General features: G+C 26.6%; 192 protein-coding genes, 1 pseudogene, 2 CRISPR repeat arrays, 3 riboswitches and 1 other annotated feature (2 of these 199 running past the window's edge). Of the genes and pseudogenes, 145 read left to right on the plus strand and 48 right to left on the minus strand.

From position 1 onward, the window contains the following. From ACYUCG_RS02015 to ACYUCG_RS02050, 8 genes are all read left to right on the plus strand, one after another. A protein-coding gene (locus ACYUCG_RS02015) for a hypothetical protein (RefSeq protein WP_460267978.1) crosses the window boundary here: on the plus strand, nt 1-2,232 show its 3' portion. Its footprint begins 501 nt before the window's first position; 2,232 of the gene's 2,733 nt are visible here — the last part of the coding sequence; its start codon lies beyond the left edge, outside the window; its stop codon occupies nt 2,230-2,232. 699 nt (nt 2,233-2,931) lie between these two features. Next, nucleotides 2,932-5,664, plus strand: coding sequence for a hypothetical protein (locus ACYUCG_RS02020; RefSeq protein ID WP_460267979.1), 2,733 nt, complete (start codon nt 2,932-2,934; stop codon nt 5,662-5,664). Continuing rightward, nucleotides 5,665-8,442 (plus strand): hypothetical protein, encoded by a 2,778-nt coding sequence (locus tag ACYUCG_RS02025; RefSeq protein ID WP_460267980.1) that lies wholly within the window; start codon nt 5,665-5,667, stop codon nt 8,440-8,442. A 352-nt stretch (nt 8,443-8,794) separates the two neighbouring features. Beyond that, nucleotides 8,795-11,551 carry a type I restriction endonuclease subunit R gene (locus ACYUCG_RS02030; RefSeq protein WP_460267981.1) on the plus strand — a complete coding sequence of 919 codons (2,757 nt, stop codon included), beginning with the start codon at nt 8,795-8,797 and terminating at the stop codon, nt 11,549-11,551. A 96-nt stretch (nt 11,552-11,647) separates the two neighbouring features. Beyond that, on the plus strand, nt 11,648-13,396 hold the full coding sequence (locus ACYUCG_RS02035) for a DUF262 domain-containing protein (RefSeq protein ID WP_131439494.1): 1,749 nt from the start codon (nt 11,648-11,650) through the stop codon (nt 13,394-13,396). Nucleotides 13,397-13,704: 308 nt separating this feature from the next. Further along, the gene (locus ACYUCG_RS02040) at nt 13,705-15,249 is read left to right on the plus strand and encodes a type I restriction-modification system subunit M (protein ID WP_460267982.1); all 1,545 of its coding nucleotides are present in this window, start codon (nt 13,705-13,707) and stop codon (nt 15,247-15,249) included. Between the two features lie 11 nt (nt 15,250-15,260). Then, a complete protein-coding gene (locus ACYUCG_RS02045; protein ID WP_139933112.1) occupies nt 15,261-16,460 on the plus strand; it encodes a restriction endonuclease subunit S in 1,200 nt (399 codons plus the stop codon). Nucleotides 16,461-16,621: 161 nt separating this feature from the next. After that, nucleotides 16,622-18,097 (plus strand): protein kinase domain-containing protein, encoded by a 1,476-nt coding sequence (locus ACYUCG_RS02050; RefSeq protein WP_460267983.1) that lies wholly within the window; start codon nt 16,622-16,624, stop codon nt 18,095-18,097. Between the two features lie 286 nt (nt 18,098-18,383). On the opposite strand, the gene ACYUCG_RS02055 is transcribed toward ACYUCG_RS02050, so the two are convergent. Continuing rightward, nucleotides 18,384-18,827, minus strand: coding sequence for an ImmA/IrrE family metallo-endopeptidase (locus ACYUCG_RS02055; protein WP_139933114.1), 444 nt, complete (start codon nt 18,825-18,827; stop codon nt 18,384-18,386). A 116-nt stretch (nt 18,828-18,943) separates the two neighbouring features. Next, nucleotides 18,944-19,453 carry a helix-turn-helix domain-containing protein gene (locus ACYUCG_RS02060; RefSeq protein WP_460267984.1) on the minus strand — a complete coding sequence of 170 codons (510 nt, stop codon included), beginning with the start codon at nt 19,451-19,453 and terminating at the stop codon, nt 18,944-18,946. A 383-nt stretch (nt 19,454-19,836) separates the two neighbouring features. On the opposite strand from ACYUCG_RS02060, the gene ACYUCG_RS02065 reads away from it, so the two are divergent. The 4 genes from ACYUCG_RS02065 (at nt 19,837) to ACYUCG_RS02080 (ending at nt 23,898) form a co-directional block, all read left to right on the plus strand. Next, complete coding sequence (locus ACYUCG_RS02065; RefSeq protein WP_460267985.1) at nt 19,837-20,664, plus strand: hypothetical protein; 828 nt, start codon at nt 19,837-19,839, stop codon at nt 20,662-20,664. A gap of 680 nt (nt 20,665-21,344) precedes the next feature. Further along, nucleotides 21,345-21,575 (plus strand): DUF4318 domain-containing protein, encoded by a 231-nt coding sequence (locus ACYUCG_RS02070; RefSeq protein ID WP_003475677.1) that lies wholly within the window; start codon nt 21,345-21,347, stop codon nt 21,573-21,575. Nucleotides 21,576-22,015: 440 nt separating this feature from the next. Further along, complete coding sequence (locus tag ACYUCG_RS02075; RefSeq protein ID WP_208337375.1) at nt 22,016-22,246, plus strand: DUF4318 domain-containing protein; 231 nt, start codon at nt 22,016-22,018, stop codon at nt 22,244-22,246. 335 nt (nt 22,247-22,581) lie between these two features. Further along, on the plus strand, nt 22,582-23,898 hold the full coding sequence (locus tag ACYUCG_RS02080; protein WP_460267986.1) for a GNAT family N-acetyltransferase: 1,317 nt from the start codon (nt 22,582-22,584) through the stop codon (nt 23,896-23,898). Nucleotides 23,899-24,371: 473 nt separating this feature from the next. Here the strand turns inward: ACYUCG_RS02080 and ACYUCG_RS02085 are convergent, their stop codons facing one another. Then, a complete protein-coding gene (locus ACYUCG_RS02085) occupies nt 24,372-24,683 on the minus strand; it encodes a DUF3784 domain-containing protein (RefSeq protein WP_003480742.1) in 312 nt (103 codons plus the stop codon). Nucleotides 24,684-25,198: 515 nt separating this feature from the next. On the opposite strand from ACYUCG_RS02085, the gene ACYUCG_RS02090 reads away from it, so the two are divergent. Together ACYUCG_RS02090 and ACYUCG_RS02095 are read left to right on the plus strand one after the other, a co-directional pair. Further along, on the plus strand, nt 25,199-26,017 hold the full coding sequence (locus ACYUCG_RS02090; protein ID WP_240297966.1) for a hypothetical protein: 819 nt from the start codon (nt 25,199-25,201) through the stop codon (nt 26,015-26,017). A gap of 154 nt (nt 26,018-26,171) precedes the next feature. Then, complete coding sequence (locus ACYUCG_RS02095; RefSeq protein ID WP_460267987.1) at nt 26,172-27,011, plus strand: hypothetical protein; 840 nt, start codon at nt 26,172-26,174, stop codon at nt 27,009-27,011. 63 nt (nt 27,012-27,074) lie between these two features. Here the strand turns inward: ACYUCG_RS02095 and ACYUCG_RS02100 are convergent, their stop codons facing one another. The 4 genes from ACYUCG_RS02100 to ACYUCG_RS02115 form a co-directional block, all read right to left on the minus strand. Continuing rightward, nucleotides 27,075-28,310 (minus strand): MFS transporter, encoded by a 1,236-nt coding sequence (locus ACYUCG_RS02100; protein ID WP_460267988.1) that lies wholly within the window; start codon nt 28,308-28,310, stop codon nt 27,075-27,077. A 256-nt stretch (nt 28,311-28,566) separates the two neighbouring features. Further along, the gene (locus ACYUCG_RS02105) at nt 28,567-29,040 is read right to left on the minus strand and encodes a MarR family transcriptional regulator (RefSeq protein WP_460267989.1); all 474 of its coding nucleotides are present in this window, start codon (nt 29,038-29,040) and stop codon (nt 28,567-28,569) included. A 389-nt stretch (nt 29,041-29,429) separates the two neighbouring features. Beyond that, nucleotides 29,430-29,825 carry a (deoxy)nucleoside triphosphate pyrophosphohydrolase gene (locus tag ACYUCG_RS02110; protein ID WP_142420525.1) on the minus strand — a complete coding sequence of 132 codons (396 nt, stop codon included), beginning with the start codon at nt 29,823-29,825 and terminating at the stop codon, nt 29,430-29,432. 289 nt (nt 29,826-30,114) lie between these two features. Next, nucleotides 30,115-30,882: a class I SAM-dependent methyltransferase gene (locus ACYUCG_RS02115; RefSeq protein ID WP_460267990.1), complete on the minus strand. Its 768-nt coding sequence runs from the start codon at nt 30,880-30,882 to the stop codon at nt 30,115-30,117. 616 nt (nt 30,883-31,498) lie between these two features. On the opposite strand from ACYUCG_RS02115, the gene ACYUCG_RS02120 reads away from it, so the two are divergent. The 5 genes and pseudogenes from ACYUCG_RS02120 (at nt 31,499) to ACYUCG_RS02140 (ending at nt 34,665) form a co-directional block, all read left to right on the plus strand. After that, nucleotides 31,499-31,951 carry a YkvA family protein gene (locus ACYUCG_RS02120; protein WP_460267991.1) on the plus strand — a complete coding sequence of 151 codons (453 nt, stop codon included), beginning with the start codon at nt 31,499-31,501 and terminating at the stop codon, nt 31,949-31,951. A gap of 37 nt (nt 31,952-31,988) precedes the next feature. Then, a pseudogene (gene tnpA, locus ACYUCG_RS02125) lies at nt 31,989-32,388 on the plus strand (IS200/IS605 family transposase). A gap of 9 nt (nt 32,389-32,397) precedes the next feature. Next, nucleotides 32,398-33,492 carry an IS200/IS605 family element RNA-guided endonuclease TnpB gene (gene tnpB, locus ACYUCG_RS02130; protein ID WP_460267992.1) on the plus strand — a complete coding sequence of 365 codons (1,095 nt, stop codon included), beginning with the start codon at nt 32,398-32,400 and terminating at the stop codon, nt 33,490-33,492. Nucleotides 33,493-33,615: 123 nt separating this feature from the next. Beyond that, on the plus strand, nt 33,616-33,975 hold the full coding sequence (locus ACYUCG_RS02135) for a hypothetical protein (protein ID WP_460267993.1): 360 nt from the start codon (nt 33,616-33,618) through the stop codon (nt 33,973-33,975). Further along, a complete protein-coding gene (locus ACYUCG_RS02140; RefSeq protein ID WP_460267994.1) occupies nt 33,976-34,665 on the plus strand; it encodes a hypothetical protein in 690 nt (229 codons plus the stop codon). A 172-nt stretch (nt 34,666-34,837) separates the two neighbouring features. On the opposite strand, the gene ACYUCG_RS02145 is transcribed toward ACYUCG_RS02140, so the two are convergent. After that, nucleotides 34,838-35,155: a hypothetical protein gene (locus ACYUCG_RS02145; protein WP_460267995.1), complete on the minus strand. Its 318-nt coding sequence runs from the start codon at nt 35,153-35,155 to the stop codon at nt 34,838-34,840. Between the two features lie 162 nt (nt 35,156-35,317). Between ACYUCG_RS02145 and ACYUCG_RS02150 the strand changes: the two genes are divergently transcribed. From ACYUCG_RS02150 to ACYUCG_RS02195, 10 genes are all read left to right on the plus strand, one after another. Beyond that, nucleotides 35,318-35,803, plus strand: coding sequence for a hypothetical protein (locus tag ACYUCG_RS02150; protein WP_460267996.1), 486 nt, complete (start codon nt 35,318-35,320; stop codon nt 35,801-35,803). Between the two features lie 288 nt (nt 35,804-36,091). After that, nucleotides 36,092-38,743: direct repeats of the CRISPR family, unit length 30 nt; unit sequence ATTGAACTTTAACATGGTATGTATTTAAAT. Between the two features lie 541 nt (nt 38,744-39,284). Further along, a complete protein-coding gene (gene cas6, locus ACYUCG_RS02155; RefSeq protein ID WP_460267997.1) occupies nt 39,285-39,977 on the plus strand; it encodes a CRISPR-associated endoribonuclease Cas6 in 693 nt (230 codons plus the stop codon). A 70-nt stretch (nt 39,978-40,047) separates the two neighbouring features. Next, nucleotides 40,048-41,817 carry a type I-B CRISPR-associated protein Cas8b/Csh1 gene (locus ACYUCG_RS02160; protein WP_460267998.1) on the plus strand — a complete coding sequence of 590 codons (1,770 nt, stop codon included), beginning with the start codon at nt 40,048-40,050 and terminating at the stop codon, nt 41,815-41,817. A 6-nt stretch (nt 41,818-41,823) separates the two neighbouring features. Next, entirely contained in the window at nt 41,824-42,774 is a 951-nt protein-coding gene (locus tag ACYUCG_RS02165) for a type I CRISPR-associated protein Cas7 (RefSeq protein WP_110060639.1), read from the plus strand. Nucleotides 42,775-42,778: 4 nt separating this feature from the next. Continuing rightward, nucleotides 42,779-43,594, plus strand: a complete 816-nt coding sequence (gene cas5b, locus ACYUCG_RS02170; protein WP_460268000.1) for a type I-B CRISPR-associated protein Cas5b — start codon at nt 42,779-42,781, stop codon at nt 43,592-43,594. Between the two features lie 78 nt (nt 43,595-43,672). Beyond that, the gene (cas3, locus tag ACYUCG_RS02175; RefSeq protein WP_460268001.1) at nt 43,673-46,411 is read left to right on the plus strand and encodes a CRISPR-associated helicase Cas3'; all 2,739 of its coding nucleotides are present in this window, start codon (nt 43,673-43,675) and stop codon (nt 46,409-46,411) included. An 18-nt stretch (nt 46,412-46,429) separates the two neighbouring features. Beyond that, nucleotides 46,430-46,921, plus strand: coding sequence for a CRISPR-associated protein Cas4 (cas4, locus tag ACYUCG_RS02180; RefSeq protein ID WP_283690440.1), 492 nt, complete (start codon nt 46,430-46,432; stop codon nt 46,919-46,921). A gap of 23 nt (nt 46,922-46,944) precedes the next feature. Beyond that, entirely contained in the window at nt 46,945-47,943 is a 999-nt protein-coding gene (gene cas1b, locus ACYUCG_RS02185; protein ID WP_283690439.1) for a type I-B CRISPR-associated endonuclease Cas1b, read from the plus strand. Nucleotides 47,944-48,282: 339 nt separating this feature from the next. After that, nucleotides 48,283-48,573, plus strand: a complete 291-nt coding sequence (gene cas2, locus ACYUCG_RS02190; protein WP_060796974.1) for a CRISPR-associated endonuclease Cas2 — start codon at nt 48,283-48,285, stop codon at nt 48,571-48,573. Between the two features lie 203 nt (nt 48,574-48,776). After that, nucleotides 48,777-51,556: direct repeats of the CRISPR family, unit length 30 nt; unit sequence ATTGAACCTTAACATGATATGTATTTAAAT. Nucleotides 51,557-51,731: 175 nt separating this feature from the next. Continuing rightward, on the plus strand, nt 51,732-52,082 hold the full coding sequence (locus ACYUCG_RS02195) for a hypothetical protein (protein ID WP_283700107.1): 351 nt from the start codon (nt 51,732-51,734) through the stop codon (nt 52,080-52,082). A gap of 101 nt (nt 52,083-52,183) precedes the next feature. On the opposite strand, the gene ACYUCG_RS02200 is transcribed toward ACYUCG_RS02195, so the two are convergent. Further along, complete coding sequence (locus ACYUCG_RS02200) at nt 52,184-52,663, minus strand: NUDIX hydrolase (protein ID WP_421756935.1); 480 nt, start codon at nt 52,661-52,663, stop codon at nt 52,184-52,186. 296 nt (nt 52,664-52,959) lie between these two features. Here ACYUCG_RS02200 and ACYUCG_RS02205 point away from each other — a divergent pair, with 296 nt between their 5' ends. From ACYUCG_RS02205 to ACYUCG_RS02245, 9 genes are all read left to right on the plus strand, one after another. Then, nucleotides 52,960-53,472: a flavodoxin family protein gene (locus ACYUCG_RS02205; RefSeq protein ID WP_460268002.1), complete on the plus strand. Its 513-nt coding sequence runs from the start codon at nt 52,960-52,962 to the stop codon at nt 53,470-53,472. Further along, nucleotides 53,460-54,062, plus strand: coding sequence for a hypothetical protein (locus ACYUCG_RS02210; RefSeq protein ID WP_460268003.1), 603 nt, complete (start codon nt 53,460-53,462; stop codon nt 54,060-54,062). The genes ACYUCG_RS02205 and ACYUCG_RS02210 overlap by 13 nt, the downstream gene beginning before the upstream one ends. 365 nt (nt 54,063-54,427) lie before the next feature. Then, nucleotides 54,428-55,654 (plus strand): S41 family peptidase, encoded by a 1,227-nt coding sequence (locus ACYUCG_RS02215; protein ID WP_460268004.1) that lies wholly within the window; start codon nt 54,428-54,430, stop codon nt 55,652-55,654. A gap of 286 nt (nt 55,655-55,940) precedes the next feature. Beyond that, complete coding sequence (locus ACYUCG_RS02220) at nt 55,941-56,987, plus strand: helix-turn-helix domain-containing protein (RefSeq protein WP_460268005.1); 1,047 nt, start codon at nt 55,941-55,943, stop codon at nt 56,985-56,987. 204 nt (nt 56,988-57,191) lie between these two features. Continuing rightward, nucleotides 57,192-57,722, plus strand: a complete 531-nt coding sequence (locus ACYUCG_RS02225) for a UBA domain-containing protein (RefSeq protein WP_150542215.1) — start codon at nt 57,192-57,194, stop codon at nt 57,720-57,722. A gap of 527 nt (nt 57,723-58,249) precedes the next feature. After that, entirely contained in the window at nt 58,250-58,798 is a 549-nt protein-coding gene (locus tag ACYUCG_RS02230; protein WP_460268006.1) for a ubiquitin, read from the plus strand. Between the two features lie 29 nt (nt 58,799-58,827). Continuing rightward, complete coding sequence (locus ACYUCG_RS02235; RefSeq protein WP_460268007.1) at nt 58,828-59,508, plus strand: response regulator transcription factor; 681 nt, start codon at nt 58,828-58,830, stop codon at nt 59,506-59,508. After that, entirely contained in the window at nt 59,501-60,757 is a 1,257-nt protein-coding gene (locus tag ACYUCG_RS02240; protein ID WP_025648597.1) for a sensor histidine kinase, read from the plus strand. The genes ACYUCG_RS02235 and ACYUCG_RS02240 overlap by 8 nt, the downstream gene beginning before the upstream one ends. 133 nt (nt 60,758-60,890) lie before the next feature. After that, nucleotides 60,891-61,676: an HAD family hydrolase gene (locus ACYUCG_RS02245; RefSeq protein ID WP_124046356.1), complete on the plus strand. Its 786-nt coding sequence runs from the start codon at nt 60,891-60,893 to the stop codon at nt 61,674-61,676. 295 nt (nt 61,677-61,971) lie between these two features. Here the strand turns inward: ACYUCG_RS02245 and ACYUCG_RS02250 are convergent, their stop codons facing one another. Both ACYUCG_RS02250 and ACYUCG_RS02255 read right to left on the minus strand, forming a co-directional pair. Beyond that, nucleotides 61,972-62,529, minus strand: a complete 558-nt coding sequence (locus ACYUCG_RS02250) for a GNAT family N-acetyltransferase (protein WP_124046357.1) — start codon at nt 62,527-62,529, stop codon at nt 61,972-61,974. 120 nt (nt 62,530-62,649) lie between these two features. Continuing rightward, nucleotides 62,650-63,141: a transposase gene (locus ACYUCG_RS02255; RefSeq protein ID WP_415329532.1), complete on the minus strand. Its 492-nt coding sequence runs from the start codon at nt 63,139-63,141 to the stop codon at nt 62,650-62,652. A gap of 609 nt (nt 63,142-63,750) precedes the next feature. Between ACYUCG_RS02255 and ACYUCG_RS02260 the strand changes: the two genes are divergently transcribed. Together ACYUCG_RS02260 and ACYUCG_RS02265 are read left to right on the plus strand one after the other, a co-directional pair. After that, entirely contained in the window at nt 63,751-64,359 is a 609-nt protein-coding gene (locus ACYUCG_RS02260) for a histidine phosphatase family protein (protein ID WP_136001780.1), read from the plus strand. Between the two features lie 247 nt (nt 64,360-64,606). Continuing rightward, complete coding sequence (locus tag ACYUCG_RS02265; protein WP_460268009.1) at nt 64,607-64,984, plus strand: GNAT family N-acetyltransferase; 378 nt, start codon at nt 64,607-64,609, stop codon at nt 64,982-64,984. Between the two features lie 30 nt (nt 64,985-65,014). Here ACYUCG_RS02265 and ACYUCG_RS02270 read toward each other — a convergent pair whose 3' ends face one another. Beyond that, nucleotides 65,015-65,467 carry an NUDIX hydrolase gene (locus ACYUCG_RS02270; RefSeq protein WP_460268010.1) on the minus strand — a complete coding sequence of 151 codons (453 nt, stop codon included), beginning with the start codon at nt 65,465-65,467 and terminating at the stop codon, nt 65,015-65,017. Between the two features lie 287 nt (nt 65,468-65,754). On the opposite strand from ACYUCG_RS02270, the gene ACYUCG_RS02275 reads away from it, so the two are divergent. The 6 genes from ACYUCG_RS02275 to ACYUCG_RS02300 all read left to right on the plus strand — a co-directional run bounded on the left by ACYUCG_RS02275 (nt 65,755) and on the right by ACYUCG_RS02300 (nt 72,651). Continuing rightward, entirely contained in the window at nt 65,755-68,742 is a 2,988-nt protein-coding gene (locus ACYUCG_RS02275; RefSeq protein ID WP_283704243.1) for an NPCBM/NEW2 domain-containing protein, read from the plus strand. Between the two features lie 277 nt (nt 68,743-69,019). Further along, nucleotides 69,020-70,642, plus strand: coding sequence for an EAL domain-containing protein (locus tag ACYUCG_RS02280; protein ID WP_460268011.1), 1,623 nt, complete (start codon nt 69,020-69,022; stop codon nt 70,640-70,642). 270 nt (nt 70,643-70,912) lie between these two features. Then, entirely contained in the window at nt 70,913-71,260 is a 348-nt protein-coding gene (locus ACYUCG_RS02285; protein ID WP_060794893.1) for a hypothetical protein, read from the plus strand. A gap of 389 nt (nt 71,261-71,649) precedes the next feature. Then, nucleotides 71,650-71,808 (plus strand): spore coat associated protein CotJA, encoded by a 159-nt coding sequence (locus tag ACYUCG_RS02290; RefSeq protein ID WP_081092143.1) that lies wholly within the window; start codon nt 71,650-71,652, stop codon nt 71,806-71,808. Nucleotides 71,809-71,820: 12 nt separating this feature from the next. Further along, on the plus strand, nt 71,821-72,072 hold the full coding sequence (locus ACYUCG_RS02295; RefSeq protein ID WP_003480805.1) for a spore coat protein CotJB: 252 nt from the start codon (nt 71,821-71,823) through the stop codon (nt 72,070-72,072). Nucleotides 72,073-72,084: 12 nt separating this feature from the next. Beyond that, a complete protein-coding gene (locus ACYUCG_RS02300) occupies nt 72,085-72,651 on the plus strand; it encodes a manganese catalase family protein (protein WP_060794894.1) in 567 nt (188 codons plus the stop codon). Between the two features lie 69 nt (nt 72,652-72,720). On the opposite strand, the gene ACYUCG_RS02305 is transcribed toward ACYUCG_RS02300, so the two are convergent. Together ACYUCG_RS02305 and ACYUCG_RS02310 are read right to left on the minus strand one after the other, a co-directional pair. Continuing rightward, entirely contained in the window at nt 72,721-74,463 is a 1,743-nt protein-coding gene (locus tag ACYUCG_RS02305; protein WP_060794895.1) for a S41 family peptidase, read from the minus strand. Between the two features lie 296 nt (nt 74,464-74,759). Then, entirely contained in the window at nt 74,760-74,978 is a 219-nt protein-coding gene (locus ACYUCG_RS02310; protein WP_060794896.1) for a DUF4318 domain-containing protein, read from the minus strand. Between the two features lie 653 nt (nt 74,979-75,631). Between ACYUCG_RS02310 and nagE the strand changes: the two genes are divergently transcribed. The 8 genes from nagE to ACYUCG_RS02350 all read left to right on the plus strand — a co-directional run bounded on the left by nagE (nt 75,632) and on the right by ACYUCG_RS02350 (nt 89,683). Next, nucleotides 75,632-77,083, plus strand: coding sequence for an N-acetylglucosamine-specific PTS transporter subunit IIBC (nagE, locus tag ACYUCG_RS02315; protein ID WP_060794897.1), 1,452 nt, complete (start codon nt 75,632-75,634; stop codon nt 77,081-77,083). Between the two features lie 270 nt (nt 77,084-77,353). Beyond that, nucleotides 77,354-77,680: a DUF3784 domain-containing protein gene (locus ACYUCG_RS02320; protein WP_060794898.1), complete on the plus strand. Its 327-nt coding sequence runs from the start codon at nt 77,354-77,356 to the stop codon at nt 77,678-77,680. Nucleotides 77,681-77,711: 31 nt separating this feature from the next. Continuing rightward, nucleotides 77,712-78,101, plus strand: a complete 390-nt coding sequence (locus ACYUCG_RS02325; RefSeq protein WP_283704247.1) for a hypothetical protein — start codon at nt 77,712-77,714, stop codon at nt 78,099-78,101. 321 nt (nt 78,102-78,422) lie between these two features. Further along, nucleotides 78,423-78,510, plus strand: a riboswitch (cyclic di-GMP riboswitch). A 202-nt stretch (nt 78,511-78,712) separates the two neighbouring features. Continuing rightward, nucleotides 78,713-85,183 carry an NPCBM/NEW2 domain-containing protein gene (locus ACYUCG_RS02330; protein WP_460268012.1) on the plus strand — a complete coding sequence of 2,157 codons (6,471 nt, stop codon included), beginning with the start codon at nt 78,713-78,715 and terminating at the stop codon, nt 85,181-85,183. Between the two features lie 1,172 nt (nt 85,184-86,355). Then, nucleotides 86,356-86,766 carry a DUF5412 family protein gene (locus ACYUCG_RS02335; protein ID WP_283679631.1) on the plus strand — a complete coding sequence of 137 codons (411 nt, stop codon included), beginning with the start codon at nt 86,356-86,358 and terminating at the stop codon, nt 86,764-86,766. A 204-nt stretch (nt 86,767-86,970) separates the two neighbouring features. Continuing rightward, a complete protein-coding gene (locus ACYUCG_RS02340) occupies nt 86,971-88,404 on the plus strand; it encodes an ABC transporter substrate-binding protein (protein WP_060796577.1) in 1,434 nt (477 codons plus the stop codon). Between the two features lie 162 nt (nt 88,405-88,566). Then, a complete protein-coding gene (locus ACYUCG_RS02345; protein WP_283704250.1) occupies nt 88,567-89,109 on the plus strand; it encodes a hypothetical protein in 543 nt (180 codons plus the stop codon). Between the two features lies 1 nt (nt 89,110). Then, entirely contained in the window at nt 89,111-89,683 is a 573-nt protein-coding gene (locus ACYUCG_RS02350) for a hypothetical protein (protein ID WP_283704251.1), read from the plus strand. A gap of 253 nt (nt 89,684-89,936) precedes the next feature. On the opposite strand, the gene ACYUCG_RS02355 is transcribed toward ACYUCG_RS02350, so the two are convergent. Beyond that, complete coding sequence (locus ACYUCG_RS02355) at nt 89,937-90,236, minus strand: hypothetical protein (protein ID WP_139933141.1); 300 nt, start codon at nt 90,234-90,236, stop codon at nt 89,937-89,939. Between the two features lie 603 nt (nt 90,237-90,839). Here ACYUCG_RS02355 and ACYUCG_RS02360 point away from each other — a divergent pair. Further along, nucleotides 90,840-91,064, plus strand: a complete 225-nt coding sequence (locus tag ACYUCG_RS02360) for a hypothetical protein (RefSeq protein WP_283704252.1) — start codon at nt 90,840-90,842, stop codon at nt 91,062-91,064. Between the two features lie 163 nt (nt 91,065-91,227). On the opposite strand, the gene ACYUCG_RS02365 is transcribed toward ACYUCG_RS02360, so the two are convergent. Both ACYUCG_RS02365 and ACYUCG_RS02370 read right to left on the minus strand, forming a co-directional pair. Beyond that, nucleotides 91,228-92,571 (minus strand): MATE family efflux transporter, encoded by a 1,344-nt coding sequence (locus ACYUCG_RS02365; RefSeq protein ID WP_087413755.1) that lies wholly within the window; start codon nt 92,569-92,571, stop codon nt 91,228-91,230. 239 nt (nt 92,572-92,810) lie between these two features. Then, nucleotides 92,811-93,236 (minus strand): MarR family winged helix-turn-helix transcriptional regulator, encoded by a 426-nt coding sequence (locus ACYUCG_RS02370; protein ID WP_003477513.1) that lies wholly within the window; start codon nt 93,234-93,236, stop codon nt 92,811-92,813. A 255-nt stretch (nt 93,237-93,491) separates the two neighbouring features. Here ACYUCG_RS02370 and ACYUCG_RS02375 point away from each other — a divergent pair, with 255 nt between their 5' ends. Together ACYUCG_RS02375 and ACYUCG_RS02380 are read left to right on the plus strand one after the other, a co-directional pair. Continuing rightward, nucleotides 93,492-93,935 carry an NUDIX hydrolase gene (locus tag ACYUCG_RS02375; RefSeq protein ID WP_283704253.1) on the plus strand — a complete coding sequence of 148 codons (444 nt, stop codon included), beginning with the start codon at nt 93,492-93,494 and terminating at the stop codon, nt 93,933-93,935. 142 nt (nt 93,936-94,077) lie between these two features. Beyond that, complete coding sequence (locus tag ACYUCG_RS02380) at nt 94,078-94,557, plus strand: GNAT family N-acetyltransferase (protein ID WP_283704254.1); 480 nt, start codon at nt 94,078-94,080, stop codon at nt 94,555-94,557. A 125-nt stretch (nt 94,558-94,682) separates the two neighbouring features. Here ACYUCG_RS02380 and ACYUCG_RS02385 read toward each other — a convergent pair whose 3' ends face one another. Next, on the minus strand, nt 94,683-95,246 hold the full coding sequence (locus ACYUCG_RS02385; protein WP_283704255.1) for a hypothetical protein: 564 nt from the start codon (nt 95,244-95,246) through the stop codon (nt 94,683-94,685). Between the two features lie 971 nt (nt 95,247-96,217). Between ACYUCG_RS02385 and pulA the strand changes: the two genes are divergently transcribed. Further along, nucleotides 96,218-104,134, plus strand: coding sequence for a type I pullulanase (pulA, locus tag ACYUCG_RS02390; RefSeq protein ID WP_460268013.1), 7,917 nt, complete (start codon nt 96,218-96,220; stop codon nt 104,132-104,134). Nucleotides 104,135-104,332: 198 nt separating this feature from the next. On the opposite strand, the gene ACYUCG_RS02395 is transcribed toward pulA, so the two are convergent. The 3 genes from ACYUCG_RS02395 to ACYUCG_RS02405 form a co-directional block, all read right to left on the minus strand. Further along, on the minus strand, nt 104,333-104,512 hold the full coding sequence (locus ACYUCG_RS02395; protein WP_208338538.1) for a DUF6440 family protein: 180 nt from the start codon (nt 104,510-104,512) through the stop codon (nt 104,333-104,335). A gap of 56 nt (nt 104,513-104,568) precedes the next feature. Next, on the minus strand, nt 104,569-105,168 hold the full coding sequence (locus tag ACYUCG_RS02400) for a YdcF family protein (protein WP_460268014.1): 600 nt from the start codon (nt 105,166-105,168) through the stop codon (nt 104,569-104,571). Between the two features lie 131 nt (nt 105,169-105,299). Then, entirely contained in the window at nt 105,300-105,599 is a 300-nt protein-coding gene (locus ACYUCG_RS02405) for a TIGR04104 family putative zinc finger protein (RefSeq protein ID WP_060796255.1), read from the minus strand. Between the two features lie 305 nt (nt 105,600-105,904). Here ACYUCG_RS02405 and ACYUCG_RS02410 point away from each other — a divergent pair, with 305 nt between their 5' ends. From ACYUCG_RS02410 to ACYUCG_RS02435, 6 genes are all read left to right on the plus strand, one after another. Beyond that, the gene (locus tag ACYUCG_RS02410; RefSeq protein ID WP_283704258.1) at nt 105,905-106,237 is read left to right on the plus strand and encodes a hypothetical protein; all 333 of its coding nucleotides are present in this window, start codon (nt 105,905-105,907) and stop codon (nt 106,235-106,237) included. A gap of 221 nt (nt 106,238-106,458) precedes the next feature. Further along, nucleotides 106,459-107,061 (plus strand): RNA polymerase sigma factor, encoded by a 603-nt coding sequence (locus ACYUCG_RS02415; RefSeq protein WP_164790552.1) that lies wholly within the window; start codon nt 106,459-106,461, stop codon nt 107,059-107,061. After that, nucleotides 107,036-107,818 (plus strand): transmembrane 268 family protein, encoded by a 783-nt coding sequence (locus tag ACYUCG_RS02420; protein ID WP_283704259.1) that lies wholly within the window; start codon nt 107,036-107,038, stop codon nt 107,816-107,818. The genes ACYUCG_RS02415 and ACYUCG_RS02420 overlap by 26 nt, the downstream gene beginning before the upstream one ends. Further along, the gene (locus ACYUCG_RS02425) at nt 107,812-108,684 is read left to right on the plus strand and encodes an ATP-binding cassette domain-containing protein (RefSeq protein WP_415341606.1); all 873 of its coding nucleotides are present in this window, start codon (nt 107,812-107,814) and stop codon (nt 108,682-108,684) included. The genes ACYUCG_RS02420 and ACYUCG_RS02425 overlap by 7 nt, the downstream gene beginning before the upstream one ends. Nucleotides 108,685-108,688: 4 nt before the next feature. Continuing rightward, nucleotides 108,689-109,960: a hypothetical protein gene (locus ACYUCG_RS02430; protein WP_283704261.1), complete on the plus strand. Its 1,272-nt coding sequence runs from the start codon at nt 108,689-108,691 to the stop codon at nt 109,958-109,960. Between the two features lie 34 nt (nt 109,961-109,994). Continuing rightward, the gene (locus tag ACYUCG_RS02435) at nt 109,995-111,143 is read left to right on the plus strand and encodes a hypothetical protein (protein WP_283704262.1); all 1,149 of its coding nucleotides are present in this window, start codon (nt 109,995-109,997) and stop codon (nt 111,141-111,143) included. A 199-nt stretch (nt 111,144-111,342) separates the two neighbouring features. Here the strand turns inward: ACYUCG_RS02435 and ACYUCG_RS02440 are convergent, their stop codons facing one another. From ACYUCG_RS02440 to ACYUCG_RS02475, 8 genes are all read right to left on the minus strand, one after another. After that, nucleotides 111,343-111,894 carry a hypothetical protein gene (locus tag ACYUCG_RS02440; RefSeq protein ID WP_347178447.1) on the minus strand — a complete coding sequence of 184 codons (552 nt, stop codon included), beginning with the start codon at nt 111,892-111,894 and terminating at the stop codon, nt 111,343-111,345. A gap of 237 nt (nt 111,895-112,131) precedes the next feature. Further along, nucleotides 112,132-112,482, minus strand: a complete 351-nt coding sequence (locus tag ACYUCG_RS02445) for a hypothetical protein (RefSeq protein WP_283679660.1) — start codon at nt 112,480-112,482, stop codon at nt 112,132-112,134. A 102-nt stretch (nt 112,483-112,584) separates the two neighbouring features. Then, complete coding sequence (locus ACYUCG_RS02450; RefSeq protein WP_283683795.1) at nt 112,585-112,863, minus strand: hypothetical protein; 279 nt, start codon at nt 112,861-112,863, stop codon at nt 112,585-112,587. 158 nt (nt 112,864-113,021) lie between these two features. Continuing rightward, nucleotides 113,022-113,200, plus strand: a riboswitch (cobalamin riboswitch). 603 nt (nt 113,201-113,803) lie between these two features. Further along, nucleotides 113,804-113,929 (minus strand): hypothetical protein, encoded by a 126-nt coding sequence (locus ACYUCG_RS02455; RefSeq protein ID WP_275890593.1) that lies wholly within the window; start codon nt 113,927-113,929, stop codon nt 113,804-113,806. Nucleotides 113,930-113,991: 62 nt separating this feature from the next. Next, nucleotides 113,992-115,260 (minus strand): ArnT family glycosyltransferase, encoded by a 1,269-nt coding sequence (locus tag ACYUCG_RS02460; RefSeq protein WP_139933154.1) that lies wholly within the window; start codon nt 115,258-115,260, stop codon nt 113,992-113,994. 14 nt (nt 115,261-115,274) lie between these two features. Next, nucleotides 115,275-115,622, minus strand: coding sequence for an EamA family transporter (locus ACYUCG_RS02465; protein WP_060794615.1), 348 nt, complete (start codon nt 115,620-115,622; stop codon nt 115,275-115,277). Next, the gene (locus ACYUCG_RS02470; protein WP_081092134.1) at nt 115,619-115,951 is read right to left on the minus strand and encodes a DUF2304 domain-containing protein; all 333 of its coding nucleotides are present in this window, start codon (nt 115,949-115,951) and stop codon (nt 115,619-115,621) included. Before ACYUCG_RS02470 ends, ACYUCG_RS02465 begins: the two co-directional genes overlap by 4 nt. Before the next feature lie 15 nt (nt 115,952-115,966). Further along, the gene (locus ACYUCG_RS02475; protein WP_060794617.1) at nt 115,967-116,656 is read right to left on the minus strand and encodes a glycosyltransferase family 2 protein; all 690 of its coding nucleotides are present in this window, start codon (nt 116,654-116,656) and stop codon (nt 115,967-115,969) included. Nucleotides 116,657-118,183: 1,527 nt separating this feature from the next. On the opposite strand from ACYUCG_RS02475, the gene ACYUCG_RS02480 reads away from it, so the two are divergent. Next, nucleotides 118,184-118,519: an SdpI family protein gene (locus ACYUCG_RS02480; RefSeq protein ID WP_060794618.1), complete on the plus strand. Its 336-nt coding sequence runs from the start codon at nt 118,184-118,186 to the stop codon at nt 118,517-118,519. A gap of 242 nt (nt 118,520-118,761) precedes the next feature. After that, nucleotides 118,762-120,225 (plus strand): sulfatase, encoded by a 1,464-nt coding sequence (locus ACYUCG_RS02485; RefSeq protein ID WP_460268016.1) that lies wholly within the window; start codon nt 118,762-118,764, stop codon nt 120,223-120,225. A gap of 251 nt (nt 120,226-120,476) precedes the next feature. Here the strand turns inward: ACYUCG_RS02485 and ACYUCG_RS02490 are convergent, their stop codons facing one another. Beyond that, the gene (locus ACYUCG_RS02490; protein ID WP_460268017.1) at nt 120,477-121,166 is read right to left on the minus strand and encodes a hypothetical protein; all 690 of its coding nucleotides are present in this window, start codon (nt 121,164-121,166) and stop codon (nt 120,477-120,479) included. 197 nt (nt 121,167-121,363) lie between these two features. On the opposite strand from ACYUCG_RS02490, the gene ACYUCG_RS02495 reads away from it, so the two are divergent. The 8 genes from ACYUCG_RS02495 to ACYUCG_RS02530 all read left to right on the plus strand — a co-directional run bounded on the left by ACYUCG_RS02495 (nt 121,364) and on the right by ACYUCG_RS02530 (nt 128,216). Then, the gene (locus ACYUCG_RS02495) at nt 121,364-123,286 is read left to right on the plus strand and encodes a family 20 glycosylhydrolase (protein WP_460268018.1); all 1,923 of its coding nucleotides are present in this window, start codon (nt 121,364-121,366) and stop codon (nt 123,284-123,286) included. 69 nt (nt 123,287-123,355) lie between these two features. Beyond that, on the plus strand, nt 123,356-123,610 hold the full coding sequence (locus ACYUCG_RS02500) for a hypothetical protein (RefSeq protein ID WP_415341611.1): 255 nt from the start codon (nt 123,356-123,358) through the stop codon (nt 123,608-123,610). 274 nt (nt 123,611-123,884) lie between these two features. Next, complete coding sequence (locus ACYUCG_RS02505) at nt 123,885-124,106, plus strand: hypothetical protein (protein ID WP_060794623.1); 222 nt, start codon at nt 123,885-123,887, stop codon at nt 124,104-124,106. Nucleotides 124,107-124,559: 453 nt separating this feature from the next. Further along, nucleotides 124,560-125,024, plus strand: coding sequence for a hypothetical protein (locus ACYUCG_RS02510; protein WP_003451945.1), 465 nt, complete (start codon nt 124,560-124,562; stop codon nt 125,022-125,024). A gap of 137 nt (nt 125,025-125,161) precedes the next feature. Beyond that, complete coding sequence (locus tag ACYUCG_RS02515; protein ID WP_060794624.1) at nt 125,162-125,584, plus strand: MarR family winged helix-turn-helix transcriptional regulator; 423 nt, start codon at nt 125,162-125,164, stop codon at nt 125,582-125,584. 167 nt (nt 125,585-125,751) lie between these two features. Then, nucleotides 125,752-126,429 (plus strand): hypothetical protein, encoded by a 678-nt coding sequence (locus ACYUCG_RS02520; RefSeq protein WP_060794625.1) that lies wholly within the window; start codon nt 125,752-125,754, stop codon nt 126,427-126,429. Nucleotides 126,430-126,605: 176 nt separating this feature from the next. Beyond that, a complete protein-coding gene (locus ACYUCG_RS02525) occupies nt 126,606-127,337 on the plus strand; it encodes a hypothetical protein (protein ID WP_060794626.1) in 732 nt (243 codons plus the stop codon). A gap of 327 nt (nt 127,338-127,664) precedes the next feature. Beyond that, the gene (locus ACYUCG_RS02530; RefSeq protein ID WP_139933159.1) at nt 127,665-128,216 is read left to right on the plus strand and encodes an outer membrane protein assembly factor BamD; all 552 of its coding nucleotides are present in this window, start codon (nt 127,665-127,667) and stop codon (nt 128,214-128,216) included. Nucleotides 128,217-128,365: 149 nt separating this feature from the next. On the opposite strand, the gene ACYUCG_RS02535 is transcribed toward ACYUCG_RS02530, so the two are convergent. Further along, nucleotides 128,366-129,400, minus strand: coding sequence for an acyltransferase family protein (locus ACYUCG_RS02535; RefSeq protein WP_460268019.1), 1,035 nt, complete (start codon nt 129,398-129,400; stop codon nt 128,366-128,368). 284 nt (nt 129,401-129,684) lie between these two features. Here ACYUCG_RS02535 and ACYUCG_RS02540 point away from each other — a divergent pair, with 284 nt between their 5' ends. The 9 genes from ACYUCG_RS02540 to ACYUCG_RS02580 all read left to right on the plus strand — a co-directional run bounded on the left by ACYUCG_RS02540 (nt 129,685) and on the right by ACYUCG_RS02580 (nt 141,895). Continuing rightward, entirely contained in the window at nt 129,685-131,205 is a 1,521-nt protein-coding gene (locus tag ACYUCG_RS02540) for a response regulator (protein ID WP_139933161.1), read from the plus strand. Nucleotides 131,206-131,222: 17 nt separating this feature from the next. Beyond that, nucleotides 131,223-132,950 carry a sensor histidine kinase gene (locus ACYUCG_RS02545; protein WP_460268020.1) on the plus strand — a complete coding sequence of 576 codons (1,728 nt, stop codon included), beginning with the start codon at nt 131,223-131,225 and terminating at the stop codon, nt 132,948-132,950. A 280-nt stretch (nt 132,951-133,230) separates the two neighbouring features. Then, on the plus strand, nt 133,231-134,490 hold the full coding sequence (locus ACYUCG_RS02550) for an ABC transporter substrate-binding protein (protein WP_003456161.1): 1,260 nt from the start codon (nt 133,231-133,233) through the stop codon (nt 134,488-134,490). Between the two features lie 87 nt (nt 134,491-134,577). Then, nucleotides 134,578-135,483 carry a carbohydrate ABC transporter permease gene (locus ACYUCG_RS02555; RefSeq protein ID WP_110084262.1) on the plus strand — a complete coding sequence of 302 codons (906 nt, stop codon included), beginning with the start codon at nt 134,578-134,580 and terminating at the stop codon, nt 135,481-135,483. Next, nucleotides 135,480-136,337, plus strand: a complete 858-nt coding sequence (locus tag ACYUCG_RS02560) for a carbohydrate ABC transporter permease (protein ID WP_139933163.1) — start codon at nt 135,480-135,482, stop codon at nt 136,335-136,337. The genes ACYUCG_RS02555 and ACYUCG_RS02560 overlap by 4 nt, the downstream gene beginning before the upstream one ends. Nucleotides 136,338-136,356: 19 nt before the next feature. Continuing rightward, complete coding sequence (locus ACYUCG_RS02565) at nt 136,357-137,226, plus strand: PIG-L deacetylase family protein (protein ID WP_460268021.1); 870 nt, start codon at nt 136,357-136,359, stop codon at nt 137,224-137,226. Nucleotides 137,227-137,238: 12 nt separating this feature from the next. Beyond that, nucleotides 137,239-139,581, plus strand: coding sequence for a glycoside hydrolase family 65 protein (locus ACYUCG_RS02570; protein WP_460268022.1), 2,343 nt, complete (start codon nt 137,239-137,241; stop codon nt 139,579-139,581). A gap of 80 nt (nt 139,582-139,661) precedes the next feature. Then, complete coding sequence (locus ACYUCG_RS02575) at nt 139,662-140,537, plus strand: HAD family hydrolase (protein ID WP_060670134.1); 876 nt, start codon at nt 139,662-139,664, stop codon at nt 140,535-140,537. 68 nt (nt 140,538-140,605) lie between these two features. Next, nucleotides 140,606-141,895, plus strand: a complete 1,290-nt coding sequence (locus tag ACYUCG_RS02580) for a glycoside hydrolase family 16 protein (RefSeq protein ID WP_060794636.1) — start codon at nt 140,606-140,608, stop codon at nt 141,893-141,895. A 151-nt stretch (nt 141,896-142,046) separates the two neighbouring features. Here the strand turns inward: ACYUCG_RS02580 and ACYUCG_RS02585 are convergent, their stop codons facing one another. Then, on the minus strand, nt 142,047-142,214 hold the full coding sequence (locus ACYUCG_RS02585) for a hypothetical protein (RefSeq protein WP_174207491.1): 168 nt from the start codon (nt 142,212-142,214) through the stop codon (nt 142,047-142,049). Nucleotides 142,215-142,397: 183 nt separating this feature from the next. Between ACYUCG_RS02585 and ACYUCG_RS02590 the strand changes: the two genes are divergently transcribed. From ACYUCG_RS02590 to ACYUCG_RS02605, 4 genes are all read left to right on the plus strand, one after another. Next, nucleotides 142,398-142,868: a hypothetical protein gene (locus ACYUCG_RS02590; protein ID WP_060794637.1), complete on the plus strand. Its 471-nt coding sequence runs from the start codon at nt 142,398-142,400 to the stop codon at nt 142,866-142,868. Between the two features lie 289 nt (nt 142,869-143,157). Then, the gene (locus ACYUCG_RS02595; protein WP_283679707.1) at nt 143,158-143,685 is read left to right on the plus strand and encodes a hypothetical protein; all 528 of its coding nucleotides are present in this window, start codon (nt 143,158-143,160) and stop codon (nt 143,683-143,685) included. Between the two features lie 484 nt (nt 143,686-144,169). Beyond that, on the plus strand, nt 144,170-148,882 hold the full coding sequence (locus ACYUCG_RS02600; protein WP_460268023.1) for a S8 family serine peptidase: 4,713 nt from the start codon (nt 144,170-144,172) through the stop codon (nt 148,880-148,882). A gap of 589 nt (nt 148,883-149,471) precedes the next feature. Further along, nucleotides 149,472-149,708, plus strand: a complete 237-nt coding sequence (locus tag ACYUCG_RS02605) for a hypothetical protein (RefSeq protein ID WP_003451889.1) — start codon at nt 149,472-149,474, stop codon at nt 149,706-149,708. A gap of 202 nt (nt 149,709-149,910) precedes the next feature. Here ACYUCG_RS02605 and feoB read toward each other — a convergent pair whose 3' ends face one another. The 4 genes from feoB to ACYUCG_RS02625 form a co-directional block, all read right to left on the minus strand. Next, nucleotides 149,911-151,920 carry a ferrous iron transport protein B gene (feoB, locus tag ACYUCG_RS02610; protein WP_460268024.1) on the minus strand — a complete coding sequence of 670 codons (2,010 nt, stop codon included), beginning with the start codon at nt 151,918-151,920 and terminating at the stop codon, nt 149,911-149,913. Nucleotides 151,921-152,133: 213 nt separating this feature from the next. Next, nucleotides 152,134-152,355, minus strand: a complete 222-nt coding sequence (locus ACYUCG_RS02615; RefSeq protein ID WP_460268025.1) for a FeoA family protein — start codon at nt 152,353-152,355, stop codon at nt 152,134-152,136. Nucleotides 152,356-152,385: 30 nt separating this feature from the next. Beyond that, nucleotides 152,386-152,604: a FeoA family protein gene (locus ACYUCG_RS02620; RefSeq protein ID WP_003463636.1), complete on the minus strand. Its 219-nt coding sequence runs from the start codon at nt 152,602-152,604 to the stop codon at nt 152,386-152,388. Between the two features lie 49 nt (nt 152,605-152,653). Beyond that, on the minus strand, nt 152,654-152,920 hold the full coding sequence (locus ACYUCG_RS02625) for a FeoC-like transcriptional regulator (RefSeq protein WP_003456159.1): 267 nt from the start codon (nt 152,918-152,920) through the stop codon (nt 152,654-152,656). 750 nt (nt 152,921-153,670) lie between these two features. Between ACYUCG_RS02625 and hcp the strand changes: the two genes are divergently transcribed. Beyond that, nucleotides 153,671-155,326, plus strand: a complete 1,656-nt coding sequence (hcp, locus tag ACYUCG_RS02630) for a hydroxylamine reductase (RefSeq protein WP_283704275.1) — start codon at nt 153,671-153,673, stop codon at nt 155,324-155,326. Between the two features lie 648 nt (nt 155,327-155,974). Here the strand turns inward: hcp and ACYUCG_RS02635 are convergent. Then, complete coding sequence (locus ACYUCG_RS02635) at nt 155,975-156,466, minus strand: GNAT family N-acetyltransferase (RefSeq protein ID WP_139933171.1); 492 nt, start codon at nt 156,464-156,466, stop codon at nt 155,975-155,977. 585 nt (nt 156,467-157,051) lie between these two features. Between ACYUCG_RS02635 and ACYUCG_RS02640 the strand changes: the two genes are divergently transcribed. From ACYUCG_RS02640 to ACYUCG_RS02655, 4 genes are all read left to right on the plus strand, one after another. Beyond that, complete coding sequence (locus tag ACYUCG_RS02640) at nt 157,052-157,660, plus strand: DUF3267 domain-containing protein (RefSeq protein ID WP_139933172.1); 609 nt, start codon at nt 157,052-157,054, stop codon at nt 157,658-157,660. Between the two features lie 181 nt (nt 157,661-157,841). Further along, nucleotides 157,842-158,417 (plus strand): hypothetical protein, encoded by a 576-nt coding sequence (locus ACYUCG_RS02645; protein WP_460268026.1) that lies wholly within the window; start codon nt 157,842-157,844, stop codon nt 158,415-158,417. Nucleotides 158,418-159,141: 724 nt separating this feature from the next. Then, complete coding sequence (locus ACYUCG_RS02650; RefSeq protein ID WP_283679734.1) at nt 159,142-160,125, plus strand: DUF4003 family protein; 984 nt, start codon at nt 159,142-159,144, stop codon at nt 160,123-160,125. 238 nt (nt 160,126-160,363) lie between these two features. After that, on the plus strand, nt 160,364-160,546 hold the full coding sequence (locus tag ACYUCG_RS02655) for a DUF4177 domain-containing protein (RefSeq protein WP_003451887.1): 183 nt from the start codon (nt 160,364-160,366) through the stop codon (nt 160,544-160,546). An 85-nt stretch (nt 160,547-160,631) separates the two neighbouring features. On the opposite strand, the gene ACYUCG_RS02660 is transcribed toward ACYUCG_RS02655, so the two are convergent. Then, a complete protein-coding gene (locus ACYUCG_RS02660; protein WP_460268027.1) occupies nt 160,632-161,450 on the minus strand; it encodes a nitroreductase family protein in 819 nt (272 codons plus the stop codon). A 295-nt stretch (nt 161,451-161,745) separates the two neighbouring features. Here ACYUCG_RS02660 and ACYUCG_RS02665 point away from each other — a divergent pair, with 295 nt between their 5' ends. The 10 genes from ACYUCG_RS02665 (at nt 161,746) to ACYUCG_RS02710 (ending at nt 173,562) form a co-directional block, all read left to right on the plus strand. Beyond that, the gene (locus ACYUCG_RS02665) at nt 161,746-162,072 is read left to right on the plus strand and encodes a winged helix-turn-helix transcriptional regulator (protein ID WP_460268029.1); all 327 of its coding nucleotides are present in this window, start codon (nt 161,746-161,748) and stop codon (nt 162,070-162,072) included. Between the two features lie 254 nt (nt 162,073-162,326). Then, complete coding sequence (locus tag ACYUCG_RS02670) at nt 162,327-164,249, plus strand: FUSC family protein (RefSeq protein WP_460268030.1); 1,923 nt, start codon at nt 162,327-162,329, stop codon at nt 164,247-164,249. Between the two features lie 166 nt (nt 164,250-164,415). Then, complete coding sequence (locus ACYUCG_RS02675; protein WP_460268031.1) at nt 164,416-164,826, plus strand: hypothetical protein; 411 nt, start codon at nt 164,416-164,418, stop codon at nt 164,824-164,826. Nucleotides 164,827-165,105: 279 nt separating this feature from the next. Next, entirely contained in the window at nt 165,106-165,789 is a 684-nt protein-coding gene (locus tag ACYUCG_RS02680) for a response regulator transcription factor (protein WP_460268032.1), read from the plus strand. A 3-nt stretch (nt 165,790-165,792) separates the two neighbouring features. Beyond that, a complete protein-coding gene (locus tag ACYUCG_RS02685) occupies nt 165,793-167,049 on the plus strand; it encodes a sensor histidine kinase (protein WP_460268033.1) in 1,257 nt (418 codons plus the stop codon). Between the two features lie 247 nt (nt 167,050-167,296). Next, nucleotides 167,297-167,983 (plus strand): polyphosphate polymerase domain-containing protein, encoded by a 687-nt coding sequence (locus tag ACYUCG_RS02690; RefSeq protein ID WP_003456340.1) that lies wholly within the window; start codon nt 167,297-167,299, stop codon nt 167,981-167,983. Between the two features lie 96 nt (nt 167,984-168,079). Further along, complete coding sequence (locus tag ACYUCG_RS02695; RefSeq protein ID WP_460268034.1) at nt 168,080-168,769, plus strand: DUF4956 domain-containing protein; 690 nt, start codon at nt 168,080-168,082, stop codon at nt 168,767-168,769. A 95-nt stretch (nt 168,770-168,864) separates the two neighbouring features. Next, nucleotides 168,865-170,904 carry a CotH kinase family protein gene (locus ACYUCG_RS02700; protein ID WP_460268035.1) on the plus strand — a complete coding sequence of 680 codons (2,040 nt, stop codon included), beginning with the start codon at nt 168,865-168,867 and terminating at the stop codon, nt 170,902-170,904. 195 nt (nt 170,905-171,099) lie between these two features. Then, nucleotides 171,100-171,969, plus strand: coding sequence for a cation diffusion facilitator family transporter (locus tag ACYUCG_RS02705; RefSeq protein ID WP_111744169.1), 870 nt, complete (start codon nt 171,100-171,102; stop codon nt 171,967-171,969). Between the two features lie 219 nt (nt 171,970-172,188). Beyond that, a complete protein-coding gene (locus ACYUCG_RS02710) occupies nt 172,189-173,562 on the plus strand; it encodes an FAD-dependent oxidoreductase (protein WP_460268036.1) in 1,374 nt (457 codons plus the stop codon). Nucleotides 173,563-173,642: 80 nt separating this feature from the next. Here the strand turns inward: ACYUCG_RS02710 and ACYUCG_RS02715 are convergent, their stop codons facing one another. Next, a complete protein-coding gene (locus tag ACYUCG_RS02715; RefSeq protein ID WP_460268038.1) occupies nt 173,643-174,890 on the minus strand; it encodes a hypothetical protein in 1,248 nt (415 codons plus the stop codon). Between the two features lie 168 nt (nt 174,891-175,058). Here ACYUCG_RS02715 and ACYUCG_RS02720 point away from each other — a divergent pair, with 168 nt between their 5' ends. The 9 genes from ACYUCG_RS02720 (at nt 175,059) to ACYUCG_RS02760 (ending at nt 189,197) form a co-directional block, all read left to right on the plus strand. Then, entirely contained in the window at nt 175,059-176,006 is a 948-nt protein-coding gene (locus ACYUCG_RS02720; RefSeq protein WP_460268039.1) for a hypothetical protein, read from the plus strand. 232 nt (nt 176,007-176,238) lie between these two features. Next, on the plus strand, nt 176,239-179,442 hold the full coding sequence (locus ACYUCG_RS02725; RefSeq protein ID WP_460268040.1) for a DEAD/DEAH box helicase: 3,204 nt from the start codon (nt 176,239-176,241) through the stop codon (nt 179,440-179,442). A gap of 496 nt (nt 179,443-179,938) precedes the next feature. Then, the gene (locus ACYUCG_RS02730) at nt 179,939-180,607 is read left to right on the plus strand and encodes a DUF3592 domain-containing protein (RefSeq protein WP_283679784.1); all 669 of its coding nucleotides are present in this window, start codon (nt 179,939-179,941) and stop codon (nt 180,605-180,607) included. Nucleotides 180,608-180,825: 218 nt separating this feature from the next. Beyond that, nucleotides 180,826-181,512 carry a pseudouridine synthase gene (locus tag ACYUCG_RS02735; protein WP_283679790.1) on the plus strand — a complete coding sequence of 229 codons (687 nt, stop codon included), beginning with the start codon at nt 180,826-180,828 and terminating at the stop codon, nt 181,510-181,512. A 14-nt stretch (nt 181,513-181,526) separates the two neighbouring features. Then, a complete protein-coding gene (locus tag ACYUCG_RS02740) occupies nt 181,527-182,204 on the plus strand; it encodes a hypothetical protein (RefSeq protein ID WP_415319140.1) in 678 nt (225 codons plus the stop codon). Between the two features lie 105 nt (nt 182,205-182,309). Beyond that, nucleotides 182,310-182,468: riboswitch (M-box (ykoK) riboswitch) on the plus strand. A 327-nt stretch (nt 182,469-182,795) separates the two neighbouring features. Next, on the plus strand, nt 182,796-185,465 hold the full coding sequence (gene mgtA, locus ACYUCG_RS02745; RefSeq protein ID WP_460268043.1) for a magnesium-translocating P-type ATPase: 2,670 nt from the start codon (nt 182,796-182,798) through the stop codon (nt 185,463-185,465). Nucleotides 185,466-185,574: 109 nt separating this feature from the next. Continuing rightward, nucleotides 185,575-186,336 carry an SDR family NAD(P)-dependent oxidoreductase gene (locus ACYUCG_RS02750; protein WP_283704286.1) on the plus strand — a complete coding sequence of 254 codons (762 nt, stop codon included), beginning with the start codon at nt 185,575-185,577 and terminating at the stop codon, nt 186,334-186,336. A gap of 307 nt (nt 186,337-186,643) precedes the next feature. Then, the gene (locus ACYUCG_RS02755; protein WP_460268046.1) at nt 186,644-188,227 is read left to right on the plus strand and encodes a family 20 glycosylhydrolase; all 1,584 of its coding nucleotides are present in this window, start codon (nt 186,644-186,646) and stop codon (nt 188,225-188,227) included. Between the two features lie 286 nt (nt 188,228-188,513). Next, nucleotides 188,514-189,197, plus strand: coding sequence for an MgtC/SapB family protein (locus tag ACYUCG_RS02760; RefSeq protein WP_415319136.1), 684 nt, complete (start codon nt 188,514-188,516; stop codon nt 189,195-189,197). A gap of 144 nt (nt 189,198-189,341) precedes the next feature. Here ACYUCG_RS02760 and fliB read toward each other — a convergent pair whose 3' ends face one another. Further along, nucleotides 189,342-190,496, minus strand: coding sequence for a flagellin lysine-N-methylase (gene fliB, locus ACYUCG_RS02765; protein ID WP_460268182.1), 1,155 nt, complete (start codon nt 190,494-190,496; stop codon nt 189,342-189,344). A gap of 277 nt (nt 190,497-190,773) precedes the next feature. On the opposite strand from fliB, the gene ACYUCG_RS02770 reads away from it, so the two are divergent. Together ACYUCG_RS02770 and ACYUCG_RS02775 are read left to right on the plus strand one after the other, a co-directional pair. Further along, a complete protein-coding gene (locus tag ACYUCG_RS02770) occupies nt 190,774-191,280 on the plus strand; it encodes a GNAT family N-acetyltransferase (RefSeq protein WP_060795310.1) in 507 nt (168 codons plus the stop codon). A 175-nt stretch (nt 191,281-191,455) separates the two neighbouring features. Then, nucleotides 191,456-192,469 carry an alpha/beta hydrolase gene (locus ACYUCG_RS02775; RefSeq protein ID WP_460268047.1) on the plus strand — a complete coding sequence of 338 codons (1,014 nt, stop codon included), beginning with the start codon at nt 191,456-191,458 and terminating at the stop codon, nt 192,467-192,469. Nucleotides 192,470-192,638: 169 nt separating this feature from the next. Here the strand turns inward: ACYUCG_RS02775 and ACYUCG_RS02780 are convergent, their stop codons facing one another. Further along, entirely contained in the window at nt 192,639-193,283 is a 645-nt protein-coding gene (locus tag ACYUCG_RS02780) for a DedA family protein (RefSeq protein WP_060795314.1), read from the minus strand. Between the two features lie 257 nt (nt 193,284-193,540). Between ACYUCG_RS02780 and ACYUCG_RS02785 the strand changes: the two genes are divergently transcribed. The 23 genes from ACYUCG_RS02785 to ACYUCG_RS02895 all read left to right on the plus strand — a co-directional run bounded on the left by ACYUCG_RS02785 (nt 193,541) and on the right by ACYUCG_RS02895 (nt 216,102). Further along, the gene (locus tag ACYUCG_RS02785; RefSeq protein WP_283679832.1) at nt 193,541-194,257 is read left to right on the plus strand and encodes a nitrite reductase; all 717 of its coding nucleotides are present in this window, start codon (nt 193,541-193,543) and stop codon (nt 194,255-194,257) included. Nucleotides 194,258-194,299: 42 nt separating this feature from the next. Further along, nucleotides 194,300-194,635 (plus strand): hypothetical protein, encoded by a 336-nt coding sequence (locus ACYUCG_RS02790; RefSeq protein WP_306424333.1) that lies wholly within the window; start codon nt 194,300-194,302, stop codon nt 194,633-194,635. A gap of 15 nt (nt 194,636-194,650) precedes the next feature. Beyond that, nucleotides 194,651-194,929 carry a hypothetical protein gene (locus ACYUCG_RS02795; protein ID WP_060795321.1) on the plus strand — a complete coding sequence of 93 codons (279 nt, stop codon included), beginning with the start codon at nt 194,651-194,653 and terminating at the stop codon, nt 194,927-194,929. Between the two features lie 84 nt (nt 194,930-195,013). After that, on the plus strand, nt 195,014-196,738 hold the full coding sequence (locus ACYUCG_RS02800; RefSeq protein ID WP_460268050.1) for a hypothetical protein: 1,725 nt from the start codon (nt 195,014-195,016) through the stop codon (nt 196,736-196,738). Between the two features lie 198 nt (nt 196,739-196,936). Next, nucleotides 196,937-198,736, plus strand: coding sequence for an HD domain-containing phosphohydrolase (locus ACYUCG_RS02805; RefSeq protein WP_460268051.1), 1,800 nt, complete (start codon nt 196,937-196,939; stop codon nt 198,734-198,736). Nucleotides 198,737-198,806: 70 nt separating this feature from the next. Further along, nucleotides 198,807-199,352, plus strand: coding sequence for a nitroreductase family protein (locus ACYUCG_RS02810; RefSeq protein ID WP_460268053.1), 546 nt, complete (start codon nt 198,807-198,809; stop codon nt 199,350-199,352). 280 nt (nt 199,353-199,632) lie between these two features. After that, nucleotides 199,633-200,268 carry a hypothetical protein gene (locus ACYUCG_RS02815; RefSeq protein WP_060795327.1) on the plus strand — a complete coding sequence of 212 codons (636 nt, stop codon included), beginning with the start codon at nt 199,633-199,635 and terminating at the stop codon, nt 200,266-200,268. Between the two features lie 78 nt (nt 200,269-200,346). Beyond that, on the plus strand, nt 200,347-201,168 hold the full coding sequence (locus ACYUCG_RS02820) for an MBL fold metallo-hydrolase (protein WP_460268054.1): 822 nt from the start codon (nt 200,347-200,349) through the stop codon (nt 201,166-201,168). A 175-nt stretch (nt 201,169-201,343) separates the two neighbouring features. Then, nucleotides 201,344-201,526, plus strand: coding sequence for a hypothetical protein (locus tag ACYUCG_RS02825; RefSeq protein ID WP_460268055.1), 183 nt, complete (start codon nt 201,344-201,346; stop codon nt 201,524-201,526). Nucleotides 201,527-201,755: 229 nt separating this feature from the next. Continuing rightward, nucleotides 201,756-202,460, plus strand: coding sequence for an MIP/aquaporin family protein (locus tag ACYUCG_RS02830; protein ID WP_003451988.1), 705 nt, complete (start codon nt 201,756-201,758; stop codon nt 202,458-202,460). Between the two features lie 161 nt (nt 202,461-202,621). Then, nucleotides 202,622-203,854, plus strand: coding sequence for a sensor histidine kinase (locus ACYUCG_RS02835; RefSeq protein WP_415319128.1), 1,233 nt, complete (start codon nt 202,622-202,624; stop codon nt 203,852-203,854). A 19-nt stretch (nt 203,855-203,873) separates the two neighbouring features. Further along, nucleotides 203,874-204,626: a response regulator transcription factor gene (locus ACYUCG_RS02840; RefSeq protein ID WP_460268056.1), complete on the plus strand. Its 753-nt coding sequence runs from the start codon at nt 203,874-203,876 to the stop codon at nt 204,624-204,626. Between the two features lie 337 nt (nt 204,627-204,963). Continuing rightward, nucleotides 204,964-206,628: a propanediol/glycerol family dehydratase large subunit gene (locus ACYUCG_RS02845; RefSeq protein ID WP_060795337.1), complete on the plus strand. Its 1,665-nt coding sequence runs from the start codon at nt 204,964-204,966 to the stop codon at nt 206,626-206,628. A gap of 13 nt (nt 206,629-206,641) precedes the next feature. Next, on the plus strand, nt 206,642-207,208 hold the full coding sequence (locus tag ACYUCG_RS02850; protein WP_060795339.1) for a propanediol/glycerol family dehydratase medium subunit: 567 nt from the start codon (nt 206,642-206,644) through the stop codon (nt 207,206-207,208). A gap of 19 nt (nt 207,209-207,227) precedes the next feature. Continuing rightward, a complete protein-coding gene (locus tag ACYUCG_RS02855; RefSeq protein ID WP_003451918.1) occupies nt 207,228-207,653 on the plus strand; it encodes a diol dehydratase small subunit in 426 nt (141 codons plus the stop codon). A gap of 17 nt (nt 207,654-207,670) precedes the next feature. Continuing rightward, nucleotides 207,671-209,521 (plus strand): diol dehydratase reactivase subunit alpha, encoded by a 1,851-nt coding sequence (locus ACYUCG_RS02860; RefSeq protein ID WP_139933199.1) that lies wholly within the window; start codon nt 207,671-207,673, stop codon nt 209,519-209,521. After that, complete coding sequence (locus tag ACYUCG_RS02865) at nt 209,514-209,864, plus strand: glycerol dehydratase reactivase beta/small subunit family protein (RefSeq protein ID WP_060795343.1); 351 nt, start codon at nt 209,514-209,516, stop codon at nt 209,862-209,864. The genes ACYUCG_RS02860 and ACYUCG_RS02865 overlap by 8 nt, the downstream gene beginning before the upstream one ends. A gap of 18 nt (nt 209,865-209,882) precedes the next feature. Beyond that, nucleotides 209,883-210,395 carry a cob(I)yrinic acid a,c-diamide adenosyltransferase gene (locus tag ACYUCG_RS02870; RefSeq protein ID WP_060795345.1) on the plus strand — a complete coding sequence of 171 codons (513 nt, stop codon included), beginning with the start codon at nt 209,883-209,885 and terminating at the stop codon, nt 210,393-210,395. A gap of 23 nt (nt 210,396-210,418) precedes the next feature. Continuing rightward, nucleotides 210,419-210,847, plus strand: a complete 429-nt coding sequence (locus ACYUCG_RS02875) for a GlcG/HbpS family heme-binding protein (RefSeq protein ID WP_060795347.1) — start codon at nt 210,419-210,421, stop codon at nt 210,845-210,847. 93 nt (nt 210,848-210,940) lie between these two features. Then, nucleotides 210,941-212,098, plus strand: coding sequence for a 1,3-propanediol dehydrogenase (gene dhaT, locus ACYUCG_RS02880; RefSeq protein WP_003451991.1), 1,158 nt, complete (start codon nt 210,941-210,943; stop codon nt 212,096-212,098). A gap of 754 nt (nt 212,099-212,852) precedes the next feature. Next, the gene (locus ACYUCG_RS02885) at nt 212,853-214,319 is read left to right on the plus strand and encodes an amino acid permease (RefSeq protein ID WP_415341639.1); all 1,467 of its coding nucleotides are present in this window, start codon (nt 212,853-212,855) and stop codon (nt 214,317-214,319) included. Nucleotides 214,320-214,605: 286 nt separating this feature from the next. After that, nucleotides 214,606-215,280, plus strand: coding sequence for a ferric reductase-like transmembrane domain-containing protein (locus tag ACYUCG_RS02890; protein ID WP_460268060.1), 675 nt, complete (start codon nt 214,606-214,608; stop codon nt 215,278-215,280). 309 nt (nt 215,281-215,589) lie between these two features. Further along, nucleotides 215,590-216,102, plus strand: coding sequence for a GNAT family N-acetyltransferase (locus ACYUCG_RS02895; RefSeq protein WP_460268063.1), 513 nt, complete (start codon nt 215,590-215,592; stop codon nt 216,100-216,102). 112 nt (nt 216,103-216,214) lie between these two features. Here ACYUCG_RS02895 and ACYUCG_RS02900 read toward each other — a convergent pair whose 3' ends face one another. From ACYUCG_RS02900 to ACYUCG_RS02915, 4 genes are all read right to left on the minus strand, one after another. Beyond that, nucleotides 216,215-216,955, minus strand: a complete 741-nt coding sequence (locus ACYUCG_RS02900; RefSeq protein WP_283679972.1) for a DUF7852 domain-containing protein — start codon at nt 216,953-216,955, stop codon at nt 216,215-216,217. Nucleotides 216,956-217,070: 115 nt separating this feature from the next. Next, nucleotides 217,071-217,895 carry a hypothetical protein gene (locus tag ACYUCG_RS02905; protein WP_460268065.1) on the minus strand — a complete coding sequence of 275 codons (825 nt, stop codon included), beginning with the start codon at nt 217,893-217,895 and terminating at the stop codon, nt 217,071-217,073. A gap of 110 nt (nt 217,896-218,005) precedes the next feature. Beyond that, nucleotides 218,006-218,377: a DUF1622 domain-containing protein gene (locus tag ACYUCG_RS02910; RefSeq protein WP_181159606.1), complete on the minus strand. Its 372-nt coding sequence runs from the start codon at nt 218,375-218,377 to the stop codon at nt 218,006-218,008. Nucleotides 218,378-218,390: 13 nt separating this feature from the next. Further along, nucleotides 218,391-218,735, minus strand: a complete 345-nt coding sequence (locus tag ACYUCG_RS02915; RefSeq protein ID WP_060795361.1) for a DUF1622 domain-containing protein — start codon at nt 218,733-218,735, stop codon at nt 218,391-218,393. A 205-nt stretch (nt 218,736-218,940) separates the two neighbouring features. On the opposite strand from ACYUCG_RS02915, the gene ACYUCG_RS02920 reads away from it, so the two are divergent. Continuing rightward, entirely contained in the window at nt 218,941-219,930 is a 990-nt protein-coding gene (locus ACYUCG_RS02920) for an alpha/beta fold hydrolase (RefSeq protein ID WP_460268066.1), read from the plus strand. 56 nt (nt 219,931-219,986) lie between these two features. On the opposite strand, the gene ACYUCG_RS02925 is transcribed toward ACYUCG_RS02920, so the two are convergent. Together ACYUCG_RS02925 and ACYUCG_RS02930 are read right to left on the minus strand one after the other, a co-directional pair. After that, entirely contained in the window at nt 219,987-220,643 is a 657-nt protein-coding gene (locus ACYUCG_RS02925; RefSeq protein ID WP_003464694.1) for a pentapeptide repeat-containing protein, read from the minus strand. A 255-nt stretch (nt 220,644-220,898) separates the two neighbouring features. After that, a complete protein-coding gene (locus ACYUCG_RS02930) occupies nt 220,899-221,780 on the minus strand; it encodes a hypothetical protein (protein WP_003464626.1) in 882 nt (293 codons plus the stop codon). A 366-nt stretch (nt 221,781-222,146) separates the two neighbouring features. Beyond that, nucleotides 222,147-222,383: a binding site (T-box leader), on the plus strand. A gap of 141 nt (nt 222,384-222,524) precedes the next feature. Between ACYUCG_RS02930 and ACYUCG_RS02935 the strand changes: the two genes are divergently transcribed. The 5 genes from ACYUCG_RS02935 (at nt 222,525) to ACYUCG_RS02955 (ending at nt 227,661) form a co-directional block, all read left to right on the plus strand. After that, complete coding sequence (locus ACYUCG_RS02935; RefSeq protein ID WP_283679996.1) at nt 222,525-223,832, plus strand: dicarboxylate/amino acid:cation symporter; 1,308 nt, start codon at nt 222,525-222,527, stop codon at nt 223,830-223,832. Nucleotides 223,833-224,177: 345 nt separating this feature from the next. Next, entirely contained in the window at nt 224,178-224,867 is a 690-nt protein-coding gene (locus tag ACYUCG_RS02940) for a response regulator transcription factor (protein WP_460268068.1), read from the plus strand. 209 nt (nt 224,868-225,076) lie between these two features. After that, nucleotides 225,077-225,997: an ATP-binding cassette domain-containing protein gene (locus tag ACYUCG_RS02945; protein ID WP_049039713.1), complete on the plus strand. Its 921-nt coding sequence runs from the start codon at nt 225,077-225,079 to the stop codon at nt 225,995-225,997. Then, the gene (locus tag ACYUCG_RS02950; protein ID WP_460268070.1) at nt 225,990-226,742 is read left to right on the plus strand and encodes an ABC transporter permease; all 753 of its coding nucleotides are present in this window, start codon (nt 225,990-225,992) and stop codon (nt 226,740-226,742) included. The genes ACYUCG_RS02945 and ACYUCG_RS02950 overlap by 8 nt, the downstream gene beginning before the upstream one ends. Nucleotides 226,743-226,755: 13 nt before the next feature. Then, the gene (locus tag ACYUCG_RS02955; RefSeq protein ID WP_460268072.1) at nt 226,756-227,661 is read left to right on the plus strand and encodes a sensor histidine kinase; all 906 of its coding nucleotides are present in this window, start codon (nt 226,756-226,758) and stop codon (nt 227,659-227,661) included. 103 nt (nt 227,662-227,764) lie between these two features. Here the strand turns inward: ACYUCG_RS02955 and ACYUCG_RS02960 are convergent, their stop codons facing one another. Beyond that, nucleotides 227,765-227,992: a single-stranded DNA-binding protein gene (locus ACYUCG_RS02960; RefSeq protein WP_060795376.1), complete on the minus strand. Its 228-nt coding sequence runs from the start codon at nt 227,990-227,992 to the stop codon at nt 227,765-227,767. A 307-nt stretch (nt 227,993-228,299) separates the two neighbouring features. On the opposite strand from ACYUCG_RS02960, the gene ACYUCG_RS02965 reads away from it, so the two are divergent. From ACYUCG_RS02965 to ACYUCG_RS02975, 3 genes are all read left to right on the plus strand, one after another. Further along, nucleotides 228,300-229,511, plus strand: coding sequence for a BaiN/RdsA family NAD(P)/FAD-dependent oxidoreductase (locus ACYUCG_RS02965; RefSeq protein ID WP_415320084.1), 1,212 nt, complete (start codon nt 228,300-228,302; stop codon nt 229,509-229,511). A gap of 215 nt (nt 229,512-229,726) precedes the next feature. Continuing rightward, nucleotides 229,727-230,263: a glutathione peroxidase gene (locus ACYUCG_RS02970; RefSeq protein WP_003456157.1), complete on the plus strand. Its 537-nt coding sequence runs from the start codon at nt 229,727-229,729 to the stop codon at nt 230,261-230,263. Between the two features lie 210 nt (nt 230,264-230,473). After that, a protein-coding gene (locus tag ACYUCG_RS02975) for an ABC transporter ATP-binding protein (protein WP_060795381.1) crosses the window boundary here: on the plus strand, nt 230,474-230,686 show its start. It continues 453 nt past the right edge of the window; only the first 213 of its 666 coding nucleotides appear in the window; it begins with the start codon at nt 230,474-230,476; its stop codon lies off the right edge, out of view.

Genomic DNA, 230,686 nt, shown 5'->3' on the forward strand with positions numbered 1-230,686 from the left:
GTAGGAATGTTTAATAAATCTGAATCTTATGATTTGAAATATAATGAGATTAATGTAATTTCTATAAAAGAAATTTTTGATGAGTTAAGAGAAGAGAATTTGATATATTTTAGAAATGGCAATATTAATGACGGAATTGTATATAGAAGCTCTGATATAGAAGGTGATAATAAATTATCAGCATTGCTTATAGGTAAAAGTGGTTCTGGAAAGTCCGCGTTTATTAATTCATTTTTAAAACATGCCGATTTATTAGATGGTAGTGGAGAAGGACAGACAACTAGAACAAATGTTGAGTATAATATATTTAATAAACTAGAAAAAGATAAGAGATATATACAAATAAAATTCTTAAGTAAAAAAGAATTTGTAGAATTAAGAATGAATCAAATTGAAGATAAGTTAAAAGTTTATATGGATGAAGATAAAGTAATGGAATTTAGTGAATTATTTCATTTAATAACTGATATTAAAGGTTTCTTTAATTATAAAGAGCTTGATTTTTATGATGAAGTATCTTCAGAAATAAAGGATAATTTTAAAATTTGGTTTAATGGAAATATAAAAAATGAATATACATTGCAGGAGTATAAGGAGTTAAAGTCAAAGAATGAGTTAAGTGGAGAAGAACTAAAAGAGGAATTTTATAGTTTAAGAGATATTATTGAGTTATTTTATGAAATGATTTATATTTTAATAGATAAAAAAATAAAGATAAACTCATTAAATAAAAAAATAATGTTGAATGATGAGATGTCGTCAGAAGAGAAGAAGTATATAGAATACTCATTGAAGTCAGTTAGTGAAGGGGATAAAAAAACTTTATCTTATAGTGGACTGATTTCTAAAATTATCATTAATGATAGTATTTGTGATGAATATATAGATTTATTTGAAAGATTAAATATAAAAAGTTTAAAACTTATAGATACGTATGGGCTAGACCATATTGACGAGTTAACAAAAGAAACCTTATTTAAAAGACTACCTAAGATATTCGATGATTATCAAGAAATTGAAACTGTATTTTATATAAGAAAGTTAAATACGGATTCACCGACAGATATAGAAACAACAATGACAGCTTTGTACACAGTAAATCCAAGAGTAACATTATATGCTATATTTTCAGAGATAGATAAGAATGATAAGGTCTTAGACGAATATAAGAATAACCATATTATCAATTTGAGAGAAATGAATAAGAAAAATAAAATTAAGGCTATTGAGTATTTTATAGAGAATGAAGAGGAAGATGAATACTTCAGAATTAAACATCCAATTAAGGTTAAAATGATAGAAGATGGAGTGTCAGAACAATTAGCTAGTAGTATATATGATGTCTTAATTGATAAATTGACACCATATTGTGCGGCTCCTAAAAGGATAGAGAGGTATAGATTTATAGAAAACAATACTTTTCATTTAGAAAAGTTGCTGAGATCTATAATCAACAAGGAATATTTAGGAGATGAAATAATAGAATTTGAAAGAATAAAAAAAAATATAAATAAAGCAAATATTAAGATAGAAGAGATGATTAAAAAAATATTTATGATAGCTACAATAGATAATTGGTATAACCATGGTAATTGGAAGACACATGAAGCGAATATAAGTCGAATAAAAAAAGGTGAATTAGGGTATTGGGGAACATATCGTGATACTTGGAATTCAAGATTTTCAAAGGGGTATGATGATGTTTTTTCTAAATTATCAGATGAAGATTTTATAGAATTAATAAATGTAGATCCTAAAATGAAACAAGCAGCACCTATAAGAAAATTATTAAATAGTTTCTCAAAGAGTTTTATTGGATGTGAAAAATATAATTTTTACCAATTTATTAATAATAATAATGACAATAGATGTTCTAACTGTAAATTTAGTAAACAGTGTTTTAGAGAAATTCTTATGAAGAGCTATAGAGAAGGTGAGTTTGAAACCTATGTTTCCAATAGAGAGAAATGGTTAAATGAAATATGTAATTTTTATTCGAGATTAGATAGTATTTTGGATGAATTAAAAGATATATTTATAGAGAAGTTTTTAATGTTTTTTGAAGAAGAATGCAAAGTTCATAATAATAGAATAATTGTTGATAAAATTAATAAGAACTGTAGCAAAGAAATTGAAAGAATTAGAAACTTAATTGAAAAATATAATCCTGAATGTTCAAAAATACAAATTTCTGAAATTATTTCATCTTGTATAAATAGTAAAGGAAAATAGATTTATGATTAAATTTCAATATTTAGGTGCGTAATTCTAGAGGAATGATAGTATATACTTATATATTTAAATAACTAATTTAGATTGTCATTACATATATTAATGAGTCCATAAAAAGATGTATAACTTTAAGTGGGAGTAGTAATTTAGATGAAATATTAAAATATGCAGAACTATCAAGTTCATATAAAGTAGAGTTAAATAAGGAAATGAATATATTTAAATATGTTAATGATATAGAATAAAAGTTCTAGTAGAGAGAAATTTATTATTTATAAATATTATAAAATTATTAGATTAGTTTGAAGTTACAATAGAAAACATCCCTTAATATCTTAAATATTAAGAGATGTTTTTTATTATTAAACTTTATAGAATAAAGCAATACATACTTTTAATATTTATGTAAGGTATAAATATTTATCCGGAAGTTTTATGAAGAGTCATAGTCTAACTATTAGAAAGGTGAGTAGTTGTTTGAATAATAGATATGAAAATATAAGCGTATAGTTATTAAATATACAAAGACATTTTGTATGGAATGAGGATTAGATTGAAAAGATTTTTGATTCCATAAGGAGTATTTTATGGAAGTTCAGATTCATTGTAATTTGACTAATTTATTTTTAAAAAGACAAAATATAACAAAAATGATATAATTATTTTTGTATTAATTAAATGGAGGAAATATTGAATTATATGAGTAAGCAAAAGACATTAACTATAAATAAAAATTGTGTATTTAAACCTAAAATAGAAGATAAAGCTGATTTTGAGGAGTCATTTTTTAAAGATTCATATGCTGAAGCCAATAAGTATTTAGAAGAGATTGTGAATTTTGAATATGATAAGAATGATAATAGTAATGATTTTAACAATATAATAGCTTTTGTAGGTGATAGGGGTTCAGGTAAGACTTCTACAATGAAAAGTTTTAGAAAGAGTTTAGATAAGGATTATGAAATTAAAGGTAAAAAAAATAATTTTGAATTACTTGATATAATAGATCCAATGCTTTTTTCAAATAAAGATTCAATTATTGAAATTGTTGTTGGACAGATGTTTAAAGAGTTTAAAGATACAAAATCTGATGATAATTTAATGAAAAAAAAGGTATTAGCTAAGAAATTTGAAAAGGTTTATAAGGATTTAAAAATAATAAATAGTAGTAAAGGTAGTTTATTAGAGCAATCTTATGATAATCTTGAAGCACTTGTAGATTTATCATCAGCTATTTCATTAAAGGAAGATTTAAGTAATTTAATAAAAGCGTATATAGAATATAAGGAATCTTCGGATAAGTTTATTGTAATTTCAATTGATGATTTAGATATGAATTTAACAGTCGGAGAAAAAATGTTAGAGGATATTAGAAAATACTTAATTTTACCGAATGTAATAATATTAATGGCTGTAAAATTTGAACAATTAGAAGAAGTTGTTAGACAAAAATTTGTAAATGACTTAAAGGGAAATTTAGATTTAGCAAGGTGTATAAATAAAGAAAAAGAATTTAAAGAGGGTATTGATAACAAGACAGAAAAATATTTAGAAAAATTAATACCTTTTAGCAGAAGAATACATATGCCTAAACTTTCTGCAAATGGTATTAATTTAAAAATAGATGATTTTCATAATATAGATACTAAAGATAAGAATGGAAAAGAATTAAATAGCATATCTAGCATTATTAATTATAATTTAAATAAAAAAATAGGATATATAATTTTTGATAAAGATCATTATAACGCTATTATTACACAGAATTTACGTTTGTTTATTGATTTTATTATGATGTTAAATAATATGAAATCAAGAGATGAAAGTGAAAATTATAAAATAGAAAATATAGCAAAATTTAAAATTTATATAAGAGATATTTTGATTTCTTATATAAATGATATAAAAAAAAGAAAAGAATTAATTGACATATTAGAATGTGAATTTAATAAGTTAAATGGTAAAGCTTTATTTTATTTAAATGAATGTATTAATGAATATAGTAAGGGTAGTAAGGAAATTGAAGACACAATAATTAAAGAAAGAGTAGAGTGGATAAATAAAAATAAGCTTATTATAAATGAAGAAAGAATAGAGTATGGAGATATAGTTACTTGGGTAAAAATGGTAAAAATGATTAAAGCTAATTTACTTAAAGATGATTCAATAGAAATGTTTAAATGTATCTATTCTTTAAGATTATTAGAAACCTTTTATAAAAATCCTATAACTCTATTTAAAGAGACAAGATTTAATTTTGTTGGTGATTATTTTAGTCTCACTCATAATAAAAATTCAGGATGTCTATCAAGAGATGTTAAGTTTAGCACTAAAGAAATGAAAAAATTTACGAATTATGATTTTAGATTTGCAATTTTTGAGATTATATTTTATAGAAGTGAAAACTTAGATAAATATAAAAATTTAGATAGATACAATAGATTGATTAGAAGAGAGAAAAAAGAATATCTAATAGAGGATGAATTTACTAATTTTACTAATTTTGAATTGAGTTCTTTAAACATGGTTAGTTACTGTATGTATAAAAATATATTAGATGTATATATCGAGAAATATAAAGAAAAGATTGATGGAAATTTACAGGGGCAAATAAAGTATTTGAAGAATGAGTTAGATGATTCTGTAGAGAGTGAAGATGAGAATAAAAAGATAAATCTAGATGAGCAGTATTCATTAATAATAAACATTGATTTTTGGATGAAAATATTAAATGAATTAGATAGTATTGTTCAATCTTATAATGGTAAATCTCCATTGGAATCAATGGGTAAGAATCTTGAGAATATAAATGAGTTATTTAATAAGTTTTGCTCACTATATAATATTGAATTTAGCTATGAAAATAATAGAAAAGATAGAATAGTAAATGAAGAAAAAATTACTGAATTTAAGGAGTTTATAAAAAATAATGGAGTCTACTTAACTAATAATCCAATAAGCTTAGAAAACTATACAAAAGCTAAAGAAAATATAAAGAAACTTAAAGAGTACTTAAATAGCAAAATAAATGCTGAAGGTATGAGTAGATTTGAAAGTTCAGCAACAGATAAATTAAATTTAATTGATAAAGAGCTTAAAAAAGATCAAGAACAGAATTATAATTTAGAGGAGGTTAGAAAAGAAATTAGCAAAATAAAAACTTCTAAAGAACATGAAGGTTCGGATGAAAATAAAAAAAATATTGCAACCTGTATTAAATTGGTAGAAGTATTAGAAAAAGATATTGATGATAAAATAGAAGAATTTAGAAATTCTAGCGATAGTGAAAATAAAAAGATGTCTTCAAATAATAGTACTATTATTTTTAACAAAAACAAGTTTTCAACTAATTGGACTTCTATGATTAATAAGATAAAAGTAGATGATAATCAAAATAATAAGAAGAATGATCAAAACTACGGGAGATTATAAATGGATATTTTCAAAACACCTTTAGTGATTATTTTCAAAGAACAAAATCCTTATCGTATTATTTCTAATTTTTTTAGATATGATAATTTTAAAAATAATAATAGTAATAGTATAGATAAGGAGATATTTATTAAACTTTATCAGGAAGAGGAGTCACAAGTTTCAAAAGATGAAACTTTAAATGTTTTTAATATTGTAAATGAAGAGATGGATAGAAATGTGAATAGCAATAATTTTTCAAAATCAGTATTTAATCTTTTGGTTAATTACAATGAGAGCTTACTAGATGATTGTGGTAATGATGTTAGATGTAAGTATAAGGAATTATTAAAATGGAGAAGTGTTACATTAAAATTAGATCCAGATATGTTTATTTGTTCTTTTCTTGCATATAAAGATTTATTAATTGGGACAAAAAGAGAAAACTTTTCTTGGGATACTATAATTAAAAGTAATAATAGAAGGCTTCATAACATGCTATCTAAAGGGATGTCAGAAAATCATTTCCATTTAACAGGCTCTGCTCCAATATTTAAATTAAATTGGGTATCATTAATGAATAATATAAATGCAAAGGATATGGCTAATTTAGATTTAGAAAGAAACAGGCTAGGAAAAGATAAAGATGGAGAAGTTAAGATAAATGAATTAATGGTGATAGCTGCGCTAATAAGAGTAATATTATTTAAAAAGTTAAATAATGAAGAGGATAAGGATTTAATAAATATTCTTGGAGAAATTATAGATACAGAAGAGGATTTATGTTCGAGAATAAACTCAGAAATTCTTAAGATTAATGGAGATGAATTACAAAGTGAGATAAGCTCATTAAAATATATTTATGGAGCTAAAATACAGAATGAAGATGGAAAAGAAGCAGTTGATTATGCACTGCCTGTTGGAATAAAAGCGTCTAGTAAAAAGATGAAATTGTTTTTAGGGGAAAGAGTTTTTATGTATAATTGCTTCAAGAAAATTTACTTAAATGATAATAAAGATGATTTTGTAAAGTATTCTGATTTGTTTTATGCTTATTTAATAATTAAAAATAAAGTTAGAGGTGAAATTATACAACAAAATGATAAAGTTGGATTCTCAAATTTTGAAGATTATCAAGTAAGAAAAAGTAAGTATTTAAAAAGTGATTCTATACTAAAAAAATCTCTTGAACCTTTAGCAATTTTAACTTCTATAAAAACACAGAATATTAAATCATTAGAAGCTAGAGTAGTTCCAGATTATGTGGTTAGTGAAAATTGTAAATATATTGACGATAAAGATAAATTGATTTGTAAAGAAATAATTAGTGATAATAATAATTTTTGGATTACAGAAAATTTAAAATCTGTTGTAGATGGGTATAGAAACACATGTTGTTTAAATGAGGATTTATCACTTAATGAAATGAAGTTAGTTTGTGGAGAGAATAATATAATTCCATTAGTTGAGAAAATTAAAGAGAAGTATTTTTATGTGTATCATTTTCCTAAAATGGTTGATGAACTTGAAGCAAAATTGGTTGATGAACCAGAAAAAAAGGATACGGAGTATTTGCAAACTTATTTAAAATGTAGACATTATAAATATAGAAAACAACTTGAAAAATGGGCTAAATCTCTAGCAGATATGAGAGAGAAAAATCAGGAGTATGCTTCAAGGGTTTTAGGTATAGATGCATGTGCAAATGAATTAGTTGCAAGACCAGAAGTGTTCGGACAAGCTTTTAGGTATTTGAAAGAACATCTTCCATCAAAAGATTATCTTGGTGAATTTAATAGTAAAAAAGCTTTACCACAGCTTAGAGCTACATTTCATGTTGGAGAAGACTTTTTAGATATTGTATATGGATTAAGAGCAATAGATGAAGCAGTTTATTTTTTAGGTTTTACACATGGAGATAGATTAGGACATGCAATAGCTTTGGGCATAGATGTTGATGAATGGTATAGGAATAAAATGTATAGAGTATATCTTTCTAAACAAGAAGTATTAGATAATATTGCTTGGTTAATTAAGAAGATACGAGATTATGAAATTGATATTCCTTTAAGTTCTTATGATAAGTTACAGAGTATTTATAATAAATTTTATAGGGAAATTTATTTGAATAATATAAGTGACAAGAGCATAATATCTGTTGATACTTACATAGATGCATGGAAGCTAAGAGGAGATGATCCAGAGTATTACTTTGATTATAATTTTGAAGATAAAAGTAGTGAGAGTGATAATAAACTATTGCAAAATACTAGTTTTTGGAATAGGTGTGCATGTATTAAAAATGAAAGTAATAAATTAGTTCGTGAGCTTTATCATAGATATCATTATGATACTGTAGTAAAAAGTGAAGGATATAAAAAGACAGTATTAAAAATAGAAAGTTATTTGATAGATATAATTAAGAAGGTTCAAAAAGAACTGCAAATTGAATTAAGAAAAAAAGGGATAGGTATTGAAACAAACCCATCTTCAAATGTTTTAATAAGTACATTTAGAAGATATGATAAGCATCCAATATTAAATATGAATAACTTTGGACTGCAAAATAGAACAGATGATATAAATGAAACTACACAATTATTTGTTTCTATTAATACAGATGATCAAGGTGTTTTTGATACATTACTAGAAAATGAATATGCTTTAATGGCAATAGCATTAGAAAAAGCTAAAAATGATGACGGAAGTTATAAGTATAATCAAGCAGATATTTATAATTGGTTAGATGGTGTTAGACAAATGGGAATAGAACAAAGTTTTAGAATTCCTAGAGAGTAATAAATAATTTATATAGATGAGAGTTAATTGAATTTGATAATATTTTGGTTAATATAGATAGTTAATACATTACTATAGAAATCTAGTTAGTTGTCATAATAAAAATAAAATTAAATTAGCATAAAAATTTTCATGATGGATTAACTTTGATATTTATAATATATTATATATCCGATAAAAGACTTCTTACACAAATTTTGTGCAAGAAGTTTTTTTATTTTACTATTAATATATTAAAAGCATAGAAGTTATATTTTCCATTAAGAAACATTATTGTTATAATATAATTATAAAATTGTGAGTAAAATTATTTTAACTTTAAATAGATTACAGGGGAGAGAGAGTTTTTATAATGACTTATCAAAGTGAACATGAATTAGAAGAATTATTAATTAATCAATTAGTTGAGCAAGGCTATGCAAGAGTTACTATACCTGATGAAGCTGCTTTAGAGAAGAATTTTAGGGAGACTTTATTTGAGTTTAACAGGAAAAAACTAGGGGATGTGGCTTTTACTGATAAAGAGTTTGAGAGAATACTTATTCATTTAAAGAATAAGAGTATTTTTAATAGTGCTAAGATTTTTAGGGACAAGTTCATTCTTGAGAGAGAGGATGGAACTAAGGTTTACATAGAGTTTTTTGATGGAAAGGATTATCACAACAACATATTCCAAGTTTCTAATCAGATAACTATGGAAGGTAAATATGTTAATAGGTATGATGTTACTATACTTATTAATGGTTTACCTATGGTTCAGATTGAGTTAAAGAGAAGGGGTAAGGACTTTAATGAGGCTTTCAATCAAATAGCGAGATATAGAAAACATTCTTTAAAGGGGTTATTTAGATATATCCAATGTTTTGTTATTAGTAATGGTGTTGACACTAAATACTATTCTAATAGCGATAAGGAGATTAAGTGTGAGTTTACTTTTTTCTGGAGTGATGAAAAGAATAAGAGAGTAACTAACCTTAGAGAATTTGCTGAATCTTTTTTAGATAGAAATATGTTAAATAAGATCATAGCTAAGTATATGATTATTAATGAGAGTGAAAAAAATCTTATGGTTATGAGACCTTATCAGATATATGCAGTTGAAGCTTTAATGAAGAGAGCTAATGAAACTAACAATAATGGGTTTATTTGGCATACTACAGGTTCTGGAAAGACCTTAACTTCTTTTAAGGCAAGTCAGCTTTTAGCAGATGAGGAGAAGGTTAAGAAGGTATTTTTCTTAATAGATAGAAAAGATTTAGACATCCAAACTGTTGAGGAGTTTAATAAGTTTGAGAAGGATTGTGTTGATACAACTGATAATGTTAGAACTTTAATAAAACAAATAGAGGATGTAAACACAAGACTTATTGTAACTACCATACAAAAGTTAGCTAGGCTTTTAAAATCAGAGAAATATGCACATAGAATGGACAAGTATAGAGATGAGAAAGTTATATTTATAATAGATGAGTGTCATAGATCTCAATTTGGAGAGATGCATACAGCTATAAATAAGCATTTTACAAAGGCTCAATACTTTGGATTTACAGGAACACCAAGACTTCCAGAGAATAGGAGTCAAGATGGAAGAACAACAGCGGATATTTTTGATAAATGCTTACATCATTATTTAATAAAAGATGCTATTAATGATGGCAATGTACTTGGCTTTTCTGTGGAGTACATTAAAACCTTTGATGGTGAGGTTAATGAGTATGATGATGAATATATAAAGGCTATAGATAAAGAAGAAGTCTTTATGAATGATGAACGTATAGAGAATATAGCTAAGGATATAATAGCTAATCATGATAAAAAAACAGCAGGAAGAAAGTTCTGTTCACTTTTTACAGTTCAAAAGATTCCAATGCTTGTTAAGTATTATTATGCTTTTAAAGCTTTAGATCATGATTTGAAAATAGCAGCAATTTTTACCTATGAGGATAATGAAAATTTAGATGGTAAGTGTGAACATTCAAGGGAGAGCCTTGAGCGAATTATAAGTGATTATAACAAGATGTTTAAGGAAGATGATATAGACTTTTCAACAGATACTTTTAAGGAGTATTCAAAGCATCTATCAAAAAAGATTAAAAATGCAGAGATTGATATAGTTATAGTTGTAAATATGTTTTTAACAGGGTTTGATAGTAAACCACTTAATACTCTTTATGTGGATAAGAATTTAAAATATCATGGACTTATACAAGCATATTCAAGAACTAATAGAATATTAGATGGCACAAAACAGCATGGTAATATAGTTTGCTACAGAAATTTAAAAGAGGAAACTGATGAAGCCATATGTTTATTTTCACAAACTGATAGTACAGATGTGGTTTTAATGGAAAGCTTTGATTATTATTTAAAGCTTTTTCAGGAAAGACTAGATAAATTATATGAGATTGCACCAACAATAGAATCTATTGACTGTATGCAGGATGAAAATGAAAAGAAAGATTTTGTAGAGGCCTTTAGGGAATTAACAAAACAGTTAACTAAGCTTAAAACCTTTGTTGATTTTGAGTTTGATGAAAAAAAGATAGGAATATCAGCTCAGAAATATGAGGATTATAAGAGTAAATACTTTTCTATATATGAAGGGGTTAAGAAAGAGGGAAAAACCTCTATATTAGTAGATATAGACTTTTGCATAGAGCTTATGCAAACAGATAAGATAAATGTTAACTATATACTAAACTTAATAAGAACTATAGATTTTGAGACAGAAGAGAAAACTAAGAAGGATATAGAGAAAATTAAAAGGTTATTAGATAATGCTGATAATGAAAATTTAAGACTTAAGTCAGAATTACTTAGAGAGTTTTTAGAGAAGGTTGTACCTAATATTACAAAAAATGACTCAGTAGATGAAGCCTTTAACGAATTTTTAGAAGATAAGAGAGTAGATGAAATAGAATACTTTTCAGAGGAAGTTGAGATAGATAAGTTTAAGGTTAAGGAATATGTTTCAGAATATGAGTATTCAGGAAGAATTGATGGTTCTGAAATAAAGGATAATTTAAGTGGTGGTCTTTTAAAGAAGAAGAGACTTGCAGAAAAGATAAAAACTTTCATAATAAATCATGTTAACAAGTTTAATTTTTAAGTTTAAAAATAGAAAAATAAAATTTATTTTTATTTGCTTTCTGTAAAATATTGCCTTTTAATAACAATTATTGTAAACTGAAAAAGAGGTGATGTTATGAAGGAATTTCAAGGGAAAAATTTACCTGTAGAAGAGCTTTTAAGTCTTAAATTTTTTAATTTGCATGTAGGGCAAAGAAGATATGAATGGACAGAATCTCATGTAGAAACATTCATATTAGATATAAAAAATTCAATAGATGATAAAGAGAATACTAATAGTAAATATTTTATTGGGACTGTAATTTTAATTGAAAATGAAGATGACAATCAAATTAAAAGTTTAACTATAGTTGATGGTCAACAAAGAATTACAACAATATTATTAACAATATCTGTATTAAAGGATATATGTGCAAGTAAAGCTATTTTATCTACTGATGAAAAGTATAAGGAGTATGCAAGTTTATTAGATCAATATTTAATGACTAAGGATATATCTCAAAAGGGACCCGTATTTAGGTATCGTTTGAGTGTATCAAATAATGATAGAGAAATTTTTGAAAAATTAATTAGAAATAAAAAGATAGAACAATCACAAATAAAAACTTTATCAAATGAAAAATTAATTGAAGCAAAATTAAAAATAAAAGAAATAATAAATGAATATTCAGAAGAGGAATTGTTTTCATTTATATTTGCATTATTAAAGACTGTAGAAATAGTTGAATTGACGACTAAAGATGAAGAAACAGCTTATGTATTATTTGAAAATATAAATACTAGGAGTTTATCCTTAGGACCTTCTGATCTTATGAAAAATATGTTTTTAAAAAATATTGACGATAATATGAGAGAAGAATTAGAGGGGCAATGGGATGAGTTTATAAATAATCTTACTCCGGCTCGAATTAATAGAAAAAATTTTCCAGGAGGAGTAACACCAACAAATTTTCTTAAACATTATATAATGTCCAAAGGAGAATATATAAGTAAAAAAGATATATATTTATATTTTAATAAATTAGATCTTAATAAAAATGAAATTTCTAAAGAATTACAAGTTTTAAAAAATAAATCTTTAAAATATATAAAGTTTTTAAATGGTGAAGGAAATAAATCCATTTCAAATATAAAGTTATTAGGTCTTAAGCAAACTATCATAGTATTGCTTGCATGCTCAGATTTAGATGAAAATACTTTAAAGGAAATAAGTTATTTGCTTGAAAAAGTTGCATTTTGTTATGTTATAGGAGATTTAAGAACTAATACTTTAGAGAGTATATTTACAGAAGTTGCAGGCTTAATAACTAATAAAAAAATAAATGAAGCTAAAAGTAAGTTGAAAAATCTTATTAACGATAATAAAGATATAGTATTAGAAGCTTTTAAAAACAAAATGTTTGATACTAGACTTAAAAAAAAGAAAGCAAAATATATTCTAGTTAAACTAGGAGAGTTATTAGATAATGTTGATTATAGTACTTTAGAAATAGAACATATATTACCAGAAGAAAGAAGTAAACTTTGGAATATATATTCAGGCGAAGAATGGTATAGAGATATAGATATGTATAATAAATATATGTCTAATATTGGTAATATGACTCTTCTTAAGAGAAATGATAATGCATCAATAAAAGATAAGTATTATACAGAAAAATGTAAAGTTTATAAAAATTATGGAAAGCTAACATCGACGATTGTAGAAATTCCAAAGACAGGAACTGTAAATACTAAGATGGATAAATTACTTTCAGCATGTAAGTATATTCCAACAAAGAATTGGGGACCTGATGAGATTAAGAAAAGAGCAATTTGGATGGCAAATTTAGCTGAATATATATGGTTTGATAAGGAACTTTAATATATTATTAATAAATAAAAATAAATCTGAAAATTAAATATATTCAGATTTATTTTTTGTTTGTAGAATTTTATTAAAATTAAGTAATAATTTCTAGTTTTATATAAACTTAAATAAATAATAAAAAAATTCTATTGAATAAGTAATTATTATTAATTTAATATAAAATATTAATGTAAACAAGAACTAGAATTATAGTGATAATTCTATAAACGGGAATGGTTTGTATTGTGATAATGTAAAATATTAATGGTATAATTAAATATATTATTAGTAATTTAATATTTATAGAAAGCAGGGAAGACATAATGAGTACATCCGAAATACAAAAGGAACAACAAAGTAATTTACAAAGTAATTTATGGAATATAGCAAATGATTTAAGAGGGAATATGGATGCTAGTGAGTTTAAAAACTACATACTAGGTCTTATATTCTATAGATATCTTTCAGAAAATGTGGAAAGTAGGGCTAACAAGCTTTTAGAAGAGGATGGAGTTAGCTATGAAGAAGCTTGGGAAGATAAGGAGCTTAGAGAAGCTCTTAAGGAAGAGTTAGTAAATGATATAGGATATTTTATTGAGCCTAAATTTTTATTTGATAAGCTTTTAGCTAAGATAGAAACTGGTGATTTTGATATAGAAATCTTAGAGGAAGCTATAAATAATATAACTGAATCTACTTTAGGACAAGAGAGTGAAGAGGAGTTTGACCATCTTTTTGATGATATGGATTTAAAATCAACTAAGCTTGGTAAGGATGTTAAAAGTAGAAGTGAGCTTATAGCTAAGGTTATGGGAAAAATAGCTCAAATAGATTTTAGATTTGATAACAGTGAAATAGATATACTTGGAGATGCTTATGAGTATCTTATAGGACAGTTTGCAGCTAATGCAGGTAAGAAAGCAGGAGAGTTTTACACTCCTCAACAGGTTTCAAAGATATTAGCTAAAATAGTTACAATGGGAAAAACTGACCTTAAAAATGTATATGATCCAACTTGTGGATCAGGTTCATTATTACTTCGTGTTTCTAGAGAAGCAAAGGTTAGAATGTTCTATGGACAAGAGAAGACTTCAACAACATATAACCTAGCAAGAATGAATATGCTTCTTCATGGAGTTAAATATAGTGATTTTAATATTAAAAATGATGATACTTTAGAGAATCCACAACATGTAGATTTAAAATTTGAAGCAATAGTTGCAAACCCTCCATACTCAGCAAAATGGAGTGGGGATGATAAGTTCTTAGATGATGAAAGATTTTCAGCTTATGGAAAGTTAGCTCCAAAATCTAAGGCAGATTTTGCATTTATTCAACATATGATACATCACTTAGAGGATAATGGAACAATGGCAGTCGTGCTTCCTCATGGAGTGTTATTTAGAGGGGCAGCAGAGGGAGTTATAAGAAAGCATCTTATAGAACAAAGAAATGTTTTAGATGCAGTAATTGGACTTCCGGCAAACATATTCTTTGGAACATCAATCCCAACAGTAATACTTGTATTTAAAAAGAATAGAAAAAATGCAAATAATATAATGTTTATAGATGCATCAAATGAATTTGAAAAAGGTAAAAACCAAAATGTCTTAAGAGATAGGGATGTAGAAAAGATAGTAGAAACATACAAAAAGAGAGAAAATGTAGATAAATATGCATATGTAGCTACTATGGAAGAAATAAAAGAAAATGACTATAACTTAAATATACCAAGATATGTAGATACCTTTGAGGAAGAAGAAGAAATAGATATAATAGAAGTTCAAAAAAACATAAAAGAACTAGATAAAGAAATAGAAGAACTAAAGAAAAGTCTAGAAGCAGACTTAAAAGAATTAGGTCTTTAGGAGGTACAAGGATGAATAGAAATGTGCCAAAGTTAAGATTTAAAGGCTTTGAGGATGAGTGGAAAAAAGAAGTTTTAGGAGATCTAATTGTAGAAAAAATAGAGAAAACAGAGGATAAAGGCAAATATCCACTATATAGTTTAACAATAGAATCTGGAGTAGTTCCAAAATCTGATAGGTATGAAAGAGAGTTTTTAGTCAAAAAAGAAGGCAATTTTAAAATTGTAAATAACAATGATTTTGTTTATAATCCAATGAACTTAAGATTTGGGGCATTAGCTATTTATAAAGGAGATTTTCCTGTAAGTGTATCAGGGTATTATAATGTTTTTTCTTTTAAGAATAGAGGATTAGAAAAGTTTTGGGATAATTATTTAAAAACTCATAGAATGATGTATTTGTACAATACGATTGCTACTGGCTCATTAGAAGAAAAAAAGAGAGTGCATTATTCACAATTTAAGGAATTAAAATTACCTATGCCATCCTTAAAAGAGCAAGAAAAAATAGCAAATTTCTTAAGTAGAGTAGATAGTATAATGGGAAAACAAGAAAAGAAAGTAGAATATTGGAACTCTTACAAAAAAGGAATGATGCAGAAAATATTTAAACAAGAAATAAGATTTAAAGATGAGAATGGGAGAGATTATCCGGAGTGGGAAGAGAGAGCTTTAAAAAAAATAATAAAAGAAGATTTGTATCCAGTAAATAAGCCTAATGTAGCATATGAGAAATTAAGCGTAAGATCTCATGCTAAAGGAACATTTAGTAGTAGAGTGGATGATCCAGCAACAGTTGCTATGGATACATTATATGAGGTAAAAGAAAATCAGTTAATTGTAAATATAACATTTGCTTGGGAACATGCAATTTCAATAGTTAAAAAAGAAGATGAAGGAAAGTTAGTTTCTCATAGATTTCCAACATATAAATTTAATCCTGACTGTTATTATAAGTTTTATGAGTATGTTATTAAACAAAGTTCTCTTAAATATAAATTAGGACTAGCCTCACCAGGAGGAGCTGGTAGAAATAGGGTTCTTAATAAAAAGGAATTCTTAAAAATAGAGGTTCAACACCCTTGTTTTGAGGAGCAAACAAAAATAGCTAATTTCTTATCAAATATAGATAGTATAATAGAAAAAGAAAATCAAAAATTAGAAGAATTAAGACAATGGAAAAAAGGATTGCTACAACAGATGTTTGTGTAGAAATATTACTATAAATTAATAGGGTTATATACTTATTAACATATATATAACTCTATTTTTGGTATAATAAATTAGTAAATATTTGATATATTGGTTATTAGTACATATTGGGATTGTGAGTTATAACTGATTAATTTATTAAGAAAAAGGGGTTAAGGAGAATGTTAAGTAATAAAAATTATACTAGAATTCTTAATTTGTTAGATAAGTATTTATGGGAATATAAAGTTTCTGAGACTGGATTTAATTATACTGGAATCATTTTAGATTATCATTTTGAAAGTTCTATATTATCTGTAGATTATATGGACATAGAAGATTTTTTTGAGGAAAATGGTGAGTTAGAACTTAAAGAATGTAATACATTAATTGAGCAGTATGAAACTTTGAATACAGAAAAACGCCTGAGATTATTAGAAAATATTTTAAGTATATTAAATCTTTCAACTAACAATAAAGAAAAAAATCAAAAGCTTATAAATAGAATTATAGATATATTAAAAAAAGATTTTGTAAGAGTTGAGAAAGAGAGTGATAATAAGATTATAGTTAGACAAGATGATATTGTTGGTGAGGGCTCTTATTGTAATGTTTTTAGGATTAATGATGTTGTTTTACGTAAAGAGTTAAAAGATGAATATAAGTCAGATGAAAAATTAATTAAGAGGTTAAAGTATGAGTTTGAAAATATGAAAAAATTAGAAGAATGTCCGCAGGTTCTTAATGTATATGAATATGATGAAGCAAGTAATTCTTATACAATGGAAAAGGGTGAGATGAGTCTAAATGATTATTTAACAAGCTGCAATAATAGTATTAGTTTAGATGAAAAAATAAAAATAATTATAGATGTTATAAAAGGAATAGTATTTGCTTATGAAAAATCAATAATACATAGAGATTTACATCTAGGTAACATACTTAAGACTGGAAATGATTTTGTTATTTGCGATTTTGGTTTAAGTAAGGATTTATCAATAGAAAGAAGTATGAAATCTTCATATACAGAGAAGAATAATCATATTTTTGTAGATCCCTATGCAATGGGTGATTTTACAAAGTTAGATCATAAAAGTGATATATATTCAATCGGAAAGATAATAGAATGGTTATTTTATAAAAATAATGATGAAAACCCATTTAAAGCTATTGTTGATCGTTGTATTACTAGAGATAGAAAAATAAGATATGATTATGCTAGTGATGTTTTAAAAGATATCGAAAGTATTATTAATGATAAAGATAAAGAAGCTGAAAGAGAAAGTACAATTGATGATATAATTAACTGTAGGTTTAATGTTAAAGTATATAATTATATAATGAGTTTAGTTAAGAGTTCTAGTATTGGAGTTTTTATAGTAAAACATAATTTAAATAATTTTGGACAAGTCATATTAAATTTTGAAATTTTGCAACAGAGACAAATACTTAGTGCTATTAATAGTGAGTTTGAAAAAGCTACAGGATGGAATGGATGGGATAATTATGATATATTTGCTAATATATCATATTACATAATTAAAAATTCAGATGATTCAAATATGAAATCAATAGCTATGGAAATATTACAAGTTTGTGCAAATAATAGATATTATGCAACTAGGTTATTAGAAGAGATAGAAAGTTTAAGGGTATAAATTCAGTAAAAGGAGATATTTATGAGTAAAGAGATTGATAATTTTTTAGATAATTATATTAAAGATACTATCTATGATTATGCAGTTATGATAGACGGAGAATGGGGAACAGGAAAAAAATTAATGTTTAGATAGAAAAAGTTGAGTTAAGTTTATTTGATTTAATTAAAGTTAAGAATTGGAACATGTTAAAAAATGATGTTAAATTTAAAATAAGTATATTATAATTTTAGTAAGTAATAACATTTATTAGTGTGTTATTACTTACATTTTTATATTTCTAATATTAAGAATTAAGTTTAATCAAAACTAAATTCAAAGGCATATTTAGGGATTTAGCCATATCTTCAGCACTTTTTCCTTCATACTCTTTTACCATCTCATCTGATATAAGTAAGTGTGCTGCAAAGATTCGAGCATACCTTTCAAAGTCATCCTTTGGTTCTAATGAGGAATTAGTTACAAGGTGTATTTCTTCTTTTGGGTGAATTAGAAGGTATCCTAATTCATGGGCACATACAAGCCTTTTTGTTTTTAATAAACAATTCTTGTTTAAGTGGATGAAGCTTTGTCTTTTATAGGTATGGGAATAGCCATATACTTCTCCTAAGTCTTCTTCTAACAGTATGATTCTCTTTGCTAATGTTATTTCTAATGGATCCCTTAATCCATATTTTTTTACTAATTGGTTTGCTAAATTTTTTATATTCATATATATTTTGGATTGCACCAATGAAACTCCTGATTAAATTTATGAGTTTTGATGCAAGTCCTTCACCTACCTTTCAAATATTTTATAATGAAAGGATATTGGTGTTTTAAGCAGGTTTAATTGATTTTAATTGGCTAATTTGCTTTAGAAGAAAATTTGTTTTTAGCAATTAGTTTTGCCATTTTCATTGAATGTTCTAAGCTTTCCTTAAAAGCTTTTCTTGTTTCACCATCTAAGAGAAACCCCTCAAAGGATATATGCTTTTCAAAATTATTTAAGTTATTTAGAGTTTTTTCTAAATCTGCTTTAATATTTAATATTTCCTTTTTTGAAAGGGAGCCAGTTGCATAAGGATTGTTCAAATCATTATTAATTATTTGCTTTTTAACAATCTCATTTTCAGAAAGCTCCTCACTTAGAGGTTTTAAATAATAATCTTCTTCTAAGAGAGTATCATCAAAAAATGATTTTAAATCAAGCTTTAGAGATGTGGATAATGCCTCAATAGTATCAAAGCTAGGATTATACCTGTTATGTTCTATATCTGAGAGATAAGAACGAGATATACCTGCCATTTCAGCTAAAGCCTTTTGAGTTAATTTTCTCTTCTTTCGCAATTTTTGTAGCCTATAAACAATAAACATAAGTTAAATTCCCTCTTTTGTTTTAAAGTTTTGATTTTTTAAACTAGTATTGATTTATAAAGATATATTAAGACCTAAAAAGTTTCTATTGTTATTTATTTTTGTAAAATTATCATATATAAACCATTGTTTAAAACAGAGTCTAAAATAAAATTTTAAACTGAGAAAAAGATTAAGATAAGATACTTAAATTGTGTTAAGTGTAATATAAGAATAAAGTTTAAAAAGGTATGTTATGCTATAATTAATAAAATATCTTAAATTAGAAAATACAATATATTTGAAAGGAATAGAGAATGAAAAAAAGAAAAAGACTTTTTCTAAGTATCATTTTTTTCGGTACAATTTTAAATTTAATTCTTATATTTTTAGGGCTTAAAGTATTGGTAAAGAGGTTAGAGATAAAAATTAATGAAGAGCCAAAAGTGGTGGAGGCACAATTTCCTTATAATACAGAATTTGATAATTATAATATAGAAATAAAAAAGCCTAAGGTAGTAAATCACTACATTCTATTTGATTACACTATTTCCACAAAGGATAATTCTCCTATAGAAAAGGAGGATTTCTACATTACAGGTAGTCCAAGCTTTCCAGATATAGCATATTTTATATCATCACAAAATGTTTTAACAAAGGTAGAGAACAATAAAATGAGAATTGTTAATGTTGGAATAATTGTAGCTAGAAAAGACTATGATAAATATGTTAATAATTTTGATTTTTTAGTAAGTGCTAGAGAAAAGGGAAGTAGTAAAAATCTCTTTGAGGAAAAAAGGGTAGATACAACTATAAAAGTTGATGGAGTAGTTTATCCAGATAAGGAAAACTACAAGGAGATTAAAAAGACTTTTAAACTAGATGATATTGATTTTGAAGTTTTAAGCATAGGAGACTTTGACTTTGGAAGCTGTATACCTATATTTGTAGGAAATATAAGTGAGGAAAAAGGCAAAGAAATAGAAAATAAATATGTCCTTAGAGTTGAAGGGGAAAATATAAATGCAATTTATGACTTAGAAAAATGGGTTGGATTTTATGAGCAGGTAATAAAAAGATACAGTAATATAGACCCAAGCTACAATGCAAACTCCCAGTATGACCAGTTCTACATGGGAAAAATCTTCTATAATCCAAAGGAAGTAAATAAGGACAATGTAAAAATATATCTAATAAACAAGGAAACCAATGAAGAAGTAAGAATAAATTAAACTTACATCCATAAAAGAAGTAAAGATAAATTAAATTGACATCCATAAAAGATTTGCAGTAAAAACCTTATTGCAAATCTTTTTAATATAAAGTGAAAAAACATCCATCTAAGAAAAATCTATAAATCAAAAAGTATCTCTAAGGTACCTCTTCCTATAAAGTAAAATCTCCTTAAGTCAAAGGGGTTATTAAGTGAGCATATCTTAAAGGAAAAGTATATTCTAAGGTATAAACATACTAAAGTCAAAAAGATATAGTGAAAAAGCTCCTTAAAAGGGAACCTAGCCAAAGATAGAAGCTAGAGAGCATATGACTTTTTAGAAGAAACCAATCCAAGTAAAAGCCAACTAAAAGTTTTATTAAGTGATAATGCATTGAAGCGAAAATCTAACCTAGGTAAAAATATTACCAAGTAAAAAACAGTCTAAATCCCAAAAATCTAAGGTGAAAAAAAGTATTTCAAGTGAAAAAATGCTTTCAAGTAAAAATCTCTTCAAGCAAATATATTTTAAAGTTAAAAAATACATTTAAGTAAAAATACTTTTACAGAAAATTATAGGCTATGCAGGAATAAAATCTATGGGTATTTATATATATTTGAATAAATGAAGTAAATTTTTTTATAAGAAAAATCTTTTTAGGAAAAAAGAGAAAAATAAATTTTTAGGGAGTAGAGACTATGGCTAGAAAGTGTTTTTTTATTGATTTAGATGATATGCCAAAAACTGATGAGGATATTTGTTTAGAAGTTGAAAGGTATTGTGGGAAGAATAATTTACCTTTTGATTTTATTAAAAAAACTTCACCTGTAATTGCTAAGATTAAGGATAATAAGTATGAAATAACAAAGAAATATGAAAATGGAAGGTTCCTTAATCGTTGGATTTTAAGCTGTAAGGCAGTAAATTAAGGCATAAAGCGTGATGGATTTTTGAAAATGATTCTACTGTTTTAAGTTGTAAATTATTAACTTAAAGTTTAAAGTGTAGTGGGTTTTAAAATGATTCTACCTTTTTAAGTGGCAAAAGAATAAATTAAAGCATTAACTTTATTTAAAATTCTAAATATATTGAAAAATATGGATAATAATTATATAGTAGATATAACAGAATTCATAAATGCTTCATGAAAAGAGTAGTGAACTACTTATAATAACTATATAGCATAGAAAATAGCTACTTTTAAATAGTGTAAAACAGCTAATTTGAAATTGCATTTACAATAAAATAGCTAATTTAAAATAGCACATGTACTATCTACTTTTAAATGGTGTAAAATAGTTAATTTTAAAATTAATTTATTCAATATAATAAACTTAAAAATTAACTTTATTAAGGGGGATTAGAATTTATGTTTAAAAAAGGCTTTTTAATTGATTTGGATGTGGAACCTAAAACAGATGAGGATATTTGTTTAGAAGTTGCAAAATATTGTGGAAAAGATGGCTTGGCCTTTGACTTTATTAAAAGAACTTCACCTGTAATTGCCATGATTGATGGAACCAAATATGAAATCCAAAAGAAATATCAGAGAGTTAGATTAATAAATTGTTGGGTTTTAAGCTGTAGAGAAATAGACTAATATTAATTTATCTTAAGATAAAAAATGCATATTAAAAAAATTATCTATAAACAGAGTTTTGCATGGAGCATATTAAAATAAAGAGGAATATTAAAAAATTCTAAATAAAAGTTATATTAAAAAGTTGCCAAAATTTATCTTCATAGTTTTAGCACATTATAAATTTAAAAATAAAAGAAAAATAGGTAGATCACATTTTGAGGTCTATCTATTTTTTTATAACTTAACTCATAAGATTATTGATTTTTATAATAACCATGGTATAGACTATTTTTATAATTAAACATAGGATTAAGAGAAGTACTTAGATTTTTTATAATAAGGGAGAGGGAATTATGGGGAAAGAGTATTTAAAAGCAGATGAAAAGGACTATGAGGAGTTAGTTGACTTTATAAATTATGTATTTAGTCATTCAGGTGGAAAAACGGATTTTCCATCCTTATTGCCTAAGGTATATAAGAATAAGGATAAAATTAAGTACCATCATATAATAAAAGTAGATAACAGGATAAAGGGCGTAGTAGGGGCTTTTCCACTAACCTTAAGCCTATTAGATGAAAAAGTAAATGTTGTAGGAATTGGAAGTGTATCAGCTCATCCCTATTCAAAGGGACAAGGCTATATGAAGGAACTTATGAATAAAGCTATTTATGAGATGAAAAATGAGAATGTGGATATGAGTGTTCTTAATGGGTATAGACAGAGGTATGAACACTTTGGATATGAGCCTTGTGGACAACATATAAACTTTAATATTCTACATGTAAATATAAACTATAAGCGTAATGAATTAATTAATAAGGGAATAAGCATTCATTTATTAGATGAAAATGATCCTAATATAGTAGAAAAGGCATATAGGCTCCATTCTAAGAAAAATGTAAAGATAGAAAGAAAAAAAGAAGAATTCTTAGATATATTAAAATCATGGAATTGCAGAATTTACTCTGTATTTAAAAATGGCGAATTTATTGGATATATTTCCTCAAACAATGGGTTTATTGAAGAAATAGTTATAGAGGATAACAATGATTTAAACTTTGTCATAGCTTCATACATAAAAACTTTTAATCATAGGGAAGTAAATGTAAGAGTTCCAATCTATGAAAGAGAGAAAATATCACAGCTTTTAAAGATATGTGAAAATTACTCAATTACTAAAAATAATAATTTTAGAATATTTAACTATGAAAAGATAGTGAGAATAATGCTAAAACTAAAAGCCACTTATTCAAATCTAGAAGATGGAGAATATAACATAAAAATAATAAACTATGGAGTTTTAAATATTAAAGTCCATAAAAACAATGTGGAAGTAAAGAAAGTTGAAGAGAAAACTTATAAAGCTAAAGGAATTTTCAACAATAGTGAAAATGAAACCTATAAAGCAAAGGAATATTTCCATAGTAGTGGAGAAGAAACCTATGAACACAATGAAGCTTTAAAGAGAAGTAGGAAAGAAATCTATAAAGACAAGAAAGCTTTAAATAGCAGTGAAGAGGAATTTAATATTGAACTAAATGAGTTAGAAGCAATGGAGTTTTTATTTTCACCAATAAAATCCTACTTTAATTTTGATAAAGATATTCCAAGTTTTTTAAATAGCTGGCTACCACTTTCATTATACATAGACAATTTAGATTGTGTGTAATAAATTAGGAAGAGCTAATAAACATTTAAATAGTGAATAACCATTTCACTAAGCTTATTATGAAAAGAGCTAATAAATAGTTTATTATATCAAAAAATAGCCTCATAGGAGTTCTTATAGGAAATATAACTTTTTTACAAGTTTCTAAAATAACTTCACAAGAGTTATTAGATAGAGCAAAGAGAATTGCATATAATCATAAAATAATCTTAATAGAAAATAAGAATAAACCTTATCATTTACTTGCAAATGATAAGGCTTATTTGTTTTTTAATATATTCATTTAGTAAAGAACTTTATCATTTAGGTTAAAATTATAAGGTTCTTTTATCTTACACAAGCATAAGAAGATTTATTATATCTTTTATGAATATTTTTATTTTTGATTTTCCATATCTTTATAATAAGGGGTTATTATCTCATATAACAATGTGAGAATTTCAATAACTTTAAAGAAAGTAATTTTATACTTCCTAAAGTATATGCCCTGCAAATTTTTCTTGTATAACAAAAAGTGCTACAACATCTGCAATACAAACAATAAATATACTAAGTTGCATTTGTGCAAAAGTTAAAATTTCAGTAAATCCTAAAATAGAAAAGACTATAAATACTACGCCTAAAAGGAATAAACATCCTCCCATAAAGCTGCAATAGTTTTTAATGTCCTTTACTCCTCTTAGATGATAATCATGTATTAAGCTTGTTTTTTTCTTAACCATTATCAAATACCCAAAAATAGAGAAAAGTATTCCTACAGCACCTATAATAATAAACTCAAACATAAAATCACCTTCCTAAAAACCAAAAGTTTAATATAACCTTTGAAAATCTTCTGCATATGACAGCATAAAGAGAAAGTCTTCTAAAAAACCAATGGCTTAATATAATTTACTATACTTTTATGGTAACATTTTGAAGCTAGAATGTTAATATTTTTTATTAAGTTTATATACTTTTTAAGTAAGAATAGTAAAAAATTAAATTGTTACACCAGAAAATAACCCCACAAGAGTTCTTAGAGGGAGTAAAAGCCATTGCACCTTTCTTCCATGCTTTATAGAGTAAAGAGTTAAGAGAATTAAACTTGCATAGTTAAAATTTTAATAGTTTATAGTAATATACCTCATATTTATACTATGGTAAAAGATTTGAAAAGCAGACACCCTATATTTATATAAATTTAATTTTATTTACATAATTATTGGCATTATAATCCATAAATTGTATATATAATAAGAATATAAAGTTTTGGACAACTGTATTAAATTCATAAAAATAGTAATTATGAGGGGGATATATGAATAATAATCTAAGATTTATATTAAAAACAACAGGAATACATATTTTAACCTATATTTTATGTGGAATAATTTTTTCTACCATATTTAGTTATGATAGATTATTTGCTATGAATGGGGTAGATGGATTCATGAAAGATGTTGGAGGTTCAAGTACCTTATTAGGACCTTTAGTACAGGTTATTCGTGGGATTTTATTTGGAGTAGTGTTACTACTATTTAAAGATACTTTTATGGGGAAAAAATATGGATGGTTAAAATTGTGGGCTATATTAAGTATAATAGGAATAATAAACACACCAGCACCTGCTCCATTTTCAATAGAAGGTATAGTGTATACCAAGTTACCATTAGAGTTTCATTTAAAAGGAGCACCAGAAATTCTTATTCAAACGTTACTATTTTCATATCTATTAGCAAAGCCATCTAAAAAGAGAAATATAAAATTTATTGAAGATAACAAAAATGAATTTGTTTCTGCAATAGTTTGCATGGTGTTATTTTCTTTATCAGGTATAGTATTAGCATTTATAAGGGGAATCGATATTAAATCCTCAGTAGGTGATATAGGAGCTTTTGGAGTTATGTTTATAGCTTCAGTATCTACATTTTTTATCTCTAAATATTATCCAAAAATAGAAAGTAAATTCAAGGATATTATAGTCATAATTAGTTTATATTTTTTATTAGCAATTTTGCCATATATATATAATTTAATAACTAATTCTCCTTTTAATACTAATTTAACTTTATTAATAAATATAGTACCTACTGCAATAGTTTTATTGGTTATAAAGGTAAATTATCATAAAAAATAACATAATGAATCAAAAAAGTTCTAGATCATTTATTTGGTTTAGAACTTTTTATTATCTGTATTTTAATATTGTGGGAATTTATGGAATAAAATTTGGGCTTGTGATATTATAACACTTATAGATAAGCAGAAATTTTATGGTAGGGGTTGGTTTAATGAATTTTATAGATACATATGATGAAATTTTATCTTGTTTTTCATCAAAGGAATTTAATATAGCACTTTGGGAAAATTATTCAAATGTGATTTCAAAGGAATTATCTAATAAAGTTCAAAGGGATATTAAAGATTATAATTACAGAAAAGATATATTGCCTGTAATTGAAACAGCTCTAAAAAGTAGGGAAAAATTAAAGCAAGTCCATGAATCATTTATAGCAGTTTCAGATAATATTAAATATAAATTCAAGGAATTATTTGAAGAAGATTTGGATTTAGACATTATTCTATACTTAGGTCTATGTAATGGAGCTGGCTGGGCAACATCACTTCATAATAAGAATGTTGTTCTACTTGGAATTGAAAAGATTATTGAACTTAATTGGTGTGACAAAGAGGATATGTTTGCTTTGATAGCTCATGAAATAGGTCATATTTGGCATAAAACTAAGGGGGGATGTTTTGGAAAACAAAAAAATATTAGTGAAAAAGCACTTTTTCAACTTTATAGCGAAGGAGTAGCTATGTTATTTGAGCAATTACTATGTGGAGATGAAAATTATTATCATCAAAATCAAAATGGATGGATAGATTGGTGTGAAAAAAATTTAATTGAACTAAAGAGAGAATACTTATTAAGAATTACTAATTCTGAAAGTGTACAAGATTTCTTTGGAGATTGGAATAGTTACAAAGGTCATACAGATGTAGGATATTTTATAGGATGTAAATTTGTTAGATTTCTTCTAAAAAAATATTCACTTACAGAAATGCTTTGTATGGAAATGGATTTAATGTTGAAAGAATATATTAGCTTTTCAAAGTTAGGAAGGTAATTAATAATAAAATAAGAGCAAAGGAACTTCAATTGGCTTTCCTTTGTTCTTAATTTATATAAGTTAAACATTTCTACTTGTAGATTTATATAAAATTGGTATTGTCAATATTATTAGAATCACACCCATAAAAGCAGGGGAGGAATGACCAAGAGATACATAGATTTGTCCTCCTAAAATAGGGCCAATTATTCTTGCTAGAGATTGAAGAGCTTGGCTACCTCCTTGAATCCTTCCTTGTTCACTAGAATCAGCAGACTTAGATAGCATTCCATTAAATGAAGGGCCAAAAATTGAATCTCCAAAACCAAATATAAACATGCCAACTATGAAAAAAGGATAGAATGTAAAAATAGCTGATGCTGCAATAAGAGCATATCCTATAATTTCAGAGACTATTCCAAGAATTGCTATCTTTACATCACTAAGTTTCATTAAAAGCTTTGGCATTATTAAACCTTGTGAAATAATATCTTGAATACCCATAATTGAAAACATAAGTCCTATTAATGTAGGGGTCCAATTGAAGGTATCCATTGTAAATAGTGAGAAAATTGATTGTAAAGATCCATTAGGTATCCAAATTAAGAAGGCTGAAATAAGTAGTCTTTTTAAGTTTTTCATAGAAAGTACACTCATAAGCTGTGTAAATGGATTAAGTCTTACAAGGGTAATTTTCTTAAGTCTATTATTTTCATGAAGACTTTCAGGCATATATAAGATTCCATAAATAAAGTTTAATAAGGTTATTATTGCTCCAAAATACATTGGAACAGCATAGCCAAATTTGGCAAGCACTCCACCTAGAGTAGGTCCAATGGCAGCACCTATACCTGCAATTGCACTTATCCATCCAAAATATTTAGTCCTCTCTTCCTTAGAGGTTATATCTGCAAAATATGCAAAAATTGTGCTTATGCTCCCACCTGTTACACCATCTATTATACGTCCAAGAAATAGTACCCATATAGAGCCACCTATACCAAAGATTAAGTACCCAATTGAGGAACCTAAAAGGCATATTAAAAGTATGGGGCGACGTCCATATCTATCACTTAAAGCCCCAAGTCCAGGAGCTACAAAAAATACACAAATTGCATAAACTGAGGTTAGTAGAGTAACGAAGAAAGCTTGTTCGCTAGCACTACTTACATAAGGCTCAACTAAAAATGGAACAACAGGGGATATAATACTAAAGCCCATTCCACAAAGGAATACAGATATAAGACCAAAGAGGAAAGCCTTCTTATCCACTGTTTCTCCATTCTTTTCTTTATTATATGATTTAAATTTAGTCATTTAAAATCTCCTTTCAAAAGTTAATATTGTTTCCTTGTCAACAATAATAAATTAATTTTGTTTCTTTGTCAACAAAATTTCAAAAACAAAAAAAGCAGTTCCTTCTTAATAAAGTTGGACTGCTTGTATTTTTATTATTTAAATTTATTTTAATATTTTTTTTATTTGCTTTAGGTAAAACTCATTTTAAATTATTCTGACTTAATATTTACCCATGTTATCACAGAATTAGACGCTAGATATGAACCATTTTAATTTATTCTGACTTAATATTTAACCCAATCTTCTTTATTTCTTCATCTAAATGATCACTATATTTTTTTGCAAAGTCAATCATACAATCAAATTGTTCCTCAGTTATTTGCTCAAAGACAGCTTTATCACGTTCTTGAAACTCTTTATGGAGATCATCATGAATCTTATTAATTGCCTTTCCTTTTTCAGTAAGTTTAAAATAGATTTCCTTTTTGTTGTCTTGCTTTTGGTAACTTTCAATAAGGCCCTTTTCCATAAGTTTCTTACTTAACTTGCTTATAGCACCCCTAGTCATATAAAAGGACTCTGCAAGTTTTGTTACATTACAATCTACATTCTTAGCAATATATTCAATAAAATGTATTTCAGAAGGCTTATACCCCTTAAGACACTTTTCCATCTTAGACTTATTAAGCCAAGCTAGCTTGTTAAACAAGTCCCTAAAACCACTTATAACCTGTTCCTCTTTGTTCATGGTCTGTCCTCCCATCCCTTGATTCATTAAGAACATTATATTAAACTTTTGTTTCTCTTTCAACAATATCAAGGGGTAAACTCAGGAATTGGATGAAACACTTAAGGAATTTCAAGAGAATTTCTTAAATATCCTAATATACATTTAACTTTCCTTTTATTTAAGGATTTTCATAATAAGTTTGCAAAAATAGCAATAGATAGCGAAAAGAAATACATATTAAATGAAGAAAAATGGTATGATTTCAATCATAATGTTTTAAAATATATAAGAATTAATGAAAGACTAAATAGAAACTTAAAATTAGACGAGCAGTTTAGTTATTTTGGAGGAATAATAGATGAGTCCATATTATAGATATAAAAAAACAGGAGATTTCTCCTGTTTTTTTACTTTTCACTTACTAATTGCTTTACAGCTGGAACATCAGCAGGAGCCCATGAAAGAGTTTCAAGGTAATCTACTGGAAGCCATATAAGTTTCGCATGTTCACTAGCCTTTGGAGTCCCATTAACAAGTTTACATTTTAATGTTATTAAGTTAACTATAACCTTCTCATATTCATGAGTATTATCATTAAATGTAGATATGTATTCTATATCACAATCTAATTCTTCTTTAATTTCCCTAACTATTGCTTGTCCTACAGTTTCCCCTTCCTCAATCTTTCCACCTGGGAATTCCCATTGCTTAGGAAGAGTCATATCCTTTGATCTTAAGGCACAAAGAATTTCTTTCTTTTCATTTTCAATTATAGCACCAACTACTTTTACTGTTTTTTTCATGATTTTTTCTCACCTCGAAGATTATTTTATCATAATTACAATTGAGATCAAACTTTAGATTAACTTATAAATAATTACTGGTTATATTTAGATAAGAAATGTAATGTTAGATTATCTATGACACCATTATCATTTGTAGTAGTAATATGTTTTTTGTAACTGCATTTAAACTTAAAAGTTTTAGCTATATTAATCTGTCTTAGAGATTAATATAAATTAAAGTTGATTTTAATTTATACTAAAATCAACTTTTTTTATTCAGTAAATTTTAAAAAGATAAACCTAGAACTTATTTTCTAGCTAAATATAGCTCTATGGTGTCATATACTTTTAGCAAATTATTATGTTCTAAAATAGCTTCCTTAATTTCTTCTTCAAATCTTGCTTTTATGGCTAAGTTCATGGTTATATGATCTGAATAGGTATTTAATAGGGATATATAATCACAGGCATTAAAGGCTCTAGTTTTGTGATATAGTTTAAGTTCAACATCTTTAAATCCATATTTCTTTAACTTTTCTAAAAGTTCTTTATAATGCTCTTCATCATTTTCTATAGGTTTAGCCTTTGAGGGCTTATATCTTTCATATATACTTTGAATTTTTTGGTGCAATAAGTCATCCTTACGACCTATAAAGGGTTTATTCCAAAATAATGCTAAGGTTCCACCAGGCTTTAGGAGTTTAAATGCCTTTGGGTATCCTATATTTTCATCAATCCAATGGAAGGCAGTTGCAGAATAGATAAGGTCAAAGGTATTTTCATCACATTTAAAATCCTCAAAGGGAACATTTAATATATTAAAGTTTTTATAGGCTTTAAACTTATTTTTAGAAAACTCTGCAAGATTTTCTCCAAGTTCAATAGCTCTTAAGTCACATCCAGTTTTAAGAAAGGGAAGAGTAGCTTTTCCAGTACCAATTCCAATTTCCAAAGCCTTTTTATGCCTATCTAATTTTGAATATTCCATAATATCATGAAATAATTCCTCACAATAGGTAGGCCTCCATTTCTCATAATTCATAGCATCCTCATTAAAGGTAAAACGCTTGTCCATAATACACCTCTTAAAAATTAAATTTATACCATAATATTTTTTATACAATTTTTATTATATTACAAAACTATTTTAATGTGGGATTAAAACAAGTAATTGCTTGGACAATTGGTGGAACTCTATTTGGACTATTATGTTATGCTATTTCAAAATCAAAGATAAAGAAAGTAGTGTAAATTTAGAAACTTGCTAACTAAAGTAAGTTTAATAAGATTTATTTAACTTGGGAATTATATTATATAAAGGAATAGGTTTTAAAGAGAGTTACAGGAGTCTAGGTAGAAGAAGTAGAATTATATTATAAGAACTAGAAATATATTATATAGAAGAATAAAGTTAGGATAAATAAACAAGGATTATAATTTTAGATTTCAATATTATATTGTAAAATAGCTTTGCTTTAAGAAGAAATAGCATTTTAAATTTAGCCTTCTATTTGCTAGGATTCTTGCAAAAATATAAGAAATATCAGTTGACCAATACGTAAATTTTAATCTTATATTTACTAAGTTTCTTGAAAAAATATAAGAAATAGTAGCTAAGAAAATATTATCTATTATATATTGAAATAAACATAACATTAGGAGTATTATATATTGCAAAGGAGGGGTTTTGTATGAGTGAAGAGAACAATGAACTAATAATTGAAGAAGTTGAGATAAAGGGTAAAAAGCGTAAAATAAATTTAGAAAAATACGCAAAATTCTTTTCTGATAAGGACTTTTTTGAGAAATTAAGAAAATTTGCTAAAAAGGCTGGTATCAAGGTAGGTTACACATGTCTATTGCTATATTACACTTTAAAAAAGGATACAACCCCTAAGTGGGCTAAAAGCATAATCATAGGTGCCTTAGGATACTTTATCTTTCCTATAGATTTCATTCCAGATATTGCACCAATTGTGGGATACACAGACGACTTAGGACTTCTAATACCTGCCCTTGGAGCAGTAGCTTTTTACATTGATGAAGAAGTAAAAGAACAAGCCAAAAAGAAACTAAAAGACTGGTTTGGAGAATATGAGGAAGATTCTCTAGAAGACATCAATGAAAAAATAAGTAGAGGCTAGAAAATCACTAATACGGTTGTAGAAATGAGGAATACACATGAATTTAGATACAAATAATCATTCAGTATTCAAGTTATCTTATCACTTAGTATTGGTTATAAAATATCGTAAGAAAGTAATTAATGACAATATTTCAAATAGATTAAGGGAGATACTTGAGAATATTTCACCTAAGTATAATATAACTTTAGAAGAATGGAATCATGATAATGATCATGTTCACTTACTGTTTAGAGCTCCTCCAAATACAGAAATATCTAAATTTATAAATGCTTATAAATCAGCAAGTAGTAGGCTTATAAAAAAAGGAATATCCAATTATAAGAAAACAACTATGGAAAGAGTATTTTTGGAGTAGAAGTTATTGTTTATTAACTACTGGTGGAGTACCTATTGAAGTAGTAAGGAAGTATATTGAAAATCAAGGAATGAAATGAAGTGAGATTATGTTAAAGGCTTATAAATACAGAATATATCCCAATATAGAACAACAAATATATATTGCTAAAGCTTGTGGTTGTAGTAGGTTTATATACAATCAAATGTTAGCTAATAGAATTGAAGTTTATGAAGCTAATAAAGACATATTAACACCTAAAGAAATGGCTAAATTATACTTAACACCAGCTAAATTCAAAAAAGAATATGAATGGTTAAAAGAAGTAGATTCGCTTGCCTTAGCAAACGCTCAATTAAATTTAGATACTGCTTATAAAAATTTCTTTAGAGATAAATCTATTGGTTTCCCAAAATTCAAAAAGAAAACTAATAGAATAAGTTATAAAACTAATAATCAAAAAGGTACTATATATATTGAAAATGGATATATAAAATTACCTAAATTAAAATCTATGGTAAAAATAAAACAACATAGATTATTCAAAGGTGAAATTAAAAGTGTTACTGTTTCTAAAAATCCAATGAGACAATACTTTGTTTCTGTATTAGTTGATACTGAAAATATAAAATTACCTAAAGTTGATAAAAAAATAGGTGTAGACGTAGGACTTAAAGATTTTGCAATATGTTCAGATGGATATAGAGTACCTAATCCTAAACATCTTAGAAAATCAGAAAAAAGATTAAGGAAATTACAAAAAGATTTATCAAGGAAACAAAAGGGGAGTTCTAATAGAAATAAAATTAGGTTAAAAGTAGCTAAATTACATCAAAAAATAGCAGATCAAAGAAAAGATTTCTTACACAAATTATCTACAAAGCTAATTAGAGAAAACCAATCAATAGCAATAGAAGATTTGAAAGTAAGTAATATGATGAAAAATCATAAATTAGCAAAAGTAATATCAGAGGCTAGTTGGTATGAATTTAGAGTAATGTTAGAGTATAAGGCTAAATGGTATGGAAGAAATATTATTGTTGCTCCTAGTAATTACGCTAGTTCTCAACTATGTTCTTGCTGTAGATATAAAAATAGTGATGTAAAAAATCTAGGTCTTAGAAAATGGACTTGTCCGAACTGTGGAACAGAACACGATAGAGACTTAAATGCAAGTATAAACTTAGAAAATTTGATAGCATAAGCTATTGATTATAGCGAGGTCGGTGCTACCTTTTGAGCTTGGGTAAACTTGTAACATTAGTTATATTGACCAAGAAGCTCCCACTTCAAGCTTTAGCTAAGTGGAGAGTAGTTCACGTTTATAGTGTATTTAGACAACAAGGAGTTAGTAAAGCAATTTTTTTATACAAACATTGCTCCCTTTACATATTACACTTTACCTGTCTGTGGGATACCTGCTGGCAAGGTTATTTTTGAAATAGAAAATAGAAAGATTTACTTAAAAGCAAAGTTAAATGATTTTGAAAAAGGTGAACACATTGAAACCTTAAGTGAAATAGGCTTTGAGGATTTAGATGATTTTAGCATTAATAAAACAAAAAATAAGGATGTTTACCACATTACAATGACCAAGAAAAAACACAGCGTTGGTCTAAATTGTAGCAATGGTTTAAATGATGATCTGGCTAAGGAAATAGTTGATTATGTAAAGGAGAGTGCTTAAATGCATAGTTCAAAGAAGCTAAATTCATATATTGTAGCAAATCTAATAATCATAGGCATTATTTTAGTAATCAGCATCTTAATGCATAGAATTAGTATAATATTTTTCTTGAATTTAATTTTAATAGGAGCTTTAAATATTGCCCTTTTAAATAGAGTAAAATATTCCTTAGACCTTTTAAGAAAACTAAGGAAACTAGAAGATGTGGATTTTCCAAAATTTAAGGATATCTCAATGGTGCTTTTAGGAATTTTATTTTCAATAGTTACATATACAAGCCTATTTTTAGATTCTCTTGGAATCATAGATATATCCAAAACCCTTGGAGAGAGTGGACAAACCAACAATATACTCCTATCTATCATACTTTTAATAATTTTCCTTTGGGCCTTTATAACCAATTTATCAGGAGTAATTGTAACAGAATCCACTAGCAAAGGAAGAAAATTCTTTGACCTTAGTGAAAACACTGTAGGCCTTGGAAATGAAGCTCTAAATAGAGCAACAGGCTCCTTTAAGGATGGAATTATACTTGGCTACTACATTTTCTATTTTAAAAATATACAAGTAGCTTACAGAGATAAATCAGGAAACATCATTGTAGAAGGATACGACAAAAGCCCCTTCAAAATAACCATTACAGCAAAAAGAAGTAAGAAGTATTTCTCCAAAATTTTAGATGTAGATTAAGGTAAATAATCTAGAAATACACCTATAAATAGTAAACTTATTAAAGCTAAAATAGATTTAAAGTTAATAATTAAATATAAGTTTATAAGAGTGCTAAAAGTATTAATGTATAAAGATAATAAAAATGATACCAACATGGTATCATTTTTTAAGTTTATAAATTAACTTCACACTAGGAGATTTTTTTATTAGTTTCCTTTAAAAATAAATATTTATTCTTAAGGAAAGTTATATAAAGTGGGAATAAAAGTTGTTTCCAACCATTCATATAATTACCACAATCAAAAAATATGGTTTCATTATCTGAAATAGAAAAATTCAATTTAGGGCTTCTACACCAATCTATTTTTAGATAAATTGTGTGATTCCCTTTCTCTAAATTTATTTGTTTTGTTTCCCCACATTTTATCTTTCCATAATAGGTATCATCTATAATTATCTTATAAGATCTCATCACATCAAGTAAGTTATCTCTATGTATTATTATCATAAATATCCCACCTTTTATTACCGTAATTTATATGTATATTTTACTAAAATTTAAACAAATAGTAAATGAAAGGAGGAGGGTTTTGCTAATTATGTATAATAAGAATATAAAGCATTGAGAAATTGAATTATTAAGTGAAGTATGGGCGGTGTGGAGGCTTAAATGAATAAATTAATAAGCATAAAAGAATCTTGTAAAATACTAATAATATACTTTATTACCACTATTGTTGCTATGATAGTTGCTGGAGTGATTGTAGAAAATGAGTTTTATAATGAATTGAAAAATTATTTATGGGTTTTAATTATATTTACATTATTATTTTTAGTGTTAATAAAATTATTTAGGGTAAAATTTAAATCCGTATTAATTTTTTTAGGAATAATTATGTTTTTACTTTTATTTATACTCTTAAACTTAGAATGTTTTGTTTCAATAGCAAGTGTACCTAATGCAGATATATTTCCAACAATGTTTTGGCTTGCTTTATATACAACATTGCCATTTCAAAGTGTAATAAATCTTTTAGTAGGCTATAACATAGAGAGTTTGTCATACTTAATACTTCCAACATATATGGTAACACTAAGCTTATTAAGTTATAAGGTACTTAAATCTAAACCTCAAAAAAATAATCAAGATAAGTAATTTAAGTTTTATAATAAGAATTTAAAAGTAAAAATGGACATGCTATCTGTCCATTTTTACTCAATAATTTGGAAATAAGATAGTTTTAAAAATAATGGAAATAAATAAAACTTTACCAACCTAAAATTATATAAAATTATCTTTCAGACCTTGAAATAACTAGAGTATAAGCTAATTTTATATTGGTGGTTTAAATTTAAGTAAGACACTGGTAAAATAATAAGAGAGGTATTGAAATAACTAGCTTAAAGATAAATATAAAAACAAAGAAATGGCTATTTTACAAGCATTGAACTTTAACATGGTATGTATTTAAATTTTAAAGCTGAATAAGTTAATGCCTTTTTGATAGAATTGAACTTTAACATGGTATGTATTTAAATTTTTTTTAGTAGCATCAACATAAGAAGAATAAGCAATTGAACTTTAACATGGTATGTATTTAAATCCCTGCCCAATAGGAAATATAGATTTACTTCCAGAAATTGAACTTTAACATGGTATGTATTTAAATCCAATACCACCAATAGGTTTATCAACTGGTTTATCATTGAACTTTAACATGGTATGTATTTAAATTCAATTAAAACTTATTGATTTACAAACTAAAGAACTATTGAACTTTAACATGGTATGTATTTAAATATTTTCATAAACTTTTTTATAAAATGCTGAAATATACATTGAACTTTAACATGGTATGTATTTAAATTGTAATATCAGTTAGCTTTAAGAGTAAATATATTACATTGAACTTTAACATGGTATGTATTTAAATAAAAATATAAAATCAACGTCGGGAAATGATGATGATTGAACTTTAACATGGTATGTATTTAAATACATGTTATACTAAACATAGAGGTGATAGAAAATGATTGAACTTTAACATGGTATGTATTTAAATTTACATGAATACACTAACAGACGAAATGGAATATAATTGAACTTTAACATGGTATGTATTTAAATTATACTTACTTATATAAAACGCAGAACCTTGACTAATTGAACTTTAACATGGTATGTATTTAAATTCGTTAATATATTCTTTATGGTAATAAAATGATATTATTGAACTTTAACATGGTATGTATTTAAATCAAAGTCCTATTGGAATAATTAATCTTGCTTCAAATTGAACTTTAACATGGTATGTATTTAAATTCGAGAACCTTTATAGAACCTTCTCCTACCAAAGTAATTGAACTTTAACATGGTATGTATTTAAATAAATGAATTTAATAGTAGGGATTTTAAGACTTTTCCATTGAACTTTAACATGGTATGTATTTAAATATAACTTTTTTATTAACTTGAGGTTTAGTATCATACATTGAACTTTAACATGGTATGTATTTAAATAACTTTTTTTAATCCAAGAGAATTTGCTCGAAAAGAATTGAACTTTAACATGGTATGTATTTAAATCAATTATTTAAATCAATAATTTTTGGAGTAAATAAAATTGAACTTTAACATGGTATGTATTTAAATTTAGAAAGATAAAATTTCCATTCTAGGATATTGTCATTGAACTTTAACATGGTATGTATTTAAATGTAAGTTCAGCGTTTTCCAACACCTCATTTACTTCTATTGAACTTTAACATGGTATGTATTTAAATTGTTTTAAATCTTTAAACTTATAAGCTTTATCTTTAATTGAACTTTAACATGGTATGTATTTAAATAGATAAACCCCCATATTATTATAAAAACATTCCTTCATTGAACTTTAACATGGTATGTATTTAAATCCGACTACTTGAGAATCTACACCTTTAGAAATTCGATTGAACTTTAACATGGTATGTATTTAAATGCTGTTATCATTTGTATACCTCCAAAAAAATAATATATTGAACTTTAACATGGTATGTATTTAAATTTGGAAAATGCTTTTGAAAACTTATGATAAACCATGATTGAACTTTAACATGGTATGTATTTAAATAAAGAATATAAGAAAAATAATAGGAAAAGAACTTATTGAACTTTAACATGGTATGTATTTAAATATGATTTAAGAGCTATGCAAACAGAAGCTAAGGCAAATTGAACTTTAACATGGTATGTATTTAAATGCACAAGAGCTATCTTCATAAACTTCTAATTGTCTGATTGAACTTTAACATGGTATGTATTTAAATAACTTAGCTAAAGCAGTTTTAGAAGTTAATTCTGCATTGAACTTTAACATGGTATGTATTTAAATTTCTCTTCTTGCAATAAATCAGTTTCTTTAGTCATAATTGAACTTTAACATGGTATGTATTTAAATTTATAATTTTAGGTTTTCTTTCTTAAAATATTTATGATTGAACTTTAACATGGTATGTATTTAAATTTCTAATTCTTGTTTCTATGTCAAAAGGGTTTCTTATTGAACTTTAACATGGTATGTATTTAAATCCTTTTATAGATTTTCTAATATAAATTGCTATTTTTATTGAACTTTAACATGGTATGTATTTAAATATATATTCCTTAGGCTTTCTATCCTCTTTCAACCATTGAACTTTAACATGGTATGTATTTAAATTCACTTAAATAAAAATCAGAAGAAACATAAAAACTAATTGAACTTTAACATGGTATGTATTTAAATTTAAAAGAAATGGTTCGTCAATATGCACAAGTACAAATTGAACTTTAACATGGTATATATTTAAATGTTGCTAATTTAGATAAGCAGGTTAATGGTGTTAAGATTGAACTTTAACATGGTATGTATTTAAATCTTGATAACGGGATAGCCGATTTATCTGACGATAGAATTGAACTTTAACATGGTATGTATTTAAATTGAATTGGAAAATTTGCAATTATATTAATATTTTTATTGAACTTTAACATGGTATGTATTTAAATCTTTTTAGGTAGGAATAAATACAGTGTACTTCATTAATTGAACCTTAACAGTATATGTATTTAAATAAATAACTTCGTAAAATATATATTTTATGAATAAAATTGATATATGTATTTTTATATAAGGACTTTAAATATTAAATTGTTGAAATAGGTATATTTCTATTACTATTTCTAAGCTACTTAAAATACTTTTATTATTAATTAACATTTTATTAAGTAATTAATGTTATAAAAATATATAAATTTATAAAATAATTATTTAATTTTTAAAATTTACTAGTTAAAAGTTAGAATTATATCTATAATAAGTAATATTTTTATAAAATAAAAAGAAAAGATACTTTAAAATATTAAAATGATTAAAAGATAAATTTTGTAAAAATAACTTTTATTGGTATAATTAAAACATCAAATGTATTTAATTTATATAATAAAGTTTTTAATAACTCGTAGAGTATTTAAAGAATGTCTTTAATGCATAAAATATTTTAACCATAACATTAGATGTACTAAACAAAAGATAAACTAAATTATTTGATTTTTCAATTAATTATTTAAAATCAATTTTAATAAAAATACATTAGATTTATAGGAGGTGAGCGTAATGAAAGTTTTTCAACTAAATGTAAAGGTATATCTTTTAAAAAGTATAAAGCAGGAAGAGACTTTAAATAAAATTTGTAGTTTTATAGATACAACTTTAGCTAGAAATCAAGAGTTTTTAGAGCTACATAATAAAAACTGTTATAAGATGTATAGTTTTAATTCCTTTTATCCTGTAGAAGAAAATAGAATTTATAAAGAGGACAAGATATATACTTTTCAAATAAGAACTATAGATGTTAAGTTAGCAAATTACCTTTTAAATGAGCTTCACAAAAGTTACACAAGTTCAATAAAGGGGATAAAGGTTGAAGTCAAAGAAATAAATAGACATCATATTGAAAAAGTGTATTCAATAACTCCAATTCTTATTAAGAATGATTTCGGGTACTGGAAAAATCATATGAGTATTGATGAATATGCTAATAGATTAAAAATTAATATGATTAAAAAGTACAATGAATTTACTGGAGAGAATATAAAAGAAGATTTTCCTCTATTTAATTCATTAGAATTTAACAATAAAAAACCTATAGCTATAAAGTATAAAAATATTAAGATCCTTGGTGACAAGTTAACTTTAAATATAAGTGATGATGAATTATCTCAGAAAATTTCCTATATGTGCATAGGTGTAGGAGCTGGGGAATGCAACGCCAGAGGATGTGGATTTTTAAATTACAGATGGCTATAAATTTTTTTAATTATTAATGTTAAAAATAACTATAAAAGTCAAAAATAAGAATTAGAGAGGGGGAGGAATTTTGTTAGATCAAGTTAGAGACTACATTTATAGTAATTTTGGAGAGACCTTAGAAAATAGAATTTTAGATAATTATATGCTTGCTGATGGTACTTATATAATAGTAAAGCCAGATGGAAATGGACAACTTAAGGAATTTTATAGAGCTGATATTATTTTTGATAAAAAGCTTAAAAAAGTTGATACCACCATAGAAAATTTCAAATTGCTATGTAAAATGGATTACAATAGTAAGCTTATAGACATGAATAAGCCAATTGATGGGAAAAAAGTTATACACAGCAATAATTATTTAAGTTTTTTTGTTAAAAAGGAAAGTTTAAAGCCAGATGAAAAAACTGGACAATCTAAATTAAATCAAGAGCGTATAGATGAATACTATAGAGTTTTATCTAATTTAGAAGAAAAATATGCTAAAAAAGGAAAACAATCTTTAGAGCTTTATAAAAATGTAGAAAAGGAAATAGGAGAGGTTGATTTAGAAAAACTGTCTAAGGTAAAAGCTTGGATTGATGAGAATATTTTTAATTTAGATATAGATTTAAAACAGAAAAACTATTTAAAGATATTCTTCTTATTTAATGAAGATGATTTTTATAAGGAAGGTAAACGTTATCTGATTCCTAATATTTATAATAATAATGATTATAACTTAGAAACAAAGGATCATATATTAGGCCTTCCCAATGATAATATGGGATTAAATTCAAAAAAGCCTTATTTAGAGAATAAAACAAGAAGTGTAGTATATCCATATTTAATAAATCAAGAGGAAGTATTAAAGCAGAAAAAGGTATTTGATTTTCTTTTTAACTTAGCTTCGCAGGGAAAAAATAATATCTATTTAAATGATTCGGAAATCTTTGCTATTAAGGATGGAGAGCTTTTAGATAGTGATTTTACTGGAAACTATATAAGAATTAAAAAGGGAAAAGAATGTGAAATTCATGACTTTGACATGATTTCAAGCTATTCTCCTAAATTAAAGAAAAAGTTTGAGTTTAAAAATATATTAGATGCACCTAGAGAAAACTTATATAAAAACAGAAAAAAAGAAGACACTTGGGAATATGAAACTATTACAAAAAAGAAAGATATGCAAAGTTTAATTAACATAATATTTTTCAATAGATTTTTAGTGACTAATTATTTTTTAGAGGATATTTCAATTAAGGAAACAGACATAAAAAGAGCCTTATTAATATCTAGAGAGCAATTATTTAAGTGGCTTCATAAGGGCGATGAAAGTAATGTTTGGAGTGTTTTAAATAAGGCTTCAAGATTAACCTTAAAGAATTCATTAAATAATGGATATTTTACAAAGGCAATAAATCAGTTTAATTTGATTTATTCCTTAAAGGAGTATTTTGAAGGAGGAGAGGAAAGTATGGCTGATATTCTTTTGGGCATAAGAAAGGATTTAAGAAGCAAGGTCTTAGATAATAAAGAGGATTATATAAATAGCGATAGAGAGTATTTTTTTGCAGTTGGTCAATTAACTTCATATTTACTAGGAAAAAGCAAGGGGAAGAATAAGCCTTTATCTTTAGCTAATCCTATAATAAATGCAAAGAGCGATAAAACAATAAAGGACAATTTATTTAGACTTTATAAAAAATATAATTACGATTTAGATTCAAATAAAGATATAAGATTCAAAAGACTTTATAGCATGGTTTTAAGCTATGAAGTGGAAGGAAAGATACAGGGAGATTTAATAACTGCAGGATATTTAAGTGGAAATATAATGTTTGAGAAAAAGGAGAGTTAGATTATTATGGATAAAAGAGTTTATGGATTAATAGGCATTTCATCAAGAATGGCAAATTGGAATGCTGATTTTACAGGTTTCCCAAAAACAACTTCTGAAGGAGATATATTTGGAAGTGATAAAGCCTTAAAATACCCTATGAAAAAAGCATGGGATAATGCAGGAGAGAAGGTTTTATATATAAAATCAATGAAATTTTCAGAAAGTAAAAAAGGAGAGGTTTCTTTAGTTCCAAAGTCATTGAAGGAAAGATATGAAGATTTATTTGATATTGATGATTTGAAAAAAGAAAAGGATGGCAGAGAGGTTTTAAGAAATCTTTTTAAAGCTAAGGATGTAAAAAACTTTGGTGCTACCTTTGCAGAAGAAGGAAATAATATATCCATAACTGGAGCAGTTCAAATAGGACAAGGATATAATATTTATGAAGAGGCAGAAGCTGAAGAGCAAACCATATTATCACCATTTAGAGATGGTTCTGAAAAGCCAAATAAAAAGGATGATGAAGAGGCAAAAAATTCAACCTTAGGAACTAAAATAGTAACACCAGAAGCCCATTATTGTTATCCTTTTGTTATAAATCCACTTGCATATAAAGAGTTTGTAGAATTAGAAGTTACAGAAGGATATACAGAAGAAGATTATGAAGCATTTAAGGATGCAGCTATTTCTTCAGCAACAGCCTTTGCAACAAATTCAAAAGTTGGTTGTGAAAATGAATTATCAGTATTCATAAAAACTGATAGTACATTATATTTGCCTAACTTAGATAAGTATGTAAAGTTTATAAAAGGAGAAGAAAAAAATACCTTTGAATTAAACTTTAAAGAAATTTTAGATGGATTAGAAGAGAGAATAGAAAGCATAGAAGTTTACTATAATCCTCTAACAATCAATGTTAAAGCTAATTTTGAAGGAGCTAAATATTACAATATCTTTAGTAAAAAAGAGGTGTAGTATTATGAAGGCTTTAAAGTTTACTTTAGAAGGAAAAACAGGATTTTTTAAAAGACCTGATGTGAATTCTAATCTTTATTTTACTTATGGTCATATTCATAAGGTGGCTTTACTTGGGATTTTGGGAGCTATATTAGGTTATGGAGGATATAATCAAAAAAACTCAAAATATAAAGGACAAAAATCTTCTAAGGAAGAGTCAAAGCTTCCTGAGTTTTATGAAAAGTTAAAGGATTTAAAGGTTGCTATAGTTCCAAAGAATAAAAATGGAGTTATAGGAAAAAAGATAAATATATTTAATAACTCTGTAGGATATGCTTCTCAAGAGCAAGGTGGAAATCTTATTGTTAAGGAGCAATGGTTAGAAAACCCTTCTTGGGAAATCTATATTCTTTTAGATAATGAGGAAGCTGAAAAACTTTCAAAGGCCATGATTAATAAAAACTATGTTTATATGCCTTACTTAGGCAAAAATGATCATATGGCTGATATATTAAATTGTGAAATTTGTGAATGTGAAGAATCTTTAGAGGTTAATTATATAGATAGTTTCTTTAAAAAAGACACTTATAAACTGTCAAATAAACCTAAGGAAGATGATTTTGATGATTTTAGTGAGTTTGATGAATTCTCTGAAAATAATAAAGATGTAACCAAGGAAGAACCTCTATATAAATATGAAGAGTTTTTACCTTTATCCCTTGATGCAGAAACAATCATGTATAAAACAGAAAGCTTAGTTTATACAAATAGTTATTTAGAAAAAGAAAAGTATAGTTTAATTTATAAAATAAAAGATAAAACTATTCAGTTTATATAGAAAAATGGCTACATCAATATGCTTAATAAATTTTAAGCAGGATGTAGCCAAATTTTTTAGAAAGGAAAGAGATATAATATGTATTTTGAAGCTTTAAATTCATTAAATATAGATGATTTAATAAAAGAAGAATATACAGTTTTAGCTCATATAGAGGGAGCAAATAATGAAAAAGAAACATTAAAAATGCATATAGACTTATGTAAAGAGTATTTTAAGAAGATTTATAGAGAGAAGAATTTAGGAAAGGTCTTTTTAAATTTTGAAAATATCTTTTTAACCAAACCTTCTCATGATGAAGAAAATTTATTTAGAGAAATGTTAGTAGGCATAATAACTTTACATGATATGGGAAAGATTAATCCAAACTTTCAAGAGATAAAGATGAAAAATAAGCTAGACATTAATATGGAATTAAATATAGATACGAATCATTCCATTTACTCTTCAATAATTTATATAGATTATTTTTTAGGGAAACTTGTAAAACTTAATAAAGAAGGAAAAGTTAAAAAAGAAAATCATAGTTCCTTTTTTACACTTCTTATTTTAAATTCATATATAATTTCTAAACATCATTCACCAATAGATAATATAAACTTATACACAAGTAAAGAAGGAAGACTTTTATCTAAGTTTGAAGAGGAAAAAATTGAGGAACTTAAAAAAATAATAAATCCTATTTATTTTAGAAATTTAATTTTAAATAAAAGGCATATTGAAAAAATACTAGAAAAATATAAGGAGTTCAGTAAAAGCATATTAGAAGGTAAAGATTCCATAAAAAAAGAAATAGGAACATATACCTATGAAAGATTTATGCTTTCAATTTTAATAGCCTGTGATTACTATTCAACTTCAGAATATATGAATGGGACTAAAATTAAGGACATAGGAACTATTAGTGACATAAATAAATTTTATGAAACCTTTAAAAGTGGAGAGATTTATAAGCTTATAAGAGAATATGAAAAGAATCAATATGGCAAGGAAGAGAATTTTTCTAAGGTAGAAAATATAAATGTTTTAAGAAATGAAATGTTTTTAGATGCTGAAAGAGAACTTTTAAAGAATATTGATAAGAATATATTTTATTTAGAGGCTCCCACAGGAAGTGGAAAGAGTAATGTAGCAAATAATTTAGCTTTCAAAATAATAGAAAATGATCCTACTAAGAATAAGATATTTTATGTGTATCCCTTCAATACTTTAATAGAACAAAATTTAGTTACCTTAGAAAAAATTTATGAAAATAATAAAGAGGTTTTAGAAGAAATAGCAGTTATAAATTCTTTATTTCCCATTAAAGAGGTAAAAGGAACTGATTATGAAAAAGAAAAGTACTTTGAAGATTTAGAATACAGTGATTATTCAAAGTCATTGCTTAATAGACAGTTTTTAAATTATCCAATGATTTTAACTACTCATGTTTCCTTATTTTCTTATATGTTTGGCACTATGAAGGAGAATATATTTGCCTTTCATCAACTAGCTAATAGTGTCATAGTCCTTGATGAAATACAGAGTTATAAAAATAAAATATGGAGAGAAATAATAGAATTTTTAAATGGATTTTCAAAGATCTTAAATATTAAAATAATAATAATGTCTGCAACTCTTCCAGATTTAGAAGGGCTTCTTATAAAGGCTGATGTAGAAAATTCATATGAAAAAAGTGGAGATTTAGATGAAAAGTATAAAGGAAATTTAGTTAGGTATGAAGAGGAGAAGGCTTTAAATAATAAAAACTCAGTTAGATTAATAAAAGATAGAGACAAATATTTCAAAAATGAAAAGTTTAAAAATAGAGTAAGGGTCGATTATTCTTTAATGGACTTAGAAAAAGATGAGATTTTTGATGCCTTAATTGAGAAGATTAAAGCTTATGATGGGAAAAAGAGAATAGTAGAATTTATAAGTAAAAACAGTGCTTATAAGTTTTTTGAAGAACTTAAAATAAGAGAAGAATCAGAAGAGGGGTTTGGTGAAATAAGGCTTTTAACTGGTGATGATAATTCAATCGATAGAGAAAAAATAATAAATGAAATAAAAGGGAACAAAGATAAAAAAGGACTAGACAATGTAACCTTAGTAGCAACTCAAGTTATAGAAGCTGGTGTAGATATTGATATGGATATAGGATTTAAAGATTCTTCCATATTAGATAGTGAAGAACAATTTTTAGGAAGAATAAATAGATCTTGTTTAAAGGAAGACTCAAAGGTATATTTCTTTAATTTAGATAATGCAATTAGCATATATAAGGGAGATGTTAGAAAAAACACCAGTTTAACAATAGAAAATAAGGATATTAGAAATATATTAATTGAAAAGGACTTTGATTATTATAACCAGTTAGTTAATGAGCCTCTTTTAGATAATACTAGTTCCTATAATGATAACAATACAGAGCTATTCTTTAATGGACCTGTTAGGAATCTTGACTTTAAAAATGTTGAGGAAAAAATGAAGCTAATAGATGATGATAGAAATGATATTCAAGTTTTTTTAGCTTACGAGATTGAGATTGAGAATAAGAATACTGGAAGTGTTTATAAAATAGATGGGGAAGAAGTATGGAAAGAGTATAGAAATTTATTATTAAATAATGAAATGAACTATGCTGAAAAAATGATTAAATTATCAAAGGTTAAAGCTAAAATGAATTACTTTATTTATAGAATAAGAACAAAGCAAAACTTTAATTATAACGATAGAATAGGAGAGCTTTTATATATAGAAAATGGATATGACTTTTTTGAAAATGGAAAGCTTAATAAATCTATATTTGAAAAAGATATTGGAGAATTTATATAAATTATAGAGGTGAGAATTTTGAAGGTTAATGGAACTCTTATAAATTATTACTTTCATTGTAAGAGGCAATGTTATTTTCATGGAAACAGATTTAACTTAGAAGATAATAGTGAAACTGTTAAAGTTGGAAAGGCTCTTCATGAAGAAAAAAGAAAGGGAGATAATACTGAGTTAGAAATAGACAATGTTAAAATAGATAAACTTACAAAGGAATATTTAACAGAAATTAAAAAATCAGATGCAGATGTGGAAGCTGCAAAATGGCAACTATTATTTTATTTAAAGGTTTTAAAAGCTAAGGGAATTGAGAGAAAGGGAAAACTAGAGTTTATCGAAAAAAATAAAACAAAAAAGAAAACTTTAGTTATTGAGTTAACTGAAGAGAATGAAAAAGAATTAGAAGGTATTGTTAAAAACATAGAGGAATTAATTTTAGAAGAAGAAATTCCCAATGTCATTAATGAACATAAATGTAAAAAATGTGCTTATTATGAGTATTGCTATATTTAATTTGTGAGAGGAGTAATAGTATTATGGCGAAAACCAAATATATAAGTTCTATGGGGGAGCTTACAAGGAAAGATAATTCCTTATGTTTTAGAAAAGATGGGAAAAATGTCTACATTCCAGTAGAAGGAACAAGTGAAATTTATTGCTTAAATGAGATTAGCATAAATACTAAATTATTAGATTTCATATCTAGAAATAATATAATAATACATTTTTTTAACTATTATGAAGGGTACAGTGGAACTTTTTATCCTAAGGATAAGTATAATAGTGGAAAATTGCTTATAAAACAAGTTAAGGCTTTTGAAGAAAATAGATTAATAATAGCAAAAAGTATAGTAAGTGGTATAGGAGAAAATATTTATGAACTTCTTTATCATTACTATAAACATAATAAAAAGGAAGTTAAGGGAACTATAGATTGGATCAAAGATGAATTTTATCACAGAGTTAATAAAGCTGAAAATATTAAAGAGTTAATGGCAGCTGAGGGAGAAGTTTGGCAGAGATTTTATTCTGAGTTTAAGGTTATTTTGCCGGAAGAATTTATTCTGAATAAAAGGTGTAAAAGACCACCGGATAATCCTATTAATGCATTAATCTCCTTTGGAAACTCTCTTTTATATACCAAGACAATATCAACCATATATAAAACTCATCTAGATCAGAGAGTAAGTTTTCTACATGAACCATCAGAAGGAAGGTTTTCATTAAGTCTAGATATTAGTGAAGTTTTTAAGCCAGTAATAGTTTATAAAACTATTTTTGAATTAGTAAATAAGAAAATGTTAAAAGTAGACAAGCATTTTGATAAAAAGGTCAATTATTGTCTTTTAAATGAAGAGGGGAGAAATATATTTATAAAAGCTTTTGAAGAGAAATTAGACTCTGTATTTGTCCATCCAAAGTTAAAGAGAAGAGTAACTTATAAAACAGCTATGAAATTAGATTGCTACAAGCTTATTAAATATATAATAGAGGGTAAAGAATTTAAACCTTTTAGCTTAAGAAATAAGTATTAGTCTATCTTAAATTTTCTGCAGTACTTTATTTGCTTAAATTTTGAAAGTTTTTCTTTATTATTGGTATCTTTTAATTATTCTAAAGGCTTGTAACCAAGATTACTTATTTTACCTATTTAAAGTATTGGTAGGTCTTAATTGATCTATATAGGCAGAAAAATATTTAATTATGTAAATTGACTGTCTATAAAAGATGGTTCAATTATTTTACACTCTTATTATTTTCTATATTAATGAGAACAAAAAATAGTATTGAATATATACTTGTATTTTATTCTAATTTTAAAAGAAGAATTAACGTTTTTATATTTAATTAAAACATAAAAGGAGATGTAAGATATGAAAAGTAAAATGAATTATAATTATGCTTTTGTATTTTACGATGTAAATGAAAAGAGGGTAAATAGGGTATTTAAAGTTTGTAAGAAGTATTTATCTCATTTTCAAAAATCAGTTTTTAGGGGAGAAATAACGCCTTCTAACCTTATAAACTTAAGAAAAGATTTAAATAAAGTAATAGAAAAAGATGAAGACTTCATATGTATTGTTAAATTATTAAACGGAAATGTATTTGGAGAAGAAGTGCTAGGAATTCAAGAAGTAATTAACGGGGAAACACTGATACTTTAATAATTAATTCAAAATAACATATAATTTTACCAGTGATTTAAGTGGAAAAAAAGTTTGCGAAATCCTTGAAATAACTAGGTTTTAGGCTGATTTTCGATACCCTCTTTAATTCTTAATAAAACACTGGTAAAATTATAGTATAAGTATTGAAATAACTAGATTAAGATATATTTATTAAATTTAAGAATGGCTATTTTACAAGTATTGAACCTTAACATGATATGTATTTAAATGTAGAAAATGAAGTTGTAGATAGGGAGAAGAGGATAATTGAACCTTAACATGATATGTATTTAAATTTTATAAAACCTCTTTACATTTTAGTTTTATAAAAATTGAACCTTAACATGATATGTATTTAAATCTCTGTATGAAAGAATATTTTTTTCTAGGCTTTATTATTGAACCTTAACATGATATGTATTTAAATCCAATTTTTACTTTATATAAATTTTTAAATATAGAAATTGAACCTTAACATGATATGTATTTAAATTGGTATCGTACACTAGAGTACGGATATTTCACATTCATTGAACCTTAACATGATATGTATTTAAATTTATAAGTGCCTGCAATGAATTTATTTCTATCTATATTGAACCTTAACATGATATGTATTTAAATTTTATAAACAAATGTCTACCGCCACCAGTAGTTGAAATTGAACCTTAACATGATATGTATTTAAATTAAACTCAACTCCTTCTTACAAACTTAACATGATAAATTGAACCTTAACATGATATGTATTTAAATTACCACTTTCCATTTATAAATATAGTTTCATCAGAAGATTGAACCTTAACATGATATGTATTTAAATATAACAGTTGATGAAAAAACTGGAGAAATAACAGGTATTGAACCTTAACATGATATGTATTTAAATTTTATTGGAAAATTAGCAATTATATTTATATTTTATTGAACCTTAACATGATATGTATTTAAATTTTAGTGCTGTTGCAACAAATCAATTTATAAAACAAATTGAACCTTAACATGATATGTATTTAAATTATCAGAAAACCTCCAAAATACAACAATTTACTTCATTGAACCTTAACATGATATGTATTTAAATACGGGAACCTTTCCAAGAACCCCATTGATGTCCAAATTGAACCTTAACATGATATGTATTTAAATTCCAAAATAGAATGAGCAGTAGGTAAAGAAACAGTATTGAACCTTAACATGATATGTATTTAAATATAACTAACAAAGTCTGATGCTCTTTACCTAAAACATTGAACCTTAACATGATATGTATTTAAATACTGGTTTTTCTTCATTTTCAGAATCAACCTTAACATTGAACCTTAACATGATATGTATTTAAATCCTTAAATTTATTGTTATTTATAGTAATAGTTATTTATTGAACCTTAACATGATATGTATTTAAATAAAAATTGTTAAGTGGTATAGTTACTGTAAACATTCATTGAACCTTAACATGATATGTATTTAAATACAATTCCTCCGACATACACATAGTTTTACCATAACATTGAACCTTAACATGATATGTATTTAAATGAGAAAATACAATAAAAAACATAGAAAGAGCATTAATTGAACCTTAACATGATATGTATTTAAATCCAATACTAAGCATTGAATTAATAGGAATTATCCATTGAACCTTAACATGATATGTATTTAAATTTAATCAGAGTCCATTTATTTCTTCCTTTCCACATATTGAACCTTAACATGATATGTATTTAAATCTTTCTATTACAGGAACCAAAGGATTTGCATATACATTGAACCTTAACATGATATGTATTTAAATTTTAAAAATCTTTGGCAAGCCCATTTATGTTTTTCATTGAACCTTAACATGATATGTATTTAAATGAATATTTTAGTTGAATCTTTATTAGCGGATGTTCATTGAACCTTAACATGATATGTATTTAAATATGTAAAATTTAATATAAATTTAAGGAAAGAAAAAGATTGAACCTTAACATGATATGTATTTAAATGAGAGGATATTATTACAATACTGGAGGAGCTTTCTATTGAACCTTAACATGATATGTATTTAAATGGATTTGATAGCCCCCCCTACTGATTAGACTCAAAATTGAACCTTAACATGATATGTATTTAAATTAATATAAATAAAATCCATTGTCTTGTCCAATAGATTGAACCTTAACATGATATGTATTTAAATTGATGTTTTAGTACCTATAAAAATAGACAAGTTCGCATTGAACCTTAACATGATATGTATTTAAATGATGTTGTTGATTCTTATATTTATTCTTTAGATTAATTGAACCTTAACATGATATGTATTTAAATGATGTTGTTGATTCTTATATTTATTCTTTAGATTAATTGAACCTTAACATGATATGTATTTAAATGGAACAGAAGATGCTCCTACTTCTAATAACATAGCAATTGAACCTTAACATGATATGTATTTAAATAGGTATGGTTATTTCTCCAGAGCAAGTTGAAAGTGTATTGAACCTTAACATGATATGTATTTAAATGAAAAATCCTTTTGTCTTTGCTTATCAATTCTTGATATTGAACCTTAACATGATATGTATTTAAATTTTTTATATTGGTAAATCTGATGATTGTGATTATAGATTGAACCTTAACATGATATGTATTTAAATGAATCTTCTCTGAAAGGTTCTACACCTTCCTCTATAATTGAACCTTAACATGATATGTATTTAAATGCGTTTAGCTAGAAAATATTTGGATTATGGATTAAATTGAACCTTAACATGATATGTATTTAAATCCTTTTTTATTTTTTATATTAACATCACTTCCAGCTATTGAACCTTAACATGATATGTATTTAAATTTACGAAATTCAGTTGTTAATAGTGCTAGAAAACTTATTGAACCTTAACATGATATGTATTTAAATCGGTACTTGATGTTGAGTATGATGTTGACAGGTTTGATTGAACCTTAACATGATATGTATTTAAATTATGATTTAGAATATGATACTTTAAACTATGCATATTGAACCTTAACATGGATGTATTTAAATATTAATACTGAATTCACTAAAAATTAAGTAACTAATTTATATTGTTTTTCAGTATAATATAATTACTTAATGTCTTTCTATATAAAGTTTTATAATTAAGTAGGGGTATAATATGAAAAAACTAGCTTTTATTATAAAAAATATTTTGAAATTCTGGTGGTGGCAAGATATAGAAAAATCTAATATTTTTATAAGGGTTATGAATCTTGGAATGGCTTTATTTTTAAGCTTTTGTCTTTTAGCATGGATGTATGGAGAAAGATTTAATATTATATTAAGATTATTTATAATTATTTATGGAGTACTATGTTTCATGTCTTTTTGGCCAGTTTCATATTTACTTGATGAAAAGGATAAAGTAAAAGGAAGTACATTTTACATATTTCAAAATATTTCAGTATTTTTCTCTATTATTATATTAGTTGTTTATATACTGAAGAATTATGATAGAGTTAAAAGCTAGTAATATAATTTAAAAAATATAATCTTAAAATCAAAGGTTTATAATATAAAAATAAACTGATAAAATATAAAAATAGTATTTTATCAGTTTTATTTTTTATCTTAATATTCATAAGTTACTATGTGTTCAATCTCATTCTTAAGATTAGTTAACTTTTCTCTAAAGAATGTAGGATAAGCGCGATAATTACTTAGTTTTTCTATTGGAATCCAATACATTATTTCCTTAACTCCACCAGTATAGCTATTACTATTTAAATTACGTGTTCCTCTAGGTTTCATTAAAAAATAAAAACATATTTCATGACAGTTTTTACCTTCCAAACTTCCATCACCTTTAAAGAAGTTTTCATGTATAAATACCAATCTATCAACTTCATATTCAACTCCTGTTTCTTCAAAGACTTCACGCTTTACAGCTTCTTCAGCTGATTCTCCCATATGTACTCCACCACCAATAGAGTAGTAGTAATTTTCCCTTTCATTACTAGCGAAAAGAACAGCCCCATCTTCAATAATAATTGCACCAGCACGATAACGAAACCAGTTACTTTCCTTTACAAAACCACAATCATATTCCATAATATTAAACCTCTCAAAATTATATTTCAAGATTAGTTTATTCCTTATAAAAAAATATTTCTAGTATTTTTTACATTTTATTCAATTTATAATCCATGAAGGATATATAATAAAAATATAAATACTTGTACCAAAGTTTATAAGATAACTGTGAAGTTACAAGAGTAATTAATTTAATAGAGGTTATTTTCATAGTATTTTAACTATGATTGCTATAAAAACTGTAGAAAAAGATTAAGCAGAAGTTAATTAAATCTTTGAAGCAGTTTATTTAGGTGTTATAGGAGGAATAGAAAATGAGATTATTACTAAGTGATAAAGAGTTAAATATTAATTTTTTAGAGAGTGATGAAAATAAATATATTGATTTGTCTAAGCTTAGAATTTCAAATTGTATAGGATGTTTTGGTTGTTGGACTAAAACTCCTGGAAAGTGTGTTATTCGTGATGATGCAGTAAAGGTTTATCCTATTATTGCAAAGAGTGATAAGGTGATTTATGTAAGCAAGGTTAAATATGGTTCTTATGATACAGTGATGAAAACTATGCTTGAGAGAGCTATTCCAATTCAACAAGCTTTTATTCGTCTTTTAAATGGGGAGGCTCATCATGTTCAGCGTGATTTAGCTATGAAGGATGCTATTATTATTGCATATGGAAATATAGAAGATGAGGAAAAAGAAATATTTAAAAGATTAATAGAGCGTAACTCTCACAATATGAATTTCAAAAGTTTTAATGTTATTTTTGTAGATGAAGAGAATTTAGAAGAGGTAGTAGATAAGGAGGTTAGAAAATGGGAAAAGTAATTATTATAAATGGGAGTCCAAGAGCACCAAGATCTAACTCTAAAGAGTATGGAGAAATCTTTAGCAGTTATTACAAAGGACAAGCTGATACTTTTAATATTACAAAGAATAATCATAAAGAGATTTGTAGCAAGATAGGAGAGTATACAGATATACTACTTGTTTTTCCACTTTATGCAGATGGACTTCCAGTTACAATGCTTAACTTTTTAAAGGTTCTTGAAGAAAATCCACCAAAAAACAAACCTAAAGTAAATGTAATAATAAATTGTGGGTTTATAGAGCCTGAACAAAACAATGTTTGCATTGATATGGTTAAATTATTTTGCAAACAAAATACATATGAGTTTAATTCAGTACTATCAATTGGTGGTGGGGAGGCTATTTTAGGAACACCTTTTAAAATCTTTGTAAAATGGAAAATAAAAAAAATAGCAAAGGCTATTTACAATAACACTCCTGAAAACTTAAGGGTTACCATGCCTATATCAAAAAACATGTATCTTAAGGCCTCTACAAATTATTGGATTAACTACGGAAAAAGAAATGGTATTACAAAATCACAGATGGAAATAATGAAGATTGAATAGTTATTTATTTTATTAGGATAATAAATGTTATTTTTGAATTTAAATCAACTTTAAAGTTTATAAGTTATCATAAAAATAATAGGTTTTAAAAAGAATAAACTCTCTTTAATAGAGGACTCTAGTATTAATAATTAGATTTTATAATTAAAAAATACATAATAAATTTTATATCCTTAGGTATTAGTATAGCTTGCCTAAGGATATTTTTATTTGAATTATTTACCAAATGGTTTGTGTGAGATATAATTATGTGTAATAATTCCCATAAATTCATATAATTATAAAGTGTTTAATGAAAAATATAACCGTGAAATAAGATTTAAAAGGGGGAGAAAGTTATAGGTTTAAAAAGATTCTTATCAGCAATGTTATTTATACTTATAAGTACTTTGGTTGCCTGTGGTAATAAGGTAGATATAAGTACACCATTAACAGAAGAGCAAAGGATAGAGGATTTTAATTACTTATATAAGACAATTGAAGAAAACTATCCTTTTTTAGAGACAAATAAAAGACTGAATAATGTAGATTGGTTAAGTAAAAAGGAAGAGTATTTAAAAAGAGTAAAAAATACCAAGAGTGATATTGAATTTTTGATGACTTTAAATTCTATATTAAGTGAGTTAAATAATGGACATACTCATATGATTACAAATTCTAGCCAATTCAGAGATTTTAGAGAAATTTATTCAATGAATAAAGGGTGGCAAAAGAAGGTACAGTTACCTGTATTGAATAATAAAAAAGCCTTAGCAAGATATAATATTGATAAAAATGAAAAAGTACAAGTTTTGAATCAAGAGAAAAATGAAAAGACAGAAGGAATTAGGAATGCTTCCACTAAAGATATAGTTGAAGGAAAAATAGGATATATTTATATACCTCAGATGATAAGTTATTACAACATGGGAAATGATATTGAACTTATTGATGAGTATTTAAACAATATTAAGGAGTATCAAGCTCTAATTATAGACATAAGAGGCAATGGAGGAGGAGATAGTTATTATTGGATTTCATACTTAGTTCCAAAGTTGATAGATAAAGTATATGAAAATACAACTTATAGCTTTTGGAAAGATGGAGAAATTATAAATAATTATTTGAAAAAGTCAAAAGTAAAATACTCTACAGGATTTGGAGAGGTGAAAGATTTAGATACTACAAAACTTGTAAACTTACCAGTAGAGGTTAAGGAGGATTTCAAGTACTATAGTAAAAATACTATGGAAATAAGCCCAAGTGAAGATTCCATAAAATTTAAGGGGAATATATATATGTTAGTTGACAAATTAGTATATTCATCATCAGAAGCATTTGCCTCTTTTGCAAAACAAACAGGATTTGCAACACTTATAGGTGAAAGAACTGGGGGCGATGGTATAGGTTCTGATCCACTTCTTCACATGTTACCTAATAGTGGTTATGTATTCAGATTTTCTAAAGATATGGGAACAACTGCTGATGGAACATCTAATGAAGAATTTAAAACAGAGCCAGATTATGAAATTCAGTATGCTGGAAAGACTGGAAATATTGAACATGATTATTGCATTAAAAAGGTATTAGAATTAGAAAATATTAATAGATAAAGCAAAAATGCTTCTTAAAAAGCTAACTTTAAAAGTCATGGGAAAGCATGGTTTAGATAAATTTTATATCCTTAGGTATTAGTAAAACTTACCTAAGGATATTTTTATTATTAAAAATTAATTAAATTTAATAAAAATTTGAGTCTAACTTTTAACAGTTTAACCTATAGTTAAGTTATTTAATTTTAAATTAACTACTATTCAATTGTAGCTTAGTATATCACTTGATAAAATAATACTATCAAAAGCTTTTGTTATTATTAGCCAAACAAGGAGTAGAGATTATATGAGAATAAATGAGATTATAAAAGAAAAAAGAAATGCCCAAGGATTAACTCAGGAACAAGTTGCCATGTATCTTGGAGTATCAACACCAGCAGTGAATAAGTGGGAAAAAGGAACTTGCTATCCAGATATTACATTACTACCAGCTTTAGCAAGGCTTTTAAAGGTTGATTTAAATACCTTACTTTCATTTAAGGAAGATTTATCAGAGCAAGAGATAGGAGTTTTTGTTAATGAGTTAGTAAAGATAGCTAATAATGATGGATTTCATATAGCTTTTGAAAAAGCCATGGACAAAATCTATGAGTATCCTACCTGTGATAAATTAATTTTAACAGTTTCTACAGTAATGCAAGGAAGCATGTATATGTTTGGAGTTGAAAGTAAGGAGAAGTATGAAAAGCAGATAGAAGAGTTTTATATTAAATTAACAAGAAGTGATGATATAGAGATTAGAAATCAAGCAGTTTCTATGCTTATAAACATATATTTAGGAAGAAAAGAGTATGAGAAAGCACAAGAGTGTGTGGATAAATTACCTGATATTACTTACGATAAAAAAGTATTACAAGGAAATATTTATAATAAATCTGGTGAATTTCAAAAGGCTGCTGAAATTTTTGAACAGAAGTTACTTTCAGCCACTACTGATATATTTATAAGTTTAATTTATATGCTTGAAATAGCCTTAAAGGAAGGTCGAAATGAGGATGCTAATTATTTTGCAGAAGTTATAGATAAGACAACAAAATTATATGATTTATGGGAGTATAATTCATATAGTGGGTATTTTGAAGTATACAAAGCAGAAAAAGATGTAGAAAACTTTTTACTTGTATTAAAGAAAATATTAGATGTAATGGGCAAAAAGTGGGAGCCATCAAAATCTAAATTATATAAGCATATAAAAAGTAAAGGAGACGAAGAGGGATTTAATGAGCAACTTCTTTCTAACTTTGTAAACATACTAAAAAATGATAAGAGTGAAGAATTAGATTTTTTAAAGGACAATGATGAATTTAATAATTTATTAAATTCATCTATATAATAAAACTTTAGATATAAAAATTATTATTTGATAGAAATTAAAACATTACCATATATTAAACTCAAAATAATTAATAACAGATGAAATTAATAAAAGAGATTAAATTTTAATCTGATTTTAATCTTTCTTATATTTTAGATTAATTTTCTAAAAGTATTATATAACCAAGATGAATAAGGAAATTAATTCGTGGAGGTAATATAAATGGAAAGAAATGAAATGATTAATATTTTAATTAGAAAGGCTAATATAAATGAGGAAGAGGCACAAGAGGTGCTAGAAAAATGTAATTGGGATCTTTTAGATGCTATTGTTTACTTAGAGAGAAGAGGAAAAGTAGAAAATAATGAAGTTACAGCACTCACTATAGTTGAGGTGAAGGAAGAAAAAGAAGATAAGAAAAAGCAGGATGAGAAATTTGGTGGCATTGGAGAAATTGTTGGAAGAATGTTTAGGTTTATAGGAAAATTCATAAAGAAATCAAATAAGAATTTCTTTGAGATTAGAAAAGACAAGGAAAAACCAATAAGAATATCTTTAACAATATCAACCCTCTTCTTAATATTTTTATCAGTACCAACTATAGTTTTATTAATCGTAGGATTATTCTGTGGATATAAATATTCAATTTCAGGACCTGACTTTAATTATGATGGAGTAAACAATATTTTTGAAGAAGTATCAAAGTCAGCAGATCATATTAAAAAAGATTTTAAAGAAGGATATGAAAAATAGTTTTTAGATAGTACTATTAAAGGAGCTACATCAAAACTCTTATATAAAACTTTATAAATATATTCCGAGAATTACTGGATTTTAAGTGAAAGTCTAAATTTTAATTTAGATTCTTGAACTTATACAATGGAACTTTAGTTACATTGTAGTCATTAATTATAGCAATTACTTCGAATAATTTGCTAAAGCTCAGAACTTAAGTGAAAATCCAAATTTTAATTTGGCAATTTGAACTTATGCAATGGAACATAAGTGACATTGTAGTCCTATTAATACGATGCTTAGCTTATTAACGCAAATTATTCTACGTAATAGCTTAAATTCTAAAGGACATTCAGATATTTTCTTCATATTATTTATAAAGTTTTATTAACAAGTTATTTTGATATAGCTCCTTTATTTTTGTAGTGTGGAAATATTAGGGGGATGGTATAATTTAATTATTATAAAGAGAATTAAAGTGGGAGTTTAAAAATTTTAATACTAATGTAGGAGTAGTGAGCTTCAGTAAATATGGAGGATTATTTATGGAAAAGCTTAAACTTGTAGATAAGTTAAAGAATAAAGCTAATATAAGCTATGAAGAAGCTAAAGATGCTTTGGAAAAGAGCAACTGGGATATGCTAGAGGCTATGCTATATTTAGAAGCACATGGAAAGGTGAAAAAGCCGTCCATTAGTATATTTTATACTAATGAATCCAAAGAAAGTTACAATGACAATGGAGAAGAAGTTAATCTTAAAGAAGATACAAATGAAAATAATTTTGAAAATAAAAATGGTTTTGAAGGAGTTTTTGAAGCTATATGCAAAGCTATAGATACTTGCAATAATATATTTATTGAAATAATAAGAAATAGTAGAGTGATTTTAAAAATTCCTTTTACTGTACTAATTGTACTTTTGTTTTTTGCATTTTGGATAGTTATACCTTTAATGATAATTGGACTATTATTTAATATGGAATTTTTAGTATCTTCTAAAAAGATTGATGTAGATAAAATAAACAAAGTATTTAAGGAAACATCAAAAGTAGTTAAAGACGTAAAAGGTAAGTTTACTAACCATATGCACTAAAAAAAATTCTTACTTAAGGGGGTTAATGAATGGTTAAGATTTTGATTGTTGAAGATGAAGAAAAAATAGCAAGATTCATAGAATTAGAGTTAATTCATGAAGGATATAAAGTAATAAAAGCAGATAATGGGAGAACAGGTCTTGAAATTGCAGAGAGAGGAGAAGCTGACTTAATTATTCTAGATGTTATGCTTCCAGAAATTAATGGCCTTGAAGTATTAAGAAGAATCAGAAGAGTCTCAGAAGTTCCTATTATAATGCTTACGGCAAGAGATGCTGTAATGGATAAGGTTTCAGGGCTAGATGCTGGAGCTGATGATTATATAACAAAGCCTTTTGCTATAGAGGAATTGCTTGCAAGAATAAGAACAGCTCTTAAAAAGAGGGTATTTACAGTGAAAAAAGATGAAGATGTAATAAGATGTGGATTATTAACCTTAGACAAGATGAGACATAAAGTAATGTATGATGATACAGAAATAGAATTAACTAATAGAGAGTTTACTTTGTTGCAAATATTAATGGAAAATAAAAATATAGTATTAACTAGAGATGTGCTTATAGAAAAGGTATGTGGTTATAACTATGTTGGAGAAACAAATGTAATAGATGTTTACGTAAGATATTTAAGAACAAAGATTGACGATGTTTTTAAGGTTAAAATAATAAGTACAGTACGTGGTGTAGGATACGTAATAAAAGATGAGTAAGAAGAATAAACCTAAAAATGTTACCTCTATTGCAATAAAGATTAATGCTATTTCTGTTAGAGATTTATTTTTTAGATTTTTAGCAATTGACATATGTTTAATAATTATTTTAATTATTCTTTGGTGTATTCAAGCTGAAAAAGATTTCTATGGAGAATTAGTGAAAAATGCACAAAGGTCATTTAACTTTTTTCCTATAGAAAATTCAACCTATACAGTTGTTTGGAGTAATGGAAAGACCATGGTTAAAGAAGCTGGTGCTTTTTTATATTATGTTAGAAAAATAGTTATAATTTTAGGAATAGTAGAAGGAGTATTTTTATTAGAAGAAATAATATTTGGTACAGCTAAAATTAGAAAGACCTTAAAACCACTTAATGAAATAGCAGAAACAGCAAGTAGACTTAGTAATATGGACTTTGATGAGGAAAAATTTCAAAGTCTTGAAGATGCTATTTCGAAAATAAGTCCTGTAACATCTGATGAGAGAATACATATAGGTGATAGCGAGCTTAAAGGATTAGAGGATGCAATAAACAAGCTTTTAGACAGGATGAGGGATTCTTATAGGCAACAAGCAAGGTTTGTATCAGATGCATCTCATGAACTTAGAACTCCTATTTCTGTAATTCAAGGATATGCTAATATGCTAGATCGATGGGGGAAAAATGATGAGAGCGTATTAGAAGAGTCTATTATAGCAATAAAGAGTGAATCTGAAAATATGAAAAATCTAGTTGAGCAGCTATTATTTTTAGCTAGAGGTATTAATGGAAAGACTCAGCTTACAATAAAGGAATTTTCTTTAAATGATATGATAGATGAAGTTTTTGAAGAGTCTAAGATGATAGATAAAAATCATGTATATAACTACATTGAATCAGAACATATAACTGTTCAGGGTGATATGGCTTTGCTTAAACAAACAGCTAGAATACTAGTTGAAAATGCAACTAAATATACAGAAGAGGGAGAAACAATAACGCTTAAAGTAGGTGAGAATTCTAAAGGAGAAGCTTATTTTTCAATTCAAGACAATGGAATTGGCATGGATGAGAATGATGTGCCTCATATATTTGAACGTTTTTTTAGGGCTGATACAGCAAGAGTTAGAAAAAATGGTGGAACAGGGCTTGGGCTTTCTATAGCAAAGTGGATAATTGATAACCACAAAGGGTACTTTAGTGTTTTAAGTAGAAAAGGAATAGGAACAAGGATAACTGTTTACTTACCACAAAATATTAAGTAGCAAATATAGTTCTAAATTGGATTTAATAGAATGAAAATGGTGTCTTTATAGGAGTAAATTACACCATGGTTGTGATTGTAAAAATTAATAATAAGATTAGCATATATTATATAATGAAATTTAAGGAGAGAATATGAAGTTATTAGCAAGTGATTTTGATGGAACATTATTAGTAGATAAAAAAATTAATAAGAGAGATATTGAAGGAATTAAAAATTTACGTAAGAAAGGTCATAAATTTATTATATCTACAGGTAGAACCCTTCTAACTATGGAGGGCGTAATTGAAAAATATAACTTAGAGTTTGATTATTTGGTTCTTTGCAATGGAGCTGTAATACTTGATAAAAATAAAAATGTAATAAAAAATAACCTTGTTGATTTTGAGGCAGTTAAAAAGATTGTAGAAGAGTTTGCAGATCAAGATAAAATAATGATTTATTTTGATGATGGAAGTGGAATGAAACTAATAGAAAATAAAAGCGTTGATATGAAAAATCTATATTTTTCTGAAGAAATTGAGTTTGATTTAGTAAAAAAAGAAGAGATATTAGATTTAAAAAGTGGAGCGGTAATCTTAAGTATATGCACCTCAGATGCCTCTGTAGAAAGAGGAGAAGAAATAAAGAAAAGATTAATAGAAATCTTTGGTGATGAGCTTTCCATATTCAGAAATCAGTTTTTTGTGGACATATCCTCAAAAGGTTCATCAAAAGGGGAGGGCCTAAAGGAAGTTTTAAAACTAGAAAACAAAAATCTTAATGATATATACACCATAGGCGATTCTTTTAATGATATATCTATGTTTGAAATAACAGATAATAGCTATACCTTTAATAGGGCAGAAGAAGGCGTAAAGGCACATGCAAATAATCACGTAGACTATGTTCATGAAATTGTTGACCATATAATAAAATAGGGATGAATACTTTTTTATTTTATTATCATCATAATCAGAAGATAGATATATTATTTATTGATTAAAAAATATAAGAAAAAGGGTGCATATTAAAATATTTCATTAATAAAACTTATAGATACATTTTAATATGGTTAAAAACGTTTATAGTCTTATAACGAATTTTAATAGCACCTTTTTTATTTTAAGTTTATATTTTGAAAGAAGACAGGTATTTTCAAACTTTCTAATACTAATTATATTTCTCAAAAATTTTATAATTCAGGATTTATTTAGCTCAATAATAGTTTGCATATTATATATATAAATCCATTAAGATTTCATCATAATAAGACCCTTCAATGTTAAAGTAATTTTTATGAATTCCTATTTTCTTAAATCCATATTTTTCATACAGTTTAATAGCATTAACATTATATTCTCTAACTCCAAGACTGATAGTTTTGATTGATTCTTTATCTTTAGCAAATTTTATAAGTTCTTCCATGACAGCACTTCCAATTCCAATGTTCCAATAGTCTTTTCTAACAGAGAGTACTATCTCACTATTGTGGGATATTCTTTTCATATTAGGTGAACTTAGTTGCGCAACACTTACAATTTCATTATTAATAGTTCCTATCACCATAAAGAAATTAGAACTTTGATTTATTCTACTAATATAAGCTTTTTCCTGTTCTACTGTAAGTGGAAATTCTCCTTTACCAAAAAGTAAATTATTACTTTCACTACCTACAGTATTAAGGTACTTAATTATGTCTTCAGCATCATATTCTAGTGGTTTTCTCAATATTAATTTTTTACCATCTTTCAAATTTATACTTTTAAGAATATTATTATTCTGAATTCCCATAGAAAGCCTCCATTTTATATAATTTAAAGTTAGAAAATAAAATTTTCTCTTTAATATTTTATTAGTTTAGTATGATTTTAAATTAATGTTAATCTAAATATTTTTTTAGAGCTTAAATAATTATTTGTTTTTTCTATAAGATTTAAGTACTATTACAGCATTTATTATGAAAATAGGGAATAGTACAAACATTCCTATGAAAAACCAGTGGTACTGTATTAAAAATAGTCTTTTAAAAGGCATATCCCAATAGGATACTTCAAAGACAGGAACTGCCCCATCACCAGAGAATTCATAAGTTATATCTGTTACTTTCCCATAAACAGTAAGGGAACCAATTTCAGCTGGATCAGAAACGAGGTCATAGGGTGTATTGCCTACAAGTTTTATAAGAGAAGTATTTGCTTCAGGATAAGTATCTTTTAAAAGTTTTTTTAACTTTTTTGAATCTTCTTTAAGGTAGTGAGTTGCTCCAGTAACAGCTTCATAATAGACCTTTAGCTTTATATCACCTTTTTCAATAGATGATCTGCCTATTAATTTAATTGGTGAAAATATGAGAAAAGTTAAAAGTAGAGCATAAATTACCACAAAAATCTTTTGAAACTTCATAGTTCACCTCCAATAAGTATGTATTTTTCTAAATTATTATGAATGTCTATGCTTAAAATTTAAAAAGTTTTATTTCAAAATAAGATTGTATTTAAGACTAATGTAGAGTATTTAATTATATTTCTTAGAGCTATATTAAATTTTTTAAACTATATTATCTAAATAATCATAGCTAAAAGTGTTTTTTTAAATATATCTTGGAATAAACTTTGAAAACTTAAAAGATCTTATTAAAAGTTTAATGAAATCATCTTTCTAAGCAATTAATCACCAAGTATACCCAAATTATAAATATAATAAAATTCTATCATAAAGCAACCTTGGAAAATTAAACTATATGTAAAATTTGCTAAAGATATATAATTAGGTAAGTTTTACTTTGTGTTAATTGTTTCCAATAGGTTCTTTTGATATGATTAAAAAGATAGTAAGTTAAACATATTAAAAGAAATTAAAAATTTCAGTATTTAAATATAAATTATAAGATTATTAAGAAATAAATCATGATATTTTACATAGATAATAAAAATAAAATTAGTTATGAACTTTAATTGAAATAACTTTAAAGGAGGATTTGTTAAGTGAAATTAAACATGGAGGGAATAATAAATGAAAAATATAATAACTATTCAACACACTCAGTCTATTCACCATACTAATGGAATGATTGGCTCTTGGACTGATTGGAATTTATCAGAGCTAGGAATAAAACAGGCAAATAATATTGGAAGGAATTTATCAAAGGAATTAGGAAATAAAAAGTATGTTATGTATTCTTCAGATTTATTGAGAGCTAAGAATACAGCAAAAATTATAGGTAAATATTTAGGAGTTGAACCCATTTTAGCTAGGGAATTAAGAGAGAGAAATCTAGGAAAATGTGTTGGGAAATCAGTAAAGTGGCTTAAGGAAAACATTGAAAAACAAGAAAAGTCTATTGATGATAAAATGTTTTCAGATGCAGAAAGTAGAAGAGATGAGTGGAATAGATTATTACCATTTTTTAATAAGCTAATGGCAAGTGAACATGAAAATATAATTATAGTTTCTCATGGAGATTTACTAAGTGTATTTAATACAATGTGGTTAGGACTGGAAGTTGAAACTCTAAATAAAAGTGAACTTTTTGGACTAGCTGGTGGAGTTACTTTCATGGAAGAAACAGCGGATGGAAAAAGATTTATCAAAAGAATGAGTGATATGTCTTATATAAAATAATATTAGTTTTTAAAGCAAAAAATTCAAATACATCATAGAGAATTTTAAGTAGAGTTTCAAGATATAAAGCTTTGAAATGTAGTATATTTAATAAAATTTATTATACACCAAAAGGTTTGTTTAAAGCTGTTAAATATAAATTTAATGATTATGAAGGGTAACAACTATGATATTTAAAATTGAGGATAAAGATAGAAAAGAAAAAATATCACGAGAAATACTATATGAACTTCCAGAGTAGTTTGGGTTGCCAGAGAGTATAGCTGAATATATTAGTTGTAGTAATGAGATGCCTTTTTGGGCTGATATAGAAAATAGACAAGTAAGAGGCTTTATTGCACTAAAAGAAACAAGTCCATATGCTTTAGAGATTTATGTAATGGGAGTATTAAAAGAGTTTCATAGGTATAAGATTGGTACTAATTTATTTAAAACTTGCTATGAATACGCCAGAGAACGGGGATATTTATATATGCAAGTTAAAACGGTAAAAGAAGGTTGCTATGATGTTTACGATATAACAAATGCATTTTATAAAAAGATTGGATTTAAAGAGTTTGAATGCTTCCCTACACTTTGGAATCAATGGAATCCTTGTCAGATTTATATTATGTCCATTAATTAATTTAAAAATATAAACAATGGTAAATTAAGTTTAACTCAGTAATTCTAATGCTTCAGTAGCCATAGTTAAAATATTTTCTTGAATATTATGTGCATTTTTTAAATCTTCCTTGTTATACCACTTAAGAATTTTAGATTCACCAATTTCAGGTGATGTCTCAAAGGAAGTAGTTGTTGCATAATAAACAAAGTCTATATGTGAATGATTAGGACTTACATCGCCTAAAATTGTGTGTATAGGATTTATGATTAGTTTTTCACCAGATAAATCACATGATTTTTTTAGATTTATGTCTATAGGATTATATAAAGTTACATTTAATCCAGCTTCTTCTTTTGCTTCACGAATACATGCCTCTTCAGGCAATTCATTTACTTCAATATGTCCACCTAAAGGGAGCATTTTTTTAGCTTTCTTATGTAAATGTAATAATACCTTATCTTTACATACAATAAATACTGAAACAGTAAAATGTCTATCCATAAATTTATCTCCTTAAATGTATTTAATAGAATTAATTAGTTTTTAATTACTTACTTAAATTATACACAATTATTATTTAAAAACGTAAATGTTTTAAGTAACATAATTAGACAATTTAAAACAAGAAAAGATTTTTCATATAAAGATTTTTTTATTAAAATTTAAAATTTTAAATTCAATCCCAGTTTTGCACGAAAATTGACCAGTTATACCGAAAATATTAACTTTTTTTAATTGAGTGAATATAATTTAATTAGAATAAATTAATATTAATAGGAGTGAATAGAGTGAAAAGGAAAAAGATTGTTTGTAGTATTTTAACTGTATGTTTTTTATCGTCTTTATTTTTTCAAAATGTAACGGTATTAGCAAATGAAAACACTATTGAAAACGTTACGAGTGAAAGGCAAGAGCAAAACAATGAAAATTATATATTCTTATCAGATTTAGAATATATAAAGAGCATGTCTAATACCTCATGGGGAAGTATAAAAATGGATCAAAACATTTCTGGAGGTAAAATAACTCTAAATGTAGATGGGGAAGCTCTCCAATTTGATAAGGGAATAGGAGCACATGCCACTTCAAATCTTGTTTATGATGTTTCTAATTATTCTCAGACTTATTCAAGATTTACCACATACGTAGGAATTGATAGATCTCAATGGGATAAAGGGAATGGAATAAAAGTTACCGTTTCTACTTCTGATGATGGAAAGGAGTGGAAGGAATTATCTGTAACGGATATTCTTAAAGGAAATAAAAATGCAGCATTTATTGATGTAGATATTAAGGGAGTTAAATATTTAAAACTCCATGCGGATGATAATGGAGCTAACGGTAATGATCATACTGTCTATGGCTCACCAAGAATTATGAAATCAGATTACGATATTAGTAGTGAATATTTAGCTGGAATAAAAAAAGTTGAACAATATGATGAACTTATAAAAAGTAAATATGAAATTAATTCACCGATTACTGGAGAATATGAAAAATTATTATTACAAAGAACATTTGTAAATAGAGCTGGATTTAATACACTTCAATCTGTCGCAAAGTTAGGTAAAAAATATGAAGATACAATTAGTTGGCTTATAAATGATGAAAATGCTCTTAAACTTTATGTTACTGGAGGAGAGATTGAAGGTGGAAGTTACAGTAATTCAATGAAGGCATTAGCAGATATTTATGAAAAGCATAAGAGTGATTTTAATGATTCTACTAATGGAGATTTATATTTAAAGATGGCTATTTCTACATCACTTAGCCATGCAAAAGACATAAGACTTTGGACAGGGAATGCTCAGGTTTCAGATCCATGTACAAGGTATGAGATATATAAAGACCTTTATAACAATGGATTAATGGCTCAAGGTGGAAATACTGAATTGTTTAAAAATTTACCAGTTGAGCTTATGAGATGGGTAACAGATAACAAAATTGATGATGAAGAAATAAATTGGCTAGTAAATCATGCCTTAGATAAAAAGGCTCAAGGTGGTAATTATTTAGATGCTTACACATATATAAATTACACATCAGGATTTGATTATAATAGAGATAAATATTATGATCAATCAAAATTTGATGAATGGAATAATAAATACAATATAGAATCTTTAACTGGATATGGAACAAAAGGCATTCATAAATTATGGATGGTATTTGAAGAAGGATCAGTATGTGGGGGACTTGCAAAAACTTATGCAAATCTTTCTCAAGTCTTTGGAATGCCAGCAGCTGTTTTAGGACAACCTGGTCATGCTGCTACTTTAACTTATAGTCAAAATTCTCAAGGAAAGGGAATATGGAGCATAAAGAATGATATTTCAGGATGGGTACAATCTGAGAAAGGTGAGAGATTACCTTTAGGATGGGGTTCTAAGGATTGGGATTCATATTATTCAGTAAGTTATATACTTTTAGCTCAGAAGGCTCTTGATGATTATGATAATTTAATAAAAGCTGCATATTATAATTATCTTGCAGATGTATATAAAAATGATTCAGAAAAACAGATAGATATTTATAATAAAGCTCTTGAAGTTCAAAATTATAATCTTGACTCTCTTGTAGGACTTATTAATGCATATAAACTTGCAGGTAATAAAACAAGTAGTGATTATTTAAAACTTTCTGAAAAGGTGGCAGATGGACTTGCATTCTTCCCATTACCGTTTGTAGATGTTATGAAACTTATAGAAAATAATGTAACTGATGATTCAGATAAAGTTATTTTTGATATGCTAAAAACAAAAACACTTAAGAGAGCTACAGAGGCTACAGAAAGTGATACTATTCAACCTAATGCATGTAAGACCATGGCAAATCATCTTTTAGGACAGAATAAAATAGAACTTGCAACATTTTCATTTGATGGAGAAAATGCTGGAAAAATTAAAATTAACGATGTGTATTCAAATTCATCAATAAGATGGGAATACAGCTTAGATGGATGGAAAACTAAAAAAGAAACTGATGCAAAGGAAGTAACTTTAAGTAAAGAAGAACTTGAAAAATTAAATAAGGATCAAGATATTCAAATTTCACTTGTAGGAACTTCAGAAATTTATACAATTGATATAACTCAGTATGAAGCACCTAAAGATTTATATGCTAATGATCTTGAAAACCAATTTAGAGGGTTTAATGGGAATTTAGAGTATAGTGAAGATGATGGTAACACATGGAATAAGTACGATGTAGAAAATACTAGAATTCTTGGAAATAAAAAAGTTCTTGTAAGATATCTTTCTTCAGGAACAAAAATGCAAAGTGAACCAGTAGAATATAGTTTTACAGAGGATAATCAACCTGATACAAGAAAGTATATTCAATTAAAAAATGTATCACTTTATAAGTATTCATCTCAACAAAATAATGGGGATGCTGCTGCCTTAAATATGATAGATGGAAATATAAACACAGGATGGCATAATACATGGGCAGGAGAGAAAGATAAGTATTATTCAGTAGAGTTTGATAAACCAAGATATATTACTTCTATAGAATATAAACCAAGCGGTACTAATGGAATATTAAAAAATGTAGATATTTATACAAGTATGGATGGAACTCAATGGGAAAAATCAGGTGAAATAAGAAACTTAAAAAATAATTATGACCTTAAGGTATTAGATTTAAATCAACCAACAGAAGCTAAATTCGTTAAACTTCAAGCTGTTAACACCTATGGATATCCTAATGATGTTTTCTTTACAGGAAGAATGCTTAATTTCTTTGAGGATATTAGTAAGACAAACAATCAGTAATATATAAATAGAATAAATAAAAGTTTAAGAAATAGAATAAATTTTAAAGACTATGTATATGGAACTAATATGTTAAAAGTATATTAGTTCCATTTTTTTATTTTAAATTATAAATTATTTAAATTAAAATAAAATTTTAGAATTAATAGATTCATTTTTATATTATAATGGAAATTTTATTTCCATTAAATATTTTTTTAAAAATAAATTGTGAAATATGATATAATTTGTTAAAAGAATTGTTATATTTTGAATATAGATATTGGAGTGTTAACTTATGAAAAGAAGGAAGAGATTTATACTAGGAAGTATCCTAGTTTTTCTTTTGTTAGTGATTTTTTATCATATATTAATTTTTAAACAAGAAGAAAGAGAAAGAGTATTAAAAATAGGATTCTATGATAATTATCCTTACTTTTATATTAATGATAATGCAAAGGTTTGTGGATACTATAATGATTTAACTAAATCAATAGCTAAAAGATTGAATTTTAAGGTTGAATACGTAAATTACAAACTTTCAGAATTACTCAAAGAGCTTGAAAATGGAGAAATAGATTTAGTAGTTGGAATAAATAAAACTCCAGAAAGAGAAAAACTTTATGAATTTTCAAGCAATTACATAAATGAAAAACAATATAGTATATATACAAATAAGAATATACAATATGGTGATTTACAAGCTTTAAATGGTATGAAAATGGGATATATAGAAGATGAATTAGATAATGAGTGGATTTTAAATTATTTAAAAAGTAGGAATATAAATGTTGAACTGGTTAATGGGTCATCTTACAAAGCAGTAAAAACTTTATTAGCCGAAAATAGAGTAGATTTTATTGTGGATAATTCAGATAGTGACATAAAAAATAAAGGGAAAAATGTTAAAGAAATTTTTCAGTTTTCATCTGGACCTAGATATATTATAGCCAAAAAGAATAATAAAGAATTAATAAATGAAATTAATGAAGCGCTTAAAACTATGGATCTTAACCCTAGTAGATATAATGATTTATATTATATTAATAATTTTTTTAATGATGTTAGTAATAGACATATAATTATTATAGTTGGTTTTATTATATTGCTGATTTCAATTGAAAAATTGGAGAAGAAGGTAATTGAAAGAGTTAAAAAGAACAGAATTATTAATGATTTAAAAAAAGATAATTATATCTTGTATTATCAGCCAATAGTAGATTTTAGAGTTAAGAGAGTACGTGGAGTTGAGGCTTTATTACGTTTAAGAAAAGATGGTAAAGTATTAACTCCATATCATTTTATGAAAGATATAGAAGATGCCAATATGATGAAAGAAATTACATTATGGGCCTTAAAAAGAGCAATTAAAGATTACAATATTATAAAAGGTTACGATAATATAAATGAGAAAGATTTTTATATTTCTATAAATGTATCTTTTAATGAAATAGAAGATTTGAAATTTTTAAATAAAGTAATAGAAATAGTGAAAAATAGCAATATAGGAGAAAATAGTATTTGCCTAGAGATTGTAGAAAAGTTTGGAGCTGATGAAATAAATAAAATACAAGAAAATATAAGTCTTTTGAAAGAAAATGGAATTTTAATTGCCATTGATGACTTTGGTGTAGAGTATTCTAATTTGGATTTATTAAAGAAAATTGATTCTAATATAATTAAATTAGATAAATTTTTTGTTGATGAACTTAATGATTCAGAAATAAGTGTTAAAGTAATAGATTTTATATTAGATATTTGTAAATCATCAGATAAGTCTATAGTTATTGAGGGGGTAGAGGAAAAAGAGCAGGTTGATATAATAAAAACCTTTCTTTATGAAAAAATTTATATTCAAGGGTATTATTTCTCAAAACCATTAGATATTAAAAATTTAGGTAGCTTAAGTTTATTATTTTAAAACTTACCTATATCCTAAAATTTTTGATTTTTAGATATTTTTTAAATATGGACTAATTTTAGACCTATAACTCTAAATGAAAAAAGAAAATTGTGCTTTCTAGATTTAAATTAGCTACTTATGAACAAGTGCAAAAGCTTTATAATATTTAAAGTGGAATTATGAATAGAATTACATAAATTTGTAAATGATAAAATGAGTAAATATTTAGAGGAAATAAGCAAGAAGAATAGAAGTAAGTAATTAGTCTTATTTTAGGAGGTAAAAAGGGTGAAGATTGGAAGAGTAAGAGAGGATGCTAAGGATGCCTTTAAAAGTCTAATTGGATTTGAATTTATTTTATTAGATTTAAAACTTCAAGATAAAATCATGGTACTTAATCCTTTGACTATAGAGGGCTTTGAAAAATTTTATTATGAGATATTTAAAAGATTTGGGAAAGAGGTAATCAATGAAAAATACAAAGATTTCTTAAAATATATGATGAGTGAAGAGTGTGGATTTGATATTTGCTCAGATATAGATAACTTTAAGAATTTAAGAGATTTTACTGATGATGATAAGAAAAATTATAATTTTGCTCTACAAAACTTCAAGGGTAAATATGGTTTACAATAAACAGTATAGAAAGCTAGATTCCAGCTGTTAAAGGCAGATAAGAGTGGTGCTAGATTTTACAATAAGCAGCATAGTAAGCTAGATACTACAAAGAAATAAATTTAAAAGATGGAAATAAAAGTTTACAATAAAAAGAATAGTAAGATTGATGCTATAAATTTTAAAATTAGCTTAAGTGAAAGCTAAAATATATATTAAGACCAACTTAATTTTTCAAAGAGTTTCTATAAACAAAGAAACTCTAATGAATTATTAAGTAGGTCTTTTATTTTGGAAATAAATTTAAGTTTAAAAGAGTGATAAAAGCAAATATGTAACATCCTTATATATATAGGCATAGTATATTACTATAACGAAATTACAATATATGTAAAGGATGGATAAATAATATGTATGATTGTACTGATGACAAATTTAAATTAGAGTATGCACGTGCATATATATTGCCTCAGAAATATGAAAACTTATATTCAATCTGTAAAGGTTTCTGGAAAGGAACAATCTTTAAAGATTTATACAGACCATATAAAGAAAATAAAGAATGTTAATGAGGTGAAATTATGAAAGCACTAGAATTATTAGATGATATACAAAAGTTACAATTTTATGCAGTTGAATTAAATCTTTATCTTGATAATTTCCCAGAAAACAGAAAAGCTACTGAGGACTATAAAGAAATATCTTCAAAATTAAGCGAATTAATAGAAAGATTTGAATGTGAATATGGACCTATAAGAAATTTTGGGCAGGCTTATGTAGAGAATCCAGTTGCATGGATTGAACAACCTTGGCCTTGGGAAATTAGATATTAGGAGGATTTAATTATGTGGTATTATGTAAAAACTTTAGAATATCCAATAAACTTAAAGTGTAATGATCTTAGAATGGCAAAGTTTTTAATATCTCAATATGGTGGACCTGATGGAGAGTTAAGTGCAGCACTTAGATACTTAAACCAAAGGTATACAATGCCAACAAATAAAGCAAAAGGATTATTAACTGACATAGGAACAGAAGAAATGGCTCACGTAGAAATGATTGCAACTATGATTTATCAGTTAATGGAGAATGCTTCTCTTGAGGATTTGAAAAAGGCTGGACTAGCTGAACGTTACACAGACCATGGTAAAGCATTATTTTACTCTGATGCTCAAGGAAATCCATGGACAGCAACTTACATTCAAGCCAAAGGAGATGTTGTAGCCGATTTACACGATGATATGGCAGCAGAACAAAAGGCTAGAGCAACTTACCAATGGCTTATAAACTTAACTGATGACCAAGATATAAAGGAAATCTTACGTTTCTTAAGAGAAAGAGAAATTGTTCACTTCCAAAGATTCGGTGAAGCATTAATGGATGTTCAAGACAAAATGAAATGTAAAAAATAAGTAGAACAAAAGGGCTATATCAAAATTTATTTTGATACAGGCCCTTTATTTATATTTTAATCTAAAATTTTAGTTTGGAGACTTTGCAATTTCAATTGCCTTCTCTAAAAGTTCATCTTTTCCTTCCCTTATTCCTTGAATAGTTGGCTTTACATATACGTCAGGTTCAATCCCTATTCTTTGAGTTTCAAAGCCTTCAGGAGTATATACACCTATGCCAGTTATGTGAGTTATTATTCCACCAGGTAAGGTGAAGGCTGACACATTACCATCTGCACCTATAGAATTTTCTCCAATTACAACTGCGTTAGGTGACTTTCTAAGGGCCATTGTAGTAAATTCAGCATTACTTTGAGTACATTCATTAATTATTATTACAATTTTCCCCTTATAATAATCCTTATTATTTTTTCCAACGGAAAAATCTTCAGTATATACAAATTCACCAGGTATTGATTGGTTAGCGATTGTCATTTTTGAAAACATAGTTTTTTCTGGTAAGAGATAATCAGGCATTGTATAAGTTATCATATCTGAAGGATAATACCTTAAATCAACAATTATTCCATCAGTATCTTTAAACTCTTTCATAATTACCTTTATTTCATCTTTATCTAAAGCTCCAGGGTTTATATATCCTATATTATTAGTTAAAAGCTTATGGGATCCTCCATTTATTTCATTAATATCAACTTCTTGTAGATCATAACACTTAACTTCCTCAATTAAATCCTTTCCATCTCGTTCTATTTTAAGGGGTAAGCTATCATCAGAAGTTCTGAATAAAAAATAGCTTAAGCCATTTACTATAGCTTCATCACGAGAAAATGAAAGATATTTAGATTTTTCCTTTATTACTTGGAATATATCTTTATTATTAATTTCTAATATTACATCTCCAACTTTCAAATTGCAGTGATCTTCATATTTATTAATTATATCTGTAACAACAATTTTATCCTCAACTAAAAGAAATTTAATAGGTGCAATATTTACTCCCCAATAATTATACAAAGTATAATTAAAATCACTAATAGATGCATGAGAATCATGTATTCTTGAAGTTAATTCTGATAAGGTTAGTTTATATGATAAATCATTATCACTATTTATAATTTTTGGAATAAACTCATTTAACACCTTATTCCAGTCCTCACCTATAACAGTTCTGTATGGATAATAATACTCAATTATATTCCAATATCTAAAAAGAGCTAGAAGCTTGTATCCATCATCATTATAGTCAATAGAAGCATACTTGTGTTCATTACCGAAATTTGGATACACAGAATCTTTTTCATAATTTACATAAGCCTTATCTCTATTAGAAATATAAGTCTTTGACATTTTAATTAATAGTGTGCTAAGTTCTCTGCCTAAATAGTTTTCATCACTTATCCAATTAGTATCTGCCTTAATCTTAACTTCATCATTTTCACTATATGAGCTTTCTTTGAACTCTCCAAATTTATTAAGCCAAGTATATAAAATATTGTTTACTTCATCTTGATTTTTAGATTCTAATACCATAGGCATAATTCTGAAAAGTTCAAAATCCCAGTTTTTTGAACCATCTACTACTTTAGGGTGATAATACTTAGCAAATCCCCAAACCCTGCATAGTTTATTTAAACTTTCAATCTTAGTATTATCTAAATCATAAATAGTAATATTTGATCCTTTTATAAATTCTGTATTAACGGAATTTCTATTATTATAATAAAATAAAACACCTGAGATAATTATACCTATAGTTATAATTATTAAAACTAATTTTTCTTTTGAGCTAAAGATTTTCTTTTTATCATCCATTTTTATATCTTCCCTTCTTGATAAATTAGTTTATTAGTTAGGGTATGTTTCCTTATTATTCATTTTGATATATAAATTTAATATTTCTTTATATTTACAACATATCTTTTAAAGCAAAACTAAGTTCTTATATAGCTCATTATGCCTAATATATAAGCATTAAGAAACTTTTTTAACTTAATATATAATAATTCTTTTAGCTTAAATTACCCATATTTATTATATTTTTTATGTGGGGAAAGATTAAAAGTAGACTAGTTTTATATATTGGTATTTTAAAAAAGCATAATACAAAGCTATTTAATCTCTTTACAAGCCAATTCATAACCACCACGAGCTATTGTAATTTCTACTTCATAGATCACATTGTCTAATTTGAATGTTACAGGTTTTTCTTTACTTATAAATTCAACATTACTTTCTTGCTTTAAAATCGTATCACATATGGTATTAGCTGAAGGGTACTGTAATGAATCCTTTAACTCAACAACAAAAGTTTTCCTAAAAAGTTTCATTATTAAAATCACTCCTTTTTATAAAATTATATGCTTAGATGTTATATATTTACATTTATTATACCAGGATAGTATCACTTATAAAGAATTTTAATGAAATATTTACTTAAAATACATAATATAAAATATTTTTACATGATATAATAAAGTTGTAATAAAAGTAAAAATATGTATATAAATGTTGAGGATGTATTTTAAATTAGAGTATAGCCTTTAGATGAATGGTGATTTTTATTTAATTATTAAATTTAAGGCGATGATTTTATTTTACTGATCTTGTTACACAAGATAATTAACATATTAAAAGTTTAGAATACATTTTTAATAGAAGTGTACAATTAATAAGCAATTAAATAATATATTAATTAGTTATAGGGGAACTAGTTATATAGATTTAATAAGTTTATTAAGTTTAATTTTTACTAGATTATTTTAGGGGGTGTTATAGAGGGGAATTTTGGTCTTATGTAAATTATAAAATTTATTATTAATTTTATAATTTAAGAAAACGTTTTTAAGCAATCATAAATAAATATATTCTAATTTATAATCTGTTAATTTACTATGGAAATTTAGTTTGATTCTTTCAGAAAAAAAGGGGTTCTTAAAGAATCAATTTAACAGTTAGTGGAATTTATAGGGGGAATATTAATATGATGAAATATTTTCAGAAATTAGGTAAATCTTTAATGCTACCAGTTGCTGCACTTCCAGTAGCAGGTATATTAATGGGAATTGGATATTGGCTAGACCCAAGTGGATGGGGTGCTAATAGTGTAGTATCAGCATTCTTATTAAAATCTGGTGGAGCTATTATAGATAATATGGCAATCTTATTTGCTATTGGGGTAGCTGTTGGTATGTCAGATGATAATGATGGAGCAGCAGGTTTAGCAGGTCTAGTATCATGGCTTATGATAACTACATTATTATCTAGTGCCGTTGTTGCAATGATACAAGGAGTAGATGTTGAAGCTGTTAACCCAGCCTTTGGAAAAATACAAAACCAATTTATAGGTATCGTAGCCGGTTTAATAGGAGCTAGTTGCTACAATAGATTTAAAAATACTAAATTACCAGATTTCTTAGGATTTTTTAGTGGAAGAAGATGTGTTGCTATAGTAACAGCACTTGCTTCAATAGTAGCTTCTTTAGTTTTATACTTTGTATATCCTGTAATATATAGCGCATTAGTTTCATTTGGTGAATCAATAATAGCTATGGGACCAATAGGAGCTGGTGTTTATGGATTCTTCAATAGATTATTAATACCACTTGGTTTACACCATGCTTTAAACTCAGTATTCTGGTTTGATGTTGCTGGTATAAATGATATAGCAAACTTCTGGACTGGAACAGGTACTTTAGGACAAACAGGTATGTATATGTCAGGTTTCTTCCCAGTAATGATGTTTGGTTTACCTGCTGCTGCTTTTGCAATGTATCGTTGTGCAAAAACTAATAAAAAGAAGGCTGCTGCTGGTATATTATTAGCTGCTGCTTTATCATCATTCGTTACAGGAGTAACTGAACCATTAGAATTTGCATTCATGTTCTTAGCACCAGCTTTATATGTAGCTCATGCTTTATTAACAGGAATATCTATGGCAGTTGTTGCTGCTTTACCAGTAAGAGCAGGATTTAACTTTAGTGCTGGTTTAGTAGACTGGATATTAAGTTTTGCATCACCAATGGCATTAAATCCATTATACTTATTAGGTATAGGTTTAGTAGTGGGAGTTATATACTATGTAGTATTCGTAGTTATGATAAAGAAATTTGACTTAAAGACTCCAGGTAGAGAAGATGATGAGGATGATGATTCAAATGCAGTTTTAGCAAATAATAACTACACTGAAGTTGCAAAAATCATCTTAGAAGGACTAGGTGGACCTTCTAATATTACTTCAATTGATAACTGTATAACTAGATTAAGATTAGAAGTAAAAGATAATACACTAGTTAATGAGAAAAAGATAAAATCATCTGGTGTTTCAGGAGTTATAAGACCTGGAAAAACAAGTGTTCAAGTTATAGTTGGAACACAAGTACAATTCGTAGCTGACGAGTTTAAGAAGCTTTGTAAGTCTAAGAATTACGTATAATAATTAATATGGTTAATATAAAGGTTTTATATTAAAAGTTTAATATTTAGATTAAGACTTTTAAATAAAAAAATAATAAAGTATCTCTTATATTTAAAAATAATTCCAGTGGAGTAGTTAGATATTTCTACTGGAATTTTTTTATAAGAAACCCCAATTGTATAGAATTTAAAATGATTTGTATAAATGTATAGATTTTAATTCTAATTAATTTGTATATATTGTAAAATAAATTAATATAGTTATTAGAATATAGATTGGGGAGATTTTATGAAACAAGCAGATTTAACAGGAATTCTAGTACTTGCTTTTTTAGGTGGAGGAATATTAACCTTTTTAGGGACAATAATTAAATACTTTAATGCAGGAGATATTCTTAATGGCTTTGATGAAAAGAAGCATGATAAAGAGAAAGTATCTAGAATTGTCGGAATGGATTTTTTGATAATTGGATTAAGTGTAATAATAATTGCTCTTATTAGTATATTTATAGATAAGAAATATTATAATGCTATAATGATAACACAAGGAATTATCATTGTTTTGGGATTAATAAAAGCTTTATATGATCAATTCTTTAAATGTGGTAAAAATTAATTGCAAATAAATATGAAGATGGGGTGTTTTTATGTTTAAATTAAATCTAAAAGAAGACGATATTCTAATGAAAATTACTGTTATGAAACAAGTGAGTAATAAAGATGCAGCTATAAATTTTATATCAAATTTAGTAACTAGAGCTGGTGGAGATGTTGCGTATAAAGTTAATCTAATTACAACTAAGGATTCTCTTTATTTAGAGCATGTAGGACATGCATCCTTAGGTTATGCTGAAGAAACAAGAGAGGTTGATCAGATACCATTTGAAGATTTAAAAGAATTTTCAGTAACTACTAAAGATAACAATGAAGAAGTAAAAATAGTAACTACTAATAAAGAATTTAATCTTTTTAGAGACAATTCAAGAGGTGATAATTTAGCTTTAACTATGGCTAAGGTAGTAGAAGATCTAAAGTAATATAGATTTAAATTAATATAAAACTATAAAAATACGTGTGTTTATTTAAATTTACAAATTAGTAATATAATTCATAAAGGGATAAATAAAAAGCTAGTAAGAGAAAAGGGAAAGTTCTTACTAGCTTTTATTGTTTATAATTGAGTATCTATAAATTAGTGGTTTTTTAGGATTTAATTTTATCTATAAAGTAATCTTATAAAAGATGAATAAATTGTAAAAAAATATAAATAATAAGTCGTTTTTTATAATATTACATAAAAATTTATAATATCTTATATTGAATATAGAATTAAATTTTTGTATTATATAAATACTAAAATAATATATTGGCAAACCTAGGGAAATCTAGAGACGCAAAGCTAAAGGGGCTAAGGTTATATTATAACTATGCTAGCCAGTTGCCGAAGAATTAATATTCTTTGTTTTAATAGAGTTAATTTATAAATATATACTTAAAGTATGTATTTATTTTTAGAGCTATTTTTTAGGCAACTATCCTTTAATTAATATTAAGGATAGTTTTTTTTGAATAAAAAAGATCACTCTATTATATGGTATAGACGTAGGTAGATAACTCTTGGTTACATATAAATATGAGGGGGAAAATTATGAAGAAAAAAATATCTAAAATTCTTATTGCATCAATGATAATGTCAAATGCAAGTCCAATCTTAAATGTTTATGCTAGTGAGGTTATAAAGAAAAAAATAACTTCTATAGAGGAAAGTATAATAAATCAAGCATCTATAAATCAATTCAATTTAAATAGCTACGAAAATTTTGAAGGGTACAATGAAAAATATAAAGTACAAAGAAATGAAATAGTTTCAATAACAAATAATGGTGGACAATATTCATCAAGCTCTATAGATAAAGCTATAGATGGTGATTTATCTACTCACTGGGAAACCGGAAGACAAAATAGTTCTGATTTTACAAATGAAGTTGTAGTTGAATTTAATGATTTAGAATCAATAGATAGAATAGCATATGCAACAAGACAAGATGGAGCAAGAGGAAAGGGATATCCAACAGAGTTTGATATATATGCTTCACAAACTGGAAATGATGATGACTTTAAATTAGTTTCTCAAGGGACAAGCAAGTCAACAGGAAACCTTATGGAGTTTAAGTTTGATACAGTACAAGCTAAGAAAATAAAATTTGTCTTTAAAGTAGCAGATAGAAACTGGGCAAGTGCTTCAGAGTTTTGGTTTTATAAGGAAGATAAAATCATGGATAAGGTGAATTCTATATTCACAAATGAAGAGAAAAACAAGGTGAATCCAGAATTTGACACTATAGAAAAATTAGATGTTTTTGAAAATGAGATTAAAGATCATCCATTTTATGAGAGTTTTAGAGAAATAATAGAAAATGCTAAGTTAGTTTTACAAGGAAACAATGTAGTTTACAAGGATGCCTTAGTAAGTAAATTTAAAGATTTTAATGATGAATCATTAAAAAAATATAATGAACTATTTAAGATAAATACATCATCAATAACGACTAATGGAGGAAATTATGCAGAGAATACAATAGATAGAGCTATTGATGGCGATGTTAATACAAAATGGCATTCTGGAAAGCAAAATAGTTCTGATTTTACAAATGAAGTAATAATTACTTTAGATAAATTAGAGACTTTAGATAGAGTAGTTTACACAAACTTAAATATGAGAGGATTTGCTGAGGCCTTTGACATATATACATCAAAGACAACTTCTGGAGATACCTTTGAAAAAGTTACTTCAGGAAACAGTAAAGTAACAAAAGACTCAATAGAAATTAAGTTTAATCCAACAGAAGCAAGAAGAGTTAAATTTGTATTTAAAAAAGGATATGAAAACTGGGCTTTAGCATCAGAGTTTACTTTCTATAAAGAAGATCAGTTAAGAGATAAAATGAGTAGATTATTCACAGATAGCACTATGAGTCAAGTATCTGAAGAATTTAATACTTTAGACAAAATAGAAAATTTAGAATCAGAAGCTAAGGAGCATCCTTTTTATAATGATTATAAAGAAGAATTAGAGAATGCTAAGTTAATTATTGAAAATAAAGAGGTTCAATATACTGATGCTAAAGTATCTGATTTCTTAAATCCAAATGATGAATTACTTTTAGATTATGATGCCATTTATAAGTTAGATAAAAGCAAAATAAAATCAATAAAAACTAATGGTGAGCAATATGCATCAGAATCTATAGATAAAGCTATAGATGGAGATTTCAATACAAAATGGCATTCAGGAAAACAAAATACAGAAAGCTTTACAAATGAAGTTGAGATAGAGTTAAATGAATTAACTACTTTAAATAGAATAGTATATACAGCACCTCGTGGTTCAAATAGAGGATTTGCTGAAGCTTTTGATATTTATACATCAAGAACAACTAAGGGAGATAATTATCAAAAGGTAACTAGTGGTAATGCTAACATAACACAAAATTCTGTAGAAATAAAATTTAATCCAACAGAATTTAAGAGAATTAAGTTTGTATTCAAAAAAGGTTATGAAAATTGGGCCTGTGCTAGTGAATTTGGATTATATAAAGAAGATAAAACATCAGATAAAGTTGATAAACTATTTACAAATGGATTAATGAATGAATTATCAGAAGAATTTAATACAGAAGAAAAATTAGCTTCATTAGAGGAAGAGGTAAAAAATCATCCACTTAAATCTTTATATGAAGGAGACTTAGCTTTAGCTAAGGACTTAATAAAAAATCCTAATAAGTTTCAAGCTGTAAAAATATACACAGCAGAACAAAGAGGTAGATATACAGAGGAAACATATATGAGAAGTATAAATGGTAATGCTTATGCATCCTTCCAATCAACTGGTTTATATGTGACTGCTGGTGAAGAGTTTGAGGTGTATGTTGAAGCAGACAGAAATGGTGTAATGCCTCAATTATGTTTTGGACAAGTTGGCAAAGGACAAGGGGATTGGAGAAGATGGTTAACCTTAAAGCCTGGAAGGAATATAATAAAAGCTCCAGAAAATATAAATCCAAGTGCGGTATATATAGTAAATAATGCAAATAAAAATGATCAAGCTTTTGCACCTAAAATAAGATTAGAAGGGGGAACAAAATTCCCTACGTATATATATGGTGAAACAGATCCAAGAGAATTTGCAAAAGAAGTAAAGGCTTATGCAGAGAAAGTTGAATATAGTGATGAAGCTTTTGCAAATGGTAATCCTGAAGGAAAGGTTTATAACATAATAGAGCTAGTATCCGAAAATTGTATAATAACTACAACTGCTAAAGGAGCAGTTAAAGCTTTGGACATTATGGAAAAGGATGATTTAACAGTAGAGGATACAATGAGGGAATGGGAAGAGATGTATGACATGTTCCAAGGTTTCCAAGGATTTGATAAAGATGCAACAGAAGAAAAACATAGTTATTTCCCTAATAAATTTATAGCAAGAGTATTTTTAGGTGTACCTTTAGGATATGCAGACCATGGATACACAGGATATTTAGGAAGTAATCCTGTTGAAAGAGATGAAGGTTTCTTTAAGCAAATAGTTTTACCAATAACTCATAAGAATAATGATAACTGGGCTTATAATCATGAGTTTGGTCACATATTCAATACTCAATATGTTGTAGATGGAGAAGTAACAAATAACCTTTATGCTCAAGAGTATAGAAGAATCAAAGGATTAGGTGGAGATAGAGCCAATTGGAATGAAATGATGAAGAGATTCAAAGGTGAAGATTTTGCAATGCATTATTTTGAAAGATTAGGTGTGTTATCTCAAATAAATATAGCCTATGGATATGATGCTTATGCAAAAATGTCTACTTATGTTAGAAATAATACTGAACAAATAAAATCTGTAAGAGGTTCTGATCAACAAAGATTAGCAGTGGCATATTCATTGGCTTTAAATGTTGATTTATTAGATTTCTTCGAAGGATGGAATTATATAGAAGTAACAGAAGAGATGAGAGAGGTAGTAGCTCATTTACCAAAACCAGATAAGAAAATAGAATACTTATATGGTGCTGCTTATGACTATAAAGGCAATGGATTTAATGAAAATCTTAAAGTACAAGTTAAATCTAAAATAAATGAAGAGGAAAGAACAAATACTCTATCATTTGAAATAGATTCAGAAAATAGAGATGACTTATTAGGATATGAGATATTAAAAGATGGTAAGGTTATAGGATATACTATAAACAATAATTTTGTAATCAAAGATATTGATTTAAGTGAAAATGCAAGTTATGATGTAGTACCTTATGCTAAGGATTTATCAACTGGTAAGGCTGTAAATATTAAAGCTTTTTCTCCAAATTTGGATATACAACAAGAGAGTATGATTGTTAATCTAAGAAGTGATTTTAACCCTGCTGATTATGTGAAGGGAACAACTTATAAGGGAGAAGATATAAGTTCTAATATAAAGATAGAAAGCAATGTAAACACAGCTGAAAAAGGTAAGTATGAAGTTAAATACACTTTAATGGATAATGATGTTAAAGTAGAAAAAATTATGAATGTAGAAGTTGTAAGCTCATATGATTACTTATCAGATGAAGAGTGGGAAAGTGTAGAAACTCAATGGGGAATTCCAAGAAGAAATACAAATATAAAAGGTAGAGTAAATGGAGAAATTAAAACCTTTGATAAGGGTATAGGAATACATGCTAATGGAAAAGTGGTATATGATTTAGAGGGAAAAGATTATGATATATTCGAAGTCTTATTAGGTGTTGATCAAACAATAGGAGCTAACAATAATTCAAGTATTTCTTTTAAGATTATAGCAGATGGAAAGACTTTAGAAACAACTAAGGTTTTAAGATATAACGATAATATGGTAGAAATAAGTGTTCCAGTTAAGGGCGTTAATAAGTTGGAAATACAAGTTAGTGATAGTGGAAATGGGAATACATCAGACCACGGTATAATAGTAAATCCAAAGTTATCAACTAATAATGTGAAGCCTAATATAACAACTGAAGATACAGTAATAAATGTTAAGGATAATTTTAATATATTAGATGGTGTTACTGCTAATGATGTTGAAGATGGTGATTTAACATCAAGCATAAAAGTAAAATCAAGTGACTTTGAAGCAAATAGAGGTGGAATATATACTGTAGTTTATGAAGTTACAGATAAAGACGGAAACACAGTTACTAATGAAAGAAAAATATATACAATAACTACAGCTGAAAGTCTAAGCGATAAGGAATGGAAATCAGCATCATCTGGATGGAGAGACGTAAAAAAAGACTTAAGTGTTGAAGATAATAGAATAACTTTACTTGGTGAAAATGGACAAGAAGTGGAATATGATAAAGGTCTTGGAACTCATGCAAACTCAGAGATAGTTTATGATTTATCAGGTAAAAATTATGGAATGTTTGAAACTTATGTTGGTGTAGATAGAGAAATGAGAAACTCTAATGAGCCATCAGTAATCTTTGAAGTTTACGTTGATGGAAAAAAAGTATTTGATAGCGGTGTTATGAATGTAAACACTGAAAGAAAGCATGTTTTAATTCCAATAGCAGGAGCAAGTGAGCTTAAATTAGTCGCTAAAGATGGTGGAAATGGAAATGCAGGGGATCATGTAGACTGGGCAGATGCAAAAGTTTATACTACAAGCGATAAACCAATATTAACTGGGGAAGAGGTAGCCTTAAATATAGGTGATTCATTTGACCCATTACAAGGAATGGTTGCTAAGGATCCTGAAGATGGAGACATAACAAAGAATATAAAAGTTATAAATAATAATGTAAATACAAAAAGAGGAGGTAACTATGTAGTATCCTATGAAGTTACTGATTCTCATGGAAATAAAACTACACTAGATAGAAAAGTATCAGTTGTCAATGCTTATGATTATATAAGTGATAAAGAATGGAAATCAGCTAATTCAGGTTGGAGAAGTGTAAAAAAAGACCTAAGTGTTGAAGATAATACTATAACTTTACTTGGTGAAGATGGACAAGAAGTGCAATATAATAAGGGGATTGGAACTCATGCAACTTCAACAATAGTATATGATTTATCTGAGGAAAATTATAAGTTCTTTGAAGCATATGTTGGTGTAGATAGAGAGATGAGAAATTCTAAAGTATCATCATTAAGCTTTGAAATTTATGCTGATGGAAAAAAAGTATTTGATAGTGGGGTTATGAATTCAGATACTCCAAGAAAGCATGTTTTAATTCCAATAGTTGGAGTAAGTGAACTTAAATTAGTAGCTAAAGATGGTGGCAATGGAAATGGAGGAGATCATGCAGACTGGGCAGATGCTAAGTTATTATATGCAGACTCTAAGGATTTTACTGCTTTAGAAAAAATAGTTGAGGAAGCAAGAGGATTAGATGAAAGTCTATATACAGAGGAAAGCTTTAATAAATTACAAGTTACTTTAGAAAAAGCTAATAAAGTATTAGAAACTCCTAATCCAGAACAATCATTAATAGATTCTAGCATTATAGAGCTTAGAAAGGCTATTGATAATTTAGAATCAGCTATTGATTTAACAGAGGAAGTTAATATACCAGATAATAATTTAAAAAAGGCTATAAAAGATCAATTAAATATATCAAGTGATGTAATAACAAGAGGAGATATGAATAAATTAACAAGCTTATCAGCAGTAGGGAATGGAGTAAGTAACTTAGAAGGATTACAGTATGCTATGAATCTAGAAAGTTTAAATCTTGACTACAATGAAATAAGGGATATATCTCAAATAAAAGATTTAAAGAAACTTAATAATGTGAGTATAAGGGAACAATATATAGTTATAGGATCACCAAAAGAAGTTGATGGCAAGTATGTTATAAATGAATCTTTTGTAGGAAAAGATGGAATAAGACTAGTTCCTAAAGAAATAAATATAAGAAGAAATACAGATGGATCAAATATTGAAGTATCAAATGTTGATGTTCAAGGATCTTTAAATGATGGAAATTTAGAAATAGATACTAAGCTTTTTAAAGAAGGAGTTAGTGGCATATCAGTAGTATATGAGGATTTAGATGGAAAATATGTAGCAATTATTTCAACATTAGTAAGTAGATAATAAGAAACAGTAGATTTAAAAGAGAATTTTTGAATTTAAGTAAAGTGGAAGGGATTCGTACTCTAAATACGAATCCCTTCTTAATTTTATATAAAGTAAAACATTTGAAATTATGTTAAATTTCTAAATTGTAATTTAATTGATAAATTATTTAATAAAAAACTTTTATTTTAGCGGTTTTAATATATAGTATTGTAGAAATATTATGCATAATATAGCTAAAAACATAGGAAAGAAAGTATTAAATTTAAAACACACTATAAATAAACATAATATTAGAATAATGAAATTTAAAAAAGTTGAAAATAATATCTTTTTATATTTTTCTTCATTTAAATTTGTATATAGAATTCCATTAAATCTAATTTCAGTATCTCCATTAAAAAATGAACAAATTGGATTAACAATTCCAGTCATCAGCATAGTTAAAAGTATCATTAAAGAAATACAATAATATATAAGCATTTACACCTTTCCTCCTTACTTTAGAATTTTCATTTAACTTAAATTGTAATCTTATATTAAAAAATAATAATAAATTAATCAATAGGTTTTGCATAACTGGTCGAAAAATTAACAAAATTGGCATAAAAGTAAGGAACTGTATTAATAAAAAGTTGATAAAATATGAACTTATGAAATATAATATATAATTAATATTAATAAAATATATTAAGTATGTAACTCTATTTTGGTTAATTTTTATATATTGCTTAGGCTTGACTTTCATTATAAATAAAAACTTTTTAATCCTAGTAATTTATTCAATATAGCTTTTAAGCATATGAATATTAACTAATTGTTTAATTAGGATTTTAATTTAAACTAAATCAATCCTATCCAATATTAAATAATATTTTTCTAAGTAATAAGTAATAAATATTTATTAATAATCCTACCTAATTCTATAAAAGTTTCATCATTTAATATAAGTTATTATTAATTATATTAAATTTAGTTAAGATTTATAGTGATATAAAAAAATCTTAAAGTAAATTTTTCTTTTTAGACATATTATTCACTAAACATAATCTTTTTGTCTTTTATATTAAAAATAGATTAATATCTAACAATAAGTTAATAATTAAATTGTTAGATGTTGGTAGATTTCGTGTAATAAATTATATAAAATTAGTCTAAGGTTTATATTTTAGTATGTTAGGAGAAATATTATGGAGAAAAGAAGAGATTATAAAGACTTAAAGTACAAGAAATCTAAAAGGAGATGGGGAATTTATATTATTCTTCTTTTAATATTTTTAGGAGTATCTGCCTTTAAAATATCATCATCAATAAGGGAGTTTAGTGATAGTTTTAAAGATTCTAAACAAAGTGAAGAATTTTTAGGAGAAACAGTATCTAGTGATGGAAAGTATAAGGTTGAGGCTTATCTTGTTAATGGAGGAGCTACAGTAGATTGGTCAGTTATATGTTATTTGAAGGAAGGGCAAAACAAAAAAGAGATATATAGAGATTATCATATAAATGAGGCAAATATGACTTGGATTGATAATGATACAATCTCTATAAATGGTCATGATATAGAATTGCCTAATGGTAAATATGATTTTAGAGATGAATAAAGAGGAGAATAGGCCTTAAATTTTATTGTATCAAATTATTTAAATGTATGTACAAATTATATAATTTATTAACAAATTATATAAAGTATTCTTTTTATATTAAAATATTGGACTTAAATTATTGATATTAAAGAATTTAAATAGTAAAATTCTTATATAAAACGTTTTCGAAAGCGGATAAGATATTATTAGGAGGGGGACAATATGATAAAAAGAAAAAAAGTATTATCATTAATTTTAAGTGGTATTGTATGTTCATCTTTAATACTTACAGGCTGTGGAAATAGCAAAGAAAAGGAAAGTAAAGAAACTGTTAATTTAACTTGGTATGTTATAGGTGATGAGCCAGCTGACAATGAACTTGTAGAAGAGGAAGTAAACAAATATATAAAAGATAAAATAAATGCTACAGTAGATATAAAACATATACCTTTTGGTGACTATACTAAGAAAATGAGTGTTATTAGTAATTCAGGTGAGCCTTATGACCTAGCATTTACATGTTCTTGGGCATTCCCTTATTTAGAATATGCTAGAAAAGGAGCCTTTTTAGAGTTAAATGATTTATTAGATACAGAAGGCGCACCATTAAAAAAAGAAATAAACAAAGAGTTATGGAAGGGTGCAGAGATAGATGGCAAAATATATGCTGTTCCAAATCAAAAAGAAATAGCATTAGCTCCAATGTGGGTATTTGATAAAGAACTTGTTGAAAAGTATAATATTCCTTATCAAGATATACATTCAGTAAACGATTTAGAACCTTGGTTAAAATTAATAAAAGAAAAAGAGCCAGATTTTATTCCATTTTATACTCAAGGGGATTCAATTCCATTAGAATTTGATGATATAGTAAATCCATTAGGTATATTCTATAATGATAAAAGTTTAACTGTAACAAATAAATTTGAATCAAAAGAAATGAAAGACATGTTATTAAAACTAAGAGAATATTATAAAGCTGGATACATAAATCAGGATGCTGCTGTAAATAATATGAAACCAGAAGTAAAAAGATTTGTATGGAAAGCAGATGGACAACCATATGCTGAAAATGGATGGGGACAATCTCTAGGTAGAGAAGTAGTAACTTCATCAATAATACCTCCATATGTAACTAACAATTCAACAACTGGTGCAATGACTGCTATTTCATCTAATTCTAAACATCCTAAAAAAGCAATGGAGTTATTGACTTTAGTAAACACTGATCCAACTTTAAGAAACTTATTGATGTTTGGAATAGAGGGAAAACATTATGAAAAAATTAATGACAAACAAATAAAGAAATTTGATGGTAAAAAATATGATGCTGTTAGTTGGGCATATGGAAATTTATTTGGTACTTATGTTCTAGAAAATGATCCTATAGATAAGTGGGATGCCTTTGAAAAATTCAATAATTCAGCTAAGGTTTCTCCAATATTAGGATTTAAATTTAATACTGAAAATGTTTCAAATCAAATTTCTTCTATAAACAATGTGTTACAAGAATTTGAAAGAGCATTATATACTGGTTCAATAGATCCTGAAGTTGGATTAAATGATTTAAATAAGAAATTAAATGATTCAGGTATAAATGAAGTTAAAGATGAAATACAAAAACAATTAAATGAGTGGAAAGCAAAAAATAATTAGTGTTATTAATAAATAGAGGGTAGGTGAAAACTTACCCTTTTTTATATTTAAAATATAAAAGGTAATATATAGAAACAATTTGTTTAGATAAATTTAAATCATACTTTAGATTATTTATGAGATAATTATGTATAATAAATCTTTTTAAAGGAGGTGTTTTAGGTGGAATATAAAATAAGTATAGATGGAAAGGATTTAAAAAAGTGCAAATTCTTAAAAAAGCAATTTGGAAAATTAATGGTTGAAAATAGGGGTGAAAGGTATGAGAAAAAGATAGAAAGATATTTTGAAATGCCATTAATATTAATTTTAACCGCTTATTTAGCATTAGCTATAATTAATAAGAAGATATTTTCTATTGAATTTTTGTATATCATTTTATTTATAAGCTCTTTATTTTATTTTTTATTTGTACTTTTTTTTATAGGAATTAAGTTGGTAAATTATTTGGTAAACCATTATATGTATGTAAAAGCTTATTCATATTTAATAGGTGACTTTAACATAGCTGTTAATGAAAAAGAATTTATAATGGAATCTAAAAATAAAGTTTTAAAAGTAAATAAAAAAGGAGCTACTATAAAGCTTCTAGATGACAATTTAATAATAATTGATAAAAATAATTTTTTAATTATGTTGCCAATAAATAAACTTGAAAATTTTGAGGAATTTAAAAAATATATAGTTAAAAAGGGGAAAAATTAATATGTATAAATTAAAATATAGTAAAAAGTTTATTCATGGTAAAATTAGACCTAAAAAAGGAATTAAACTTAATCTTAATAAAGATCTTTTTGATGGAACGAAACTATTAGTAATTTTTATACTGATTTGTGGTTCTATCTATATTACTATAGATTTCAGTAATACTTTTAAGAGTTTATATGTAGAAAAATTTGGAATATATAATATAAAATTTTATTGGGTAATTTTATATTATGTTGTTAGTATTTTTGTTATTTTTTATAATTTAAATATTATATTTAGGTCCGTAATAATAGATAGATATTTAATAGATACTATGAGTTGGTTTGGAGTGGGAAAGCCTTTTGCAGGCTATTTGCTTGAACTTAATAACCTAGAGTTTATAGGGCTTAAAACAGATAATATAGAAAAGAGAATTTATTATAAAGATATAAATAAGATAGTTGAAAAGAAACAGTATATTAAAATTAAGTATAATAAAAAGAGGTCTCTAATTATTTTTAAAAATAAAAATGAATATAATAAAGAAATAGCAAAAAAATTATTTGAAAATTGGAAGAAAGAATCTAAGTAGATAGTATTTAAGAATACTTATATAATGAAAAATATAGCGTTAGAAACATTATTTACAATAGGCATAGAATATAAAAAAACTGATATAATGAAAAAGTTCATAAGAGTAGGAAGTGTGATAAATTAAATATAAAAGAGGTTGTCAAAAACTAAAAAACTACTAAATAAATACGTAAGCTAAGATATTAAGTATTAAATTTATGTTTTTATTTAAAAGTTTTGGACAACCTCTTTATCTAGTTAATAAGTCTCTTTTATTTGTGATGTTTTGGTGAAATTTCAACTGTTAAGCTAATCCCAATACCTGATATTATTCCAGTTAATATGTAGTAAGTTAAATCGTTCATTGGTATTACATATAACCCTAGCAGTCCTATTATAAGTAAAAGTAAAAACATACATACCACAAAAAATAGTGGCTTAAATTTAGGAGTTGTAGGAATGATTTTTGATATTTTATCTGATAATTTTAAACTTTTATTTATAGGTATGAAAATAAAAGTTGCAATTGCCAATGATAAAATCATTGGAATAAAACTCGTTAAAGCTTTCATCTTAAGTTCCTCCTTTATTAAAAACTTTCTTAATTTTATAAGTTGATATTAGTATTTTAAGAAGGCTTTAAAATTCTTACCTTCATAATAATCACCTTGATTTTCAAGATATCTAAGTAAAAATATAATTCTTAACAATATAAATTATACCTTATTTATGTTTTAAGTTGTTAAATTCTGTACAATATCATAATAAATTTTTATATTAATTATATTAGTTTTTACAATTAAATATTAATTTTAACTGCAGTTTTTATGCTTACTTTTTTTATTGTAGGTTGTGCAGAAGAACAATAATCAAAGGTTGAACAAAATAATGAAACAACCGTTCAATCAGAGAACAATGAATCAACCCAAACTAATGCTGGGGCTGAAATTAATAAATATAATACTAAATAGGATAATTTTACAAATAAAACAAGTAGTAATTCTTCTAATAATACATCATCAATATTTAGTGAAAATTATAAAGTAGGAAATGATAATACTAAAGCAGAGAGTAAAAGTTCAATAGTAGAAAATGAAAGTTCTAGCAAAAAAGCTTCAAGTAGCTCCAATAATCAAAATTATAATAAGAAAGTTACTAAAGAATCAACAGTTTCAGTGCCTGCTAAAAATGAATTATCTAAAAAAACTAGATTAGATAATTCAGTATCAGTGAAACAAGAAAGTTCAGATTCTACAGGTTATGTATATGCAAATGGAGGAAGAGACAAAAGTAATAAATATCATAGTACTCCAACAGCACATAGAATGGAAGGTGCTATAAAAATGACTAGACAACAAGCTGAAGCTCAAGGGTATGTAGCTTGTAAAAAGTGCTTTTAATTAGAATATAAATAATTTAATAATATATAAAATAAAAGTATAGGCTTTTAAGCTTGTACTTTTGTTTAAAGTTTAATCTGTATATACTTAGTGATTAATAAATAATTAAATTTTATATTAATATATTAAGGATTATTTATATTATAAAAGTAATTTTAAATCTCTATATTTTTTTGAGTTTTTTGTTATAGATAATAAATAAAACTATACCTATTAAACATGTTGTAATTTCTGTTATTGTCATGGACCAGATTAATCCATGAAGTCCATAAAAATAATGAAGAGTTATTACTACAGGGATATATAAACATCCTTGACTTATAGCCATTATGCCTGTTGCTATTCCTTCGCCAGATGCTTGGTATATTGTCATAAACAAAGCAGTAAGTCCATTAAATATAGTTGATATTAACATTGCAACTAAGATATATGAACCTATTTGAAGAACAGAGGTATCACTTGAGAAAGCGTGCATAACCTGATTCCTAAATATATATACAATCCCTGCAAATAAAACTGAAATTACAAATATAAATAAAGTAGAATATTTTATACTTTCCTTTAAGCGAGATAGATTTTTATTAGAAAAATTATATGCTATAAGTGGCATTACTCCTAAGACTATACCCATGGTAAAAAACTCTGGAATCTGAACAATTCTAAGTGCTATACCAAAACTTGCAACAATACCTTCTCCATGTTGAATGGAAAAGTTATTTAATAATAAGGTGGTTACAATTAAAAATGCAGATTGAATTAATTCAGATACTCCAATTTTATATATTTCAGTTTGATCTTTTAAACTAAGTTTAAAGAAGTGTAGAAATCCCTTAAGGTTTTCACTCTTTGTTTCCAAATACCAAATATAATAAATTGAAGAAGCTATATTTGCTAAAATAATTGATAGAGCAGCTCCATATACATGCATATTTAAAATTAATATAAATAATACATCAAGTATTGTGCTTATAATTACACTTATGAACATTCCATACATAGATTCCTTAGAAGCACCTTCTGATCTTACTATTTGTTCAAGAGCAAAATTTAATATGATTGAAAATCCACCAGTAAAAAGTGTAGTTGAATACTGAGTTGTATAACTAAGTGTATTTGCATCTGCACCTAATAATTTAACTATTGGTCCAATTGATAAGAAGGCAATTATTCCTAATAATATTCCGGATATTATACTTGCATAAAATGTATAGCCTGCGACTTTTTTAGCTTTTTCATCTTCATTCTTTGCTACTAATCTTGTTATAAATGTTCCTCCACCTACACCAAACATATTTCCAAATGCCATTAATACAGTGAATATTGGTAAGCCTAAAGTAATAGCACTAATCATTGCTGTATCATTCATTAAGCCTATAAAATAAGCATTAATTACATTATAAATAGTACCAGCTGACATACCTATCATCATAGGTATAGATAGATGAGCTATAGCTTTTTTTATTGGTTCATCTTTTAAATATTTAATATTTGATTCTGTATTTTCCATAGTGGCCTCCTTTGCGTAAATTCAAACTGTTAGAAATCTAACTATTAATATAAAAAATAAACTTTATAATCAATAAATTTTAGTTTAATATGAATTTAAATTTATTTAATATTAGAAAATTTATTATAAAATATCTAATAGTTAGAATTCTAATTTATGAATTGATTATATTCTTAAAAAATAAATATGTCAACTGATTTAAATAAAAAAAGTGATGATTATTTATTTAAATCACCACTTTAATTTAAGTTAGTATTAATCTTAGTAAGTATTTTTAGAAAAGTTTCTTTTTCCTCTTCTGTAAGTGAAGAAGTTAAATCCTCTTCAATTTCAAGAAAATTCTTATTGAATGTTTCTATAAGATCTATACCTTTTTTTTCTACATATATGTTCTTTTGTCTTTCATTATTAGAGGGGATTTCTCTTCTGATGTATCCGTTTTTTTCTAAGCCTTTTAGCATACTTGTAATACTTGCTGTAGTTCTTCCAAATACATTTGCTAAGTCCTTTTGTATTAGTCCTTCATCTTGATGTTCATAAATATACTGTATAACTCTACCTTGTTGAGAATTTAATCCTAAATTATTAATCTTTTTATCTGCTGAAAACTTTAATTTTCTAGCAATAGTGCTAACTAAGTTTGTATAAATAGTATTATTATTCATATAATCACCTCATTATTATCATGTTAACAGTTAGAATTTTAATTGTCAAACTTATTATAATAAAGGAAAAACATATACCATGATTTAAATATTAGCACTTTTATTTATAAATCTCTTCTTTATATTTGAAAAATATAAAACTAATTTGTATGATTATATTATATAAACATATATGGAAAATATTTAAAGTGGAATTGTAGTAGTTTAGAAAAAAACTTAAAGGATAAAATTAAGGTTTATGAGAGGTGATACTTAATGATAAGAAAATCATTTGGAAATAAAACAGAAGGAATAAACTATATTGATAGGATAGGTGCGTATGCAATTATATTCTCTAAAGAAAATAAAGTTGCAGTTGCTAAAACTAGTACAGGATACTTTCTGCTTGGTGGTGGTGTAGAAAGTGGAGAAACTGATGAGGAGTGTATAAAGAGGGAATGTTTAGAGGAAGTCGGAATTTCAGTAGAGGTAAAAGATTTTATATGTAGTGGTGATTTATATAGATGGTCTGATACTTTAAAATACTATATGCATAGTATTGGGAATTTTTATTTAGCTGAATTAGTTGGGAAAGTTTCAGAACCAATAGAAGAAGATCATGAATTAGTATGGTTGGAATTTGAAGAGGCTTATGAAAAGTTACTTTTAGAGCATCAAGCGTGGGCAATAAAGCAAGCCTTGATACTTAAAAATAAATAGTTTTAATATACATGATAAATAATTAAATATTATTTAAAAGAGTAGGTTATTAATACTTATTTTAAGTTTAATATGAAGTAAATTAAAATTATAATAAACTAGATAATTTCAGAAATAAATAAAGGTAAAACAGGGGGATAAAATGAAATATAAAGTAAGATTTGCAGACACAGAAGATTACAAGGTGATAAATGAAATTATTAGAGAGGTACATGATTTACATGTTAAAAATAGACCAGATGTGTACAATGAAACTGACAAACCTTTATCAGAGGAGGAATTTAAAGAAATTCTAGGTGATGATAGATACAAGGTGTTTTTGGTTCAGGAAAGAGAAAGTAAAGAGGTTGTAGCTTTTAGTCTTATACAAATAATAGGGACTAGAAACATACCAATACTTACTCCAGTAAAAACTGCCTTAATTGATACTTTTTGCGTTAAGGAAAATTATCGTAAAAGTGGAATAGGTAAATTTTTATTCGAGTATATTGTGAGTTTTGTGAAGAAAGAAGAAGTAAATACATTACAATTAGTTGTCTGGGGATTTAATAAAGAGGCTATTAAATTTTATGAATCTTTGGGAATGCAAAAAAGAAATATAAGAATGGAATTGGATTTATAGAAAAATATTACTTTATTACAATAAATAATTAAGATGAATTTTAATTAGGATATTAAATAGTTAATAATCTTTAATGGATAAAAATAAAACAGGATGCTAAATATTAGCAACCTGTTTTATTTAGGTTAAAAGTATTTAAGCTCTTCTTCGTATATAATATTTCCATTAGTATCTAAGCCTTTTATATAGTTAGCTTTATTTTTTTCATTATTTGTATGTGAAGTAAGAATAAACATTTTATTTTTATCCAACTCATAATTTGAAATGATTTTTTTATTATTATCCTCTAATACAATATTTTTTATTTGAGGGTCATTTACATAACCGTATATTTTAGCTATAGGTTCAGAGTTTTTTGTAGGCTTTGAAGTATAAGTATTAAAAGTTACTTGCTTAGAGTAGTCTATTGGATATCCAGCTGGATAATTAACTGGATGCCACTTAATTAGCCCTTTTCTAATAACATCTATTGAAAACCAATCCTTATATTTACATAGATATATTTTTTCTTTACCTAAGTCTATAGTTTTGATTATATTTGAAGGGCCATAATAAACTGACTTTTCTGATTGCTCATGTGCTTTTAGAGGAGTGAAGCTTCCAGGGAAAATTATTTTAGAACAAATGAGGATAAGTATTATTGCCAAAAACCATTCTATAATAGCACTATATTTTTTATAAATTTTCATTAGCTTCACCTTCTTTGTTAAGTGGAATTTTTATTTTATTTTGTCTATCATACCAGTCAATTTTAATAATTAAATATTTTACGTCTTCCTTGATCTTTTTATCAAGTAGTATTAATCCTTCTTTTACCCAAAAACTTGTAGAAGAGCTTATAGCTGTTTTTATATATTCTTCTCCATTATTATCAAATATTCTAAAGATACTTTCTGAGAAAGACCAGCCTAGAGTAGTTCTGACTTGTTTATATCTAATATATGACTCATCTTCAGTATTAATAATTCTTTTTATTATTAAGTAATCATCATCTATTTTTATCTTTTGATTTACTTCTATTACTTCAGCTTTGCCTTCATTAACAAGTGATCTTATATCTTTAAAATAATATTTGCTTTTAGGTAAGCAGGTAAAGCCTATAAAACAAAGAATAATTAAACAAACTAAAATTATTAATCTTCTTATTATCTTAATTGTATTCTCCCCCTTATTAATTTATTTGTAATTTTTATTTTTAAAGTTTAAATTATGATACTTTGTAATTTGTTAATAGTTTTATATTAAAATAACCAATAAAGTCTTTATATTTTAAAGGGATTTATCGACTTTTTATATTTACCATAGATTTTAGTGTGTTCACTAAATATGCTTTTAAGATTTAAATTTTTCAATCAATATATATAATTTTATAAAATAGTTTTGATTTCTAAAATAATATACCATTTTTTCTTTTATATGGGAATAAGTTTGTTGAATAAAAGCAATATTTAATAATATATATTTATTTAAAATATATAAAATGGAAAAGCAAATATGTATATTTTGAAAAACAATCAATAAAAGTATATTTAAAATATAAACTTAATTTAGTTGCTTTTGTATGATGTTACAAAATTTCTAAAAATATTGAAAACGTTATTATAGAAATGTTAATATTAAAATATATTATTAAAATTTAAATAAGAAAGGGGTTTATCAAGTGAATAGTAGTAAAAAAATTAAGTCTATTTCTATGCTAGTTTTATTAACATTCTTATTTAGTTTTTTACCTCATATGCCAGTAATGGCTGAAGTAAAAAATAATAATGCTAAAGCAAATGAAAAGACTTTAGTTAAGAATGAGAGTGAAGCTTTTGCTGTAGTTGTGGGAGATTTTTTACAAGTTAATGGAAACGGTTCCGACTGGGATCCCACAAATATGAAAGGAGTGTTGAAAAAGTATAAAAATGGTTTATATGAAGGCACTTTAAAGTTAAAGGCAGGAAATTATAATTATAAAATTGCCATGAATGGAACTTGGGATGAGAGCTATGGTAATAATGGTCAAAACATAGCTTTGAATTTATCAAAAGATTCAGAGGTAATATTTAGGTTGGATTATAAAAATAAAAAGGTATATGATTCAATAAATAATCCTGATCAATTTAAAACTAAGGCTATTTTAGCAGGTAATATAAAGGATATAATTGATGGGGCTTCTGATTGGAATCCTGGTAACGATACCGAGAAACTTGATTATATAGGTGGAGGGATGTATAAAAAGACTTTCACTATAAAAGAGAGTGCACAAGGAAAAGATATAAGTTTAGAATACAAAGTTGCATATAATGGAGAGTGGAATAATGGTGAAGTAGCAGAAAATGCTAAGGTAGTAATTCCAAAGGGTACTAAAAACATAACTATTCTAAGCAATTATTTAGATAATTATGTTAAGGATTCAATAAATAATCCAAGTCTTTCTAATACAGTTTCTCTAATAGGAACAGTTAGAGAAGGAAATGGAGATTGGGATGTAAATAACAAAGATTTTGAAATGTATAATCTTGATGAAAATAGAGTTTTATATTCTAAGATAATGAAAAAAGGAACTTATGAGTATAAAGGCCTTGTAAATCATTCTTGGGATAATGGAGGAATACCATCTCAAGGAAATGTTACTTTAAATATGCCAGAGGACAGAAATGTTATCTTTGTAGCAGATTTAAAAAATAATAAAATATATGATTCAATAAATAACACCAAAGAAATAAATGAGGCATTAGGAATAAAAGGTGATGAAAATAAAGGTGAAGATAATAATGGTGGAAATCAAGGAGAAAGTGAAAACAAGCCAGATTCAGTAAAAAGTCCTGTAGTAAATGAGGATGGAACAGTAACTTTTAGTGCTAAGTTTAATGGGGATAGCTTGTATCTTATAGGATCTATGGTATCTTGGGATACAAGTAAGCAAATTGAAATGAAAAAGGGAGAAGATGGTGTATTTAAAGTAACAATACCTTTAACTGGTGGAGTTTATGAATATAAGTTTAAACCTAATAAGGATAATTGGGATAATTCATTTACAGACCCATCTAATAAGGCTATGGCTAATGGAAACTCAGTATTAAATATGCCAGGCTTAGAAATAGGTGGAGAATCAAGTGTTGAAGTAGGTAGCAATGCAAAGTTAGTTGCATATATCTATGACACTGAAGGTAATAAAAAAGAAACTAATGTTAATTGGTCTTTAGAGGAGCCAGTAAGTGGAGTATCTATTGAAGAAAATACTTTAAAAGTTTCTAAGGATGTAGATTCCAGTAAGAAAATAAAGATTAAAGCTACTGATGGAAAATACGCAGTTAGTAAAGAACTTACTATTTTATCTCAAATGTATACCTATACAATAAATTATTATAGATTTGATGGTAATTATGATAATTGGAATTTATGGTTATGGCAAACAGGTGGAGAAGGAAAAGGTTATGACTTCAATAAAAAAGATGAAGCTGAAAAAGGCTTTACAAGAGCGGTCTATAAATTCCCATCTGATAAATTAAACTTCCTTATTAGAAAAGGAAATTGGGAAGATAAAGATGTTGGACATGATAGAACCATAGAAGTTAAGAATGGAAATAATGTAGAGGTATGGCTAATACAAGGGGATGAAAATATTTATTATGATAAGAAAGATGTAGATACCTCACCTAAATTAGTATCTGCCTTAATGGATCGTAAAACAGACCTTTTAGTTACTTCTGCTGGAAATATAGAGGATTCAGAATTAGATTCTTTCAAATTAATTGATAAGACTGATAATAAGGAAATTAAAACAAGTGCAATTAAAGTATCTGATAATAAAGTTAAATTAACTTTAAAGAAAGGATTCTTTAGTACTCCAGAAATTGATCCAAGTCATGATTATGAAGTTAACAGTAATAACTTTAGAGCAACTAAGGTTACTATGAGAAAAATCTTAGATGATCCAGAATATTTCTATAATGGAGATGACTTAGGGGTAACTTACAAAAAAGATTCTTCAACATTTAAATTATGGGCACCAACAGCTAAGGATGTTAGCTTAGTATTATATGATAATGAGGGAACTTATGATGAAAATGGAAAAGTAACAGATAATACTGGTGGAAGAGAAATTTCTATGAAGAAGGAGGATAAAGGAGTTTGGAGCCTAAAAGTAGATGAAAACTTAGAAGGTAAGTACTATATGTACAAAGTAAGCTTCGCAGATGGAAAAACAAATTATGCTATAGATCCATATGCAAAGGTTGTTTCAGCTAATGGCCAAAGAGGGGCTATAATTGATTTTTCATCTACAAATCCATCAGCATGGGGAAGTGTAAAGAAACCTCCTATGTTAAATCCTACAGATTCAATTTTATACGAAATGCATGTTAGAGATTTTTCAATATCTAAAGATTCAGGAATAAAGAATAAAGGTAAATTTGAAGGTATAGCAGAGGAAGGAACAAAGGTTCCAGGAACTGATGTTAAAACAGGAATAGATCATTTAAAAGAGTTAGGGATAACAACAGTTCATTTATTACCATCTTTTGATTATGCTTCAGTTAATGAAGTAAGCAATAAACCTCAATTTAACTGGGGATATGATCCTCAAAATTATAATTCCTTAGAGGGATCATATTCAACAAATGCTGAAGATCCAAAATCAAGAGTAAGAGAATTTAAAGATATGGTACAAGCTCTTCATAAAAATGGAATAAGAGTAGTTATGGATGTAGTTTATAATCATACTTATGGAATAGGGCAAAATTCACCTTTTGATCCAGTTGTACCAGGATATTTTTATAGAACTAATGATGAAGGTAAATACACTAATGGATCAGGATGTGGTAATGAAGTTGCAACAGAAAGACCTATGGTTAGAAAATATATAAAAGATTCTGTTAAGTATTTAGCTAAAGAATATGATGTTGATGGATTTAGATTCGATTTAATGGGATTAATAGATACAAAAACTATGAGTGAACTAACAACTGAGTTAAGAAATGAAATTGATCCAAGTTTAATAATATATGGTGAACCATGGCAAGCTGGAGGAAGTGTACTTCCACAAGAACAACAAACTTTAAAGGGGAGCCAAAAAGGTAAGGGATTTGCCGTATTTAATGATAATTTTAGAAACGCTATAAAAGGTGATAGTGATGGAGCAGGACAAGGATTTGCCACTGGAGCTAGTGGTAAAGAAGGAGCTATAGTAGCTGGGGTTAAAGGATCAGTTGATGATTTTACTGATAGTCCAAGTGAAACAATAAACTATGTAACTGCTCATGATAATTTAAATCTTTGGGATAAGATTATAAAGGCAGCAGGCAAGGAAAAAGCTGCAGGTTTCTTAGAAATGAGAGATGGAGTTTTAACAGGGGAAGATGATAATAATTATTCTTCAGTTCAAGAGGCTGTTGAAAAGAAAGCTAAACCATATAGTGTAATAACAGAAACTAATCCTTTAGATAATGAATATGTAAGAAGAAGTATATTAACAACTGCTATTACAATGACTTCACAAGGAATTCCATTCTTCCAAGCTGGAGATGAATTCTTAAGAAGTAAATATGGAGATCACAATAGCTATAAGAGTCCAGATGCTATAAATCAAATAAACTGGCAAAATAAAGAAAAGTTTAGTGGAGTATTTGATTATTATCAAGGATTAATATCTTTAAGAAAATCACATCCAGCCTTTAGAATGGATATAAAGGCTGCTATTGAAAGTAATTTAATAGTAACTAAAGCTAATGATAATATAGTTGTATTCCAACTTAAAAATTTTGCTAATGGAGATTCATGGAATAATATAGTGGTAGTTTACAATGGAAATAATGCTGAGAAGGAAATTTCTCTTCCACATGAAGGCGATTGGAATGTGGTAGTAAATGAACACAAGGCCGGAACAAGTGTCTTAGAATCTCTTAAGGGAGTAAATTCAGTAAAGGTTGCACCTTTATCAGCTAAGGTTCTTTATGATGAAAGCGTAGAAGGAGAAGCACAAACTCCAACATCCATAGATGTTACTCCTTCAAGCTTAAAACTAGATATAGGAGCTTCAAGTTTCTTAAAGGCAGTAGTTAAAGACCAAAATGGAAGAATAATTCCTAATGCAGAAATAAAATGGAATATTTCAGATGACTCAGTAATAAAGGTTGATTCAAATAATGGAAAAGTAACTGCTTTAAAAGAAGGAAAGTCAATTATAACTTTAAGCTCTGGAAGTTTAACTAAGGACGTAGAAGTAGAGGTTGTTCATCTTATTCCAAGCTCTTTAGAATTAGATGGTCCAAATCAAGTTTATACAGGGAAGGATATTCAACTTAATGGAATTGTTAAGGATCAATTTGGACAAATAATCTCAGGGGCAAACATAGAGTGGTCCTCTTCAGATGAAAGCATAGCTAAAGTATCAACTCTAGGAGTGGTTCAAGGAATTAGTGAAGGAAAGGTTAAAATAACAGCTAAGAGTGGAAAGGCTAAGGCTACTAAGGAAATAGAAGTTAAAAAATATACTAAAAAATATATAGAATTCACTTATGTTAGAGATGATAAAAACTATGATGGATGGAATATTTGGACTTGGCAAACAGGGGTAAATGATGGTCAACAAAACTTTACTCAAATAAAAGATGGAAAAGCAGTATCTAAGTTTGAAATAGCACCAGATGTAACTCAGGTTGGATTTGTTTTAAGAAAGGGTACTGGATGGGATGAAAAAGATCCATATGAATCAGACAGATATATAAAAATAGATCCATCAATGAATGTAACAAAGGTAACTGTTAAGAGTGGAGTGGGAGAGTTCTTCCAAGTTCCAGCTATAAAAAATGCTGAAATACAAGAAGGAAATATTAACTTTAAATATAGAGATGAAGCTTTATATGAAGAGAGTAATCAATCTTCCATAGACAAGGTTCAAGTTAAGGTTACTTCACCAGGGGTATTATTTAAGGATACAAAGACTTATGACATGGATTATAATTCACAAAATGAGTTCTTTGCATATTCATTAAAAGATATAAAACCAGGAACTTATGAATATAGTTTTTTAGTTACTAAGGATGGTAAAACAGTTGAAACTGAAAAACAAACAATAGAATATTCTCCATTAAAAATAAATGGAGAGGTTACTTTCAAAAATAATCAGGTTAACTATGATGAAAATGCCCTTGTAAATCTTAAATTAAGTGGAAGTGATGCTAAAAAAGAAAATATAAAAGAAGTTTATATGGACCTTACAAATGTAGGTGGCCCTAATAAGGTGTTAATGGATTTGAATTTATTAAAGGATAATTCATTAAGCCAAAGCATTGGAATAAATGATAATGTAGTAGCTGGAGAAAAAGAAATACCAGTTACAATAGTTGATAAAAATGGTGAAAATCATAAAGCAAAAGGAATTTTAACTGTTAAATCAAAGGTTGGAGTTGGACCTTTAGATTTTGGCTTTGATGAGTCTAGAATTTACTTTACAGTAACAGATAGATTCTTTAATGGAGATAAGAATAATGATGATCCTCATGGAAACAACTATGATAAGAAGAATCCATATACTTATCATGGAGGAGATTTAAAAGGATTAACAGATAAGATTCCATATTTAAAAGAACTTGGAATAAACACAATATGGATAACTCCTATTGTTGAGAATACTGATTTTAATCAAATGTTCTCTCAAGGAAAAACTCAATACTCATATCATGGTTACTGGGCTAAGGATTTTGAAAAATTAGATCCACATTTAGGAACTATGGATGACTTAAAAACATTAATAGATACAGCACATGATAGTGGAATAAAAATAATGGTTGATGTTGTTTTAAATCATGCTGGATATGGAATGAATAATTCGGATGCTAACAGTGGAGTTAATAACTATCCAACAGAGGGAGATAGAGCTAAGTTTAAAGGTATGTTTAGAGAGAATCCAGGAAATGATTTTATAACTCAAGAGTCAGCAGGACTTCCAGATTTTAAAACAGAGGATCCAGAAGTAAGAGAAAAATTAATAGAGTGGCAAACAGGATGGATTGAAAGATCAAAGACTGAAAAAGGAAATACTATTGATTATTTTAGAGTTGATACGGTTAAGCATGTTGATAATACAACTTGGAAGGCATTTAAAAATAAATTAACAGAAATAAACCCAAGCTTTAAAACTATTGGTGAATATTTTGGAGCTGATATAAATAACGATGGAGGACAACTTCAAAATGGACAAATGGATGCTTTATTAGACTTTGGTTATAAAGGAAAAGCAAGAGAATTTGTAAATGGAAATATTGAGGGAGCTTCAGCTTATTTAGATGATAGGGCAAGTAAAATAAGCAATACCAATTTAATTGGACAATTCTTAAGTAGTCATGATGAAGATGGATTCTTAAAGACTGTAGGAGATGACTTAGGCAAACAAATGCTTGCTGCTTCTCTTCAAATAACAGATAAGGGTATCCCTGTTATATACTATGGAGAAGAACTTGGAATGTCAGGATGGAATGGCTTTGAACAAGGAGATCAAAATAGATATGATATGGATTTTGAAAGATTAAATGATCCTAAGTATAAAAAGGTTCATGATCATTATGAAAAACTTCTTAATATAAGAAAAGAATACTCTAAGGTATTTTCAAAGGGAAATAGAAAAACTATTGCAGGAAACAATGAAGAAGGATATTCAGTAGTATTAAGAAGCTATAATGGAAAAGAAATTACTCCTATGAATTTAAGTGAAAATAATGAAGAGAAAAATATTACAAATGGACAAAACCTATTTGTTGTATTAAACACTAAAAATGAATGTAAAGATATAAGTTTTAAAACAAATTTCAAAGAAGGAGATAAGGTTAAAGACTTATATAGTGGAAATGAATATTCAATAGGCAAAGATGGAAAGGTAACTGTAAAAGCCCCTTCAAGGGAAGATGGAGGAACTGCTATATTAGCTCTTAAAAGTGATAGTCTATCACCTTCAGTTATAAATAATGCTCCAGAAATAAATGCTAAAGATGTTACATTAACAGTTGGGGATAAATTTGATCCAATGGAGGGTATAACAGCAGAGGATAAAGAAGATGGAGATATAACAAAGGATATTAAGGTTATAGAAAATAATGTGGACACAGAAAAGGCTGGAGATTATAAAGTAATTTACGAAGTAACAGATAGTGAAGGGGCGTCAAAAACTAAGGAAATTAATGTTAAGGTAAATGAAAAAGAAGCCACTTCACCAGAAGAAATTAAGGTAACTGGTGTCAAATTAAATAAGAAAGATTTAAACCTTAAAAAAGGTGAAAAATACGTTTTAAAGGCTGAAATAAGTCCAAAAGATGCAACAAATAAGGATGTTACTTGGACAACAAGTAATCCAAAGGTTGTATCAGTTGATGAGAATGGAAATATAGAGGCTAAATCATCAGGAGAAGCTGAAATAACAGTAACAACTAAGGATGGTGGCTTTAAAGCTACATGTAAAGTTAAGGTTAAACACTCAGGTTTCTTACCTAATACTGGCTCAGTGGGAGGAAGAATAGTTATTGTAATAGTTGGAGTTATAGCTATTGGAATAGGTGTAGCAATGATTTTTTACAAAAAAGTAATTAGAAGAAAATAGATAGGATAACTAATCATTATAAATTAATCTTAATTTCTTCACTTTAAAGGAAAATTAATAAAAATATCATTAATTAAATAGTAAAATCAATAAAAAAGAGATATCAAAATATATGATATCTCTTTTTATACTCTATATTTTAAGTGAATATTAATTTAAAGTGGTTTTCATATAGTATTGTTTAAAGAATTAATCTCATTATTTTTCCACAACTACATTTCCTTTAGAATCTAGTAAAGGGGTTAAACCGCAGCCATCTGGACCTTGAGCTAAAAGATAATTTACTCCAGTTTTTTTATCCACTAAGACAATTATTGTTCCAAAATCTAAGTTTTCTATAAACTTATTTTCAAATCTTTTTTCTTTTTTAGAAAACATATAAAAACTCCTTTTAATATATTAAATTTAATAAGCTTAAAAGTAAGGCGTTAATTTTATACATTTTTATTTAAATCTTTTATATATTCTTCAAAATAAGAGCCACATTTTCTTAGCTCACCAAGAACTCTATTTATGCCGTAATCAGATTTATGCCAGTTATTCTTAGAAATTCCTTGAGTTTCTACTGGAACAACATAAAATTGTGTATCAGGATACGCTAAAGAGTAAGTAATTAAAGCCCTTCTGGCATGAAAGGCTTGGCAACATAATATAGCACTTTTAACTTCTATATTTAAATCATCTGTAACTTTCCTTGAGAAAAAGGCGTTTTCAGAGGTATTAGTTGATTTATTTTCAACTAAAATGGATTCTAATGGAACATCATTTCTAAATAAAACTTCCTTACAGAATTCCCAATCAGATTCATATTTACCAGCATACTTTTTATTTATTATTTTTTCATTTGGGAATTTTTCTAGTTTACAAGAAAACTTGCCTGAAGGAAGTACATATTTTGCTAATCCTTGTTTATATAATAAACTAGCCTTTTCACTTATTTCGTATTTAGATGAACCTGGTATAAAGATTAAGTCACAAGGCTTTGGTTCATCACAAACAAAAATAAATTTAGTTATATCATCTAGTATTCTCATTTCATAACCTCTCTAAATTTATAGCCTTAATTTTAAAACTTATGTAATTTAATATAAAAATTATATGTTTAATTTATAAAGTATAATTATTTTATTATTTTAAAAATTAGCTTATTATTGCAATATATAAATTAAAGTTTTATATACTTCTCATTATCATTATTTTCTTTTAGTTTAATCATAAATGGAGATAAGGGAACAATAATAATTAGATAAATAATGTAATAAAAAATATCAAAAGAAAATAGATAGCCTTCTATAAAATAAGGGAATAAGGCTAATAAGGCAATGAATGCTTTGGAATTTTTTGTAACCTTGTATTGAGTATTACAATTTTTACATTTGATATACCCACAACCAGCAAATCCCCATAATGCAACCATTAAATCCATATATGGAAAGTTTTCTTTACAATTAGGACAAACTTTCATAAGAACATCTCCTTAAGTAGTTTATATTAATTAAAGTATCTTAATTTAAGATTATAGATTACTTTAATGTCTTTAACTTTAGTTGTATATGATATTTATGTAAGATATACCATATATTATAAATACATTATACACTGTTTTTTAATTAATTGATAAAATTTAAGGAAATTTAAGTGAATATTTATGGTATTAATTAAAAGTATAGGTTAATATTTGAATAGATTATAAATGAACTTCATAATTGTTTTAACAACTTCAGTATAGTATAAAAGTATAGAAAAACCTTATTAAAGGAGGGAAAAAATATGGCGCTTGTATTTTTATTGGTATTATCTGTATTTATATTGGTAGTAGGTATATTAGGAATTTCTTTGCTTTTTTTCTTAAAAAACAGAAAACTAAAAAATGTAGTATTTTATTTTTTAGTTATATGGTCAATGCTTATAGCTTGCCTTAATGCAACTAGTTTACCAACAAATTATATAGGACAACAAATTATAGCTTGGTTATTTGGATCTATATCAATAATTGCAATTATTATTAAAGTTAAAAAAATTAGGGGAAACAAATATTCCCTATATATTTGTAACAATTTCAGTTTTACTTGGAATATTTATGATGTTTTTTTAATTAGTTGACTATATTTATAGTTAAGGGATAAAAATTTCTTAAATAAGTAGAGATAACTCAAGGGTTATCTCTATTTTTATTTAGAGAAAAAAGTTAATATATGATTTAGAGAAATTTTTTATAAAATTTTTCTAAAAAAGTAAAACTATTCCCTTGTCTATTACGAATAAATAAGTGTAAAGATATTCAAGAGAAAATTATATATAATTTTTGGTTATTAAAGTTTAGGATTAATTTTACGGAAGATGGTGGGGTGAGACGAATTAATGAGAAGAAATTAATAACCCTTGTAAAAAAGAATAATGATAAAAAAGCAGCTGGTGAAATTGTTAAGTTTTATTATAAGGAGATATTTGCTTATGTTTTTAAGCAAACATCTAATGAGGAGTTATCTAAGGATTTAACTCAAGAAATATTTATTTCTATGCTTAAATCCTTAGGGGGATTTGATGATGAAAAAGCTTCCTTTAGGACATGGCTTTATAAAATAGCCAGTAACAAGATAATCGATAATTACAGGTCTACATACTATAAATATGTTACTGTTGTAGATGAATTTGAGGAAGGATTAGTAGGCTATGAAAATGATTTGGAAGAATCATTTCAGCTTAAGGAGGATGCTAAGGAGATATTAGAGATTATTAATACTTTAAATACAAGCATTCAGCAAATTTTAAGACTGAAGATATTTGGAGGAATGACATTTTTAGAGATTGCTTCTCTAATTGATATGTCAGAGTCTACAGTTAAAACTAAATATTATTCAAGTATTAAAAAGATAAAGAAGATATTGGAGGTGAAGAAGAATGAACAGAGAAAAAGAGGAGTTTAATATTGAGAATATAGATTTAGAAATAGAAGTTCCAGAATTAAATTTAGGGGAGTTAGATGAAATACTTAATGAAGGAGTTAAACCTAAATTAACATTTTTCGCTTACTTAAGAAATGCTTTTAAAGAATTAGGCTTTAATAATATATTTCATGATAAAACTGAACTAGTAATTATATTGCTATCTGGAATGCTTGTATTATTTTTTTCAATGACTAGTTTAAATAATAGAGAGGTAGAAAGTTTATATAAATTTATATTTATATCTTCACCAATACTTTATCTTAGTGTGATTTTATTCTCATTTTATAATTCAAAAACAAAGGGTGTTTTTCAGTTAGAAATGACTTGCAAATATAATTTGTATCAACTTTCAGCTTTAAGAATGTTTATATTTAGCCTTGGAAGCATTTTAATAAACACAGTTCTTATAGTTTTTATGAGTATATCAAATAAAGATTTAAATGTCTTAAGGCTAATAATATTGTCAGTTACAGGTTTATTTCTATTTTCAACAGTCTTTATATATGCACTAATGAGGTTTAAAAGTGTATTTTCAAAGGCATTTATTATAGTAGGGTGGATTTTAGGAAACTTACTTTTAAGTTTAGGAAATGAGGAGTATTATTTAGATTTTTTAATGGAAGTTCCAATATATGTTCACATAGTAATTTCAATTGTATGTATATTTCTATATGTGAAGAATTTGAAGGAATTAATAGATTATAGGTATAAAAAAAGGAGAGAAATTTTATGTTAGTTGTTAATAATGTAAGTAAGAAATATGGGAGTTTTTGTGCCCTTAGGGATATCAATTTAGAGTTTAATAATGGGATATATGCACTTTTAGCTCCTAATGGGGCAGGAAAGACAACTTTAATTAAACTATTAACCACATTAATTTTTCCAACCAGTGGAGAAATACTTTATAAGGGTACAGATATAGTTTCATTAGATGGAGAGTATAGGGATATTATAGGTTATTTACCTCAGGACTTTGGATATTATAGAAATTATACACCAAGAAAGTTTTTGCTATATTTAGCAGCTTTAAAGGGAATAAAAAAGGAAGATGCAGTAGAAAAAGTAAAAGAGGTATTAAAAGTTGTTTCCTTAGAAAATGTTGAGAATAAAAAGATGAAGGGTTTTTCAGGAGGAATGATTCAAAGGGTTGGAATAGCTCAAGCTTTGTTAAATGATCCTAAGATACTAATTTTAGATGAGCCAACAGCAGGGTTAGATCCTAAGGAAAGAGTTAGATTTAGAAATTTACTAAGTGATTTATCAAGAGATAGAATAGTAATAATCTCAACTCATATAGTTTCAGATATTGAGTTTATTTCTAATGAGGTAATTATGATTAAGGATCATAAGATTTTATATAAGGATTCCATAGAAAATATATGTAGCACTTTAGAGGGTATGGTTTATGAAACCTCAATGACCTTTGAGGAGAGTAAAGAGTTTAGAAAGAAATATATTTTATTATCAGAAAAGCAAGATGGTGGAATAATGAAAGCTAGGTTCATAAGCCAGGGGAATAATGATGAAAAATGGGTTAGGGTTAATCCTAATATAGAGGATGTATTCCTTTATCAATATAGAGATGAGGAGTTGGAAGGATAATTTTATGAGTATTAAAAAGGGTGAATGGGAAAAACTTTTTAGAAATCCAGTGTTAATAGTTCTTACAGGTATTTTCTTAATATACAATTTTATTTTAATTAATGATAATTCCTACATAAAAGGGGGATTAGATGAAACTAATAAGCTGATAAGTCAGGTTGGATATAAAGTAGACGAGGACATGTTTAAAAAGTTAGAAAATATGTATGATGAGAAGATGAAGGATTTAAATGAGCTTACAGAAAGAAAACTTTACAAAACCTTTGAATCTATGGATGGATTTTTAGCTGATAAGGATTTAGATAAGTGGATTTATGGGGAAAAAGTATTTTCAAAGGAGGATATGGATTTAATAAATCAGTTAAGTACAATTAATTTATATAAAAATGTAATTCCAGAGTTTATACACAGAATAGAGAGTTTAGATTCTGAGAAAATGGCTGGAGACACAATAGACGATTATGGAGTTAAAGGAGAAGCTGCTAATTTAGTTAGAAAAAATTATGAAGATTTAGGGGTAAGACTTAAAGAGTTAAAAAGTAATGGAGAACATAAAAATTTATTCTTCTTTGGAGTAAATTATAGAACTCAAAATTTATTATATAAAAAAGTAATTGGAGCCTGCTTAATTGAAATTATGATACTTATAGTATTAGGAGTATGTTTTTTAGTAAATTATGAAAGAGAAAATAAAACTCTAGGATTAGTTTCTACTACAAAAAGAGGGCGTAATCTTATTAAGGATAAGGCTATAGTTGGACTTATTTATTCGATACTAGCTGCAATAATAATCTTAGGAATTACTCTAATTGTATATTTTAGTGTGTTTGATTATAGTAAGATTTGGAATGTTCCAATTAGTAGTGCTTTAAATTGGGAGTTAGGTCCTCATATATCTTGGTATAACCTTACAGTTTTACAAAACTTACTTCTTTCCATAGGAGTTGTTTTAATAATATCACTTATTTTAGGGGGAATAAGTTTATCCTTATGTCTTTTCCTAAAGAGTAGTTATAAAGCTTTTTTTGCCTTCTTTATACTTTTTGGAGGATTATATATGCTGCCAGGAGTATTTAGTATGAGTTCAAAATTAGTTATATGGTCATATTTTAACATATTTATTTTAACCTTAAATCCACAAAAATGGTTTGCAGAGGCTGGAGCACTGTTAACTTCAAAATATTATATAGAAGGAACATTAATAAGCAATGGAATTATTGTAACTATAATTTCTTTAATTTTAATAAAAAGATTTAAGAAGGTAGATATATTATAAGGGGAAAATATTAATTTAAGTGAAGAGGTAAAACATGAGAATAATAATTAATGAAATAAAGAAACTTTTCAATTTAAAGAGTCTATTGATTCTTGGATTAATAGTTTTCATAATATGGAAAATATTTATAAGTTTTTGGATAGAAGTTTTTCCAAATGGTTCAGAAACACCAGATTTTAATTTAAGCGTAGAAATGCTTAAAGACTATGGAATAACAATGGATGAAAAGGAGTTTGAAGATTTTAAGGAAAAATCAGCTTTAAGAGAAAAAGAAGCAGATGAATATTTAAAGGGAGATAAAGATGCACAAGAACTTGGAATAAAATCATATAGAGAGTTAAGTGGAAGGTTAAATAATGGAAAAACTGATGAAAAGGTTGAGGAGCTTAATTCAAAAATATATTTTAAGTATAAGGTAGATCTGTTTTGGGAAATGGACTCTAGAGAGTCTTTAATAGCGTCATATGAAGATTATTTAAATAGACACTATGAATTATATAGTAGTGAAACCAATAGGTACAAAAGGTTAGAAGAACTTGAAAAAGGTGAGCAACCAAAATCTATTTTAAGTTACGTTACTTTTTCGAATTATGATTCCTTAATAACTAATTTTTCAATACTTGTTGTGGTGACCTTAGCTTTTATAATATCACCAATATTTTTAAGGGATGAAAAAAATAAAGTAAATCTTCTTCAGTATTCATCAAAAACTGGAAGAAAGATAGGAAGTAAAAAAGTTATTTCAGCCATAATAACTGCCTTTGGTATAAGTACTTTGGAGTTAATAATTCTATTTTTAATGTATATTCCTAATGATACATTGCAATTTTGGAATTGTAGCATAAATTCTAAATTTAATTATATGGTTTCTTGGTTTGATTTAACTTTTGGACAATATATAATGTTAACTATTCTAGTTATATATATAATAACTTTTGTGGTAACTAGCGTATCATTATTTGTAAGTAGTAAAGTTAAAAACTATGTAGCATTAATAGGGATACAGGTGCCTATTTTAGGAGCTTTAATAATGTTTTTAGATAATATAGGACTAAATCATATGACCACAATAAATTCTCCTAAATATATTCCAATAATTGCTTATGTAGTATTTATTATAATTTCAATACTTTTAATAATTAACTTATTAAAAAATGAAAAGAATAGGGATGTTTTAAATTAGTATAAATATTAAAGAGATAAGGAAGTATTAAAGCAAAAAAGTCTGTAGCAAGAATATATTGTTACAGACTTTTATGTTTTAAAAATATAAATTTTATAAATACTTATCAATATGCTTAATAAATAAAGAATTAGATAATTGTTAAGCTTAAATATATAAATAATATATTCTTATTAGATGCACGAAAAATATAATGTTTTTATACTTCAAATACTGTATTTTCAACCTCTGGATTTCCTATATAAAGTCTCATTGCAACTAGTGGAATATAAAGTATAAATATTTGAGAAAAAGCTGTTACCCCTAAATATAATGGTATATCAAAAACTTTATTTATAGAGCTAAAGGAATAGATTATTGCTCCAGTTAGTATAACTCCCATAGATGTTACACAAATATAGTTAAAGTGTTTTAAGTTTTCTCTATTCCTTATATTATGATCTGTATATAGATTATATAAGAGAATTCCTAAGACTATAAAGACATATAAATATGACCATTTAAAGTAAGAATTAAATTTATTAAGGGCCCAATTTATAAACTCAAGATTTACATAATCATAAAGTTCATTATGGATTCTTAAGTTAGTTAAAAATATACTTTTTATTAGAAATGAAGTAATTATTCCAATTAATATTAAAAAAGAGGATAAAGTTAAAAATAATTTTTGTTTTACTAAGCTTTTTCCTCTACCTAAGAAAATACTTATTGCAATTATTAGAAAGAAAGATAAATACAGAATAATAAGCACCTCCAATGCTTTTAAGTTTACATATTAATTATAACTTAAATTCTAATAAATTACAAATATTGGAAATAAAAAGCTATAGTATAGTAGATTTTTTTATTAATCAAACTATACTATAGCTTTTTATTTTTTATAGTCTGTGTTTGTTAGCACAAATAAATTATACTATGTTTAAATTAATGTTTATTTCTAAATATAGATTAAAGAACATTTTAATAAGAAAAAAGTTTCAGGCTGATTTTACTTTTTATTATTTTTAAAAACTACAATTAGATTTAATATAAAAATAATAAGGCTCATAATAGATATTAATAAAAGTCTGTTATTCCAAGTAGTCCATCCTAAAGCATTATTATCTGCTAGTACTCCTTGAAATACATGGCCAGAAAGCATTGCTAAAACACAAAAAGTATTCATACTTAAATCAAATATTTGAAGGGTTTTTCTACTAGAATTATTAAGATTTAATTTCTTATTTATATAAATTGCTTTAATAAAGTTTAAGGTTATAACAATAAAGAGAACAATATAAGTAAAAAATATTAGATGAAAATAAGACATAACATCCTCTAAAGGACTAATTTCTAACATAATTATTTCCTCCTTTAATAAAAATATATTATTTTATAAATTTTTTAATACAAAGAATAGATTTGTTTATAAAGATTTTGAGAAAAATATTTTTATAGGAGGTTAGCTTTTATCTTTTATAAAGCGTTTTTTTAAAAGAATAAATATGTTAATGACAATATATATAATTAGGATGTTTGATATTAATCCTAATATGCTAGTTGAAGTAGAGGATAGGAGTATGGTACTATCTTGTGGAAATTCATATGTCGTGAAATATTTTACTGGATACCCCCAAGTTTTAAAGCCAGAAGAATCTAACTCATATGGAGTTATAAATGTTAAAAGTAAACTTATCCAAGCAGCTTGGTTAAGAATTTTAAAGTTAATTCTTTCTTTCATAAAATCCTCCAATATTATCTGTTTTAATAATAATATAACATGAAAAATTTGTATTATAATTTATAATTAGTAAATTTTTGTTTAATAAATTTTACTGTTAAGAAAAAGAGTTGATAATTAAAGGATTTATTTATATAATGTAATTGAGTAGATATTTAAAATCTACTTTTGAAATAGGCGCAGTGATGCTTAATAGGGAATTTAGTGTAAAACTAAAGCTGCCCCCAGCAACTGTAAATGACTTCGACTTAACGATATGCCACTGTGATTAATCATGGGAAGGTGTTAAGAAGATATAGTTATGAGCCAGGAGACCTGCCTAATTCAAAGCAAAACAGTTTATCTTTCTGGGGAAAGAGGCAAGTGATTGAAATTTTATCATACTGAAGAGGCATAGAGCCATATTAATAAACTTCTGACTATTCATGAGTTAGTTTGTTTAAATTTAGGTTTAAGTTAATAATGGTAAGCTACAATGAGGTGGCTTGAATTAGTATGATTAAAATATAGAGATTCATCAATTAACTTGTAGAGATTTTCCTAGATAGGTATTCAAACTGAGTATCTATCTTTTATTTTTGGGTAATTTAAGCTAGGATTATTCAAAAATAACAGCAGAAAGCAAATCCAAAACAGGTAAAAATCTCAATGGTGAGTAAGGTACTTTATGAAGTACCAAGGTTCAAAGAGGAATCAAAAGTTAATTAAGTTGTTTTAAAGGCTAATATAAAAAAAGCCTCACTAACAAAGAGGTTAGTAAATAGAGTAGGATACTCTAAAGTAAACAACTTAAAAATGTTTAAGAGTTATATGATATAGAGATTAAAAGTTAAAGTAACTTGTACTTAAAAAGACTTTTAATTTAAATCATATAACTCTTTTTTATTTTGTCTTTAAAGTATTTAAAAGGTAATTTATAATTCCTTTTTAATATAAATTATTAAGAATTATTTTTTATATAAATTTTTAAAGCCTTTATCAATAAAATAAGTGCATATATTCCTAAAAATCCAATAGTTAAGATAAAGACTAAATAAAATATAGAAAAAACACTGAATAAAGCCATAGAAGATCCCCCTTAAATATAATTTGGATTTATTAATATAATTATCAAACTAAATTGGATTATTAGTATTTAATAGCTGTTTTGGTCTTTCTTGCTTTCTGGGTTATTATATTATTTATCACAAATGCAGAAGATATAACAAAGATCCATATCATAGGATAAGAATATCTGTTAAATGTAATATAAGGTATATGAACTACACTATAGTATATAAATAACCAAAATAATATTCTTGCTGTCTTATCAAGTTTGTTATTTTTAGATTTTTTATGTATTGAATACATACCTATAAATCCAAGAGTTAATAATAGTATGTGATAAATTCCAACAAAAACTATATGGATATTATAAACTGGTTTCCAGTAGAATGGGCTTATCCAAAGAATAACAGTTTTATCTATTAAATACCATTTTGCATAAGTTAGTGGTTTCTTTAATATATAATTTTTAAATCTATATACTAAATTATCCTTATAATACTCTTCTTGTTTTATTACATCATCAGTTGTCTCCCAAGGATGAAAATCTATAGTAGTATCATAATTTATATATGAACCTTGTATCATAGGATTTCCAGATGATAAGGTAAAAGGAATAAATCTATGGAATTCTTTATAATTTCTTATCCACCAAGGGCTCATTACTAAGCAAAATACTGATGACACTATTATAGTGAACTTAAGTATATCTTTAAATTTATAGTTATTATATATCCATAAAATTAATACTACAATAGGATATGCCCCAACTGTAGGTCTAAATAATGCTGCTATTCCCCATACTATACCGCCTATAATATAATGTTTTATTTTCTTTGACTTTATTGCTACTAATGTTGTATATACCAATAGTAATATTAAAAAATAAAATATAACTTCCGTTAGAAGTAAATTTGGAGTAAAAAGATTAGGTAAATATAAAACGCTTAATATTGAGCTTATAATTCCTACTTTAGAGTTGAAAAGAAATCTTCCAATAAAAAATATTAGTGAAAAACTTAAACTCATAAGGACTACTTGGAAAATTCTAAATGCAGTTATACCTCCAAATTTACCAAATATACTCATAAAGAATGCCATAGTATAAGGCAACCCAGGCATTATAAATACTGTTTCATCATTTACGTTATGATATGTAAATTTACCAGTATCTAATAGGGTCCATGCACTTCTAACATACTTTACATCGTCATTATTCCATTCATTAAAGTTACCTAGCAAATAATTATTTCCATATTTAATTACAGTATAAGTTCCTATAATAAAAAATATGAACATAATAGTATATAATATCAATTTAGTTTTCTTACTTTCTTCTTTTAAAGAAAACAATGTGAATCTCCCCCTTATTTAATACCAATAAAAAACGAACCTAATATTATAAAACCAACACCTATCCATCTATTGGTAGGGACACTTTCATTCAAGATAAAGATAGAAACAAATAGTGCTAAAACATAGCATAAACTTTGTAATGGATATACTAAAGATAAATCTGAGTTCGAAAGTATATATAACCAAATAAGTGTAGCTACACCGTATAGCAGTACCCCACACAAAATATATGGGTTAAATATTAAATTAATTATGCTATCAAATGTAAAAGCTAAAGTTTTATTTTTTAACCCTATTTTCCATAAGGTTTGTCCACATACTAATAGTAAAATATTTAATATAAGTAAAGGATATATCATTCTTTGTTCTCCTTTTCATTTTTTAGTAAAGCAATTTCTTGTGTAAGTCTAGTGAGTTTAATCTGTAAGGATGTTATTGTAACTATTAAACTTAAAATTAATATAAAACAAAATAAAATTCCAATTAAAAATAACAATGATGGTGGATAGATTATATTTAGTATTTTTGAAAAATAATCTAAAATACCACTATTTAATGATAATAAAAGCATGCTTATTCCAGCAGTAAACCAAACTAAAGTGTATCTTATGTCTAATAACCGTTTTTTTATAAATAATATTGTCAAAATTAAAAATATTAATGCTATTATAACGCAATACCAATACATAAAAATGATCCTTTCTTATTTATCAGGTGAAATTATAGTTGCAAAAGTTACTTTTAGCATATAGTAAATAGATTTTAGTGGAGTTATAGAGGATTTTCCAGATTCTCTATAGTTCATTTCAACAGGAATTTCTTTAACTTTAAAACCTTTTCTAATAATATATGATAGTGTTTCTACTTCTGGATAATCTTTAGGATAATATTCTACAAACTCCTTAATTACAGAGTTATTTACAGCTCTATATCCTGATGTAGTGTCAAAAACTTTTTTTCTACCTAAAATTGAAACAAGTGATGAAAAGAAGTTTATTCCTAATTTTCTATAGATACTAGGCTTATAATTGCTATTATTTATAAATCTAGAACCTACTACCATATCGTAATTTTCATTGATTATGGCTTTTATCATATCATTCAGATATTTTGCCATATGTTGACCATCTCCATCAAATTGAATGGCTATATCATAGTTATTATTGTAAGCATATATATAACCTGTTTGAACTGCTCCTCCTATTCCTAAGTTTAGTGGTAAGTCTACAACATTAACTCCCAATTTTTGAGCTTCAAACTTGGTATTATCACTAGAGGCATCATTTATGACTAAGATATCTAAATTTTTTATTCTTTGATTATAGATATCCATAATAACTTTAGAAATAGATTTTTCTTCGTTATATGCAGGAATAATCACTAAAATTTTCATTTAATAGCTCCTTTCAATTATACTACTATATTAAGATATATTAACATAATATACAGTATTTTGCAAAATATATAACGAATTATATATATAATTATAATGATTTTAAAATATATGTTGAATAAATTGTAACAATTAATAAAAAAAGGTTAATTTATATAAAATTATATGTTAAATTTTATTTTTTATATCTATAAAATTTAGTATTAAACATATATTATAAAAAGGATTATGTATATTAAAATGAAAAATCTCTAGCTACATAAGCTAGAGATTTTTTTCTGTCAAAACTTAAATGCATAGATTATTTTATATGTGAGATTCCGTCAAAACTTAAATGTTTACTTATGTTCATGTTTTTTTAAGTCTGCAACCACTAAGGTTATACCACCTACAATAATTGCTACTAATATAACATAATTAAGATAAATTACTATGTTACCTAACATATATCTCACTCTCCTAAACCTATATTTTATTTTAAGTATTAACAATTTAATTATAATTTTGTTTATAGATAGTATCAAATTTTCAAGCTTGTACAAAAAAAGAAAAATAAAATATTTTAGTTCTATTTCAATTTTATTTATAATAAAAGTTTAGATTTATTGTTAATTAGTAAATTTATTACCTATAGTATTTCAAAAAGTTACAATATTTTAAAAGATAGTACTTTTATTCAAATGAACAATAAAGGAGAAAAATAAAAAAGGAAAATTTTTAAATATTTTTTATTTTTAAATCTTTAGAAAATAAATATGTTATTTATAAAATAAAAAGGTATAAAAACAGCTATTTGAAAGGTGGTATGACCAATTTCTATTATCGAAATCGAATTGGATAATAGAGTACATAAATAAAATGAATATTTTAACGAAATTAAAAGTTAGAAGAGAATAATGTTAAAAAATAATTTATTACTGTAATATACGTAACAATTTGTTAATTTTAGAACATTGTTAAATTGAAGATGGAGTGGTAACATTTATAAGTAAAATAAAGTATTAATTTATATTGTATATATTGTTGAGTGAGTAAATGAAGAGCTATTCAGTGGGAGGAATAGCTCTTCTTTTTTTAAAAAACTTATAGGTTTAAGAATCTCTTTGAAAGAGAGGTATTCTCCTTAATTAAATGAAGTGACAATAATTTTGAGAGAGTTAAAGTTGATTGACTAATTAATTACACTTTTAATAATCGTAAGAGATAGGCTATTAAATCTTAAACCTATAAGCTTAAAAAGTAAGTAGTTATGAAGAAGGAATGAAATAAACCTTCTTCATGAATTATTATTTACTTAATCTAAATTTATATTCAAAATTAAATTTATTTATTTAATTTTATAGCTCATTAGTTAAAATATGAGAAATATACAAAAAACTAATGGGAATGAATGGATTTAAAGGATAATGGATGAATTTTAGCGAATTTATTCAATGAAATTTGTGGTAAATAGTGGTATTATATAAAGGCAATTGCAATTTTTTATTTTTAAGTATTGGTGTTTAAACAAGAAAGGGGAAAATATTTTTGGTTATAATTTTTATGGGAATAGTTATGTTTATTATTGGGCTTATTTGTAAAAAGCTGCATGATGACTATGAGGAATATCCCAATCTTTTTGTAGGATATAAACTAAAGTATGCAATGAGGAATAAAGAAACATGGGAAGAGGCAAATAATTATATTTTAAAACCATGTATTGGGGTGTTTATATTCTCAATAATATTCACTTTGATAATTAGATTTTTTAATTTAGAAATTTCTGATATAGGGTATATCGTGGTGAGTATATTAATTTTAGTTAGTCCTATAATTTGTACTGAAATTCATATAAGAAGATTCAATAAAATTAAAGAAATTTAGTTTTATAATAAATATATAACTATTAGTTTTTTTCAAAAGGGCATGTATCAAAATAGCTTTTATTATATTTTGATACATGCCTTTTTTCTTTATAAATTTAAATTAAGTATGAGAAACTATTAATTTAAGAGGATAATTATAGAATTTAATAATAATAGAGATTTTATATAGGAATTTTTGAAGTTGTGTTGAATTATATATTAAAGAAATTAAATTTTCGTTTTATTAAAGGGGTTGAGAAAATGAGAATATTAATGTTAGATTTAGATACTTTAAGAGCAGATCATTTAGGTTGCTATGGATATGAAAGAAATACATCACCTAATATAGATAGTGTTTCAAGGGAGGGCATAACTTTTGAAAATTACTATTGCTCAGATGCACCATGCCTTCCTTCAAGAGCTGCACTTATGTCAGGAAGATTTGGAATACATACTGGTGTTGTAAATCATGGAGGAGTTTGTGCTGATTTCAGAATAGATGGAGAGAATAGAGGTTTCAATGATAGAATGGCATTTAATAGCCTTCCTATGTTTTTAAGAAGTGAAGGGTTTCATACAGCTTCTATAAGTACTTTTGCTGAGAGACATAGTGCGTGGTGGTTTAATGCTGGGTTTAATGAGCTTCATAACGTAGGTGGATGTGGAGCAGAGTCAGCAGAAGAAGTAACTCCAACTGTATTAAAATGGATAGAAGATAATGGAGATAAAGATAACTGGTTTCTTCATGTAAACTATTGGGATGCACATACTCCGTATAGAACTCCAGATACTTATGAAAATCCCTTTGAAGGAGATGGTTTAAAGAGATGGATAAGTGAGGAAAGATTTAATGAACATCGTAACAATAAAGTTGGACCACATGGAGCTAGAGAAATAGGAATGTATAATAGTGATACATCACCAAGATTTCCAAAACATATGGGAGAAATTAAAAATTATGATGAGCTTATAAAATTCTTTGATCAATATGATTCAGGAATAAACTATATGGATTCTCATATTGGACAAATACTTAAATTATTAAAAGATAAAGGATTATACGAAGACCTTGCTATTATAATAACATCAGACCATGGGGAGGCAATAGGGGAATTTGGTATGTATGCAGAGCACGGAACTGCTGATTATGCAACTACTAAAATACCAATGATAATAAAGTGGCCTGGAGCTATGAAAAATTATAGAGATGATGGATTTCATTATAATTTAGATTTGGCACCAACTTTAGCTGAGTTATTTAATAAGGAAAAGAAAGATTATTGGGATGGTAGAAGCTATGCACAAAGTATCTTAAATGGAGAAGATACAGGAAGAGATTATTTGGTTTTAGGGCAATGTGCTCATGTGTGCCAAAGAGCTGTAAGATTTAAAGATTATATTTATATTAGAACTTATCATGATGGATATCACTTATTCCCAAAGGAAATGCTTTTTAATGTAGAGGATGATCCTCACGAAATAAGAAATTTATCAGAGATAAGAAAAGAACTATGCATGGAAGGAGCATATCTTCTTCAACAGTGGCATGATGAAATGATGATGACCAGTGAAAGTGATGTTGATCCACTTTGGACTGTAATAAGAGAGGGAGGACCATATCATGCTAAGGGTCATTTAAAAGAGTATTGTAAAAGATTAGAGCAAACAGGAAGAGGATGGGCAGTTCCAGAACTTAAGAGAAGACATCCAGAGGAATTTAAATAAAAGATAAAAATATAATTTTTAGTAGGGCATATAAAGAAAATTTATTATAAATTTAATAAGCTTAAATATTATGGGTTAGATATATTAAAAAACTTATAAATAGATTTAGAGTTTAAAAAATATAAGCGCTTTATCTATTTATAAGTTTTATTTATATGTGTAGTTATTTATGCATATGTTATTTTATTTATTTTAAAAACTATTAGAGGCTCTTAATGGTAAAAAGAGCTAGTCCATTTTTAGAGTAATTTTTATTTGCTAAAACAAGGTTTAGATTTATCTTTAAAATACTTTCTTATACGTAATAAGTAGTATGCAAAGAATATAATACTATATAATATTATTTCAAAAAGCTTTTTATCAAATTTTGGTATGTATAAAAGCATTATATGTATGTACATTAAGCCATAAAATAAATATGCTGACCTTTGAATTTTTTTCCATGTTTTATAGTTCATTTTTTTTCTTACACATTGGAATGAAGTAATCATTAAAGGAATCATTAAGCATATCATGATTAAACTTAATAAAGTTGCAAAAAACTTATAATAAGTTAAAGAATGTGGGTTAGTAAAGAATGTAGGGAAATAATATATTCCATATAAAATATTATGACCTAAGGTTAAGATACAAGCGATTATTGAAAGTTCGCCTCTTATAGCCATTAGGTTTTTCTTATATTTAAATGAATTACTTAAAGCTCCAGTGTACATTACTATAGTAAATAAAGCTAAGGAAAAAGTACTTTTAGAGAATACTCCTATAGTGTATTTACTTATGTGTTTAGGAATATAGTTATGTAGATCGGTTTTCATAAATACTATGAAAAATACAGCTATTAAAGTAGCTATTATGTAGAGTATTGAAGAATATTTTTTTATTTTTTTATAAAAAACAATACTCAAGAATGTTGTTATTAATAATGAAATTATAAGTAGCATTATTATATCTCCTTTTCTGTTGTTGATAATCAATTTCAATTAGATTATATATTCAAGTTAGATTTTAGTCAACAAAAAGTTCATTTTTATAACAATTTATTTTTATTTATTATAAAATAATCTTTTTAGTAGGATATTTGATTTTAATGTGGAATTATATAGGAAACGTCTATTTTTAGTATGAGAGGGGAATAAAGATGAGAGTTAAATTAGTTGGATTAAATGAGGAAATGTTAGAAGCTGTCAAGGGATTAGAAGAACTAATTGATTTTCAGCTTTATAATGAGAAGGAAAGTAAGAATGAAAATTTAGAAATTATAAATGTTTCTAAGCTTCCTGAAGAATCAGAAAATGTAATAGAAGTCCTTAGAGGAAAAAATAATGAAATAAGATATAAGAAAAAACATCACTTTTTTAGAGCATTTAGTTTATATCTTCAATTTCTTAAAAAGGGAGAGGAGAGTTTTTCAAGAAGCGAAAAAACTTATATTGATTCAGTAGGAGCAATGATAGATGCCTCAAGAAATGCTGTCTATAGAGTTTCTGAGGTTAAAAAGATATTAGGATATATGGCCTTAATGGGACATAATAGGTGTATGCTTTATACTGAAGATACTTATGAGATTGATGGTTATCCATACTTTGGTTATATGAGAGGAAGATATAGCAAAGAGGAGTTAAGGGAAATTGATGATTATGGATACTTTTTAGGTATAGAGGTTGTACCTTGTATTCAAACTTTAGCTCACTTAAAACAAACTTTAAGATGGTCATATGGGGAAGGTATAAAAGACACCCAAGATGTACTTTTAGTAGGAGAGGAAAAGACTTATAGGTTTATAGAGGCAATGCTTTCTTCTTTAAGAGAGTGTTTTAGAAGTAAAAATATTCATATAGGTATGGATGAAGCCTTTGATTTAGGAAGAGGACATTATTTAACTAAACATGGACATGTTCCTCATCAAAAACTTATGGTAGAGCATTTAAATAAGGTTAATGAAATAGCAAAAAAATATGATTTTAAGCCAATGATTTGGGATGATATGTTTTTAAGATGTGGAGCTCCAGAGGGTGGATATTACGATTTAGATATAGTTATAACTCCTGAAATAGCAAATAATATTCCAGAGGAAGTTTCTTTAGTTTATTGGGATTATTATAATTGTGATGAAGAAAAATATAAGAAGCTTTTAGATATTAGAGATAACTTTAATAATAATATTATCTTTGCAGGAGGATGCTGGAGGTGGAGTGGATTTGCTCCAAACTATTCAAAGACCTTTGAAACAACAAATGCTGCCTTAAATCAATGTAAGGCTAAAGGAATAAAGGAAGTCTTTGCTACTGCTTGGGGAGATGATGGAGCAGAAACGCCAATATATTCAATAATAGTAGGTCTTATATTATTTGGAGAGCATGGCTATTATCATAAGGTAGATAAAGAATGGATAGATGAAAGATGTAAGGCTTTAACAGGGCTTAGCATGGAGGATTTTACTTCTTTAGAAGAATTAGATCTTGTTCCATCAGTTAAAATTCCTAATATGGAGGTTTGCAATCCTTCAAAATATATAGCTTACCAAGATTTGCTTTTAGGAGCCTTTGATAAGCATTTAGAGGGTTTAGATTTAGAAGAACATTATATTAATCTTTCTAAAAAATATGAGGAAATAGGAGAGAAAAGTGAGAGGTTTAAATTAATGTTTACTATGTATTCTAAACTTGCTGATTATCTTTCTGTTAAAAGTGAGATAGGACTAGAAATAAGAAAAGCTTATTTAGAAAATGATAAGGATGCCTTAAGGCTTATAGCATATAACTTTATTCCAGAAATACAAGAAAGGTTAAAGAGTTTTCATAAAAGTTTTAGGGAGCTATGGTATAAAGAATGTAAAGGACAAGGTTTTGAAGTTATAGATATTAGACTTGGTGGAGTTATGGCGAGATGTGATTCAACTATGTATAGAATAAAAGCATATCTTAAAGGAAATATTGATAAAATAGAAGAGCTAGAAGAGGAAAGGTTGTATTTTTCTGAATATTTTGGAGGAGATGATTGTAAACTTATATGTTGCAATGAATATCAAAAAATAGCAACACAAAATATTTTAAGCTGGTAATAAGTTTGTATTTTATAAATTTTGGAAATATAAGCAATGGATAAACAATTAAATTGGGGATAGTATGATATGAAAAAAATTATTATAAGTGTAATCACAATAGTAATTATATGGGTTATATTAATGTCCACTGACTATTATTTGATAAAAACTAATGAAAATCCAATCTTTTCAGTAGAAATTGCTGTTTATAAGGATGGAGGTTCTAAAGAATATTGTGGGTTGGGATATAAAATTATTAAATATGTAAAAATGAGTTATGAAAATGATGATATTTCTACAGAAGTAAGGTTAGGACCATGGTTTATGAAGTATTCACCCTAATATACTTAATTGAAAATTAAAAAGCATAAAAGATTAAAGTTTATTTATTTTAAGAGAAATATTATTAGAAATAATATTTTAAAAAATAGGATTATTGAGTTTGGAAAATTTTAAGGAGGATTTTTAGTTGAATACCTTTATTAGGTTGTATGAGGATTTAGAGCCTTTTATAATGGGTATCTTATTAGTTATATTTTTAATTTTTGTGAATAAATATTTTAAGTGGAAAATAGGGAAAAAGTAATTAATATGAAATATAGGGAAGGTTAATTAAATGGAAAATAAAAATATTAAGTTGATTTTAGTAGCATTAGGATCTTTTATGCTCGTGCTGCTTCAAACAGAAATGTTTCAAAGAGTTATGGATATTTTTGGATTTATTGGATTAAGTGTAATAGGAGATATAATTCGTTTATTAAGTTCTATTTTATCCTTTGTAGGCTTTGTGATTTTTGCTTTTACATCTTTTAAAATTATAAAAAATAATATTAAATAAAAAATATATGGCTATACCTGAAGTTTCTTAGAAGGGGGAAATATAAGGTATAGCCATCTTCAATTTAAAAAGGCATATAGAAAATTTGAGAAATTAAGACTTTTAGGAGGTGATGAACATCAATCACAAAAATTAAGCCTTAACTTCTATAAGGATACACACTTAGGTTTCCCTTAAAAATTTCTTTTATACTAAATCTTTGAAAGGTTAATTTGTGTTTAAAGAAAAGTCTTTATGAAGAGGGTACAATTTAAGTAAATATAAAATTTTAGTACACTTAATTTTAATGATTAATTTACATAAATAAAGATTGGAATAAGTGAAAATTTTTGTTTGACAATAATTATTATTAGGAGTAAAATAGTTTGCATAGGAACCGAGAGTTTTCATGCGAACCATTTTAAAGTGGTATGCATCTAATAGGATAAAATTATTTTATAGGAGATGACAATTATGGACGGAATTAAAAAATTTACTCCAAGAGTTAGTAAGAGAATTTTACTTTTTATAGCAGGATTAGTATGGGGATTTGCAGGATTTAGAGTATTTACTTTAGGTTTTGGAGATGTTATGTCACATCACGGAAACTTAATTATAACAATAATTTTTGCAGCAGTTATATTTTTTGTGTTTTTTAAATTTATATTTAGTAAAATGTTTAAGAAACATACAACAAGAATAGTAAATAGTAAACTTGATAAACATTGTGTATTTTCCTTCTTTGATTTTAAGAGTTATCTTATAATGGGATTTATGATTTTCTTTGGAATTTCAGTTAGAAACTTAGGAATATTTAATCCAGTTTATTTAGGAGATTTTTATATGGGATTAGGAGCAGCTCTATTTATGGCTGGTGTATATTTCTTTGTAGGATTTTTCACATTTGATAATTTAAAAGTTAAATATAAAATTAGCTAATTTAGTATAAAGATATTAAATGGTGCATAGAGTTTAGAAGACTTTATGTACCATTAATTTTATATGGAAAATCTTTTATATGCTTTAAATTTGGATAGATATAATTTGAAATTTATTTTTAGAAAAGAGGGACTTATATGAATTATGATTCATTTGAAATAGCTATGCTTATAAAGGAAATTTATTCAAATACCATGGGGAAAGTAAGTGAAGGGCTTAAAGAAAGTGGTCTTACTCACCAACAAATAACAGTGATTAAACTTATAGCTCATAAAGGTAAGGTTACAGTTAAGGAGCTTTGCGATGAAATGTCCTTAGCTAAAGGAACTGTGTCAGGAATAGTGTCAAGACTTGAAAATATGGGGTATGTAGAGAAATTTAAGAATGAAAAGGATAAGAGAAATACATATATAGTTTTCTCTAAAAAAGGAGTAGAGTTTGCAAGAACTTTTAGGTGTGATATAAATAATAGCTTTGATAGTGTATTTGAAAACTTTACTCATGAAGAGGTTAAGGAAATAAGAGAGGTACTTTTAAAGCTTAGGGACAAGATAAAGTAATACTTAGTTATTTAGAAGAACTTAATTAATTATTAGGGTATATAGTGTCTCTGCTATTTTTAAAGTCTTTTTAGAATTAAAAATGGTTAAAATATGGTTTGTAACTATAATGTTGTTGATATATAATAGTTGAAGGTTATTTAAAAATGAAGGAGACGACTTAAGGGATGGAAAATGAATTTGATATTGAATTTAAAAACTATTTGTATCAGGTTTTAGGAAAGGACAACCTTCAGGAACTAGAATCTAATGATGAAGATGGTGATTGTTATTTAGAGGTTGGTAGCAAGCTTTCTATAGATCTTTCGGAGGACATGGTTAGCCTTTTGACGGATAAGGATAGTCTCCTAGTTATTCTAAGGTTTCCAAGTGAAGCTAAGAAGAGTTTTAGAGGCGTAAGTAAAGGAAAGGTTGATTTTGGATTTCAGCTTTTTAAGAGAGAAGATTTTGATATTAATTATGATTTTGTTGGATTTACCTTATCAATAAAGGATGCTGTTGATTATAGTGATATGAGGCTAGATTTTAATTTTACTCCTGAAGGTTTTGAATTTTCTGAGAAAATGAATTACGCTTTAAATATAATTGCTATAGACGAAAAGCATATAGTAAGAGCTATGAGATATATTAGATTTCCAAGGGAGCTTTGTCAGATTATTAGAGAGTATTATTTGAAAATTACAAGAGAAGATTATAATAGAGAAGTTGCTTTAGAAGATTTAGAAAATCTTGATGCTATACTTTTTGATGGAATAACATCAAAGCAGGTAGAAGAAAGTTTTAGTCTCTATAAGTTTACAGATGAACCAGAAGAATCTAATTTAGATAAATATATTAAAGATTAAAACTATAATTATATTAGACTATATCAAAAGTAATTTAATTATAAATACTTATATCTTGTGCAAGTTTTATGATTAAGTAAATACTTTGATATGGTCTTTTTCATTATCTGTACCAAAAATAGATTTTGGTATATAATGGATTGGGATGGCGTGTAATAAATGGGGAGGTTTTTATGATGAATGAGAAGCTTAGTGATGTTAGAGATTTCGTCAGAGAACTTATTAAAACAGATGAATTCGAAGATGAACTTTTCTTAAGTGCTATCAATAATGCTAGGGATGAACTGGAAAAGAGTGAAGAAGAGGCGTGTTATGATGATGAGGGGGTTATTGTTGGTATAGGAGATAAGACCTATATGGATATTAAGGGAGATAGTGCAATGGTTCTTCAAAATAAAGATGAATTTAACCTATTATTAAGATGGGATAATTCAACACAAGAAGATCATTTTGCTATTAACTATGGAAAGCTAGAGCTTGGATTTCAGATTTATCCAAAAAAGGAGTTTGGGCTTTCAAGAGACTTTATAGGGTTTACTCTAACTATAGATGGAGTTTTGGAATGCAGTGCTTTTCCAGTTGATTTAAATTTTGCTTCCGATGATTTTTATTTATCAGAGGATTTAGATTATACTTTTGAGATCCTTTTAGTTGAAGGAAAAGAAGGAATAGTTAGAGCTATGAGAGATGTAAAAATACCAAGAGAGTTTTGTAAAGTTATCAGAGAATGTTATCTTAAAATAAAAAGTGATGAATATGAAGAGCTAGAAGGCTTAGAAGATAGGATGAACATACAATGGCATGTTAGAAAGCTTGGAGGAAAGATGGTCGAAAGTAAGTATGGAGTTTATAAAATTAAAAATGAAATCCAAATGTCAAAATTAAATTCTTATATAAAGTTAATATAGCATTTGTAAGATGTTACAAAAATAAAAGAGAATAATGTTACATATTTAGGGAGTAATTTGATTATATTAAATTACTCCCTTTGATTTTGCTAGGTTTTAATTAGATTGGTTTTATATATTTAAAAATTTTACTTATTATTCATTATTATTTTTGTGAGTTAAGAATATTTACTTATTGTTCAAAATATGATACTATTTATTTGGGATAAAAAGGAAATTGAAAAAATTATAGAAATATAGGATTTTTTATAGGGTTATAATTTTGCTTAAATTATTTTGCTAAGCTAAATTAAAATAATGTACATTAGTTGACAGGAGGTTAATTAGGTGAAGAGAAATATTAAGGCTTTAATGTTCGGCGGATTAATTACAATTTTGACATTAAATCTTATTGCATGTAGTAGTTCTAATAAAGCATTAGATAAGGGAAAAGAATTTATTAATGAAGGGCAATATGAGAAAGCAGTTGTGTCTTTAGAGTTAGCTTTAGACGAAAATCCTAAAAATAAAGAGGCAAAAGAATTAAAAGATATGATCGAAAATTATTTGCAAGCAAGTAAGGCTTTAGAAGATGGTAGTGTAAGAAAAGCTGAAGTTAAGGTTCAAAATATTGGAGAGAAGTCTAATGAATTTACAAATTTTAAGCAATGTGTAGATTCCTTAAAGAAAAATATAGATGAAAAATCTGAATATGATAAAGATATAAAAAGTGATATGGAAAAGTTAGAAAAGTTTATAGATAATAAAAATTATTCAGATGCAGTATTGCTTACAAAGAGTTTAGATGGAAGAGTAAGAACAAAGGAACAAAAGGAAAAATTTGAACAAATAAAATTGAAATTGATTTCAGAATTATCTATAGAAAGTACTAAGAAATGAGAGTTATTTGTAGATGGATACATTGGGAAAAAAAGTATTTCATATGATTATATAAATGGAAATAAGTTAAATTATAGATTTTTGGACTAAATATAATTCCAATTAAGTTTTTAATAAGTATTATAAGGGATATATCTTAAGATATATCCCTATTCTTTTATAAATAATAGTCTATTAAATTTATTTAAAAATTTATTAAAAAATCTAGCTACACCATCTCTAGAGAGAATAAATGTTACTATTAGAGAGCCTACTATTAGTGCAAGTAACTTTCCATAATTACTTGACATTAAGCTTGTTAATCCTAAAATACTACCTATAAAATAAGTATGCAAAAAATAAACTGAAAGAGTATTTTTACCTATTTTTGATAGGAATGTTTGATTTTCTGGCATTAAGTTTATAAAGACATATACAAAAGCAAATCCAATTATATAAACTGCAATATAAAGCAAGATTCCAGTGAATATTTTTATATTAAAATTACTATATGATCTATCAGCCCAGAAAAATTCATCTGCAATATTTGAATAGTTAACAAAAATTAAGGCTATTAAAACTCCAATAATTAGAATTAATATTGAAGGAACTTTGTTTATAATATTAAATCTTGTAAACTTCCTAAATCTTTTTAATTTTTCCTCACTAGAATAATAACCAGCTAAGAAAAATGGAGCAAAGGTAATGGTTCTAGAAAGAGCCATATAAGAGCCAAATTCACCAGAGAGTTTTACAAAGATACCTGCAACAATACTAAGTATAAAAATATTTTTAAACTTTAAAAGATCAGGTAAAAGGATTTTCCATAAAAACATTGCAAATATATACCATAGTGCCCAACCAGGAGTGAAGAAGGAAAATGCTTGTTCATTAGGAAGTTTAGTAAATTTACCTCTTAAAAATAATGGACCTGCCAATGTGATTAAATTCCATATTATATTAAATAATAAAAAAGGAGTGAGAAAATTTCTTACGGCATTTCTACGTCCTTTTTCTACATTTTTTGAAAGATATCCTGAAATAAAAACAAATACAGGCATATGAAATTCATATATGAATACATATAAAAGTCTTGCCACTTCATAATCTTTTCTAATAAATTCTAAACTGTGTCCTAAGACCACTAAAAATATTAAAAGGCCTTTACTATTATCAATTAAGTAATTCCTAGTTTGTGTTTTCAAGTAATTCACTTCCTTAAATAAGTTTGAATATCTCTACTATATTGTTCTTAGTATTATAAAAAGTATTATTTTTATAATAAAATTATATAAAATAACTATGTATTAAAATTATTGTTAATAATTATGTTAAATTTAGGTATTAACAAATCTATTATAAAGAAAAATTTTTAACTATTATTGAATTTTTATTATACATTATATTAAAGTAGAATTAGTAATTAATTTTATATATTAATAATTATATAAAGTTAAAGAAGTTTTTAAGCATAAAAGGGGGAGAAGATATGTTAAAAATACTATTAGTAGATGATGAGGTTACAGAACGTGAAGGAATTGAATTTCTTATAAAAAGATATGAATTTCCTTTGAATATAGCTAAAGCTGTAAATGGAAAAGAAGCTTTAGAATACATAAAGAAAAATCATATAGATATTCTTTTTACAGATGTAAAGATGCCTTTCATGGATGGACTAGAATTAGCAAAGGAAACATTTAAATATGATCCTAAAATTAGAATAATAATTTTTAGTGCATATAGTGAATTTGACTATGCTAAAAAAGCCTTAGAAGCAAAAGTGGTTGATTATTTACTTAAACCTATTGAGGTGGATGAATTTAAAAGAGTTATGGAAGAGGTAATAAAAAGCTGCATAAAAAGAAAGGAAGAAGAGAAAGAAAAAGAATTACTTATGGAATCAAGCAAGAAGATGTTACTTTATAAGCTATTAGCTAATCACAACAACCAAAATGATATTAATGAAAAGTTAAACGTATACAATATACAGTTGAAAGATAAATATTTAGTATTAATAAACATAGAGACAAGAGATAACTTTTTTGAGGAGAAGGAGGAGATTTTCTTTAATCTCTTAAATACATATTTAAAAATTCCATATGAATATATAAATTTTTATCCTAATGAATCATATTTATTATTGCATAGCAATTTAAAAATAAAAGAGGATTTTTTAGAAGAAGTTTGTTTTAAATTAGCCAGAGAAATTAAATTATTAGCCAATGAAAACTCTTCTTTTTTTATTAGTAATGTATTTTGTGGAATTGAAAAAATCTATGATGAGGTAAAAGGATTAAATAATATAAAGGAAAATATTTATGATTTTGAATCAAGGATTATTAGAGTTAATAAGGATAAATCTAATAATTTATACACACTTGAAATAGAGAATGTAAAGGAAAATCTTAAAAAATCTATAAATGAAAGGAACTTAAATGATATTGAATTTTACATAAATAAGCTTATAGAATATATGTTAGAATCAGGATCACTTAGCACTATATACATACATCACCTTTTTTATGATTTAATAGAAAAGCTTTGCCAATCCTTTGATATATATAATGGTGAAGTGAAAAAGAGCTTTATAGAAAAGATATTAAAATGTAACTCAAGTGAAACCTTAAAAGTAGCTTTTGAATCTATTATAAAGGATATTGCAAAGGAATGTGATAATGATATTTTAGATGAAAAAAGTATAGCTAACAAAGTGATAAAGATAATAAAAAATGAATATAGCAGTGAACTAAGTTTAGATTATATTGCAGATAAGGTTAATTTTACGCCAACCTATTTAAGCTATGTTTTTAAGAAAGAAACAGGCTCAAACATAGTTAAATATATAACTGATTTTAGAATGAATAAGGCTAAGGAGTTTTTAGAAGAAGGGAATATGAAAATTGTACAAGTTGGTAAGGCCTGTGGATATGAAAATCAATCATACTTTAACCGTATATTTAAGAATTATTTTGGAGTAACTCCAAACCAATTTAAACGTAAGAATAGTTAAGATAAGTGAGGTTATGTATGATTGAAAAAATAATAAAGTGGTTTTTAGGAAAAGCATCTATAAGGAAAAAGTTAATTATTAGTTTTAGCATATCTGTATCTATACCAATAATAGTTTTAGGGGTTTATAGTTTTAGTGAATCAAGAAAAAATTTATTAATACAAACTGAGAAGACAATGGAAAATAATAGTCTTAGAATTGCTGATGAGATAGACTTTAAATTAAAAAAGGAAGAAGGGTATGCAAAATATCTTGCTTATAACTTAAACTTTAGAAAGGTTATAGAAAATAAGCCTAATGATAATATATCAATAGCACAAACCTTAAATGATACTGTAGAGCCTATATTTTGGTATTTTATAACCAGCGATGATTACATAAAGGAAATAAATATATATACTCCTAATGTAAGTGGAGAGATAGGATCCTTTTTAAAGCCAAGTAATTTTGTAGAGGGTGAGGAATGGTATAAAAAAAGTGAAAAGAGTTTTAAGCCCTTTTGGAGTTATGAGGATGGAAAATTATTTATAACTAGAAGCATATTAGACACTGCAACTAATAGTAAAGTTATAGGTGTACTTAGAATTGAGTTGTTTATGAGTATTATAACAGAGCCTTTAGAAAATATGGATTTCTTAGATAATGGAATTATTATTAAAGATAATAGTGGAAATATAGTTTTTAAAAAGCTGATGAAAAATAGTAAAATAAATGAATTGGTTTTAGAAAATATATTAAATATAAAATCTGGAGCTAATTTGAAAGAAAAGGAGTATTTAATATGTGAAAATAATATTGATGCTTCAAATTGGAAGGTATTTTATTATTTAGATAAAAAGAAAATAACAGAGGAATTAATCCCTATAATAGGTTCAACTTTATTAATAGTAATTTTTTGTTTAATTGCAGTAGTTATATTAATAAATATATTATCTAAAGCTCTAAGCAGAAGAATATTATTACTTAAGGATAAGGCTGAAGATGTTTCAAAGGGGAATTTCAATAATCCTATTTTTACAGAGGATACTGATGAAATAGGAATTGTGACAAATAGCTTTGGACATATGACAATGGACTTAAACGATATGATAAATAAAGTTTATAAAATTGAGCTTGAGAAGAAAGCAACTGAGCTTAAAGCATTACAAGCTATGATAAACCCCCATTTCTTATATAACAGTTTATCTACTATAAAGTGGAAAGCCATTAGAGAAGGAAATGATGATATAAGTGATATAACAGGGTATCTAGCTAAATTTTATAGAACTAGTTTAAATAATGGACAAGATATAACAGATGTTAAAAGTGAAATTGATAATATAAAATCCTATATTGAAATTCAAAAAATAGCACATTCAGATAGTTTTGATGTGGAATATAGAATAGATGAAAAGGGATTAAAAAATAATATGTTAAATTTTATTCTACAACCTATAGTTGAAAATGCTATTAAGCATGGAATTGATTGTAATGAAGGAAAAGAAAGAGGAAAGATTATAGTTGAGTTTCAGGAGGATGAAGATTCTTTAATCTTTAAAATTTATAATAGTAGTAACAATAATAATGATATTAATAGCATAGAGGAGATGTTAAATAAGCCAGGAAAAGGATATGGTATATATAATGTAAAAGAAAGAATAGAACTATATTATGGTATAAAGTGTAATTTAGAGTGTTCTTTAGTTGAAAATAATTATATATGTATTGCACTAAGGCTTCCTAAAATAAATAATAAATTAAATTAAAAATAAACTAAGGTGCTGTATCAAAATTGAGAGATAAAACATAGAAGCATACTGAGAAAATTCATAAATTTCTCTTTATAAGGCTTTAAGTTTTATTAAAAGTTATTTTGATATAGCATTTTTTTATTAATAAAAAATAACGTAAAATTGTACAAGGTTTCGAAAAAATGTATTATTTATTAATAAATTAAATGATTCTATAATTTAATCATAAGAGGAACTTAATAATTTATAAGCTATGACATCATTAAAGGGTGGATAAATTAAAGGGGGAAGAGATATGAGAAAAAAAATTCTAAGTGCAATTCTATGTATGATGATTGGAGCAACAGCAATGGTAGGATGTGGTGATAAAACTGATTCTACTCAAGCAAAAGATGGTGGTAAAGTAAAGCTTCGTATGACTAACTGGAATAATGAAGATACAATGAAAGATATGTTAAAGTATTTATCTGAAAAACTACCAAATGTGGAAATAGAGTATCAATTTATTGATAACTCAAACTATAACACAATAGTAGATACTCAATTATCAGCTGAAGAGGGTCCAGATATAATTTGTGAATCTCCAGCATCAGCCTTAAAACATGCTAAATTAGGATATCTAGAAAATGTAAACGATTTGGCTAAGAAGTATTCAGATTCAGGTACTAATGTTTATAAGTACGATAATAATGTATATGCTTTACCAGGAATAAGTTGGTTTGAAGGAATATATTATAACGAAAAATTATTTGAAGAAAATAATATTCAAATACCTAAGACTTTTGATGAATATATTGAGGTTTGTAAGAAATTCCAAAGCTTAGGAATAAAACCTTTAGCAGCAGGATTAAAATCATGGGAACCTTTATTAAAGAATTCTATGGCCTTTGTAACAGCAGAGTATTTATCAACAGATGCTGGTAAAAACTTTGGACAAGAGTATAGAGAAGGAAAAGTTAAGTTAGATGGTACATGGAATATGTATTTAGATAAATGGTCAGAAATGATAAAGGATGGAATATACACTAAAGATATGACTGGAATAGACCATGATCAAGCTTTAGAGGAATTTGCTACTGGAAAAGCTGCAATGTATTGTTCAGGACCATGGGATTTAGAAGCAATTATGTCAAAAAATCCTGATTTAAAACTTAATATGATGCCATTTTACGGAACAAAACCTAGCGATGGATGGTTAATAGGTGGACCTGGATGTGGATTTGCAGTAAATTCAAAATCTAAAAATAAAGATGCAGCAATGGAAGTATTAAAAGCTATATCTACAGAAGAGGGACAAAAAGCTTTATGGGAAAACAATCAAGGAGGATCTTCTTACTTAACTGGAACCTCATTCACTCTTCCAGAAGCCTTTAAGGGAGCTGAAAAAGCTATAAATGCAGGTCATATTTATTGTCCTTGGAATGAATGGGGAGATGCAGGATCAGCACATGTAGATTACGGTAAACAAATGCAAAATTATTTACTTGGAAACCAAGATCTAAAAACAACTTTATCAAATGTAGATTCTGCTGCAAGTGAACTTATAAATAAATAAAATTAAATCTTTTGCTCATAATTCTAATTTGTTTAGAGTTATGAGCAATTTTAAAAAACTTATCTAGCATTTAAAGGAGGAGACTACATGGAATTAGTTAAAAAGAAAAGAAGAACACCGGGAACTTTAGGAAAATACTTTTATGTTTTTGTATTACCAGCTTTAGCAATTTACTTAATATTTAGTATTGTACCATTTTTATACACAATATTTTATAGTTTCACTAATTATACAGATATAAATCCTATTAATTTAAGTTTTGTTGGATTTGAAAATTATGCTAAGGTATTTTCAACACCAGTTATGATGATTGGTATTAAGAATTCAGTAATATATGCTATAGCTCTTACAGGGTTACAAACAGTTTTAGCATTACCTTTAGCAGTGTTATTAGACAAAAAATTAAAAAGTCGTAATTTATTAAGAGCTGTATTTTTCTTTCCAGCAGTATTCAGTTCATTAATAATAGGTTACTTATGGAATTTTATACTTTCATCATCAGATTATGGTTTAGTAAATAATATATTACATTCTTTAGGATTAGACACAATAAATTTCTTCACAACAAATAAAGCTTTATTTTCTGTAATTTTTACTCAAGCTTGGCAATGGACAGGATGGGCAATGGTTATATTCTTAGCAAATTTACAATCAATACCTAAAGAATTATATGAAGCAGCAAGTATTGATGGAGCTGGAAGTTTAAAACAATTCTTTCATGTAACACTTCCATTAATGTGCCCATCAGTAAAAATAATCGTTGTTACAGGACTTATAGGAGGTATGAAGGTTTTCGATATCATATATTCAATGACTTCAGGAGGTCCAGGAAATGCAACTGAAACAGTTATGACTGTTATGATGAAAAAAGGTATTTCAGATGGATTCTATAGTACAGGGGCAGCCTTTGGAGTATTATTCTTTATCATAGTTCTTGTAATAAGTGGAATAACAACGAAATTAATGGGGAAATGGAGTGAGTCTATATCATGATAAATAAAGTGAAAAGTAGTGGAATTAAGAAAAAAGACAAAAAACTATGGGGATTAGAATTAGCAATGATTCTATTAGCTGCTATATGGTTTATACCAATTTATTATCTTATAGTAACAACTTTTAAATCTCCTCAAGAAGCAACAGCTAGTCCATTAGGAATTCCTAAGACTTGGATTTTTGAAAATTATTCTAATGCGTGGAAACAGATGAGTTTTCCAAGAGCTTTTGGAAATACAGTGTTTATAACTGCCACAGCGGTTATATTGATTGTTGTTTTTGGGTCTATGGCTGGATATGCTTTAGCTAGAACAAAAACTAAACTTGGAAATCGTATGTTTTTACTTTTCCTTGCAGGGTTAATAGTTCCATTCCAAATGAATATAGTAAGTTTATATAAAATCGTAAAGAGTTTACATCTTATGAATAGTGCCTTTGCTGTAATATTAGTAAACGTAGCCATAAACACACCTCAAGCAATATTTTTGTTTAAAGAATTTATAGAAGCTACTATTCCAATGGAGTTAGAGGAAGCAGCAGATATTGATGGATGCGGAGTATTAAAAAAGTTTTTTAGAGTTATATTACCACTTTTAAAACCAGTTATTTCAACTGTAGTTATAATAGTAACTTTAAATGTTTGGAATGAATTCTTAACACCTTTATTATTCTTACAAAGTAGAGAAAATGGAGTTATTTTACAAGAAGTATCTAGAAATATAGGTCAATTCTCAACTGATTGGACAGCACTTTTCCCAATGTTAATGCTAGGAGTTGCACCTCTTATGGTATTCTATATATTTATGCAAAAATACATAATAGGTGGAGTTACAACAGGAGCTGTTAAAGGTTAAATGGCGAGGTGATGATTTTATGAAAGATATTAATATAGACAAAGATTTTGGAAGTATTATGATAATTGTTCCCCATGAGGATGATGAATTACTTATGACAGGAGGAATAATAAAAAATGCCCTAGAAAGTGGAGTTGATGTGAAGGTAGTAATGGCTACTAATGGAGATTATGATTGTAAAGATTTTTCTGTGGGAAGGGCAAGAATTAGCGAAAGTATAGAAGGGTTAGAACTTTTAGGGTTACAAAGTGAAAATTTAATAGTCCTTGGATATGCGGACACTGGAATGCCTAAAGAAGAAAGTTTTTTATGGAATCTTTATGAAGAGAAGGATGAAAATAAAATTTTAGAGTCTAGTTGTTCAGAGGAAACCTATTCTTTAGAGAATCATAAAGAATATCACTTTAAAAATTTTAATGAACATAGTAAATATACTAGAAAGAATTTTCATGATGATTTATTAGGAGTAATAGAAAAATATATGCCAAAAAATATTTTTACAACCTCTGAGTTTGATACCCATGGAGATCATAGCGGATTATATTGTTTTGTAGTTGAAATATTAAAAGGACTTAGAGAAAAAAATAACTATGAACCTAATTTATATAGTGGCATAGTACATTCTTGTGATGGGGATGAAAAGTGGCCTATTATTACTGAAGAAGTTAGTGAATTTACATGTCCAAAACTTCTAGAAGAAACTTCAAACTTAAAATGGAATGAAGCATTAAGTTTTATTGTGCCTAAAGAAATGCAATGTAATAACCTTGGAGAAAATTTAAAGAGAGAAGCAATTTCAAAACATAGGACAGCATTGAAACCAGATGCCATTGAGTTTTTATATTCCTTTGTGAAAAAGAATGAAGTTTTTTGGAAAATAAAGTGGTAAGGAGAGAGTAATATGGAAGATTATAGAGAGCCTATTTATAAAATAGAGCCTTGGAATATAACAGAAGAAGAATTTCTTTTAAAAAATAATTATAGAAATGAAACAACATTTTCATTGGCTAATGGATATATAGGTACTAGAGGCACCTTTGAAGAGGCATATGATTTTGATGTTGAAACAGGATTAGAAGGAAACTTTGTAAATGGCTTTTATGAAAGTGAGCATATAAGGTATGGAGAATGGAATTTTGGTTTCCCTACAGAAAGTCAATCACTTTTAAATCTTCCGAATGCTAAAATAATAAAGCTATTTATAGAAGATGAAGAATTCAGTATGCTTACAGGTGAAATAGAGGATTATAAGAGAGTTTTGCATATGAAAGAGGGAAGGATAACTCGAGATCTTATATGGGTATCACCTAAGGGTAAAAAAGTAAAAATTAGCATAAGTAGATTTGTTAGTTTTAATAATAAAAATTTAATGGAAATACGTTATAAAGTTACTCCTTTAAACTTTAGTGGAAATTTAAAATTTATCTCTGCTATTGATGCAAATGTAGAAAATCATACAAGAAAAACTAATCCTTTAGTTGATTATGGTCCTTTTGGTAAAAGGCTTGCAAATGATTATATAGATTCCATAAAAGATGGACTTTATTATGAAGGAACAACATTAAATAGTGAACTTTCAATAGCTTGTGGAGCAGTAAATAAAATATCAGCAGAAAACTTTATAAGAAAGAATTTTAAAAATTATGAGCTTTGTGGGGTATCTTATGAATTTTATGCTAAGGAAAATGAAGAAATTATATTAGATAAGTTTATTGCATATAGCACATCTTTAGATATGAATTGTAAAAAGTTACATGGCTTTATAAAAACTATTTTAAGTGATGCCAAGAAAAAAGGATATATAGAAGCTGAGAGAGAGCAAAAGGAATATATTGAAGAGTTTTGGAGAACCGCTGATGTAATTATTGAAGGAGACAATGCACTTCAACAGGGAATAAGATTTAATCTTTTTCACCTTATGCAATCAGCTGGGAGAGATGGTAAAACCGGAATGGGAGCTAAAGGGTTAAGTGGAGAAGGATATGAAGGACATTATTTTTGGGATACAGAAATGTATATACTTCCTGTATTTGTATATACTAAGCCAGATTTAGCTAAGAAATTACTAGATTATAGGTATTTTACTTTAGATAAAGCTAGAGAGAGAGCAAGGGTATTAGGACATGATAAAGGAGCCTTATATCCATGGAGAACAATTAATGGAGAGGAAGCATCAACATATTTTCCTTTAGGAACCGCTCAATACCATATAAATGCAGATATAGCATATGCCTTTAAGCTTTACGTAGATGTTAATGATGATTTTGACTATTTAGAGGATAAAGCAGCTGAGGTTTTATGTGAAACTGCAAGGGTTTGGGCTGATGTAGGATCATTTTCTGAGTATGTAGGAAATAAATATTGTATTTGTGCTGTAACTGGGCCAGATGAGTACAATGCTATAGTTGATAATAATTTTTATACTAATCTTATGGCACGTGAAAACCTTAGAGATGCAATATGGGCATTAAATAAGATTAAAGAAAAGGATCAATTAGCTTATGATAATTTGGTTAAAAAGATTGATTTAAAAGATAAAGAAATAGAATATTGGAAAAAAATAATTGAAAATATGTATTTTCCTTATGATGAGAAAAGAGGGGTGTATCCTTTAGATGATGGCTTTATGAAGAGAAAGCCTTGGGATGATTCCAAAATACCTAAAGAAAAGAGACATCTTCTTTATGAAAATTATCATCCTCTATTTATATTTAGACAAAGGATGTCAAAGCAAGCTGATGCAATTTTAGCAATGTACCTTCATAGTAATCTTTTTAGTATAGAGGAATTAAGAAAAAACTATGATTTCTATCAAGAAGTAACATTGCATCATTCCTCTTTATCAACTTGTATATTTGGTATTTTAGCTAGTCAAATTGGATATGATGAGGAGGCTTACAAGTATTTTTCACAGTCAGCAAGAATGGACTTAGATGATTATCACAATAACTTTTATGCTGGAATTCATGCTGCAAATATGGCAGGAACCTGGCAAGGCATTGTAAATGGTTTTGCAGGACTTAGAACTAATAAAGGAATTTTAGAATTAAATCCTACAATACCTAAGGAGTGGAATGCATATAGTTTTAAAATTTTCTATAAGAAGAATCTATTAGAAATAAAAATTTCTAAAGATGAAATTGAAATAAGACTATTAGAGGGCGAGAATTTAGAATTATATGTATATGGAGAAAAAGTTTATCTTAAAAATTTAAGTGAAATAATAAAAATACCAGCTAAATAATAGTTTAGCTATTTAAAAATAAAACTTTTAATCTGCTTTGTTTAAATTTATTATTAATAAGAAAAAAGGGAGAGTGTTTTATGAATAAGGGGTATAGAGCTATCTTTTTTGATTGGGATGGTACTGCTGTAACTTCTAGGAAGGCACCAGTAGATGAAATAGTTTCGAGAATGAAGGGTTTACTTAATAAGGGAATAAAACTAGCAATAATTAGTGGAACTACTATTGAAAATATTGCTGGTGGAAGATTACAAGATTACTTTACTGAAAAAGAATTAGAAAACTTATTTTTAGGCTTAGGTAGAGGGGCATATAATTATAAATTTAATAAAAATAAAAATTTAGAGTTATTCAATAATATGATACCAGAAAAATCAGTTCTTTTAGATGTTCATAAGGCTTGTTTTGATATTCATATGAAGCTTTTAGAAGACTATGATTATAAGACGGATATAGTTTTTAGCAGACCTAATTATTGTAAAATAGATCTTATGGTCGATAATAATAGAGGAGAGCAACTATTTCTTCAAGAAAATGAGGTTGATATATTAAAAGAAAATTTAACTAGGCATGGATTTAATGAGGGGATTTTAGGACTTATTAAAATCTCTGAGGAAATAGGAGAGAAATACGACTTAGATTTAGTAGTAACAACAGATGCTAAATATTTAGAGGTTGGAGTTTCTAGCAAAAGTGATAATGTAAATACAATTTTAAATTATTTTGAACATGAATTTGGAATATTACCAGAAGAATGTAGCTTTTGGGGAGATGAATACATAGGAATTGATGAGGGGTTATATGGTAGTGACAGTTTTATGATTACTGATTCCTCAAAAAGTGGAGATTTCTTTGATGTTTCTAATTTAAAAGGAAAAAGACCAGAAGAAGTAATAATTTTATCAGGGGGCGTTGAAAGATTCTTGGAATTTTTAAGTTCACAAGAAAATTTATAAAGTTTTGATATTTATAATTTTTTTATAAATATATTTTATAGGTCAAACTTTTAAATGGAGGGGTATTTTTGAATAGAAAAGGTGTATTAAGATTTATGTTTGTCTTTATGTTACTATTGTTGCTACCGTTTACTATTTCAAAAGCAAAGGATTTTCCAGCAAATCCAATTGAAAAAGCTGGATATAAACTAGATTTTTCTGATGAGTTCAATGGTCCTACATTAGATAGAGAAAAATGGACTGATTATTATTTACCACATTGGTGCAAGGATCCTGAAAGTGCTAAGGCTAATTATCGCTTTGAAAATGGATCACTTGTTGAATATATAACTGAAGATCAGAAACCATGGTGCCCAGAGCATGATGGAACTGTTAGATCATCTGCCATAATGTCTTTTGATAAAAGTTGGATACATAATTTTAGTGGAACAACTGATAATCATGAAAGAAATGAGTGGAGAGGTTATACAACTAAATATGGATACTTTGAAATTCGTGCTAAGTTATCTAACACAGGTGGTGGAGGCCATCAAGCTTGGTGGATGGTTGGTATGCAGGATGATACTAATGATTGGTTCAATTCAAAACAAACAGGAGAAATTGATATATTAGAAACTTTCTTTAGTAAAAAAGATACATGGAGAATAGCTGCATATGGATGGAATGATCCAAACTTCCAAACATCTTGGACTATTTCAGAAGATAAAGTTCCATCAGGAGATCCAACTTCTGAATATCATATTTATGCAATGGAATGGACTCCTACTGCTTTGAAATTCTATTATGATAATGAATTATTCAAGGTTATATATGGTTCACCAGACTATGAAATGGGAACAATTTTAAATATATACACAGATGCAGGTTCAGGTGTTCATAATGATGTTTGGCCTAAGGAATGGGCAATTGATTATATGAGAGTTTGGAAACCAGTAGATGGATATAAAGAGAGTGAAAGTTTAAATAATTACTTAATAAGAAATAGACAAACAGGAAAATTCCTTTATATTGAAGAAAATAATGATAAAGTATCTTATGGGGACATAACTTTAAAAAATGAAAAAAATGCAAAATGGAGTAAGGAATATAGAGATGGATACACTTTATTAAAGAATAATGAAACAGGAGAATATTTAAATATAGAAAACCAAACTGGATATATAGAACATGGTAAGGTTCCAAAAACTTGGTGGAGTGCTCAATGGAGTGAAGTACCAGTAGATGGATATACAAGGTTTGTTAACAGATGGAAGCCTAATATGTCAATACATACAGAAAGTTATCAAGGCGTTTTACAGTATGGAAATGTTCCAAATACTTATTGGACAAGTCAATGGCAACTTATTCCTGTAGAATAAAAGTAAAATTTTAAAAGTGTTTTATTAAAAAATTAAGTTTGACCTATATATTAATTAAAAGAGGGAGTTTTATTTTAAATAAAGCTCTCTCTTTTGTTATTTTATAATCTCTTTGTAAGTATTTAATGTTAAAAATAAGAATATTTAATTTTTATAAGTTTCTAACTTTTCTGTGACCACATGCTGGACATTTAAAAACAAGTTTATTTTCTGAATCATAGTCATATGCAAAAGGATTTTCATCCATCTCTTCTCCACAGATTTCGCAGATTTCTTTTATTTCAATATCTTTATTGTTTGGTAAATTACTTCTTTTCAATTTAATTGCTCCTTTTAAATATAAAGTTTAAAATTATAGGGTTAAATTAACCTATATAAAAACAATACATCTTTTTTATTTTTACTTCAATTGTAATTTTTTTAATAAAATATATAAAAAATATTGTGGAAAAAATATCAATATATATAATTAAATGTATATATGAGATAAGGGGGAGAATTAATGAAAATTAAAAGATTAAGGGAGTATTTAAAGAAAAATAAAGTAGTTGTTTTATCAGTATTATTAATAGCAAGTATGTTCTTTGGTATTTATAAAAGTACAAAGGTATATTTATATGAAAAAAGATTAGATGAAGAACTTAAGTACAGTATTAGACAATTTGCCTATGCAACTTTAAATTCCAATGGAGAAGAAAGGAATGAGGATGTTTATGCTAGTATGAAAGCCTGTAAGGAGATTGTTGGTCTTTGGGATGGAAGAGGGGGTTACACTGATAATGAAATAACCCTGTTAAGAGCTTTTTGTAATTTAGAGTATTATTGGAAAGTGGAGCGTGAAAGAATAGAGTTGTTATTGTCTAATAGTGATTTTGGATGGCTTATATATGATATATCTATGAACTTAGAGGAGAGTAAATATATTAAAGATTTTATTGATTTAATAAATGGAGATGTTAAACCAAAATTTTGATGTTTTTAATAAATAAAAATATGTAGTGATTTCAGATAACTGGTAAACTTTTACTGTTTGTGTTATTATATAAAATATAATAACAAAATGTTAACAAAAGTCATTTTATTATTATGTTTTAAGCTTTTATTAAAAGTGAGTGCTATTTTATATAATAAATAATATTATCAATAATACAATATAGCAAAATAGAAATTTTTAAATATTAACAAGCTATAAAAACTTAATGTATGACTAAAGATTAAATTATTTGAGGAAATAATATATTTCTAAATGAAGGAGAACAGCAATGGGAGTTACTACGTATAAGACAAAGAATGGAAATTTTATAATTGATTCTAAAAAACTAAATGAAAAAGTTACTGAGGTTTATAAAACTTATGGATTTGATCTTAATTTATATGAATTTGAAGATGAGGTAGATAAGGTTTTTTATCTTAGATATGCAGTTATGAAACTTAAGGAAGAATTGGGTGGAAAAGGGGTGAGGTCCAAAGAAGAGAAACTAGCTGAAGATTGGTATGATATGATGTCAGAAAAATTTGGTGCTGACTGGGATAAAGAAAATGCTTGGTGTAAATATATTTCAGAGAAATACATATTAGCAGAAGTTACTCCTAAAGGGAAAGAGATTCCAGAAGCTTATTATGACACAAAGGTAGAAGCCATTATGGAGTTTTTGAAAATGGGAGCTTATGATAACCTTAAGGTTTTTAGAGGTACAGTTGTATGCAAAGATATTTTGGGGGAAGAAGTGTTAATTTCACTTAGAAAAAAAGATGATTATGTCTTTCCTCCATTCCGTAAGGGATTTTAAAAATTATAAAGAGAGATAAGTTAAAAATAAGCTCATTAGGTATAATGAAATATTATACCTAATGAGTTTATTTTTATTACTATAATTAACGTTATCAATGATTTATTAATAAACTATTAATAATGTTAATTATAATTTATTAAACCGCAAAATTGATATTTTAAAAAAAATTAATATATAAGTATGTTGAGGGATTAAAGTAATACTGCCTTTTAAAGGGTTTTAATAGAATTTATTTACAAAAAGTTAATAAAAAGAACACTTTCAAAAAATTAACTGATAATGTATAATCTATTAAAATATAAATAAAGTGTTAAGAGAAATTAAAAGATTAAGGAGTTAATGTAATAATTTAAATTCATTGGTTCCTATATAAAGCTTAAAATTTTTTTATAATATAAATACTTAGTAGGGGCAACTAAGTATTTATTATAAAAAATTATAAATAACATAATAAAAACATAATAAAAAGGGGGACAAATTAATGAAAGAACAGAAAAAACAGATGAAGAGGTTTTTATCCTCAACGCTCAATGGCTTGGTGGTGTTAGCTCTTATAATACCTAGTAGTGTAGGAACTAATGTAATGGCAGAGGAAGTCAATAATGGGACAAGCTCGACAGTAAGAAATTTAGAGAGTATTGCTAGGGATGAACTTTATTTTAAGTATCAAAATCCAAATGAAGTAGTAAGAGTTATAGTTGAACTTGAAAAGCCAGCAGCTATAGAGGAAGCTAAGGCTGAAGGTGAGAAAAAACCATCTGAAGCAAAAATTCAAGAAGTAAAAGAAGAACAAAAAGATGCTAAGGATGAAGCAGAAGAAATTACAGGAGAAAAGATAAATAAAAGCTTTGGAACCTTAATAAATGGATTCAGTATCGATACAAAAGTTAAAGATATAGAGGAATTAAAGAAAATCGATGGTGTAAAAAGCGTAAAAGTTGTAAAGACTTATTATCCAGCTATGAATTCTGCTAAAGATTTAACACAGGCAGTAGAAACTTGGAAAGAGTTAGGCTTAAAAGGTGAAGGAATGGTTGTTTCTATTATAGATTCAGGAATAGATCCAAATCATAAAGATATGAAAATAACAGATTCATCAAAAGCTAAGCTTAAAAAAGAAAATTTAAAAGATGGACCAGGAAAATATTTTACAGAGAAAATTCCATATGGTTACAATTTTGCTGATGAAAATGAAAATATTATAGATACACATCCAAAAGTGGATATGCATGGAATGCATGTAGCAGGAATAGTTGCTGCCAATGGAAGTGATGAAGAGGTTGCTAAAAATGAGGCAATAAAAGGAGTAGCACCAGAGGCACAATTACTAGCTATGAAAGTTTTTTCAAATAATCCTAATAGACAAGGGGCTGCTGAGGATGATATAGTAGCTGCCATTGAAGAGTCTGTTAATCAAGGAGCAGACATAATAAATATGAGTTTAGGATCTTCTGCTGGATTCCAAAAAGAAGATGATCCAGAACAAATAGCAGTTAAAAAGGCTGTGGATGCTGGGGTAGTCGTTGTTGTGGCTGCTGGAAATTCACAATATTCAACGGCTCCATACAAGGTTCCAGATATAAAGGATACTGGTTTAGTAGGAGCTCCTGGAACTGCAAAGGATGCACTTACAGTAGCAAACTATCATAATAGTAAGATGCTATTACCAACAATAAGCTTTGAAGATAATGGTGAAGCAGTTAATATACCATTTATGGTATCAGGAGAAGAAAATAGTCTTAATTTAGATAAAGACTTTGATTTAGTAGATTGTGGACTTGGAAAGGTACAAGATTTTAAAGGAAAAGATTTAAAGGGAAAAGTTGCCTTAATAAAAAGAGGGGAAATTACTTTTATAGATAAAAATTTAAATGCACAAGCAGCTGGTGCTGAAGGGGTAATAATATACAATGGAGATGGTGATGAGTCATTTATAAATATGGCAACAGATTCAAAGGTTAAAATTCCATCAGTATTTGTTAAAAACTCAGATGGAGAAAAATTTAAAAATGCTATTAATAAGAATTTAAAAATTAAATTTACAAACAATAAAATATTAGTTGCAAGTAGTGATGCTGGTGATTTTGTTGAATCATCATCATGGGGACCTACTCCAAGTTTAGACTTTAAACCACAAATATCTGCACCAGGTGGAAATATATATTCAACTATAAATGATAATAAATATGGTATTAAAACTGGTACATCAATGGCAGCGCCACATGTTGCTGGAGGAGAAACATTAATAGTTGAAGGGCTTAAAAAGGAAAATCCAAATCTTAAGGGAAGAGATTTAGTAGAATTAGCAAAAAATACAGCAATAAGTACTTCTAAGATAGAGATGGATAAAAATAATCCTAAGATACCTTATTCACCTAGAAGACAAGGAGCTGGTCTTATGCAAATAGAAGAAGCTCTTAAAAATAAGGTTGTAGTATTAGATGAAAATAATAATTCTACTGTAGCATTAAAGCAAATAGGAAATGAGAAAGAATTTACATTAACATTAAAAAATTATGGAGATAAAGAGGCTGAGTATGATGTTGAAAATTTAGGTGGAGTTTTAACAGAAACTAGTGATACTTTAAAGACTATGTCTCATGATGTAAGAATTGAGGGGGCAAATCTTAACTTTGATAAAAATAAAGTTATTGTTCCAGCTAAGGGTACAGAAACTTTAAAAGTGAAATTAACAATACCTAAAGCCGTTTCAGAGGATAGATTTGTTGAAGGATTTATTAAACTTACAGGAAAAGATGTTCCATCATTATCAGTTCCTTTCATAGGATATTATGGAGACTGGGGAAAAGATCAAATAATAGAAGCTATGAATTGGGAGAGTAAAAATCAAAAGTTCATAGTTCCATCAGAAGTATTAACAAATTTAAATGGAGCAATTGGGTACAAGCTAGGTTTAGGAGCAAAGGATGAAAAGGGAAACCTTAAAGTAGATCCTAGTAAAATAGCAATATCTCCAGATGGAAATGGAAATGGTGATATCATAGCTCCATATTTATATTATTTAAGAAATGCTAGGGTAACTGAATTAGAGTTATTAGATAAAGATAAAAAATCCTTAGGAGTTATAGGACATGAAGACTATATAAGAAAAGAGGAATATAGTGAACCAAGTGGAAGTGGAAAAGCTCCAAACTTATTTGAGAATTTGACTTGGGATGGAAAGCTATATAACCAAAGTACAGGAGAAAAGGAAGTTGTACCAGAAGGACAATATTATTTAAATATAAAATCAAAAGTTGATTATGATAATGCTAAAGATCAAGAGGTAGTTGTTCCAGTACAAGTTGACCTTACTGCACCTAATATTGAAATAACTTCAGGAGACAAAGTATTAGGTAATAAGGATGATAATGAAGTAGATTATAAATTAGAATGGACTGCTAAGGACAATGTTTCTATTATACCAGATATAGCTACAGTATATGTAAATGGTAAAAGTATAAGAGCTAATATAAGTGAAAATAATGGCACTTATAGTTGTGACATAAAGTTAAAAAACAATGCTTTAAATGAAGTTAAGGTAGCTATGAATGATACAGCATTTAACTTAGGTGAAGTATCTAAGAATATAAAGGTTGAATCTTCAGATCCATTAATAAAATTTGAAGGTAACTTTGGAACTGCTACTTTAAGTGTTGATAATTCTTTAGAATATCTAGTAAAGGGAGTAGTTTTAGGTCCAGTAAAAGAATTTAAGTTAAATAATGAAGATGTTAAGGTAAATGAAGATGGAACTTTTGTACATAAAGTTGCTTTAAAAGAAGGAATGAATAAAGTTAATATTTATGCGAAAGATGAAAATGGAAATGTGTTATATAATTATGCTAGTAATATATTATGTGATACTAAAGCGCCTATAATAAACTTATCATCTCCAAAGGTAGAATCAGATGGTATAGTTATAACTAATGAAGATAAAATAAATATAAAAGGTACTGTTGAGGATAACACATGGGGATATAAATTCTATAAAAATGACACTATTCAGTTAGAAGTTGAAGAGAGAGGTAAGCCAGGAAATGATAGTACAAGAAGAGAGTTTTCATATGCAGTTCCTGTAAAAGATGGAGATGTTATAGTATTAAAGGCCGTTGATGTATTAGGTCATGAAACTCTTAGAAAGCTTACTGTTAAGGTTGATAAAAATGCTCCAGAAGTGACAATTGGAGGGGTATCAGATCAAGGAATATACAATAGTAATGTAACTCCAAAGATAGTTTCTAATGAAGATGCAGAAATTAGTTACTTATTAAATGGAAAAGATTATGATGGAAAAACTCCTATTTCAGAGGATGGAAACTATGAGTTAATTGTAAAGGCTAAAGATAAAGCTGGAAATAAAACAGAAGTAAAAACTAACTTTACTATAGATAAAACACCAGCAAATATTTCTGTTAATAATATTGAAGATGGAAGAGTATATAATGAAGAAATTATTCCTGAAATAGCTAGTAATGAAGAAGCTACTTTTAAATATACTCTAAACGGAAAAGAATATGATGGTAAGTCTAGTATAAAAGAAGATGGTGACTATGTTTTAAATGTACAAGCAACAGATAAAGCTGGAAATGTATCAAATAAAGAAGTTAAGTTTTCTATAGATAGAACACCTGCTAATATATTTGTAACTGGAGTTGAAGAGGGTAAAGTTTATAATGAACCTGTTACTCCAATAATTGAGATTGATGAGAAGGATGCAACTTTAAAATATACTTTAAATGGAAAAGAATATGACGGAAAATCAAGAATAGATGAAGATGGTAAGTATATCTTAAAGGTTGAAGCTTTAGATAAAGCAGGAAATCCATCAGAAAAAGTTATTAACTTTGCTATAGATAGAAGTTCCTTAAAAAATTCAGAAAAGGATGATCCAAATAATAATAAGAAATATAATGAACCTATTGATGAGGAAATAGTACAAAAGCCTAAAGCTAAAACTGATTCAAAAGAGGAATTAAAGGATAATAAGCTTAAAGAAGAGAATAAAGTTAGTGAAGAAAATAAAAGTAATGAAGAGAACTCAGTTAAAGATGAAAAACTTCTTAAGAAAGAAGGAACATTGCCAACAACAGGACAAGTTCTTGGAGGATCTATGCTATCTTTATTAGGAGCTATAATGGCTTCAATTGGAGCTGTTTTCTTAAAAAGAAAAAATAAAAACAAGGAAGAATAGTAAATAAAAAGTATTTGAAATAAATTAATAAATTTAGGACATTTTAAGAGGATTATTTAAAAATATAAAGTAGATAAAGAGTTTTCTTATAGGGCAAACAAAGAAATTTGTTTGTACTTAGGAAGGCTCTTTATTTTCTTACTAATAAAGATTATTATCATACAGAAAATAGATACTATTAAGAATTTTAGACTTTATTTTATTATAAAAATAAAGTTATATTGTGAGTTTAAATACATATTTTTTTATAGAAATGATTTTTTATAAATAAGTAAAAAATTCCATATTTATTCAATAGAAAATGTTTACATGGATGGTATAGAGTAGTATAATAAAAGTGTAAAGAGAAAATGAATTGCTACAAAATAAGGTTTAAATAATTTTAGCATATAAGCCTAAAATGGATTGTTTTAAAATTTGTAAACGTTTATCGAGTCCTGAATTTTTAATTTTGCTTTTTAATTAACAGTGATCTAATTCTCTTTTCATAAGTATAGCTTTTAATGAAAATTTATGTGTTTTAGGACTTTACATACTAACATGATTCATTTTATAAGGAATTTATTATTATTAAAAGGGGTGTTGTAATATGTTACACAAAGGCAATGAAAAAATAAAAATAACTTTTAATGAACATTTTTTAAGTAGAGTCGATTTTATGAGAGCTGTTGTTAGATACTTGATGAAAAATGATAGGGACTGTAAAGTAATAGATTTTTATCATTTAATAGTTGATGATAAAAAATATTATCTAAGAGATCAAAATTTAACACCTGAAGGTGCAAAATGTATTCAAAATGCAATTTTAATTCCAGTAGATGAGTAAAATTTTATATTTGTATATAAATTAAGTTAACTTCATATTAAGTTAGTGATATATAAGTAAATAGAGGAGTTTAAAAAAGAATATTTTTTGAGTTTATATATAATATTTTAAATTGAAAGAACCAAGAGACTATTGGAAGGAGATCTCTTGGTTCTTATAATAATTATAACTAAAATAATTATAATTAGAAGGCATATTTAATTTATTGAAAACCTAGCAATAATCCAACTTGATATACAAGTGTTGATAAAACTAAGGCAATTACAAATGTATATACAGCAGAGAATATAGTCCATTTCATAGAATTAGTTTCTCTTTTTATTGCCCCTAAGGCTGCTAAACAAGGAGTATATAAAAGAGTCATAACTAAGAATGAAACTGCTGAAAGTGGAGTAAATACCTGTTGAATTACATTTATTAAGGCTTCCCCTTCTTCGACTCCAGCATAAACCATACCCATTGTTGCAACTACTGACTCTTTAGCTAATATACCAGTTATTAATGATACACCAGCTTGCCATGTTCCATATCCAGCTAGTACAAATAATGGAGCAACAAAGCTACCAATCATACCTAAAATAGAGTGTTCACTATTTGGTTCAACTCCTAGTGGTAATACAGATAAAGCCCAAAGAACTATCATCATTGGGAATATAATCATTCCAGCTTTCTTGAAGAAAGCACCTGCTTTTTCCCACATTAATAAGAATACATTCTTTATAGATGGCATTCTATAAGCAGGAAGCTCCATTACAAAATATGAAGATTCACCTTTAAATAAAGTTTTGCTAAATATTTTTCCACTTATTAAGGCAACTATAATACCTAGCACATATAAACTAAATAAGACTAAACCTTGATGAGTAGGGAAGAATGCTTCAACAAATACAGCATATATAGGCATTCTAGCACCACAGGATATAAATGGATTAATAAGTATAGCTATCATTCTATCCTTTTTGTTTTCTAAGGTTCTAGTAGACATTATTCCAGGAACATTACATCCAACGGAAACTATCATAGAGACGAAGGTTTTTCCATGTAATCCTAAACCTCTCATAAGTCTATCCATAACGTAAGCAGCTCTTGCCATGTATCCACTGTCTTCTAAAAGTCCTAATAAGAAGTACATAACCATAATTAATGGTAAGAAAGAAAGAACAGCACCTACACCACCAAATAGTCCATCATTTATAAATCCTACTAGTAATTCAGGAGCACCCATATTAGAAAACCATTCAGATACAATTACACCTGCTTTAGCTATAAGATCTCCAAACCATTCTTGAATTCCAGCACCAATAATAAAGGTTAATTCATATAAACAATACATAATAAGTGCGAAAATAGGGATTCCTAAATATTTGTTTGTAACTATTTTATCTATTTTTTCAGTAGTTGTTACTTGCTTTTCACTAGGTTTCTTTATTACATCTTCAGTAATTGATGATATAAAAGAATATCTTTTATCAACAATAGACATATCAGCTTCAAAGCCTATATTTTTTTCTATGGTCTTATTACTTTCTTCAAGCTTAGTAAATATACTTGGAGAATTTAATTGTTTTACTTTATCTTTTATATATTCATCATTTTCTAAAAGTTTTAAAGCTGTCCAATTAACAGGAAACTCCAATTTATTTTTATATGTTTCTAGCAAAGAAGAAAGGTTTTTTATTTCATTTTCAATATCTTCACCATAATTTATATTAATAAGTTTTTCATTCTTTTTTGAATGTATAGAAGTTTCTATTAATTCTTCTATTCCTCTATTTTTTAAAGCTGATGTTTTTATAATAGGAACACCTAATCTTTTAGAAAGTTTATTTGTATCAATTTCTATATTTAAAGCCTCAGCTTGGTCAATCATATTAAGAGCAATAACTACATTTGCTCCCATTTCTATAAGCTGAGTAGTAAGATAAAGATTTCTTTCTAAATTAGTTGCATCCACAACGTTTATAACCACATCAGGTTTGTCCTTTAATATGTAATTTCTAGCAACAATCTCATCTTCTGAGTATGCTCCTAAGCTATAAGTTCCTGGTAAATCAATTACCTTGTAGCTTTCACCTTTAAACTTTAAAGTACCTTCTTTTTTTTCCACTGTAACACCGGGCCAGTTTCCTATATGTTGTCTTGACTTAGTAAGCAAGTTAAAAAGGCTTGTCTTACCACAGTTAGGATTACCAGCTAACGCAATAGTTAACATTAATTTTCCCCCTTAATAAAGTTTTAAATTTAGTAAAATACCCAATACCAACTCTAAAAGATTTTTATTTAGTCTTTTAGATAAACCATTTATATATTAATTAAAAAATAAATTTTTATATTAAAGTATGTTTCTTATTAATACATAAAATATCTCAATACACCACTTAAAATACAATAATATTCATTATCAATTAAAAATAAAATATATAGCTTAGATTTCTTTAACAAAGATTTTATTTGCTAAAGTTTTATCTAAAGCAAGACGTGATCCACTTATACTAATTATTAGTCCTGTAGTATCATTTTTAATTACATCTATAATATTTCCTTTTGAAATTCCTATTTCCATAAGTCTTTTTCCTAGGGAATCATCAATAAGCATTCTTTCTATCTGAATAGAACTGCCTTCTTTAGTCAAAGACATAGGTATCATAAAAAGTTCCTCCTTTTAAGATATTAAGTACTAAACTAAAATGCTTTTAGCCTCGTTTTTTCTTAGAGTTAACTTATATCCTCTTACAATAACTTCAATAGGATCACCAAGAGGAGCCTTACCTGTGATTTCTAAAGTAACTCCAGGGGTAATTCCCATATCTAATAATCTTCTTTTTACAATACTGTCTTTTTGAATTCCTTTAACAATAAGTTTTTCACCTACTTGTTTTTTTTCTAAAGTATCCATTTTGCATATCCCTCCTAATTATAAAAACCTTAATTTTATCTAATTAAAATTATTTTTGTAAAACCAGTAAACCTTTCTCAGTTATTTCCCAGCCTGAAATAGAATTTAAACTTTTAGAACTCCCACAACCACATCCACATGATGAGCATTGGTCTTGAGAGCAGCCAGATAAAGAGATTTTCTTTATATATCCCTTTTGTTCTAGTTGTTCTTTGTAAATCTCAACCATTGTTTCACTTATATTAAGCTCTTTAGCAATAGTAGAGGATGAGAATTCATTTGAATTTTTCATTATTTTTAAGATAGCTTTTAACATTATATCACCTCTTTACATATCTAAGAAACGAATGATAATTAATCTCAATTGCTATTATAAGGAATTTGATAATTATTTTCAATTGAGTTTAGCCGTAGAATATATCTATTAGATTAAAATAACTCCTTTAGAAATAGATTTTCTAGTAAATACTGGTATTAATTTCGATTTCTATTCTAAAGAAATAAAATAAGTAGAGGATTAAGTTCTTAGATAACAAATAAAGGGGAAACTTGGTAATTTGTTAGCTTGAAATTTTTAAATAGATTTTATTTGAAATGAAAATAAAAAAAGTGAGAAATATATTCTCACATAATTAGTAAAATAAATTAATTTAAAAATAAGTTTTAAAATGAGGTTACTAAAATATCAATATAAGTTTATACATAATTTTTATTAAAGTGAATTTGCTATTTAAGTAAATTTGTATGGAATTTAAATAAAGGAGATGTGGATAGTAAAAAAGTTTTTAGGTAAAACCATACTGTACAAAAGTAAGGAGGTGTTTATGTATAAACCTATATGATTATTTATATGTAATTTCTAGGTTTTGGTGAATAACTTTAAATATACTAGTATATTTAAAATTTTGAATTAAGTTTAACATTATTTCGCATAATAAGAAATAATATTTATAATTTATAGATTTAATTATATTAAGCAATAATCTTTATAGAAGGATTTAATTTTAAATCTAACAATTTGATTTTATGTTAATTATAATAAATAAAGTTTAAAGGAGGAATTAAGTTGGAAAATTCATTAATGTTTTGTTATCAATGTGAGCAAACAGTTGGAGGAAAGGGGTGTACTAAAAGAGGGGTGTGTGGTAAGACTCCAGAAATAGCAAATCTTCAGGATTTATTAATTTACCAATTGAAGGGAATATCATGTTATGCAAAAGAAATCCTTGATAAAGGAGGAAATATTGATCAAGAGGTGGTAAAGTTTGTAGAAAATGGGCTATTTACAACCTTAACCAATGTAAACTTTGATCCAGAAGTTCATATCAATCTTCTGAAAAAATCTCAAAAAATAAAAGAAAAACTTAGAAAGATTGCTCCAAAAGGAGAATATCCAGAGCATGCTATATATAATTTAAGTGATAGTAAAGATGAGATGTTAAAAGATGCTATTAAAGCTGGAATAATGTATGATTATAGCTTAGATCAAGATATAAGATCTTTAAGATCAACAATTTTATATGGATTGAAGGGAATAGCAGCATATGGACATCAAGCTAGGTTTATTAACTTTATAGATAAGGAAGTAGATAATTTTTATTTTAAAGCCTTAGAAGCTACTACTAATGATAAACTAAGTTCAGAAGATTTAATAGAATTAACTATGAAAACTGGAAATATAGCTATTGCAGTAATGAAGTTATTAGATGATGCTAATACAAGTAAATATAAGAATCCGACTCCTCATAAGGTAAATGTAACTTTAAAAAAAGGACCTTTTATAATAGTATCAGGACATGATTTAAGAGATTTAGAAATGCTTTTAGAGCAAAGTGAAGGAAAAGGAATAAATATATATACACATGGTGAGATGTTACCAGCTCATGGTTATGATGGATTAAAAAAATATAATCATTTAGCTGGGAATTTTGGATCTGCATGGCAAAACCAACAGAAGGAGTTTGATGACATTCCAGGATGCATTTTAATGACAACAAATTGTCTAATGCAACCTAGGGAAAGCTACAAGGATAGAATATATAGTACCAGTGTAGTTGGTTGGGAAGGAATAAAACATATAAAAGCCGATGAAGATGGATATAAAGATTTTTCAGAGATTATAAACAAGGCTCTTGAACTTGGTGGTTATGATGAGGATGAAGAATGTAAAGAAATTTTAGTTGGTTTTGGACACAAAGCGACTTTAAGTAATGCAGAAAAAATAGTCTCTGCAGTTAATGATGGAAATATAAAACATTTCTTTGTAATAGGAGGATGTGATGGAGCAAGACCTGGAAGAAATTATTATACAGACTTTGCAAAATTAGTACCTAAGGATTGTATAATTTTAACTTTGGCTTGTGGAAAATATAGATTTAATAAATTAGAGTTTGGAGAGGTTGCAGGGTTACCAAGATTATTAGACATAGGACAATGTAATGATTTGTATTCAGCAGTTAAAATAGCAACAAGCTTAGCTGATGCTTTTGATACCAATGTAAATTCATTGCCTCTTAGCATAATACTTTCATGGTATGAACAAAAAGCCGTGGCTGATTTATTGGCACTATTAGCTCTTGGGATAAGAGGAATATATTTAGGACCATCATTACCAGCTTTTTTATCACCAAATGTACTTCAATATTTAGTTGATAATTTTGACCTTAAGCCAATAAGTACTCCAGATGAAGATCTTAAAAGTTGTTTAAGACAAAATTTATAATAAAATATTAAGAAGTCATATCAAAAAGGAAGAAATGAGTTTTATTTAAATTATAACATTAAAAAATAAGAGAAAGAATTAACTTTCTCTTATTAAGAGTGATTTTAAAAAGCAAGACCTAAGTCTTGTAGGTTTATGCTTTTTATTTTGATTAAGATTTAGATTAGTTTAAAGGAGATTTTAGGGTAATATTATTATAGGAGTCTTTAGTTTATTATGTTTATACTTTGGTTAATTTCTTTTAAGCAATTCTTAGGTACTGGATAAATAAGATTACTTAAATATAAAGTTCTTTAGTTTCTTATTATTTAAAGAGTTTATTCTATCATAAACTTTATGTAATTATGTAAAATGGATTAAATCCATAATTGAGCTTGTAAAATAAATGTGTAGCTAATTAGCAAAAAAGAATTAGAGGAGAGCATTAACATAGCTACACATTTAATTAACTATATTTTTAGTTGTGTTATTTTACATGTCTATATAAAATCAACACTATTTTGAAAATTGTCTATTAATAAAAATATAAACTATTTAGGTTTAATCTTTATAATATATAACTTTTATATCTTCATTAAGGATTATAGACATAGTTTTAGATTCCTATACAATTTAGAGGAAATAATTTTAAAATTTATAAATTACTTATTATGAGTTTAGTTTTTTCATTAATAAGTGTCTTCCATCTTGACAAAAAATCATAGTGTCAGAAAAGCCATTGTTTTTCCAAAAAAGTTCATTTCTCTTATTAGTAGGAGTAAGCTCTATGGTTTTAGCACCTTCTTTTATCATTCTTTCTTGAAGTTTACTATATGCAATCTTGCCTAAGCCTTTATTTCTAAATTCTTTATTTATACAATATTCTAATATTATAGATTTCCCCTTTTCATCAATATATATAATGTAAGTTGCAAAACCTAATATTTTATCTTTTTCTTTAAAAAATATTATTTTTAGTGGATTAAAATCTCTTTCAGAAAGTTCTAAAACAGAATTTTTATATTCTTCAGATAGAAAGTATTCAGAGGTTTCTTTAGAGAGTGGACTTATTTCAAAAATATAGTTTATATAATCATAGAACATATTCCAAAATGAATTTAAATCTTTAAAGCTTTCAATTTCATAAATTTTAATACTCATAATTATATATGTTAAGTTTTATATTTAAATATAAACCCTAGCATTAATCCTCCTTTCATATTATAAAATCTAGATATATTAAGTAAAATAAGTTAAAAAAGTAGGGTTCTCTTAAATAGAAGGAGATTTTATAATGAGAACCCTTAATGAGTATGAGTTTTAAATTGTTATATATTTATATATATGATTTTCTATAATTAGATATTAGTGAATAAATTAACTTTAATAAATTTTAATTGGTGTGATTTACCAGGATAAAAAATGGAGGTTTTATGGTATAATAAGGTAATAGGGGAAAGTTATTTCATAAACCTTGTATTTCTATATAAGGTTTATATTTATATGCCTAAAATTTCATTAAAAAGTCATCCATGAGCAGTATAGAATAACTTGTTATTGGAGTTATATTTAAACTTTATTTATAATTTAAAAATAAATGGGGAGGTGAATGTCACTAATATTATAAGTAAGTATTTAGAATACTTTATATTTAATGTATTTTAAGACATGCTAGGATAAGTTGTAGTTAAATTTAATTAAATTACAGTATTATTTAAAGATTTTATTACATTAGTGACTAAATTTTTGAAGTTAATTTGGAAAGGGAAGTTTAACGGCGTAGAAGATCTTCCAATAGGCGAATTGCCTAAAAACGCTGTAAGGTTTGAAGAGCCAGAATCAGCTGAGGAATTAGCTAAAGAAACTAGAAGATTTTTAATACCAGTTGTAATATTTTTGCTTATAGTTATTTTTCTTAGGATAAAAATAAATGGATTTTTTGGAGTAAGCGATGTAATAAATATTTTTGGAATTATTTTAATACCATTTAGTATATTGCCACATGAATATTTACATGCTATATTTTTCCCTAAAGATGCAGAGGTTGAAATGTGGTATTCAATTAAGCAAAGATTAGCTTTAGTTACATCTACTACAGCCATAACAAAGAAAAGATTCATATTTTTAAGTCTTTTCCCAAACATAGTATTTGGGTTTTTACCCCTTATAATATGGATTTTTATACCTAGTTATATGAGTTTTATCTCAGGAATTTTATTTACATTTGGTTTTATAAGTTTAATTATGGGCGTTGGAGATTTTATGAATATTTATAATACCATAAAACAAGTTCCTAAAGGTGCTATGACTCAAATTTCTGGATTTAATTCTTATTGGTTTTTTAAGGAGAAATAAATTAAAGATATATGAAATAAATTTAGGCATATATAATTAAGAAAAATTTTAAGATAAAAAAGCAAGTAATTTTACTTGCTTTTTTATTAGTTTTAGAGAAAAAATAATAGAAAAAATGATATAATAAGTTAAAGTTTTATTTTACTTAATGGATAAAAATTAGAATTAGGAGGAATTCAAGATGAATTTTTTTAATAAAAATGAAGAAGAAAAGAGTGCTGTAGAAGTTGCTGTAAATGAAGAAGGTAATGTAGAAAATGTTACTTTTGATAAAAATGATGCTGTAGCATATGGTGTTGATTTAGAAGCAGAGTTAGAAGAGTCTAAAAAAGATGAAGAAAATAATGAAGTAGACGATCAAGGAGAACTTTTAAATCCAATACCTACACCAATTAAGCAAGGCGAAAATATGTTAGACTATGTTGTTACTCTTTCAGATGAACAAAAAATTAAGTTAAATGAGCTTATACAAGCCAATGATTTTTCAGGAGTAAGTAGATTACTTTCAGAGCATAAAAGAATAATTTCAACTCCTAAAGAGTTATTTAACATAGTTTTAAACTTTAATGATAGCAAAATAATTCCTTTTAAATCTGCTATGGTACTAGGATTAGATGAAATAGATGCATTTAATGTTTTAGCAAGACAATATCCTATATTAAAAGAACTTGAAAGAAATAAAATATCCATAAAAAGAATTAATAGGGTTCAACAATCACAAATTATTCTTGTAGATGGAGAAATGAAATTATCTTAAGTTAATATTAGAAGATTAAATAATCTTTTATTAAGATATTAGATTATTTTTAATAGACAAGCTTTAAAGGTTTAAAAAAGAGATTTTATGATTAGAGTTAAATCATAAAATCTCTTTTAACTTATATTATTTAATATAAGATTTTAATATTTAGTTTCTAAATATGTTTTTTATTTTGGCATGAAAGGATAATCTTAAAGATTACTCCTAGTATAAAAAAGCCTACAAATATACTTAAAATACTTAATGCATATATATGAGTTGATAACAATAAGTCAAAAAATAGACCCATGAACAAACCAAATATAACATAAGCTAAAATAAAAATTTTATTTTGTTTATAAGTAGAATTTCTCATAAAACAACACCCCTTTAATCCCCTTTTATACTTTCATTATACAACAAAATATAGAGTAATAGGTTATATATGGAAGTAGTTTGTTAAATATATAAGTATTTAGATATTAGCTACTTTTATTTATAAGAAAGTTATTTAAATATGTTTGGTTTTGATAATTATGTAAAATTTATGGCGTTTTTTTAAGAGGTATAATAGGCTATTAAATAATACTTTTTAAAAATAAGAGTATAATTTTATTAATAAAATTATGTAAGTTAATTTTTGTAATATTATACATGAATTTATACTAAATATTAGTTGTATTACAGTAGTTAATTTGCACTTATTTATAATTATTTTTTTGAAAAAGAAAGGATGATTATTATGATTAACGAAAGGGTAGATTTATTAATTAATAATGGAGAGATTTTAGATGATATTGAAGGCACTTCTGAGAGAAATATTGATAGAAAATATAGTGCCTTAAACCTAACATTAAGAAATGAAATTGCTAACGTAGATAGAATAGAAAAAGCAATAAAAATTATAAAAGAAAATACTTCAGCCTTTTCAGAATATAGAAGAAGAAATTTATTGAACTTAGCTGTGAATATATCCTTAGAAGAGGATATGGATAAAGCTTTAAGTGAAATAGAAAATATTTATATTAATCTTAAAAGTGAATTTTCACAAAGTAGATATTTAATGTTAGCAGCAGAAGAAATATTCTTTTCAAGAAACTTCATTAATGTTGAAGAGGTGATAATGAATACAAAAACTGCGTACAAGTATATGAAGAAAAATCATAGATTTGAGACTAAGAGAGAAGATCTTTGTTCAGCAGCAATGATTGCAATGACTTCAGAAAATCTTAAAGAAACCTTTGATGAAATTAATGAATGTTATGATCTTTTAACAGAGTGTGGCTTTTCAAAAAATAATGATTTAGAATTATTAAGCAATCTGTTATCAATAATAAATATGCCTGTTGATAGAAAATGTGCACAAGTAAGAGATTTAGCAACAAATTTAAAAGAAAATAAGGTTGAGTTTAAGAAATCTACTCTTCCAATATTAGGAGTAGCAGCCTTTGTAACTGATGATTATAATAAGTTAAGTAAAAATGTTTTAGATGTTTCAGAGACTTTAAAGGAAAATGAAGGATTTAGATCAGTTACTGTGGATGAAAAAGCTAGAAATATTATGGCTTTAATTTTAGTAGTTAAGGAATATTTAGATAATTTAAATGATGATTCTAAGTTTAAGATTATAAAGAAATCTTCAGATAGATCCTTAGAGGCTATATTTGCAATTGCTTCATCTGGTAGTGCTACTATTGAAGAAGTTGATATAACCGTTAAAGAATAATTAGCTTAAAATTTATTATATAATTAATTTATAAAGTAAAAAGTATTTTTAACAAAAATGGGATGGAAATTTGTATTTGAGATGAAGGGCGATATTAAAATATGAAGTTATTTTGATACACGCTCCTTTTCTTTTTAAATAAACTTTAGAACAAAAACTATAAAATATTTAACAATAAATGGTATAATTAATTAGTGGAATAACTTGAGTTTTAATTTAGTTAGGAAGGGGAAAATATATGTATAGATATGAATATGTAGAAGCACAAGCTGAAGGTTTCTTTAATAGTGCTAATCATAGAGAAATTATTGATGAATATGCTGAGAGAGGATTTAGATTTATCACTGCAATACCTACTAGTTTTAGTAGCTATGGAAGTATAAAAACTTTTGATTTAGTTTTTGAAATAGAAATAGAATAATTATATTATTAAAATTATTGATAGCATAAGTAAGATAAAGGAATCTATAATAAACACTTTAATATAGATTCCTTTATTTGTATAACTACATCCAAGTTATTTTAGCTTCTTTTCTTGGTACAGTTCTTTTATATTTAACTTTAGGATAACCAATAACCATACAGTTTACTAAAGATTCATTCTCTTTTAAGCCTAAGAATTCATTTATTTTAGGGTTTACTTCAGATGCTCTTTGTAAGAATCCGCTAAAATATGTTCCAAGTCCTAAAGCATTAGTCATAAGCTCCATATTAGATGCTGCAAGAGAAGCATTTACAGTAGATTCTGATTTAATAATTATAAGTGCAGGAGCTTTAAAGAATAGTTTATCTTCACCATTTGGATCTTTTAAGAAATCATTATACATTTTAATCCACATATAACAATATCTCTTTATATTTTCAGGAGTAGTTTCTTTATTTAATAAGTTTTCTCCTAGAGATTTTAATGTTTCTAGGACTATTTTTCTAAGTTCTTGAATTTTATCTTTTACAACAACATAAGAAACATTTTGAAGATTACTACCTGTTTGAGTAAATCTTCCTGCTTCTATTATTTTTTCAAGTTTTTCATCTTCAACATCTCTGTTTTGGAAAAGTCTTGTACTTCTTCTGAACTTAATAAAATTTAAAAGTCTATCTGAATCAATATCAAAACTATCTTTGTTATATTCTTGAATTTTACTCATATCGTAATCTGAATCTGAAACAGCCTCCTTAGGACAAATAGCAATACAGTGCCCACATTCCATACAGCTTTCATTTTTTATATGAGCCTTACCATCTAACATTTCTATGTCACTAACTATACAATCTTGCATACAAAGGGTACAGCCTATACATTTACTAGTATCCACATTCATCATAATAAATCAACCTACCTATCTAATAATTATATATCCAAATAAAATTATAGTAATTATGAAATTTTAAGACAAGTACGCAATATTTATTTAGTTACTTACAAAAAGTTAAGTATTGAAGTTAATTTTATTGATTTTAATATTATATAATTTATAATGATTTAAAGTAAATAAGACTTTAAAAAAGTGGAAGGTATTTGTATAAATGCTTTATTTAAGAAGAAGTAAAATAGACTATTAAGAAATAGTATTATGTGATATCATTAAGCAGTAAAATAAATTTTAGGACCGGTGTTATATGAAAAAACATAATAAAAGGAAGATTAATGAAAAGCATATAGAACACGCTTTAAAGGTTTTAAGTGGTAAATGGAGATTGAAAGTCTTATGGGAAGTTTCTAGTTATGAAAGTATAAGGTTTAATCAACTACAGAAGAACGTTGAGGGAATATCTAGTCTTATGCTAACAAGAGTTTTAAAGGATCTTATAGATAACAAGCTTATTATAAGAACTCAATTTAATGAGGTACCTCCCCATGTTGAATATTCTTTAACTGACTTAGGGAAAAGTCTATGTCCTATAATAAGGCTTTTAGAGGATTTCGGCAAAAAGACATTAGAATAAAAAATATAAAAAATCAAAATTTACTTAAAATACAGTTTTAAATTAAAGTTTAAAAGAGGAGTTTTAATATCCAAATTAGGTAGGAATATTAAAACTTCTTATTTTTTTATTTAATTTTAACTCCTTAAAATTTACTTATGAAATATAATTTGAATAAGAGATAAAATATGAACAAATTGTAACTAGATGTGGTACAATTTTTATAGAAGTATATTTAAAATAAGCAAATAAGAGTTTGAAAGAAGGAGAAAGCCTTGGAAGTAAATAGTATAAGAAAAACTTTAAAAAAGGCATTACCACCAACTATTTTATCAATGGTTTTACTTGTAGTAAATTTAAAGTTTTTTGGATTAAGTAATATAATTATTGCAACTTATATGACTTTGACATTTATAAGGATGAGGACATATCTAATAATTGAAAATAATATTTTTAAGCCCTTGTTTATACAATTAGCCATAGGGGTATTAGCATCTGTTGCAAGTATGGGAGGACTTTTAGAGGTATTAATAAACTTTTTTGGAATAATAATATTGGTTTATTTACTTACAGATGAGTATAATCCAGATAGTTATTTCCCTTACTTAATGGCCTTCGTTCTTCTTCAAATGTTTCCAGTAAAATTTGATCAAATTTCTAATAGGCTTTTAGGAATTTTTGTATCATACATAATAGTTTATTTAGCTTTAATGATTGTATCACCTAAGGGAGAGGATAATAAAATTCAAGAACTAATAAAAAGTGGATTTGAAAATATTCATTCTCAATTTAAAAATCTTTATTATGATGATATAGATAAAGTTAAAAGCGAACAGATAGAGCTTTTTGATATTTGTAGGGAGCTTAACAGATTTGTGTACTTAGGGGGAAGAAGAAAGTATTATCAAATTATGATTGCCTTTCAACATATAAATAATCTTATACATGACCTAAAAAGTTCAAAGGAAATTATTGAGGAAAATAAAAAGGAATTTAAAAGATTTTATAAGTTATTTAAATATCTTGAAAATAATTTTAATGATTATAAGTTATGTGCTGAAAGGTTAGAGGAATTTGAAAAAGAATTTAGATTTCACAATAAAAATCTCACTTTTTACACAAGTTTAGTTTTAAGATATTTATCAGAATCTATAGAACATTTGAATTATCATAGATTTAACTTAAGAAAGTTTTTAAACTTTAAAAATAATAAGGATTATTTCCAAGTTTATAGTAAATATAACCTTAAACTTAATGAATTTAAATTTAGATTTGCCATAAGAATGTCATTTATAGTAACTTTAGCTTTTTTCGTAATTAGAAGATTTTCATTACCAAAGGGATATTGGTTACCAATGACAGTCTTTATTTTAGCGCTTCCTTTTTATGAGGATAGTAAAGCAAGGGTTTATGCTAGATTTAGAGGAACTATTTTAGGGGTTATAGTAGCATTCTTACTATTTTCTGTTTTTAAAGGACAAGAGATGCATTTTGTTATAATTTTAGTTACAACATTTTTTATGTATGCTTTTAAAGATTATGCAACAATGAGTATATACGTAACTTGCTATGCTTTGGCTATAACTACCATATCTATGAGTGATGGGGAAGCGGTTATATTAAGATTATTATATACAGGAATTGCTGCTATAGTAGTATTATTTGCTAATAAATTTATTTTGCCTAATAAAAATCATGTTGAACTTATAAATATGGTGAAAAAGTTAATTGAGTTAGATAAGGTTATGATTACTAAAGTAAGAGAAGCACTAGAAAAAGATTTTGATGAAATGGAATTAAGAAGAATTATTTATTCTTCATATTTAATTAGTGGGAGAATACAAATGCATACAAATCCTAGTGATGAAAAAGAAAATAAAGATATTAAAAAGTTTATGCTTTCAAATAGTGAATTTACAACTTCAATTATAAACTATGCTGTTGTTTTGAGTAATTCAAATAAAGGAGCCTTAGATTATGAGTATATAAGTGAAGGCATAAACTTGATTGAAGAAAAATTAATGAGTTTTAAAGAAGAGTTTTTTTATAAATCTCAGTGTATAGGAAGTTATTGTAAAAACATTCAATTAATAGAGCATGAAGATAATTATAAGAATTATTGTTTAATTAAGTGTGTAGATAGAGTTTATAATCTTGAAAAGAATTTAAATGTATTAAAGAGAACAATAATAAATTAAAATAATCAATAAAAAAGACTAATTTTAATATTCAACTTAAAAAATCCTTTATTTTAAAAATAAAATTAACTTTTTGGTTAATTTAACATATTTAATCATTTATATGCATATATAAATAGTAGTTGCTTAAATTTTATCTTTAGGTAAGACTGAAGGAGGAGTAGAGATGGATTTAAATTTAAGATGTAATTGTAAGGAAGGTAATGATGAGTTAAATAATAAAAAGCAAGTTCAAGGAAAAAATCAAAGTGCAGACGCTTTTTGTTTTAATTGTGAAAAAGGCTTTAGTGTAAATGATGGAGGATACTTCATAGTAGATGAACCATATTGTTCTTTAGAGTGTGTTATAGAGTCAATAATAAAAGAAATAAATAGTGATTTAATGATTAAAAAGATGAATAGAGAGAATATTGATTTAAAATATTTATATAATAGTTCAGCTAAGAAAAATTTGCTTCACTTGAAAAATCATTATAATTTAGACTCTACTCAAAAGGAAAGAATAATAGAATTTACTAAAGAAAAGAGAGCAGTATATTTAGTGGACCTTTTAGAAAAGGTTTTATATGATGATTAAAATTTAAATAATATATTGGTTTTAAGTAATATTTTAAATTAGAGATAAGATAATATAAGTATATAAAATATATGAATAAAAAAGTGCGTAACTATCAGTTATGCATTTTTTTTATTAATTTTAAATTTTAAGGTGAAAATTAAACTAAAAGGATATTTAATTAATTTAAAATCGTTAAGCTTGTGTAAAGGAAGTGGTGGTATAATAATTGGAATGCTAAAATATTTAATGTATTTACATAAAAATTAAATTTGAAAAATGTAAAATAAGGAGAATATTATGATAAAAGTATTACTTGTTGAAGATAATATAGAGATTAGTGAAAATATAGTTGAGTATTTTAAAAATGATGTGGAGATAGAATGCGTTTATGATGGATTAGATGCCATAGAATATTTAAATACATATTATTTTGATATAGTCATATTAGATTTGATGCTGCCAGGAGCTGGAGGCATGGAGGTATTAAATTTTATTTCAAAGAAGAGGCTAAATACAGGAGTTATAGTATTAACTGCCAAAGAAGAGCTTGGCGATAAGCTTAGAGCCTTTAATTTAGGAGCTAATGACTATTTAACCAAACCTTTTTTTATGGAAGAATTAAAAGCAAGAGTAAATGTTATACTTAAAAGCTTAGGAAAGATAAAAGATTCAAACATACTCCAGTTTAAGAGTATGGAAATAAACATGAAGACAAAGAAGGTTTTTATAAATTATAAAGAATTAGAATTAAATGAGAAATTATTTAATCTATTAGAATATTTAGTAATAAATAAGGGAGTTGTACTTTTTAAAGAGCAACTTTTTGATAATATATGTGGATATAATAGTGATGCATCTACAGAAATTATAGAAGTTTATATGAGTAGACTTAGAAAACAATTAAGTCCCTTTGGATATGATAAATATATAGTTACTAAAAGAGGAATGGGATATTTAATAGATGAGAGTATAGAGGATTAGAAAATGAAAAGAAAAGATATATTTTTTAAAACAAAGAGAAGTGTAACTTTAATTAGTGCAGGAATAGTTTTTTTCTGCCTTTTAATATTTGCAATTATAACCACAACCTTATATACATCTAGGGTATTTGTAAATGTTGATAATAGCTTAATCCAAGAGAAAGAAAAGGTTCAAAAAGTATTAATTCCTAATCCAAAGGATAGACAATTCTTTGAAAGTGGGAAAAATATTTTACCTCCTACTCCACCTAATATTATAGCTATTTTATATAGAGGAGATAGGCTTGTATCAATGAATCCTAATCCCTATTTTGATGAAGATAATTTGCCAGGTTTAGGAGAAGAATCTAAGAGTAAGGTAGAACAAATAACCTTTAAAGGATATAAGTTTAGGGGAGTTACCATATCAAGTAGAGATATAAGAGTACAATTACTTATGAATATTGATTCTGAAGTTCAATCAATAAACCAATTAATAAAAACCATAATAATGGCTTTAGTAATATTAATAGGAATTGCATTAGTTTTATCATACATTCTTTCTTCAAAGGTAATAAAGCCTATAAAGAAAGCTTATGACAAACAAGTATTTTTCGTTCAAGATGCATCCCATGAGATGAAAACACCTTTAGCTGTTATAAAAGGCAAATTAGAGCTTTTAGCAAATTCTTGGGACGATAAAATAGAAGATCATTTTGAACATATTTCTAAAATGATGAGTGAAGTTAGAGATCTTGAAAAGCTAAATAGTGACTTATTATTATTATCAAAGGAAGATATAGATAATAGCGTAAATATAGTATCCTTTGAGCTAGAGGAGTTCATAGAAGATTTAAGTGAGTTTTATGTTGATTTAGCAGAAGTACAGGAAAAGAATTTTATTGTAAATAGACCTCTTACTCCTGTAATAGTAAAGTGGGATTATAGTAAGGTAAAAAGAATGCTTATAATACTTCTTGAAAATGCATTTAAATATACAGAAGAGGGTGGTAAGATAAGCCTATCTTTTGAGGAAGTAAATAAAAATATAAAGATAATAGTTTGTGATAATGGTATAGGAATTAAAGAAGAGGATATAGGACGTATTTTTGATAGGTTCTTTAGAAGCGCAGATGTTAGAGGAAAGAATATTAAGGGTAGTGGAATTGGATTAAGTTTATTAAAATCTATTGGCAAGACCTTAGGAACAGATATAAAGTTATATTCAAAATATGGTATAGGAACAAGATTTGAAATTACAATACCTAAAATATTAAATTAATACTTAACAAAATAATTAGGAAAATTAAATTTTAAAATAGTAGTTTTATTAAAACTAAGAAAATAAAAACTTATAAATATTATGAAGAAGATAGCTAAGTTAGTTTTTGATCAATTATTTAGATTAGCTTTTTTATGATTATATTTATAAGTTTTTTTGCTTTTAGAAAAATTTTTTATAAGCGTTAAGGAAGTATTAAGGTTAGCTATTTAAAATAGATTTTGATGAGAGATTGGAGGTGAATTTAGTGAAGGAGAAAAAGTTTAGGCATGAGATTAAGCATTATATAAATTACTCAGATTATAGAGCAATTAAAAATAGATTAATGCATATTATGAAAATTGATGCAAATGCTAGTGAAAATAATGAATATAAAATACGAAGTCTTTACTTTGACAATTTAAATGACAAGGTTCTTATGGAAAAGATTAATGGAGTAAATTATAGAGAAAAATTTCGTATAAGATTTTATAATGATAATCACTCTTTTATTAAACTAGAAAAGAAATCTAAGATAAATGGATTATGCTCAAAGGATAGTGAGTTAATAAGTAAAGAAGAATGTGAAAAAATTCTTAAGGGAGATATTGAATTTTTAAGATATAGTAATAAACCTTTATTTATTGAATTTTATTCAAAAATTAAGGGAGATTTATTAAAGCCTAAGAGCATAGTTGATTATGTAAGAGAAGCTTATATATACAGATTAGGAAATGTGCGTATAACCTTTGATAAAAAAATAAGAACAGGAATATACAGCACTAATATATTTGATAGTGAAGTACCTACAATAGAAGCCATAGATAATAATATAGTTGTGTTAGAAGTAAAGTATGATGAGTTTTTACCAGAATTAATACAAGATATTATTCAAACTAATGAGCGTAGAGCATCAGCTATTTCTAAGTATGCAGCTTCAAGAATATATGGATAAGCTTTTTATAAGGTTTGTTTAAATTAAGATAAATCAGAAAAACATGTAAAAAATACATTAGTTTAAAATATAGGATTAAATTAGGAGGATAAATAAATGAGCAATCAAGCAGTTAATTTTAGTGACATATTTAAATCAAGTTTTGTTGATAAAATGACATCTATTTCATTTTTAGACATGTTTATAGCAATGATCCTTTCTTTTGCAGTAGGATTATTTATAATGCAGGTTTACAAAAAAACATTTAAGGGAGTTATGTATTCATCAACTTTTGCAATGTCTTTACTGGCACTTACGTTAATAACTACATTAATTATACTTGGAGTTACTTCTAACGTAGTTCTTTCACTTGGTATGGTTGGTGCACTTTCTATAGTTCGTTTTAGAAGTGCTATAAAAGAACCTATGGATATTGCATTCTTATTTTGGTCAATAAGTGAAGGTATAGTTTTAGGTGCTGGACTTATTCCTTTAGCTATTTTAGGTGCCGTTTTTATAGGAATAGTAATGGTTCTATTTGCTAATAAGAAAACAACAGATAATCCATATATATTAGTGGTTAATTGTAAAAATGATATTAGTGAAAATAGTGTACTTAACATACTATCTAAAAATGTAAATAAATATTGTGTTAAATCAAAAACTATTTCTCCTTCAAGTGGAATTGAAATGACAATAGAAGTTAAGTTAAAGAATATAACTACATCCTTTGTTAATAAAGTATCAAAGATAGAGGGAGTTTCAAATGCTGTTTTAGTTAGCTATAACGGAGATTACATGGCTTAAGCTTTAGTTTATATAGATAAATACAAGTAGGAGAGGGTAAATTTATTCTCTCCTATTTTAAATAAATTGAATTTTTGTAAGGAGGGTGAGTTTAAGTGATAAATGAAAAGGCAAGTAAATATATTTCTCTAATAAGTATTTCCTTAGCTGTCATATTTGTTTTTGTATCCGTATTTGCTTTAAAGTCATTTAATTCTACAGAAGCACTTAGTACTAGTGGACAATCTTCTACTATTGATAAGGTTTTAAATAAAAATATTGTAACTGATATAGATATAAAGATAAAAGAAAGTGATTGGGAATGGTTAATTGAAAATGCTACAGATGAGGAATATAGAAGTGCAGATATAACTATAAATGGAGAAACTTTTTATAATGTTGGTGTTAGACCTAAGGGAAATTCAAGTTTATCTTCTGTTGCAAATGATGATACAACAGATAGATATAGTTTAAAAATAGACTTTGGACAATATGTTGACGGACAGACCTATCATGGAATAAGAAAACTAGCTTTAAATAATAATATATCTGATGCCACTTATATGAAGGAAGCAATATCTTATGACATATATAATTTTCTTGGGATTCCTACTCCAGAGTATTCTTATTCAAACATAAAGATTAATGGAGAACAGTGGGGATTATATTTAGCATTAGAAGTAATTGAGGAGAGATTTGTTGAAAAAAATTATGGTGAATTAGAAGGTAATTTATATAAACCTGAAACTATGGGAGTAGGGGCTAAAAAAGATGAAGGAAATAAAGATGCCATGCCTGATATGAAAAATAATCAAGGAAAAGAAGGGGGAATGATGAATCCACCTAATATGCCTAACAATGAAGGAAATAATAAAGCGGGTAATAAACCTATGAATATTCCTAATGAAAATCAAAATATGGCTGGCAATATGAATAAAGAAAATGCAGGAATGGGACAAATGTCTCCTATGATGGGAGGAAAAAATAATGAAGGTGCTGATTTTAAATATATAGATGATAATATTAGCAGTTATTCTACTTTAAGAGATAGTGCAGTATTTAAGAGTACAACGGATGAAGATTTTGAAAATGTAATTGAAATGATGAAAAGTTTAGAAAGTGGTAGGGATATAGAGAAATATTTAAATGTTGATGAAGTTCTTAAGTACTTTGCAGTAAACACTTTCTTAGTTAACCTAGATAGTTATTCAGGGGGAATGTATCATAATTATTATCTTTACGAAAATAATGGAGTTTGTGAGATACTTCCATGGGACTTAAATTTATCCTTTGGAGGATTTGCCACAAATAGTGGAAGTAGAGCTGTAAATTTCCCTATTGATTCTCCTGTTACAGGTAATTTAGAAAATTTCCCTCTTATAGGAAAACTTTTAGAAAATGATGAATATAAAGAGAAGTATCATGAGTATTTAGAAAAGATAGTAAATGAATATTTTAAAAGTGGTATTTTCAATACCACAGTTATCAATAATGATAAGTTAATAGGAGATTACGTAAAGATTGATCCTACAGCATTCTATACTTATGATGAATACAAAAATGCCATTAAAGAGTTATTAGTTTTTGGAGAGGATAGAACAAAGAGTGTAGAAGCTCAGTTAAATGGAGAGCAAACATCAACGGAATATGGAAATATTGAAACTTCATTAAATTTAAAAGCTTTAGGTGAACAAAATATGGGTGGAAAAATGCCTAATGATAAGATGAATGAAGAAAATTTAGCGAATAATAATGAAGAAAATAATAATGGACAATCTATTCCAGAAGGTGGAAGACCTTTTAATGGAGTAAACATGGGAGAAGCTCCTAATAATATTAATAATCCTAATGGTAATATGGATAATAAAATACCTAATATGGGAAACATGCCTACACAAGAAAATATACAAGAGGCTATGAAGATATTGAATAACATGGATTATTCAAGCTTAAGCGAAGAGGAAAAGAAACAATTAAATGATTTAGGAATAAGTGAAGAAAATATAAATATGTTTAATAATATTCCTAAACAAGGAGAAAGAGGAGAAGTTAGAGAAACCTTTAATAAAACATATTATGTAATATTTGGAGTGGTTCTTTTAACACTATTAATTTCCCTAGTTTTTGTAACAAAGTATAAAAGAAAAAGATACTAAGTATATTAAAAAGCTACACATAAATGTGTAGCTTTTTCTTTTAGGAACATATAAAAATAAAATTACATATTATATAACTAAAGTATTTTTATAATAATTAATTATCAATTGATAATATAAATTATATATATGCCTTGATTTTATAGATTTTATTTAAGTTTTAATATATTAATTGATAATATTAGGGGGATAAATATGGAGTCAAGATATTGTGAAGCAAATAAAGTAACAATTATATCTATATTATGGAATATAGTTTTAGCTATAATCAAAATATTAGCAGGTATAATAGGAAAGTCTAATGCTATGATAGCAGATGGTGCACATTCAGCATCAGATATTATAAGCTCTGTAGGAGTATTAATTGGAAATAAAATAGCAAGCATACCAAAGGATAAGGGACATAATTATGGACATGAAAAAGCTGAAACTTTAGTATCTTTTTTATTAGCTATCCTACTAGTAATTTTATCTATAAAGATTGGGTATAATGGTGTTTATTCACTTTTTCATTTAAATGAAGTTCAAATTCCAACTGCCTTTCCTTTAGTTGTATCAGTTATATCTATTATTATAAAGGAATATCAGTATAGAATTACTATTAAGGTAGCTAAGAAAACAAATTCACCGGCACTTAGGGCTGATGCATGGCATCATAGGTCAGATGCATTATCCTCAGTTGCAGCTTTTATAGGAATAGGTGGAGCTATTTTAGGGTTTAAATCACTAGATTCCATAGCATCAATAGTTGTTGCTCTTTTTATAGCAAAGGTAGGAATTGAAATTTTAATAGGTTCAGCAAATGAGCTTATGGATATTTCTATTGATGAGGAGAAGGAAAAGGAAATAAAAACTATAGTAGATGAAGTTGAAGGAATTAAGTCTTTAAGAGAGATTAGAACAAGAAAGTATGGGGCTATGGCTTATGTAGATTTAGTAATATGTGTTGATAAAGATATTTCAGTTTTTGAGGGACATAGGATTGCTAGTGATTTAGAGAATCTAATATTAAAAAAAATGAAATTTATTAAAGGTGTTACTGTTCATGTTGAACCTTTAATATAACTTTAAGATTTATATTTATAAAGTAATTTTAATAAGGATAGATAAACTATCCTTATTTTTTTATATTTATTTAATATGTGGTAACTAAAAAGTGCCTAATTGTTTAAACTAATACAAGTTGCTAAAATTAAATTAACTTAAGAGAGAATAATGTATTTTAAAAGAGATTTTAGGATAAATTTATATAAGAATTAATATTAAAAGTTTGGAGTGAGAAAAATGAATAAATATGAATATATTATAATAGGATTTGGAAAAGGTGGGAAAACACTTGCTGGTTACTTAGGAAAACTAGGTAAAAAGGTTGCTATAATAGAAAAATCAGATAAGATGTATGGTGGAACATGTATAAACGTTGGATGTATTCCTACAAAAACTTTAGTACATAAAGCAAAAGTGTCCTTATATAAAGGGTTAAATACCTTTGAAGAAAAGGAAAGAGAGTATAGAAAAGCTATAGAAGAAAAAAAATCTTTAATAGAAGCTTTAAGAAATAAAAATTATAATATGCTAAATAATAATGAAAATGTAGATGTATTTAATGGAACAGCTTCATTTATTTCAAATACAGAAATACTTATTAATAGTGAAAAAGAAGATATAATTTTAGAGGGAGAAAAAATCTTTATAAATACAGGAGCTACTACTATAATTCCTAATATACAAGGAATAAAAAGTAGCAGTAAAATATATAACAGTACTACAATAATGGAATTAAAAGAATTACCAAAACATTTAGTTATAGTTGGCGGTGGATATATTGGATTAGAATTTGCATCAATTTATGAAAGTTTTGGCTCAAAAGTAACAGTAATAGAGGCCTTTGATAGAATTGCTGGCAGAGAAGATGAGGATATTTCTAAAAGTATAAAAGAAATTCTAGAGAAAAAAGGAATTGAATTCTTATTAGGATCAAAAGTTAAATCTTTTGAAGAAATACATGGAGAAGTTGAAGTTTCTTATGAAAATAGCTTAGGAGAGTTAAATAAAATTACAGGAGATGCAGTTTTAGTAGCTATAGGTAGAAAACCAAATACTGAAGAATTAAATTTAGAGGCTGCAGGTGTTAAAGTAACAAATAGGGGAGCTGTAGCAGTTAATAATAAACTAAAAACAAATGTCCCTAATATCTGGGCTATTGGAGATGTTAATGGTGGTCCTCAATTTACATATATATCTTTAGATGATTTTAGAATTATAAAAGATAATTTATTTGGAGAAGGAAAGAGAAGTACTGATGATAGAAAATTTATTCCATACTCAGTATTTATTGAACCAAACTTATCTAGAGTTGGATTAAGTGAAAAAGAAGCGTTAGAAAAAGGCTTTGAAATAAAAACTGCTAAATTAGAAGTTAATACTATTCCAAGGGCAAAGGTTATTGGAGAAACTGAAGGAATGATGAAAGCTATAGTAGATGTAAAGACAAACAAGATACTAGGTTGCACACTTTTATGTGCAGAATCAGCTGAAATAATAAATATAGTTACCTTAGCTATGAAAGCTGATGAGGATTACACTTTCTTAAGAGATAATATATTTACTCATCCAACTATGAGTGAGGCTTTAAATGATTTATTCTCATTAATTTAGTTGAAAATTATAATTTTATATTGTGATATTAAAAAAGTGGATTCTTAAGGAATCCACTTTTAATTTTTTATAAGTTCATACTAACTTAAAGATGTTCTTCCAATAGAAGTATTATCAGATTTTCTATCTCTTAAAGCAACAATTGGATTTTCTTTTGTTTCAAATCTATAATCTTCATTATTTTTTGAAATAAAATCAACTATGACCTTATGACTTGGAACATCTTCAACATTTTTATTAACTTTATTTTGGAATTCATGGAATGATGAATCAGGACCTAATTTACTTACATCAACGTAATCATCTTTTATAGTTGTATTATTAACAGTATTATCTAATATATCTCTAACATAAGATATATTTTCTCCAAGTGTTAGAAGCTCTGGGAATTCACCATTTGGAATAACTTCTTGCCATTCTTTATTTTCATATTTTTTAAGAAGATCACAAGCTTTATGTAATTGAGCAACTTCCTGAACGAAGCATTGTTCCCATAGTCCTTTAATATATGGATCAACTTCAGAATTATAACAAGAATAATATAAATATGCTTCAGTGTATTTATGCATAAGTAGATTTTCAAGCCATGTACAGTTAGGATCTAAAAGACTTCCATAGTGAGAAACGTGTTGTTCTTCTATTAAGCCTATTTCTTGATAAAGATTTCTTCCAATATCACTAGTATAGAAACCTGCTATATTCATGTAATAATTCATAGTTTGTTGTTCTGCTGCAGTTATTATTGATATATCTAGTTTAGTAATAAGGTCTGCTGTTTTAAAATCAACAAAGTTTCTTATGTTTTCAGCTGGGCATCTATGTTCAGATATGGTTGGTCTACCTGGCATTATTTCTGTATAATGTCCAACTAGATTTTCTGCTTTTGTTCCTTCTTCCATAAATAATAAATCTGAATATCTATATAAATGGTCAAAATCTTCAAGTAATGCAAAATCTAAAGCTTTTTTAACATGTTCATTAGGTTCACGCTTTGCAAGTCTAGCAGTTAAATCTACAGCTAGTTGTTCATAGCTTATAGTAGTCTCTAAAATACTTTCATTAGCAGGTCTTAGTGAACTAATTAGCATTTGTTGTTGTTTATCTAATCTTCTAGCAAGGGCAAGTTCTCTTCTAAGTTCATTGTTATTACAATTTCTAGAGAATTGATGAGAAAACCAGTTTGCTTCAAATTCAGCTCCATTCATTAAAATTATTCTAGTTTTTGTATAAGGATCAACTTCGTTTTTATTATAAGGTTTTACGTAAATATTTCTCCAGTCTGTGAAATGGTCTTGAATTTTTGAGCTTTTTTCTAAAAATGGATTCATAATAAATAAATCACTACCTTTCCAAATTTTAATATAATTTTAGTATTACAAAATCCTTTTTTAGTATTCATTAATTATGAAAATAATCATTTATTTGTAATCATATGGTACAATTAACTTAATAAAAGATTATTTGGAAAAAATATATATTATTAAGGGGGGACTTATTTGAGAATAATCGATATTATATTAAGCATAACTATATTGATTAGTAGTGCAGTTAATACTATTATTGGCAAAGATAATAAACTAATGAACTATTCAGAGGATAAATTAAATGAATTAGAAATATATAATTCTGCTAGTTTAGAAAAATTTATTTTAGAAAGAAATTTTGAAAGTTTATTAGATAAATCTAATAAAGAATTTAGCCATAATATTGAGCAAGACTTAATAGATAATAGTTCAAATGTGGAAGAAGATAATTCATATCCAGAGACTAATAGATTTAATAGAGAAAATAATTTAAAGGATTCTGTTATTAGAGATGGATATGGTGCTTACATTGAAGATGGTTACATAAAATTTGGAGAAAAAAATAAGAGCTTAAGAATTTTTACTAAAGGTAATTATGAAAATGATGGAGCTAAATTAGATTTAGATGTCAATGATTATGATGATACTAGAGAGCTTGAAAATACTTATGGTTATTTAGTTGGAGAAGAACCAATTAGTCTAGGTGGTTTAGATAGTGGTTATTACTTTGAAACGGTAATAATAAAAGGGGTGATGGTTGAATATCCTAATATAGTTGTTTTAGATAAAAACTATCAATTAGATGATAAATCAGCACTTTCTTTTAAAAGTAAGGATGGACTAATTGAGTTTTCTTTAGTTAACCTTAAAAATTATAATGATGATGACAGTAAGTATCTTTATAAAGAAGAAACTAGTTATGGAGAGGTATTAGAATCTAAGTGTGGTGATGATTGGTTTTACTCATATACTAAAAAAAATGGTGAGATTCTGTATAGTTTAAAAGTTTTAGATGGAGATAGAGTAAAAGGATTTTCTTATAAGTTTCCAGTTCAATATAAAGATGAATTTAACCCTATTATAGAACGAAGTAGAAAAACCTTTGAAATGTTTAATGGTTTTCCAAAGAGTATAAATTAAAATATATTTTAACAGTATAATTAAATATAAGTTTAATGTATTAAAAAGTTTAAGAAGATAGAGGTAATTTCATGTATTTATCTCTATCTTTAAATTTTTTATAATAAGGGTTAGGTAAAATAGTAATTAACTTTTTAGTTGAATTATTTTATAATATAGATTTAAAAGTAGAGTAGATAGTAGGTATAAGTAGTTTAGAATAATTTTATTGAAAATAAGGAGGGATATGCCTTTGAACTTAGATATTTTAATGAAGAACTTAGTAAGGCGAACTTCCAGTTTTACTAGAGAACAAGGTAAAAAGTTAATTAAGGAAGCATATGTGAAAGATGTTAGGGGCAAGAGCATAGATGGAATTTATCATATTTATGGGAGTGTATTAAATGATGATAAAAACTGGGATTATAATACACACATAAAAATAAATATGAAAAATAGTGATATTGTTGGTACTAATTGTAGTTGTGAAACCTTTAAAGAGAATAGTAAACATATAAAAAATTATGTGTGTAAACACATTTCAGCAACTAATGATGTTTTTTATTCCTTAGCAAAGAAGAAGATGCAAAATAATAAGTTAAAAAGTAATAATAAAACTCAATTAGTTAAAGAGAAAAATGAGGAACATAAAGGGCAAGAAAAGAGATTTTTATCTTTAGATATAAATATTAAGCACATGGTAAAAGAGGGGATTACTTTATTTAACTGTGAGTTTAGAATTGGTGCAGGAAATTTAAATTTAATACTGGATTTAAAAGATTTCTTATATAAAAATAGCTTAAAAAAGCCTTTAAAATTTAATGATGGATTTACTTATAATCCATTAAAAGATGAGTTTTTAGAAGAAGATAAAAGAGTTCTTCAATTTGTAGCAAGCCATAAGGATATGATAAGTGGAAGATATTTAAGGCTTAAACAAAATAATCTAAAGGATTTTCTAAAATTAATAGATGAAAAGAAAAAAATAAATTTTAATTTTAACTCAATTAATTATGAGGTTAAGGTGAAAAAGGAAAATGTTCCAGTAGCCCTGACTTTAAAGGAAGGCAAAGAGGGATTTGTATTAAGTCACCATAAGAAATTTCCTGTTATTTTAAATAACTTAGGAGATGTAATGTTTTTTGATAGAAATTTATATCTTCCAAGGAAGAGGCAGTTAGAATACTACATTCCAATTCATAAGTTGTTTCTAAAAAATAATACAATCACATATAAGAAGAGCTTAGAGAATTTAAGAAGTCTATTAGAAGAACTGAAGAACATAAGCAAGAATATAGTTTTAGATGAAAATATTAGAGTTTTTAAAGAAAAGCTTATGAAAACAACCTTTAATTTATATAAAAATAAGGGAAAAATTTATTGTAATGTAAAAATTGATTATTGTGGATACATAATTGATTTAATAAGAGATGAAAAAGATAATAGCTTTTTAAGAGATTTAAAAAGTGAGAAGTATATAGAATTTCAACTTGAAAGATTTAAGTTCATAAAGAGAGAAGAAGATTTTTGTTTTATAGGAAATGAAGAGGAAATGTATGAGCTTTTCTCTAAGGGAATTAAAAGGCTTAGAGAACTTGGAGAAGTTTTATTATCAGAAGAACTTAAGGAGTTTAAGGTTTTAGATTCATCACTTATTTCATCAGAACTTAAAGAGCTTAGTAATTTCTATAAGCTTAAGTTTGACTTTGGAGATTTTGAATTAAGAGAACTTAGGGAAAGCATAGAGGCTATGAAAAAGGGAGACCGCTTTTATAGAACTAAGAAGGTTTATTTAGATTTAGAAGACCCTGGTATAGTAAACTTTTTAAATCTTCTAGAGGATTTAGGATTAGAAAATATAAAAGATAATGAAGTCTATATAGATAAGAGCAAGGTTTTATATATTCAAGAAAAATTAAAGGATAGAAATCTCTCCTTTATAAAAGGGGGAAATGTTCTTCAAGAAATAGTAGGAAAACTTCTAAATAAACAATTTAAAAGAAAGCTTGTTCCAAAGGCTTTAAATGCAGAGCTTAGACCTTATCAAAAAGAGGGGTTTAAATGGATTAATGAAATTACTGATTTAGGTTTTGGTGGAGTTTTAGCAGATGATATGGGACTTGGTAAAACCCTTCAAATAATAGCTTTTTTATTATCTCAGAAAAAAAGCAAAAGCATAGTAGTTGTTCCAACTTCTGTTATATATAACTGGATGGATGAGTTTGAAAAGTTTGCTCCAAGCATAAGGATTGGATTAGTCCACGGTAGTAAATCTAAGAGGGATAAGGTTTTAAGGGATTTTAAAAGAGGCCTTGGTATTAAGATAGAAGAGTCTAATTTAAAAGAAAAGTCTTATGAAAAATATGATGTTTTATTAACTACCTATGGAACCTTAAAGAATGATGAAAAATCCTATGAAAACTTAAGTTTTGATTATTGCATAATAGATGAGGCTCAGAACATAAAGAATCCAGTAGCACAAGCAACTTTATCTGTTAAAAATATTAAATCAAGATGTAATATTGCCTTAACAGGAACTCCTATAGAGAATAATTTAATGGAGCTTTGGTCAATATTTGATTTTGTTATGCCTGGATATTTATTTACTAAGGAGAGATTTAGAGAAAGATTTATTTTAGATGAAAGCAATTTAAGTGAATTAAAATCCTTAATAACTCCTTTTATTTTAAGAAGACTTAAGGAAGATGTTTTAAGTGAACTTCCAGAAAAACTTGAGAAAAAATACTTAGTAGAAATGAAAGGAAAACAAAAACAGTTATATAGTTTCTATGTAAAGGCAATAAAGAATCAATTAAATGAAAATAAAAGTTCTGAAAAGAGTGGAAGAGATAAAATTAATCTATTTGCCTATTTGACAAAATTAAGAGAAATTTGTTTAGATCCTTCACTAGTTGTACCAGATTATACTGGAGGAAGTAGTAAGCTTACTGTGGTAAAAGAAATTGTAAAAGATGCTAGTGAATCAGGAAAGAAGATTTTATTATTTTCTCAATTTACTTCAGTACTACAAAAAATAGAAGAGGACTTTAAAAAAGAGGATATTTCTTATTTATACTTAGATGGAGGAACTTCTGCTAAGGATAGAGTAGAGAGAGTTAAAAAATTCAATGAGGATAGTAATATTAAAGTGTTTTTAATATCCCTAAAGGCTGGGGGAGTTGGACTAAATTTAACCTCTGCCAGTGTGGTTATACATTTTGATCCTTGGTGGAATCCAGCCGTAGAAGACCAAGCTACAGATAGGGCACATAGATTTGGACAAGAAAATAAAGTTGAAGTTATAAAGTTAGTTGCAAAGGATACTATTGAGGAAAAAATAGTATTAATGCAGGAGGATAAAAGAGAACTTATTCAAAGTTTAATGGATGGAAAAACTATGGATGGTAAGGGATTAAAACGTCTTACAGAAGAGGAAATTAGTAAATTATTTGAGTAAGAATTTAATAAAAGAAAAAAAGCTAAGATGTTTAAGCACCTTAGCTTTTTTTCTAATCTTACTATTATCTGTAGTTGGTGGCAAACCAAGTTAGAGAGTTTAAAGAAATAAGACTAAAATTAATCTTATTTATACATAAAAATCATCCAAGTTATTTTTAAAGCAAAGAAGGTTGTTTACTCTAAAAATACAATATAAAAAACAGGCTAACAGAAAATCCGAAAAGTTTATAGTATAACCATACGTTCCTAAAGTATGTTATTGAAATTTAAATATACTATAATTACATTATAAACTACTATTTGCAATATATAAACTAATTTTTAAAATTTGGTTAAAATAAATATTTTTACTAAAGAAAAAAAGGATAATTTTATCTTAGAAAGAAACTATTATTTAGGGAATTCTAAGGGATTTATAGATAACAGAATTTTAATAGTAGTAAGAGGGAAATAGTACTATTAAAATTATATTTGAATATGAAAAGGGGAAATTTATGAAATTAGAAAGAAAAAATAGTGGGATAATATTTCTTATATTTGGAGTTGTTTTTGTTTTAAACGCCTTAAATCCAGTAATGGAGTTACTGTATATTAAAGCTAAGGGAGAAATTGCAGAGGCAAAAATAGTTGCATATGATTTTATTCAAAGAAGTAGCAGAAGTGGAAGAGGGCGTTCTTATAAGTATATCCCTATAATTGAATTTTTTGATGGAAAGGAAATTGTACAGGTTCCTGTAACAATGAATTCCTTAAATGAAGAATTAGATATAATAGGATTAGATGTTAAGGTTAGTTACTTGAAAAATACTCCATCTAAGGTAATAATAGATGATAAACTATTTTGGTTATATGAGATATCTAATTCTTTAGTAGTTGTTGGCTCTTTTTTATTAATGGTTATGCTAAGTCAAATGTCTGTAGAAACATATAGAGGAAGAGAATTAACCTTTAATGTTCCTACAAAGAATAAAATAATATTTTTGATTTCAGGATTGCCAGGAGTTATAGGGACATTTCTTAGTTTTTACTATGGCTTTATTACATTAAAATATAATGGGCTAGGTTTTACTTCGGGAACCTTAATATTATCTTTGTTGATAATAGGAGTATATCTATTGGGAATAGTTAATTTTCTTAAAATAAAAAATAATTATTGGGGTTAGATTTTATTATAAATTCTTTGAATAGTTAATTTAAAATTAATGTTAACTAACTTAATTTTAGGAACTAATAAATTATGTTAGTTCCTTTAATTTTTACATATTTTTTCTGGTATATTAGTTTTGAAAGTTATTCAGTAATTCTGTTATAATTAAGCAGATGAATTTAGAACTAATATAAATAAGAATTTAACTTTAGGAAGGAATGTTTATAATTACTAATGAGAATAAACAAGCTTTTTAGCAATTTTGGGATATGCTCTAGAAAAGAAACTAATAAAATTATTAGAGAGGGAAGGGTTATTGTTAATGGCAAGCCATGTATTGAGGGGCAATGGGTTGAATTAAGTGATGAAATACTTTTAGATGGGAAACCATTAGTTCCAAAGGAAAAGATTTATATAGCACTTAATAAGCCTGTAGGAGTTGTATGTACTGCTGCAGAAGAAGTTAAGGATAATATAATAGATTATTTAGGGATAGATGATTATGTTTTTCCAATAGGAAGACTAGATAAGGACTCTCAAGGATTAATAATTTTAACTAATGATGGAGATTTAGCAAATGAAGTTTTAGCAGCAGAAAATAACCATGAAAAGGAATATATAGTAACCTTAGATAAACCTTTTTATGATGACTTTATTGAAAAGATGGAGCAGGGTGTTGAAATATTAGGACAAGTAACAAAACCTTGTAAACTAAAGAGAATAAATGAAAATACCTATTCAATAATATTAACTCAAGGGTTAAATAGACAAATAAGAAGAATGAGCAAGGTTTTTGGTTTTAATGTAGTTAAGTTAGAGAGAGTTAGAATTCTTAATATAACTCTTGAAGACATAGAATATGGAAAGTGGAGATGTATAAATAGGGAAGAAATTGAGATTTTAGAAAAACTTATAAAGTAGTTAAGGGGATAAAAATGGGAAATGACAATAGAGTAAAAGTATGGTTTACAAAATTAATACTAATTTTAGTATCTATATTAATTATTTATTCAATCATATCTGATTTGTATAAAATTAGTTATCTTGAATTTAAAGGCGTAGAAACAACAGGAAAGTTAATAACTTTTAATGAAAAGATTAATTCGGGAAAGTTTAAGTCAAAATCATATACTCCCGTTGTAAGGATAAAGGTTTACGGACAAGAGATTGATGTTCCTGCAAAGTTAAATAAAATTGATAAAGACTTAGTTGACTTTGTTGGGGATGAAGTGAAAGTTAAATATTCTTCTAAAGATTATAATCTTTTAATTATAAATGATAAAAAATATCTTTTAAATAGAATTAATTACATGCTACTAGCAGTTCAAATTTTAATATTTGCTTTATTATCTGTTTGTATGAAGGCTACTTGTGGAGAAGATGGGAAAGTAAAATGGATTATTGGGAAGAAAAATCCTGTTTTAAATTTGTTGTTTTGGACACCAGGTTTAGTATTTTCATTTTCATGGATTTATTATCAAATAATATTAGGGAAGTATGCCATGGAACAGTTTGACTTTATAGGTGCATTAGGTACATTTATGTTTTTATTAGTTTATATTATTATTGCTTATAGTTTTATTAAAAGGAATAAAAAATTTCATAAAGTTTAAATAAAACAATGAAAAGCTCAAAATAAACTAGAAAATTATATTTATTAAAATAGTTTGTAGGGTTGACACTTTGAAATTTATTGCATAGAATAAAATTAACAATAGAATATTAATCGGTAGGTGAGGTTACCACCGGGATACGGATTGCTGCCGCAAAATAGTGGAGACACTATGAGAAGGTTAGCAGGCTATGTCGAGAAACAAGGCATAATCTAATGCAATTTCATTGCCCAGTGAAGCTAAAACTTGAACGATATTACACTTAAGCAAATTTTTTGCTTATAGTTTTATTTGATTTGAATTTAATCCTTACCTAATTTTAGGTAAGGATTTTTTATATTTAAATAAAAACTTATTTAAACTTATTTTAAGAAAGTTGAGGTGGTAGTAATGGATACGGGGAGTAGTAGAGGCATAAAAGTCACAGGCAAAGTACTTTTTATAAAAAATGCTTTAAGAATATTTTATTTCATATTCTTACTGCCATTTTTTACTTAGCTTAATATAATTAAATAAGGTAAAAGTATAATTTTGTCCTGTACAATGTCTTTACTTCCTAAAAATTATTTAGAAAATTAGGAGGTAAGAAGGATGAAAAAGAGAACAGAACAAAAAGTTATAAGTGAAGTTTTAATCAATGAAAGATTAATAAAAGCAAGCAAGATGAGCAAAGAAAATTTATTAAAGGAAATGAAAAATACTTTAAGTGGATATAGTAAAGAAGAAGTTGAAAGAAGAATTCATAAGTATGGAAAAAATGTAATTTCACATGAAAAGGGTGATTCGGTTTTTAAAAGACTTATTGAATCCTTTGTTAATCCATTTACAGTTGTACTTTTTATTCTTGCAATAATATCAACATTTACAGATATTATTTTACAAACTCCAAAGAATAGGTCCTATAGTACAGTAGTAATAATAATCATAATGGTTACTATTAGTGGAATATTAAAGTTTGTTCAAGAAAGCAAATCTAATAATTCAGCTGAAAAATTAAAGGATATGATAAAAACAACAGCTACAGTTGAAAGAAGAGGTAAAAAAGAAATTGGGCTTTCACAAATTGTACCAGGAGATATAGTTTATTTATCTGCAGGAGATATGATTCCAGCAGATGTAAGAATAATATCTTCTAAGGATTTATTTGTTAGTCAAGCTTCATTAACAGGTGAAAGTGAACCAGTTGAAAAGTTTAGCAAAGATTTAAATTATAATATAAATAATCCTTTAGAAAGTGCAAATCTAGGATTCATGGGAAGTAATATAATAAGTGGATCTGCTATTTGTATTGTAATATCAACTGGAGATTATACTTACTTTGGTTCTATGGCAAAGACAATTACAAAGGACAAAGTTGTTACCAGCTTTGAAAAAGGAGTAAATTCAGTTTCTTGGCTATTAATTAAATTCATGATGTGCATGGTGCCAGTTGTATTTTTTGCAAATGGATTAACTAAGGGAGATTGGGGGGAATCATTTTTATTTGCATTATCAGTTGCGGTAGGTTTGACTCCAGAAATGTTACCTATGATAGTTACAACAAACCTTGCAAAGGGTGCTGTTAAAATGGCAAAGAAAAAAACTGTTGTAAAGAGTTTAAATTCAATGCAAAATTTTGGAGCTATGGATGTGCTTTGTACTGATAAAACAGGAACATTAACTGAAGATAAAATTATCTTACAATATCATCTTGATGTTCAAGGAGATGAAAATGAAAGAGTTCTTAGACATGCTTTTTTAAATAGCTTTTTCCAAACAGGATTAAAAAATCTTATGGATTTAGCAATAATAGATGAAGCTAACAAATTAAATCTTAGTTATTTAAAAGAAAAATATACTAAGGTTGATGAAATACCTTTTGATTTTAATAGAAGAAGAATGAGCGTTGTAATAAAAGATAAGAAGGGTAAAACTCAACTAATTACTAAAGGGGCAGTTGAAGAAATGCTAAAAATTTCTTCAAAGGTAGAATATAGAGGAAAAGTTGAAAGTTTAACAGAGAAAATAAAAAAAGAGATATTAGAAATAGTTGAGAGATTAAATAGTCAAGGTATGCGTGTAATTGCAGTTTCGCAAAAAACTAATCCTTCTGTAGATGGTGTTTTTTCAGTAGCTGATGAATCTAATATGGTTTTAATGGGATATCTTGCTTTTTTAGATCCACCAAAGGAATCTACATTATCTGCAATTAAAGCTCTTAATGAAAATGGAGTATCAGTAAAAGTTTTAACAGGAGATAATGATGGGGTTACAAAATGTATTTGCAAACAAGTTGGAATAGAAGTAGAAAATATTCTTTTAGGATCACAAATAAGTGAAATGGATGATGAGGAATTAAAGAAAAAAGCTGAAAAAATTAATGTTTTTGCAAAGCTTAGTCCAAGTCAAAAGGCTAAAATAGTTAGAATACTTCGTGAAAATGGACATACTGTTGGTTTTATGGGAGATGGAATTAATGATGCAGCAGCAATGTGTAAAGCAGATGTAGGAATTTCAGTGGATACAGCAGTAGATATTGCTAAAGAATCTGCAGATATAATACTTTTACAAAAGGATCTTATGGTATTAGAACAAGGGGTTATTGAAGGAAGAAGAACCTTTGGAAATATAATTAAATACATTAAAATGACTGCAAGTTCTAACTTTGGAAATATGTTATCTGTAGTTATAGCAAGTGTATTATTACCATTCTTGCCAATGTTACCTATTCAAATATTAGCATTAAATTTAATCTATGATATTTCTTGTATTTCAATTCCATGGGATAATATGGACGAGGAGTATTTAAGAAAGCCTAGAAAATGGGATGCTTCCTCAATAGGTAAGTTTATGATATGGATAGGGCCTACAAGTTCAGTTTTTGATATAGTAACTTATATTATTATGTTTTTCATAATTTGTCCAAGCGTTGCAGGAGGACATTATGGTGCACATGGCGTAGATAATTTATTATTTATTTCAGTATTTAATACAGGTTGGTTTGTTGAGAGCCTATGGTCTCAAACCCTTGTTATACACATGATTCGTACTCCTAAACTTCCATTTATAGAAAGTATTGCATCATTACCAGTATTAGCAATTACAACATTAGCAATAATTATTGGAACAGTTATTCCTTACACTATTTTAGGAACCTCATTAGGAATGAGTGCATTGCCATATACTTATTTCCCTTGGTTGTTAGGAATAGTAGTATGCTATATGGTTCTCGCAACAATAATGAAGGGCGTATTTAGAAAACATTATAACGAGTTACTATAGAAAATGTATATAATTTTATCTTCTTATTTAGAATAATATTTATATACATTGTACTATTATATAAATAAGAGAATTATTAAATATATAGTATATATAAGAGGTGATGGGAATGGATATTTTATCAAAAAGCATAAAAAATAAGGTGGTTATAGTAACAGGTGGTACTAGAGGAATAGGATTTGCTACTGTAAAAAAGTTTCTGGACCATGGTGCAAAGGTTGTTTTATGTGGTTCAAGAAAGGAAACTGTAGATAAGGCCTTAAAAGAATTAAATCATATTAATCCTAATTATGATGTACTTGGATTTTATCCTAACTTATTAGATAGTAATGAAGTAAAAGAAATGGTAGATAAGGTTTTAGAAAAATGGGGAACTATAGATATACTTATAAATAATGCAGGAGTTAGTGATAATAAGTCAATATATACCCAAAGTGATGAGGATTTTTCAAAGATAATGGATATTAATGTGAAGGCTATTTTTAATTGTACAAAGGCTGTTTCAGAAATAATGAAAAATAAAAAATATGGAGTGATTTTAAATACTAGTTCTGTTGTAAGTTTATATGGACAAAAAACAGGAGTAGGCTATCCTACATCTAAGTTTGCAGTAAATGGATTAACAAAGTCTTTAGCAAGAGAACTTGGAAGTGATGGCATAAGGGTAAATGCTGTAGCACCTGGAATTATTGCTACAGATATGGTTGCAGCTTTAGACAAGAAATTGGTAGATCAAATAGCTCATAATGTACCTTTGGGAAGAGTGGGAGAACCTGAAGACATAGCAAATGCTTTTTTATTCTTAGCTTCTGATATGGCAAGTTATATAAGCGGAGAAATATTATCTGTGGATGGAGCTGTAGTAATCTAATATTTATAATTTAACATATATGTTTAACAATATATGTTAAATTGTTTGTTAATTATATATTAAGGATACTTATTTTAAAATAAGTATCCTTAATTTTTATATCTTTAAAATAGAAATTTAATCTGATTTTATAAAAAGATGATTATTGATTATTCTTTAGAATTCAAGAGATTATTGTAGATAGAATTTAAAATTAATTAGGACATATTAAATTTAGTTATTTTATTAATTATTTAGATATTACATATTATGAAAAATTTAAGGGAATAAAAATAAATAAAAGAATAAAAATGTGAGGTTAAATATAATGAGAAAATCAAGATTTAATATTATTTATATCATGCTAACTATAGCTACTTTACTTTTCGGATATGTAATATTTTCAGAGACAGAGGAAACTATTAAGGTAGTAGGATTACAAAATGAAAATATAGAGAATACTATTGTTCCTAAGCCATTGCTATATGAAGCAAAGGAAGGAACATTTAAATTTGAAAATGGAATATCAATTTATGTTAAGGGAAAAGATGTTGATGAGACTGAAGAAATTTATAATATAGCAGGAAATTTTGCAGCTTCTATAAAAGAGGTAAGTGGATTTGAAATGAAAGTTTTAGAGGGAGAACCTAATAATGAAAAATCTATTTTTTTTACTACTGTAGAAAATAATGATGATTTAGGAAATGAAGGTTACAAAATAAATTCATCAGAAGATAGAATAGAGATAATAGGAAATAAACCAGAAGGGATTTTTAGAGGAATTCAAACTTTAAAACAAATGTTGCCTCCTGAAATTACAAATAAATCAATTACACCTGGGATAGAATGGAGTATCCCATTAGCTAATATTGTAGATAAACCAGAATATGAATATAGAGGACTTATGATAGATGTGGCAAGGCATTTTTTTACTATTGAAGATTTGAAACGTCAAATAGATATAGCTTCACAATATAAAATAAACAAGTTACATATTCATCTAAGTGATGATCAAGGGTGGAGGTTAGAAATAAAAAAATGGCCTGAATTAACTGCAATTGGAGGATCAACAGAAGTTGGTGGTGGAAAAGGAGGATATTATACTCAAGAAGAATTTAAGGATTTAATAAATTATGCTCAAGATAGATATATTGAAATTATTCCAGAGTTTGATATGCCAGGACACGTAAATGCAGCATTAGCTTCATATGGTTTTTTAAATCCTAATGGAGAAAGAAAGCCTCTTTACACAGGAACTAAGGTTGGATTTAGTACACTTATGACAAATAATGAAAAGACTTATGAGTTTATTGAAGATGTAATAAAAGAGGTAAGCGCTATTTCACCTTCTAAGTATATACATATAGGAGGAGATGAGGCTGATAGCACAAAGAAAGAAGATTATGACTACTTTGTAGGAAGAGTTTCAAAAATAGCTCAAAAGTATGGAAAAATACCTATAGGATGGGATCCAATAGATACCTCTCCGAATATAGACTCCAGTACAGTTCTTCAAAATTGGAAAGATTCTAATGAACAGGCTAGGAAGAAGAATATGAAAATGGTTATTTCTATTGCTAAAAAAACATATTTGGATATGAAGTATAATAAGGATACTCCTTATGGATTAAACTGGGCAGGATATATTTCAGTTGAGGATGCATATAATTGGGATCCAACAGACTTTGCCCCAAAAGATTTGATTTTAGGTATAGAAGCTCCTTTATGGACAGAGACAATTTCAACTGTTCCTGAAATGGATTATATGATATATCCAAGATTAATAGGTTATTCAGAGATAGGATGGACACCAAAAGAAAATAGAAGTTGGAATGAATATAGAGAAAGACTTAAATCACAAGAAATTAGGCTTAGAAATCAAGGGATAAATTACTTTAAAGAAAGTATTTAAAATAAGCTAAACTTAAAAACTATGGAATTTTAACTAATTTCATAGTTTTTATTTTATTTATAGTAAAAAGTGAAAATAAACTCTAAATAAAGATTGATTTTTAATAAATTTTATTATTAAGTTTATAATTTTTAATATAATTTTCAAATTTAATATGGTAAAAATTTGATTTATCTAGTTATCAGATATAAAATATAAACTATATGTTACAAGTTTTTACATAAAAAACATTATTTTATTTAAGGTATATTATTAAATCACTATATTGAAGAAAGTTGGGGACAAAATGAACATAACTCAAGTAATAATAAGGATACTGTTATCTATAATTATAGGTGGGCTTATTGGATATAATAGGGAGTATAAAAATAGACCAGCTGGATTTAGAACTCATGTTTTAGTATGCTTAGGTGCTACTATCGCAGCTTTAATTCAGGTACAGGTTGGTTATTTTGTACTTGGAGAAATAGCAAAGAATCAAGCTCTGTCAAGTATATTACATGTTGATGTAGGAAGAGTTATATGCCAAGTTATATCAGGGGTAGGATTCTTAGGGGCAGGAGCGATAATTCAAACTAAAGGTACTGTAAAGGGTTTAACAACAGCTGCCTCTATGTGGGCCGTGGCAGGGGTTGGTATTGCTATAGGAATGGGATTCTATGTCATAAGCGTTTTAAGTGGTGTTAGTATATTGATAGTTTTAATTTCTCTAAAAAAATTTGAAGATAAATTTATAATAAACACTAATAATTTAAGTATAGAAATAAGATGTAAAGATCTTAAAGCATTAAATGAAATAAATGATTTTTTTGAGGAATATCAAATAAAGATAAGTAATATTGAGTCAATTAGTGAAGAGGTTTATCAATATAAAATAGAATCGCCACAGTTTGTAACAATAAATGAAATTATAAGTGGTCTTATAGCTAATAAAAATATAAGTAGAGTAAAAGAAATAAATTATAGTTGATGAAGGGATTTTACCCTTAAGAATCTTTTTAATTTTACATAAGCCAGTACCTTATTTAAGAATAAAATTTGTAAAATAAAGTGTATTTAAAAGGAAAGTATTAATAAATACACTTTATTTTTTATTATATGAAGTAATTATGTTTTAAAGATTATGAGTTAAAATATCTTTAAAAACTTTACTATGTTCTAGGTCTTTACTTAAAGCTTGAATTACATATATTATATTTTTTTCTGAAATTTCATTTTGTGATGATATATTCCAAAGTATTAAATAGCTTTTTATTAGTTTATAAGTATTTATAAGTTGATTAATACTTTGGTTTAAATCTTCACCTGTATTAAATGGAATTATATCCTTAAAAATTTGATTTACTAAGTAATTTTCAAATATGTATGAGTACTGATTAAAGTAAGTATCTAAGGATTTTAAGTGGTATTCATATATATTATTTAATAAATTTTGATCTTTATTTAAATCTGATAAAAAGATTTTTAGCCTAGTACCAATGACTTTGCTTAAAAGATTTTCATCTAAAATAATATTAAAAAAGTTAGTAGTAATACTAACTGGAACAACTGTGCTATAATCAATAAATTCAGTTATATTTGATGGATTTTCAGTAATTTGTTCAAGTAAATCTTCAATTGCATAAAAGTTTTCTTCGTTTTTTAGAGATTCTAAGTTTTTATAAAAGGCTTTTAATATACTTAGTCTCTCTTCAATAGAGAAATTTCTGTTTTGCATAATATTTATTGATATAACTCTTATATCCCAAAAGTATTGAATTAAATTATCTGAATCTATAAAAGCTTCACTATCTATTACTCTACGTATTTCTATGGAATCTTCATCAAACTCTTCTTCTATTTCTATAAACTCCATTTTTTCTTTGTTTAAAAAAGCTTTAGAACAAATTTCTTCACAGGAAGGAAGTCCGCTTTTTTCGTATATATTATCTATAATATTAAAAACTCTTGGATATCTTCTACAGGTTATAGATAAGTTTTCTTCTCCACATTTGCCATGAATTTCACAAAGTAAGTTTTTATTTAAAAATGGACATTTACTATCTTCTGTTATTTTCATAAATCCATAATTAAATGAATCATCTGATTCAGAGTTTTTTAGGTATTTTCCAGTTATTAATTCTTTTAGCTTACCTTTATCATTTTCATACTTATTAAATGTATTTTCATCTATATTAATATCCCAACCAGCGCAACAGGTATCAATGCAATTAGGGCCTATACATTTAAATGTCTTCATATATTGGGGGATAAAAAAGTTTGCTTTCAAAACAACACCATCTTTCATTTAAAAATTATACTGCCTTAATATTTTATCACTTAGTTTTATAAATAGTTAGTAATTTTTTATAAAGTAAGATTTAGCAAAAATAAATTAATAAGTACATATTATTAATTTATTGAAATAACATATTGAATTTAATATGTAAAATTAATGAAAAATATAGATTTTTCATTAATTTGATCATTAAAATAATGATATTATTTAGTTAATTGAGAATTTTTATAAATAAATTTACTTAATTTATATGATGGGAGGAATAATTTTGAATATTCATATTAGAGATATGATTAAGTCAGATATTATTAATTTTAATAAAGAGTTTAAGTTACAAGGATGGGAAAAACCAATTACATTATTTGAAAGGTATTATGAAGAACAAGAAGATGGAATTAGAAAAGTTTTTGTGGCATGTAATGAGAAGCAAGTTCTTGGCTATGCAACACTAATTCCAAATGATGAAAATGGACCTTTTGCAAATATGAGAATTCCTACTGTTCGTGATTTTAATGTTCTTGAAAAATATCAGAATAAGGGGATAGGCACAGCTTTACTTGATAAAATTGAAAATACTGTTAAGAATTATTCTAAGAGTATTTGTTTAGGGGTTGGTCTTCATCCAGGTTATGGTTCTGCACAGAGACTATATATAAAAAGAGGATATATTCCTGATGGGAGTGGAGTTTGGTATAATAATATGCTTTTAGAGCAGAATGCTCAGTGTAAAAATGATGATGATTTAGTATTGTATTTAATTAAAGAATTTATTTAAGATAAATAAAATGTTTAAAAAATAGTCAATATTTAAATATTGGCTATTTTTATTAAAATAATTACTTTTAATTTTAAATAATTCTACTTATAAATTATTTGTTATAATAAATATTTGATGATCAAAATAACTCGTGGTATAATGACTTACAAAATTCTTTTATAAAGGAGAGCATATGAATAAGGTATATTTAAAACAAAAAGATGAAACGGGTAAAAGATGGAGTAAGTGGAAAAAGTGGACTTGCGGAATATTAATAGGAATAATAGTATGTATTATTTTAGCTTTAGGATTTGGAGGAAACTATTTATATAATTTAGCTATAAATCCAGAGACACCAAAGGACATAGTCTTTGAATCAACTGAAAGTAGTAAAGATGTGGTTACAATAAATAGTACAAGTGGTCCAGTAAGCATTTCAAGTGAAGAATGGCTTTTAAAGGAAAGTGGTTATGAAGATTTATATATGACTTCAAGAGATGGGCTAAAATTACACAATTATCTTATAAAAAAACCAAACTCTAATAAGTGGATTATTACAGTACATGGTTATACATCTCAAGGAAAATTAACATCATACTATGCAAAAAACTTTTTTGATATGGGATATAATGTTATAATTCCTGATTTAAGAGGTCATGGTACTAGTGAAGGTGATTATATAGGAATGGGATGGGACGAGCGTTTAGACATAATAGATTTAATTAATTACATAATAAAAGAAGATAAAGAGGCAGAAATTGTTTTATATGGTATATCAATGGGGGCAGCTACAGTTCTTAATACATCAGGAGAAGAACTTCCAGAGAATGTTAAGGCCGTTGTAGCAGACTGTGGATATACTAGTGCATGGGATGAATTTTCTTATCAGTTAAATAAACTTTTTGGATTACCTGCTTTTCCAATGATGCATATAGCAAATTTAATAACAAAAATTAGGGCTGGATATTGGATAAATGAATCATCACCTATTAATCAAACTTCAAAATCAAAAACACCAACATTATTTATTCAAGGAGATGAAGATACCTTTGTTCCATCCTTTATGGTAGAAGAACTTTATAATGCCTCTTCTGCTGAAAAGGAAAAATTAATAGTAACAGGAGCTGGACATGCTAAATCAAGCAAGGTTAATCCTAAACTTTATTGGGAAACAATAGATGTTTTTTTAAGTAAATATGTTAGTTAGTTTTAAGTAATAAAAATAAATTATAATTAGATATAAAATAAAGAATACACATAGAAAGTTTTGAAGAATTTCATAGTTCAGATTAAATAATATCTAAAAAAATACAAACAGTAATATTTTATTACTGTTTGTATTTTTATGTCTTAAATATATGATTTTAATTTTTTTATTACATAGCAGCTTTAGGGGAAAATCTAGCTTTAAGTATTCCTATTATAGCCGGTAAAATAGAAACAACTATTATACCTATAATAACTATTGAAAAATTTTCAGCAACAATTTTTATATTACCAAAGAAATATCCTAAACTTGATACAAGTATAACCCAAATAAATCCACCAACTGCATTGTAAGTTAAAAAGTTTTTATATTTCATTGTTCCTATACCTGCAACAAAGGGAGCAAAGGTACGAATTATAGGAATAAATCTAGCTATTATTAATGTTTTTCCACCATATTTATCATAATAAGTATTAGTTTTTTCAATATACTCTTTTTTTATAAGCTTAGAATTAGCAAGTAATTTGCTACCTAAAAATTTACCAATACTATAGTTTAAAGTATCTCCAAGTATGGCTGCAATTAATAACAATGGTACTAATATGTAAATATTAATCATACCTAAAGCACAGAAAGTAGCTGATGCAAATATTACTGAATCTCCAGGTAAAAAAGGAGTTACTACTAATCCTGTTTCTGCAAGAATTATTAAAAATAAAACCAAGTAAGTCAAGGTTCCATAATTATTGATAAAAACACCTAGATATTTATCTAAATGCAATATTAAATCAAAAAAATTGCTTATTAAGTTCATAAAAAATCTCCTAACTAAAATGAATAAATCTATATTTTATTATATTACTAATTTAAATATTATTCATTAATTTTTTTGAATAAAATGTTAACTGGATCCGGCAATTAGATTAATTATACTAATATTGGAGTAACTATATAAGTTATTACTTATTAATATTCTAAATAAAAAATATATTAGTTATTAATATTTAGAGATTATAATAAATATATGGAATAGTTGTTCATGATTGTACATGATTTAAAAGGAGAATATAAATGTATAAATTAACAGTAGAAGAAAAGCAAATATTAAAAGCGAGAGGTATATTAAACCAAAAGCAAGAAGAATTTTATGCTATAAGGTTTTTAAGTAAAGTTGGATATTTTAAAGCAGAAGAGATGATTGCTTTATCTGAGATTGCTAAAGAATATGGAAATGGAGAATTAAGTTTAACTAGTAGATTAACTGTGGAAATACCGTATATAAAGGAAGAAAATATAGATAAAGTAGTAGAAATATCAAGAAAAAAAGGCCTTAGAATTGGAGGAGCAGGAAAAACTGTTAGGGCTATAGTTACATGTAAGGGAACTGTTTGTAAGCATGGACTTATTGATACAAGAAAAATTGGAGAATTATTTGAGGATAAGTTTTTAGGAAGAAAGGTTCCGGCAAAATTTAAAATAGGAGTTTTCGGATGTATAAATAGTTATGGTAAAGCTCAAAGCAATGATTTTGGTATTATACCAATTATGAATTCAGAAAGTAAGGAAGTAGAATTTTTAGTTTTTATAGGTGGAAGATCTGGTAGAAAAGCTAGAAAGGCAGAGCCTATGAAGAGAAGATTCAAGGAAGAAGAATTATTAAAACTTCTAGAATGCACTATAGATTATTATAATGAGCTTGCGGGTGAAAAAGAAAGATTAGCAGAAATTATTGAAAGAATTGGAGTAGAAGAATTTGAAAAAAATATAATTCAAAGATTTAATGCTTAAATATTATAAGAATTACAAATACTTTGAAAAGAGATGATATGCTTGATTGAAAAGAAAATAGTCATTGAAGAGAATATTTATTTAGAAAAGTTTTTTGAACACAATAGAAAATATGAAGATTATATAAGAAATAGAATATACAAAGGTACATTAGATTTAATAAATAATAATCCTCATAAGATTAAGAAGGTAAGAGGATATAAATATAAGAGCAAAACCATATATGAATATAAGATTCCCTTAGAAGCTGGATTGGACTGTAGGGTTGCATATATTTTTCATAAAGAAGAGATAATTATATTTTTTATTTCCAATATAATTATAAAAAATGAATTTACAAAATTGGTTTCAAAATTAAAGGATGTAAAGAAAATATAAAAGGAGATATATAAATTGGTAAGTATAGCGGATTTTGTAGATGTTGCTTTATATACACTAAAAAGAATAGAAATAAATGATAAAGTTAATTTTAAAACATTTAAAAAAGATAGACAAGTTGAAATAGAAAAAATAGATAATAGATTATTCAATGTAATTGAAAATGGGTTTGACAGGAAAGTCTTTTTAAATCTTGATGAAAAGAACTTAAAGAGAACTTTGAAATATTTACAAAAAAAAGAGTTTCCTAAAAGCAATAAGCTTTGGTATAAAATAATAAAAACAAAGAAATAAAAATATGATTTAAATATTATATAAACTTTTTGGCTATTTTAAAATAGAATATATTGTAATTAATAATATTAAGGAAGAATTTACATGATTAATTCAAATGATAAAATAATTTTAGATTCTAAATTAGGAAATGTTATATCAAAAGATGGGAGAGATAAAGTTATCTTACTTGGATCATATTATCAAAGTGGGAGTAACTTTGTTGAAAACATTGAAATAGTTATAAATTCATATAATGATAAAAAAAGTTTGGTTACTAAAGTTAACTATACAGGATATAATTTAGAACTTTTTTTAGGAGACTTTAATAAGGATGGATTAGATGAAATCATGTTAAGGGGAGCTTATGGAGGATCAGGAGGATATGAAATAGCCAGTGTTTATAAGTATAAAAATGGTAGTCTAGAGGAGATTTTTAGTCCAGAAATATTTGGAAATAAATATACTTTTAAAGCTCAATATTTACCAGGTAATTTAGTAGAGGTTGTTTTACCACAATTAGAAGAGAAATTTATCTTTAATATGAATAATAAACCTAAAACTTACTTAGACATGATTTATGAAGAAAATGGAGAGGTAAGGAAGGGGGCCATACCTGTAGCTTCATCTATTAACGAAGCATTTCCAATAAAAACTGTTTATAGTCAGGAAATTTATCTATTTATAAGACAGAGAGTAGTTGGTGTTTCTAATGCAGATACAATTGGCTATATTGAAAGTTTTCTTAGTTTAGAGAATGATAATATAACTATTCTTAATATTGGAGCTTTTAATTTTGGAGAAAAATATAATAAAAACATTGAGAAAGAAATTTTAGGAGAAAGAGGAGGAGGTTATAAAGAGGAGAGAAACTACCCACAGTGGAATGATGAATATTTTAGAGGAAATGAATTAAAAGAAAAATCATCTATAGAGTTAAGTGGAGTAAGATGTATAAAAACTATGAATTCTTCATTTATAGATTTTTATAAAACTTATGCAGAAGAAGATCTTTTATTAAATAAGGAGATAGATTTAATAAAAAATTCTAGTAGTATTGAAAGTAGGAAAGAAAATACTGAACTTAGCAGAAGTAAAAAAGAGAATCATATTCCATTTAATATAGCAAATAAGTTTCCAATTGAAACTGAATTTTTAACCTTAGAGAATTTAGAGGATAATAATCTTCTTAGAATAGTATCAGAAGGAAAAGAAAGTATATTAATACCATATTTATTAGATAAAACTCCATATTTAGCTTTATTAAATAAAGATTATGAATCCTATATGCTAAAACATAATTTTAGAGGTGAGGGTTTCTCTATAAAGGATTTATTTATTTTGAATTTAGGAAAGGAAGTATTGGTATTCATAGGTTTTGAAGTAGATACTAAGCTAAATAAGCTTCATATTTTAAAATTAAAAGATGGAAAGTTAGTTAAGGCTTTTAATGAAAATGAGTATTATTATAGTAAGGTATTCCTAGAAAATTTAAATAATGATAAGGAAGCTGAACTTATTATTTGGATAAATGAAATAGAGGAAGCTTACAAAATAGAGATTTACTCTATTAAAGAAAATGGATTAAAGAAAACTAATAAGTTTGATAAAGATTATTATGAAAAAGTAGTAGACTACTATAAAAATCTTATAGAGAATTATGGTAATAAGAGGATATATTCTTATTATTTAGCCTTAGCTTATGAAAAAAGGCGGGAGTATAGAAAGGCTATAGCTGTAATTGATGATGCATTAGAAGAGGAATTTCCATATCCATCAGTAGAGAGATTAAAGGAATTAAGAAAGAAACTAAAAAAATTAATTAAATAGTTTAAGTATATACGATAACTATATCTAAGTGTTAGAATTTATTTAGATATAGTTATTTTTATATTTTGATTTATATATAAATATTGTTTTTTATAAATTTATATATTTTAAAAAGATAAGAATTTAAATTTTATCATATACTTGTTTTTATGATAAAATTAAATTCTAATAGTATATAAGTAAAGAAGGATGAAATTTATGAATTCAAATTTATTAGAGGTATTATTAGATAACATACCTTATTCAGTATGGTTGATAGGCATAGACAGTAGGTTTATTTTTGTAAATAAATACTACGCAGATACTTTAAATTTAAGTAAAAAAGAAATAATTGGTAAAAGCTTGAGGGAACTTTTTAATAAAGAAATGGCGGATGAATATATAGAGAATTATAAATTAGTAACTAAAGAGGGAAAACCAAAGCTTTTTTCAGGATATGCAGAGAATCTTGGATATCCCAAAGGGACTTTTTTAGAATGTTATTTAGCACCTATAAAAGAAGAGGGAGAAATAACATGTTTTTTAGGAATTCTTCAGGATCAAAGTGAAAGAAAGAAAAATGAAGAAGAGCTTATAAATCAAAAGGAGCTTTTAAATACTATTGTTGAAACTATACCAGATGGAATCTATCATAAAAATAAGGATGGAAAATATTTAAAGTGTAATGACACTTTAATTAATGAGTATTATAAAAAAGATAGGGAAGAGATAATAGGTCAAGATATAAAGAAAATTGCCAAAGAAATTTGTAATAAAAATGATTTGTTTAAAGAAAAAGGTGTCATTGATAATTTAATAGCTCAAGATAAAAGTGTTATTAGTACTAAAAAGAAAGTAAAGGGAAAAATACGAATAAAAATTAATGGGAAAATAAAGTACATAGAATCTATTAAAGTGCCAGTTATAGATAATAATGGAATGATTACAGGAATTGTAGGAATTGTCAGGGATATAACTGAGAATGTTATTCTAGAAAATAGATTAAAAAAAATGAGTTATAGAGATAAACTTACAGGTCTTTATAATAGAGCTTATTTTGACGAAAAGCTAGAAGAGTTAAATAATGAAGAATTTTTTCCTTTAAGCTTTGTAATGGGAGATTTAAATGGACTTAAAGTAATAAATGATGCTATTGGACACTTAGAGGGAGACAAAATTTTAAAAGAGATTTCAAAAGTAATAAAAAAATCCTGTAGAAAAGATGATCTTATATTTAGATGGGGAGGAGATGAATTTTGTATTCTTTTACCTAAAACAACAGAAGCAGAGGCAGAAGCTATATGTAATAGGATAAGAAAAAATTGTAGACTTGCTGATGAAACTATAATACCTTTAAGTATAGCTCTTGGAGTATCTAGTAAAACAAATATAAGTAAATCAATAGATGAAGTATTAGTAGAAGCTGAAGATAAGGTGTATAGAGAAAAATTAGTAAATGAAAAGTACATAAGAAAGAATATAGTAGATGCATTAAATAAAGAACTCTTCTTAAGACACGGAGATATTAAAGATCATATAAATAGGGTTAAAAAGTATGCTGTAGAACTAGGTAAAAAGATGGATTTATCAGAAAATGAATTAAAAAAATTGAAAATGCTAGCTAAACTTCATGATATAGGAAAAGTAGGAATTCCAGAGGAAATATTATCTAAGCCAGGTGAATTAACAAAGGAAGAGTATGAAATAATAAAAACTCATGCTGAAAAAGGATATAGAATTGCTATGTTTAATCCAGAGTTTAAAAAAATAGCAGGATGTATACTAGCTCATCATGAGAGATATGATGGTACTGGATACCCATTAGGACTAAAAGGTGATAATATACCCCTACTTGCTAGAATTATAAATGTAGTAGATTCTTATGACGCTATGATAAATAAAAGGATTTATAGAGAAAGACTTAGTATTGAAGAAGCTAAAAATGAGCTTAGAAAGAATTCAGGTACACAATTTGATCCCGAAATTGTGGATAAATTTTTAGAGTTAAAAAGAATATAAATATAGATTCTAAATTTTTAATATTATTTAAATATAAACATGAAATTTATAATTAAGGTGGATGGAAGCAATGGATTTTTTTGATCTAGTTAATAAAAGAGAAAGTGTAAGAGGATATTTAGATAAAGAAGTTGAAAAAGAAAAGATATTAAAAATAATAGAAGCGGCAAGGGTAGCACCATCAGCTTGTAATGCGCAGCCATGGAAATTTGTTATTGTTAATGATAAAAGTTTAGTTGGAAAAATTGCAGAGAATTTGTATGATCCTATGATAGGAATTAATAAGTTTGCCCTTACTTCACCAGTCTTTATAGTTGTGGTTGGAGAAAAGAGAAATTTAACGTCTAAAATGGGTGAGCTTATAAAAAAGAAAGATTATACCTCTATGGATATAGGAATAGTATCAGAACATTTATGTTTAGCTGCTACAGAATTAGGTCTTGGAACCTGTATGATGGGTTGGTTTAAAGAAAAAAATATTAAAAAGCTTATTGATATTCCTATGAATAAAGAGATTCATTTAGTTATTTCATTAGGATACTATGATGAAAAAGTTACAAGAAGAAAAATAAGAAAGAATATTGATGAAATCTATTCTTTTAATAAATATAAATAAGCAAAGTCAAACTAGCATATTAAAAGCTAGTTTGTTTTTTTATAAAGAAGCTTGCTTTTAACTTTATTTTTTATTTAATGCATAAGAGTATTTAAGTTGCATTTAAGTCTTAATTTTATCTATTAGATTTTTAAAATTGAGAATAAAAAACTATTTTATAATTTAAGAAATTAGATGATTTTATATGTTATGTAAATGTGTACAAAAGGTTAATGGGATGATATAATTAAATTGTAATTATTTGGCTTTACTTTTATATTTAATAATTAGGGGTGAGGATATGGTTTTTACAATTAATGCTTATAAAATACCTTTAGAGTCAGTTTATAGACTGAAGAATAATAATAATTGGGAGCCACAAGAACACTTTTTAACTATTGACTTTGAAAATGATATGATATTTAACACACATGAAGAAGCTGAAAAATGGCTTAGTGATAATAATATTATCCTTATAAACGAGGAAAAGGTTAATGTTTCAGAATTTCAGGTAGACTGTTATGATGTTGAGAACTTTAACATTGAAATAGTAGTACATAGAAGAACAAAGCCTAGTATTTTTACTGAAAAAGATGTTAGGAGAGTTTTAAAGGAAGGCGATGATAGATATAATAATTCCTTAATAATAGACTTTGAGGGTAATTTAAAGTTAATACAAAGTAATCCGGAAGAAATAATATATCATTCTAACTATGCTGTTAGTAATGAGGTATATAATAGTGGAAATGGATTTGTGGGAAGAGAATTTAGCGACTTGTATATTAAATATATTTATTTAAATTTGTTAGACAATTGGGTTTTACATTTAGAATCAGGAAGGAGTATTTATGTAACCTGTTATGAAGATAACATTGATGAAGAAAATACAATTTATAAAATAAATCAATTGTTATCTGATATGAATTTATTAAAATAAATGAGATGCAAATCTTATATTATATTTTAGTTATTTTTAGTATAAAAGTAGTTTGAGATAGTAAGAGGAGTGAGTAAATTGAAAATAACCACATTAGTAGAAAATACAAAAATATCAGATGAATATGAAAATAAGCATGGCTTATCATTTCATATAGAAACAGAAAAACATAATATACTTTTTGATTTAGGGCCTAAAAGTACGTTTTTAGGAAATGCAAAGAAATTAAATATAAACTTAAAAGATGTTGATATTGTAGTAATATCTCATGGACATAACGATCATGGTGGTGGATTAGAAGAGTTTTTAAAAATAAATGATAAAGCTAAAATATATATACACAAGGATGCTTTTAATGAGTATTATAGCATAGCAGGAATTTTCAAAAAATATATAGGATTAGACAAAGAATTAAAGTCAAATTCAAGAATAATATTGACAGAAGGAGATATGAAAATAGATGATGAGTTATATTTATTTTCAGGAGTAGAAAATAGATATAAAATATCTAAATTCAATAAAGTGCTTTATAAAAGAGTTGATGGTATGTACTTAGAAGATGATTTTGTTCATGAACAAAATCTTATAATAACAGAAGATAATAAGAATGTATTAATGGGTGGATGTGCTCATAATGATATAAGAAATATAGTTGACAAGGCAGAGGTTATAATAGGAAAAGATTTAGACTATGTTATAAGTGGTTTCCATATTTTCAATCCTAGCACTGGAATAAGTGAAAGCGATTTATTTATAAATGCTTTAGGAGATAATTTAATTGAAAGAAATACTAAATTTTATACTTGTCACTGTACAGGGATGAAAGCATTTAAAATGTTAGAGGAAAAGTTACAAGATAAGATAGAATATATTTCTACTGGACAGATTTTAAATATATAAAATATAAGGGGTTGTATCAAAATAACTTATAAATGTAAAATTAAGTGATTGATACAATCCCTTGACTATTTTTTAGATAAGCTTTTGTGTTTGGTATAAAATTTCTAAGTTTGAAAAAAGTATAAAAATTAATTAAAATATTAATATAAATAAAAGAGTAAAGTGGAGGAGAAAAATGGAATTAGATTTTTTACGAATATTTGCTACTTTATTAAACCTATCTTTAATAATTTTAATTGTATATGTGGTAGTTAAGATAGTAAAACATATAATAAAGTCATTTAATAGATTAGAGAGAATAGAAAATAAGTTAAACGAAATATCAGAAACTCTAAAAGAAAATAATAAACAAACTTAATATGTTGAAATTTTAACTAATTTAAAATATTTACATGGATAAATTTTCTTGAAATAGAGGGAGTTTTTTAGTCAAATTAACAAATTTATTAAAAATAAAAGAAATTTTCAAATATAAGCTTGACTATTTTTTAACATATGTATTATAGTATAATTGTTGTTAAAATAGTATTAAAGTTTTATTAAAAAGAATTGTATTTGTGTCATAAATCATAGAGGGAGTATAATTTATGGCATCATTATTAGCAGAATTAATAGGAACAATGCTACTTATCATACTTGGTGATGGTGTTGTTGCAAACGTAGTTTTAAAGAAAACAAAGGGAAATAGCTCAGGATGGATAGTTATAACTACTGGATGGGCATTAGCTGTTGCTATACCAGCAGCTATATTTACTAGCGTAAGTGGAGCATTATTTAATCCAGCATTAACAATAGCATTAGCTATAGTTGGCCAATTTACATGGTCTCAAGTTATTCCTTATATAATCGCACAACTTTTAGGAGCTTTTTTAGGAGCTGTTGTTGTCTACATAACTTACTATAATCATTTTGAAGAAACAGAAGATCAAAATTCAAAATTAGGAGTATTTTGTACTATTCCAGAAATAGAAGATCATAAAATAAACTTCCTAACTGAATTTATAGGAACTTTTGTTTTAACTTTTGCTGTATTAGGAATAGGAGCACAAAATATAGATTATGGTGTTAAAGTAATTATAGTGGGATGCTTAATATGGGCTATAGGATTAAGTTTAGGTGGTCCAACAGGATATGCAATAAATCCAGCTAGAGATTTTGGTCCAAGATTAGCACATTTCTTACTTCCAATACCTAGAAAAGGAAGTTCAAAGTGGGAATATGCTTGGATTCCTATAGTTGCACCTATAATAGGAGCAATATGTGGAGCCTTAGTTTATGTAAATATATTTTAATAAGCTTAGGTAAATAAGTTTAAAATTATTATCTATACATCAATATAGATAATAATTTTTTTTTGCAACTTTAAAAGTAAATAATTTAATTGTGTGTTTTAATATTATTTTTACAGTAAGATATATCGTATATATTATTAAATCTCTTAAGAGGAGGAAATATGGCAAATTTATTAGATATTAGAGAAATTTTAGACGTTAATTCCTTTCAGAAAATACAAGATGACATAGCTAAAGCAACTGAGTTTGCTATTATTACAGTAGATTATAAAGGAATACCAGTTACCAAGCATAGTAGATGCAGTGAATTTTGTAGATTAATAAGAGAGCAAAAAGAATTCTCAAGATTATGCGAAAAATGTGATTCAAGAGGTGGATTAGAAGCTGCTAGAGAGGGAAGTTTTTACATATATAAATGCCATAGAGGACTTGTTGATGTGGCTGTTCCAATAATAATTGATGGACAATATTTAGGTGCAGTTATGGTAGGACAAGTTTTAATAATGAATGAAGATGACTACAATTTAGAAGAAGTTCTTACTCAAAAGTTGGAATATAATTCAGAAGTGAAGGATCAAATTCTTGAAGCATATGAAAAGATTCCAGTATTAAGTTTTGATAAAATAAAAGCTGTTTCAGAGATGATGTCACATGTAAGCAATTACATTGTTGAAGAAGCTTTGCTTAAAAGAACTCAAAATGAGATTTATACAAAAAATATAGAAATTGCAAGGGCAGAGAGAAGCAAGCTAGAACTTGAAGAGGAATATAAAGCTTGTCAGTTAAAAGCGCTTCAATCTCAAATAAATCCTCATTTTTTATTTAATGTATTAAATAGTATAGCATCTTTAGCTATTATAGAGGATGCCCCTAAAACTCAAGAAGTAATTTATAATTTGTCATATATTTTAAGGTACACTTTAAAGAAAGCTAATAAAATTGTAAGGCTTGATGAAGAGATAAATCATGTTAAAGCATATTTAGAAATTCAAAAGGTGCGTTTTGGAGAGCGAATAAAATATAATATAGATTTTAAGGAAGAGGATTCAAACGTTAAAATTCCATTTATGGCACTACAAGTTTTTGTTGAAAATGCAGTTTTACATGGAATTGAAGAAAAGGAACAGGGAGGAACCATAAATCTATCAGTTAATAATAAGGATGATAATATGATTATTACTATTTCTGATGATGGTGTTGGAATATCGGTTGAAAAACTCTGTGAAATTAGAAATGAAATAAAAAGTAGAGACAAAGTTGATTTAGATAAGGTTGGAATAAATAATGTAAATAAGAGAATGCTTCATTATTACGGTGAAGACTATAGTATAAATATAGAGAGCAAAGTTAAAAAAGGTACTAAAGTAGAAATTATAATACCTAGAAAACTTTAGATAAAGGGAGTGCATTTTTGTGGTTAGCATAATGGTTGCTGATGATGAGCAGTTAGAAAGAAGCGTTTTGATTGCTATATTAAAGAAGAATTTAAGAGTTAAGGAAATTATTGAGGCTAAAAATGGAAAAGAAGCTTTAGAATTAAATAGGGAACTTAACCCCGATATAATAATAATGGATATAAAGATGCCAGGAATTAATGGAATTAAAGCATTAGAACTTATAAAAAAGGAAAATCCTAATAAGGAAATAATAATGCTTACAGCATATGATGATTTTGAGTTTATACATAAAGTTTTAGTATTAGGTGGATCAGATTATATACTAAAACCAATAAAACCAGACAAAATAATGGAAATTGTTGATAATATTATAGATAAGGTTGAAAATAAGAGGATAGAACTAGGCGATAAAAAACATATTGATGAAAAATATTCAGATAGTAGCTTAAACAATGAAGAGAAGATTGTAGATAAAGTTTCTAAGTATATTGATGATAATATGGATAAAATGTTGAAGTTAGAAGAATTGGCTTCAATTTGTAATTTAAGTCCAGGATATTTTAGTAGGATTTTTAAAAAGGAAACTGGAAAAACAGTGATTACTTATATAAATGAAAAAAAGGTAGAAAGAGCAAAAAAACTTTTAAAAGAAAGTAAAGAACCTATAATCAATATATCATTAGACTTAGGTTTTGATGATTGTGGGTATTTTATAAGGGTATTCAAAAAGATAACAGGATTAACTCCTAAAGCTTTTAGAGAAGGATAATTAATTATTAAATTAACAAACATAAGATTTTTGTGAGAAATGTTACAAAATAAAAAATAGAAATAGGATAATATATTGTTATAAATAAAGCAAGTTTTATAGGAAAATATAGTTATAAATCAATAAATATATTAAAAAAATGACATAAGAATAGGATTATTTTAATTTTCATACAGATGAAGTTAAAATAATCCTATTTTTTTATTTAAAATACGACAAAAATTTAACATAATAGATGAAAATTTTCCGATGGAATTTGATTAAAATTATATTAAAATCTAGACATAGACAAAAAATTAACAAATGAATTTGAATTTGAAAGTGAGGAGACGTTAAAGTGAAATCTAAAAGATTCCAAGTATTATCAGAACGTCCTGTAAACCAAGATGGACTTATAGGGGAGTGGGCTGATGAAGGCTTAATAGCTTTAGATAGTCCAAATGATCCAAAATCATCAATAAAAATAGAAAATGGAATAATTACTGAATTAGACGGCAGATCAAGAGATGAATTTGATATGATAGATAAATTTATAGCAGAGTACGCTATAAATATAGAAGATGCAGAAGAATCTATGAAACTTTCATCTAAAGAAATAGCAAGAAGATTAGTTGATATAAATGTTAGTAGAGATGAAATAGTAAAAATCACTACTTCAATAACACCAATGAAGGCTGTAGAAGTTATTCAAGAAATGAACGTTGTTGAAATGATGATGGCTCTTCAAAAAATGAGAGCAAGAAGAACACCTGCTAACCAATGTCACGTTACTAACGTAAAAGACAACCCAGTTCAAATAGCAGCAGATGCTGCAGAGGCTGCTTTAAGAGGATTCGCAGAGCAAGAAACTACAGTAGGTATAGTTAGATATGCACCTTTCAATGCATTAGCTATCTTAGTAGGTTCACAAGTAGGTAGAGGAGGAGTTTTAACTCAATGTGCAGTTGAGGAAGCTACTGAACTTGACTTAGGAATGAGAGGACTTACAAGTTATGCAGAAACAGTTTCAGTTTATGGAACAGAATCAGTATTTACAGATGGAGATGATACTCCATGGTCAAAAGCATTCTTAGCATCAGCTTATGCTTCAAGAGGACTTAAGATGAGATTTACATCAGGTTCAGGTTCAGAAGCGTTAATGGGATACTCAGAAGGTAGATCAATGCTTTACTTAGAATCAAGATGTATATATATAACTAAGGGAGCTGGAGTTCAAGGATTACAAAATGGTGCAGTTAGTTGTATAGGTATGACAGGGGCAGTTCCATCAGGAATAAGAGCAGTTCTTGGAGAAAACTTAATAGCTGCAATGCTTGATATAGAGGTTGCATCAGCAAATGACCAAACATTCTCACATTCAGATATAAGAAGAACAGCAAGAATGTTAATGCAAATGCTTCCAGGAACAGATTTCATATTCTCAGGATATAGTGCAGTTCCAAACTACGATAATATGTTTGCTGGATCAAACTTTGATGCAGAAGACTTTGATGATTACAACATACTTCAAAGAGACTTAAAAGTTGACGGTGGATTAAGACCAGTTACAGAAGAAGAAACTATAAAGGTTAGAAATAAAGCAGCTAAGTGCATACAAATAATCTTTAGAGAATTAGGATTCCCAGAAGTTACTGATGAAGAAGTAGAAGCTGCAACTTACTGTCATGGAAGTAAGGAAATGCCAAACAGAAATGTAGTTGAAGATTTAAAAGCTGCAGAAGAAATGTTAGAAAGAAGAATAACAGGATTAGATATAATAAAAGCTTTAAGTAAAAATGGTATGGAAGATATAGCAAATAACTTATTAAACATGCTTAAGCAAAGAGTTACTGGAGATTACCTTCAAACTTCAGCAATTTTAGATAAAGATTTCAATGTTATAAGTGCTGTTAATGATGTAAATGACTATATGGGACCTGGAACAGGATATAGACTAGATGGTCAAAGATGGGAAGAAATTAAAAAAGTTCCTACAGTAATGAGACCAGAGGATATAGAGTAGGGGGAGAATGACAATGGAAGAAAGAACTTTTATACCAGAAATAACAGTTGAAGAAGTTGGAGAAGCTAAGGTTGGTTTAAGATCAGATGAAGTTGTTATAGGATTAGCACCTGCATTTTTAAAATATCAAAATAAAACAATAGTAGGTGTTCCTCATACTGAAACTTTACTTGAAATCATAGCAGGTATTGAAGAAGAAGGACTACATGCAAGAGTAGTTAGAATTTTAAGAACATCTGATGTATCTTTTATAGCTCATGATGCAGCTTGTTTAAGTGGATCAGGAATAGGTATAGGAATACAATCAAAAGGTACTACAGTAATACATCAAAAAGATTTATTACCACTAAATAACTTAGAATTATTCTCACAAGCTCCACTTTTAACTCCAGAAACATATAGATTAATCGGAAAAAATGCTGCTAAATATGCTAAAGGTGAGTCACCAACACCAGTACCAGTAAAAAATGACCAAATGGTTAGACCTAAGTTTATGGCTAAGGCAGCTTTATTACACATAAAAGAAACTAAACACGTTGAACCAGGTGAAAAGCCAGTTCAATTAGAAGTTAAGTTTTAATTTAGAAAGGATTGAAATCATGGAAAATAAGAGAATGACTGCGGCAGATTATCCTTTAACTTCTAAGAGAAAAGGAGATATAAAAACTCCTACAGGAAAAGCTTTAGAAGATATAACTTTAGAAAAAGTTTTAAGTGGAGAAATCAATGCAGATGATATAAGAATTTCACCAGAAACTTTAGAAATGCAAGCTCAAATAGCTGAAAGCATGAACAGAGATGCTATAGCTAGAAACTTTAGAAGAGCTGCGGAGCTTATAAGAGTTCCAGACGATAGAATATTAGAGATGTACAATGCTTTAAGACCATATCGTTCAACAAAAGAAGATTTATTCAAAATAGCTGATGAACTTGAAACAAAATATGATGCTAAAGTTAATGCTGATTTTGTTAGAGAAGCAGCTGAAGTATATGAAACTAGAAATAAATTAAGAATAGAAGAGTAAAAATCAGAGGTGAAAAGATGAAAATCATAGCAGGAATTGATATAGGAAACTCTTCTACAGAAACTGCTTTAGGTAAGGTTTATGAAAATAATGTTGAATTTCTGTCTAGTGGGATAATTCCCACTACAGGAATCAAAGGAACGGAAGAAAATATAAGTGGGGTAATAGCTTCTTTAAACCAAGCTTTAAAGAAAGCTAACTTAACTTTAGAAGATTTAGATTTAGTTAGAATTAACGAAGCAGCACCTGTTATAGGGGATGTTGCTATGGAGACAATAACTGAAACAATAATAACTGAATCAACAATGATAGGACATAATCCTTCTACTCCAGGAGGACTAGGTATAGGAATAGGTAAAACTATAAGATTAGAAACTTTAGAAACTTTAAATATTGATGAAATCAAAGAGGAAGACAATGCTTTTATTCCATTGGTTTTAGGAAATATAAGTTTTTTAGAGGCTGTATTTAGAATAAATCAAGCAACTAGAAGAGGTATTAATATAACCGCTGCCATTGTTCAAAAGGATGATGGAGTATTAATCAATAACAGATTAGATAAAAAAATACCTATAGTTGATGAAGTTTCTCTTTTAGAAAAAGTTCCTGTAGATATGAAAGCAGCTGTTGAAGTAGCACCACAAGGGTCTGTAATTAGACAGCTATCAAATCCATATGGAATAGCTACTGTTTTTGATTTAAGTCCAGAAGAGACAAAAATGATTGTTCCTGTATCAAGAGCTTTAATAGGAAATAGATCAGCTGTTGTAATAAAGACTCCTCAAGGGGATGTTAAAGAAAAGAAAATACCAGCTGGTAAGATTAATATAACAGGAATGAGAAGAAAAGAATCTGTGGATGTTGAAGAAGGAGCAGATAAAATAATGGAGGCTGTTAGCCTTTGCTCTCCAATAGAAGACTTAAGAGGAGATGCTGGTTCTAATGTTGGGGGAATGCTTGAAAAAGTTAGACAAGTTATGGCTGATTTAACTAATCAAAGTATTTCAGATATAAAGATTCAGGATTTATTAGCAGTAGATACTTTTATCCCTCAAAAGGTTAAAGGTGGACTTGCAAAAGAGTTTTCAATGGAGAATGCTGTTGGAATAGCAGCAATGGTTAAAGCTCATAAGCTTCAAATGCAAATAATAGCTAATAAACTTGAAGAAAAGTTAGGTGTTCCAGTAGAAGTTGGTGGAGTAGAAGCTGATATGGCCATAAGAGGAGCCTTAACAACTCCAGGTACAAATACTCCTTTAGCTATTCTTGATATGGGAGCTGGATCTACTGATGCTTCCATTATAAATAAAGAAGGTAACATAACGTCAATACACTTAGCTGGTGCAGGAAACATGGTAACTATGCTTATTAAATCAGAATTAGGCATAGAAGACTTTGGACTTGCAGAAGATATAAAAAAATATCCATTAGCTAAGGTTGAGAGTTTGTTCCATATAAGACATGAAGATGGAACTGTAGAGTTCTTTGAAAAACCTTTAGATTCTTCAGTTTTTGCTAAGATTGTAATTATTAAAGAGGGAATGCTTATTCCGGTAGACGGACAAAATTCTTTAGAAAAGATTAAAAATGTTAGAAAAACTGCTAAGGAAAGAGTTTTTGTAATTAACTGCTTAAGAGCATTAAGAAGTGTTTCACCTACAGGAAATATAAGAGATATAGAATTCGTTGTTTTAGTTGGAGGATCATCATTAGACTTTGAGGTTCCTGAATTAGTAACAGATGCCTTATCTCATTATGGAGTAGTTGCAGGAAGAGGAAATATAAGAGGATGTGAAGGTCCAAGAAATGCAGTTGCAACTGGATTAGTATTAGCCTTTGACAGAAAGGGTGTCAAGGAAAATGATTAAGGATTATAATCATCCAAGCATATTTGTATATTGTTCTTTAGGAATAAATGAAGTGGATATAGAAGAAATTCTATGGGGAATAGAAGAAGAAGGAATCCCTTTCATATTAAAAAATAAAGATTTAAATGATGCTAAGGAACTTGCTAATTTAGCTGCCAATGATTCCAAACTTTCAGTTGGAATAGGAGTTAACAGTAAAGGTGACGTAAGTTTAACTATTAATAAGTTAAAGGATGAAGAACCTTTATTCTTTATAAACTTAGAAAAAGGAAATACCTGTTTAAGAAGTTTAGGAGCTAATGGAGCAAGATTAGTTAAGGGGATGCCTTTAAAAAATATTTAAATTGAAGAGGTGTTTAACATGAATATTTACACTAAAACTGGTGATAAAGGAACAACTTCTCTTTTCGGAGGAAGTAGAGTAGATAAATGTGATTTAAGAGTAGATGCTTATGGAACAATAGATGAATTAATATCTTTCATAGGTCTTGCTTATGCTGAATTACCTGATGAAAAAGAGAAGGAAATACTTAATAAAATACAAAAGGAATTGTTCATGTTAGGAGCCGAGCTTGCTAGTGATGAAAAAGGACTTGAGCTTTTAAAAGATAAAATCCAATTGGATCATATAGAGTATTTAGAAAAATTAATAGATAAATATATGGGAATAGCAGGGCCTTTAACTGCCTTTGTTATACCAGGCAAAAATAAACCTTCAGCAACTCTTCATGTAGCTAGAACTGTAGCTAGAAGAGGAGAAAGAATAATGACTGCTTTAAACGAGGTACAGCCATTAAGAGAAGAAATTAAAAAATATATAAATAGATTATCAGATACTTTATTTGCATTAGCAAGATATTATGAAGAAAAATAATTAACTTAAAGGAGGAGAAAAATATGAAAAAATTAAATGATGTAAAAGAATTAAGCTTAGAAATAGTTAAAGAAATGGCTAAAGCTGCAGAAGCTAAAGCTGCTGAAATGAATGTTCCAGTTATATTTGCAGCAGTTGATGCTGGTGCAAATTTAATGCTTATGCATAGAATGGAAGATGCATTTTTAACAAGTATTGATATAGCTATAAATAAAGCTTATACAGCTGCATGTTTAAAGCAAGGAAGTCATGAAATTGCAGAATGTGTTCAACCAGGACAAAGTCTTTATGGTCTTCAATTAACAAATAATTGTAGAATAGTACCATTTGGTGGTGGATTCCCAATTATAGTTGATGGAAAAGTTGTAGGAGCTGTTGGTGTAAGTGGTGGAACAGTTGAAGAAGACATGGCTATAGCACAAGCAGCAGTAGATTGTTTTAACAATAAGTAATAAAAAGTTAATAATATTTAATCTATATAATAGATTAGATATTTAAAATATATTTTAATACATATAAAATGTTGAAAAATGGAGGAAAATGAAATGAGAATGTACGATTATTTAGTACCAAGTGTAAACTTTATGGGAGCTAACTCAATATCAGTAGTTGGTGAAAGATGTAAAATATTAGGTGGAAAGAAAGCTTTAATAGTTACAGATAAATTTTTAAGAGGATTAAAAGGTGGAGCAGTTGAATTAACTGAAAAATACCTAAAAGAAGCAGGAATCGAAGTTGCTTATTATGATGGAGTTGAACCAAACCCAAAAGATACAAACGTTAAAGATGGTTTAAAAATATTCCAAGACGAAAACTGTGATATGATCGTTACAGTTGGTGGAGGAAGCTCACATGACTGTGGTAAAGGAATAGGTATAGCTGCAACTCACGAAGGAGATCTTTATGACTATGCTGGAATAGAAACTTTAACAAATCCACTTCCTCCAATAGTAGCAGTAAACACTACAGCAGGAACTGCAAGTGAAGTAACTAGACACTGTGTTATAACAAACACTAAAACTAAAGTTAAATTCGTTATAGTAAGCTGGAGAAACTTACCTTTAGTTTCAATCAATGACCCAATGTTAATGGTTGGAAAACCAGCAGGATTAACAGCTGCAACAGGAATGGACGCTTTAACTCATGCTGTAGAAGCATACGTATCAAAAGATGCTAACCCTGTAACAGATGCTGCTGCAATACAAGCTATAAAATTAATATCAAGTAACTTAAGACAAGCTGTTGCTTTAGGAGAAAACTTAGTAGCTAGAGAAAACATGGCTTACGGTTCATTATTAGCTGGTATGGCATTCAACAATGCTAACTTAGGATATGTACATGCTATGGCTCACCAATTAGGTGGATTATATGACATGCCTCACGGAGTAGCTAACGCTATGTTATTACCACACGTATGTAAATACAACTTAATATCTAACCCACAAAAATTCGCTGATATAGCTGAATTCATGGGAGAAAACATAGAAGGATTATCAGTAATGGATGCTGCTCAAAAAGCTATAGATGCAATGTTCAGATTATCAACTGATATTGGAATACCAGCAAAATTAAGAGACATGGGAGTAAAAGAAGAAGACTTCGGATACATGGCTGAAATGGCTCTTAAAGATGGTAATGCATTCAGTAACCCAAGAAAAGGTAACGAAAGAGACATCGTTGAAATATTCAAAGCTGCATTCTAATAAAATATTAGCTTTATAATAAAAAATAATTAAAAATATAATAAGTGCTAGCTCTAATTATTAGAGCTAGCAAATAATAAAAGGCATAAATACAATAGACTTTTTATAGAAACTTAATAAACAAACAACAGTAAAAATTAATGTATTTAAATCGGATAAATAAAATAATTAAGTTATAAATACCCAATAACTTAAATTAAAAAGATTAGTTTAAAATAATTTTATAAGATACCCAATTAAATTATTTTAGAATGGAATTTTTCATAGTGTACTTAAAAGACTCTTTCAATATTGAAAGAGTCTTTTAAATATGTTATGAAAGAATAAAAGGTTATAAATATCTTTTTTAGAAAGTTTAAATATATAAGATAAGTTGGAATATATATGAGCCTATAGAATAAATCACATGTTTAATTAAGAAATAAACAAAAATAATAAAAAGGTTAAAAATGATTATAGATATAGTTAATTAGTCTTCAATTATATCTATAGTCATTTTTTTATTTTAAAATTATACAAAAAAATGTATGAAAGTTGCATAAAAATAAGTGTGTTACAGATAGAAACACTTAATAAAATAAGAAATTAGGTTTTAAATAACGATTTCACAAATAAATATACAAAAATATGCATTTTTATTCAAAATAAGTATTGTATATTTATTATAACGGTAGTATAATTTTAACATAAATATGAACTAAAAATTAATAAATGTTGAATAAAGTTTAAAAATGCAAACTAAGGAGAGTTTAAAATGGGAAAGGACAAAAAAATAAAGTTATGGGCATTAGTAATGCTTATTTTCGTACCAACATTTGGATTTACTAATATAGCAAGTAACGCTGTATATTTAGGACCAGCAGCTATTCCATCTTGGGTAATAGTATCTATTTTTTATTTTTTACCTTTGTGTGGAATAATAGCAGAAATGGCTTCAGCAAATAGAGATAAAGAAGGTGGAATATATTCATGGATAAATAAAGCTTTGGGTGAAAAATGGGCTTTTGTAGGAACTTGGACTTATTTCATAGGAATATTATTTTACTTACAAATGGTTTTTTCAAGAATACCAGTAGCTGCATCATGGGCAATACTTGGAAAAAATGTATTTACTGATTCTAATGCATACTTATTACCGATTTTATCAATTGTAATATGTATAGCAATGACATATATAGCAACCATAGGTGTAAGTAAGTTTTCAAAACTTGCTGATTTTGGAGGACAATTTACTTTAGGGGCAACTGTTATTTTTATATTAATGGCAATAGTAGGATATTTTATGGGAACACCTTCTGCTACAGAATTTACAGTTCAAAATGTAATTCCTGATTTTAATGTAAGTTATTTTTCTACATTCTCATGGTTATTATTTGCAGTATCAGGATCAGAAGTAGCTGGTACTTATATAATGCAAACAGAGAACCCTAAAAAGACATTTCCAAAGGCTATGATAATTGCAACAGCTTTAATAGCATTCTCATACATTTTAGGTTCTGTAGCTATACAGTTTATAGCATCACCAGAAGTTTTACAGAAGGCAGGAATTCAAGATGCAGGTTATGTTGTATATTATATATTAGCTAATAATTTTGGAATAAATGGTAAGGTTATAGTACAAGTATATGCGGCTATCAATTTAATAACATCAATAGCAGCCTATATAATTTGGATGGAATCACCAATAAGAGCCATGTTTGGAGAAGTTCCAAAGGGAACATTCCCAAGTTTCTTAACTAAGAAGAGAAAAGATGGAACTTTAGTAAATGCTTTATGGACACAATGTGCAATTTTAGTAGTATTAATATCAATACCTTTATTAGGTATAGGATCAATTAATGACTTTTTTAAATTATTAACAGATTTATCATCTTTAGCAGTTGTAGTTCCATATGTAGTATTAATATGTGCATTTATATCCTTTAGAAAACATAATAAAGATTTAGACTTTAAATTTTTTAAAAGTGATGCCTTAGCATACACAGTTGCAGGAATAGCTTTAGTACTTTCTTGTGCTGGATTCTTTGGAGCTGGTCTTCAAGACATTGTTGGAAGTTCAGGTAAGGAAGCTGCAATTTTAATAATAAAAACTTATGGGGGACCTGTTATACTTATGGCTTTAGGTCTTGTTTTAAGAGCATTATCTGAAAAGTCATATAAAAATAAGATAGGCAAAGAGGATATTGAAGTTGAAATTATTGAAGAGAGTATATGTGAATAGATTAAACAATAGTTTTAAAAAAATAAGATAGAGTGTGTGATATTTTCATATAATTTCATAGCTTAGATTAAGCAATAGCTTTTTAAAAATTAAATATGGTAATTTTATTTATGTAGAAAAAAGGTGGATTATAGGACTTATCCATCTTTTTTTATTTTATGATAATTAAATTAAAAATAAGAAATATTTATTAATAATATTTCTAAATTTTTAATTGACTTTTAATGAATTGTATAGTAATATCTAAATGAAAATGATTTTCAGTAACAGATGGAAGGAGAAATCAATGGAATATCTAATTTATTCATTAATAGCAGTAATAATTTTAACAGTAGGTCTAAACAACATTTTTAAAAAGCAATCTAAATATTTTTATATGTTAGCTACTTTAATATCAATAGTAGTTACATCATATGAAATTTTTAAAATATGGACAGGCTTTAAATTAGAAGGAATTATATTTGTTTTAGAAAGAAGCTTTATGAAAGGCTTTATATCAACAGCATTATTTATTTTAGCAATGTTTGCAGGGGCTCTAAGTAAGAAGTGGGGAATTACTAAAAAACTTTTAAGAGTTAGAGCAGAAATGGCAATTTTAGCATCTATACTTATATTACCTCATTTTATAATCTATACCTACAAGTTCTTAGTAAGAGTATTTAGTGGAAAGCCATTAAGTATTTTATACATATCTTTTATAATAGTAGGATTAATAGCATTTATAATAATGATTCCTCTATTCATAACATCATTTAAGAAAGTAAGGGTTAGTATGTCACCAAGTAAGTGGAAAATAGTTCAAAGATGGGCATATCCTTTTTATTTTCTAGTGTATGTACATATAATATTGATCTTATTTAATAAGAAAGTTTTTGATTTAAATGCTGTAATATTATATACAGTTATATTCTTAGGATATTTTGTTTTAAGAATATTTAATAATAAAAAAGCTATTAAATAATATAAAAGTTAATATTCTTACAGGCTCCCTTTATAGTAATAATTAAATTTTTTCTATAAAGGGAGTATTTTATTATGTAATTAAAAGTTAAAATAACATAAGAGATAAAAATAAGTTATATTTATATTAGAGTAATATTTCATTTTAATAGTTATATATTCTTAAGATTAAGTTTAATTTTGATACTTATTTGATACTTAATAGTTAATTTTTATAATCAAGAGAAATTTGATTTTTATTTTAATATAGACAAATTTAGAGTTTAAATATAAAATTTCATTTAAACTTTAGAAATTAGGGGGAGTAAATTTGGAATTTAGACAAGCAAAGATTTCTGATTTAGGTCAGATTGTGGAAATAATAGAATTATCTAAAAAATATCTTAAAGGAACTAAGGTTGATCAATGGCAAGATGGTTATCCAGCAAAGGAAGATTTAAGAAGAGATATAGAAAGTGCAAATAGTTATGTATTAACTAATAAAGATGAAATTATTGCTACAACTGTAATATCTTTAGAGGGTGAAAGCACTTATAATTCAATATTTAATGGTGAATGGATTACCAATGAGGAATATATTGTTATGCATAGAGTTGCTGTTCATGACAAATACAAGGGAAAAGGAATTTTTAAAGAATTAATAAAAGAGGCAGAGAGTTTAGCTTTAAATAAGGGTATTTTTAGCATAAAAATAGACACTCATAGAGATAATATTTCTATGCAGAGGGCATTAGTAAAAAATAATTTTAAAAGATGTGGAATAATATATTTAGAGGATGGAAGTGAAAGAATAGCCTTTGAAAAAGTAATTAAACCTTTTTAGAGATAAATAAAAAATACTGGAAATATTAATTTCCAGTATTTAAAAATATAAATTTAAAAATTTATTAATTTACAAATTAGGATTATTTAGTTATATCATTAACACAACAATATTAAGGAAGTGTTACTGTAACAGGTCTAAGTTGGAAGATAGAAATAACTAAGTTAAGATTTAATTTTTCTACTACAGTATCAAATAAATTTTCGTTAGTAAATGAACAGCTAGTTTTGTTTATAACAGCTTCACTAATATTATAGCTATCTAATTCACAAGAGAATGGCTCTTGTAACACAACTGATTGAGAGAAGAATCTTTCACAGTCAGATTCACTCATTGTACCCTTATCACATGGTTTCATACAATCTTTTAATATTGCTCTTTCTGTCTTAGCAACAGGAGTAACTATATTAGCATTAGTTAAAGTTATTGGAACAGAAAAATTAAAGTTGAGTTTTGCAGTTAAATCTTTATAATCGTTTCTCATAACAAGACAGTCTTCACATGGATCAACAGAAGCTTGATCAGCGCTTGGAGTAGCGTATTGAACATTTTTTAAAATATATCCTTCAACAAAAAGTTGAGCATTATTTGTTGTTGCTGTTGAAGCTGGAACTATATAACATTGATTTAAAACTAATCTTCTAGATATTCCTTTTATACTGTAAAATCCTTCAGGAATTATAATTGAATCAGTTAAAGGATGATTTATATTTATAGCTGCAACTCTAACTAGAGCTTTAGCGTTTCCAATAGGAGCAGGAGTAACTGCACTTGTTGTTGTATCAAAATTATCAACATTTACATCTATATCATCAGCACATACAGGAAATCTTCTTTCACAACATGAACTCATTTAATTTCACCTCATAACATAAAATTTTAATTATTGACCTTATGTTATATAGTATTCTATTTTATTTGAAAATGTTCTATGTTTTTTAGTTTTGATTAATTAAGATTAAAAAATACTATAAAAAATCGTAGAGTTCAATAGAATAATTAGCTATTATGGAGAATTTAAAGATTTTATGCAAGTGAATACAGTCTTCTATAACTTTTATATTGCTAGACTTTATGTCAGTAGTAAATTTGTTTTCTTTTAAGGATATATTAGATTCATCAAAATACACTGTATTGCCCATTATTGGATAAATAAAATTGATATGAATAGAACTATTAAAAGGAATTCTAATCACATAGTTATTCATCTTAGATATAAGAGGAATTTTGTTGTTTTCTGGTGTTGAATATGTTAAGTCAATTTCTAAGTAACCATTTAAATATAAAAATCCAGACTTTCTACTGGATGCATCTAAAATTAAGGAGCTTGAGCATAGTTTTAGAGTGTTTTTTGTTGAATTTATATAAGTAATATGTTTAGGAAATTCTACATCTCCCTTAAATACATCAACTATGGAGAATTGACTTAAATAAATAGGCAGTTTATATTCTTGTGATTTATCTTTTAATATTTTAAAATCAGATTTATTTCCAAAAATTTTGTTATTTATATTTTGTAGATAGGTAGAATTTTTTAGATGAATAATTGATATCTTTAGTTTATTAGTAGGGATAGTGCTTTTATTTCTTATTTTTGCTGCATTATATATATGTGAGAAATTTTTTATATTAATTTTATTTTGGGGGTTAGTACTATTATTATGCTTATTCGGAGTAGTTATTAAAAGAATAATCTGACAATATAAAAAGCTAAACAATACTTTGCTAAATTTTATTGATAATAAATCTTTGCAATACAAAATAAATATTGAAAAAACATACTTTAAATTCATTTAATTTAACCTCAATAATTGCTTATTTAATACATATTGTTGATTTTGAGAAAATAGTATAATTATGAATAAATTTTAATATACAGATATTAAATAAAAAAGAAAACTCTTTAAGAGTTTTCTTTTTTTGAATTAGAATTGATTGACTTAAGTTCTTTTTTTAGAAAGTAAGAGATTACAGTTCTTAGTGCAACTGTTGATCCTAAAAGCAAAATATCATATAAGGTAGGTTTTAAAATAGATAATATAATACCTGAACATACTAATATTTCTAGGCCTAATAATATATAGCTACCAAGAAAGTTTTTAGCCTTATTTAATTCTTTGACTTTTAATATTCTATTTCCCTTTGAAAATTCGATTTTGAAGAATTTAAATATAGTTAGTATAACTCCATAAATAATTACTGTAACAGATATTCCTTGCAAAATAAGAATCAACAATTCTAAAGTTTTATGTACCAAAGAAATCACTTCCTTCATAATAATCTAGAATTTAACTTTCAAGGTGCTCCTTATTAGATTCTATTTCTTTATTAAGAAAGTAAGAAATTACAGTTCTTATTACTACTATGGATGCTAAAACTATAATATCGTGGAAAGTAGGATTTAATATAGATTCAATTATATCAGCACATATTAGAATTTCTAATCCAAGTAATATATAAGTTCCTAAGCAATTTTTAACAATAGTAATTTTTTTCACAGCTTCAATTCTATCTTTAGATTTTATTTCAGATATAATAAAATCCTTTACTGTCAAAAGTACTCCCCATAAAAGAACTATTATTGAGACTGCATTTATTATCCATATAGCACCTTCTAAGATATGTCTAAACATATTAAATTCACCCCTTATCTTTAGATTGTAAAAAGATTATTTTTTTATTCAATTTTATATAAATAGTATAGCATAAAATGTAATAAAGCTTACTTTAAATTATTTTAGCTTTAGAAGACCATCTTTATAAATATTTATTTTTCATAAGTAGTATAATTATTTTAAGGAATATATACTTTATGGACATATAAAAAGGGGGAACTTTATGTGTAAAACTTTAAATAGAAAATATTTTTATAAATATGGTGAGAAAAAAGAGGATGTAGAGATAGTTGAAAATATGCTAAATAGTATGAGGAGTAGTGGAACTTTTAAGGGGGAGAAGAGTGCTTACATATATTATGAAAAATACATAATGGAAGAATCAGATAAAGCAATAGTTATATGCCATGGATTTTCGGAATGTATAGAGAAATATCATGAAATAATATACTATTTTTTAAATGAAGGTTTTTCAGTTTATATAATGGAACATAGAGGTCATGGGAGATCAGGATGTTTAAGTAAATCTTGTAATACACAAGTGGAAGTAGAATCCTTTGATTATTATGTTAAAGATCTAAAGACTTTTTTAAATGAGGTTGTATTAAAAGATAAAAGGTTTAATAATAATTTATATTTATTTGCACATTCTATGGGGGGAGCTATAGCCACTATATTTTTAGAAAATAACCATGGATATTTTAAGAAAGCAATTTTAAATTCCCCAATGTTTAGAATAAATACAAGAGAATACTCTCATATAAAATGCAAATTAATAGCTAAATTTTTAATTCTTATGGGAAAAGGAGAAAATTTTATTTTTGGACAAAAACCCTTTGAGGAAGAGGAGAATTTAGAGTCATCAGGTACATCGGATAAATATAGACATGGCTTATACCATAAATTTCTATTAGAAAATACTATTTTGAGAAGAGGTGGAGGTTCTATTCATTGGTATAAAGAAGCAGCAAAGGCAACGGATTATTTAATGAAGAAGAGAAATATACAAAGAATTAACACACCTATTTTACTATTTAAAAGTGAGTTTGATTCCTATGTTGACACAAAATTTCATGATGAGTTTAAAAAATTAGCCAAAGACTGTGAACTTATTAAAGTGAAGGGAAGTAAACATGAGGGGTTTTTTGAAAAAGATGAAATTCTTTATGATTATTTAGATAAGATATTTAAATTTTTAGAGGAAAATAATTAGATATTATAAGAGAGGTTGTGCCTCTCTTATAATATCTTTTATATTGATAATCTTTCTTATAATAAACCTTCATTTTTAAGTTTAGTAATAGCTTTGTCTATGTAGCTTAAAGTACAGAAATCTCTATCTATTTTTTCAGCAGAAAGTTTAAGTCCTTCTATAAGCATATTTTCTTTATGATTCTCAAGAAGTCTAATTAAACTTAAGGTATTTAAGTCACCTTCTTTTGTATCTAAAACCCTAGATTTTTTTATGTATTTATTTTCTAAAGCCTTCAAAGCAGCTTCCTTAAGAGAATCACTAATTTCAAAAGATGGCATATCTTCATAAATTTTAACTTCATCTTCTTTAAACTTCATGCCAGATGTTTTACTTATATCACTATTTATAAATATTACATTTTCAAAGGTAGCACCTGAAAAATCAACTCCATCTAAGTTAACCCCTTCAAAGATTACATTTTTAAATTTAGATTTTTTGAATTTACTTTTCTTAAGGTTACTACCTATAAATTCTGTAGAGTCAAATTTGCATTCAAAGAAATCACAGGATTTAAAATGTGCACCCCTAAAGCTTGCATAACTAAAATTAGAACAAGAAAAATCACAGTTATAGCAGTTTCCTCTTCTAAAATCCATATACATAAAATTTTTATTTCTTTTTTCTGCCTTATTGTATTTGAAAATTTGAGTGTTTTTTTGAGTTTGTGTCATAATAATCGTTACTAAGTCTTAGTTATATATTATAAACTTAACTAATATAGTAACGTATCCACCACCTTTCTAAATAAAAATACCTTTAATTTATTTAAAATAACTTTATAAAGATAAATTATATAATTACTAATTTAAAAGTCATATTTTTTTATTCTATCACATAATATTACTCTTAGAGAAGAGATTATAAGCTTTTAATATAAATATTCTTATAAAAAGGCAACTTAAATAAAATTTTAGTTGCCTTTTTACTTAAAGTTTAAGATCTTCTTCTATTTTTTTTCTAACCTCTTCATCAAAATCATATATTCTAATATAGGATTCACTTATAGAATTCATAAATTTTTTATATTCCTCTATACTCATAAAAGAGTTTTTAGATAGATTAAGAGGAATAACCTTACTTTCTGAAATGTATTCTTTTACGTTTACAATTAAGATTATAACGGTAAGTATATCAGTTGCATTTGCATAATCTAATAATCTTAATGGGATATCTTCAAAATATAAGGACTCAGATGAAATTAATACTAATAAATTTCTTATTTCATCTTTAAACTCTAGAGGTTTTAATTCTAATTTTTCAAGAAAATTTTTTATATCAATAGATTTTTCATAGACTTTATCTATATGGTTTTCTAAAATTGCTTTAACAAAGGCTTCTTCATAGTTTGCTTTTTTCTTTATGCAGCAATTATAAGAAGAAAGAAAAATAAGAGATGATATAAAGTTAAGCAAGTTTAAATTATATTTGGAGGTTAGCTCATTGTATGAAGATTTAAAATCTTTATAGTAATCTTTTTCTAATGTTGAGTTTTTGAATATAGAACAGTGTTTAAAATAAGCATAAGGATTGTTATTAAACCAATTTCTAAATTCATCTTTATTTTCAAGCAAAAATTCTAAAATTAATTCTCCTTCATTCAATAACCTTTTAAAAAGAGTTAATTGTTGAAGTTGAAAAGAGCAGCCAGTTAATGTTGTAGAAGCTACTCCAGAAAAATCAGAATTTAGCCCGCCCATTATCATATTTCGTTCACCAATTTTTTCATAGAAAAAATCTGAAAGAGTACTCTTTGATAACCTAAAAATAATATCATCTAAGGCTTCATTATTAAACAGATCTTTTTCCATAAAATCTTCAATAAGAGTATAAAATCATTAGATAATATTCACCTATTGATTAGGCCTCCCTTCTATAGTAATGTAGACATCGCTATAGTATATGCATAGGATTTCTAATATGTTTATATAGGAATTTTCTTTAATAATTAATATTTATAATAATTAGTCATAATTAAATTTGAAATAAAAAAGTAGAGCTTGGCATCCGGCGAAGGACTAAACCAAGCTCTACAAAAGAATTAGCACTATACGTACCAACTGCTTAATAATAATACCATTTAAAATATAAAACTGTCAAGAAATAATTTAAGTTAAAAAAATATGTTGACTTTAAAAAATAAATAATATATTATTTAAAACAAGAAAAATATTTATTTAAATGCGTTGAAGAGGGAAAGTAAATATTATAAGTTACTACAGAGAGAGGTTAGTTTGCTGAGATAACCTGTAATGAGTATTATTGAAGTGCCCCTTGGAGCTTAAGTGCCGAATTAAGTAGGTGTTTATGGGAACTCCCATTATAGAGTTAGGGTATGAACGTACCTAAATAGAGATGGATATTATATATCTAATCAGAGTGGAACCGTGGAAGTATAGTCTTCTGCCTCTGTAATTTACAGGGGTAGAGGGCTTTTTTTATTATATATTTGCTGGCCAGCATATAACAATAAAATTATACTTTGTAAGCTTGGCTTTTAATATAAAAGCTTAGCAATATTAAATAAAAAGTAATTTTATAGGAGGAAATTTTTTATGATTAATATTAAATTAATATTAGCAATTGTGCTTTCAATATTAGCAACATATGCTATATATAAAATAAGAAAAATTACAAATAAATTTTCATTTGCTACGCTGACAGCATTAACTTTAGGGGTAGTACTTGGAATTATATTTAAGGAGAACATACTATTTTTAGATACAGTAGGAAAGGCTTATATGTCTTTAATTAAGATGATAGTAGTTCCTTTAGTAGTAACATCCTTAATAACTAGTATTGTTAGATTAGAAAATTTAGATACATTAAAATCAATAGGATTAAAAACATTTACTGTTTTATTAGGAACTACAGGAGCTGCAGCCCTTATAGGAATTATTGTAGCTAGTTCTTTAAATCTTGGACAAGGTTTAAGATTTATAGGGGCTGAAAATTTTAAGGCAAGAGAAATACCAGGGTTTTCTAAGGTACTTATAGATATGCTACCATCAAATCCTTTAGCAGCTATTGTAGAAAATAAAATAATACCAATAGTTATTTTTTCAATGTTTGTAGCAATTGCTTTGGTTATCGAAGATAATATCAATAAAGAAAAAGCAAAACCATTTAAAGATTTTATTTTATCAGCTTATGATATAGTTTTAAGAATCACTAAAATGGTGTTAAGAATAATACCATATGGAGTATTTGCCTTAATAGCTACAGCGGCAGCTAAAAATGGAATGGATACTTTGATGTCATTAATATGGGTTATACTAGCTGTTTATATAGCTGCTTTTCTTCAATTTTTATTTGTATATACGCCATTAATAAGCTTTGTTGCAAGAATGAACCCATTAAAATTCTTTAAAGGAATTTTCCCAGCACAGGTTGTGGCCTTTACAAGCCAAAGTAGTTATGGTACTTTACCTGTTACAATAAAATCTTTAGTAGAAGGTGTGGGAGTATCAGAAAATATAGCAAGCTTCGTAGCACCACTTGGATCAACAATTGGATTAAATGGATGTGGAGGTTTTTATCCAGCAATAGTTGCAATATTTGCAGCAAATGTTTTTAATGTAGAACTTACTATTTATTCATACATACTTATAGTTTTAACTGCTATAATATCTTCCATAGGAATAGCAGGGGTACCTGGATCAGCAACAATGTCAACAACTGTAATGTTAGCGGCCTTAGGATTACCAATAGAAGCACTAGCAATGGTAATAGCAGTGGATTCTATAATTGATATGATAAGAACTGCTACAAATGTAACAGGAGCTTCAGTTGCTGCATTAATAGTTGATCAAACAGAAAAAAGAAAAGAATATAAAGTTGAAGAATTAGTACAAAGAGCATAAAATTAAGAATTTATTTTAAAGTACAATACATAAATATCTAATATAAGGAGTTGAATTAAAGACTTACTAAAGCTTATTATTAATAAGTTTTAAACTAAAGTTTAGTTCAGCTCCTTTAAGCTTTATTTGATATAAGTGTATAGAAAAATTATTATTTTTTAAATAGAATACATTCTTTCCAATCTTTCATTTGATATTTATATATAGAAATTTTATTTTATACTAAGAGTTAAATGAAAATTTAAGATTATTTTAAATAAATCTAACTGTAGTATTATGGTATTATTTTGGTATAGAAAGTTTTAAAAATACAATTATAAATTGATTTGTAGGGGAGTTATAATTATGATTAATTCAGAAAGTATTTTAATAGTTGAAGATGATATAGATATAAATAATTTATTGAGTAAAATTTTAGAGAAAGAAGGGTTTAAAGTTAGACAAGCATTTTCAGGATCTGAAGGTAAGATGTGTTTAGAATTTTTTGAATTTGATATGGTACTCTTAGATCTTATGCTACCAGGTATAACTGGTGAAATATTTATAGAGGAGATTAGAAAGAGAAAGAACACTCCAATAATAGTTATATCAGCAAAAACTGCAATGGAGGATAAGATAAATGTTTTAAAATTAGGTGCTGATGATTTTATAAGCAAACCTTTTGATGTTAATGAAGTTTTAGCAAGGATTGAAGCTCTTTTAAGAAGAAGTAAAATAACAAATTCAAGCGAAGTTGTAGAGACAATAAAATATAAGAATCTTATATTAGAACCTAGAAGTAGAGAAGTTAAGGTTAAGGGAGAGGAAATACAACTTACTTCTAAAGAGTTTAAAATATTAGAACTTTTAGTTTGTAATCCAAAGAAAGTTTTCACTAAGGCAAACTTATTTGAAACAGTATGGGAAGAGGAGTTTTTAGGTGATGATAATACTATAAATGTTCACATAAGCAATCTTAGAAATAAGATAAATCTTTTAGATAATGAAAATGATTATATAAAAACTATTTGGGGAGTAGGCTTTAAAATGGATTAGCTACATTGATGATTCATAATTTCCTTAATAAGTTGATTTGAATAAATATCAAAATATAGAGGAGTTTATATTTTAAATATACATTTAATTAAGGTTTAATAGAAAAATTAAGACTTTCTTAAGGTTTTCTTTAAGGTATTTTGAGACTTAAGGTTTATTATATAAACATAGAGAAAGATAAAGAGAAAACTTATTAGGAGGTAAAGATTTTGGGAAATATAATTTCTATAAGAAATTTAAACAAAAATTATGGTAAGAAAAATATTCTTGATAATTTAAGTATGAATCTAAAAAAAGGCGATATATATGGTTTAGTTGGGAAAAATGGTGCTGGTAAAACAACTTTAATAAGAATTATTTTATCCTTAGCTAACTATGACTCAGGAGAAATAGAACTTTTTGGTGAAATTGATGAAAAGAAAAAGCTTTATGAGCATAAGAAAATAGGCAATATAATAGAAACTCCATCATTTTATTCTTTTCTTACAGCAAAGCAAAATCTTGAATATTATAAAATTCAAAGAGGAATAGTAGGAGAAAAATCTATTGATGAAATCTTAGAAATGGTTGGACTTGGAGATGTGGGAAATAAAAAGTTCAAAAAGTTTTCATTAGGTATGAAGCAAAGATTAGGCTTAGCCCTTGCACTTTTAGGAGAACCAGAATTACTTATTTTAGATGAGCCTACTAATGGAATGGATCCTATGGGAATTAAAGAAGTAAGGGAAGTATTAATTAATTTAAATAAGAAAAATGGAGTTACAATATTAGTATCAAGTCATATTTTAGGAGAGTTATCACAACTTGCAAATTGTTATGGCTTTTTAAAGGATGGGAAAATAATAGAAGAGATTTCATCAGAGGAACTTAATGAGAAATGTAGGAATCATTTGCTTATTAAAGTTGATGATTGTAAAAAGGCTGCAGTAATATTGGAAAAGGTTTTAGATAATAACTCATATGAAGTTTTACCTGATAGATTTATTAAGATTTATAATAAGTTAGATGAACCTCAATTAATAAACAGAGCACTAGTAGAAAATGGAGTTGAAGTTTATTCTTTAGAAAGAGTAGGAGTTAACTTAGAAGATTACTTTGTAGATTTAATTGGAGGTGAATATAATGCTTAATTTAATAAAAGCAGAACTTTATAAGATAGCAAGAAGACCTGTATATATTACAATTTGTATAATATTTAATTTACTTATAATTTTAGCTGGAATAGCTATGCATTATGCCTTCTTAGAAAATTCTAGAATACCTGATTTCTCAGCATTAGTTTTTATAACAATTAACTTTATGGGAGCTATTCCATGGATAATGCTTATGTTTATAGATGTAGTTTTAGAAGAATATAAAGAAAATACTCTTAAAAATTTAATTTCTTCAAGTATATCAAGGGAAAAAGTGTATTTAAGTAAATATATAGTTCAGGTCATTATATTTTTAATTATTGAAATAACAGCAGTATTAACTATGATAGGAACTTCCTATGCTTTAGGATTAGTTGGACCTAATGGATTTTCAGATTTTATGGAAGTAATATTAAGATTACTAATAGCATTCCCAATATATATCAGTGCATTAGCTATATATGATTTTATTACCATAATAACTAAAAAGGAAGGTTTAGCGGTTGTAGTTATATTAGGTATTGTTTCAGGAGTACCAATTATATTTTCTATATTATCAAGTATATATGAAGGAATTTTCACTTTAATTTATCCTTATTTATTATTTAATCCTTTAAAGAGTTTAGTAAGTGAAGTTTTAACTACAAAAATAATAGGAACTAATATTATAGTAGGAATAATAAATACAGTAGTATTTTTAATTTTAGGAATTTTAGTAATAAGAAAACAAGAAGTTAAATAAAGGAGGAGGTATATTGGAAGGATTTATAATAGGATTGTCTTTGACAATCCTTATTGTGCTTTTAATAATATTTATTTTAAAAACTAAAGAAATAAATAGATTAACCTTGGAGTTAAAAAAGTTAAACAGGGAGGGGAAAATAGAAAAATTAAGATTATCACTTCCAAATAAAAATATTGAGAATTTAATAGCTGAGATAAATACATTAATAGATGATAAAAGAAAAATGGAGAATATTTACAAGGAAAAGGACATTGAGTTAAGAGAAGCCATTGCAAATATGTCTCATGATTTAAGAACTCCTTTAACTTCTATAATGGGATATGTTTATTTATTAAATGATGATAAATTAGATAAAGAGGAAAGAAAAGAATATTTGAAAATAATAGAAAAAAGATCTGCAGTTTTAAATGATTTAATAACTAATTTTTATGGACTATCTAGAATACAAGCAGATCAATATGAAATTAAACTTGAACCTGTTAATTTAGAATTGGTCTTGGGTGAAATTATTGCGGCTTTTTATGAAACCTTAGATTATAAATTTGGAGAACCAGAAATTAATATTGAAGAGGGCTTAGGTCCTGTATTAGGTGATAAACAGGCTTTAAATAGAATATTTACTAATTTAATTGAAAACATCATAAAGCATGGTGAAGGGGAAGTAAAAATATCCTTAAAGAAGAAAAATAAATATATAGTAATGGAATTTTCTAATAAAGCAGAAGAATTAGAACCTAAGGATGTAAATAGAATCTTTGAAAAGTTCTTTACTAAGGATAGAATGAGAACAGGGCAAAATACTGGCTTAGGGCTAGCCATAGTTAAACTATTAGTAGAAAAGCAAGGACAAAAGATAGAGGCTAAAAAGGTTAGAAATAGGCTTGTTATAAATATAATATGGAGTTTAGAAAGTTAAAAGCCTGTAGACTTTGGGGAGTTTAGAAAAATTGATTTTTTAGAAGTATAAAATAAGCAATTTGAAATTAAATTGCTTATTTTTTATTTTAATAAATACAACTTTAAAGTTTTTCGTAAACTTTTTGTCCTTCTCTTATTTCATTAAGTGCTTTAATTCTTAGATCAACTTTTTTATTTATATGCTTTAAAAATGCAGATTCTAAGGTTCTCTTTTCTGTATATGATAACTTATCCCAAATTATTTTAGGAAAAAGATCTTTTATTATGAATGTTTCTCCAGAATTTATATAACTTAATAGATTAACTGCTTGTGGTAATATTGAATTCATAAGAAAACCTCCTTAAAACGTAAATTAAACTACTAAGTATAATATATGCTTAAAAATTTTTATTAAGAACTTTGAAAATAAAATTTAACATAAAAAGCTTTAATTATTTTGCGATTTAACATAGAAAGGAAATATGATTTTATATGAATAAAATTATTATGTAGTTTTGCTCACCTTTTTTAGTGTATAATACTTATATGTTTTTGGTAAATTAAATTATTAAAAGTAGAATTTAATTTTAGTTAATTATAAAGAATAAGAGATGAATTTTGAAAAATATTTGTAAAATCAAATTTGGAGGAAACAAATGGATAAGAAAAAGGTAATAGTAGTTGGGGGAGGACCAGCTGGAATAATGGCATCTTTAACAGCATCAGCTAATAATGAAGTTGTGCTTATAGAGAGAAATAATGAGATTGGTAAGAAGCTTAGACTTACTGGTGGCGGAAGATGTAATATAACTAACAATAGAGATATAGAAGAGTTTTTTGATAAGATAGTTACAAATAATAAGTTTATGTATAGTGCATTATATACATTTTCAAACTATCAACTTTTAGACTTTTTAAGTAAAAAGGGCTTAGAGTATAAGGTTGAATTAGATCAAAAAGTATACACTAAAAGCGATACAGCAGAAGAAGTAATAAGCATATTTAAAAATGAATTAAATGATTGTAGAGTAAAAGTTTTATATAATACTAAGGTATGTGATTTTATAGTTGAGGAAGATGAAATAAAAGGAATAATCACAGAGCAAGGTAAAAAGATTTTAGGTGATAAAATAATAATAACTACAGGTGGAAAGAGTTTTCCTAATACAGGATCAGATGGAAAAATGTATAGTATATTAGAAAAATATGGACATACAATAACTCCTATTCATGCAGCCTTAATTCCTCTTGTTACTAAAGAAGACTTCGTTAAAAATCTTCAAGGAGTAGCGATGAAAGATGTGGTTGTTTCAGCTAAAATAAAAAAGAAAAAGTATGAGAAATTTGGAGATATGATATTTACTCACTTTGGAGTATCTGGTCCTGCAATACTAAAGTTATCTTCTTATATAACTAAGGCTTTAGATCAAGGAGAGGTTGAGCTAAACTTAGACTTTTTAAGTGATAAATCCAAGGAGGAATTATCACAGATAATAAGAAGCAATCCTAATAAAACTGTATTAAATAATTTAAAGGGAACATTACCTCAGAACTTTTTAAAACAGATATTTGAAATGCTAGAATTAACAGAGATTAAGGCTAGTGATTTGAAAAAAGAAGATGAAAATAAAATAATTTCATATATTAAAGAGATGAAACTTACTGTAAGAGAAACTTTAACTATAAAGGCAGCTCAGGTAACTTCTGGTGGTGTTAAGGTTAAAGAAATAAATGCCTCTACTATGGAATCAAAGATTATAAAAAATCTTTATTTTGCAGGAGAAGTTATAGATATAGATGCAGAAACTGGTGGATACAATCTTCAAATGGCATTTTCAACAGGATACTTAGCAGGAAGTGATTTTTAAATTCTTTAATTAAAATTATCAAAGTAAAAACTTACAAAGGATATGAGGATTCATTTAGTAATTCTCAAAATCTCTTTGTAAGTTTTTACATTTTAAAGGTGGAATTAGTTAATTTTTATATAATTTTAAAAATTCTTCAGTATTTTTGGATTAAAAAAATTTTTATAGGATAAATTAAAAAGGTATTAAAATACATTAAAAGGAGAGATTTAATTATGCTATATGATTTTAAAGTTAAGGATATTGAAGGAAATGAGGTTTCTTTAGGGGAGTATAAAGGAAAGGTTCTTTTAATAGTTAATACTGCAACAGGATGTGGATTTACTCCTCAATATGAAGGGTTAGAAGTGCTTTATAAAAAATACCATGATAAAGGGTTTGAAATATTAGATTTTCCATGTAACCAGTTCTTTGAGCAAGCACCAGGAAGTAATGAAGAAATAGTTGGATTTTGTAAGTTAAATTATGGAACTACATTTAAGACCTTTGCAAAAGTAGAGGTTAATGGAGAGAATGCTTGTGAATTATACAAATTTTTAAAGAAAGAAGCTCCAATGGCAAAGGAAGATGAAACATCTTTAGGATTTTATGATAAATTAAAAGGCTTAGGATTTACTACAGAGGGAGAAGAAATAAAGTGGAATTTCACTAAGTTTTTAATAGATAAAAATGGTGAAGTTGTTGCTAGATTTGCACCTACATTTGAACCTGAAAAGTTAGATGAATTAATAGAAGAATTATTAGAAGAATAATATATTTTTTAAGAAATAGGCTTATGATTAGATTTTTAATACTAATCATAAGCCTTTTAATATTTTATTTAATGTTTATTAACTTAATATTCATCATAGAGTAATTAATTTGTTATTAAGTCGAATTCTAATAAAGATATACTTAATTGTGATAATTTGTAAAATTTCATTGTAGAAAGGTAAATATGAAATATTAAAGTAGGGGGAAGAATGATAATTCAATGCAAAGACATAAAGAAGACATTTAAGGTTGGAGACACTTCTGTTGAAATTCTAAAGGGAATAAGTTTAGAAATTAATAAGGGAGAATTTACTGCAATTATAGGAGAGTCAGGATCAGGAAAATCTACATTTTTAAATATTTTAGGAGGTATAATGCCTTGTGATGAGGGAGAAATAGTAATAAATCAACATCATATTGAA

The organism is Clostridium sp. CTA-17 (assembly GCF_054767895.1).

Excerpts from the sequence above, each read along its gene's own strand:
- ACYUCG_RS02020 (WP_460267979.1), top strand. The coding sequence starts at position 2,932 with ATGAGTAAGCAAAAGACATTAACTATAAATAAAAATTGTGTATTTAAA.
- ACYUCG_RS02025 (WP_460267980.1), top strand. The coding sequence starts at position 5,665 with ATGGATATTTTCAAAACACCTTTAGTGATTATTTTCAAAGAACAAAAT.
- ACYUCG_RS02030 (WP_460267981.1), top strand. The coding sequence starts at position 8,795 with ATGACTTATCAAAGTGAACATGAATTAGAAGAATTATTAATTAATCAA.
- ACYUCG_RS02035 (WP_131439494.1), top strand. The coding sequence starts at position 11,648 with ATGAAGGAATTTCAAGGGAAAAATTTACCTGTAGAAGAGCTTTTAAGT.
- ACYUCG_RS02040 (WP_460267982.1), top strand. The coding sequence starts at position 13,705 with ATGAGTACATCCGAAATACAAAAGGAACAACAAAGTAATTTACAAAGT.
- ACYUCG_RS02045 (WP_139933112.1), top strand. The coding sequence starts at position 15,261 with ATGAATAGAAATGTGCCAAAGTTAAGATTTAAAGGCTTTGAGGATGAG.
- ACYUCG_RS02050 (WP_460267983.1), top strand. The coding sequence starts at position 16,622 with ATGTTAAGTAATAAAAATTATACTAGAATTCTTAATTTGTTAGATAAG.
- ACYUCG_RS02060 (WP_460267984.1), bottom strand. The coding sequence starts at position 19,453 with ATGTTTATTGTTTATAGGCTACAAAAATTGCGAAAGAAGAGAAAATTA.
- ACYUCG_RS02070 (WP_003475677.1), top strand. The coding sequence starts at position 21,345 with ATGGCTAGAAAGTGTTTTTTTATTGATTTAGATGATATGCCAAAAACT.
- ACYUCG_RS02075 (WP_208337375.1), top strand. The coding sequence starts at position 22,016 with ATGTTTAAAAAAGGCTTTTTAATTGATTTGGATGTGGAACCTAAAACA.
- ACYUCG_RS02080 (WP_460267986.1), top strand. The coding sequence starts at position 22,582 with ATGGGGAAAGAGTATTTAAAAGCAGATGAAAAGGACTATGAGGAGTTA.
- ACYUCG_RS02085 (WP_003480742.1), bottom strand. The coding sequence starts at position 24,683 with ATGTTTGAGTTTATTATTATAGGTGCTGTAGGAATACTTTTCTCTATT.
- ACYUCG_RS02090 (WP_240297966.1), top strand. The coding sequence starts at position 25,199 with ATGAATAATAATCTAAGATTTATATTAAAAACAACAGGAATACATATT.
- ACYUCG_RS02095 (WP_460267987.1), top strand. The coding sequence starts at position 26,172 with ATGAATTTTATAGATACATATGATGAAATTTTATCTTGTTTTTCATCA.
- ACYUCG_RS02100 (WP_460267988.1), bottom strand. The coding sequence starts at position 28,310 with ATGACTAAATTTAAATCATATAATAAAGAAAAGAATGGAGAAACAGTG.
- ACYUCG_RS02105 (WP_460267989.1), bottom strand. The coding sequence starts at position 29,040 with ATGAACAAAGAGGAACAGGTTATAAGTGGTTTTAGGGACTTGTTTAAC.
- ACYUCG_RS02110 (WP_142420525.1), bottom strand. The coding sequence starts at position 29,825 with ATGAAAAAAACAGTAAAAGTAGTTGGTGCTATAATTGAAAATGAAAAG.
- ACYUCG_RS02115 (WP_460267990.1), bottom strand. The coding sequence starts at position 30,882 with ATGGACAAGCGTTTTACCTTTAATGAGGATGCTATGAATTATGAGAAA.
- ACYUCG_RS02120 (WP_460267991.1), top strand. The coding sequence starts at position 31,499 with ATGAGTGAAGAGAACAATGAACTAATAATTGAAGAAGTTGAGATAAAG.
- tnpB (WP_460267992.1), top strand. The coding sequence starts at position 32,398 with ATGTTAAAGGCTTATAAATACAGAATATATCCCAATATAGAACAACAA.
- ACYUCG_RS02140 (WP_460267994.1), top strand. The coding sequence starts at position 33,976 with ATGCATAGTTCAAAGAAGCTAAATTCATATATTGTAGCAAATCTAATA.
- ACYUCG_RS02145 (WP_460267995.1), bottom strand. The coding sequence starts at position 35,155 with ATGATAATAATACATAGAGATAACTTACTTGATGTGATGAGATCTTAT.
- ACYUCG_RS02150 (WP_460267996.1), top strand. The coding sequence starts at position 35,318 with ATGAATAAATTAATAAGCATAAAAGAATCTTGTAAAATACTAATAATA.
- cas6 (WP_460267997.1), top strand. The coding sequence starts at position 39,285 with ATGAAAGTTTTTCAACTAAATGTAAAGGTATATCTTTTAAAAAGTATA.
- ACYUCG_RS02165 (WP_110060639.1), top strand. The coding sequence starts at position 41,824 with ATGGATAAAAGAGTTTATGGATTAATAGGCATTTCATCAAGAATGGCA.
- cas5b (WP_460268000.1), top strand. The coding sequence starts at position 42,779 with ATGAAGGCTTTAAAGTTTACTTTAGAAGGAAAAACAGGATTTTTTAAA.
- cas3 (WP_460268001.1), top strand. The coding sequence starts at position 43,673 with ATGTATTTTGAAGCTTTAAATTCATTAAATATAGATGATTTAATAAAA.
- cas1b (WP_283690439.1), top strand. The coding sequence starts at position 46,945 with ATGGCGAAAACCAAATATATAAGTTCTATGGGGGAGCTTACAAGGAAA.
- cas2 (WP_060796974.1), top strand. The coding sequence starts at position 48,283 with ATGAAAAGTAAAATGAATTATAATTATGCTTTTGTATTTTACGATGTA.
- ACYUCG_RS02195 (WP_283700107.1), top strand. The coding sequence starts at position 51,732 with ATGAAAAAACTAGCTTTTATTATAAAAAATATTTTGAAATTCTGGTGG.
- ACYUCG_RS02200 (WP_421756935.1), bottom strand. The coding sequence starts at position 52,663 with ATGGAATATGATTGTGGTTTTGTAAAGGAAAGTAACTGGTTTCGTTAT.
- ACYUCG_RS02205 (WP_460268002.1), top strand. The coding sequence starts at position 52,960 with ATGAGATTATTACTAAGTGATAAAGAGTTAAATATTAATTTTTTAGAG.
- ACYUCG_RS02210 (WP_460268003.1), top strand. The coding sequence starts at position 53,460 with ATGGGAAAAGTAATTATTATAAATGGGAGTCCAAGAGCACCAAGATCT.
- ACYUCG_RS02215 (WP_460268004.1), top strand. The coding sequence starts at position 54,428 with ATGTTATTTATACTTATAAGTACTTTGGTTGCCTGTGGTAATAAGGTA.
- ACYUCG_RS02220 (WP_460268005.1), top strand. The coding sequence starts at position 55,941 with ATGAGAATAAATGAGATTATAAAAGAAAAAAGAAATGCCCAAGGATTA.
- ACYUCG_RS02225 (WP_150542215.1), top strand. The coding sequence starts at position 57,192 with ATGGAAAGAAATGAAATGATTAATATTTTAATTAGAAAGGCTAATATA.
- ACYUCG_RS02230 (WP_460268006.1), top strand. The coding sequence starts at position 58,250 with ATGGAAAAGCTTAAACTTGTAGATAAGTTAAAGAATAAAGCTAATATA.
- ACYUCG_RS02235 (WP_460268007.1), top strand. The coding sequence starts at position 58,828 with ATGGTTAAGATTTTGATTGTTGAAGATGAAGAAAAAATAGCAAGATTC.
- ACYUCG_RS02240 (WP_025648597.1), top strand. The coding sequence starts at position 59,501 with ATGAGTAAGAAGAATAAACCTAAAAATGTTACCTCTATTGCAATAAAG.
- ACYUCG_RS02245 (WP_124046356.1), top strand. The coding sequence starts at position 60,891 with ATGAAGTTATTAGCAAGTGATTTTGATGGAACATTATTAGTAGATAAA.
- ACYUCG_RS02250 (WP_124046357.1), bottom strand. The coding sequence starts at position 62,529 with ATGGGAATTCAGAATAATAATATTCTTAAAAGTATAAATTTGAAAGAT.
- ACYUCG_RS02255 (WP_415329532.1), bottom strand. The coding sequence starts at position 63,141 with ATGAAGTTTCAAAAGATTTTTGTGGTAATTTATGCTCTACTTTTAACT.
- ACYUCG_RS02260 (WP_136001780.1), top strand. The coding sequence starts at position 63,751 with ATGAAAAATATAATAACTATTCAACACACTCAGTCTATTCACCATACT.
- ACYUCG_RS02270 (WP_460268010.1), bottom strand. The coding sequence starts at position 65,467 with ATGGATAGACATTTTACTGTTTCAGTATTTATTGTATGTAAAGATAAG.
- ACYUCG_RS02280 (WP_460268011.1), top strand. The coding sequence starts at position 69,020 with ATGAAAAGAAGGAAGAGATTTATACTAGGAAGTATCCTAGTTTTTCTT.
- ACYUCG_RS02290 (WP_081092143.1), top strand. The coding sequence starts at position 71,650 with ATGTATGATTGTACTGATGACAAATTTAAATTAGAGTATGCACGTGCA.
- ACYUCG_RS02295 (WP_003480805.1), top strand. The coding sequence starts at position 71,821 with ATGAAAGCACTAGAATTATTAGATGATATACAAAAGTTACAATTTTAT.
- ACYUCG_RS02300 (WP_060794894.1), top strand. The coding sequence starts at position 72,085 with ATGTGGTATTATGTAAAAACTTTAGAATATCCAATAAACTTAAAGTGT.
- ACYUCG_RS02305 (WP_060794895.1), bottom strand. The coding sequence starts at position 74,463 with ATGGATGATAAAAAGAAAATCTTTAGCTCAAAAGAAAAATTAGTTTTA.
- ACYUCG_RS02310 (WP_060794896.1), bottom strand. The coding sequence starts at position 74,978 with ATGAAACTTTTTAGGAAAACTTTTGTTGTTGAGTTAAAGGATTCATTA.
- nagE (WP_060794897.1), top strand. The coding sequence starts at position 75,632 with ATGATGAAATATTTTCAGAAATTAGGTAAATCTTTAATGCTACCAGTT.
- ACYUCG_RS02320 (WP_060794898.1), top strand. The coding sequence starts at position 77,354 with ATGAAACAAGCAGATTTAACAGGAATTCTAGTACTTGCTTTTTTAGGT.
- ACYUCG_RS02325 (WP_283704247.1), top strand. The coding sequence starts at position 77,712 with ATGTTTAAATTAAATCTAAAAGAAGACGATATTCTAATGAAAATTACT.
- ACYUCG_RS02330 (WP_460268012.1), top strand. The coding sequence starts at position 78,713 with ATGAAGAAAAAAATATCTAAAATTCTTATTGCATCAATGATAATGTCA.
- ACYUCG_RS02335 (WP_283679631.1), top strand. The coding sequence starts at position 86,356 with ATGGAGAAAAGAAGAGATTATAAAGACTTAAAGTACAAGAAATCTAAA.
- ACYUCG_RS02340 (WP_060796577.1), top strand. The coding sequence starts at position 86,971 with ATGATAAAAAGAAAAAAAGTATTATCATTAATTTTAAGTGGTATTGTA.
- ACYUCG_RS02350 (WP_283704251.1), top strand. The coding sequence starts at position 89,111 with ATGTATAAATTAAAATATAGTAAAAAGTTTATTCATGGTAAAATTAGA.
- ACYUCG_RS02355 (WP_139933141.1), bottom strand. The coding sequence starts at position 90,236 with ATGAAAGCTTTAACGAGTTTTATTCCAATGATTTTATCATTGGCAATT.
- ACYUCG_RS02365 (WP_087413755.1), bottom strand. The coding sequence starts at position 92,571 with ATGGAAAATACAGAATCAAATATTAAATATTTAAAAGATGAACCAATA.
- ACYUCG_RS02370 (WP_003477513.1), bottom strand. The coding sequence starts at position 93,236 with ATGAATAATAATACTATTTATACAAACTTAGTTAGCACTATTGCTAGA.
- ACYUCG_RS02375 (WP_283704253.1), top strand. The coding sequence starts at position 93,492 with ATGATAAGAAAATCATTTGGAAATAAAACAGAAGGAATAAACTATATT.
- ACYUCG_RS02380 (WP_283704254.1), top strand. The coding sequence starts at position 94,078 with ATGAAATATAAAGTAAGATTTGCAGACACAGAAGATTACAAGGTGATA.
- ACYUCG_RS02385 (WP_283704255.1), bottom strand. The coding sequence starts at position 95,246 with ATGAAAATTTATAAAAAATATAGTGCTATTATAGAATGGTTTTTGGCA.
- ACYUCG_RS02395 (WP_208338538.1), bottom strand. The coding sequence starts at position 104,512 with ATGTTTTCTAAAAAAGAAAAAAGATTTGAAAATAAGTTTATAGAAAAC.
- ACYUCG_RS02400 (WP_460268014.1), bottom strand. The coding sequence starts at position 105,168 with ATGAGAATACTAGATGATATAACTAAATTTATTTTTGTTTGTGATGAA.
- ACYUCG_RS02405 (WP_060796255.1), bottom strand. The coding sequence starts at position 105,599 with ATGAAAGTTTGTCCTAATTGTAAAGAAAACTTTCCATATATGGATTTA.
- ACYUCG_RS02410 (WP_283704258.1), top strand. The coding sequence starts at position 105,905 with ATGGCGCTTGTATTTTTATTGGTATTATCTGTATTTATATTGGTAGTA.
- ACYUCG_RS02420 (WP_283704259.1), top strand. The coding sequence starts at position 107,036 with ATGAACAGAGAAAAAGAGGAGTTTAATATTGAGAATATAGATTTAGAA.
- ACYUCG_RS02425 (WP_415341606.1), top strand. The coding sequence starts at position 107,812 with ATGTTAGTTGTTAATAATGTAAGTAAGAAATATGGGAGTTTTTGTGCC.
- ACYUCG_RS02430 (WP_283704261.1), top strand. The coding sequence starts at position 108,689 with ATGAGTATTAAAAAGGGTGAATGGGAAAAACTTTTTAGAAATCCAGTG.
- ACYUCG_RS02435 (WP_283704262.1), top strand. The coding sequence starts at position 109,995 with ATGAGAATAATAATTAATGAAATAAAGAAACTTTTCAATTTAAAGAGT.
- ACYUCG_RS02445 (WP_283679660.1), bottom strand. The coding sequence starts at position 112,482 with ATGTTAGAAATTAGTCCTTTAGAGGATGTTATGTCTTATTTTCATCTA.
- ACYUCG_RS02450 (WP_283683795.1), bottom strand. The coding sequence starts at position 112,863 with ATGAAAGAAAGAATTAACTTTAAAATTCTTAACCAAGCTGCTTGGATA.
- ACYUCG_RS02455 (WP_275890593.1), bottom strand. The coding sequence starts at position 113,929 with ATGGCTTTATTCAGTGTTTTTTCTATATTTTATTTAGTCTTTATCTTA.
- ACYUCG_RS02465 (WP_060794615.1), bottom strand. The coding sequence starts at position 115,622 with ATGATATATCCTTTACTTATATTAAATATTTTACTATTAGTATGTGGA.
- ACYUCG_RS02470 (WP_081092134.1), bottom strand. The coding sequence starts at position 115,951 with ATGTATTGGTATTGCGTTATAATAGCATTAATATTTTTAATTTTGACA.
- ACYUCG_RS02475 (WP_060794617.1), bottom strand. The coding sequence starts at position 116,656 with ATGAAAATTTTAGTGATTATTCCTGCATATAACGAAGAAAAATCTATT.
- ACYUCG_RS02485 (WP_460268016.1), top strand. The coding sequence starts at position 118,762 with ATGAGAATATTAATGTTAGATTTAGATACTTTAAGAGCAGATCATTTA.
- ACYUCG_RS02490 (WP_460268017.1), bottom strand. The coding sequence starts at position 121,166 with ATGCTACTTATAATTTCATTATTAATAACAACATTCTTGAGTATTGTT.
- ACYUCG_RS02495 (WP_460268018.1), top strand. The coding sequence starts at position 121,364 with ATGAGAGTTAAATTAGTTGGATTAAATGAGGAAATGTTAGAAGCTGTC.
- ACYUCG_RS02500 (WP_415341611.1), top strand. The coding sequence starts at position 123,356 with ATGAAAAAAATTATTATAAGTGTAATCACAATAGTAATTATATGGGTT.
- ACYUCG_RS02505 (WP_060794623.1), top strand. The coding sequence starts at position 123,885 with ATGGAAAATAAAAATATTAAGTTGATTTTAGTAGCATTAGGATCTTTT.
- ACYUCG_RS02510 (WP_003451945.1), top strand. The coding sequence starts at position 124,560 with ATGGACGGAATTAAAAAATTTACTCCAAGAGTTAGTAAGAGAATTTTA.
- ACYUCG_RS02515 (WP_060794624.1), top strand. The coding sequence starts at position 125,162 with ATGAATTATGATTCATTTGAAATAGCTATGCTTATAAAGGAAATTTAT.
- ACYUCG_RS02520 (WP_060794625.1), top strand. The coding sequence starts at position 125,752 with ATGGAAAATGAATTTGATATTGAATTTAAAAACTATTTGTATCAGGTT.
- ACYUCG_RS02525 (WP_060794626.1), top strand. The coding sequence starts at position 126,606 with ATGAATGAGAAGCTTAGTGATGTTAGAGATTTCGTCAGAGAACTTATT.
- ACYUCG_RS02540 (WP_139933161.1), top strand. The coding sequence starts at position 129,685 with ATGTTAAAAATACTATTAGTAGATGATGAGGTTACAGAACGTGAAGGA.
- ACYUCG_RS02545 (WP_460268020.1), top strand. The coding sequence starts at position 131,223 with ATGATTGAAAAAATAATAAAGTGGTTTTTAGGAAAAGCATCTATAAGG.
- ACYUCG_RS02550 (WP_003456161.1), top strand. The coding sequence starts at position 133,231 with ATGAGAAAAAAAATTCTAAGTGCAATTCTATGTATGATGATTGGAGCA.
- ACYUCG_RS02555 (WP_110084262.1), top strand. The coding sequence starts at position 134,578 with ATGGAATTAGTTAAAAAGAAAAGAAGAACACCGGGAACTTTAGGAAAA.
- ACYUCG_RS02560 (WP_139933163.1), top strand. The coding sequence starts at position 135,480 with ATGATAAATAAAGTGAAAAGTAGTGGAATTAAGAAAAAAGACAAAAAA.
- ACYUCG_RS02565 (WP_460268021.1), top strand. The coding sequence starts at position 136,357 with ATGAAAGATATTAATATAGACAAAGATTTTGGAAGTATTATGATAATT.
- ACYUCG_RS02570 (WP_460268022.1), top strand. The coding sequence starts at position 137,239 with ATGGAAGATTATAGAGAGCCTATTTATAAAATAGAGCCTTGGAATATA.
- ACYUCG_RS02575 (WP_060670134.1), top strand. The coding sequence starts at position 139,662 with ATGAATAAGGGGTATAGAGCTATCTTTTTTGATTGGGATGGTACTGCT.
- ACYUCG_RS02590 (WP_060794637.1), top strand. The coding sequence starts at position 142,398 with ATGAAAATTAAAAGATTAAGGGAGTATTTAAAGAAAAATAAAGTAGTT.
- ACYUCG_RS02595 (WP_283679707.1), top strand. The coding sequence starts at position 143,158 with ATGGGAGTTACTACGTATAAGACAAAGAATGGAAATTTTATAATTGAT.
- ACYUCG_RS02600 (WP_460268023.1), top strand. The coding sequence starts at position 144,170 with ATGAAAGAACAGAAAAAACAGATGAAGAGGTTTTTATCCTCAACGCTC.
- ACYUCG_RS02605 (WP_003451889.1), top strand. The coding sequence starts at position 149,472 with ATGTTACACAAAGGCAATGAAAAAATAAAAATAACTTTTAATGAACAT.
- feoB (WP_460268024.1), bottom strand. The coding sequence starts at position 151,920 with ATGTTAACTATTGCGTTAGCTGGTAATCCTAACTGTGGTAAGACAAGC.
- ACYUCG_RS02615 (WP_460268025.1), bottom strand. The coding sequence starts at position 152,355 with ATGATACCTATGTCTTTGACTAAAGAAGGCAGTTCTATTCAGATAGAA.
- ACYUCG_RS02620 (WP_003463636.1), bottom strand. The coding sequence starts at position 152,604 with ATGGATACTTTAGAAAAAAAACAAGTAGGTGAAAAACTTATTGTTAAA.
- ACYUCG_RS02625 (WP_003456159.1), bottom strand. The coding sequence starts at position 152,920 with ATGTTAAAAGCTATCTTAAAAATAATGAAAAATTCAAATGAATTCTCA.
- ACYUCG_RS02635 (WP_139933171.1), bottom strand. The coding sequence starts at position 156,466 with ATGAGTATTAAAATTTATGAAATTGAAAGCTTTAAAGATTTAAATTCA.
- ACYUCG_RS02645 (WP_460268026.1), top strand. The coding sequence starts at position 157,842 with ATGAATTTTTTTAATAAAAATGAAGAAGAAAAGAGTGCTGTAGAAGTT.
- ACYUCG_RS02650 (WP_283679734.1), top strand. The coding sequence starts at position 159,142 with ATGATTAACGAAAGGGTAGATTTATTAATTAATAATGGAGAGATTTTA.
- ACYUCG_RS02655 (WP_003451887.1), top strand. The coding sequence starts at position 160,364 with ATGTATAGATATGAATATGTAGAAGCACAAGCTGAAGGTTTCTTTAAT.
- ACYUCG_RS02660 (WP_460268027.1), bottom strand. The coding sequence starts at position 161,450 with ATGATGAATGTGGATACTAGTAAATGTATAGGCTGTACCCTTTGTATG.
- ACYUCG_RS02665 (WP_460268029.1), top strand. The coding sequence starts at position 161,746 with ATGAAAAAACATAATAAAAGGAAGATTAATGAAAAGCATATAGAACAC.
- ACYUCG_RS02675 (WP_460268031.1), top strand. The coding sequence starts at position 164,416 with ATGGATTTAAATTTAAGATGTAATTGTAAGGAAGGTAATGATGAGTTA.
- ACYUCG_RS02680 (WP_460268032.1), top strand. The coding sequence starts at position 165,106 with ATGATAAAAGTATTACTTGTTGAAGATAATATAGAGATTAGTGAAAAT.
- ACYUCG_RS02685 (WP_460268033.1), top strand. The coding sequence starts at position 165,793 with ATGAAAAGAAAAGATATATTTTTTAAAACAAAGAGAAGTGTAACTTTA.
- ACYUCG_RS02695 (WP_460268034.1), top strand. The coding sequence starts at position 168,080 with ATGAGCAATCAAGCAGTTAATTTTAGTGACATATTTAAATCAAGTTTT.
- ACYUCG_RS02705 (WP_111744169.1), top strand. The coding sequence starts at position 171,100 with ATGGAGTCAAGATATTGTGAAGCAAATAAAGTAACAATTATATCTATA.
- ACYUCG_RS02710 (WP_460268036.1), top strand. The coding sequence starts at position 172,189 with ATGAATAAATATGAATATATTATAATAGGATTTGGAAAAGGTGGGAAA.
- ACYUCG_RS02715 (WP_460268038.1), bottom strand. The coding sequence starts at position 174,890 with ATGAATCCATTTTTAGAAAAAAGCTCAAAAATTCAAGACCATTTCACA.
- ACYUCG_RS02730 (WP_283679784.1), top strand. The coding sequence starts at position 179,939 with ATGAAATTAGAAAGAAAAAATAGTGGGATAATATTTCTTATATTTGGA.
- ACYUCG_RS02735 (WP_283679790.1), top strand. The coding sequence starts at position 180,826 with ATGAGAATAAACAAGCTTTTTAGCAATTTTGGGATATGCTCTAGAAAA.
- ACYUCG_RS02740 (WP_415319140.1), top strand. The coding sequence starts at position 181,527 with ATGGGAAATGACAATAGAGTAAAAGTATGGTTTACAAAATTAATACTA.
- mgtA (WP_460268043.1), top strand. The coding sequence starts at position 182,796 with ATGAAAAAGAGAACAGAACAAAAAGTTATAAGTGAAGTTTTAATCAAT.
- ACYUCG_RS02750 (WP_283704286.1), top strand. The coding sequence starts at position 185,575 with ATGGATATTTTATCAAAAAGCATAAAAAATAAGGTGGTTATAGTAACA.
- ACYUCG_RS02755 (WP_460268046.1), top strand. The coding sequence starts at position 186,644 with ATGAGAAAATCAAGATTTAATATTATTTATATCATGCTAACTATAGCT.
- ACYUCG_RS02760 (WP_415319136.1), top strand. The coding sequence starts at position 188,514 with ATGAACATAACTCAAGTAATAATAAGGATACTGTTATCTATAATTATA.
- ACYUCG_RS02775 (WP_460268047.1), top strand. The coding sequence starts at position 191,456 with ATGAATAAGGTATATTTAAAACAAAAAGATGAAACGGGTAAAAGATGG.
- ACYUCG_RS02780 (WP_060795314.1), bottom strand. The coding sequence starts at position 193,283 with ATGAACTTAATAAGCAATTTTTTTGATTTAATATTGCATTTAGATAAA.
- ACYUCG_RS02785 (WP_283679832.1), top strand. The coding sequence starts at position 193,541 with ATGTATAAATTAACAGTAGAAGAAAAGCAAATATTAAAAGCGAGAGGT.
- ACYUCG_RS02800 (WP_460268050.1), top strand. The coding sequence starts at position 195,014 with ATGATTAATTCAAATGATAAAATAATTTTAGATTCTAAATTAGGAAAT.
- ACYUCG_RS02805 (WP_460268051.1), top strand. The coding sequence starts at position 196,937 with ATGAATTCAAATTTATTAGAGGTATTATTAGATAACATACCTTATTCA.
- ACYUCG_RS02810 (WP_460268053.1), top strand. The coding sequence starts at position 198,807 with ATGGATTTTTTTGATCTAGTTAATAAAAGAGAAAGTGTAAGAGGATAT.
- ACYUCG_RS02815 (WP_060795327.1), top strand. The coding sequence starts at position 199,633 with ATGGTTTTTACAATTAATGCTTATAAAATACCTTTAGAGTCAGTTTAT.
- ACYUCG_RS02825 (WP_460268055.1), top strand. The coding sequence starts at position 201,344 with ATGGAATTAGATTTTTTACGAATATTTGCTACTTTATTAAACCTATCT.
- ACYUCG_RS02830 (WP_003451988.1), top strand. The coding sequence starts at position 201,756 with ATGGCATCATTATTAGCAGAATTAATAGGAACAATGCTACTTATCATA.
- ACYUCG_RS02835 (WP_415319128.1), top strand. The coding sequence starts at position 202,622 with ATGGCAAATTTATTAGATATTAGAGAAATTTTAGACGTTAATTCCTTT.
- ACYUCG_RS02850 (WP_060795339.1), top strand. The coding sequence starts at position 206,642 with ATGGAAGAAAGAACTTTTATACCAGAAATAACAGTTGAAGAAGTTGGA.
- ACYUCG_RS02855 (WP_003451918.1), top strand. The coding sequence starts at position 207,228 with ATGGAAAATAAGAGAATGACTGCGGCAGATTATCCTTTAACTTCTAAG.
- ACYUCG_RS02860 (WP_139933199.1), top strand. The coding sequence starts at position 207,671 with ATGAAAATCATAGCAGGAATTGATATAGGAAACTCTTCTACAGAAACT.
- ACYUCG_RS02865 (WP_060795343.1), top strand. The coding sequence starts at position 209,514 with ATGATTAAGGATTATAATCATCCAAGCATATTTGTATATTGTTCTTTA.
- ACYUCG_RS02870 (WP_060795345.1), top strand. The coding sequence starts at position 209,883 with ATGAATATTTACACTAAAACTGGTGATAAAGGAACAACTTCTCTTTTC.
- ACYUCG_RS02875 (WP_060795347.1), top strand. The coding sequence starts at position 210,419 with ATGAAAAAATTAAATGATGTAAAAGAATTAAGCTTAGAAATAGTTAAA.
- dhaT (WP_003451991.1), top strand. The coding sequence starts at position 210,941 with ATGAGAATGTACGATTATTTAGTACCAAGTGTAAACTTTATGGGAGCT.
- ACYUCG_RS02885 (WP_415341639.1), top strand. The coding sequence starts at position 212,853 with ATGGGAAAGGACAAAAAAATAAAGTTATGGGCATTAGTAATGCTTATT.
- ACYUCG_RS02890 (WP_460268060.1), top strand. The coding sequence starts at position 214,606 with ATGGAATATCTAATTTATTCATTAATAGCAGTAATAATTTTAACAGTA.
- ACYUCG_RS02900 (WP_283679972.1), bottom strand. The coding sequence starts at position 216,955 with ATGAGTTCATGTTGTGAAAGAAGATTTCCTGTATGTGCTGATGATATA.
- ACYUCG_RS02905 (WP_460268065.1), bottom strand. The coding sequence starts at position 217,895 with ATGAATTTAAAGTATGTTTTTTCAATATTTATTTTGTATTGCAAAGAT.
- ACYUCG_RS02910 (WP_181159606.1), bottom strand. The coding sequence starts at position 218,377 with ATGAAGGAAGTGATTTCTTTGGTACATAAAACTTTAGAATTGTTGATT.
- ACYUCG_RS02915 (WP_060795361.1), bottom strand. The coding sequence starts at position 218,735 with ATGTTTAGACATATCTTAGAAGGTGCTATATGGATAATAAATGCAGTC.
- ACYUCG_RS02920 (WP_460268066.1), top strand. The coding sequence starts at position 218,941 with ATGTGTAAAACTTTAAATAGAAAATATTTTTATAAATATGGTGAGAAA.
- ACYUCG_RS02925 (WP_003464694.1), bottom strand. The coding sequence starts at position 220,643 with ATGACACAAACTCAAAAAAACACTCAAATTTTCAAATACAATAAGGCA.
- ACYUCG_RS02930 (WP_003464626.1), bottom strand. The coding sequence starts at position 221,780 with ATGGAAAAAGATCTGTTTAATAATGAAGCCTTAGATGATATTATTTTT.
- ACYUCG_RS02935 (WP_283679996.1), top strand. The coding sequence starts at position 222,525 with ATGATTAATATTAAATTAATATTAGCAATTGTGCTTTCAATATTAGCA.
- ACYUCG_RS02940 (WP_460268068.1), top strand. The coding sequence starts at position 224,178 with ATGATTAATTCAGAAAGTATTTTAATAGTTGAAGATGATATAGATATA.
- ACYUCG_RS02950 (WP_460268070.1), top strand. The coding sequence starts at position 225,990 with ATGCTTAATTTAATAAAAGCAGAACTTTATAAGATAGCAAGAAGACCT.
- ACYUCG_RS02960 (WP_060795376.1), bottom strand. The coding sequence starts at position 227,992 with ATGAATTCAATATTACCACAAGCAGTTAATCTATTAAGTTATATAAAT.
- ACYUCG_RS02965 (WP_415320084.1), top strand. The coding sequence starts at position 228,300 with ATGGATAAGAAAAAGGTAATAGTAGTTGGGGGAGGACCAGCTGGAATA.
- ACYUCG_RS02970 (WP_003456157.1), top strand. The coding sequence starts at position 229,727 with ATGCTATATGATTTTAAAGTTAAGGATATTGAAGGAAATGAGGTTTCT.